The organism is Gammaproteobacteria bacterium (assembly GCA_034522055.1).
Classification (GTDB): domain Bacteria; phylum Pseudomonadota; class Gammaproteobacteria; order JAABTG01; family JAABTG01; genus JAABTG01.
The window spans coordinates 1,143,596-1,372,489 of record JAXHLS010000002.1 but is presented as its reverse complement, the minus strand read 5'-3'; the positions used below and the strand labels follow the sequence as shown (position 1 = coordinate 1,372,489).

General features: G+C 65.4%; 211 protein-coding genes, 5 tRNA genes, 3 rRNA genes and 3 pseudogenes (2 of these 222 only partly in view). 121 read left to right on the top strand and 101 right to left on the bottom strand.

Annotation, left to right across the window (positions count from 1 at the left end):
* Window positions 1-1,104 carry the 5' portion of a glutamyl-tRNA reductase gene (gene hemA, locus U5S82_06655; GenBank protein ID MDZ7751334.1) on the bottom strand. It extends 171 nt beyond the left edge of the window, so only the first 1,104 of its 1,275 coding nucleotides appear in the window; the start codon lies at window positions 1,102-1,104; its stop codon lies off the left edge, out of view.
* A gap of 173 nt (window positions 1,105-1,277) precedes the next feature.
* Between hemA and U5S82_06650 the strand changes: the two genes are divergently transcribed.
* From U5S82_06650 to U5S82_06585, 14 genes are all read left to right on the top strand, one after another.
* Window positions 1,278-3,014, top strand: coding sequence for a tetratricopeptide repeat protein (locus U5S82_06650; protein MDZ7751333.1), 1,737 nt, complete (start codon window positions 1,278-1,280; stop codon window positions 3,012-3,014).
* A complete protein-coding gene (lolB, locus tag U5S82_06645; GenBank protein ID MDZ7751332.1) occupies window positions 3,011-3,595 on the top strand; it encodes a lipoprotein insertase outer membrane protein LolB in 585 nt (194 codons plus the stop codon). Before U5S82_06650 ends, lolB begins: the two co-directional genes overlap by 4 nt.
* On the top strand, window positions 3,592-4,455 hold the full coding sequence (ispE, locus tag U5S82_06640) for a 4-(cytidine 5'-diphospho)-2-C-methyl-D-erythritol kinase (GenBank protein ID MDZ7751331.1): 864 nt from the start codon (window positions 3,592-3,594) through the stop codon (window positions 4,453-4,455). Before lolB ends, ispE begins: the two co-directional genes overlap by 4 nt.
* A gap of 13 nt (window positions 4,456-4,468) precedes the next feature.
* Window positions 4,469-4,545: transfer RNA gene (locus tag U5S82_06635), tRNA-Gln, on the top strand.
* Window positions 4,546-4,916: 371 nt separating this feature from the next.
* Window positions 4,917-5,858 carry a ribose-phosphate diphosphokinase gene (locus U5S82_06630; protein MDZ7751330.1) on the top strand — a complete coding sequence of 314 codons (942 nt, stop codon included), beginning with the start codon at window positions 4,917-4,919 and terminating at the stop codon, window positions 5,856-5,858.
* A gap of 110 nt (window positions 5,859-5,968) precedes the next feature.
* Complete coding sequence (locus U5S82_06625) at window positions 5,969-6,622, top strand: 50S ribosomal protein L25/general stress protein Ctc (GenBank protein ID MDZ7751329.1); 654 nt, start codon at window positions 5,969-5,971, stop codon at window positions 6,620-6,622.
* A gap of 15 nt (window positions 6,623-6,637) precedes the next feature.
* Entirely contained in the window at window positions 6,638-7,210 is a 573-nt protein-coding gene (gene pth, locus U5S82_06620; GenBank protein MDZ7751328.1) for an aminoacyl-tRNA hydrolase, read from the top strand.
* A 30-nt stretch (window positions 7,211-7,240) separates the two neighbouring features.
* Window positions 7,241-8,332, top strand: coding sequence for a redox-regulated ATPase YchF (gene ychF / locus U5S82_06615; GenBank protein MDZ7751327.1), 1,092 nt, complete (start codon window positions 7,241-7,243; stop codon window positions 8,330-8,332).
* Window positions 8,333-8,784: 452 nt separating this feature from the next.
* Window positions 8,785-9,198, top strand: coding sequence for a Tat pathway signal sequence domain protein (locus tag U5S82_06610; protein MDZ7751326.1), 414 nt, complete (start codon window positions 8,785-8,787; stop codon window positions 9,196-9,198).
* 710 nt (window positions 9,199-9,908) lie between these two features.
* On the top strand, window positions 9,909-10,178 hold the full coding sequence (locus U5S82_06605; GenBank protein MDZ7751325.1) for a type II toxin-antitoxin system Phd/YefM family antitoxin: 270 nt from the start codon (window positions 9,909-9,911) through the stop codon (window positions 10,176-10,178).
* Window positions 10,178-10,585, top strand: coding sequence for a type II toxin-antitoxin system VapC family toxin (locus U5S82_06600; GenBank protein MDZ7751324.1), 408 nt, complete (start codon window positions 10,178-10,180; stop codon window positions 10,583-10,585). The genes U5S82_06605 and U5S82_06600 overlap by 1 nt, the downstream gene beginning before the upstream one ends.
* A 320-nt stretch (window positions 10,586-10,905) precedes the next feature.
* Entirely contained in the window at window positions 10,906-11,436 is a 531-nt protein-coding gene (locus tag U5S82_06595; protein MDZ7751323.1) for a sigma-70 family RNA polymerase sigma factor, read from the top strand.
* Entirely contained in the window at window positions 11,436-12,380 is a 945-nt protein-coding gene (locus U5S82_06590; protein ID MDZ7751322.1) for a FecR domain-containing protein, read from the top strand. Before U5S82_06595 ends, U5S82_06590 begins: the two co-directional genes overlap by 1 nt.
* Window positions 12,381-12,468: 88 nt before the next feature.
* Entirely contained in the window at window positions 12,469-14,874 is a 2,406-nt protein-coding gene (locus U5S82_06585) for a TonB-dependent receptor (GenBank protein ID MDZ7751321.1), read from the top strand.
* A 224-nt stretch (window positions 14,875-15,098) separates the two neighbouring features.
* On the opposite strand, the gene U5S82_06580 is transcribed toward U5S82_06585, so the two are convergent.
* The 3 genes from U5S82_06580 to istA are packed head-to-tail and all read right to left on the bottom strand — an operon-like array spanning window position 15,099 to window position 17,556.
* Window positions 15,099-15,275, bottom strand: a complete 177-nt coding sequence (locus U5S82_06580) for a hypothetical protein (GenBank protein MDZ7751320.1) — start codon at window positions 15,273-15,275, stop codon at window positions 15,099-15,101.
* 2 nt (window positions 15,276-15,277) lie between these two features.
* The gene (gene istB, locus U5S82_06575; protein MDZ7751319.1) at window positions 15,278-16,045 is read right to left on the bottom strand and encodes an IS21-like element helper ATPase IstB; all 768 of its coding nucleotides are present in this window, start codon (window positions 16,043-16,045) and stop codon (window positions 15,278-15,280) included.
* Entirely contained in the window at window positions 16,042-17,556 is a 1,515-nt protein-coding gene (gene istA / locus U5S82_06570; GenBank protein MDZ7751318.1) for an IS21 family transposase, read from the bottom strand. Before istA ends, istB begins: the two co-directional genes overlap by 4 nt.
* 740 nt (window positions 17,557-18,296) lie before the next feature.
* Between istA and U5S82_06565 the strand changes: the two genes are divergently transcribed.
* Both U5S82_06565 and U5S82_06560 read left to right on the top strand, forming a co-directional pair.
* Window positions 18,297-19,655: a PepSY-associated TM helix domain-containing protein gene (locus tag U5S82_06565; GenBank protein ID MDZ7751317.1), complete on the top strand. Its 1,359-nt coding sequence runs from the start codon at window positions 18,297-18,299 to the stop codon at window positions 19,653-19,655.
* 148 nt (window positions 19,656-19,803) lie between these two features.
* Window positions 19,804-19,880, top strand: a tRNA-Met gene (locus tag U5S82_06560).
* An 890-nt stretch (window positions 19,881-20,770) separates the two neighbouring features.
* Here the strand turns inward: U5S82_06560 and U5S82_06555 are convergent.
* Genes U5S82_06555 through U5S82_06515 form a run of 9 tightly spaced genes read right to left on the bottom strand, consistent with a single transcriptional unit; the run spans window position 20,771 to window position 29,333 of the window.
* On the bottom strand, window positions 20,771-21,400 hold the full coding sequence (locus U5S82_06555) for a V-type ATP synthase subunit D (protein MDZ7751316.1): 630 nt from the start codon (window positions 21,398-21,400) through the stop codon (window positions 20,771-20,773).
* A 2-nt stretch (window positions 21,401-21,402) separates the two neighbouring features.
* The gene (locus U5S82_06550; protein ID MDZ7751315.1) at window positions 21,403-22,845 is read right to left on the bottom strand and encodes a V-type ATP synthase subunit B; all 1,443 of its coding nucleotides are present in this window, start codon (window positions 22,843-22,845) and stop codon (window positions 21,403-21,405) included.
* Entirely contained in the window at window positions 22,842-24,623 is a 1,782-nt protein-coding gene (locus tag U5S82_06545) for a V-type ATP synthase subunit A (GenBank protein MDZ7751314.1), read from the bottom strand. Before U5S82_06545 ends, U5S82_06550 begins: the two co-directional genes overlap by 4 nt.
* On the bottom strand, window positions 24,616-25,266 hold the full coding sequence (locus U5S82_06540; GenBank protein MDZ7751313.1) for a V-type ATP synthase subunit E family protein: 651 nt from the start codon (window positions 25,264-25,266) through the stop codon (window positions 24,616-24,618). The genes U5S82_06545 and U5S82_06540 overlap by 8 nt, the downstream gene beginning before the upstream one ends.
* Window positions 25,263-25,589: a V-type ATP synthase subunit F gene (locus U5S82_06535; GenBank protein ID MDZ7751312.1), complete on the bottom strand. Its 327-nt coding sequence runs from the start codon at window positions 25,587-25,589 to the stop codon at window positions 25,263-25,265. The genes U5S82_06540 and U5S82_06535 overlap by 4 nt, the downstream gene beginning before the upstream one ends.
* A complete protein-coding gene (locus tag U5S82_06530; protein ID MDZ7751311.1) occupies window positions 25,586-26,038 on the bottom strand; it encodes an ATP synthase subunit C in 453 nt (150 codons plus the stop codon). The genes U5S82_06535 and U5S82_06530 overlap by 4 nt, the downstream gene beginning before the upstream one ends.
* Window positions 26,039-26,091: 53 nt before the next feature.
* Window positions 26,092-27,978 (bottom strand): V-type ATPase 116kDa subunit family protein, encoded by a 1,887-nt coding sequence (locus tag U5S82_06525; protein MDZ7751310.1) that lies wholly within the window; start codon window positions 27,976-27,978, stop codon window positions 26,092-26,094.
* 3 nt (window positions 27,979-27,981) lie between these two features.
* On the bottom strand, window positions 27,982-29,004 hold the full coding sequence (locus U5S82_06520) for a V-type ATPase subunit (GenBank protein ID MDZ7751309.1): 1,023 nt from the start codon (window positions 29,002-29,004) through the stop codon (window positions 27,982-27,984).
* An 8-nt stretch (window positions 29,005-29,012) separates the two neighbouring features.
* Window positions 29,013-29,333 carry an ATPase gene (locus tag U5S82_06515; GenBank protein ID MDZ7751308.1) on the bottom strand — a complete coding sequence of 107 codons (321 nt, stop codon included), beginning with the start codon at window positions 29,331-29,333 and terminating at the stop codon, window positions 29,013-29,015.
* A 1,275-nt stretch (window positions 29,334-30,608) separates the two neighbouring features.
* On the opposite strand from U5S82_06515, the gene U5S82_06510 reads away from it, so the two are divergent.
* Window positions 30,609-31,616, top strand: a complete 1,008-nt coding sequence (locus tag U5S82_06510) for an alpha/beta hydrolase (protein MDZ7751307.1) — start codon at window positions 30,609-30,611, stop codon at window positions 31,614-31,616.
* On the opposite strand, the gene U5S82_06505 is transcribed toward U5S82_06510, so the two are convergent.
* The gene (locus U5S82_06505) at window positions 31,583-32,914 is read right to left on the bottom strand and encodes an autotransporter outer membrane beta-barrel domain-containing protein (protein ID MDZ7751306.1); all 1,332 of its coding nucleotides are present in this window, start codon (window positions 32,912-32,914) and stop codon (window positions 31,583-31,585) included. The genes U5S82_06510 and U5S82_06505 overlap by 34 nt on opposite strands.
* A gap of 254 nt (window positions 32,915-33,168) precedes the next feature.
* On the opposite strand from U5S82_06505, the gene U5S82_06500 reads away from it, so the two are divergent.
* From U5S82_06500 to U5S82_06485, 4 genes are all read left to right on the top strand, one after another.
* Window positions 33,169-33,834 carry a FecR domain-containing protein gene (locus U5S82_06500; protein MDZ7751305.1) on the top strand — a complete coding sequence of 222 codons (666 nt, stop codon included), beginning with the start codon at window positions 33,169-33,171 and terminating at the stop codon, window positions 33,832-33,834.
* A gap of 197 nt (window positions 33,835-34,031) precedes the next feature.
* The gene (locus U5S82_06495; protein ID MDZ7751304.1) at window positions 34,032-35,873 is read left to right on the top strand and encodes a diguanylate cyclase; all 1,842 of its coding nucleotides are present in this window, start codon (window positions 34,032-34,034) and stop codon (window positions 35,871-35,873) included.
* Window positions 35,870-38,203, top strand: coding sequence for an ATP-binding protein (locus tag U5S82_06490; GenBank protein MDZ7751303.1), 2,334 nt, complete (start codon window positions 35,870-35,872; stop codon window positions 38,201-38,203). Before U5S82_06495 ends, U5S82_06490 begins: the two co-directional genes overlap by 4 nt.
* 189 nt (window positions 38,204-38,392) lie before the next feature.
* Window positions 38,393-39,328: a PDC sensor domain-containing protein gene (locus tag U5S82_06485; GenBank protein MDZ7751302.1), complete on the top strand. Its 936-nt coding sequence runs from the start codon at window positions 38,393-38,395 to the stop codon at window positions 39,326-39,328.
* A gap of 3 nt (window positions 39,329-39,331) precedes the next feature.
* On the opposite strand, the gene U5S82_06480 is transcribed toward U5S82_06485, so the two are convergent.
* Window positions 39,332-39,631 carry a TusE/DsrC/DsvC family sulfur relay protein gene (locus tag U5S82_06480; protein MDZ7751301.1) on the bottom strand — a complete coding sequence of 100 codons (300 nt, stop codon included), beginning with the start codon at window positions 39,629-39,631 and terminating at the stop codon, window positions 39,332-39,334.
* Between the two features lie 275 nt (window positions 39,632-39,906).
* On the opposite strand from U5S82_06480, the gene U5S82_06475 reads away from it, so the two are divergent.
* The 5 genes from U5S82_06475 (at window position 39,907) to U5S82_06455 (ending at window position 44,272) form a co-directional block, all read left to right on the top strand.
* Window positions 39,907-40,749 (top strand): adenylyl-sulfate reductase, encoded by an 843-nt coding sequence (locus tag U5S82_06475; protein ID MDZ7751300.1) that lies wholly within the window; start codon window positions 39,907-39,909, stop codon window positions 40,747-40,749.
* Between the two features lie 30 nt (window positions 40,750-40,779).
* A complete protein-coding gene (gene aprB, locus U5S82_06470) occupies window positions 40,780-41,262 on the top strand; it encodes an adenylyl-sulfate reductase subunit beta (GenBank protein MDZ7751299.1) in 483 nt (160 codons plus the stop codon).
* Entirely contained in the window at window positions 41,262-43,151 is a 1,890-nt protein-coding gene (gene aprA / locus U5S82_06465) for an adenylyl-sulfate reductase subunit alpha (protein MDZ7751298.1), read from the top strand. Before aprB ends, aprA begins: the two co-directional genes overlap by 1 nt.
* 144 nt (window positions 43,152-43,295) lie before the next feature.
* The gene (locus tag U5S82_06460) at window positions 43,296-43,691 is read left to right on the top strand and encodes a hypothetical protein (GenBank protein ID MDZ7751297.1); all 396 of its coding nucleotides are present in this window, start codon (window positions 43,296-43,298) and stop codon (window positions 43,689-43,691) included.
* Between the two features lie 71 nt (window positions 43,692-43,762).
* Complete coding sequence (locus U5S82_06455) at window positions 43,763-44,272, top strand: peptidylprolyl isomerase (protein ID MDZ7751296.1); 510 nt, start codon at window positions 43,763-43,765, stop codon at window positions 44,270-44,272.
* 238 nt (window positions 44,273-44,510) lie between these two features.
* Here U5S82_06455 and U5S82_06450 read toward each other — a convergent pair whose 3' ends face one another.
* Window positions 44,511-44,672 carry a hypothetical protein gene (locus U5S82_06450; protein MDZ7751295.1) on the bottom strand — a complete coding sequence of 54 codons (162 nt, stop codon included), beginning with the start codon at window positions 44,670-44,672 and terminating at the stop codon, window positions 44,511-44,513.
* Window positions 44,673-45,277: 605 nt separating this feature from the next.
* Window positions 45,278-45,351 (bottom strand) — tRNA-Gly (locus U5S82_06445).
* Between the two features lie 97 nt (window positions 45,352-45,448).
* On the opposite strand from U5S82_06445, the gene thiS reads away from it, so the two are divergent.
* Together thiS and U5S82_06435 are read left to right on the top strand one after the other, a co-directional pair.
* Complete coding sequence (gene thiS, locus U5S82_06440; protein ID MDZ7751294.1) at window positions 45,449-45,649, top strand: sulfur carrier protein ThiS; 201 nt, start codon at window positions 45,449-45,451, stop codon at window positions 45,647-45,649.
* A gap of 70 nt (window positions 45,650-45,719) precedes the next feature.
* Entirely contained in the window at window positions 45,720-46,520 is an 801-nt protein-coding gene (locus U5S82_06435) for a thiazole synthase (GenBank protein ID MDZ7751293.1), read from the top strand.
* Window positions 46,521-46,814: 294 nt separating this feature from the next.
* On the opposite strand, the gene U5S82_06430 is transcribed toward U5S82_06435, so the two are convergent.
* Both U5S82_06430 and U5S82_06425 read right to left on the bottom strand, forming a co-directional pair.
* The gene (locus U5S82_06430) at window positions 46,815-47,738 is read right to left on the bottom strand and encodes an MBL fold metallo-hydrolase (protein ID MDZ7751292.1); all 924 of its coding nucleotides are present in this window, start codon (window positions 47,736-47,738) and stop codon (window positions 46,815-46,817) included.
* Between the two features lie 143 nt (window positions 47,739-47,881).
* Complete coding sequence (locus tag U5S82_06425; protein MDZ7751291.1) at window positions 47,882-48,286, bottom strand: response regulator; 405 nt, start codon at window positions 48,284-48,286, stop codon at window positions 47,882-47,884.
* Window positions 48,287-48,436: 150 nt separating this feature from the next.
* Between U5S82_06425 and trmB the strand changes: the two genes are divergently transcribed.
* Both trmB and U5S82_06415 read left to right on the top strand, forming a co-directional pair.
* On the top strand, window positions 48,437-49,177 hold the full coding sequence (trmB, locus tag U5S82_06420) for a tRNA (guanosine(46)-N7)-methyltransferase TrmB (protein ID MDZ7751290.1): 741 nt from the start codon (window positions 48,437-48,439) through the stop codon (window positions 49,175-49,177).
* Entirely contained in the window at window positions 49,174-49,575 is a 402-nt protein-coding gene (locus tag U5S82_06415; GenBank protein MDZ7751289.1) for a YkgJ family cysteine cluster protein, read from the top strand. Before trmB ends, U5S82_06415 begins: the two co-directional genes overlap by 4 nt.
* Here the strand turns inward: U5S82_06415 and yrfG are convergent.
* Complete coding sequence (yrfG, locus tag U5S82_06410) at window positions 49,556-50,233, bottom strand: GMP/IMP nucleotidase (GenBank protein MDZ7751288.1); 678 nt, start codon at window positions 50,231-50,233, stop codon at window positions 49,556-49,558. The genes U5S82_06415 and yrfG overlap by 20 nt on opposite strands.
* Before the next feature lie 26 nt (window positions 50,234-50,259).
* Between yrfG and U5S82_06405 the strand changes: the two genes are divergently transcribed.
* Window positions 50,260-50,952, top strand: coding sequence for a hypothetical protein (locus U5S82_06405; protein MDZ7751287.1), 693 nt, complete (start codon window positions 50,260-50,262; stop codon window positions 50,950-50,952).
* Between the two features lie 31 nt (window positions 50,953-50,983).
* Here the strand turns inward: U5S82_06405 and U5S82_06400 are convergent, their stop codons facing one another.
* Window positions 50,984-51,343, bottom strand: a complete 360-nt coding sequence (locus U5S82_06400) for a hypothetical protein (protein MDZ7751286.1) — start codon at window positions 51,341-51,343, stop codon at window positions 50,984-50,986.
* Window positions 51,344-51,907: 564 nt separating this feature from the next.
* Between U5S82_06400 and U5S82_06395 the strand changes: the two genes are divergently transcribed.
* The 5 genes from U5S82_06395 to U5S82_06375 all read left to right on the top strand — a co-directional run bounded on the left by U5S82_06395 (window position 51,908) and on the right by U5S82_06375 (window position 57,232).
* Window positions 51,908-53,320 carry an ATP-binding protein gene (locus U5S82_06395; GenBank protein MDZ7751285.1) on the top strand — a complete coding sequence of 471 codons (1,413 nt, stop codon included), beginning with the start codon at window positions 51,908-51,910 and terminating at the stop codon, window positions 53,318-53,320.
* A gap of 40 nt (window positions 53,321-53,360) precedes the next feature.
* On the top strand, window positions 53,361-55,463 hold the full coding sequence (locus tag U5S82_06390; GenBank protein ID MDZ7751284.1) for an EAL domain-containing protein: 2,103 nt from the start codon (window positions 53,361-53,363) through the stop codon (window positions 55,461-55,463).
* A 64-nt stretch (window positions 55,464-55,527) separates the two neighbouring features.
* On the top strand, window positions 55,528-55,995 hold the full coding sequence (locus U5S82_06385; GenBank protein MDZ7751283.1) for a thermonuclease family protein: 468 nt from the start codon (window positions 55,528-55,530) through the stop codon (window positions 55,993-55,995).
* Window positions 55,995-56,870: an alpha/beta fold hydrolase gene (locus U5S82_06380; GenBank protein MDZ7751282.1), complete on the top strand. Its 876-nt coding sequence runs from the start codon at window positions 55,995-55,997 to the stop codon at window positions 56,868-56,870. Before U5S82_06385 ends, U5S82_06380 begins: the two co-directional genes overlap by 1 nt.
* Before the next feature lie 137 nt (window positions 56,871-57,007).
* Complete coding sequence (locus tag U5S82_06375; protein ID MDZ7751281.1) at window positions 57,008-57,232, top strand: hypothetical protein; 225 nt, start codon at window positions 57,008-57,010, stop codon at window positions 57,230-57,232.
* A 234-nt stretch (window positions 57,233-57,466) separates the two neighbouring features.
* Here U5S82_06375 and U5S82_06370 read toward each other — a convergent pair whose 3' ends face one another.
* The 7 genes from U5S82_06370 to U5S82_06340 all read right to left on the bottom strand — a co-directional run bounded on the left by U5S82_06370 (window position 57,467) and on the right by U5S82_06340 (window position 63,784).
* Window positions 57,467-59,092 (bottom strand): FMN-binding glutamate synthase family protein, encoded by a 1,626-nt coding sequence (locus U5S82_06370; GenBank protein ID MDZ7751280.1) that lies wholly within the window; start codon window positions 59,090-59,092, stop codon window positions 57,467-57,469.
* Window positions 59,093-59,179: 87 nt separating this feature from the next.
* Entirely contained in the window at window positions 59,180-59,860 is a 681-nt protein-coding gene (locus tag U5S82_06365; protein ID MDZ7751279.1) for a DUF4396 domain-containing protein, read from the bottom strand.
* Window positions 59,861-60,041: 181 nt separating this feature from the next.
* A complete protein-coding gene (locus tag U5S82_06360; GenBank protein ID MDZ7751278.1) occupies window positions 60,042-61,082 on the bottom strand; it encodes an aldo/keto reductase in 1,041 nt (346 codons plus the stop codon).
* A gap of 85 nt (window positions 61,083-61,167) precedes the next feature.
* Complete coding sequence (lptB, locus tag U5S82_06355; GenBank protein MDZ7751277.1) at window positions 61,168-61,938, bottom strand: LPS export ABC transporter ATP-binding protein; 771 nt, start codon at window positions 61,936-61,938, stop codon at window positions 61,168-61,170.
* Complete coding sequence (locus U5S82_06350) at window positions 61,935-62,738, bottom strand: DUF3108 domain-containing protein (protein MDZ7751276.1); 804 nt, start codon at window positions 62,736-62,738, stop codon at window positions 61,935-61,937. The genes lptB and U5S82_06350 overlap by 4 nt, the downstream gene beginning before the upstream one ends.
* 1 nt (window position 62,739) lies before the next feature.
* A complete protein-coding gene (locus U5S82_06345; protein MDZ7751275.1) occupies window positions 62,740-63,672 on the bottom strand; it encodes a lysophospholipid acyltransferase family protein in 933 nt (310 codons plus the stop codon).
* On the bottom strand, window positions 63,662-63,784 hold the full coding sequence (locus U5S82_06340) for a hypothetical protein (GenBank protein ID MDZ7751274.1): 123 nt from the start codon (window positions 63,782-63,784) through the stop codon (window positions 63,662-63,664). Before U5S82_06340 ends, U5S82_06345 begins: the two co-directional genes overlap by 11 nt.
* Before the next feature lie 268 nt (window positions 63,785-64,052).
* Here U5S82_06340 and U5S82_06335 point away from each other — a divergent pair, with 268 nt between their 5' ends.
* The 4 genes from U5S82_06335 (at window position 64,053) to U5S82_06320 (ending at window position 67,545) form a co-directional block, all read left to right on the top strand.
* Window positions 64,053-65,123: an LptF/LptG family permease gene (locus tag U5S82_06335; GenBank protein MDZ7751273.1), complete on the top strand. Its 1,071-nt coding sequence runs from the start codon at window positions 64,053-64,055 to the stop codon at window positions 65,121-65,123.
* The gene (locus U5S82_06330; GenBank protein MDZ7751272.1) at window positions 65,120-66,184 is read left to right on the top strand and encodes an LptF/LptG family permease; all 1,065 of its coding nucleotides are present in this window, start codon (window positions 65,120-65,122) and stop codon (window positions 66,182-66,184) included. Before U5S82_06335 ends, U5S82_06330 begins: the two co-directional genes overlap by 4 nt.
* 307 nt (window positions 66,185-66,491) lie before the next feature.
* Window positions 66,492-66,863, top strand: a complete 372-nt coding sequence (locus tag U5S82_06325) for an antitoxin Xre-like helix-turn-helix domain-containing protein (protein ID MDZ7751271.1) — start codon at window positions 66,492-66,494, stop codon at window positions 66,861-66,863.
* Window positions 66,835-67,545, top strand: a complete 711-nt coding sequence (locus U5S82_06320) for an RES family NAD+ phosphorylase (GenBank protein MDZ7751270.1) — start codon at window positions 66,835-66,837, stop codon at window positions 67,543-67,545. The genes U5S82_06325 and U5S82_06320 overlap by 29 nt, the downstream gene beginning before the upstream one ends.
* 501 nt (window positions 67,546-68,046) lie before the next feature.
* Here the strand turns inward: U5S82_06320 and trpC are convergent.
* The 4 genes from trpC to U5S82_06300 all read right to left on the bottom strand — a co-directional run bounded on the left by trpC (window position 68,047) and on the right by U5S82_06300 (window position 72,662).
* Window positions 68,047-68,850 (bottom strand): indole-3-glycerol phosphate synthase TrpC, encoded by an 804-nt coding sequence (trpC, locus tag U5S82_06315; protein MDZ7751269.1) that lies wholly within the window; start codon window positions 68,848-68,850, stop codon window positions 68,047-68,049.
* 191 nt (window positions 68,851-69,041) lie between these two features.
* A complete protein-coding gene (locus U5S82_06310) occupies window positions 69,042-71,009 on the bottom strand; it encodes a hypothetical protein (protein MDZ7751268.1) in 1,968 nt (655 codons plus the stop codon).
* A 22-nt stretch (window positions 71,010-71,031) separates the two neighbouring features.
* On the bottom strand, window positions 71,032-72,057 hold the full coding sequence (trpD, locus tag U5S82_06305) for an anthranilate phosphoribosyltransferase (protein ID MDZ7751267.1): 1,026 nt from the start codon (window positions 72,055-72,057) through the stop codon (window positions 71,032-71,034).
* A gap of 17 nt (window positions 72,058-72,074) precedes the next feature.
* Window positions 72,075-72,662: an aminodeoxychorismate/anthranilate synthase component II gene (locus tag U5S82_06300; protein ID MDZ7751266.1), complete on the bottom strand. Its 588-nt coding sequence runs from the start codon at window positions 72,660-72,662 to the stop codon at window positions 72,075-72,077.
* 257 nt (window positions 72,663-72,919) lie between these two features.
* On the opposite strand from U5S82_06300, the gene U5S82_06295 reads away from it, so the two are divergent.
* Window positions 72,920-75,328, top strand: coding sequence for a mechanosensitive ion channel (locus tag U5S82_06295; protein ID MDZ7751265.1), 2,409 nt, complete (start codon window positions 72,920-72,922; stop codon window positions 75,326-75,328).
* A gap of 406 nt (window positions 75,329-75,734) precedes the next feature.
* Here the strand turns inward: U5S82_06295 and U5S82_06290 are convergent, their stop codons facing one another.
* Window positions 75,735-76,706: a zinc transporter ZntB gene (locus tag U5S82_06290; GenBank protein ID MDZ7751264.1), complete on the bottom strand. Its 972-nt coding sequence runs from the start codon at window positions 76,704-76,706 to the stop codon at window positions 75,735-75,737.
* A gap of 1,185 nt (window positions 76,707-77,891) precedes the next feature.
* On the opposite strand from U5S82_06290, the gene U5S82_06285 reads away from it, so the two are divergent.
* A complete protein-coding gene (locus tag U5S82_06285; GenBank protein ID MDZ7751263.1) occupies window positions 77,892-78,665 on the top strand; it encodes a peptidase in 774 nt (257 codons plus the stop codon).
* Here U5S82_06285 and U5S82_06280 read toward each other — a convergent pair.
* The 10 genes from U5S82_06280 to rpe all read right to left on the bottom strand — a co-directional run bounded on the left by U5S82_06280 (window position 78,607) and on the right by rpe (window position 88,538).
* Window positions 78,607-79,638 carry a putative zinc-binding metallopeptidase gene (locus U5S82_06280; protein ID MDZ7751262.1) on the bottom strand — a complete coding sequence of 344 codons (1,032 nt, stop codon included), beginning with the start codon at window positions 79,636-79,638 and terminating at the stop codon, window positions 78,607-78,609. The genes U5S82_06285 and U5S82_06280 overlap by 59 nt on opposite strands.
* Complete coding sequence (locus U5S82_06275) at window positions 79,614-80,558, bottom strand: alpha-E domain-containing protein (protein ID MDZ7751261.1); 945 nt, start codon at window positions 80,556-80,558, stop codon at window positions 79,614-79,616. The genes U5S82_06280 and U5S82_06275 overlap by 25 nt, the downstream gene beginning before the upstream one ends.
* Before the next feature lie 5 nt (window positions 80,559-80,563).
* A complete protein-coding gene (locus tag U5S82_06270; GenBank protein MDZ7751260.1) occupies window positions 80,564-82,027 on the bottom strand; it encodes a circularly permuted type 2 ATP-grasp protein in 1,464 nt (487 codons plus the stop codon).
* A gap of 10 nt (window positions 82,028-82,037) precedes the next feature.
* On the bottom strand, window positions 82,038-83,078 hold the full coding sequence (locus U5S82_06265; protein ID MDZ7751259.1) for a succinylglutamate desuccinylase/aspartoacylase family protein: 1,041 nt from the start codon (window positions 83,076-83,078) through the stop codon (window positions 82,038-82,040).
* A complete protein-coding gene (gene rimK / locus U5S82_06260) occupies window positions 83,075-83,980 on the bottom strand; it encodes a 30S ribosomal protein S6--L-glutamate ligase (GenBank protein MDZ7751258.1) in 906 nt (301 codons plus the stop codon). The genes U5S82_06265 and rimK overlap by 4 nt, the downstream gene beginning before the upstream one ends.
* Window positions 83,977-84,489, bottom strand: coding sequence for a RimK/LysX family protein (locus U5S82_06255; GenBank protein ID MDZ7751257.1), 513 nt, complete (start codon window positions 84,487-84,489; stop codon window positions 83,977-83,979). Before U5S82_06255 ends, rimK begins: the two co-directional genes overlap by 4 nt.
* A 78-nt stretch (window positions 84,490-84,567) precedes the next feature.
* Entirely contained in the window at window positions 84,568-85,614 is a 1,047-nt protein-coding gene (locus U5S82_06250; GenBank protein ID MDZ7751256.1) for a lipid A deacylase LpxR family protein, read from the bottom strand.
* A gap of 16 nt (window positions 85,615-85,630) precedes the next feature.
* Window positions 85,631-87,136, bottom strand: a complete 1,506-nt coding sequence (gene trpE, locus U5S82_06245; protein ID MDZ7751255.1) for an anthranilate synthase component I — start codon at window positions 87,134-87,136, stop codon at window positions 85,631-85,633.
* Window positions 87,137-87,146: 10 nt separating this feature from the next.
* On the bottom strand, window positions 87,147-87,818 hold the full coding sequence (locus U5S82_06240; protein MDZ7751254.1) for a phosphoglycolate phosphatase: 672 nt from the start codon (window positions 87,816-87,818) through the stop codon (window positions 87,147-87,149).
* Window positions 87,819-87,851: 33 nt separating this feature from the next.
* Window positions 87,852-88,538, bottom strand: a complete 687-nt coding sequence (rpe, locus tag U5S82_06235) for a ribulose-phosphate 3-epimerase (protein MDZ7751253.1) — start codon at window positions 88,536-88,538, stop codon at window positions 87,852-87,854.
* Window positions 88,539-88,638: 100 nt separating this feature from the next.
* On the opposite strand from rpe, the gene U5S82_06230 reads away from it, so the two are divergent.
* Window positions 88,639-89,376, top strand: a complete 738-nt coding sequence (locus U5S82_06230; protein ID MDZ7751252.1) for a DUF3530 family protein — start codon at window positions 88,639-88,641, stop codon at window positions 89,374-89,376.
* A 263-nt stretch (window positions 89,377-89,639) separates the two neighbouring features.
* A complete protein-coding gene (locus U5S82_06225) occupies window positions 89,640-90,104 on the top strand; it encodes a CopD family protein (protein ID MDZ7751251.1) in 465 nt (154 codons plus the stop codon).
* 423 nt (window positions 90,105-90,527) lie between these two features.
* Here the strand turns inward: U5S82_06225 and U5S82_06220 are convergent, their stop codons facing one another.
* Complete coding sequence (locus tag U5S82_06220; GenBank protein ID MDZ7751250.1) at window positions 90,528-91,076, bottom strand: acyloxyacyl hydrolase; 549 nt, start codon at window positions 91,074-91,076, stop codon at window positions 90,528-90,530.
* Window positions 91,077-91,235: 159 nt separating this feature from the next.
* On the opposite strand from U5S82_06220, the gene U5S82_06215 reads away from it, so the two are divergent.
* Entirely contained in the window at window positions 91,236-91,610 is a 375-nt protein-coding gene (locus tag U5S82_06215) for an STAS domain-containing protein (GenBank protein MDZ7751249.1), read from the top strand.
* 64 nt (window positions 91,611-91,674) lie between these two features.
* Window positions 91,675-92,571 (top strand): MBL fold metallo-hydrolase, encoded by an 897-nt coding sequence (locus U5S82_06210; protein MDZ7751248.1) that lies wholly within the window; start codon window positions 91,675-91,677, stop codon window positions 92,569-92,571.
* A 25-nt stretch (window positions 92,572-92,596) separates the two neighbouring features.
* On the opposite strand, the gene ispG is transcribed toward U5S82_06210, so the two are convergent.
* Window positions 92,597-93,823, bottom strand: coding sequence for a flavodoxin-dependent (E)-4-hydroxy-3-methylbut-2-enyl-diphosphate synthase (ispG, locus tag U5S82_06205; GenBank protein MDZ7751247.1), 1,227 nt, complete (start codon window positions 93,821-93,823; stop codon window positions 92,597-92,599).
* Window positions 93,824-93,933: 110 nt separating this feature from the next.
* Between ispG and U5S82_06200 the strand changes: the two genes are divergently transcribed.
* Window positions 93,934-94,362, top strand: coding sequence for an NUDIX hydrolase (locus tag U5S82_06200; protein ID MDZ7751246.1), 429 nt, complete (start codon window positions 93,934-93,936; stop codon window positions 94,360-94,362).
* Window positions 94,363-94,399: 37 nt separating this feature from the next.
* On the opposite strand, the gene U5S82_06195 is transcribed toward U5S82_06200, so the two are convergent.
* Window positions 94,400-94,672, bottom strand: coding sequence for a DUF2970 domain-containing protein (locus U5S82_06195; protein ID MDZ7751245.1), 273 nt, complete (start codon window positions 94,670-94,672; stop codon window positions 94,400-94,402).
* A 163-nt stretch (window positions 94,673-94,835) separates the two neighbouring features.
* Between U5S82_06195 and cysE the strand changes: the two genes are divergently transcribed.
* The 11 genes from cysE to der all read left to right on the top strand — a co-directional run bounded on the left by cysE (window position 94,836) and on the right by der (window position 105,135).
* Complete coding sequence (gene cysE, locus U5S82_06190; protein ID MDZ7751244.1) at window positions 94,836-95,630, top strand: serine O-acetyltransferase; 795 nt, start codon at window positions 94,836-94,838, stop codon at window positions 95,628-95,630.
* A gap of 57 nt (window positions 95,631-95,687) precedes the next feature.
* The gene (iscR, locus tag U5S82_06185; protein ID MDZ7751243.1) at window positions 95,688-96,179 is read left to right on the top strand and encodes a Fe-S cluster assembly transcriptional regulator IscR; all 492 of its coding nucleotides are present in this window, start codon (window positions 95,688-95,690) and stop codon (window positions 96,177-96,179) included.
* A gap of 49 nt (window positions 96,180-96,228) precedes the next feature.
* Window positions 96,229-96,555, top strand: a complete 327-nt coding sequence (locus U5S82_06180; protein MDZ7751242.1) for an iron-sulfur cluster assembly accessory protein — start codon at window positions 96,229-96,231, stop codon at window positions 96,553-96,555.
* Between the two features lie 233 nt (window positions 96,556-96,788).
* The gene (locus U5S82_06175; GenBank protein MDZ7751241.1) at window positions 96,789-97,274 is read left to right on the top strand and encodes a cyclic nucleotide-binding domain-containing protein; all 486 of its coding nucleotides are present in this window, start codon (window positions 96,789-96,791) and stop codon (window positions 97,272-97,274) included.
* Between the two features lie 179 nt (window positions 97,275-97,453).
* Window positions 97,454-98,578 carry a 23S rRNA (adenine(2503)-C(2))-methyltransferase RlmN gene (gene rlmN, locus U5S82_06170; protein ID MDZ7751240.1) on the top strand — a complete coding sequence of 375 codons (1,125 nt, stop codon included), beginning with the start codon at window positions 97,454-97,456 and terminating at the stop codon, window positions 98,576-98,578.
* A gap of 61 nt (window positions 98,579-98,639) precedes the next feature.
* Window positions 98,640-99,398, top strand: a complete 759-nt coding sequence (gene pilW / locus U5S82_06165) for a type IV pilus biogenesis/stability protein PilW (GenBank protein ID MDZ7751239.1) — start codon at window positions 98,640-98,642, stop codon at window positions 99,396-99,398.
* Window positions 99,395-100,396 (top strand): DUF4115 domain-containing protein, encoded by a 1,002-nt coding sequence (locus tag U5S82_06160; GenBank protein ID MDZ7751238.1) that lies wholly within the window; start codon window positions 99,395-99,397, stop codon window positions 100,394-100,396. The genes pilW and U5S82_06160 overlap by 4 nt, the downstream gene beginning before the upstream one ends.
* 51 nt (window positions 100,397-100,447) lie before the next feature.
* Window positions 100,448-101,755, top strand: a complete 1,308-nt coding sequence (gene hisS, locus U5S82_06155; protein ID MDZ7751237.1) for a histidine--tRNA ligase — start codon at window positions 100,448-100,450, stop codon at window positions 101,753-101,755.
* Window positions 101,756-101,819: 64 nt separating this feature from the next.
* Window positions 101,820-102,473, top strand: coding sequence for a tetratricopeptide repeat protein (locus tag U5S82_06150; GenBank protein MDZ7751236.1), 654 nt, complete (start codon window positions 101,820-101,822; stop codon window positions 102,471-102,473).
* The gene (bamB, locus tag U5S82_06145; GenBank protein MDZ7751235.1) at window positions 102,470-103,633 is read left to right on the top strand and encodes an outer membrane protein assembly factor BamB; all 1,164 of its coding nucleotides are present in this window, start codon (window positions 102,470-102,472) and stop codon (window positions 103,631-103,633) included. The genes U5S82_06150 and bamB overlap by 4 nt, the downstream gene beginning before the upstream one ends.
* Before the next feature lie 98 nt (window positions 103,634-103,731).
* The gene (der, locus tag U5S82_06140; GenBank protein MDZ7751234.1) at window positions 103,732-105,135 is read left to right on the top strand and encodes a ribosome biogenesis GTPase Der; all 1,404 of its coding nucleotides are present in this window, start codon (window positions 103,732-103,734) and stop codon (window positions 105,133-105,135) included.
* Window positions 105,136-105,282: 147 nt separating this feature from the next.
* On the opposite strand, the gene purC is transcribed toward der, so the two are convergent.
* The 3 genes from purC to dapA are packed head-to-tail and all read right to left on the bottom strand — an operon-like array spanning window position 105,283 to window position 108,037.
* Complete coding sequence (gene purC, locus U5S82_06135; GenBank protein ID MDZ7751233.1) at window positions 105,283-105,996, bottom strand: phosphoribosylaminoimidazolesuccinocarboxamide synthase; 714 nt, start codon at window positions 105,994-105,996, stop codon at window positions 105,283-105,285.
* Between the two features lie 20 nt (window positions 105,997-106,016).
* Window positions 106,017-107,144, bottom strand: a complete 1,128-nt coding sequence (gene bamC / locus U5S82_06130; GenBank protein ID MDZ7751232.1) for an outer membrane protein assembly factor BamC — start codon at window positions 107,142-107,144, stop codon at window positions 106,017-106,019.
* A 14-nt stretch (window positions 107,145-107,158) separates the two neighbouring features.
* A complete protein-coding gene (gene dapA / locus U5S82_06125) occupies window positions 107,159-108,037 on the bottom strand; it encodes a 4-hydroxy-tetrahydrodipicolinate synthase (GenBank protein ID MDZ7751231.1) in 879 nt (292 codons plus the stop codon).
* Between the two features lie 234 nt (window positions 108,038-108,271).
* Between dapA and U5S82_06120 the strand changes: the two genes are divergently transcribed.
* Together U5S82_06120 and U5S82_06115 are read left to right on the top strand one after the other, a co-directional pair.
* Window positions 108,272-108,820, top strand: coding sequence for a glycine cleavage system protein R (locus tag U5S82_06120; GenBank protein ID MDZ7751230.1), 549 nt, complete (start codon window positions 108,272-108,274; stop codon window positions 108,818-108,820).
* A gap of 247 nt (window positions 108,821-109,067) precedes the next feature.
* Entirely contained in the window at window positions 109,068-110,483 is a 1,416-nt protein-coding gene (locus tag U5S82_06115) for a PhoH family protein (GenBank protein MDZ7751229.1), read from the top strand.
* 140 nt (window positions 110,484-110,623) lie between these two features.
* On the opposite strand, the gene U5S82_06110 is transcribed toward U5S82_06115, so the two are convergent.
* From U5S82_06110 to U5S82_06090, 5 genes are all read right to left on the bottom strand, one after another.
* Complete coding sequence (locus tag U5S82_06110; protein MDZ7751228.1) at window positions 110,624-111,706, bottom strand: AI-2E family transporter; 1,083 nt, start codon at window positions 111,704-111,706, stop codon at window positions 110,624-110,626.
* Complete coding sequence (locus U5S82_06105) at window positions 111,703-112,083, bottom strand: Crp/Fnr family transcriptional regulator (protein MDZ7751227.1); 381 nt, start codon at window positions 112,081-112,083, stop codon at window positions 111,703-111,705. Before U5S82_06105 ends, U5S82_06110 begins: the two co-directional genes overlap by 4 nt.
* 66 nt (window positions 112,084-112,149) lie before the next feature.
* Window positions 112,150-113,061 carry a LysR family transcriptional regulator gene (locus U5S82_06100; protein MDZ7751226.1) on the bottom strand — a complete coding sequence of 304 codons (912 nt, stop codon included), beginning with the start codon at window positions 113,059-113,061 and terminating at the stop codon, window positions 112,150-112,152.
* Window positions 113,062-113,454: 393 nt separating this feature from the next.
* Window positions 113,455-116,685, bottom strand: a complete 3,231-nt coding sequence (locus tag U5S82_06095; protein MDZ7751225.1) for an efflux RND transporter permease subunit — start codon at window positions 116,683-116,685, stop codon at window positions 113,455-113,457.
* A 2-nt stretch (window positions 116,686-116,687) separates the two neighbouring features.
* On the bottom strand, window positions 116,688-117,761 hold the full coding sequence (locus U5S82_06090; protein MDZ7751224.1) for an efflux RND transporter periplasmic adaptor subunit: 1,074 nt from the start codon (window positions 117,759-117,761) through the stop codon (window positions 116,688-116,690).
* A 338-nt stretch (window positions 117,762-118,099) separates the two neighbouring features.
* Between U5S82_06090 and U5S82_06085 the strand changes: the two genes are divergently transcribed.
* Both U5S82_06085 and djlA read left to right on the top strand, forming a co-directional pair.
* Window positions 118,100-118,750, top strand: coding sequence for an energy-coupling factor ABC transporter permease (locus U5S82_06085; protein ID MDZ7751223.1), 651 nt, complete (start codon window positions 118,100-118,102; stop codon window positions 118,748-118,750).
* Between the two features lie 152 nt (window positions 118,751-118,902).
* A complete protein-coding gene (gene djlA, locus U5S82_06080; GenBank protein ID MDZ7751222.1) occupies window positions 118,903-119,700 on the top strand; it encodes a co-chaperone DjlA in 798 nt (265 codons plus the stop codon).
* Here djlA and U5S82_06075 read toward each other — a convergent pair whose 3' ends face one another.
* Window positions 119,701-120,954, bottom strand: a complete 1,254-nt coding sequence (locus U5S82_06075; protein ID MDZ7751221.1) for a nitronate monooxygenase — start codon at window positions 120,952-120,954, stop codon at window positions 119,701-119,703.
* 267 nt (window positions 120,955-121,221) lie between these two features.
* Between U5S82_06075 and U5S82_06070 the strand changes: the two genes are divergently transcribed.
* Genes U5S82_06070 through U5S82_06055 form a run of 4 tightly spaced genes read left to right on the top strand, consistent with a single transcriptional unit; the run spans window position 121,222 to window position 123,848 of the window.
* The gene (locus U5S82_06070; protein ID MDZ7751220.1) at window positions 121,222-121,494 is read left to right on the top strand and encodes a DUF493 domain-containing protein; all 273 of its coding nucleotides are present in this window, start codon (window positions 121,222-121,224) and stop codon (window positions 121,492-121,494) included.
* Window positions 121,475-122,125 carry a lipoyl(octanoyl) transferase LipB gene (lipB, locus tag U5S82_06065; GenBank protein MDZ7751219.1) on the top strand — a complete coding sequence of 217 codons (651 nt, stop codon included), beginning with the start codon at window positions 121,475-121,477 and terminating at the stop codon, window positions 122,123-122,125. Before U5S82_06070 ends, lipB begins: the two co-directional genes overlap by 20 nt.
* Window positions 122,122-123,048, top strand: coding sequence for a nickel ABC transporter permease (gene nikB, locus U5S82_06060; GenBank protein MDZ7751218.1), 927 nt, complete (start codon window positions 122,122-122,124; stop codon window positions 123,046-123,048). Before lipB ends, nikB begins: the two co-directional genes overlap by 4 nt.
* The gene (locus U5S82_06055; GenBank protein MDZ7751217.1) at window positions 123,048-123,848 is read left to right on the top strand and encodes an ABC transporter permease; all 801 of its coding nucleotides are present in this window, start codon (window positions 123,048-123,050) and stop codon (window positions 123,846-123,848) included. Before nikB ends, U5S82_06055 begins: the two co-directional genes overlap by 1 nt.
* A 22-nt stretch (window positions 123,849-123,870) precedes the next feature.
* On the opposite strand, the gene U5S82_06050 is transcribed toward U5S82_06055, so the two are convergent.
* A complete protein-coding gene (locus tag U5S82_06050; protein MDZ7751216.1) occupies window positions 123,871-124,284 on the bottom strand; it encodes a flagellar basal body-associated FliL family protein in 414 nt (137 codons plus the stop codon).
* A 100-nt stretch (window positions 124,285-124,384) separates the two neighbouring features.
* On the opposite strand from U5S82_06050, the gene nagZ reads away from it, so the two are divergent.
* From nagZ to glnK, 3 genes are all read left to right on the top strand, one after another.
* Window positions 124,385-125,443 (top strand): beta-N-acetylhexosaminidase, encoded by a 1,059-nt coding sequence (gene nagZ, locus U5S82_06045; protein MDZ7751215.1) that lies wholly within the window; start codon window positions 124,385-124,387, stop codon window positions 125,441-125,443.
* A 31-nt stretch (window positions 125,444-125,474) separates the two neighbouring features.
* Window positions 125,475-126,368: a fructosamine kinase family protein gene (locus tag U5S82_06040; GenBank protein ID MDZ7751214.1), complete on the top strand. Its 894-nt coding sequence runs from the start codon at window positions 125,475-125,477 to the stop codon at window positions 126,366-126,368.
* Between the two features lie 224 nt (window positions 126,369-126,592).
* Window positions 126,593-126,931, top strand: a complete 339-nt coding sequence (gene glnK / locus U5S82_06035) for a P-II family nitrogen regulator (GenBank protein MDZ7751213.1) — start codon at window positions 126,593-126,595, stop codon at window positions 126,929-126,931.
* A 376-nt stretch (window positions 126,932-127,307) separates the two neighbouring features.
* Here glnK and trxA read toward each other — a convergent pair whose 3' ends face one another.
* The 12 genes from trxA to rluD form a co-directional block, all read right to left on the bottom strand.
* The gene (gene trxA / locus U5S82_06030) at window positions 127,308-128,171 is read right to left on the bottom strand and encodes a thioredoxin (protein MDZ7751212.1); all 864 of its coding nucleotides are present in this window, start codon (window positions 128,169-128,171) and stop codon (window positions 127,308-127,310) included.
* A gap of 106 nt (window positions 128,172-128,277) precedes the next feature.
* The gene (locus U5S82_06025) at window positions 128,278-128,781 is read right to left on the bottom strand and encodes a hypothetical protein (GenBank protein ID MDZ7751211.1); all 504 of its coding nucleotides are present in this window, start codon (window positions 128,779-128,781) and stop codon (window positions 128,278-128,280) included.
* A 6-nt stretch (window positions 128,782-128,787) separates the two neighbouring features.
* Complete coding sequence (gene yacG, locus U5S82_06020; GenBank protein ID MDZ7751210.1) at window positions 128,788-128,967, bottom strand: DNA gyrase inhibitor YacG; 180 nt, start codon at window positions 128,965-128,967, stop codon at window positions 128,788-128,790.
* Window positions 128,964-129,725 (bottom strand): cell division protein ZapD, encoded by a 762-nt coding sequence (gene zapD, locus U5S82_06015; protein ID MDZ7751209.1) that lies wholly within the window; start codon window positions 129,723-129,725, stop codon window positions 128,964-128,966. Before zapD ends, yacG begins: the two co-directional genes overlap by 4 nt.
* A gap of 194 nt (window positions 129,726-129,919) precedes the next feature.
* Entirely contained in the window at window positions 129,920-130,546 is a 627-nt protein-coding gene (coaE, locus tag U5S82_06010) for a dephospho-CoA kinase (protein ID MDZ7751208.1), read from the bottom strand.
* 18 nt (window positions 130,547-130,564) lie between these two features.
* Window positions 130,565-131,446 carry an A24 family peptidase gene (locus U5S82_06005; GenBank protein MDZ7751207.1) on the bottom strand — a complete coding sequence of 294 codons (882 nt, stop codon included), beginning with the start codon at window positions 131,444-131,446 and terminating at the stop codon, window positions 130,565-130,567.
* Between the two features lie 78 nt (window positions 131,447-131,524).
* The gene (locus tag U5S82_06000; protein ID MDZ7751206.1) at window positions 131,525-132,748 is read right to left on the bottom strand and encodes a type II secretion system F family protein; all 1,224 of its coding nucleotides are present in this window, start codon (window positions 132,746-132,748) and stop codon (window positions 131,525-131,527) included.
* A gap of 99 nt (window positions 132,749-132,847) precedes the next feature.
* On the bottom strand, window positions 132,848-134,563 hold the full coding sequence (gene pilB, locus U5S82_05995; protein ID MDZ7751205.1) for a type IV-A pilus assembly ATPase PilB: 1,716 nt from the start codon (window positions 134,561-134,563) through the stop codon (window positions 132,848-132,850).
* Window positions 134,564-134,771: 208 nt separating this feature from the next.
* Window positions 134,772-137,357, bottom strand: a complete 2,586-nt coding sequence (gene clpB, locus U5S82_05990) for an ATP-dependent chaperone ClpB (protein ID MDZ7751204.1) — start codon at window positions 137,355-137,357, stop codon at window positions 134,772-134,774.
* A gap of 91 nt (window positions 137,358-137,448) precedes the next feature.
* A complete protein-coding gene (locus U5S82_05985; protein MDZ7751203.1) occupies window positions 137,449-138,879 on the bottom strand; it encodes a Glu/Leu/Phe/Val dehydrogenase in 1,431 nt (476 codons plus the stop codon).
* Window positions 138,880-138,951: 72 nt separating this feature from the next.
* A complete protein-coding gene (gene pgeF / locus U5S82_05980) occupies window positions 138,952-139,692 on the bottom strand; it encodes a peptidoglycan editing factor PgeF (GenBank protein MDZ7751202.1) in 741 nt (246 codons plus the stop codon).
* On the bottom strand, window positions 139,689-140,645 hold the full coding sequence (gene rluD / locus U5S82_05975) for a 23S rRNA pseudouridine(1911/1915/1917) synthase RluD (protein MDZ7751201.1): 957 nt from the start codon (window positions 140,643-140,645) through the stop codon (window positions 139,689-139,691). Before rluD ends, pgeF begins: the two co-directional genes overlap by 4 nt.
* Before the next feature lie 189 nt (window positions 140,646-140,834).
* Here rluD and U5S82_05970 point away from each other — a divergent pair, with 189 nt between their 5' ends.
* Window positions 140,835-141,623, top strand: coding sequence for an outer membrane protein assembly factor BamD (locus tag U5S82_05970; GenBank protein ID MDZ7751200.1), 789 nt, complete (start codon window positions 140,835-140,837; stop codon window positions 141,621-141,623).
* A 424-nt stretch (window positions 141,624-142,047) separates the two neighbouring features.
* Here U5S82_05970 and U5S82_05965 read toward each other — a convergent pair whose 3' ends face one another.
* The 3 genes from U5S82_05965 to sucC are packed head-to-tail and all read right to left on the bottom strand — an operon-like array spanning window position 142,048 to window position 145,762.
* Window positions 142,048-143,670, bottom strand: a complete 1,623-nt coding sequence (locus U5S82_05965; GenBank protein ID MDZ7751199.1) for an NAD+ synthase — start codon at window positions 143,668-143,670, stop codon at window positions 142,048-142,050.
* 38 nt (window positions 143,671-143,708) lie between these two features.
* On the bottom strand, window positions 143,709-144,593 hold the full coding sequence (gene sucD / locus U5S82_05960) for a succinate--CoA ligase subunit alpha (GenBank protein MDZ7751198.1): 885 nt from the start codon (window positions 144,591-144,593) through the stop codon (window positions 143,709-143,711).
* Between the two features lie 5 nt (window positions 144,594-144,598).
* Complete coding sequence (gene sucC, locus U5S82_05955; GenBank protein ID MDZ7751197.1) at window positions 144,599-145,762, bottom strand: ADP-forming succinate--CoA ligase subunit beta; 1,164 nt, start codon at window positions 145,760-145,762, stop codon at window positions 144,599-144,601.
* 362 nt (window positions 145,763-146,124) lie between these two features.
* Here sucC and U5S82_05950 point away from each other — a divergent pair, with 362 nt between their 5' ends.
* From U5S82_05950 to U5S82_05910, 9 genes are all read left to right on the top strand, one after another.
* On the top strand, window positions 146,125-147,786 hold the full coding sequence (locus U5S82_05950) for a HAMP domain-containing sensor histidine kinase (protein ID MDZ7751196.1): 1,662 nt from the start codon (window positions 146,125-146,127) through the stop codon (window positions 147,784-147,786).
* A complete protein-coding gene (locus U5S82_05945) occupies window positions 147,783-149,117 on the top strand; it encodes a sigma-54 dependent transcriptional regulator (GenBank protein ID MDZ7751195.1) in 1,335 nt (444 codons plus the stop codon). The genes U5S82_05950 and U5S82_05945 overlap by 4 nt, the downstream gene beginning before the upstream one ends.
* Window positions 149,118-149,330: 213 nt before the next feature.
* Window positions 149,331-149,750 carry a pilin gene (locus U5S82_05940; GenBank protein ID MDZ7751194.1) on the top strand — a complete coding sequence of 140 codons (420 nt, stop codon included), beginning with the start codon at window positions 149,331-149,333 and terminating at the stop codon, window positions 149,748-149,750.
* Between the two features lie 106 nt (window positions 149,751-149,856).
* Complete coding sequence (locus tag U5S82_05935; GenBank protein ID MDZ7751193.1) at window positions 149,857-151,779, top strand: hypothetical protein; 1,923 nt, start codon at window positions 149,857-149,859, stop codon at window positions 151,777-151,779.
* Entirely contained in the window at window positions 151,776-152,642 is an 867-nt protein-coding gene (locus U5S82_05930; GenBank protein MDZ7751192.1) for a glycosyltransferase family 2 protein, read from the top strand. The genes U5S82_05935 and U5S82_05930 overlap by 4 nt, the downstream gene beginning before the upstream one ends.
* A 2-nt stretch (window positions 152,643-152,644) precedes the next feature.
* A complete protein-coding gene (locus tag U5S82_05925) occupies window positions 152,645-153,577 on the top strand; it encodes a glycosyltransferase family 2 protein (GenBank protein MDZ7751191.1) in 933 nt (310 codons plus the stop codon).
* Window positions 153,562-154,536, top strand: a complete 975-nt coding sequence (locus tag U5S82_05920; protein ID MDZ7751190.1) for a hypothetical protein — start codon at window positions 153,562-153,564, stop codon at window positions 154,534-154,536. The genes U5S82_05925 and U5S82_05920 overlap by 16 nt, the downstream gene beginning before the upstream one ends.
* A 143-nt stretch (window positions 154,537-154,679) precedes the next feature.
* Window positions 154,680-155,513: an NAD(P)-dependent oxidoreductase gene (locus U5S82_05915; GenBank protein ID MDZ7751189.1), complete on the top strand. Its 834-nt coding sequence runs from the start codon at window positions 154,680-154,682 to the stop codon at window positions 155,511-155,513.
* A gap of 165 nt (window positions 155,514-155,678) precedes the next feature.
* A complete protein-coding gene (locus U5S82_05910; protein ID MDZ7751188.1) occupies window positions 155,679-156,335 on the top strand; it encodes a cephalosporin hydroxylase family protein in 657 nt (218 codons plus the stop codon).
* Window positions 156,336-156,399: 64 nt separating this feature from the next.
* Here the strand turns inward: U5S82_05910 and rfbC are convergent, their stop codons facing one another.
* From rfbC to U5S82_05875, 7 genes are all read right to left on the bottom strand, one after another.
* Entirely contained in the window at window positions 156,400-156,924 is a 525-nt protein-coding gene (gene rfbC / locus U5S82_05905; protein MDZ7751187.1) for a dTDP-4-dehydrorhamnose 3,5-epimerase, read from the bottom strand.
* Window positions 156,921-158,159, bottom strand: a complete 1,239-nt coding sequence (locus U5S82_05900; protein MDZ7751186.1) for a class I SAM-dependent methyltransferase — start codon at window positions 158,157-158,159, stop codon at window positions 156,921-156,923. Before U5S82_05900 ends, rfbC begins: the two co-directional genes overlap by 4 nt.
* Window positions 158,156-159,235: a CDP-glucose 4,6-dehydratase gene (gene rfbG, locus U5S82_05895; GenBank protein ID MDZ7751185.1), complete on the bottom strand. Its 1,080-nt coding sequence runs from the start codon at window positions 159,233-159,235 to the stop codon at window positions 158,156-158,158. Before rfbG ends, U5S82_05900 begins: the two co-directional genes overlap by 4 nt.
* Window positions 159,235-159,999 (bottom strand): glucose-1-phosphate cytidylyltransferase, encoded by a 765-nt coding sequence (rfbF, locus tag U5S82_05890; GenBank protein ID MDZ7751184.1) that lies wholly within the window; start codon window positions 159,997-159,999, stop codon window positions 159,235-159,237. The genes rfbG and rfbF overlap by 1 nt, the downstream gene beginning before the upstream one ends.
* A gap of 222 nt (window positions 160,000-160,221) precedes the next feature.
* Window positions 160,222-160,404 (bottom strand): hypothetical protein, encoded by a 183-nt coding sequence (locus tag U5S82_05885; GenBank protein MDZ7751183.1) that lies wholly within the window; start codon window positions 160,402-160,404, stop codon window positions 160,222-160,224.
* On the bottom strand, window positions 160,388-160,942 hold the full coding sequence (locus tag U5S82_05880; protein ID MDZ7751182.1) for a Uma2 family endonuclease: 555 nt from the start codon (window positions 160,940-160,942) through the stop codon (window positions 160,388-160,390). The genes U5S82_05885 and U5S82_05880 overlap by 17 nt, the downstream gene beginning before the upstream one ends.
* A gap of 83 nt (window positions 160,943-161,025) precedes the next feature.
* Entirely contained in the window at window positions 161,026-161,817 is a 792-nt protein-coding gene (locus U5S82_05875) for an inositol monophosphatase family protein (GenBank protein MDZ7751181.1), read from the bottom strand.
* Between the two features lie 915 nt (window positions 161,818-162,732).
* Between U5S82_05875 and U5S82_05870 the strand changes: the two genes are divergently transcribed.
* Window positions 162,733-163,500, top strand: a complete 768-nt coding sequence (locus U5S82_05870) for an RNA methyltransferase (GenBank protein ID MDZ7751180.1) — start codon at window positions 162,733-162,735, stop codon at window positions 163,498-163,500.
* Window positions 163,501-163,504: 4 nt separating this feature from the next.
* Here the strand turns inward: U5S82_05870 and purN are convergent, their stop codons facing one another.
* Complete coding sequence (gene purN, locus U5S82_05865) at window positions 163,505-164,137, bottom strand: phosphoribosylglycinamide formyltransferase (GenBank protein MDZ7751179.1); 633 nt, start codon at window positions 164,135-164,137, stop codon at window positions 163,505-163,507.
* 81 nt (window positions 164,138-164,218) lie between these two features.
* Window positions 164,219-165,265, bottom strand: a complete 1,047-nt coding sequence (purM, locus tag U5S82_05860) for a phosphoribosylformylglycinamidine cyclo-ligase (protein MDZ7751178.1) — start codon at window positions 165,263-165,265, stop codon at window positions 164,219-164,221.
* A 115-nt stretch (window positions 165,266-165,380) separates the two neighbouring features.
* Between purM and U5S82_05855 the strand changes: the two genes are divergently transcribed.
* The 8 genes from U5S82_05855 (at window position 165,381) to rrf (ending at window position 173,154) form a co-directional block, all read left to right on the top strand.
* Entirely contained in the window at window positions 165,381-166,451 is a 1,071-nt protein-coding gene (locus U5S82_05855) for a DUF2066 domain-containing protein (protein ID MDZ7751177.1), read from the top strand.
* Window positions 166,430-167,002 (top strand): CDP-alcohol phosphatidyltransferase family protein, encoded by a 573-nt coding sequence (locus U5S82_05850; GenBank protein MDZ7751176.1) that lies wholly within the window; start codon window positions 166,430-166,432, stop codon window positions 167,000-167,002. Before U5S82_05855 ends, U5S82_05850 begins: the two co-directional genes overlap by 22 nt.
* A 4-nt stretch (window positions 167,003-167,006) precedes the next feature.
* A complete protein-coding gene (gene hda / locus U5S82_05845; protein ID MDZ7751175.1) occupies window positions 167,007-167,702 on the top strand; it encodes a DnaA regulatory inactivator Hda in 696 nt (231 codons plus the stop codon).
* A gap of 320 nt (window positions 167,703-168,022) precedes the next feature.
* Window positions 168,023-169,521 (top strand): 16S ribosomal RNA (locus U5S82_05840).
* A 68-nt stretch (window positions 169,522-169,589) separates the two neighbouring features.
* Window positions 169,590-169,666, top strand: a tRNA-Ile gene (locus U5S82_05835).
* Window positions 169,667-169,680: 14 nt separating this feature from the next.
* A tRNA-Ala gene (locus U5S82_05830) sits at window positions 169,681-169,756 on the top strand.
* Between the two features lie 190 nt (window positions 169,757-169,946).
* A 23S ribosomal RNA gene (locus U5S82_05825) occupies window positions 169,947-172,928 on the top strand.
* Between the two features lie 110 nt (window positions 172,929-173,038).
* Window positions 173,039-173,154: ribosomal RNA gene (rrf, locus tag U5S82_05820) — 5S ribosomal RNA — on the top strand.
* Together the 16S, 23S and 5S rRNA genes with 2 tRNA genes alongside form the textbook arrangement of a ribosomal RNA operon.
* Before the next feature lie 616 nt (window positions 173,155-173,770).
* On the opposite strand, the gene U5S82_05815 is transcribed toward rrf, so the two are convergent.
* The 3 genes from U5S82_05815 to U5S82_05805 form a co-directional block, all read right to left on the bottom strand.
* Complete coding sequence (locus tag U5S82_05815; protein MDZ7751174.1) at window positions 173,771-174,409, bottom strand: 2OG-Fe(II) oxygenase; 639 nt, start codon at window positions 174,407-174,409, stop codon at window positions 173,771-173,773.
* A gap of 67 nt (window positions 174,410-174,476) precedes the next feature.
* Window positions 174,477-174,962 (bottom strand): hypothetical protein, encoded by a 486-nt coding sequence (locus U5S82_05810; protein ID MDZ7751173.1) that lies wholly within the window; start codon window positions 174,960-174,962, stop codon window positions 174,477-174,479.
* A 50-nt stretch (window positions 174,963-175,012) separates the two neighbouring features.
* Window positions 175,013-175,786: a hypothetical protein gene (locus tag U5S82_05805; GenBank protein MDZ7751172.1), complete on the bottom strand. Its 774-nt coding sequence runs from the start codon at window positions 175,784-175,786 to the stop codon at window positions 175,013-175,015.
* A gap of 290 nt (window positions 175,787-176,076) precedes the next feature.
* Here U5S82_05805 and U5S82_05800 point away from each other — a divergent pair, with 290 nt between their 5' ends.
* Window positions 176,077-176,850: a DUF4384 domain-containing protein gene (locus U5S82_05800; GenBank protein MDZ7751171.1), complete on the top strand. Its 774-nt coding sequence runs from the start codon at window positions 176,077-176,079 to the stop codon at window positions 176,848-176,850.
* Between the two features lie 149 nt (window positions 176,851-176,999).
* Here the strand turns inward: U5S82_05800 and acs are convergent, their stop codons facing one another.
* On the bottom strand, window positions 177,000-178,937 hold the full coding sequence (gene acs, locus U5S82_05795) for an acetate--CoA ligase (protein ID MDZ7751170.1): 1,938 nt from the start codon (window positions 178,935-178,937) through the stop codon (window positions 177,000-177,002).
* A gap of 157 nt (window positions 178,938-179,094) precedes the next feature.
* Window positions 179,095-179,559 (bottom strand): universal stress protein, encoded by a 465-nt coding sequence (locus U5S82_05790; protein MDZ7751169.1) that lies wholly within the window; start codon window positions 179,557-179,559, stop codon window positions 179,095-179,097.
* A 197-nt stretch (window positions 179,560-179,756) separates the two neighbouring features.
* Here U5S82_05790 and U5S82_05785 point away from each other — a divergent pair, with 197 nt between their 5' ends.
* Window positions 179,757-180,155: a DUF302 domain-containing protein gene (locus tag U5S82_05785; GenBank protein MDZ7751168.1), complete on the top strand. Its 399-nt coding sequence runs from the start codon at window positions 179,757-179,759 to the stop codon at window positions 180,153-180,155.
* A 75-nt stretch (window positions 180,156-180,230) separates the two neighbouring features.
* Here U5S82_05785 and U5S82_05780 read toward each other — a convergent pair whose 3' ends face one another.
* The 3 genes from U5S82_05780 to U5S82_05770 all read right to left on the bottom strand — a co-directional run bounded on the left by U5S82_05780 (window position 180,231) and on the right by U5S82_05770 (window position 183,279).
* The gene (locus U5S82_05780; protein ID MDZ7751167.1) at window positions 180,231-181,745 is read right to left on the bottom strand and encodes an FHA domain-containing protein; all 1,515 of its coding nucleotides are present in this window, start codon (window positions 181,743-181,745) and stop codon (window positions 180,231-180,233) included.
* 134 nt (window positions 181,746-181,879) lie between these two features.
* Window positions 181,880-182,680, bottom strand: coding sequence for an iron export ABC transporter permease subunit FetB (gene fetB / locus U5S82_05775; GenBank protein ID MDZ7751166.1), 801 nt, complete (start codon window positions 182,678-182,680; stop codon window positions 181,880-181,882).
* Window positions 182,680-183,279: an ABC transporter ATP-binding protein gene (locus U5S82_05770; protein MDZ7751165.1), complete on the bottom strand. Its 600-nt coding sequence runs from the start codon at window positions 183,277-183,279 to the stop codon at window positions 182,680-182,682. Before U5S82_05770 ends, fetB begins: the two co-directional genes overlap by 1 nt.
* Window positions 183,280-183,410: 131 nt before the next feature.
* Here U5S82_05770 and U5S82_05765 point away from each other — a divergent pair, with 131 nt between their 5' ends.
* From U5S82_05765 to U5S82_05635, 27 genes and pseudogenes are all read left to right on the top strand, one after another.
* Window positions 183,411-183,851, top strand: a complete 441-nt coding sequence (locus U5S82_05765) for a host attachment protein (protein ID MDZ7751164.1) — start codon at window positions 183,411-183,413, stop codon at window positions 183,849-183,851.
* A 195-nt stretch (window positions 183,852-184,046) separates the two neighbouring features.
* Entirely contained in the window at window positions 184,047-184,523 is a 477-nt protein-coding gene (locus U5S82_05760; GenBank protein ID MDZ7751163.1) for an SUF system Fe-S cluster assembly regulator, read from the top strand.
* Window positions 184,524-184,602: 79 nt separating this feature from the next.
* Window positions 184,603-186,051, top strand: a complete 1,449-nt coding sequence (sufB, locus tag U5S82_05755; protein MDZ7751162.1) for a Fe-S cluster assembly protein SufB — start codon at window positions 184,603-184,605, stop codon at window positions 186,049-186,051.
* A gap of 56 nt (window positions 186,052-186,107) precedes the next feature.
* Window positions 186,108-186,863, top strand: a complete 756-nt coding sequence (sufC, locus tag U5S82_05750) for a Fe-S cluster assembly ATPase SufC (GenBank protein ID MDZ7751161.1) — start codon at window positions 186,108-186,110, stop codon at window positions 186,861-186,863.
* A complete protein-coding gene (sufD, locus tag U5S82_05745) occupies window positions 186,860-188,182 on the top strand; it encodes a Fe-S cluster assembly protein SufD (protein MDZ7751160.1) in 1,323 nt (440 codons plus the stop codon). Before sufC ends, sufD begins: the two co-directional genes overlap by 4 nt.
* A 5-nt stretch (window positions 188,183-188,187) precedes the next feature.
* Window positions 188,188-189,438, top strand: coding sequence for a cysteine desulfurase (locus tag U5S82_05740; protein MDZ7751159.1), 1,251 nt, complete (start codon window positions 188,188-188,190; stop codon window positions 189,436-189,438).
* A 318-nt stretch (window positions 189,439-189,756) separates the two neighbouring features.
* Window positions 189,757-190,068 carry an SUF system Fe-S cluster assembly protein gene (locus tag U5S82_05735; GenBank protein ID MDZ7751158.1) on the top strand — a complete coding sequence of 104 codons (312 nt, stop codon included), beginning with the start codon at window positions 189,757-189,759 and terminating at the stop codon, window positions 190,066-190,068.
* Between the two features lie 145 nt (window positions 190,069-190,213).
* Entirely contained in the window at window positions 190,214-190,534 is a 321-nt protein-coding gene (locus U5S82_05730; GenBank protein MDZ7751157.1) for a non-heme iron oxygenase ferredoxin subunit, read from the top strand.
* Between the two features lie 250 nt (window positions 190,535-190,784).
* Complete coding sequence (locus tag U5S82_05725; protein MDZ7751156.1) at window positions 190,785-191,597, top strand: HAD-IIB family hydrolase; 813 nt, start codon at window positions 190,785-190,787, stop codon at window positions 191,595-191,597.
* Between the two features lie 148 nt (window positions 191,598-191,745).
* A complete protein-coding gene (locus U5S82_05720) occupies window positions 191,746-192,993 on the top strand; it encodes a paraquat-inducible protein A (GenBank protein ID MDZ7751155.1) in 1,248 nt (415 codons plus the stop codon).
* Window positions 192,990-194,684 (top strand): MlaD family protein, encoded by a 1,695-nt coding sequence (locus U5S82_05715; protein ID MDZ7751154.1) that lies wholly within the window; start codon window positions 192,990-192,992, stop codon window positions 194,682-194,684. Before U5S82_05720 ends, U5S82_05715 begins: the two co-directional genes overlap by 4 nt.
* A 41-nt stretch (window positions 194,685-194,725) precedes the next feature.
* Complete coding sequence (locus U5S82_05710; protein MDZ7751153.1) at window positions 194,726-195,340, top strand: PqiC family protein; 615 nt, start codon at window positions 194,726-194,728, stop codon at window positions 195,338-195,340.
* A 5-nt stretch (window positions 195,341-195,345) separates the two neighbouring features.
* The gene (locus U5S82_05705; protein MDZ7751152.1) at window positions 195,346-196,200 is read left to right on the top strand and encodes an outer membrane lipoprotein-sorting protein; all 855 of its coding nucleotides are present in this window, start codon (window positions 195,346-195,348) and stop codon (window positions 196,198-196,200) included.
* On the top strand, window positions 196,197-198,959 hold the full coding sequence (locus tag U5S82_05700; protein MDZ7751151.1) for an efflux RND transporter permease subunit: 2,763 nt from the start codon (window positions 196,197-196,199) through the stop codon (window positions 198,957-198,959). The genes U5S82_05705 and U5S82_05700 overlap by 4 nt, the downstream gene beginning before the upstream one ends.
* Window positions 198,960-199,037: 78 nt before the next feature.
* Window positions 199,038-200,660 carry a response regulator gene (locus U5S82_05695; protein MDZ7751150.1) on the top strand — a complete coding sequence of 541 codons (1,623 nt, stop codon included), beginning with the start codon at window positions 199,038-199,040 and terminating at the stop codon, window positions 200,658-200,660.
* Window positions 200,661-200,674: 14 nt separating this feature from the next.
* Window positions 200,675-201,367, top strand: coding sequence for a HAMP domain-containing sensor histidine kinase (locus U5S82_05690; GenBank protein ID MDZ7751149.1), 693 nt, complete (start codon window positions 200,675-200,677; stop codon window positions 201,365-201,367).
* Window positions 201,368-201,526: 159 nt separating this feature from the next.
* Window positions 201,527-203,281: an ABC transporter ATP-binding protein gene (locus U5S82_05685; GenBank protein ID MDZ7751148.1), complete on the top strand. Its 1,755-nt coding sequence runs from the start codon at window positions 201,527-201,529 to the stop codon at window positions 203,279-203,281.
* A 325-nt stretch (window positions 203,282-203,606) separates the two neighbouring features.
* The gene (locus U5S82_05680; GenBank protein ID MDZ7751147.1) at window positions 203,607-205,595 is read left to right on the top strand and encodes a PhoX family phosphatase; all 1,989 of its coding nucleotides are present in this window, start codon (window positions 203,607-203,609) and stop codon (window positions 205,593-205,595) included.
* A gap of 277 nt (window positions 205,596-205,872) precedes the next feature.
* On the top strand, window positions 205,873-206,508 hold the full coding sequence (locus U5S82_05675; protein ID MDZ7751146.1) for a hypothetical protein: 636 nt from the start codon (window positions 205,873-205,875) through the stop codon (window positions 206,506-206,508).
* A gap of 151 nt (window positions 206,509-206,659) precedes the next feature.
* Window positions 206,660-207,148: a DUF4338 domain-containing protein gene (locus tag U5S82_05670; GenBank protein MDZ7751145.1), complete on the top strand. Its 489-nt coding sequence runs from the start codon at window positions 206,660-206,662 to the stop codon at window positions 207,146-207,148.
* 44 nt (window positions 207,149-207,192) lie between these two features.
* Window positions 207,193-207,672, top strand: a complete 480-nt coding sequence (locus U5S82_05665; GenBank protein ID MDZ7751144.1) for a transposase family protein — start codon at window positions 207,193-207,195, stop codon at window positions 207,670-207,672.
* A 38-nt stretch (window positions 207,673-207,710) separates the two neighbouring features.
* Window positions 207,711-208,388 carry an ISAs1 family transposase gene (locus U5S82_05660; protein ID MDZ7751143.1) on the top strand — a complete coding sequence of 226 codons (678 nt, stop codon included), beginning with the start codon at window positions 207,711-207,713 and terminating at the stop codon, window positions 208,386-208,388.
* 256 nt (window positions 208,389-208,644) lie between these two features.
* Window positions 208,645-209,083, top strand: a pseudogene (locus U5S82_05655) (universal stress protein).
* Between the two features lie 86 nt (window positions 209,084-209,169).
* The gene (locus U5S82_05650) at window positions 209,170-209,808 is read left to right on the top strand and encodes a BCCT family transporter (GenBank protein ID MDZ7751142.1); all 639 of its coding nucleotides are present in this window, start codon (window positions 209,170-209,172) and stop codon (window positions 209,806-209,808) included.
* Entirely contained in the window at window positions 209,751-210,395 is a 645-nt protein-coding gene (locus U5S82_05645; protein ID MDZ7751141.1) for a BCCT family transporter, read from the top strand. The genes U5S82_05650 and U5S82_05645 overlap by 58 nt, the downstream gene beginning before the upstream one ends.
* A 145-nt stretch (window positions 210,396-210,540) precedes the next feature.
* Entirely contained in the window at window positions 210,541-210,786 is a 246-nt protein-coding gene (locus U5S82_05640) for a hypothetical protein (GenBank protein ID MDZ7751140.1), read from the top strand.
* A gap of 538 nt (window positions 210,787-211,324) precedes the next feature.
* Window positions 211,325-212,541 (top strand): annotated as a pseudogene (locus U5S82_05635) (IS110 family transposase).
* Between the two features lie 201 nt (window positions 212,542-212,742).
* On the opposite strand, the gene U5S82_05630 reads toward U5S82_05635, so the two are convergent.
* Window positions 212,743-213,150 (bottom strand): type II toxin-antitoxin system VapC family toxin, encoded by a 408-nt coding sequence (locus U5S82_05630; protein ID MDZ7751139.1) that lies wholly within the window; start codon window positions 213,148-213,150, stop codon window positions 212,743-212,745.
* Window positions 213,147-213,383 (bottom strand): type II toxin-antitoxin system prevent-host-death family antitoxin, encoded by a 237-nt coding sequence (locus U5S82_05625; protein ID MDZ7751138.1) that lies wholly within the window; start codon window positions 213,381-213,383, stop codon window positions 213,147-213,149. The genes U5S82_05630 and U5S82_05625 overlap by 4 nt, the downstream gene beginning before the upstream one ends.
* A 2-nt stretch (window positions 213,384-213,385) precedes the next feature.
* Here U5S82_05625 and U5S82_05620 point away from each other — a divergent pair.
* A pseudogene (locus U5S82_05620) lies at window positions 213,386-213,934 on the top strand (hypothetical protein).
* Between the two features lie 114 nt (window positions 213,935-214,048).
* Here the strand turns inward: U5S82_05620 and U5S82_05615 are convergent.
* On the bottom strand, window positions 214,049-214,456 hold the full coding sequence (locus U5S82_05615) for a PIN domain-containing protein (protein MDZ7751137.1): 408 nt from the start codon (window positions 214,454-214,456) through the stop codon (window positions 214,049-214,051).
* Between the two features lie 388 nt (window positions 214,457-214,844).
* Window positions 214,845-215,048, bottom strand: a complete 204-nt coding sequence (locus U5S82_05610) for a hypothetical protein (GenBank protein MDZ7751136.1) — start codon at window positions 215,046-215,048, stop codon at window positions 214,845-214,847.
* 212 nt (window positions 215,049-215,260) lie between these two features.
* On the opposite strand from U5S82_05610, the gene U5S82_05605 reads away from it, so the two are divergent.
* Both U5S82_05605 and U5S82_05600 read left to right on the top strand, forming a co-directional pair.
* Window positions 215,261-215,509, top strand: a complete 249-nt coding sequence (locus U5S82_05605; GenBank protein ID MDZ7751135.1) for a DUF1778 domain-containing protein — start codon at window positions 215,261-215,263, stop codon at window positions 215,507-215,509.
* Window positions 215,510-215,548: 39 nt separating this feature from the next.
* Window positions 215,549-215,770 carry a hypothetical protein gene (locus tag U5S82_05600; GenBank protein MDZ7751134.1) on the top strand — a complete coding sequence of 74 codons (222 nt, stop codon included), beginning with the start codon at window positions 215,549-215,551 and terminating at the stop codon, window positions 215,768-215,770.
* On the opposite strand, the gene U5S82_05595 is transcribed toward U5S82_05600, so the two are convergent.
* From U5S82_05595 to U5S82_05555, 9 genes are all read right to left on the bottom strand, one after another.
* Window positions 215,765-216,289: a GNAT family N-acetyltransferase gene (locus U5S82_05595; GenBank protein ID MDZ7751133.1), complete on the bottom strand. Its 525-nt coding sequence runs from the start codon at window positions 216,287-216,289 to the stop codon at window positions 215,765-215,767. The two genes, U5S82_05600 and U5S82_05595, sit on opposite strands and share 6 nt — an antisense overlap.
* Entirely contained in the window at window positions 216,286-216,564 is a 279-nt protein-coding gene (locus U5S82_05590) for a DUF1778 domain-containing protein (GenBank protein MDZ7751132.1), read from the bottom strand. Before U5S82_05590 ends, U5S82_05595 begins: the two co-directional genes overlap by 4 nt.
* Window positions 216,565-216,749: 185 nt before the next feature.
* Window positions 216,750-217,472, bottom strand: a complete 723-nt coding sequence (locus U5S82_05585; protein ID MDZ7751131.1) for a 3'-5' exonuclease — start codon at window positions 217,470-217,472, stop codon at window positions 216,750-216,752.
* 4 nt (window positions 217,473-217,476) lie between these two features.
* Window positions 217,477-219,378 carry a DUF294 nucleotidyltransferase-like domain-containing protein gene (locus U5S82_05580; protein MDZ7751130.1) on the bottom strand — a complete coding sequence of 634 codons (1,902 nt, stop codon included), beginning with the start codon at window positions 219,376-219,378 and terminating at the stop codon, window positions 217,477-217,479.
* A 145-nt stretch (window positions 219,379-219,523) separates the two neighbouring features.
* Window positions 219,524-220,117: a YdbL family protein gene (locus tag U5S82_05575; GenBank protein ID MDZ7751129.1), complete on the bottom strand. Its 594-nt coding sequence runs from the start codon at window positions 220,115-220,117 to the stop codon at window positions 219,524-219,526.
* 40 nt (window positions 220,118-220,157) lie between these two features.
* Window positions 220,158-222,242, bottom strand: a complete 2,085-nt coding sequence (locus U5S82_05570) for a hypothetical protein (GenBank protein ID MDZ7751128.1) — start codon at window positions 222,240-222,242, stop codon at window positions 220,158-220,160.
* Between the two features lie 66 nt (window positions 222,243-222,308).
* Entirely contained in the window at window positions 222,309-223,352 is a 1,044-nt protein-coding gene (locus U5S82_05565) for an ABC transporter ATP-binding protein (protein MDZ7751127.1), read from the bottom strand.
* Window positions 223,353-223,519: 167 nt separating this feature from the next.
* Entirely contained in the window at window positions 223,520-225,208 is a 1,689-nt protein-coding gene (locus tag U5S82_05560) for an iron ABC transporter permease (protein MDZ7751126.1), read from the bottom strand.
* 15 nt (window positions 225,209-225,223) lie between these two features.
* Window positions 225,224-226,192: a Fe(3+) ABC transporter substrate-binding protein gene (locus tag U5S82_05555; protein MDZ7751125.1), complete on the bottom strand. Its 969-nt coding sequence runs from the start codon at window positions 226,190-226,192 to the stop codon at window positions 225,224-225,226.
* Window positions 226,193-227,092: 900 nt separating this feature from the next.
* Here U5S82_05555 and U5S82_05550 point away from each other — a divergent pair.
* Window positions 227,093-228,894, top strand: partial view of a TonB-dependent receptor gene (locus U5S82_05550; protein ID MDZ7751124.1) — the 5' portion only. It continues 685 nt past the right edge of the window; only the first 1,802 of its 2,487 coding nucleotides appear in the window; the start codon lies at window positions 227,093-227,095; the stop codon falls past the right edge of the window.

The following is a 228,894-nucleotide window of genomic DNA, read 5'->3' as shown; positions in this document are numbered from 1 at the left end:
CTTGGCGAGCATGCGCTCGGCCTTGGCGAGGACCTCGTCCCGGGCCGCTTCGGACTGCTGGCGGTAGGTGACGATGCTGTCCACCACATCCTGGGAGCGCAGCCAGCTCAGGAAGTGGGATACCTGGAGGTCGATGATCTCCTCGGCCTGGACGGCGGCCTCCTGGCGGGAGCGCAGGCCCTCGTCCACTATGTCGCGCAGGTCGTCCACCGTGTACAGGTAGATGTCCTCGAGTTCGCCCACCTCGGGCTCGATGTCGCGGGGCACGGCGATATCCACCATGAGGATGGGCTTGTGGCGCCGCCGGCGGATGGCCTGTTCGACGCTGCCCTTGCCGAGGATGGGCAGGGGACTCGCGGTGGAGCTGATGACGATGTCGGCCTCGGCCAGATGGGCCGGGATCTCGGGCAGGGCGATGGCGTAGCCGTCGAGTTCGTTGGCGAGTTCCCGGGCCCGCTCTACGGTACGGTTGGCCACCACCAGGCGCTTGATGCCGTTTTCCCGCAGGTGGCGGGCCGCCAGCTCGATGGTCTCGCCGGCACCGATGAGCAAAGCGGTCTGCTCCGCCAGGTTGTCGAAGATCTGGTGGGCCAGGCGTACTGCGGCAAAGGCCACGGAGACCGGGCTCGAACCGATGGCGGTATCCGTGCGTACCTGTTTGGCGACCGAGAAACTGTGCTGGAACAGCCTGCCCAGGCGTTTGCCCACGGTGCCGGTCTCGCAGGCCTTGTGGTAGGCGTCCTTGACCTGGCCGAGGATCTGGGGCTCCCCCAACACCATGGAGTCGAGGCCTGCGGCCACGCGTAGCACGTGCCGAACGGTGCCGCGGGTCTCGTGGGTGTAGACATAGGGTTGGACCTCATGGTCCGCCAGACGGTGGTAGTCTTTGAACCAATCGAGGGCGATGCGTGTCCCATTGGATCCGGTCAGGCCGCAGTAGAGTTCGGTGCGGTTGCAGGTCGAAAGTATGACCGCTTCCTGGACGCTGGTAAGGTCGGCGAGGTCGCGCAAAGCGATGCCCACGGCCTCCGGTCCGATATTGACGCGCTCCCGGATGGCCAGCGGCGCGGTCTTGTGATTGATACCGAATGCGAAGAGCGTCATCGAGGCATTGTCAACCCTGTTAGGGCAACCGGAGAGTTTGGGAGATGGCAAGGGTAAATACAAGAATACCAGTCTCGTCAGAAAAATTTGTGGGTAGTTGCCCGGAGCCATGGTGCGCGCCGCGTAGGGCCACGGTGGCGCCGCACCATGCTGATTAGGGATAATCCAGGCCTATGTTCCGATTGATTACCTCCAACCCGACCGCCGGCGCCCTTCGGGCGGGGTGGCTCTTGTCCATCGCCCTGGTCGTGTCCGGGTGTGCCGGTGTTTCCTCCGGGCGCGATGCCGGCCGGGTGGCCCTGCCCGAGCCCGTGACCACCCCCGTGAGTGAGCGCGCCGAGACCATCTACAAGCTGCTGGTGGCCGAAGTGGCGGGCCACCGCGGGGCCCTCGATGTGGCGGTGGCCAACTACTTGGAAGTAGCGCGGGCCACCGGCGACCCCGAGGTGAGCGAGAGGGCGTTGCGTATCGCCATTTTCTCCAAGGACGACGAGGGCGCCCGCGAGGCCGCCACCCTGTGGACGGAGCAGCAGCCGGACAACAGGGAGGCCCAGCGGGTGCTGTCGGCACTCTACGTGCGCAGTGGCGACGAGTCCGCGGCGGTGGCGGCCTTGAACCGGATGATGGACGGCTGGAAGGGCCCCGATGCCCATGGTTACCGGGTCGTCATGGAAACCCTGGCCCGGGAACGCGACAAGGAGGCGGCGAAAGCGGTGATGGCGCGCTTCATGGAGAGTCGTCGCGACGACCCGGAGGCTCTTCTCGCCTGGGCCACCTTCGCCGTGCGGGTGAAGGATAACGCCTTGGCGGAGGAGCTGCTGCAGGAGTTCCTGGCCACGGAGCCCGACCATCAGGCCGCCAACCTGCTCCTGGTGCAGGTACTCCAGGAGCAGGACAAGCTGCCCCGGGCCCTGGAGATCATGGAGCGCATGGTGGCATCCCGGCCGGACGACGCCAGTATTCGCCTGCCCTACGCGCGCCTGCTGGTGTCGGCGAAGCGCTATGATCAGGCCCTCGAACAGTTCTCGACCCTCGAGCGCAAGGCCCCGGCAAATGCCGACGTGATCTTCGCCCGTGCCCTGCTGTTGCTCCAGACCAACCGCGTGGATGAGGCGGCCGGAGCCTTCGAGCGCCTCCTGGAACTGGGGGAGAAGGAGCGCACGGCCCATTTCTATCTCGGCCAGATCGCGGTAGCGCGCAAGGACATGGACGTGGCCCTGGAACATTATGACGCAGTGGATCGGGGGCAGCACTACCTCGATGCCCAGCTCAGGACGGCCGCCCTGCTGGCGGACGAGAACGGGCTGGCGGCGGCCCTGGCCCATCTGCATGGCATCAATACCCGCAACGAGCAGCAGGCGGCGCGGGTGGCCATGGTGGAGGCCGAGCTGCAGGCCGACAAGGGCTCCCTCGAGGCGGCCATGGCAACCTATGACCGCGGCCTGGCGGAATACCCGGACAACGCCGACCTGCGCTATGCTCGCGCCATGCTGGCGGAGAAGATGGGGCGCATCGATCTTCTGGAACGCGACCTGCGCGCCATCCTCGACGCGGATCCCACCCATGTTCAGGCCCTCAACGCCCTGGGCTATACCCTGGCGGACCGTACGGACCGCTACGAGGAGGCCCATGATTACATCCAACGGGCCCTCAAGCAGCGCCCGGACGACTACTACATCCTCGACAGCATGGGTTGGGTGCTTTACCGGCTCGGGCGTCACGATGAGGCCCTGGAGTATCTCAGACGTGCGGCCAGCCTCTCCGATGACGTGGAAGTGGCGGCTCACCTGGGTGAGGTGCTGTGGGTGGCGGGCCGCAAGGAAGAGGCCCGCGCGGTGTGGGACAATGCCCTGGAGCACACCCCCGATGACCGGCGTCTGCTGGAGGTCATCAAGCGTTTCGTTCCGTGACCCGTCTCGCCGTCACCTGCCTGGCCCTGCTGTTGGGCGGCTGTACCGTGGTCCCGGACCGGGATGGCGAGGCGCCGGCATACCGGGGGGGCCTCGAACGGCTCACCACCTGGACGGCCACCGGGCGCATCCATATCCAGGCGGACGAAGAATCCTGGCAGGCCACCCTGGTCTGGCGCCAGCAGGGGGATGCCTATGGCATCCGTCTCATCGCCCCCCTGGGGCAGGGTACCCTGGGGTTGCGGGGCGATGCCGCAGGGGTGGTGCTGCGCACGGCGGATGGGAAGGAGTACGCCGCCGCCGAGCCGGAGGCCCTGATGCTGGATATCCTGGGCTGGCGGGTGCCCGTGGACGGCATGCGCCACTGGATGGTGGGGCGACCCGACCCCCGATGGGAAATCAGGGCACGCGTGGAGGATGAGGCGGGCCGTCTGGTGGAGTTGCGCCAGGCGGGGTGGCACATCCGTTACCTGGACTACGGTAAGGACACCGGCATCGCCCTGCCGCGCAGGATACGGTTGGAGACGGAACGCTTTTCCCTCCACATCGTGATCTCCCGCTGGGAGCCCGGCCGGGCATGAAGCCCCTGTTCTGGAGTGCCCCCGCCAAGCTGAATCTGTTCCTGCACATCACCGGGCGGCGGGACGATGGCTACCATGAGTTACAGACCGTCTTTCAACTCATCGAGGCCGCCGACGAGGTGCGGTTGTCGGTGCGTGAGGATGGCGAGATACGTCGTCTCAGCGGGCTGCCGGGGGTGGCGCCGGAGGCGGACCTCGGGGTGCGTGCGGCGCGATTGCTCAAGGAGGCCTCCGGTACGCCCCTGGGGGTCGACATCGCCGTCACCAAGCGGCTGCCCATGGGGGGCGGTCTGGGCGGCGGCAGTTCGGATGCCGCGACCGTGCTGGTGGCCACCAATGCCTTATGGGGCCTCGGCTGGAGCCGCGCCGACCTCGCCCGACTGGGCACGGCGCTGGGGGCGGACGTGCCGGTGTTCGTGGCCGGCCGTACGGCCTGGGGAGAGGGCATAGGCGAGCGCCTGGCGCCGGTGGCCCTGGCGTCTTGCTGGTTCCTGGTGGTGACACCGGATTGCCACGTCTCCACCGCGGAGGTCTTCCAGGACCCGGAATTGACACGGGACGCCGAACCCCTGAAAATGCTGCGCTTTTTTCCGGATGGTGCGACCATGGCCGTCGCGGACCTGATGGCAGCGACGCGCAACGACTGCGAGCCGCTGGTGAGGCGGCGGTATCCCGAGGTGGCCGAGGCCCTGCGGCGCCTCGGGGAGTTTGGCCCGGCCCGCCTCACGGGCACCGGTGCCTCGGTATTCCTGGCGGCGGAATCCGAGCACCACGCGCGTGCTGTCGCGCGCCGCCTGCCGTCGCGCTGGCGTATCATGGTGACAAGAAGCCTGGCACATTCACCGCTGGGTGATGGTTGAGAGCGTCGTCTTTTGGGGTGTAGCCAAGAGGTCTAAGGCACCGGGTTTTGATCCCGGCATTCCCAGGTTCGAATCCTGGCACCCCAGCCAAATCGCAACGGCCGCAGGCCGTTGCACCGCCAGGGCAGGGTGCCAGGATGAGAACCTGGAAGGTTCGACCGATTTGCCGGGACAATTCCGTCGGGAACGGAATTGGTCGCCCGCAGGGCGCCCGAAGGGCGAGCCGCATGGACGCGGCGAGACAACAAATCGGAACGCCGCGCAGCGGCGGCCCGCAGGGCGGAGTACAGGGATGCACGCAGTAATCCTGGCACCCCAGCCAAATCGCAACGGCCGCAGGCCGTTGCACCGCCGGGGCAGGGTGCCGGGATGAGAACCTGAGAAGCCCCGACGGGGCATTGATTGATTTTTGAGTACATTGTTTTTGAGTATGGGGAGTCGTGTTGTCCAGGAACGCCGGAATGATGGTCTTCAGCGGGAACTCCAACCCGAAATTGGCGTCCGCTATCGCCCGTCATCTGGGCGTGGGCCTTGGCAAGGCCGTCGTCAGCAGCTTCAGCGATGGCGAGGTGATGGTGGAGATCATGGAGCATGTGCGCGGGCGCGACATCTTCGTGGTCCAGTCCACCTGTGCCCCCACCAACGACAACCTGATGGAGTTGCTGGTGATGGTGGATGCCCTGAAACGGGCCTCCGCAGGGCGCATCACCGCGGTGCTGCCATACTTCGGCTATGCGCGCCAGGACCGCCGCCCGCGCTCGGCGCGGGTGGCCATTACCGCCAAGGTGGTGGCCGATATGATCGCGACCGTCGGGACGGATCGGGCCCTGACGGTGGATCTCCATGCCGATCAGATCCAGGGCTTTTTCAACATCCCCGTGGACAACGTCTACGGCTCGCCCATCCTGCTCGGCGACGTGTGGCGCAAGTACAAGGGCGACGATCTCATCGTGGTGTCGCCCGATGTCGGGGGTGTGGTGCGGGCGCGGGCCCTGGCTAAGCGTCTCGACGATGCGGACCTGGCCATCATCGACAAGCGCCGGCCGCGGGCCAACGAGGCCCAGATCATGAACATCATCGGCGACGTGAAAGGGCGTAATTGCGTCATCATCGACGACCTGGTGGACACGGCGGGCACCCTGGCCCAGGCGGCGGGGGCCCTCAAGGAACATGGGGCGGCCAAGGTGGCGGCCTATTGCACACACCCGGTGTTGTCGGGGCCGGCGGTCGCCAACGTGGCCGGCTCGGCCCTGGACGAGCTGGTGGTAACGGATACCATCCCGCTGAGTGCCGAGGCGGAGGCCTGCACCAAGATTCGCCAGCTGAGCCTGGCGGAACTGCTGGCGGAGAGTCTCCGCCGCATCAACAACGACGAGTCCCTGAGTTCCCTGTTCATGGACTGACACACATTATTTGTCGCCGGCGCCCGCGGGCCCGGCTTATGGTGCCCGGGTATGCCTGGTCGCGGGACCCCGGGTGCGAGCGCCATAGGGCGTAAAAACTGGAGAAACTGATGGAAAACTTTGAACTCAACGCCGAAGCGCGCGACGACATGGGGAAGGGTGCGAGCCGCCGCCTGCGTCGGGCCGGCAAATTCCCGGCCATCGTGTATGGTTCGAGCAAGGCGCCACGGACCGTGGCGGTGAACCACAACGAGATGCTGCTGCACCTGCAGAACGAGGCCTTTTACTCCCACGTCCTTACCCTCAACGTGGCCGGCGCCCGGGAACAGGTGGTGCTGAAGGACATGCAACGCCATCCCTCCCATCCCACCATTCTCCACGCCGATTTCCTGCGGGTGGACGCCACCCATAAGCTGACCATGCAGGTGCCGATCCACTTCACCAACGAGGACAAGTGCCCCGGCAGGAAGCTGAGCAATGGTCTCATCCAGCACCACATCACGGATTTGGAGATCAGCTGCCTGGCCAAGGACCTGCCTGAGTTCATCGAAGTGGACCTGGGGACCACCGAGGTCGGTGACATCATCCAGGTGGGTGACGTCCAACTGCCCGAGGGCGTGGAACTCACCCCCAACACCGTCCTCGAGCAGCCGGTGGTGTCGGTGACCCAGGCCATGGCGGAGGAAGTGGACGAGGAAGAGGGCGAGGAAGGGGGCGAGGCCGGGGGCGAAGCCGAGGGCGAGTCCGAGCCGGACAACGAGTAGCGCCCGGCGGGCCAGGTGTCATCGCCCATCGCAGTGGTGGCGGGCCTCGGAAACCCGGGGTCCGCCTATGCGGACACCCGCCACAACGCGGGTTTCTGGTTCGTGGACCGTCTCGCCGCCGGCGGGGCCGTGTTTCGCAGCGTGGGACGGTTTCACGGCGAGGTGGCGGAACTGGGACAACCTCCCTGCCGGCTCCTCAAACCCGCCACCTTCATGAACCGCAGCGGCCAATCGGTGGCGGCCCTCATGAACTACTATCGCCTGCCGGCGGATGAACTGCTGGTGGTCCACGATGATCTGGACCTGCCGGCCGGTACCGTACGCCTCAAGCACGGCGGCGGCCATGGCGGCCATAACGGGTTGCGGGACATCATGGCGGCCCTGGGCCAGCGGGATTTTCGCCGCCTGCGCGTCGGCGTCGGCCATCCGGGGGATCGGGAACGGGTGGTGGGCCATGTGCTCGAGCGCCCGACCCGGGAGGAGGCCCGGCTCATGGAGGATGCCATCGACCGTGCCATCAAGGTATTCCCCATGGTGCAGGAGGGGGCCTGGGAGAAGGCCATGCACGCCCTCCACAGCGCCCCCTAGTCAGCCACAGTACCAGCCGGAAGACCATTCATGGGTTTCAAATGCGGAATCGTCGGCCTGCCCAATGTGGGCAAGTCGACCCTGTTCAATGCCCTCACCGCCAACGGTATCGCGGCGGAGAATTACCCCTTCTGTACCATCGATCCCAACGTCGGTGTGGTGCCGATCCCCGATCCGCGCCTCGACGCCATCGCGGCCATCGTCAAGCCGCGGCAGGTCATCACCAGCACCATGGAGTTCGTTGACATCGCGGGCCTCGTCAAGGGCGCGGCCCAGGGGGAGGGGCTCGGCAACAAGTTCCTGGCCACCATCCGCGAGACCCAGGCCGTGTGTCATGTGGTGCGCTGCTTCGAGGATTCCGATGTCATCCACGTGGAGGGGCGGGTGGATCCGGCGGCGGATATCGAGGTGATCAACACCGAACTGGCCCTGGCGGATCTGGAAACGGTGCAGAAGGCCCGCCAGCGGGTGGAAAAGGTGGCCAAGAGCGGCGACAAGGTGGCGCGCGCCCAATTCGGCCTGTTGGAACGGGTGGAAGCGGAGATGGATACCGGCAGGCCGGCCCGCGCCATCGACCTGACGGAGGAGGAGCGTGCCGCCCTGCGCCCCCTGTTCCTGCTGACTCTGAAGCCCACGCTTTACATTGCCAACGTGGCCGAGGACGGCTTCACGGACAACCCTTACCTGGATACCGTGCGGGCCATCGCTGCGGCCGAAGGGGCGGAGGTGGTGCCCATCAGCGCCGCGGTGGAGGCCGAGCTGGCCACCCTGGAGGCCGGGGAGCGCGCCGAGTTTCTGGCGGAGATGGGACTGGACGAGCCCGGCCTCCATCGCCTGATCCGCGCCGGTCACCGCCTGCTGGGGCTGCAGACCTATTTCACCGCCGGTGAGAAGGAGGCCCGGGCCTGGACCGTCCGGGTGGGGGCCACCGCCCCCCAGGCCGCCGCCGTCATCCACACGGATTTCGAGCGCGGCTTCATTCGCGCCGAGGTGGTGGGCTACGAGGATTTCGTCGCCTGCAAAGGCGAACAGGGTGCCAAGGAGGCCGGTAAATGGCGCCTCGAAGGCAAGGACTACGTGGTCCGGGACGGCGACATCATCCACTTCCGTTTCAACGTCTGAGGGGCAGGGCGAAGGGTCTGCACACGGGCTGGTGGAAGAGGCGTAGGTCGGCTGCTTCCGGCAACCGGCGGCCCGTTGCCAGTCCGGATTCGACAACGCAGCACGTTCATTCCCAAATACTTAATAAGTCCTGTTATCATTCGCAGTGAGAGGAATCGGGGAACCCCGGATGAACTCTTATGGCGCTACGCGCCGCCCAAGATGATGAAAGAGGAGCGCGTATCGCCATGTTCGTTCCCTCACCCCATCCCTCTCCCAGAGGGAGAGGGGGAGTTCGTGCTTCGCGACTTTCACGTTAACGACACCGCCAACACTTGGCCCGTGCCCCGGCGCGGCCTGGACGCAGTGTTTTGTTGTCTATCGATCGTCCATGGCGAGGAATTTACCGCCGTCGTTCCCTCTTGAGCGAAACTTCAGCGGATGCCACGCCCTACCAAAGGAGGCATAGAGGAATGAGGTCGTTTTTTCCGGCCCTGGCCATGCTGTCTTTCTGCGTCTCTTCCGCCATGGCGGGGACGGAGCAGATCCACGTCGAGCTCAACAAACTGGAGCCGGAGGGCGACGCCTGCCGTGCCTACCTGGTGCTGGAGAACGGGACCGCGAGCGCTTTCGAGAGCCTCAAGCTCGATCTCGTCATGTTCGACGGTGAGGGCGTGGTCGCGAAGCGTCTCGCCGTCGAGACGGCGCCGCTGCCCCCGGGCAAGACGCGTCTCAAGGTGTTCGACATGGAGGGTCTCGCCTGCGAACGGGTGGGTCGCGTGTTGCTCAACGCCATCCTGGCCTGCGCCGATGCCACGGGCCCGCGGGAGGATTGCCTCGGCCTCGTCGCGGTGAGCGCCCGCGGAACACGGGAGTTCATCAAATGACACCGCGGCGCCGGAGTCAGCCCACCGAGACCAAGTGAAAGTGAACGGGGTCAGGTCTCACATTGCAGCATCGCTGGCACCAGGATCATCTATTTCACTTGGCTGGGGAGGGAGCGAAACGCAATCTCGGCACGGCCCGCGTCAGGCACTGAGTACCCGGCCTCCCAGGCTCCGACCCCTGACCGCCATTTGCCGGCAGCCGCTGAAGCGGCAAAGTTCAAAGGTCAATGTCAGGAGGTAGGTGTAACGTCCCGAATGGACAGATTCAGTTTCGGGGCTCGTCAGCAGAATTCGTGGGTGTAGATGACGAGAATTTCCTCTCGCCAAGTCGCCAAGAGCGCCAAGTCAGGATCATCCTTGGTACCCCTCGGTCACGATAGATGGCGCTCGCATTGCCCCCGGGGCCACGGGATATTGCACAGGGTGCGAATCACCGAAAAACATAAGCTGAAGCTTTCTTGGCGTTCTTCGCGTTCTTGGCGAGAGCCTGTTGTTCGTTGGGCCAAAGCGGTGACAGTTTACTCAATGTAGTTGAGTAAACTGTCACCGTATTACGTGTCACCGTATTACGCCGTATTACCGTGCTTGAGGACCAAATAACCACACGAAATGTAGCACGATCTTGCCCTGGGGTTCGTCCTGTGAAGTTTGGATTCAGGTGCTAAAACAGGTACTATAGGCCCATTTTTAGTACGTAATGGAGTCCGGCTATGGATAATATCCTGCCTGCCGCCGAGATCAAGCGTCGCGGCATGGCCGCCATTGAGGAAAGCCTGCGGCGTGGCCCGGTACATATTCTCAAGCGCAACAAGGCCACTGCGGTGGTGCTGTCGGAGGAGGATTACCAGCGCCTTGTCGGAAACCAGCCGCCGGACCAACCCGGAATGACGGCCGTGCAGTGGCTGCTGGCGCAGCCCGCCACCGGCACCCGCGACAAGGCGGACATTGACGCCGCCCTGGCCGAAGAACGCGCCTGGTGATGGCCTTTTTCGACGCCAGCGCATTGATCTACCTGTTGGAAGGCAAGGCGCCTTTCGTTGAGCGTGTGCGTGCCGCACTGGCGGCGCTGATTGATGAATACCCCGACATGAACTCGGTGCTGAGTCGCCTGTCCTGGTTGGAGTGCCGCGCCGGCCCGATGAAGACCGGCGATGCCGCCACATTGGCGTTATACGATGCGTTCTTCGCCCGGCCGGATCTGGTGTGGGTGGAACTGTCACGGGATGTGGTGGAACTGGCGACTCTGCTCCGCGTGCGGCACGGCCTGCGCACCCCGGACGCCTTGCAGGGGGCATGCTGCCTGCAACTGGGGCCAGACCATGTGCTGCTGACGGGGGATCCTGCGTTCCAGCGCGTCCAGGGCCTGAATGTCAGAGTGCTGAGCTGAAGCAGGCGCCATCGAGCACCTCAAGGTATCGCTGTTCGGCGAGCCGGCGGGGTCTAGAGCGGGGTCTGGTCTCCCACTGCAGCATCCCTGGCACCTGGATCATCGATTTCCCTTGGCTGCGCAGGAGCGAAACGCAATCCCGGCACGGCCCACGTCAGGCGGCGGATCCGTGCCATGCCGGGTTCCGCCTCGCTCAACTCAGCCTGCAGGCGGGGAAAGCCCCACGGGTGCCAGAAGGCACGGGGCAGGGACTTGCACTCGGGAAGCGGGATTCTCATAATGATAACGATTATCACTAATATTCGGTGCCTGCTCCCGCCATGTCCCAGGATGCCGGTTGTCCATACGAGCGCCTCTATCTCGACCACCACGGCTGGCTGCTGGGCTGGCTGGGGCGCAAGCTCGGCTGTCCTCATGATGCCGCGGACCTGAGCCACGATACCTTCCTGCGCCTGCTGCGCGGCCGGGATCTGCCCGGCCTGCGCGAGCCGCGGGCCTACCTGCTGGTCATCGCCAACCGGCTGCTGATCAACCGTCACCGGCGCCGCAAGGTGGAGGAGGAAGCGCTGCGCCAGGTGGCCGTGCTGCTGGAGCGCGAGGAGCGGCGCGGCCCGGCCGAGACGGTGGTGGCGCAGGACCTGCTGGCCCAGGTGTTGCTCCTGCTCACCGAGGAGCTGCCGGAGAAGCCGCGCCGGGCCTTCCTCATGGCGCGCGTGGACGGCAAGAGCTACCGCGAGATTGCTGCCCGTCTGGATGTCTCCGAGAGCAGCGTCAAACAGTATCTGGCCAAAGTCCTGGCCCATTGCCATGCGCGCCTTTATGACAGCTCGTCCGGGGAGGGCGGGCCCTGATGGTGTGGCAGGCAGCCAACGAGACGGGCAGTCACGAGGATCACGCCACGCTCCGCGAGCAAGCCGCTGACTGGGTGTTGCGCCTGGAGGAGGCCGGGCCGGAGACGCGCGAGCGCCTTGTGGCCGAGTGTGAGGCCTGGCAGGCGACCGATCCCCTACGGCGGCAGGTGCTAGAGCAGATGCAGCGGATGTGGTCGGCGGTGACGCCGGCACCCGCCCGCCGCCGCCGCCGTGCGGCCGGCCTGGGGTTGCTCATGCTGCTGGCAGGGGTGACGGGGACACAGCTGCCCTGGAATCTGTGGACCGCCGATTACCGCACGGCGGCGGGCGAGATCCGCGATATCACCCTGCCGGACGGCAGCACGCTGGTGCTGAACAGCGACAGCGCCATCGATATCGACTACGGCGACGACCGCCGCCGCATTCGCCTGGAGCGCGGCGAGCTGTTGGTGAGGGTGGATGAGGACCCCGCCCGCCGGGCGTTCGAAGTGACCACGGCGCACGGGGCCGCCGTTGCCCTGGGTACCCGCTACGGTGTGCGCCTGGATCAGGCCTATACTGACATCACGGTCCACGAATCCCGCGTGCGCCTGCTCCCGCGCGACGCCGCCGCGCCCGGCGAGATCCTTGCCGGCGGTCAGCGCGCCCGGCTGACACCCGGGGCCGTGATCCGGGTGGTCTCCGCCCGGCTTCAGCCGCCGGACTGGGCGGACCGGCGCCTGGTGTTCAACGACGCCCCGTTGGCCGAGGTGGTCGAGCGCCTGGGGCAGTATCGCCAGGGCTGGCTGCTGCTGGACGCGGATTTGACCCATCGCCATCTGCGCTTCACCGGCGTGGTGCCGGCCGAGGACAGCGATGCCGCCCTGAGCGTGCTCGCCGACGCCTTGTCACTGGAACTCCGCTCGGTCACCCCCTACCTGGTCTGGCTGCACCCTTCAGAATAAAAAATATCCCGGCCGGACTGCCCGATTGTCCTCCTGCTTTGTCATCAGGGGTAGGAAACCCCAAATCGACTCAAGCAGGAGATACCCAATGCGAACTCTGTCCCTCCGTGCCGGGGCCCTGTGCCTCGCGCTGCTGCCGGGCGTTACGCCGTTGCTGGTGACGCCGGCCGCCGCCCAGAGCGCCACCGCCGAGCCCATGACCTTCAACCTCCGCGCCCAGCCGCTGGACCAAGCCGTCACCGAGCTGGCCCGCCAGGCCGGGCTGACGATCGGCGGCGACGCCGCCCTGCTGCGCAGCCGCCAGGCCCCGGCCCTGCAGGGCCGATACACCCCGCACGAGGCATTGCGCATCCTGCTTACGGGCTCCGGCGTGGCCGCGCGCTTTGCCGGTGACAGCACTGTCACGCTGATGCAGGCGTCGGCACAGGGCGGAGACGGACCGGTGCAGCTCGCGCCGATCCAGGTCACGGGAACGGGCGGCTCGGCATTTGCGCCTGTGGAAGGTTATCAGGCCACTCATTCGTATACCGCCACCCGGACCGACACGCCCATCATCGATACGCCGGCTTCCGTCCAGGTCGTTCCGAATGACGTGCTGGAAGACCAGCAGGTGCTGCGGCTCAAGGATGCCATCAAGAACGTCAGCGGCGTGCAGCCGCGCGGTGCGTCCGGTGTCAGCAGTGAGCAACTGACTATCCGTGGGTTCGATCAGGGCGGGTTCATCTTCAGGGACGGATTTCGCACGCCCAATACGTTCGGTGCCCGCTTCTTCGAGCTGAGCAATGTTGACCGGGTCGAGGTGCTCAAAGGGCCGGCGAGCGTCCTGTTCGGGCGTATCGAGCCCGGCGGTGTGGTCAACCTCGTCACCAAAAAGCCGCTCCGCGAGTATCAACATAGCATCGAGCAGCAGGTCGGGTCCTACGACTTCTATCGCACGACGGTGGATACGACCGGCCCGATTCCCGGTCTGGAATCGGTCCAGTATCGGCTCATCGCCTCGTATGTGGACGCCGATTCGTTCCGGGATGTCGTCGAGAATGAAACCGTCTTCATCAATCCCCAGCTCGCCTGGGACATCACCGATCGGACCCGGGTTAATTTCTCCTTCGAATACCGGGACGATGACCGCACCAACGATTCCGGCCTGCCCGCCCTCGGCGATGAAGTGGCCGATGTCCCGGAGGATACGTTCCTCGGCAGTCGAGATGACTTTTTAAAGACGGAAATGTTGCGGGTCGCCCTGGACGGATCGCACGCATTCAACGACAGCTGGCTGTTCCGTACCAAGTTCGTATACGAGGATTTCGAGCGCCGCGATGCGCGACTCGACGGGGCTTTCGGGAGTTCAATCGATCCAACGACGGGTGACTTCGATCGAAGGTTTTCCGCCAACAACGCCTTCCCGGAGACCTGGTTCACCACTAATTCACTCGAGGGCCATTTCGACACGGGGGCCTTGAGGCACACGCTGCTGCTGGGTGTCGATTTCACCCGCTCGGACCTGCCCTGGACCTTCCCCGACAATGCGTTCAGCCCCGGTCCCGGCAACAATCTGTTCAACCCGAATCCCAATCCGACGGTCACGCCATCAAATACGACGGTGGATTTCGGTTCCTCGGACGATTTCGACAAGCGTCTGGGGGTTTTCTGGCAGGATCAGATCTCGTTTTTCGACGACCGGCTGCACCTTCTGGTGGGAGGCCGCTACGACGACACCGAGGCCCGGTCGTTCGGCACGAAAAACGAGAATGAGGAATACAGCCAGCGGTATGGAGTCCTGTTCAAACCGAAACGGTGGCTGAGCCTGTACGGCAGCTATGCCCAATCGCTGTCCGGCAATGTCATCTTTGCCCGCACCCGCTCGGGTGAACCCCTCGACCCCGAGGAAGGCGAGCAATGGGAGGTGGGCGCGAAAGCCCTGTTCTTCGACGAGCGCCTGTCGGCGACGCTGACCTGGTTCGATCTGACCAAGGAAAACATCGCGGCGCCGGATCCGGATGGTGGAGATTTCTCGGTGGCGATCGGCGAGGCCGAGAGCCGCGGTCTGGAGCTGGACGTTGCCGGCGAGATCGCGCCCGGCTGGAAGCTCATCGCCTCCTACGGCTGGCTGCCGACGGTGGAGATCACCGAAGACAGCAATCTGGGTCAGGAAGGCAACCGCCTGTTCAACGCGCCACGGCACGCGGGCAGTCTCTGGAGCACCTATACGCTGCAGGGCGGTGAACTCAGGGGGCTTACCTTGGGTGCCGGTATCTTCGGTGTCAGCGAGCGCGAGGGCGACAACGCCAACAGCTTCGAGGCCGACGGTTACGCCCGTGTCGATGCCATGGCGCGCTATCCGTTCATACTCGGCAGCACCCGCGTCACGGCACAGCTCAACATCGAAAACCTCTTCGACATCGACTACATCGAGAGCACCGGCAACAGCCGGATCGCCGGCAATCACCCGGGGGCGCCTTTGAGTGCGCTGTTCTCGCTGAAGGCGGAGTTCTGATCGGCCCGGCCCATGCCGAGATCGCGCACCTGGTTCCGCATCCATAGCTTCACCGGTGTGATCACGGGCCTGATGCTGTTCGTGATTGTTAGCGGCTGAGTAAATCCGCGCATAAATGGCGAAGGTCGCAGTCGCAGGTTCAGGCGGCGTGACTCGGCCTCAGCGCGGATAGGTCGCCTCGACTCAAGCCAGGTCACGCCGCCGATTTGGGTTTAAGGGTCGGCTCAGAAGATCAAGTCATCGTCGTCGACTTCAAAGGTCGTTATGCGGTCTTGTTGCATGAGTTCGACCAGCTGCCGATCGTATCGGCTCCAGATGGCATCGCGAAGTTCGTCGATAAAGTCATAGACTGCCAATGCCTGCTCTGGTGTCCAGTCGTCCGGTATCGGGGGATGGGTCATGGTTAGGCTCCTTTGTTGGATTTGGCGGCGGCTCGGCGCCGCTGTGCCTGTTGCTGCTGTCGCTCCTTGGCCTCCTTGAGCCGGTAGGATTCGCCTTCGATGGTGAGGATCTCTGAGCGGTGTACCAGCCGGTCCACGAGGGAGACCACGCAGGAGGCGTTGGGAAAGACTTCACCCCATTCGGCGAAGGGCCGATTGGTGGTGACCAGGGTGGATTTCTCCTCGTAGCGGCGGGAGACGATCTCGAACAGCAGATCGGCATGGCGATTGGAGTAGGCGAGATACCCCACCTCGTCGACCGCTAGCAGTTGAGGGCGGGCGTAGCGGGCGAGGCGCCGCTTGAGGGCGCTGTCGCCATCCTGGGCGGCCAAGTCATTGAGCATCTGGCCGGCGCTGGTAAAGAGGACGCTGTGGCCGGCCAGCACCGCTTGATGGGCGATGTTGCGGGCCAGGGTGGATTTGCCGACCCCGTTGGGTCCCACCAGGATGATATTGACCGCCTCGGTGAGGAAGTCGAGGCGCATCAGCTCACTGACCAGTTCCCGGTCGCAGCGGCTGGGCCAGCCCCAGTCGAAGTCGGCCAGGGGTTTGAAGCGGCCCAGCCGCGCCCCTTTCATGCGCCGCTCGAGGCTGCGGTGGGCGCGTTCCTCCTCTTCCCACTGGATCAGGGACTCGACCCAGCCAGCGTCGGCGCTCTCCTCCCAATGGCTCAGCAGGCCATGGAGCTTGAGGGCCGTGGCCCGTTCTTTCAGGGATGCGTTAGGGATCATTGGGGCTCCTCCTGGGCGTCGTCTTCGGTTTCGGGCGGGGTGGACTGCAAGGCGTCGTAGCCGCCCAGATCATGGGTGCGTACCACCAGCCCCCTGGCGCGCGCGTGGTCGATGCGCACCCCCACCCGGGGCGGCTGGTTTCTCGCCTCGCGCCTACGCTGCAGGGCGATGCGCACGCCATTGGGGTGAGCCACCCCGTGGGCCAGGCTCTCCTGGATGGCCGCCTCCAGCTCGGGGGCGCCGTAGGCATCGAGGAGGCGCAGCAGGGCTGCGGTGATGGCGCCGAGGTTGTCGCCGCGCTCGGCGGCCTGGACAGCCAATTGCCGGCTGGCCGGTGCGGCCTGGGCCAGGTGGTCCTGGCCGCGATGATGCCGGGCCTGGCGTTTGATCTGGACCAGTGCCTCGATGTGTTCCGGCTGTTCGATCTGCCGGCCCTTGTCGTAGCTGCGCGGGTGGCGGGCGATGACGTCTCCGCCGTCGAGGATCCGCACCTCGGTGGGTGAGGCCGAGACGGTGAGGGTGCGGCGCACATGGGTGTGGGGCACGCTGTAGTCGTTGCCCTCGAAGCGCGCGTAAGGGGTCTTGCCGATGTGGACCTCGACCCGCTCGTCGGTGGGATAGGGGTTATCGGGCAGCGCCAGCAGGGGCTCCTGCTCGAAGGCCTGGCGCACCGAGAGGGCACGGTCCTCCGGGCAGGGCCGGTCCATGGCCCAGCCGTTGCACCAGGCCTCGGCCTGGGCGTTGAGATCATCGATGTCGGTCCATTGGCGGGCCGGCCAGAAATTATCGCGTATCGTGCGGATGGCGCGCTCCACCCGCCCCTTCTCGTTGCCCCGGGCCACCGCCACCGGACGGGGCTCAAAGCGGTAGTGGGCGGCGAACTCGAGCAAGGTGGGATGGAAGCGGATGGCCTCACCCTGGCGCTCCAGCACGGCGCTTTTCAGGTTGTCGTAGAGCAGGACCTTGGGCAGGCCGTTCGAGGCAGTGAAGGCCGCCTCGTGGCCCCGCAGGAAGTTGGCCATCTTGGCATCGAGGAAGAAGCGCAAAAAAATGCGCCGGGAGTAGCTGAGCACCATGACAAAGGCCATCAGGGCATGGGTTGCGCGGCCGATGGTGAGCTTGCCGAAATGGCCCCAGTCGATCTGTCCCTGGTCGCCGGGCAGGGTCTTCAGGCGCAGAAAGGCCTCGGGCCGGGGGCGTGGCCGGTAACAGGCGAGCTGATGGCGGAAGTGGTCGGGGCCGCCGGGGTAGCCCCGTTCACGCACCATGCCGTAGAGGCGGCTGGCGGTGAGCGTGGGGAACTGGGCCAGGGTGTCGGTGATGAACGGCAGATAAGGATCGATCATCGACGGCTGCGCAGCCCGCTCGACCTTCGGCATGCCGGCCTGGGAGAGCACCCGATTGACGACGTTGTGGTGTACGCCCAACTGGCTGGCAATGGTGCCCACCCGCCACTTCTCGACGTAGTGATAGCGCAGGATCTGCGCCTCTTGTTCTTTGCTGATGGCCAATGCGTTTCTCCTCATCTCGTGGCCGGCCGGCTCAAGGGGGCTGAGCCCGGGCGCCTGGTGGCCCCTGTCGGGTGACTGTTCCAAGCGCCGCGGCGGCGGTGGCGCGATGAAGCGGGCCGGTACGCAGGAAAGGTCCGCACTCACGGCCGCAGAAGTGGCAGCGAATGGGCGCCCTCATCGGCGCGCCATCCGCACCGCGGCGGCCAGCCGGCCTCGCCGGAACGGGGGATAGTGGATCATGAGGGGACGGGGCCGGGGAACCCTGATGCGTCACTTTCTGCCTTCTCGCCCGGTAGCGGCGTTGCCGCTCGGCATGCTTGTGCCGGCCATTGCGGCTCTGCTGGTAGCGCCAGCCGGCAGCCCGCAGAGACGCGCTTCGTGCCACCTGCGCACACCCTTCAGGGCAATAGATGTTGCCGCGGTCACAGCCGCTGCAGATCATCACTTGACGGTGACAACGGGCGCAGTTGTACAGGCGTGCAGAGTTCTCCATCGGCGATCCAGGCCGATGAGGACTTGATTGTCAGGGGAAAACGAGAAATAGTGTGCGGGCTCGTGCTCTGCACGGCCCGGGGTGCGATACCGGGATCGACGGCCAAGTCAATTAGACCCGGTATCGCACCTGTCTCAACGGCCCCTCTTCATCTACCCGATTCCGGCACTCTTGTCACCGGTTGCTCGCGGCCGCCCGCCTGCCGGCTCAGCGACTGATTGGCCTACCAATCAATCCTTCGCCAGATATGCGCGGGTTTTTACAGCCAGCTACATTCGTGATCTGCTGGAGCGGGACCTTCGCGGTGATTTCCCACGACCTCGACTGGCTGGTCACGCCGGAGCGACGGGTCCAGGCGCAGGCCGAACAGGTAAGCTGGGGAAACATCGAGCAGGCCGCCCGGCGGGCGGTTCCGGGGTCGGATATCGACTATATGTCCGCGCCCCTGAACCGGCATGCCGTGGCAGAGGTCTGGCTTTCCCACCCCGACGGCGTCCTGGCGGTTGTCTGGGTCGATCCCTACACGGCCGAGGTCACCGGATCCTCGCACGGCTTCGGCTTGGCAGAGTTTTTTCGCGGCTTTCACTATCGCCTGTTCCTGCCGAATCTCGCCGGCATCCCCGTCGGTCTGTATCTGGTGTCGGTATTTGCCCTCACCATGCTGGCCTCGATGGTCGCTGCGCTGGTGTTTTACAAGCGCTGGTGGCGGCGTTTCCTCAAGGGGCCGCGCGGCCGCGGGCGGGCGTTCTGGAGCGAGTTGCACAAGGCTGTCGGGCTGTGGTCGATCTGGTTCCTGCTCGTCATCGGGCTGACGGGCGGGTGGTATCTCTACGAAGGGGCCCAGCATGATCTCTTCGAAGGTCCATTGAACTATGTGGACAATGCGCCCATCGGCGTGGTTTCGGTGCCGGCGCCGGCCACCGCTCCGGCGCTGCCGGCGCTGCCCCTGGACGAGGTGATCGCCAGGGCAGAGCGCGCCTGGCCGGAGTTCGAGATCACGACCGCGGCCTACGGCTGGTACTCTGGCGGCGAGGACGCGGTTTACCTGCAAGGCCACACCGGTGGTTTCTCGCTCCTGCGTGGTCGCGCCAACCAGATGCACCTGGACCCACGCAGCGGCGAGGTGCTGTGGCAGAACGGCAGCGGTGACCTGTCGCCCTACTGGGTCTGGTCGAACATGGCCGACCCCTTGCACTTCGGCAACTTCGCGGGGCTCTGGAGCAAGGCTATCTGGTTCGTCTTCGGTCTGTTGCTCTCGGGGCTCATCCTCACCGGCACCTGGTTGCACGCCCAACGCCTGGCCCGCGAGGCCGGTGGCCGCGCCCGCCACCGCTGGCCGGGTACCGGTGCGGCGATTGCCGTGTCGCTGCTGGTGTTGGCCGCCTCGGTGCCCTTCGGCTTCCAGGAAGCGCGGGAGTACTACGGGCCCACGGTCAATGGCGTCAAGCAGCTGCCGACCCTGGCGCCGGGCGTGAAAGCCGTCATCATCGGCTGGATTGCCCTGACCCTCGTGATCATCGCCAGCTGGATACTGGTGCTATGGCGGCCGGGCTTGCTCATGAGGACGATGCGGCGCAACGAAAACTGGCTATGGAGGTTATCATGAAGATATCGGGCCTGGCCTCGGGATGTCGGTTGCCGGGAGCAACCGACCTACGGCCAAGGTGGGTAAACTGACCGCCGCCTGCGCCCCGGCAATGGCGATCGTCGGTTGCCAGGGACCGGCGGTTTCGCTATATTTCGTCCCCTTTTTCGGCGATGTAGCTCAGCTGGTTAGAGCGCGGGACTCATAATCTCGAGGTCGAGAGTTCAAGTCTCTCCATCGCCACCATTCCCTGAACAAGCCAAGGGCGCCCGCGAGGCGCCCTTGGCGTTTGTGGGCCTCGATAAGGACCTCGTTTTCAACCAGATTGTAGGTCGGCTACTCCTGGCGCAGCCGACGGGATCCCGGCGGGTGGCGGGCGGGATGTCGGTTGCCAGGAGCAACCGACCTACGTCCGTGCCCAAGGAATGGGCGGTGGGCGCATCTACGGGCCGGGATGTCGGGATGAATCCCGACCTACATGCGTGCCGAAGGAACAGGCGGTGGGCGCATCTACGGGCCGGGATGTCGGGATGAATCCCGACCTACATGCGTACCGAAGGAACAGGCGGTGGGCGCATCTACGGGCCGGATGTCGGGATGAATCCCGACCTACATGCGTGCCGAAGGAACAGGCGGTGGGCGTATCTACGGGCCGGATGTCGGGATGAATCCCGACCTACATCCGTGCCAGAGGAATGGGCGGGGGGTGCTGTGTAGGTCGGGCTTCAGCCCGACAGCGCGCTCACTGCGAGCGAAATATTCACCCACAGATTCTGCGGAGGCGCCAACAGTCTTTTGTTGTCCGGTGCTCCGGACGATCACGTGGAAACAAGTCGCGAGACGTCATTCTCCCTGAATCCTTTCGCGCCTTTCGCGCCTTTCGCGTATTTCGTAGTTGAAGAGTTTTTTGTTGTCCGGTGCCCCGGACGATCACGTGGCATCAACTCGTGGGACCTCATTCTCTCTGAATCCTTTCGCGCCTTTCGCGTATTTCGTAGTTGAACAGTTTTTTGTTGTCTTGTGCTCCGGACGATCACGTGGCATCAACTCCCAGGATCTCATTCTCCCTGAATCTTTTCGCGTTTTTTCGTGTATTTCGTGGTTAATCTTTGCTTTTGTCGCCCGGATGTCGGCCGTCAGAAGGACTGGTCGCCGCTCTGCTCGCGTAGGATCTTGATCTGGAACAGGGTGTTGCGCTCCTCTTCTTCCAGGGCGCCCTGGATATAACGGATGGTGTTGCGGTAGCGGGGGATGACGTTGTACTTGAGGGCGTTCACCCGTTTCTGGGTCTTGCGCTGTTCCTCCAGGAGCCGCCACAGGGCCATCTCCGATTCCCCCAGGCGGGCCAGCAGGGTGGCCATGTGGGCGAGGCGCTCCCGGGTCTCGTCGAGGCTGGCGTCGGTGCCGATGAGGCCCACGGGCTGGAGGGGCAGGGGCTTGGCCGTCACCGACGGGTACTCCACGCCGAGATGGGAGCGCGGCAGGATGTTCACTTCGAGACCCAGGGGAATGGCCAGGGCCGCCAGCCGCAGCTTGTGGCTGCCCATGCGCATGTGGGTGATGCTGAGCCAGTGGTAGGCCTGTTTCACCGCCTCGGTAGTCTCCCCCCGCAGTTCCCGGTACTGGGCCAGGCGCTCGTAGACCAGACGGGTGAGCAGCTCCTTCTTGCGCTCCAGCAGGGCGTGGCCCTCCTCCAGGAAATCCACCTGGCGCTTGAGGCCCAGCAGGGCACTCTTGGTGGGCGGTATCTTCAGGCGGTCCGCCATGCTCAGTCCCCGTCCGTGGTGGCCTCGTCGGCCTCCGGGACTTCCGCGACCTTGGCGGGGTCGCGGGCGCGGCCCCAATGGTGGTACTTCTGCAGGTCCTCCTCGGAGACGCGGTTCAGGGCCTCCGGGGGCAGACCGGACAGCAGGCTCCAGGCGATCTCCAGGGTCTCGATGATGCTGCGGTCCTCGTCCTCGCCCTGGCCGACGAACCGCTCCTCGAAGCCCTTGGCGAATTCCAGGTAGCGGCGGTCGCGTTCGGAAAGTTCCTCGGCGCCGATGATGGAGGCCAGGTTGCGGGCCTCCAGGGAGCGGGCATAGGCGGCGTAGAGCTGGGCCGCCACCCGCGGGTGGTCCTCGCGGGTGAAGTCGGCCCCGATGCCGTCCTTCATGAGCCGGGACAGGGACGGGGGCACGTTCACCGGCGGATAGATCCCCTGGCTCTGGAGTTCCCGGGACAGCACGATCTGGCCCTCGGTGATATAGCCCGTGAGGTCGGGAATGGGATGGGTGATGTCGTCCGACGGCATGGATAGCACGGGCATCATGGTGATGGAGCCGTGGCGTTCGTGGATGCGCCCCGCACGCTCGTAGAGTTCCGCCAGGTCGGAGTAGAGATAGCCCGGATAGCCCTTGCGGGCCGGTACGTCGCCCTTGGCGGTGGCCACTTCCCGCAGGGCCTCGGCGTAGTTGGTCATGTCCGTGAGTACCACCAGCACGTGCTGGTCGAGTTCGTAGGCGAGGTACTCGGCGGCAGTCAGGGCCGCTCGCGGCAGCAGCAGGCGCTCCATGGGCGGGTCGTCCGCCAGGTTGATGAACATCACGACGTTGCGCAGCACGCCGCTGGACTCGAACTCTTCCTCGAAGAAGCGGGCGTCGCTGTAGGAGACCCCCATGGCTGCGAACACCACGGAGAAGTCCGCCTCCTGGGACAGCAGCTTGGCCTGGCGCACGATCTGGGCGGCCAGCCGGTTGTGGGGCAGGCCCGAGCCCGAGAAGATGGGCAGCTTCTGGCCGCGCACCAGGGAGTTCAGGCCGTCGATGGTGGATATGCCGGTCTGAATGAATTCCTTGGGATAGGTGCGGGCCGCCGGATTGACGGGGGCGCCGTTGACGTTGCGCTTGAGGGTGGAGATGATGGGGGGCCGGTCGTCCCGGGGGGCCCCGATGCCGCTGAACACGCGACCCAGGATCTCGGGGGACAGGGACAGCTCGAAGGGCTTCTCCAGGAAACGGGCCCAGGTCTGGTCGAGGTCGAGCCCCTCGGTACCTTCGAACACCTGGATCAGCACCACTTCGTCGGAGGTGCGGATCACCTGGCCGCTGCGACGCCGGCCGGCCTGGTCGCGCACCACCACCCGGTCTCCCAGGGCCACCCCGCGCACACCCTTCATGTAGAGCAGGGCACCCCGCGCGGCGGATGCCATGCGGAATTCTTTCTCCCTCATGCCTCGGCCTCCCGCGGCGCGCCGTATTCGACGCGCAATTCGTCGATATCCTGTTTCACGTGTTTGTTAAAGGCCTCGATGTCATCGGTCTGCTCGCTGGTGTACATGGACTTGAGGCGGCGGAAGCGGGCCATGCTGGGCAAGCGCGAGATCTGCTCCACGGGTACCCCAAGCTCGATGAGCTTGTGTCCTTCGTCATAGATGCACAGGGCGATGTCCAGAAGCTGGAACTGTTTGCGCGGACTGGCATAGCTGTCCACCTCGTCGATGGCGCTCTGCTGGAGCACGCCCTCCTTGATGAGGGCGGCCCCCTCCAGCACCCAGCGCTGGGTGGGGGAGAGGGCCTCGGGGCCCACCAGGTTGACGATGCGGGACAGATCGTCGGCCTGGCTGAGCACCGCCAGGGCCTGGCCCCGCCGGGCGGCCCAGCCGGGGTCCACTTCGCGGGCCCACCACTGGGCGGCGGTGTCCACATAGCCGGAGAAGGAGTCCAGCCAGTCCACTGCCGGGTAGTGGCGGGCGTCGGCCAGCTCCTTGGACAGGGCCCAGAAGGTGGGGACGATCTCCTTGGTGTGGCTGGTGACCGGCTCGGAGAAATCGCCCCCCGGGGGCGACACCGCGCCGATGAGGGTGACGGAGCCGAGGCCCCCCGTGAGGGTCTCTACGCGGCCGGCGCGCTCGTAGAAGGCCGACAGACGCGACGCCAGATAGGCGGGGTAGCCCTCCTCCACGGGCATCTGGCCGAGGCGGCCGCTCACTTCCCGCAGGGCCTCGGCCCAGCGGGAGGTGGAATCGGCCACCATCACCACATCGTAGCCCTGGTCGCGGTAGTATTCGGCGATGGTCACGCCGACGTAGATGCTGGCCTCGCGGGCCACCACCGGCATGTTGGAGGTATTGGCCACCAGCAGGGTGCGCTCCATGAGAGAGCGCCCGGTGTGGGGATCCGTGAGTTCCGGGAAGGTCTCCAGGATGTCCACCAGCTCGTTGCCCCGCTCCCCGCAGCCCACGTAGATGACGATGTCGGCGTTGGCCCAGCGGGCGATCTGCTGCTGCACCATGGTCTTGCCGGCACCGAAGGGGCCGGGCACCGCGCCCTTGCCGCCCTTGACGATGGGAAAGAAGGTATCCAGCACCCGCTGGCCGGTGATCAGGGGCACGGCGGCGTGGTTGCGCGCGCCGTAGGGGCGGGGTGTGCGCACCGGCCAACGGTGGAAGAGCCGGAGGTCGTGGACGCGGCCGTCGTCGCTCTTGAGTCGGGCGATGACGGCATCGACGGTGTAGTCGCCCGAGGCCCCGTGCTCCACGATCTCGCCGCTTATATCGGGCGGCACGAGAATATGGTGCTTGATGGTCTCGGTCTCCTGCACCGTGCCGATGACGGCGCCGCCTTCGAGGCGGTCGCCCATGGACAGGGAGCCGTCGGCCTCGAAGCGCCAGGAGGTCTCGCGGTTCAGGGAGGGCACATGAATGCCCCGGCCGATGTGGTCGCCGCTGATCTTGAGGATCTCCGGCAGGGGCCGTTGAACGCCGTCGAAGATGTTACCCATGAGGCCGGGACCCAGCTCCACCGACAGGGGGTGACCCAGGCTTTCGGCGTCTTCGCCGGGACGCGCTCCTTCAGTGGACTCGTAGACCTGTACCACGGCGCGGTCGCCGTCGAGCCCGATCACCTCGCCCACCAGGCCCATGCGGCCGATCTTCACCTGGTCGCCGTTGCGCACTCGGTCCAGCCTCACCGTGACGATGGGGCCGTTGACGTCGATGATCTCACCCATTGAGCAAGGCTCCGGAGTTGGTGGCGTGGGAGAACAGCCGCTCCAACGCCAGGCGCTGGAGGTCCTCTTTCATGCGTTCCATGCGGCCTTCGAAGGTGTTGTTGACGCCGATGCGGCCATCCACCGTGCGCACCAGCACGCCGCCGTTGCAGGGGCAGTGTTCGTTGGCGAGATGGATTTCCTTGTCCGTCACACAGTCCGCCACCAGGGCCTCCCACTCGCCGGCGAAGCGCCGGTGGTCGGTCTCCGACACCAGGGCCTCGAGCTGGTTTTGCTCGAAGCAGGCCGCCGCCTGGGCCAGCAGCTGCTTGAACAGGGCCGTATACTTCTCTTCGTCGTCGCGCAGTTCATGGAGACGCTCGGTGACCCGGAACAGGACATGTTCCACCAGCCCCCAGCGCAGGCGGTCCAGTTCCGCCTGCAGGCGGAGTTCGCTGGCCTGGACGCGGCGCCGGTATTCCCGCTCCCCTTGGGCCTGGGCCGACAGGTTTTCCTTCTCCTCCAGCAGCTGAATACGGTTGCTGGTCTCCTTGCGGATACGCTCCCTGGCACGCTCGGCCTGTTCGAGGTGTTCCGCGGCCAGGGCCTCGGCGCGTTCCCGGATGGCCTGCTCCAGCGCGGCAACCTGGTCTTCGGCCTTCATGGGCGTTTCTCCAGGGCTGAGGCACCCAGCACCCGTATCACCAGATCCTCCACGGGCGGCCGGTAATCGGCGGGCGCCTCGAGGGGTGGGATCTCACTGATCACGATACGTCCTCCTTCCCTCCTGATGTCTTCCAGGGCCTGGCCGGCCTCGCGTGCCACCTGGTGTTCGAGGAACACCAGGGCCCTGGCGTCCGAGGCCGCGAGGCCGCGCAGTAGTTCCTCCACCTCGTGGGGCGAGGGATCGGCCACGGTCTCCACCCCCAGCAGGGCGAAGCCCTCGAGCAGGGCCTCGGAGCCCATGGCGATGATGCGTGTGCTCATATGCGCCCGAGGAGCAGGATGGTCACCACCAGGCCGTAGATGGCGATGCCTTCCGCCAGCCCCAGGTAGATGAGGGTGCGGCCGAACAGCTCGGGTTTCTCGGTGATGACGGCGAGGGAGGCCGCACCCACCGGCCCCACCGCGATACCGGCCGCGATGGTGGCCACGGCGGTGGGGATACCGACGCCGATGATGGCCAACCCCATGCCAACGGTGATCTCAGCGGCGGCCGCGCCCTCGGCCACGGGCGCCTGGGCCATGACGTCCTGCACGCCGAGCAACAGCAGTCCGGCCTGGGCGGCCACGAAGACCACGAGCTGGGTGCCCAGGGTGCCCTTCAACCAGCGCGGGCTCGCCCGCTCCGAACCGAGGGGATACAACTCGAAGTAAACACCGAGGGCGATGATGCCCACGGTGGTCAACGTCATCAGTGCCACTAGCCAGTACATGGTCTACTCCTTAACGTAAAAGTCGCGAAGCACGATAACTCGCGATTCAGGCCCTAGGCCCGGGTATGGAAACTCAGGGGGCGAAACTCCCGGCCATCGCCCCGGAAAAAGCGCGAAAAACCCTCGTAGTACTCCAGACGCAGGGTCTGGATGGTGACGATGGCCCCCTCCAATACGATGATGAAGATATTGCCGAGGACCACGGTTATCCAGTGGCCCGTGGTATCCATCATGGCGGCCAGGGTGAACACCGCCACCGCCAGGGCCACGTGGTTGAGGCTGAAGGCGGCGACGCGCAGGAACGACAGGGTGTTGGCCAGGTAATTCATCACCGCCTCGAAGCCGTCGATGGCGACGATGAGCATGCGTTCTCCCACGGGGGCGCTGTTGCGGCTCCACTTGAAACCCATGATTGTGGCGAGTGGTACGATCACGTAGGCCATCTCCAGCCACCCCAGGTGTCCGCCGCCCAACCACTGGCGCGCGCCGTGGATCCCCCCCACATAGAGCGCGATGCCGGCCACGCCCTTGGTGTCGAGCAACGCCGCGGGCACATCGCCGAACAGCAGATTATTGATGATGGTCAGGACGTTGGCCACCAGGATGAAGCCGATTCCCCAGTAGAGGGCTATCTCCAGCATCAGCAAGGGGTCGGACAGGGGTGATATCCACAGGGGATGGATCACGTGCTCGTAGCCGAAGATGCTGCCATAGACGAAACCGAAACCCACGGAACACAGCCCCGTGGCCAACATGAAGGGCGTGACCAGCGGGAAGCGGCGGCGCATTGCGATGCCGGCCAGGGCGATGACGGCACCGTGGCCGATGTCACCGAACATCATGCCGAACATGGCGATGAAGCTGGCCGTGAACAGCAGGGTGGGATCGAGTTCGCCGTAGCGGGGAATACCGTAGTTGTTCACCAGGGCGCCAAAAGGCCGGGTGAGCCAGGAGTAACTGACCAGGGTGGGCACCCTGGAAAGCTCGTCGGGCCGCGGATCGCGGACGTCGAAAACGAAGGGCCGATCCAGCAGGGTGTGGAAGGTGTGCTGCAGCTCCGCCAACCGTTCCCTGGGGATCCAGCCCTCCACCACCGCCAGGGCCCCCGTGCCCCGCAGCTTCTGGGCGAGATCGGCGAAGGGCCGGGCCATGTGCAGGGTGCGGCAGGCGGCCATCACTTCGTCCTTGTGTTGCGCAGCGAGCCCGTCCCGTTCCCTCTCGTATTCCCCTTCGCGCCAGTCGATCTCGTCGCGGCGGCGGTCCAGCTCCTGGCGGATATTCTCGGGGAAGTCCCTGAACTCCGCGGGAATGGCTACCGGGCGGAAGGATGCCGTATGGAGCAGGGTATCCATCTCGTGGGCCTCTTGGGCCGGTCCGGCCACCACCACGTAGTGCAGGTGGTTGTCCTCGTGGAAGGGGGTCACCAGGTGCCCGGCCAGGGTCGCGGCATCCTGCAGGCGGTCGAGGTTGATGGTGGGCACGGTACCCACCCGCAGGGTGAGAAAGCCGCCGCTGGTCTGGAACATGCCGAGGTCAACACTCAATCCGGAAAAGATCTGGAGGCCCTGTTCGAGCTGCTTCAGGGTGGTGCGTTCCTCGTCCAGCTGGTGGCGCCGCTCATCGAGGCCCGAGAAGGTCTGCCAGAGGGCGCGCAGGCGGGCGTCCAGGGCCTTCAGCTCCTCCAGGGACACCACCCGCAATTCGTCATCGCCAGGCTCGTCGCTGCAACCGAGGGCGCCCTCCAGTTTGGTCATGCGGGCCCGGGCCGACTGATACACGGCGCGGTAGCGTTCGGCGGGTTGTTCCGGCAGCATGCCCTCGGGATCATCCACGGGTTCCGGATCGAAGACCCCGGCCCGGGCCAGCAGCAGGGTGACCTTGGGGGCGTCCTCGTTGAGCACCTGGAGGCTGATGCGGGACATGGTCTTGGGCCTGAACATGGCCTAGTGCAGTCCCGTACTCACCGCCAGCTCCATGAGTTCGGGGTCGAAGCCCAGACGCCGGCCCTTGATGACCGCCAGCAACTGGCGCAGTTCCATGTCCCGAAGAAACACATAGGCGAAGACCCGGGCCGTGATGAAACGATGGCGTTCGAAAGCGCGCTTCATGGTGTCGCGGGTGCGCTGCTCCATGCGGTTCTCCACCTCGGTGAGGGTGTCGGCGCCGGCGAACATGGGCTTCAGGTCGGGCGGCAGGGCCTCCAACACCTCGGCCATGGAGCCCAGCCGCGCCAGTTCCGCGAGGGTGGCGGAGTTGAGTAAATGCCCCAGGGGAATGAGCAGATAGAAGGTCTCCGCCGCCGAGATCCCGTAGCCGAAGCGGTAACGCAACAGCCACAGCAGATTGAAGCGATCGATGAGGCAACTCACGAGTTGCAGCAGGGCGTTCCGCTCCCCCCGCTCCACTTCGTCGGCGCGGTGATGCAGCCCCACGAAGTAACGCCGATCCATGGTGGCCTCGAGGGAGAAGGGATCGCGCTTCTCTTCGTAGATGCGCCGGGCCTGAATGGCGATGTCGCCGTAGGGGCCGCCCTCCAACAGGCGCAGCATCTCCGCCGGGTCGTCGGCGCGTAACAACTCGTCGATGGGCAGGGTATTGAAGGGAGACGTGTCCACGAGGTGCTCGCGGATGGCGGCATCGGACATGCCGGACAGCTTGCCGCGGATGAGGGCCTTGAGGTTGGCCAGCTCGAACCAGTGCATGACGGAGCGCATGAAGCGACGCCTGGGTCCGGTCATGGGGCGCATGAGGATCTGCGCCTCCCCCATGAGCTGGGAGGTGAAGGCTTGTTCCAATGCGGCGGTACTCGCCGCCGCACTGGCCATGAACTCGTCGATGCCCTCGATTTGGGTGATGAGGTCGTACTCGGGCTGGGGTTCGGAGATCAGCCGCTCTATGGTCTCCGGGCCCATCATCCGCGATCTGAACAGGGTGATACGGGCGTTGAGATAGTCCGGGTTGGACACGTTCAGGTTCAGACCTTGTCGGGATCCGTCAGGGCCTCGAACAGGGCCTCTACGGCGTTCTCTTCGCGGGCGGAGGCCGCCTTGCGGAGCTCGTTGGTGCGTTCGTCGTAGCGGCGCTGCAGCTCGGCGATGCTCTGTTCGGCGCGTTCCCGTGCCTTGCCGAGGAAGGAGTCGTCGATCTCGGCGGCGCGATCGGTGAAGCGGCGCTCGGCACGCCGGGATTCCTCAACCGCCTGGCGGGTGATGGCGGCGCGCCTGGTCCTGGCGTCCTCCACCAGTTTTTCTGCCGCAGACTCTGCGTCGAGCAGCCGCTGCAGGGTGTTGTCCATCTCGATTGATGCCCCTTGGAACTCAACCCCTGCAAGTCTGGCGCCACGGCGCACGCGGCACAAGCCCCGAGGTGCCCATGCCGCCGCAAACCGTCGACTCTATTGATCTGCCTCATCCGGGGAACTCCCCGGGGTGAGCGTTCCGCGAGGGAGACGGGGCGATTGATCTGGCGACCCGGGGCACCTAGGCTTTGATTTCATGGTGAACGGTGGTGCGTTTCCCGCGGCGCCCGAAGCCGCCGCTCCATGGGGCCTCCGGGTCGGGCGACCGAGGAGGTGTATTCCACGCCAGAGGAGTATGTCATTGAATTTCAGAAATCTGCTGAGGTTGGCGATGGTGGTGGTCACTGCTTCATGGGTAATGCCGGCAGCGGTCGTGGCCCAGGGCTTTAATCCCATGAGTTGGATGAACCCGACGCGCTGGATGGATCGTCGTGGATATGATGAAGGCTATGGTTATGGTGCCCCCGGTCTTCATTCCGGAGTGCCGGGTCACGGCCAGGCCTATGTACCCGGTTATGGCACCGGTACTGGCTATGGCCCCGGTTATGGCGCCGGTTATGGCCCGGGTTATGGCCCAGGTTATGGCACCGGGTATGGTTATGGGCAGGGTCACGCCCCGGCGGGCTACGGTCACGGGGCCCCCTACGGCGGTGGTTCTTCATCGGCCTATCCCCCGGGCTACGCACCGGCCTCCGGCCTGCCGTCCCACGGGCAGGGCGCCCCGGGTTACGGTTGGGAACCGACCCCACGGCCCGGGGACGTCAATCGTAAACGCCGGGCCGATGATGCTGGCCGTTCCCGCCGCTCACCCGTCGAACCCGTCCCGGGTACGGGGGTGAGGGACCCATGGTTGGACCCGGCGCCCCGTGATGATGGCGTCACCGGGTCATCCCGCTCCGTCCCCTGGGATGGTGACGAGGGTTCGGCGTGGCCCCCGGCGGAGCCGGCGGCGCCGTCTCCCGAATCAGGCTGGGGGGAGGGGGGCCGTGGCGACGGCACCTGGCAGGGAACCCGTTCCGGCAACGTCTCGGGATGGGGGGCGCCCACGGGGTATGACCGCCCGCTGCGCCGGGAAGGTTTCACGGAGTCGGCACCGGGGGCGGACCTGCCGCCGGCGGCCATCGACTGGCCCGACCGCTCCCGGCGAACGGACCAGGGCGGGCGTGGTGGACCGCCCCGCGGGATCGAGGGACGGCCCCGACGCCGCGCGACCTGCCCCATGGCGGGCGCTGGCCGTCCGGGGGCGATGCGCCGCGTTAGGGACGCCGGTCTGTGGTCCCGTCCCCGTGGTCGCGGAGGCCGGCTATCATCCTGGTCATCCTCGGGGCCCTCGTAGTAGGCGGGGGGTGCGCGGCACCCTCTGGCGCCATCCAGGAGCAGGCCCGGGATGCGGGCTTCGAGGCCGCGGTACGTCAGGGGACGGGGTTTCGTCACGTGGTGTTCCGCGGGCGGCCCCTGGCGGCGGATGGGATACTGCATGTCTATCTTGGGGGGGATGGCCGGGCGTGGGTGAATCCACGCCGTATCGCCCTGGATCCCACGCCGGACGAGTCCCTGGTGCTGAAACTGATGGCCAGGGATCCGGGGGCCGCGGTGATGGTGGGGCGGCCGTGCTACCACGGCCTGGCCCGCGATGAAGGCTGTGCGCCCGCCTACTGGACGGGGCGACGCTATAGCCCGGAGGTGGTGGCCAGCCTGGCCGCCGTGATCGAAGACGAACGCCGGGAGCCGGAGGGCGTGCCGGCCCGGGTGATCCTGGTGGGGCACAGCGGCGGCGGCACCCTGGCGGTCCTGGTGGCGGAAGTGCTGGACGGCGTGGCGGGGGTGATCACCCTGGCCGGCAACCTGGACCTGGGGGCGTGGACCCGACACCACGGCTACAGCGCCCTGGAGGGTTCACTAGACCCTGCCCGCCGCCCGCCGCTACCGCCGGGGATGCCGAGGCTGCACCTGGTGGGAGAGAAAGATGAAAACGTGCTGGCGGAATGGACCAGGCGTTTCGTTGCGGCACGATCCGGCGCCCGCATGTGCATGCTGTCTCGAACCGATCACCGGTGCTGCTGGGTGGATGTCTGGCCCCTGCCTGTCTGCTGGCTGGGCGACGACGCCGCTTGCGAAGGCGCTGCCAGGCTTCTCATCGACCATTTGCGGGAGCCGGTTCTCCCGCGGGAACTCTGCATTACGGATAGCCCGGAAGGGGAGCCGGAGGTGAGTTCACCTAGCCGTGGTCAGGGCATCCGCGGCTATCAGAAATCGACCCTGAGCCCCAGTTTATATTGATTCAGATCCTGGTCTCGGTAACCCAGCTGGGAGGAATACTGAACATAGACGCTGGTGGCGTCTCCGACGAAGCCGGTAAACCCGACACCGACATTGAAGTAGTTTCTGTCGGGCTCTTCCGTCGGGATGGTAAACTTGGTGCCTGTTACTTCGCTGGCGAAGGAACCCGTGATGTCCTCGTTATCGTTGTCGAACTCATGGACATATTCCGCGGTCAGCTGGGGGACCCAGAGGATGCCGTTTCCCTGCCATTCCGTATAGGCGCTCAGGCCCAAGGCCAGGGTAAGGGATTGATAATCCTGGTCGTCAATCTGGACGGCCAGGCCATTGCCGGGCGCGCCCGGGTTGGACATGCGCTCCCGGTAGCCGTCGATGTCCACGTCGGCGTAGTCGATGCGGCCATAGGGACTCAGGTTCCAGGCACCGCCGGACAGGTTGTAGCCGGCCGTGAGGCCGACACTGAGTTCGTCACTGTCGTTGCTGGAAGAGGCCACCTGGTCGACGGGGGTGGCGCCGATGGTGTAGTCGAGGCGCCGTTCCTGGTCATGATCGTTTCTGGTGTAGCCGAGGACACCATCCAGGTACCAGTTCCCTGAGCCAAAGTAGGTGCCATACAGGAAGACGCCCACGGAATCGGTGTCGAGTTCACCGGCGTTGTTGCTGAGATCCGCTTCCAGATCCGTATAGCCCACCGCGATGCCGATCACGGTCCTGGCGTCCGATTGGTAGTCCAGGCCGACCGTGACGCCGCGGCTGTCCAGGTCGAAGCCCGTCTCGAGGCTCGTGCCGTCCTTGTCGCCGTCGCCGTAGGTCCCATCCACGAAGGCGCTCCAGCGGCCCATGCCGGCGCCCGCGTTGCCGCCCGCGAGGGGGATGCCCACCAGGGCCACGGTGTTGGATGGCATGCCGGCTCTCAGGTTTGCCATGCGCTTGCCGATGCGGCCCTGATGCTCGCCGGAGAAGTCCACCTCGGTGCTGGCCACCGCGGAGTTCTCCTCGGAAGCCATGCTCTGCAGGCCTTCCCGGGCCGCGGCGGGGTCCGTGCCGGCCACCGCCGGCACGCCGGCGACGACGATATCCGTGCAACGGTCCTGGAAGTCGGGATCCTGCACGCCGATGAGGTCACCACCCAGTCCCGGCACTCCCCGCGGACACACACTCCCGACCAGGAATCCGATGGCATCCTGCACGCCGTTCGCACCTACCGCCTGCAGATCGGAAGAAAAATTCGGCGGCGTCGCCGTCGCGCCGACGCTGACCATGGACAGTGCCGTGAATATGGTGAAAGGAGTCCGCATGTTGTGTTCCTTTGAGTGATTTCGGTTGAGCGCGAACGGCCGGGATTTTATCGCCTTAATCAGGAGCTTATCGCCATGAGGTTAGCCTATCAGCGTGCTCTGGTATAGTCTCGTTTCCCTTTGCTTCGCCATTGATGTGCGGGGGCGGCGGCGCGGTAAGACCGGGGCGTTAATGCCGTGGCCATACGTGATGTACTACGCTCTTGAATAGGGCCCTGCTCTTGGGAATGCGCATGTTCCGGTTGTTTCATTTATTGATCCTCGGGATCGCTGCATTCCTGCTGTCGTCAACGGCGTTGGCTGGCAACCAGGCCGTGGTCCAGGAACTGGTGGGCGAGGTTTGGGCCGTTGACGCAGAAGGCGTGCGACGCCAGCTCGTTTTGGGAACTGAGGTGGCCACCAGTGAGACCTTACATACCGGCACGGGATCCCGCGTCGTCCTCGCCTTCGATGACGACAGCCGCTTCGAACTCGGGGCCGATGCGGCGATGCTGGTCAGGCACTATGTATTCAAACCCCGCGACCCCGAGAGCCGGCTGGTGACGCGCATCTTCCGGGGGGCTTTTCGTTTCGTCTCCGGCGCCATCGCGCGCTTGCGGGGGGAAGGCATGCGGGTGGAACTCTCGGTGGCCACCATCGGTATCCGCGGGACCCGCGTCGCCGGGGAGGCCGATGCCACCTCGGCCAGGGTGATGCTGCTGGAACCGGAGGACGACCCCGCCCGCTACACCGCCATCGAGGTATCCAACAGCTTCGGCAGTGTGGTGGTGGACAAGCCGGGTTGGGGCACCGAGGTGCCGGACGAGTACAGTCCCCCGACGCCACCGCGACGCATGCAACTCGATTCCATCAATCGTCTGAACCGTTCGATGCAGACCATCCGGCGGGTCATCACGCCGCGCATGCGGCCGGGGATGTAGCATTGATAATTGGGGGGTGAACACAGCCATCGGAGGACCCTCGGGCCCCTGGATCCGGCGGCAGAGTCGGCGCGCCGGTCGGGTACCGCGACGGCCTGAGTCCGGGTCGCCCTGGTTTGCCGCCCCCGACCTGTGTCGAGTCCGGCCGTCTCGCCGGGATGCTATAACCATAGCTGAGGCCATAAGATAAAAGCGGTATGGGCGACAATACGCTGGCGACAGGCAACGGGGAAGGCGGGGCGTTGCCGGATACCGGGACCATCCTCATCATCGATGACAATCCCGGCAATCTGCGCGTGCTCGGCGCCATCATCGAGCAGGCGGGTTATGGCACCCGGGCCACCCTGAGCGGCGAGACGGCCCTGCGCTGGCTGGCGGACCACACCCCCGATCTCATCCTTCTCGACGTCCGCATGCCCGACATGGACGGCTACGAGACCTGCCGGCGCATCAAGTCCCGGCCCTCTGCCCGCCATATCCCCGTCATTTTTATCAGCGCCCTCCACGACGCCGAGGACAAGCTCCGGGCCTTCGACGAGGGCGGGGTGGATTACATCACCAAACCCTTCAACGCGGGAGAGGTCATCGCCCGGGTCAAGGCCCATGTGGAGTTGGCCGGGGCACGGCGCGCCTTGGAGGAGGCCAACCGGGCCCTGGAAGAGCGGGTGGCCGAGCGCCCCCGGGAACTGGAAACGGCCAAGGCCCGGGCCGAGCACCTCGCCTATCACGATGCCCTCACGGGGCTGGCCAACCGCCGGCTGTTCGAGGACCGCCTGTCCCGCGAGCTGCGGCGGGTATCCCGCCACGGCGGCGGCGGCGGCGTGCTGTTCATCGACCTCGATCACTTCAAAGCCATCAACGATGCCCTCGGGCATGCCGTGGGTGACGCCTACCTCAAGGCACTGGCCGATGTCATGAAGGACATCCTGCGGGACGAGGACACCCTGTCGCGTTGGGGCGGGGACGAGTTCGTGGTGCTGTTGCCCGCGCTGGGTGGAGACGCGGGCGAGGCGGCGGCGAGCGCGGGCCTGGTGGCGAACAAGCTGGCCAATGTCATCGCCACGCCGGTGTCGGTGGAGGGCAACGAGGTGCAGGCGGGGGCGAGCATCGGCGTGGTGCTGTACCCGGGGGATGGCCAGACCGTGGATGACATCATCGGCCGTGCCGACACCGCCATGTACGCGGCCAAGCAGGCGGGGCGCGGCACCGTGCAGTTTTTCGAGCCCCGCATTCAGGCCATCGCCGAGGCGCGCTACGACCTGGAGCACGATCTGTGCCGGGCCCTGGAGCGCGATGAGTTGTTCCTGGTGTACGAGCCCCGCGTGGATATCCGCGGGCGTGTGGTGGGAATGGAGGCCGTGGCGCAATGGCGACATCCGCGGCGGGGGGTGCTCGGGCCCGGGGAGTTCATGCCTGTGGCGGAGGATTCCGGGATCGTGCATTCCCTGATGGAGTGGTGGTTACAGGCGGCCTTGGCTCAGCCGGTGCGCTGGCAGGCCTTTAAGATCCCCGGCGGGGTGGTGCCGCGCCTGGCCGTCACCATACCGCCGGGCCCCGTAGACAAGGGCGACTTCGTGGAGCGCTTGGCCGGCCTCATGAAGGATGCGCAGGCGGCACCGGAGGCGGTGGAGATCCAGGTCACCCAGGACGTGCTGGCATTGGATGAGGTTCTGGTCGGCGCGGTCATGGGGCGGCTGTACGAGGCCGGAGTGAGCCTGACGGTGGCCGGCTTCGGCAGTGGCTGCTCGTCCCTGGAACTCCTCGGCCGTTTGCCCATCCAGGGCCTGTCCATGAGCGCCGGGGTAGTGCGGGGCATAGCGGATGACGCGGCCCATGGGTCTCTGGCGCGGGCGATCATCGCCATGGCCCGTACCCTGGGGCTGGGGGTGCTGGCGACAGCGGTGGAGACGGAGGCCGAACGGGCCTTCCTCGTGGCGCAAGGGTGCGAGTATTTCCAGGGGACTCTGGTGGGACCGCCCCTGGCGGCCGACGAGTTGAGCGCGTATCTGGAAGGGGCTGGGGAGGGGCGTCGGGTATGAGTCCTGCCGTGGAGGACGTCACCGACCGCAAACGTATCGAGGAAGAGCTGAGCCGCTATCGTGAGGGCCTCGAGGAGATGGTGGCGGAACGCACCCGGGCCCTGGAACAGGCAAACGAGCGCCTGCGGCGCGAGGTCGAGGAACGCCGGCAGATGGAGGTGCGGCTGCGCCAGACCCAGTATGCGGTGGACCATGCGGCGACGGCCATATTCTGGTTGAACATCCGGACGGCGCGGGTGATCTACGCCAACCGCCAGGCCCTGGACGACCTCCGCTGCGGGCGGGAGGAGATCCTGGGGCGCCGGGTCTGGGACCTGGGGCCCGACTTCTCCGAGCGGCGCTGGCCGGCATTTCGGCGCATCATGCGGCGGCGCGGCGTGATGCGGTTCGAGGCCCGGCTCAGCCACCAGGAGGGCCACTTGCTGCCGGTGGACATTACGGTGTGCCGCACCGAGTTCGAGGGCGAGGAACGCCTGGTGGCCTTCGTCAACGATATCACCCGCCAGCGCGCGGTCCTGGAGGCCCTGCGGGAGAGCGAGGCGCGCTTTCGCCAGATCGCCGAGACCATCGACGAGGTGTTCTGGCTGGTGGACTGGCGGCGGGATCGCGGTATCTACATCAGTCCTGCCTTCGAGACCCTGTGGCAGCAGGACCCGGCCCTCTTCTACGAGGATTGGCACGTGGGTGCTCGAAGCATCCATCCGCAGGATGCCCCCAAGGCGGCGCAGGCCTTCCAGCAGGCCATCGCAACCCACAGTGGCTACGAGGCGGAATACCGTATCGTCCGGCCCGACGGTTCCATCCGCTGGATCCATGATCGGGGCTTTCTGATCCTCGACGAGGCCCGCGAGGTGTCCCGCATCGCCGGTCTGTCGGAGAACATCACGGAGCGCAAGACCTTTGAACTCGCCCTGGAGCAGGCGCGTGACGAGGCCGAGGCGGCGAACCGCGCCAAGAATGCCTTCCTGTCCACCATGAGCCATGAATTGCGTACGCCCCTCAACGCCATCATCGGCTTCGCCCGTCTGCTGGCGGGCGAGGAAGGCCTGAGCCGTGAGCACCGGCAGAACCTCGTCACCATCGACCGCAGTGGCCACCATCTCCTGGCGCTCATCAACGAGGTGCTGGAGATATCGCGTATCGAGGCCGGTCGGGTGTTTCTGGAGGAAGATCCCTTCGACCTGGCGGACACCCTGCGCACCATGGAGGAGATGATGCGTGAGCGTGCGCGCCACAAGGGTCTCCAATTGCGCGTGGCGCGCGAGGGGCCCCTGCCGCGTTATGTCAGGGGCGACGGCAGCCGCCTGCGTCAGGTGTTGGTGAACCTCCTCGGCAACGCCGTCAAGTTCACGGAACGGGGCAGCGTGGAACTGCGGGTGGAGGCGGTGGAACGGGGCATTCACTTTGCCGTCAGCGATACCGGGCCCGGCCTGGGGGCCGAGGATCGGGATCACATTTTCGAGGCCTTCTACCAGTCGCCGGCATCCGCCGCCATGGGCGAGGGTACGGGGCTCGGCCTCGCCATCAGCCGGGAGTTCGTGAGATTGATGGGGGGTGACATCACGGTGCACAGCGAGCCCGGCATCGGCACCACCTTCGAGTTCACCATCCAGCTGCCCGATGCCCCGGAGGTCTCGGTACCGGGGCACTCCCGCGGGCGGGTCGTCGCTCTCGCGCCGGGGCAGGGCGTCCCCCGGGTGCTGGTGGTGGAGGATGAACCCGAGAACCGCCGTATGCTCGTGGCCCTGCTGGAGAGGGGCGGTTTCGAGGTGTCGAGCGCCGGGGATGGGACGGCGGCGGTGCGGGCCTTCCAGCGCATCCGCCCCCATTTCATCTGGATGGACATGGGGCTGCCGGATGTGGACGGTTACGAGGCCACCCGCCGCATCCGGGTCCTGCCGGGGGGCATGGATGTGGTCATCGCGGCCCAGACCGCCGCCGCCTTCTCGGAAGACCGCCGCAAGATCCTGCGGGCGGGCTGCCAGGAGGTGCTGGTGAAGCCCCTGGATGCGGATGAGGTCTTCGAGGTCATGGGACGGTACCTCGGCATCGAGTACGATTACGGGCCGGAGCCGGTCGCCGCGGATGGCCCGGCGGCACCCCCGTTGCCGGAACTGAGGGGATGGGATGCCGGGAGGGTGGACGCCCTGCGCCGGGCGGCTCTCGCCCTCGATGCCCGTGCCGTCCGCGATCTCTTGGCGGAAGTGGAGGACTCCCCGGTGGCGGAGGGGCTGCGCGTTCTCGTGGACGACTTCCGCTTCGAGGAGATCATCCGTCTGTGCGAGGAACACCGGGAGGCCCGGGGCGTGGCCCCGGCAAACCAGGACTGATGGGGGCGCTCCGAGCCGCGGCGATGGGGCCCGGTGGACTGGAGAGGTGCCGTTGGCCTCAGCCCATATTGTCAGGGCTCGAACGCGGAACGAAGCCGTGCTCGTGCGATAGCCTGCGTATTCTCCACCGGTTTTCGGGGCATCTGTCCCTTATAATAGTGGATCGAATTTTCCCCAAGGGTTGTCAGCATGAGTGCAACATGGCAAGAGACCATCTATCTGCAGCGGGAGGAACTCGCCAGGACCCTGCACCGGCCCCTGGCCGACCTGGCCCATCGTTGCGCGGAGGTCATGGAAGACCGCGAGGGCCTCAACCGCGTGCTGCGCGAGTGCTTCTCCGCGGTCCCCCACTGCACCAACCTGTATGTGGTGAACGCGCAGTGCATGCAGGTGAGCGATACGGTGGGTAAGGCGGGGCTGACGGATCACTACGGGCGTGATCGCTCTGGGCGTCCCTACATGACGGAGCCGGTGCCGGAGTGGGGGTTCCTGCTTTCGGATGCCTATATCAGCGAGTACGCCCATCGCCCGTCCATCACGGCGTTGCATCGGATCAGCGGCGCCGATCGCATCCTCGGCTATGTAGGGGCCGATTTCGACCTCCGGGATCTACCCGTGACCCAGAAACTCTACGAGGAGACCGGCGAGTGGCGCCAGATCAAGGGTGACCCCTCCATCCGCAGCGTGGTGTTTCAGCAATGCCGGGTGGAGAGCCCCATGGACAGGGCCATGGAGCAGGCCCTGTCCATCCTCGAGGAACTCTTCAGTGACCGCGGGGTGTTCCAGGCGGTGATCCACTTTTCCAGCTCTCGGGCCACCGTGTGGGTGGTGGACGACCCTTACCGTTACCGCCTGCTGGACAAGGACGCGCTGGCCGATCCGGATATCTGCCTCGCCTACCCCCACCGCAACTACCCCGCCACCGCCGTCATGCCCCAGTCCGCCGTGCGGCCGGTACTCGATGCCATGAAAGGATTGCGCCTGGCGGACGAGATGATGTACCTGCGCTCGGCCTCCATCAACATCTTCAACGGCATGGTGAGCCTCACCTTCTCCTGCGACGGTTCCCACTACATGCGCTACGACGAGTTCCTGGAAAAGGACGTTTCCTTCTGGACGGGGTGAGCCTCAGACACAGCCCGTCGGCTTCGGCAGGCCGCCATACTTGGTGATGGGCTTCATGGGGCCGGTGTTCCAGAGCTTAAAGATCTCCTTCTGGTCCTCGCCCACATACTTGGCGAACTTGCGGATGGGCGGCACCACCGCCTCGTCGTCGTAGTACTCCCGCGCCTTGACGATATGGTTCCATTTGACGTCGTCCAGCTCGACGCCGTCCGCCTCGGCCATGGCCCGGCCGATGTCCGGTGTCCAGGCGTTCATGTCCACCAGATAGCCGTCGCCGTCACGTTCAGGGATTTCAGGGCTCATTGTCACGCTCCTATACTTTAGTAAAGTTATCAAGAATAAGTGTAATTGTGAGGGTTTCGCCGGGGGATTGGCAACCCGTGTCGGCTGGGGTTTCGAGCCTCCACCCCCGGATGCCGCACATCGGCCCCGGGACGCCGGGCCTCAACCAGGGCCGCGTGAGAGGCTTACGATTAATTTCGCTTATATCAGGCATATTAATATGTAATTGCATGCTAAGGCTCACTTGCCCTAAGTTACTCCACCGTTGCGACTTGCCACTCCAAGGAGAGCCCCAGATGCTCACAACCAATCCCTTCGCCGAATTAGCGGCGTTTATTTCCCCTGAGGTCATGCAGGGTTATATCGTATTGATGGTACTGCTGGTCATCGGTGGAACCATCCTGGACATGCTGCACAAGCGCAGTGCAGAGTACTTCTTCGAGAACGCCAAGAAGGCACAGAAGAACGCCAAAAGCACCCTGAGCGGTGGCGACAAGGTGTCTCTCGCGGTGCAGACCCTCGCCAGCGAGGTGCTCACCTCCTCGGAGTTCAAAAGCACCCGCCGCCGCATCTCCCACCTGATGACGATGTACGGCTTCGTGGTGTTCGTGGTCAGCACCGCGGTCCTGATCTTCGGCTATGCGACCGCGGCCGCCGCCGGCATCTGGCCTGCCCTGTGGCATCTCGGCGCCCTCGCGCTGGCCGTCGGCGGCTACTGGTTCTGGTTCGACATTCGCGTCGACGTCGCCTCCGAAGGGGTAAAGTGGTACCAACTCAACGGGCGCGGCGACATCTTCATCCTCGGCCTGCTCGCGACCGCGACATTCGCCCTGCTGTGGTCTTTCACCCTGGGGGCTGGCTGGGTAAACATGCTGTTCTTAGTCCTGTTCATCGCCTCCGCCACCGTCCTCTTCGGCACCGTCTACTGGTCCAAGTTTGCGCACATGTTCTTCAAGCCCGCTGCGGCTTTCCAGAAGAAGACCATCATGGCTGATGGCTCGATGGAGAACCTGCCGGGTGACTACGATCTGACGGACCCGGCCGTACAGTCGAAGTTTCCGGACATCCCTGAGTATATGGGCGCCACCCCCCCCAATATGGGGCTCGGCATCAACCGCGAGCTACCCCGTCACTACTGATTAACGTCTCAAAAGTAAGGAGTATTCGAGATGCCAACTTTTGTATACATGACACGATGTGACGGCTGCGGTCATTGCGTCGATATCTGCCCGTCCGACATCATGCATATCGACAAGGTCACCCGCCGGGCCTACAACATCGAACCCAACATGTGCTGGGAGTGTTACTCCTGTGTCAAGGCCTGTCCGCATCAGGCCATCGACGTCCGCGGCTACGCAGACTTCGCGCCCCTGGGGCACTCGGTTCGGGTCCGCCGTGACGAGGAAAAAGGCGTCATTGCCTGGCGTATCAAGTTCCGCAACGGCAAGACGGACATGGACCTGCTGGCGCCCATCACGACCAAGCCCTGGGGGAAGCACATCCCGCAGCTCAAAGACGTCAGTGGGCCCACCCAGGAGATGCGTGACAGCCAGCTGCTCTTCAACGAGCCCAAATATATTCGTCTGGACGATGGTGGCATACACACCCTCGAATCCAACGGTCTGAAGATGAAGGAAGGGGTGTATTACTGATGGCTTACAAGACAGTCGTAGAAGACGATATCGATATCCTGGTCTGTGGTGCCGGCCTCGGTGGCACCGGAGCCGCCTGGGAGGCCCGGTACTGGGGGCAGGATAAGAAGATCGTCATCGCCGAGAAGGCAAACATCGATCGCTCCGGCGCCGTCGCCCAGGGCCTGTACGCGATCAATTGCTACATGGGCACCCGCTTCGGTGAGAACAACCCGGAAGACCACGTCCGTTACGCGCGTATCGACCTCATGGGCATGGTACGTGAGGACCTGCTGTTCGACATGGCGCGCCACGTGGATTCGGCCGTGCACCAGTTCGAGGAGTGGGGCCTGCCGTTGATGCGCAACCCCAAGACCGGCGCCTACCAGCGTGAAGGCCGCTGGCAGATCATGATCCACGGCGAGTCCTACAAGCCCATCGTCGCCGAGGCCGCAAAGAAGTCGGCCGACAAGGTCTTCAACCGGGTCTGTGTCACCCATCTGCTGATGGACGAGGCCAAGCCGAATCGTGTCGCCGGCGCCGTGGGCTTCAACGTGCGTACCGGCGACTACCATGTCTTCAAGTCCAAGTCCGTGGTCGTCGCCGCCGGTGGCGCCTCCAACATCTACAAGCCGCGTTCCGTCGGTGAGGGTGCGGGTCGTGTGTGGTATGCGCCGTGGTCATCGGGCTCGGCCTATGGCCTGTTGATCGGCGCCGGCGCCAAGATGACGCAGATGGAAAACCGCATCGTGCTGGCCCGCTTCAAGGACGGCTACGGTCCGGTGGGTGCCTACTTCCTGCACCTCAAGACCTACACCCAGAATTGCCTGGGCGAAGAGTACGAGTCCAAGTGGTGGCCGGGACTGCAGGAAATCGTGGGCAAGGAATACCTGGATCCGGAGGTTTCCCACGCCACCCATCGGCCCATTCCCACCTGCCTGCGCAACCATGCGCTCATGTCCGAGGTCAACGCCGGCCGTGGCCCGATTCACATGGTGACCATGGAGGCCTTCCAGGACCCTCATCTCGAGGAGATCGGCTGGCACAACTTCCTGGGCATGACCGTTGGTCAGGCCGTACTGTGGGCGGCGACCGACGTCGACCCGAAAAATGAGAACCCGGAACTCACGACCTCCGAGCCTTACGTCATGGGCTCTCATGCCACGGGTTGCGGTGCCTGGTGTTCGGGGCCCGAGGACATCTCTCCGCCGGAGTACTTCTGGGGCTACAACCGTATGACCACGGTCGAAGGCCTGTTCGGCGCCGGCGATGCCGTCGGCGGCACCCCCCACGCCTTCTCCTCGGGCTCCTTCACCGAGGGCCGTCTGGCCGCCAAGGCCGCATGCCAGTACATCGATGACGGCAAGGCCGAGGGTATCCGCGTCTCCCAGCAGCAGCTCGACGATCGCAAGAAGGAGATCTACAAGCCTCTGGACCACTACAAGGTCTATCGCAACGAGATCACCGCCGGCTCGGTCAATCCCAACTACATCAACCCGCGCCAGGGGCTGGATCGTCTGCAGAAGCTCATGGATGAGTATGCCGGGGGTGCCGGGGTCAGCTACATGACCAACGACAAGCTGCTCCACATCGGGCTCAAGAAGCTGAAGCTCCTCGAAGAAGACCTGGAGAAGCTCGGTGCCGAGGACATCCACGAGCTGATGCGCGCATGGGAGCTGAAGCATCGCCACCTCACCTCCGAGGCCGTCGTGCAACACACCTTGTTCCGTAAGGAAACCCGGTGGCCCGGCTATTATTATCGTGGTGATGCCCTCAAGCTGGATGACGAGAACTGGCATGTCCTGACCGTATCCCGCCGTGATCCGAAGACCGGCGAGTACACCATGGAAAAGGCGCCGTGCTACCACATCGTGGAGGAAAACGAACAGGCCGAAGCCGCCGAAGCTTAAGTGGGCGGTACAACGGAGAGGCCGCCCCCGGCGGCGGCCTTTCCGGCCCGTTTCGGAGTGGGACGATAAAGATCAACGCTCGTTGGTCTTTTTTCGTTTCTAAATCGACTACATTATGGATGTGGTAAAGATATGAATGAGATCATGAATTCAACCCAAGCCCCGGAAGCGAAGCCTGCCGAATCGTTCAAGAACATAATCGATCACACCGATGAGGAGATATTGGAGGTGGCCCACCCCATGTGGGACGACCTGATCAAGTACTCCAACAAGGGGCAGTACGGCAAGTTCATCCGCAAGTTCTCCTATGGGCTGCTGTTCGGGCTCAACGAGGTGGAGCTGGGCAAGCAGTTCGTAAAGAGCGAACTTACCCGCAACCTCTCCTCGGACTATGACTATCTGGGCCTGATCCGCCGCGGTCAGCATGTGACCGTCCTTTACCGGGTGCGGAGCACCAAGAAGGAGGGCGAATGGCTGGGCCGCCTGGTGCTGGGTTACGAGAAGGGTGAGGTCCGGATATTTGCCGCCTCGATTTTTTGATCGACGCGGCGGTGATCAAAGCTGCCATCCGTACCCGATCCGCATCAAGTTGAGATATCATGAGTGAAATCATCAAAGACATCGTAACCGACGGTAAGTACGTCGAACTGAAGTACCAGGTCATCGACGTGAAGACCGACAGCGTCTTGACCGAGGTCGAATATCCCCTCGGCTATGTGCATGGCGTCAACGAGGTGCTGGCGCCAATGGTCACCCGGGAACTGGAAGGCAAGGCCGCGGGTGACACCCTCGAAGTGCCCATCGACTGTAACCAGCTTTACGGTCCACGGGACGAATCCCTCGTCATCACGGAACGTCTGGAAGACGTGCCCGAGGAATACCAGGAGGTCGGGACCGCGATTCTGATGGAGAACGACAAGGGCCAGACCAAGAGCTTCCTGGTCACCCGCATGGATGATAAGACCATCACCATCGATGGCAACAATCCGCTGTGTGGTCGCGAGGTCGTGTTCAAGCTGCAGATACTGATGGTGCGCGATGCCACCGAGGAAGAGATGGAGCATGGCGGCAAGGTGGAAAAAGGCCCGGACATCGACACCGGCAACGCGGTGCCGATCTGACCGCTGCCAACCACTGCACAGTCGCGCAAGGGATTGCACGACGTGGGATCGAGACGAATATATACCGGCCTGGGCGTTCCTGATTTAATCCAGGATGGATTGAATCAGTACTTCCTGATTGCCCATCCTTATTGCTCAGGGGTATTTACTTCGGGAAACGTTGGGTAATTCCGCGCTGATTTTGGCCATCCCTGGCCAATAACTATGGCCCATAATTAGCCCAATAGTCAGCGTTTACTCAGGGCCGTTTCGGCGTCTCATACTTCACTTCTTTCTGAAATGACTCCCAGATGGTGTCATAGCCAACGAAACCCTTTTCGTTTGGCTCCATCTGGCGGGTCTTCAAATATCGGGTCTGGCCTTCCGGAACTTTCGGCCGGGTCTTGGCTTGCTCACTCATAAGTCACCTATGGTCAGGTTGTTACTTGAGATGTACAGACCTCAGCGGGCTCAATGGATTAACCGGCTGAGCTTTGCGGTTCAGGTGGGAATTGTATGGCATAACGCGCTGTATGGCATATAGATTTCACGATACTTGGAATCAGTAACGTGAATGACCCCCGCGCGACATCTTTGGCATCGGTTGCCTGGCCGCTACAGGCCGGGGCGGCACCCCCGCCGTTGGGTGTCGGGCTGAAACCCGACCTACAAGGATCAGCCACCGCCTGTTCCTGTGGCACGGCTGTAGGTCGGGATTCATCCCGACATTAAACCCCACCGCGCCTACCACAGGCCGGGCCGGCACCACCCGCCAGCGTTGGGTGTCGGGCTGAAGCCCGACCTACAGGCCGACCTGCAAATGTCGTTCACCACCCGTTCCTCCGGCACGAAGGTCGGTCCCTCCCGGCAACCGACATCGCCGTCGATGGAACCATCCGAAACAGATTTGGTCGCACGGAGTGCGCCCGCAGGGCCCGGACCATGGACGGTCCGGGACAACCCTCGTCGTATAGGGCGCGCAGCGCCCTTGGTCGGGGCTGGGGGCGGTGTGGGAAGTCAGGGAGTTGGAGCGGGTGAAGGGAATCGAACCCTCGTCGTAAGCTTGGGAAGCTTCTGCTCTGCCATTGAGCTACACCCGCGAAACCCCAATTCTATCCCTTTGGCGGAGGAGGGCAAGAGCGGCACACTCATTCGGTAGCCCTTGCGGAGAAAGGCGGCTGGCCATAGCCTAGGCGTATGAACATCAGCATCAATGGAGAGCAGCGGCCCTTCGAGGGCATTACCACTCTGGCCGATTTGGTGGAGGCCCTGGAACTGGCCGACCGGCGCATCGCCGTGGAGGTGAACGAGGCCCTGGTGCCGCGCGCCGAGCATGGGCTCTACACCCTCGAGGACGGTGACCGGGTGGAGATCGTCCACGCCATCGGTGGCGGCTGATCCACCGGCCCTCCGCGGGCGGTGAAGCCCGCCCATCCCCTCTTTACCGAACCATCTGGACGTTTCCGCCATGACAACCAATCCCCCAGCCATCAAGGACCCCCTCATCATCGACGGCGTGTCCTACGGTTCCCGCCTCCTCGTGGGCACCGGCAAATACAAGGACCTCGACGAGACCCGGCGTGCCGTGGAGGCGTCCGGCGCCGAGATCGTCACCGTGGCCATCCGCCGCACCAACATCGGCCAGAATCCCGACGAGCCCAATCTGCTGGATGCCCTGCCGCTCCATCGCTATACCCTGTTGCCCAATACCGCGGGGTGTTACGACGCCGTCACCGCCGTGCGCACCTGCCGCCTGGCCCGCGAGTTGCTGGACGGTCACGACTTGGTGAAACTTGAGGTGCTGGGGGACGAGAAGACCCTGTTCCCGGACATCGTCGCTACCCTGGAGGCGGCCGAGACCCTGGTGGCGGACGGCTTCAAGGTCATGGTCTATACCAACGACGACCCCATCATCGCCAAGCGTTTCGAGGAGCTGGGCTGTGTGGCGGTGATGCCCCTGGCGGCGCCCATCGGCTCGGGGCTGGGCGTGCGCAATCCCTACAACATCCTGGAAATCGTGGAGAATGCCACAGTGCCCATCCTCGTGGATGCCGGCGTGGGCACGGCATCGGACGCGGCGGTGGCCATGGAGCTGGGCTGCGACGGCGTGTTGATGAATACGGCCATCGCGGCGGCGCGTGACCCGGTGCTCATGGCCTCGGCCATGGCCAAGGCCATCGAGGCGGGCCGCGAGGCCTTCCGGGCCGGGCGCATGCCGCGCAAGCGCTATGCCAGCGCCTCGTCCCCGGTGGACGGGACGTTCTTCTGAGGGCAGCCCGGCCTGGCCTGGTCAGTAGAGCAGAAAAACTACGAAAGGCGCGAAAGACGCGAAAACAGCGGAAAGATTGATTCTGGGGCCACGCGTTCCGCGCCTTTCATGATGGCTCGTCCTCAGTGAGCGTCAAGTAATCGACACATGGCGGCGGCGTGGCGCAGTTCAGGCCTGGCCAGCTGTCTTCCTTTCTCCGTGCCTCTGTGCCTTTGTGAGAGGAATATTTGTTCTTCTTGGCGCTCTTGGCGAGAAGAAATGCTTCTCTCTACGCTAGCGATTTCCAAGGGTTACTCAGAGGGCGTCGAAATCGATGATCAGACCCTCCTGGGCCAGATGACAGGCCACGTCGGCGCCCCGGTCGCGGATGAGTTCCCGGGCGTGGTGGTGCAGGGTATCCAGCTTGTGGTCGGGGTAACCCGGGTCATGGTGGAACAGGTAGAGGGAGCGGGCACCGGCGTCGATGGCGCAGTTCACCGTGTCCACGTAGCAGGAATGGCCCCAGCCGCGCTTGCTGGCGTAGTCCTCGGGCGTGTACTGGGCATCGTGGATCAAGGCGTGGGCATTCATCATGGGCTTGAGCAGGCTCCATTTTTCCTCTTCCTTCATCTGCTCCAGCAGGCGCTTCTCGTCCGCGCCGAGTTCGGCGTCCACCAGTCGCAGGTTGATGGGCTGGTCGATGAACAGCAGTTCCTGGTCCGGCACGAACACCACATGCCGGTCGTTGACCGTGATGCGGTAACCGTAGGTGGTGCCCGGATGATGGACGACGAAGCGTTGCAGCTTGATAGGACCGTGCTCCAGGTGGTCGATGCGCGTGTCCAGGTACTGCACGTCCGCCAGCCAGGTCTCGGTCTCCACCGGAAAATAGGGGGCCTTCATCTGCTGCCCGAGGATATGTTTCACCTCTTCGGGGCTGTTGCCGGGCCCGGTGATGCGGATCGAGAATCTGGGTACGAAGGCGGGCACGAAAAACGGCATGCCTGAGATGTGGTCCCAATGGTAGTGGGTGAACAGCAGCAGAAACTCGGTGATATCCTGCTGGCGCATCAGCAGATCCCCGAGAGGGATGATGCCGCTGCCGCCGTCGATGATGGCCAGGTGGTTGCCCGCCCGGATCTCCAGGCAGGTGGTGTTGCCGCCGTATTGCAGGTGGCTGGGGAAGGGGGTGGGATAGGACCCCCGCACGCCCCAGAAACGGACATAGTTTTCTGCCATCTAGGAAGGTGTCCCGTGGCAATGGTCGAAGTTCTGCACCGGACATCTGTCCGCCAATGCGAGAATGGGCGTCGCCGCAGCACCTGGGCGACGACGCGCCCCGGCAACGGGTAGCAGGCGGTGGATGATGGCGGGGCAGGACACTAGACGACGTTGGAGTCGGATCGTTCTTCGGCCCCGGTGTATTTCTGGATCAGGTCGCGGATCTCGCGGGGTCGCAGGGGCTTGAGCAGAAACTCCAGTACGCCGAGTTCTCGGGCCACGGCCCGATCCTGGTCGTAGTCCTTGGAAGTCACCATGATGACGGGTGTGTCACTATGAATGGGCAGCGCACGTAGCTCCTTGAGCAGGGTCATGCCATCCTTGTCGGGCATGACGATATCCAGGAACAACAGATCGGGCTGGTTGTTTTCCAAGTGGGCGGTGGCCTCAGCGGCGCCATGGAAGGCGCGCAGCTCCACCGCGAGATCGGCGGCGCTGATCTGATAGAACGAGGCGGCGGTGGGACTGTCATCCACAACGACCACGGTTGGAATCACTTTCGACATTTGTTGAAGTATAACGTCGGGTAGTCCGCCAAGATTGCCATTAGTTAAGCTATTCCGCATGTAAAGTAAAGCTTTGTCAGTATATTCAGTGGCTTTCAGTTATTATCTTAGATGCTTTATAGCTGATTAGACCCGGGTTTCCCAGCCGATATGCCAAATTCCATTTCCTCGATGGCCACCGATGTGCCACGTTCCGTCAGGAGCTTCGTGGTCCGCGGGGGACGCACCACCCGCGCCCAGCGCCGGGCCATCGACGTCCTGTGGGCCCGCTTCGGCCTCGAGCCGGACGAAGTGATTGATCCCCACCGTCACTTCGGGCGCCCGGGGCCTCTGTATCTTGAGATAGGTTTCGGCAACGGCGAGGCCTTGCTTGAGCTGGCGGCGGCCCATCCCAGCCGCAACTATGTGGGGGTGGAGGTGCATCCGCCGGGCATAGGGCGGCTGTTGGCCGGTGTGGCGGCGGCGGGCATCGACAACATAAGGGTGATCCGGGGCGACGCCCTCGAGGTGCTCGAACAGGCGGTGGCGGATGGCTCCCTGGCCGGCATCAATGTCTGGTTTCCGGATCCCTGGCCCAAGAAGCGCCACCACAAGCGGCGTCTCGTGCAACCCGCGACGATGGCCCTCATGGCCCGTAGACTGGCGCCCGGGGGTATCCTCCACCTCGCCACCGACTGGCAGGAGTACGCCGAGCACATGTTGCGGGTGGTTTCGGCCGTGCCGGGCCTCGCGAACCTCGATGAGAAAGGGGCCTTCTACCACCGGCCCACGGAGCGTCCCGTGACCCGCTTCCAGCGTCGCGGGGAGGCCCTGGGCCATGGTGTCTGGGACCTGTTGCTGGAACGCCGGCTGCCAGAGGCGGGGGACGGCGAACCGGGAGAAACGCCATGACCTTCGAGGGCATCAGGGTTGAGCCGGGCGAGGACTACACCGGTTCCAAGTGCCAGCGTTGCACCAATTCCAAGTGCTGTACTTACATCACCCAGGCCATCGACACGCCGCGCGCCAAGTCGGATTTCGACCACCTGTTGTGGCAGGTATCTCACTCCGGGGTGCAGGTCTACAAGGAAAAGGCCGGGTGGTACCTGCTCGTGGAGACCCGCTGTACCCATCTCCAGCCGGACGGCGGCTGCGGCATCTACGACCAGCGGCCCCAGGTATGCCGCGAGTACAGCAACGACTTCTGCGAGTTCGACGCGCCCGCCGAGGACGGCTTCGAACTCTACTTCAACGACCATGCCACCCTGCTGGCCTATTGCAGGAAGCGCTTCAAGCGCTGGGGGGCATGATCTCGCGGAAGGTGTGGATGGCGGGAAATTCCTCGATCTCGCGCGCCGGGGCCTGGCTGTCGGGGCGGTAGACGGCCAGGAGCTGATGGATGCCGTAGGCGGCGGCGGAGCGCAACACGGTCAGGCTGTCGTCCACCAGCAGGCTGGTGTCCGGCGCGAAGGGTTCCAGCTCCGCGAGGCGGCCCCAGAAGCCCCGGTCCTCCTTGGGCAAGCCCAGATCGTGGGAGCAGATGACGCGGTCCAGCCGTCCCTCGAGACGGGTCTTGTCCATCTTGAGGCGCAGGCTCTTGCCGTGGGCGTTGGTCACCAGCACGGTCCGCCGGCCCGAGGCCCGCAGGGCGTCGAGAAATTCCACCACGTGGGGGTGCACCGCGATGAGATGTTCCACCTCTTCCTTGAGCAGCGCCACGTCCATGTAGAGTTCACGGGTCCAGTAATCCAGGCAGTACCAGTCGATGGTGCCCTCCACGGCCTTGTAGCGCCGGTACAGGTATGCCTTGGCCTCGTCGAAGGGAATGCCCTTGATCTCGGCATAGCGCCTGGGCATATGGTGGAGCCAGAACTGGTTGTCGAAATGCAGGTCCAAAAGGGTTCCGTCCATATCCAGCAGGACGGTCTCCACATCCTGCCAGCGGACTTTTTCGGGGGCATCATTCATGGCTTTCGGCAGACGTAGGGTTTTCCATGGTTGACAGGTCTGGAAGCTTGCGCGTAGCGGCGGTGCTAGTGGCCCTGGCGCCGGCAGTTTACATCGGCGCCTCCGGGGCGTCGGAGGATGACTGGTTCTTCGATGACTTCGAGGCGCGCATCGAGGAGGTCAACGAGGGCGAACTGCATTTCCTCGGGGCGCCGCCCGCGAAGAAGGTACACCATCACGAAAACCATGTGGCCATCGACGCCTCGAGCCTCGAGCACGGCTGGGTGGACCTCCATCAATGCCACGCCAACCTGGATGCGGTCCCGCGACTGCAAGTGATGTTTCGGGCTGGCGGCACCGAGGACCTGAAAATAGTGAGCACTCACAACGTGGGCAGTGCCTATATCGATGGCCCCAGTATCCAGCTCACCGATGTGGGCCGCCACGCGCGGCTGTGCCTGTCGGCCAGGAGCCAGGCCCTGCACGGCAACGGTGATGGGGTCTACGTATTGCGCAACGGGCCCTACATGCGGCGTTTTCTCGACGGCTATTACCCCATGCGGGTGGAGATGAAGGTGACCTACCCCTGCGGAATGCTGGAACTCGTGGCGTCGTCGCCCGAGGGCCAGCCCGGTTTCAGGCTGGAGATGCAGGAATGCGGCGTGGCCTATGACACCTGGTTCGAAGGCCGCCTGCGCACGGAACTGGTATTCAGGCGGCCGGCCGCGCCGTCCTCTTGAGGGAGCGGGACAGCGCGGACCTTGAGGCGGCTCAGTCCAGTACCTCCATGCGTTCCATGTCGGCCAGTCTCACCAGGGTGCCGTCGGCGGTGCGGAAGGAACGTTCCTCCACTTCATGGGCGTAGGCGGTGTAGACCGTCGTCTGCCCCGTATTGGCGTTCACCACTCGCACCGCCACCATGTCCTCGTTGGACAGCCACTGGTGGGCCGTGATCCCCACCGAGGTGATGACGATAACCGCGGTGATACCGTAGGCGACCCAGCGGGGATTGACCCCCCGGGGCGCCTCATCCCGGGACTGCCGCGGGGCGCCGCGCAGCGCCATGCGGCTGCGCACCACCAGCAGGATGCCGCCGATGATGAGGACGGTATAGAACAGTTTCAGTAGCATGGGCGTGATGGGTTCATGAAAGGGATGGGCCTGATGGATGGTGCGTGCCGCCGCTGCCCAAAGCCAGAGATGGTATCCAATGTGGGTGCGGTTCCGCCATGGGCGATCCGAAGGCGCCGAAAATGTCGGAATACTTTACACTTTGAACCTGTCGCGGCCACCTTCTGAGGGAAACCGCTTCCTGCGGGTGGCCGTGGAGGCGATAACTGTGATCCATGACGCGGCATTGGGGGGGGGCATCGCGCCGGCCGCGGGTTGGAACCGGGCCCCTCGTCGGTTCAGTTTACATGGGCGGCGATTCATTCGAGGCAAGCGAATATAACTGATTGTCATAAAAGGACAAAGCGCCCGAGTCAGGAATGGCTTGAACATTGCATGTTTATAGATCCTGCGGGCCTTCCGGGGTAACCAAGGACACTCGTAACTTAGGCGGACGTCCGGCTTCCAGGGCCCGGCGGTAAGCCGGAGCGACGATGCCGCCCTCTTCAGCGAGTGCGACGGCGGCGCACCCGCGACAGTGAACGAAACCAGGACCAAGCCATTGCGAGCGGTTCCCGACAATCCATGACCACCGCCTCCCGAGTACTCCTCATCGACAGCTGCGAGGCCGACGGCGTCATCGCCGCTCTGGCCCTGCGGGATCGCTGCGCGCGGCTCGAGGTGGTGCATGTGTCGGGTGCCCTGGAGTACGCGGAGCATCTGGCGGCGGCCGACTTCGAGGCGGTGGTGTGCGAGCACCAGCTCGACTGGGGCGAGGGTATGGCGGTGCTGCGCCAATTGCGACGGCGTTTCCCCGACCTGCCCCTGTTCCTGCTGGCCGCCGGGTTGCCGCCGGGGGTGGCCGACAGCGCGGTGGAATTGCGGCTGTCCGCGTGCGTTAGCAAGACCAGTGGGGGCATTCTGGACATGGCCCATGCCGTCTGCCGCAGCCTGGGGCAGGGGCCGCTCGAAGAGCAGCCGTCCCGCGCCTGGACGAACCTGGACGATCTGCCGGTGGGGCTGTTCGAGCTATCGGCGCAAGGCGTCATCGAGGGGCTGAACGCGCGGGCGCGGGAAGTGCTCGGCCGTCTGGGCGATGCCCGGCCGGGCGTGCCCCTGACTGCCTTGTTCCATGACCTCGCCGGGGACGACGAATGGCGGCGGCTGCGAGGGGGCGAACTCGTCCGTTTCGAGGGTGCCATGACACCGTCGGGTGATCATGAACAACCGTACCTGCTACGCCTGAGTCGTCGGTCCGGTGGTGGATACGATGGCATGGTGGAGCCCCTTTCGGCGGCTGGCGCGGCGACGGACAGCAACCTCGCGGAGGCGAACGCCGAGCTGGAACAGCTCGCCTACGCGGTATCCCATGACCTCCAGGAGCCCCTGCAGCTCATCCTGCGCAACGCGCGCCTGCTGTCCGATCGCTATCATGAACAATTGCGGGACGGCGGCGACAAGTTCCTCGGCCACGTGGTGGAGAGCACGGAACGCATGCAGTCCATGATCGACGGGGTCCTCGCCTACTCGCGCCTGCGCACCGGCCAGCGCAACCTCCAGCCCATCTCGGTGGACGATATCCTGGATCAGGTGCTGGAGAACCTGAAGCCCCAGGTGGCCGCCAGCGGTGCGACCCTGGATCGCCACCCTCTGCCGGTGGTGCGGGTGGATCGCTTCCAGATCCAGCAACTCCTTACAAATGTCATTGGAAACGCGTTAAAGTTCAGGGGCGAAGCGCCTCTCACCATCACCGTGCGCGCCGAGGACAAGGGTGACGAATGGGAGTTCATGGTGAGGGACAACGGTATCGGCTTCGACGGACGATTCCAGGAACGCATCTTCAGGATGTTCCAGCGGCTGCATACCAGCGAGGAGTATCCCGGTACGGGTATCGGCCTCGCGGTGAGCAGGAAGATCATCGAGCAGTATGGTGGGCGCATGTGGGCGGAGGCCCGCGAGGGTGAGGGGGCCGCATTCTTTTTCACCCTGCCGAAATAGCATAACGAATCGTCGGCCGGCGACGACGGGGGCGGTTACTTTGACCGATAGCTCCATCAGAGTATTGCTCATCGAGGACAGCCAAGCCGAGGCGGATCTGGTGGCGGCGCTGTTGTCGGAGTCACCGGCAGATGTCTTGTTCGACATCCATCATGTACAGCGGCTCACCGCGGGACTGGGCCGCTTGGCGGAGGCGGCCTTTGACGTGGTGTTGCTGGACCTCAACCTGCCCGATAGCTCCGGGCTTGCGGGCTACGCCGAGGTCAGCGAGGCCGCTCCCCAGGTGCCTGTAATCATCTTCTCCAATGTGGCCGACCAGGAGCTGGCCCGACGGGCGGTGCGAAAAGGCGCCCAGGACTACCTCATGAAGCGCGAGGTGGATGCCAAGCTGTTGCGCCATGCCATCCGTTACAGCATCGAGCGCAAGCGTACGGAAGATGCCCTGCGGGAGAGCGAGGAGCGCTACGCCCTGGCGGTGGAGGGGGCCAACGACGCCATCTGGGACTGGAACCTCAAGGCCCGGAGCGCCTACTTTTCCCCCCGCTGGCGGGCCATGTTGGAGCTGGGCGACGGCCCGGTGGGGGACACCATCGACGAATGGTTCGGGCGCGTCCATCGGGACGACCTGGACGGCCTGCGGGAGGCCCTGGCGCAGCACATCCGCGGCGACAGCGACCACTTCCAGTACGAGCACCGGCTGTACACGGCGCGGGGCGATTTCCTGTGGGTGCTGACCCGCGGCCTGGTGGTGCGGGGCAGCGATGGTGCCGCCTGCCGCTTCGCCGGTTCCATGACGGATATCACCCAGCGCAAGCAGGCAGAATCCCAGTTGCTCCATGACGCCATGCACGACGCCCTCACCGGCCTGCCCAACCGCGGCCTGTGTCTGGACCGGCTCGACATCGCGCTGCGCCAGTACCGGCGCGACGAGGAGCACCGGTTCGCGGTGCTGTATTTCGACCTCAACCGCTTCAAGTACATCAACGACAGCCTCGGCCATTCGGTGGGTGATGCCCTCCTGGTGGCGGTGGCGCGGCGGTTGGAGAAGTTCCTGCGGCCGGGGGATACCCTGGGGCGCCTGGGGGGCGACGAGTTCGCCATCCTGCTGAACGATGTGGAGGGCCTCGGCAGCGTCACTCATATCTCGGAGCGGGTCCACGAACTGCTGGCGCGGGAGTTTCACATCGACGGCCACGAAGTCTTCACGTCCGCCAGCATCGGCGTGGCCATGGCCTCCCCCAAGTACCAGCAAGCCGAGGAGGTGCTGAGGGACGCGGATCTGGCCATGTACAAGGCCAAGCACGAGGGCAAGGGCGGCTTCGAGGTGTTCGACAGCGACATGCACGAGAGCGCCCTGGCCCAGCTCAAGCTGGAGACCGACCTGCGCCGGGCCTGTGACCGTGACGAATTCGTGCTCCATTACCAGCCCATCGTCTCGGTCACCGACGGTCGCATCCTCTCCTTCGAGGCCCTGCTGCGCTGGCAGCATCCCGATCTCGGCCTCATCTACCCCGAGCACTTCATCAGTGCCGCGGAGGAGATGGGGCTTATCGTGCCCATCGGCTGGTGGGTGCTGGAAGAGGCCTGCCGGCAGGCGGCGGACTGGCAGCGCATGTTCCCCGTCGACCCACCGCTGGGGATCAGCGTCAACCTCTCCGGCAAGGTGTTCCTCAAGCCCAACATGGCCAGACAGCTGTTCGTGCTCCTGGAGCGTTGCCAACTGGACCCGTCCACCCTGCGCCTGGAGATCACCGAGACCGCGATCTTCGAGCACCTCGACGCCGCCGTGGACGAGCTCGCCAGGCTGCGGGATGCCGGCGTGGAGCTGCACATCGACGATTTCGGCACCGGCTATTCCTCCCTGTCCTACCTGCAGCGTTTCTCTTACGACACCCTCAAGATCGACCGTTCCTTCGTCCAGGGCATGCACTTGCCCGGTGAGGCTGCGGCCATCGTCAAGACCCTCATCGCCCTGGGGCGCATGCTCAACATGAATGTCATCGCCGAAGGCGTGGAGACCTCGGAGCAACTGCGCCAACTCCGGGACCTCCAATGCCCGGAGGCCCAGGGGTACTGGTTCTCCAAGCCCATCTCCCACCCCGACGTCCACCTGCTGCTGGGCAACGGCGGTCTCAAGGCCTGATGACCGGCATGCAGTCCGTCCCCGCCGTCGGGTCCCATTAGTGGTCCGCGTCTGCCGTGAGGGAATGATGAGAGCCTTCTGCGGCGCCGGCCGCCTGCTGGTGGTATCCCTCATCCTGGCGCTGCTCATCTGCGCCGACGTCTGCGCCGGCGGCTGGAGCGGGCGGGTGGTGCACGTGGCTGCCGGTGATCGCCTGAGCGTGGATAGCGGCGCCGGAACCGTGGTGGTGGGGCTCGCTCACGTGCGGGCGCCGGCCCGTGAGCACTTCTTCTGGGCGCGCGCGCGCCGCGCCCTCGGAGAGTTGGTGTTCGACCGCCGGGTGGTGGTGAACCCCCTGGGGGCGGACGCCGGGGTCCTGCGGGCCCGGGTGATGGTGGACGGCGTGGACGTGGCGGCGCTGATGGTGGAACGGGGATTGCTGCTGGCCGACGCCGCGGCGCCAAACGCCTTTCTGGTCATCGAGAACGCGGCGCGACGCCAGGGGCGGGGGATCTGGGGCAGCGGCCTGTCGCCCCGCGCCGGGGCACGCTGATGCCCGACATGGCGCTGCCCGATGGCCGCCGGCTGGCCTTCGAGAGCTACGGCGATGCGGCCGGCCGTCACGCCCTCTACTGCCACGGTTTTCCTACCAGCCACCACGAGGCCCGCCTGATCGACGGGGCGGCCCGCCGCCACGGTTTTCGGGTGGCCGCTCCCGATCGGCCGGGCTACGGCGGTTCCAGCCCCCGGACCATGGAGGGCGTGGCCGACTGGGTGGACGACGCGGGGGCCCTGCTGGATGAGCTGAACTGGCCCCGGGTGGTGGTCATCGGCGTATCGGGGGGTGGGCCCTATGCCCTTGCCTGCGCCGCCCGGCTGCCGGAACGCGTGGCCGCGGTGGTGTTGGTGGGAGCACTCGGCCCGGTGGGCGAGGTGCCCCTGCGCCGCGCCATGACGCCCCTGGCCCGTCTCGGCTTCTGGCTGGCGGCGGCGGCACCCGCGCTGCTGGGCGGCATATTCACCGTGGCCGGCCGCCTGTTGGCACGCTGGCCGGGGCTGTTGCGGCTGGGGCTGGGCGCCTGGGGCCCGGCGGCGGACCGCCGGGTCCTGGCCCGCGACGACGTCCAGCGGGCATTGCTGGCCGGGGTGGCGGATGCGCTCGGGAGTGGCGGCGGTGCGGCCGCCGCGGAACTGGCCCGCTATGCCCGCCCCTGGGGTTTTGACCTGGCCGCCGTGGGCCAACCGGTGCTGCTGTGGCACGGCACCGCCGATCACGTGGTACCCGTGCAGCATGCCCGCCGCCTGGCGGCGGATCTGCCCGACGTCAGCACCCACCTGCTGGTGGATGAAGGCCATTTTTCCGTACCGGTGGCCTACACCGACGACATCATGGCAGCCCTGGACGCCGCCCTGGACGCGAGCCCCTGAAGGCATCAGGATTCCGTGATGGCTATCCCGTACATCGCTGTCAATGGCTTATCTTCGAAGGTGCCGGTACCAGCCCTCCCGGTATGGCGCCGGGTTTCCCGCCTGGCGGCGTGGTATTGATGCGCGGCGGTGTCCCCATGGATCCCGAGAGCGACGTAGTGGTCGAGGCCTGGGCCGTCATCATGACCCCGCGGCGCAATCGCAAACGCTTCCCCGAGAACTGCGTGGAGATCCACGATTCGGCACAGGCCGCCCTGGCCGCGGCCGACGCCGCCCGCAACCGCCATCCCGCCCGCGTCTACGGCCCCTCCCGTTCCTCCGAGGGCCTGAAGGTCTATTATCTGATCCAGTGGCTGGATTAGCGGCAACGGTAGCGGCAGGGGGTCATCGAGGTGGCTCGCCATGGGGGCGGGCGGGCACTGCTTCGAGAAGACCGGAACCAGGAAATACACGAAAAGAGCGAAAGGAGAGCGGAGGCACCTTTGTCTCTCCTGCCGAGGTCGCTAGCCCTGCCTCCTCACCCTTCCGCCTTTTCGCGTGTTTCACGTCTGTCGTAGTTTAAAATGCTTTCCCGCGCCTGGAACACTGGGGCCGCTTCAGCGCAGGGACTCGCCGCCGTACTGGCCCACCTCGGGCGCCACGGTCCATCGATCCGGCCGGCTCATGGCCCATTCCCGGCGCATGCCCTCGGGTACGTCATGGCCGTCCAGCAGTTGGCCGGGCTCCAGGAAGTCGTAGATCTCGCCGAAATTCCTGATGCGCAGATCATCGATGCGCCGGAAGATGTGTTCGGGCCGGAGGTCATCCAGCCGTTCAAGGCCCATGGCGCCGAGAAGTTCCAGGGCGCCCCGCACGGTCTCGCGCTGGAAGCGATAGACCCGCTCTGTCTTGTCCCTCACATCGAGGCCGTAGACCAGGGATGGCTTTTGGGTGGTGACGCCGGTGGGACAGTGGTTGGTGTTGCAGCGCAGGGATTGGATACAACCCAGCGCCAGCATCATGCCCCGGGCCGAGGCGCACAGGTCGGCCCCCACCGCGAGGGCGCGAATGATATGAAAGCCGGTGAGGATCTTGCCGCTGGCGATGAGGCGCACGCGATCCCGCAGGCCCACCCCACGCAGGGCGCCGTGGACGAATATCCACGCGTCCCGGGCCGGCATGCCGAGGGAATTGGAGAACTCCAGAGGCGCCGCCCCCGTCCCGCCCTCGCCGCCGTCCACGGTGATGAAGTCGGGGGTGATGCCGGTCTCCAGCATGGCCTTGCACAGGGCGAAGACATCGCTGCGGTGCCCCACGCACAGCTTGAAGCCCACCGGCTTGCCTGCGCTCAAGGCCCGCAGACGGGCCAGGAACTGCAGCAGCTCGATGGGATTGGAAAAGGCGGTATGGCCAGGGGGAGACACCACCGTCTCGCCCACCGGAACGCCCCGGATGCGCGCGATCTCGGCATCCACCTTGATGCCTGGCAGGACGCCGCCGTGGCCGGGCTTGGCGCCCTGGGAGAGTTTCACTTCGATCATGCGCACCGTATCGCCGGTGGCCTGTTCCGCGAAGCGGTCCTCGTCGAAGCGCCCGTCGAGGGTGCGGCAGCCGAAATAGCCGGTGCCGATCTGCCAGATGAGGTCGCCGCCACCCTCGAGGTGATAGGGCGAGATCCCACCCTCTCCCGTGTTGTGGGCGAAGTTGCCTTTCCCCGCTCCCCGGTTGAGGGCCAGCACCGCGTTTTTGGACAACGCGCCGTAGCTCATGGCGGATATGTTGAGCACGGCGGCCTCGTAGGGTCGCCGGCAGTCGGGCCCGCCGATGGTCACCCGCGGCTCATCCGGCGGCGGTCCGTGGGCGGCCATGGAATGGGCAGCCCATTCATAGCCCACCCGATAGACGTCGCGCTGGGTGCCGAAGGGCCTGGTCTCCAATTCCCCTTTGGCACGCTGATAGACGATGCTGCGGAACTCACGCTCGATGGGATAGGCGTCGATGTTGTTCTCAATGAAGTACTGCTGGATCTCCGGGCGCACCATTTCCATGAAATAGCGGCCATGGCCGATAACTGGGAAGTTGCGCAGTACGGTATGGCTGCGCTGGAAGGAATCCCGCAGGCCGAGCAGGAACAGGGGCAGCAGCACCACCAGGGACCAGGCGATGGCGGGCCAGAGTAGACTCGTCATAGCCACCAGGGAAAGGATGATGACGGAAATGGCGAAAAACCAGTAACGGACCATTGAAGCTTCCTGTCGTTGCGCTCGGGTATCTTCCGCGTCTCCCTCCGCCGAGGGCGGGACCCGGCATGGCCATGGCGAGGCCGGATTTCAGTCGGCGTGGGCGTGCCCGCCTTCGGTATCCCGGGGGTCCCCCATGCCGCCCTTCACGCCGAGGGCGATGAGCAGGAGGTTGACGGGATAGGCCGCCACCAGCCCGATGGTCAGGGATACGATGAGGGAGGTCCAGAACAGGATGTCGCCCATGGTGGCCGCGGCCGCGAGCCACAGATCCACGCCGATGGCCGTTACCTCCATGACGGCGATGGTGGCGGTGTCGGCGTAGAAGGTGTCGATGAGGGCCCGCCTCACCGGCGTGCCCGCCTGGACCAGGGGCCCGAAGGTCATGGCATAGCCGAAGACGTAGGCGAAGCCCAGGGTGGTGAGGGCCGCGCCCCAGCTGCCGAGGGCTAGCAGGCCCACGGCGACCATCATCCCCGTCACCTCGCCGGCACCGCAGCCCGAGTAGCAATGGGCCACCGAGCGGAAGCCCTTGCGCCAGATGGAGTCGTTGGGGATCTCCTTGCGCCCCGAGTAGCGGTAGATGAGCAGGCCGAGGGGCCCGGAGTAGAGCACCGTCAGGAACCACACCACCTTCATGAGGGGCGCGATATGGGCGTTGTTGCGCCGCAGGTCGGCCACCAGCACGGCGCAGGAGATGGCGGCCAGCACCAGCCAGGCCGCCAGCAGATCGCCCCGGGACAGGAAGCCCCGCAAAGCCTCTTCGGACATCTACACCTCCGCTTGATATCGGCGCACGGCGGAAAGCGCCAATGATCCGGCGCGTTCCTTAACATGAAAGTCGCGAAGCCCGAACTCCCCCTCTCCCTCTGGGAGAGGGATTGTTGCGGCGGGGGGCGAGGGCCGCATTAACATTTGACCCTGCGTAGCTGCCGCGGGCCGGGCGGCACCATCAGCCCAGGTCCACCGGGAAGGGGTTGCGCTCGGCGAAGCCGCGCTGGTGCCAGTAGGGGTAGGGCGCGGGGACGGCGCTGGCGGCGTCGAGGCGGGCCACCTGATCGGGCGTCAGGTTCCAGCCCACGGCGCCGAGGTTCTGGCGCAGCTGCTCCTCGTTGCGGGCGCCGATGATGACGTTGGCCACGGAGGGTCGCTGGAGCAGCCAGTTGAGGGCGACCTGGGGCACCGATTTGCCGGTCTCCCCGGCCACCGCGTCGAGGGCGTCCACCACGGTGTAGAGGTACTCCTCGGGGACCTGGGGGCCCACGTCCACCACCAGCTTGTTGTGCAGACGCGAGCCCTCGGGCAGGGGCTGGCCGCGGCGGATTTTGCCCGTGAGGCGGCCCCAGCCCAGGGGGCTCCACACGATGGCGCTCACCCCCTGGTCCAGGGCCAGGGGCATCAACTCCCACTCGTAGTCCCGCCCCACCAGGGAATAATAGGCCTGGTGGCAGACGTAGCGGGGCAGGTTGTAGCGCTCGGCTAGCCCTAAGGATTTCATCAGGTGCCAGCCCGAGAAGTTGGAGACCCCCACGTAGCGAATCTTGCCCGCCCGCACCAGGTCGTCCAGGGTATTCAGTACCTCTTCCACCGGGGTGACGGCGTCGAAGCCGTGGAGCTGGTAGATGTCGATGACGTCCGTGCCCAGGCGCCGCAGGCTGCCCTCCACGGCCCGCGTCAGGTGATGGCGGGAGGAGCCCATGTCGTTGGGCCCGTCCCCCATGGGAAAGGTGCCCTTGGTGGAGATGAGCACCCGGTCGCGCCGGCCCTTGATGGCCTGGCCCAGGATCTCCTCGGCGGCGCCGTCGGAGTAGATGTCGGCGCTGTCGAACAGGGTGAGCCCCGCCTCCAGGCAGATATCCACCAGCCGGGTGGCCGCCGCCACGTCGGTGTCGCCCCACGCCTTGAAGAGTTCGCCCTTGCCGCCGAAGGTGCCCGTGCCCAGGCTCAACACGGGTACCTTGAGGCCCGATCGGCCGAGTTGTCGATGTTCCACGTCGCGCTCCTATGGTGACAAAGGCCGAGCGTGACCCATGGCAAAAGTTCGGTCAAGCGGGGGGGGCCGGGGCCCGGCGCGGGCCTCAATCGAGGCGGAAATCCCGCCCCAGGTAGGCATCCCTCACGCGGGGATCCGCCTGCACCTCGTCCGGGGTGCCCGCGCACAGTACGCGGCCGTCGCCGATGATGTAGGCGCGATGGCAGATCCCCAGGGTTTCGCGCACGTTGTGGTCGGTGATGAGCACGCCGATGCGGTGTGCGCTCAAGCGCCGCACCATGGCCTGGAGCTCGCTGATGGAGACGGGATCGATGCCGGCGAAGGGCTCGTCCAGCAGCATGAAGCGGGGTACGGTGGCCCGGGCCCGGGCGATCTCCACCCGCCGCCGCTCGCCTCCCGACAGGGACAGGCCGTAGCGATCGGCCAGGTGTCCGAGGCGGAACTCCGCCAGCAGTTCCTCCAGCAGGGTGCGGCGGGCCTCGTCATCCAGCTCGCGCCGCAGCTCCAGCACGCACAGCAGGTTGTCGCGCACGGTCATGCGGCGGAATACCGACGTCTCCTGGGGCAGGTAGCCGAGGCCGAGCCGCGCGCGCCGGTGCATGTCGGCGCCGGTGATGTCGTCATCGCCCAGGGTGATGCCCCCGCCGTCGGCGGGGACGAGACCCGCCAGCATGTGGAAACAGGTGCTCTTGCCCGCGCCGTTGGGCCCGAGCAGGCCCACCACCTCGCCCTGGCGCACATCCAGGCTCACGTCCGTCACCACGGTACGCCCGTGATAGGCCTTGCGCAGGCTGTGGGCCGTGAGGGTGACGGGAGTCGTTGTCCCCGCGGGTGCGGCGCTGCTCTGCCGGGTCAAGGCGGGCAGGGGGCGGGATGAACGGGCAACGAGGTGCGGCGCAGCCGCAGGTCCATTTTTTCCTCGCCATCGCGCACCTGAAGGATACGCACGGGCATCCAGTGAAAGGCCTCGGCGTGCCAGGAGAAGTCGCCGCGAGCTTCGCCGTTCCGCAAGCGCTCCAGCCTTGCCGCGGGCAGGCAGCCGTCGCCGTAGGGTACGGCATCGCGACCACTCAGCACGAAGGCCTGGGTCTCCACCGCGTCGCGCTCGAACACATGGAAACGGTACTCCGGTGCCGGGTCGCCATCCGCCGCCAGGCGTACCGCCAGTTGCAGCCGCACCGTCAGGGGGTCGAGCGCGCCGGCGGGCAGTGCCACGTCGATGGGGCCGCGGTGGCTGTCGCCGCGGGCGCGCAGGGCCTCCCAGTCGAAGCGGGCCTCCCAGTGCTTGTTGCGGCCGGGGCGCCGCACCACCTGCTCGTAACTGCCGGGCCGGATCATGCCCGCCGCCCAGCGGAATCGGCCCTGCTCCCCGAGGGCCAGCCCCAGGACGCGCAACAGCAGGGCGGTGGCGGTGGTGTCCGCGGCGTAGTGGTAACTGCCGCCTTCGTGGCGGGCGAGTTCGATATCCAGGTGGCCCACCTCCGAGCCCTTCCTGAACACCGCGTAGCGAGCCGTGTGCTCGGGCAGTGGCAGCGCCGTGGCGGCCTGTGGCGTGTCTGCGGTGGCCGCCGGCCCGCTCAGCCCCAGGGCGAGCAGCGCGGCGGCGAGCCGGCTGCGGGGCCGGTGCATGGTGGATTGGCGATGTTTCCCGGGCATATCAGTCTGCTGCTAGGGCACTCACGAAGGGGTATTTGCGCCAGCGTCGATGGTGCCATGTCCACAGTTGCGGGTAGGCCAGGATATGGGACTCCATGGCGCGGGCCATGACCGCCGCCGCCTCCTCGACGTCGCCGGGCCCCATATCCAAGGGCCCGTCGATGGTGAAACGCCATACCGGCTCCGCAGCCAGGGGCAGGGCCAGCAGCACCGGCGCCTGGCTGCCGAGGGCCAGCCGCGGCGGGCCGGCGGGCAGCTCGATGCGTTTGCCCAGGAACTCCACGGGGATGCCGCCATGTTTGGTGGCCTGGTCCATGAGCACGTAGAGCACCCGGCCGGCGCGCAGGGCCCGCCGCATGTCCTTGTAGGCCCGGATGCGCGATTCACCTGTGATGACCTCCATGCCGTGGCCGGCCAGGCAGTCGTAGAGGAAGCCCCTGGCGGTCTTGCGCGATTCCCGGGCCACCACGCTGACCGGCAGGCCATCCACCGCCAGCCGGGTGGCCATCAGGATCCCGTTGCCCATGTGCATGCCCAGCAGGATCACGCCGCGGCCCGCCGACAGGGCATCGCGCAGCCGGGCCATGCCGCTGATCTCGCAGTGGGTGCGGATCACGTCATCGGGCAGGCGGTTGCAACCCATGCCGATGATCTCGAGGATGGCGCGGTCGTTGTTCCGGTAGGCTTGGCGCAGGGTTGGTTCCGCCTTCGCCTTCGCCGGGGACGGGGCCGGCGTCCGCGGTAGCAGCCTGTCGAGCTGGCGCTGCAGGTCGGGACGCTGAAGCCAGGACAGCCGGTAGTGCAAGTTGCCCAGGTGTTCGCCGCTGCGCCGTACCAGCGCCATGCCGCCCAGCCGCTGGCTCAATCTGGCGACCACGCGCAGCAGTTCGAAAGCGAGGCGCCGCCGGCCCCGCCGCAGCCACCTAGGCGCCATGGGATGCGGCCTCCCGGGGGCTGAAATCACGCACCAGGCACCACGCCCGGTCCGTGGTCTCTCTGAGGCCCCATTGCGCCAGATTCGGCTTTTTATGTATCCAGTCGTTCACCAGCAATGGCTCCTGCGGTACGTGACCGATCCGTCGGTGCCAGGCATCGCGGTTCCGATCCTGTGGGGGTCCTTGCAGGGTGTGGGCGCGCGCTCCACGGGCGGTGGTGGTCGTCCCCGCCAAGACAAAAATCTTATACTAACCCACTCCGCCACCGGCCGATGTCTCCCCATGACCCATTCACAGCCCATCCCGCGGGCCGGCTTCCGGCCGGTGACGGCGGTCCCGGCAATGGCGGGGCGGCTGGTGGTTGCCGCCCGGCGCCTCCATGCGCCGGATTGAGCGCTACCTGGCGGCGGAGGTCATGCGGCCGGCCGGCGGGACGCTGATCGGGCTGGTGGTGGTCGTGCTGGTGTTCTATGCCAGCCGCATACTGGCCCAGGCGGTCGCCGAGGGCTTCTCCATCGTCGCGGTCACCCAACTGGCATTGCTCAGGCTCGGCATATTCATGGACGTGCTGGTGCCGGCCGCGCTGGTCCTGGGGGTGGTGATCGGCCTCGGGCGTCTGCAGACCGGCCATGAACTCACCGCCCTGGCGGCCCTGGGGGCCGGACGGTATCGCATCCTGTCGGCCCTGGCCTTGCCGGTGCTCGGCCTCGCGTTGCTGGTGGCTGGGGTGTCGCTGCTGTACCGGCCATGGGCCTTCGCCACCCTCTATGGCATCGAGGCGGAAGTCGCCGCACGTCTGGACCTGTCCCAGGTGGAGCCGGGACGCTTCACGCCCCTGGGCCGCGCCTGGCTGCTGTTCGCCGAAGGACGGGACGGCGACAACCTCGAACGGGTATTGGTGCACCGGCGGGGGGACGATGGCGGTGGCGGCGTATTGCGGGCCGGCCGGGTCCATCAGGAGGGCGTCCGGGCGGGCCGGCAACGCCTGGTATTCACGGGGGGGGTGGAGATGTTTCAGCCCGGCACCGGCGGCAGCCCCGATGTGGTGGGTCGGTTCCAACGGCTGGAAGTGGTGTTCACGCCACCGCCGCCGCCGGTGCGGGAACGGCTGCGCCGCGCCTTGCCCTTCGGCGAACTCCGGCAGGGGGGCGACCCCGTCTACCTCGCGGAACTGCAGAGGCGCTTGCTTGGTCCCCTGAGTGTGCCGCTGCTGGCGCTGGCGGGATTGGCATTGGGCCGCATCGATACGCGGCGCGGGCAGTCCACCCGGGTGCTCGGCGCCACCCTGGTGGTGGTGCTGTATTTCAGCGTGCTCGGGGTGTTGATGGAGGGACTGGAAAGGGGCCAGTTGGCCCCGTGGCCGGGGCTGTTCTGGCTGCCCCTGGCGGCCATTGGCCTGCTGCTGTCGCGCTACTGGGTCGCTCATCGTGGCCCGGGGGTACCCTTGTGAGGCTGATCCGTGCCTACCTGATGGCGAGGTTGATGCACGGTTATGCCATGGTGGGCCTGTCGCTGGCCGCGCTGTTGTGGCTGCTGGAGTTGCTGCAGCAAATGGAGGATGCCGGCACCGGCATGGTGCTCCCATTGGCCTGGCAGGCTGCACGGGTGTTGCCGGAGGCCCTGATGGACCTGCTGCCGGTGGTGGTGGTGCTGGCGACGGCCGCGGTGATGGGCGGTCTCAACCGTGACCAGGAGATCACCGCCATGCGGGCAGCCGGCATATCCCTGGGGCGTATCACCGCAATGGTGCTCATGCCGGCGGTGGCCGTGGCGCTGCTGGCCCTGGCGCTGCTGCAGTGGGGTACCCCCCTCTTCTACCAGGGCCCGACGACGATCACCGGACCCGACCTCGGGCAGGAGGGGTTGTGGCATCCCTCCCATGGCATCTGGCTGCGCCAGGACCAGACTTTCTTGAATGTCTCCAGCCTGGAACTCGGCCGTATCCCCACGAACGTCAGCGTCTACGAGTACGATGACACGGGACACCTGCAACGACACATCAGCGCCGCTCGGGCGCGGCCCGACGCCCCGGGAGGCTGGCGCCTCGAAGAGGCGGTGGTACGCGAGTTCGGCATGGCGAACGGGCCCCGCGTGCTCACCTATCCGACGTACACCTGGGCGTCCTTCCTGTCGGCGACGGAACTCGAATTGCTGCTGCACCCGCCCGGCAGTCTGCCCCTGACGGACCTGTGGAAATACGTGGGGACGCTGCGTGCCCGCCGCCAGGATACGGACGAGTTCGTGCTGGTGCTGGCCCAGCGCCTGGTGCTGCCCCTGGCGTGTGCCGGCATGGCCCTGGTGGCGATGGTCGCCGCGGTGGTTTCGTTGCGTAACCGCGCCGCCAGCCTGCGGGTGGCCGCCGCCATGGCCCTGGGCCTCGGTTACCAACTCCTCACCGGCATGTTGGCCCAGGCCAGCCTCGTGCTGGCCTGGCCGCCGCTGTCCGTGGCCGTGCTGCCACCCCTGCTGCTCTTGCTGCTGGGCCTGGGGCTGCTGCGCCGTGTGCGTTGATGAAACGTCCGGCAGGGGTGCCCGCATGAATGGAGTGGAAGGCATCTTCCCGAACAGACTATGGAGAGTCCTTTCCAATCCAGATATGAGTCTGAACGGGGACGGTCAGTGAGCCGGTGAAGTGTCTCGCCTTCAATCCCGGGACCGCCGCAGTGGTACGAGCCATGACGGAGGCGAGTCCTGCGCCCGAGGTCCCTGAGACATCCGTGGATCCCGCGACAGGTGGAATCGCCGGATCTTGCTTTAGAAAAATATTGGAGCTATCGTTTCTATAGAAACTATCCCCATAGGTTCAGGAGGAGATCCCATGGAAGTCACTGGAAAAGCCACCGAGCGCGCTGCAGTGCTGACCAAGGCCGTCATCGGAGCATCCGAATTTCTGGGCCTGAAACGGCCGGAACTGGCGAGGGCCATTGGTCTGAGCCCGGCTACCCTCAGCCGGATGTATGCCGGCCGGTACGTCCTGGACGAAAAGAGCAAAAACTGGGAGTTGGCAGCGCTGCTGGTGCGGCTCTACCGTGGTCTCGATGCCATCATGGCAGGCGACGAGCGGTCTCTGCAGGCCTGGATGCACAACGCCAATACAGAACTGCACGATGTCCCGGTAAGACTCATCGGCAACGTGGCGGGCTTGGTCAACGTGGTCTCCTATGTGGACGCACACCGCGCTCGCATCTGAGGCCGGGCCTGCGGCCGCTGAGGCGTGGCGGGTGGTGGAACACCAGTACACGGTGTCCACCCGAAAGGTGGTGGACACTCTGGATGAGCAGTCCCTGCTGGAAGATATCCTGGAGGAGACAAAACCCGCGTATCCGCCCGAGGCGGCGGACCTCCACTACCTTCTCAAGACCCCATTCCGTTATCCCCCCTCTCCCTTCGGATCACGGTTCCGGCGGCCGCATGACGGCCATGGCGTGTTCTATTGCTCCGAGGAGATCCGTTCGGGCCTGGCCGAGTTCAGCCACTGGCGCCGGCATTTCATCGAGGCCTCGCCTGGAACTCCCCTCCCCGGGACCCACGAGGCCCTGACGGTCTTCGCCGTGGACTACCAGGCGCAGTTGCGGCTCGATTTGACCCGGCCCCCTCTCGATGCCGACCGCACCCTATGGGTCCACCCCGACGATTACAGCGCGACCCAGGCCCTCGCCGAGGAAGCCAGACGGGGTGGTGTTGATGTCATTCGCTACGAGTCGGTGCGTGATCCGGAGCAAGGCGCCAACCTGGCGCTACTCGGGCCCGGGGCGTTCAATGTCAGAACGCCGATGGCACAACAGACGTGGTATCTCTACCTCGGCGCGACCGAGAGCAACTGCGTCCGTGCCGGACGCCACGAATCGTTCACATTCCCTGCACTACGCTAATAGCATGCCCGCGTTTCGTGTCTCTTGTCGTTTGTAAAGAAAAGGAAAATTGCAACCACGAAAGACGCGAAAGACCCGAAATAAAATCACTGGGGGGCTGGAGATTGCCTGGTTAAAGCTTTCGCGCCTTTCGTAGTTTAAAGAAAAAAGAAAATGCAACCGCGAAAGACGCGAAAGGCGCGAAACGGGAGCGGGCGGAGGGTTCTTCCGGCGTATCTTTAAATCCTTCGCGCATTTCGCGTTTTTCGTAGTTCAAAAAAAAGAAATGCAACCGCGAAAGACGCGAAAGGCGCGAAAAGGGAGCGGGCTGAGGGTTCTTCCGGCGTATCTTTAAATCCTTCGCGCATTTCGCGCCTTTCGTAGTTCAAAAAGCTTTTCTTACCTATCCGAGCGGCTCTGCCAAGCCTGTGGATTGGGGTTCACGAGTTCACCTCAACCTTGTGTGTTCTTTACCAAAATTTCGTGTTATTTCGAGTCTTTCGTGGTTCCAAATGTCTTTTCTCACCCCTGGCTGAACAACTCCGCCAGCCTGGTGCCGGGGTCGTCGGCGCGCATGAAGGCCTCTCCTACGAGAAAGGTGTGTACGCCGGCGGCCCGCATGCGCGCGACGTCTGTCGCTTCGTGAATACCGCTCTCGGTCACCACTACGCGGTCGGCGGGGATCTGTTCCAGCAGGTCGAGGGTGGTCTCCAGGCGGGTATCGAAAGTGCGCAGGTCGCGGTTGTTGATGCCCACCAGGGGAATATCCAGGGCCAGGGCGCGGTCCAGCTCCCCGGCGTCATGGATCTCCACCAGGACATCCATGCCGAGTTCGGTGGCCAGGGTCGCCAGTTCCGCCAGGCGGGCGTCGTCCAGGGCGGCGATGATGAGCAGGATGCAGTCGGCGCCCATGGCCCGTGCCTCGTAGACCTGGTAGGGGACGATCATGAAATCCTTGCGTAGTACCGGCAGGGTGCAGGCCTCCCGGGCCTCCCGCAGGTACTCCTCGCCGCCCTGGAAGAATTCGCGGTCCGTGAGTACCGACAGGCAGGTGGCGCCACCGCGCTCGTAGCTGGCGGCGATGGCCGCCGGGTCGAAGTCGGCCCGCAGCAGACCCCGGGACGGGGAGGCCTTTTTCACCTCGGCGATGACGGCTGCCTGGTCCTTCGCCAGGCACCCGCGTATGGCACCCTCGAAGGGCCGCACCGGCGGGGCGAAGGTCAGCCTGTGTTTGAGTTCTGACAGGGGCAGGCGTTCTGCCTGCTCCATGACCTCGATGGCCTTGTGGTCGAGGATCCTCTGCAGGATATCCGGTGTATCGGTCATGTCGGCGTTCCCTGGTAATGGCCGGTCGATGCGGTCCATTCTAACCCGAGCCGGACCCTTACGGTCCCTTCAGCCGTCGGCCAGGGCCCTCAAGCCATTGCAATTCGCGCGCATCGCCGGGGCCCCGGGAGGGCGCTGCGCAGAAGAGTCCCTGCAGGATGGTGCCGGCCCGTCGACCATGAGGCATTTTACTAATCAAAATATACGCGGCTATGGCTGTTCGCGGGATACGCGTGTGGTTCAAGACCCGAGGCCCGACTGCCCGCATTTGTCGCCGGCAGACCCTCGACTCGTTCCCGCAGGCGGCGGTACTCACGCCGCAATGCAGAGGGCCAGGACTCCACCGTGGGTGCGATGTCGTCCAGTACCGACCGCGCCGGGCTTGATTTCCCCGCCTCCAGCCATAGCCGGGCCGCGCGCAATGCCGGCTCCGGCTGGCGGGGGCGCAGGGTGTAGGCCGTCAGGAACCGCTGCGCTGCGGCGTCGGGAAGCCCGGCCCGGGCCGCCAGCCGGGCCTCGAGCAGGGCCAGGTTCCAGCGGTGGCGGGGGCGCTGGAAATAGGCGTTATGCCCCAGATAATCCAGCATTGCGGCGGCTGGAAAACCGGGGCACTCGCCCTGTTCCACGGCCGTCACCAGCATGTTGACGGTGTTGATGGCGTAGGGCGTGTCCTTCAACGGCCCTTGCGGCCATTGGGCGGGAGGGATCACACGCCCGCCATGGCATGCCACGGCGAGGCGCTGAATGCCCACTGCCGCGGCGTGGTGGCGGCCGGCGATGGTGTCCGCGGCCTCGTCCATATGGACGAGGGCCTGCTCGTGGCGGCCAGCGGCCAGGTACAGGTTGGCGGTGGAGGAATGGACCCGCAGGGACCCGGGATGGGCCTCCAGATGATAATCCAGCAGGGCCTCTTTGCTGGACCATATGTCTGCCCGCGCCGCGGTGAGCACAAGATTGAACGCCAACATGAGTACCAGCATCACGGGAAGGACCGGCCGTAGCCGGTGCAGCCGTGCGAGCAGCATGGGTACCGTGGCGGCAATACCGATGAGCAGGCCCGTGGCCGGCAGGTAATTGCGGTGCTCGAAATAGAGTTCCAGGGGCAGCACCGTGGATTCCAACAGATGGGCCGTCATGAAGAACACCACGCCACCCAGCAAAGGCCCGACGGCTCGCCGGCGCAGCCACCAGGCCAGGGGTGGTATGGCGAGCCAGCCCAGCAGCAGCAGCCCCGGAAAGGGGGGCGCGAAGGCCCGGGCCAACACCGGTTGGTCGTCGTGGTAGATGCCGAGGGCCGAGCCGCCGGGCAGGGAAAACAGGTTGAGCAGGTAGTCTACGAGAATCCAGGCCTGGCTCAGCAGCCGATCCCAGGGGCCGAAGGGACGGTGGGAATACACCTGTTCCAGCCAGCCCGGGTGGGTGGCGAGGTATCCGAGGGCGAGCACCGCAGGCGCCACGGCGGCGAGGCCGAGAAGCAGGAGCAGGGGCCTGCGGGCCTTTCCGGTACCCGCGAAGCGCAGGAAGAACACCTCCAGCACCAATACCAGGGCCGGCATCAGCACGCCGTTTTCCTTGCTGAGGGCGGCCAGGGGCCAGCAAATCAGAAAGGCGAGGGCGATGAGGCCCCAGCCGCGGCGCCGTTCCATGGCGAGGTGGTCGCGGCCCAGCACGAAGAGGAGCAGGCCGGCCAGGGTGAACAGAGTGGCGAGCTGGGCCATGCGCTGCACGGCGTAGAGTACGGTGCTGACCATCAGGGGCGCGCTGAGCCAGAAGGCGGCCGCCCACAGGGCGAGCCACCATGCCCGGGGCCCGGGCGCCAGGCCCGGCCGGTCCAGCAGCCTGCCCGCCAGCCAGAACAGCAGGGCGCCGCACAGCAGGTGGATCATCAGGTTGTTGTACTTGAGGGTCCGTACACGGCCACCGTGGAGTTCCTGGTCGGCGAGGAAGCTGGCCATGGCCACGGGGCGGTGGAAGACGCGTTCACCGTAACCGGTGACCACGTCCAGGGCACTGGCGCGCCCGGACTCGTAGGCACTCAGGGCCTCGAGGTTGGCGAGGTCGTCCAGCACCAGGGGGCCTCCGAGGCCCGGCCAGTAGACCAGGACCGTCAGGAGTAGCAGCGGTGCCAGCAGGACGCAGGCGGGGAGGGTTCTGCTCACTCCGGCGCCCTGCCCGCGACACTCACGCCGTCTTGAAGGAGCAGGTCAGGTCCACCAGGGCATCGAGGCGCCCCCGGGCGGCGCCGCTGTCCAGCACCTCAACGGCGCGCTCGACGCCGGCCTCCAGGGTGGGGCTGAGGCCGGCCACGTAGATGGCGGCGCCGGCGTTCAGGGCGGTGATGTCCCGCGCCGGGCCGCGGCGGCCGTCCAGTACCTCTTTCATCAGAGCCAGGCTCTCGGTGGCCGAGGCCACGCATATGGCGGAGAGGTCCCCGCGGGCCACCCCCAGGGCCTCGGGTTCGACGGTGTAGGTGCGCACCCGCCCTTCCTTGAGTTCCGCCACCCGGGTCGCGGCGCCGATGCTGATCTCGTCCAGGCCGTCCTCGGAATGCACCACCATGGCGTGGTGGGCGCCCAGGGTGTGGAGTACCTCGGCGATGGGTTCCACCCAATGGTCGTCGTAGACCCCCAGCAGCAGGTTGGGGGCGCCGGCGGGGTTGGTGAGGGGCCCGAGGAGATTGAACAGGGTACGCACCCCCATCTCGCGGCGCGGCCCGATGGCATGCCGCATGGCGCTGTGGTGCAACGGCGCGAACATGAACCCCACGCCCACTTCGTCCACGCAGCGCGCCACCTGTTCCGGGTTGAGTTCGAGGTTGACACCGGCCTGCTCCAGGACGTCGGCGCTGCCGGAACTGCTGGAGACGGAGCGGTTGCCGTGCTTGGCCACCTGGCCACCGGCGGCGGCCACCACGAAGGTACTGGTGGTGGAGATGTTGAAGGTTCCGGCACCATCGCCGCCGGTGCCCACGATGTCCACCAGGTTGGGGTGGTCCACCGTCACACCCGTGACCAACTCGCGCATGACGCCGGCGGCGGCGGCGATCTCGGCCACCGTCTCGCCCTTCATGCGCAGCCCCACCAGGAAACCGCCGATCTGGGCGGGGGTGGCCTCGCCGGTCATGATGGCGCGCATCACGTCGGTCATTTCCGTGGCCTGGAGGTCGATGCGGCGGGTGACGTGATCGATGGCTTGCTTGATATCCATGGGGTTTCCCTAGGCGGTCAGTGGGGTGGGTTGGTGAGGAAATTCCGCAGCAGGTCGTGGCCGTGGGCGGTGAGGATGGACTCGGGGTGGAACTGCACCCCCTCCACCGCCAGCTCGCGGTGGCGAAAGCCCATGATCTCCTCGCGCCGGCCCGTCTCGTCCTCGGTCCACGCCGTGACCTCCAGACATGCCGGCAGGTTGGCCTCGTCCACCACCAGGGAGTGATAGCGTGTGGCCTCGAAGGGGTTCTCGAGCCCGGCAAATACGCCCTGGCCGGTATGGTGAATCATGGAAGTCTTGCCATGCATGATATGTTTCGCGTGGATCACGTTGCCGCCATACACCTGGCCGATGGACTGGTGACCCAGGCACACCCCCAGAATGGGCACGCGGCCGGCGAAGTGGCGGATCACCGCCATGGAGACCCCCGCCTCGTTGGGGGTGCAGGGGCCGGGGGAGATGACGATGCGCTCGGGCCCGAGGTCTGCGATGTCCGCCACCGATACCTTGTCGTTGCGGCGCACCTCGACTTCGGCGCCCAATTCGCCGAAGTACTGCACCAGGTTGTAGGTGAAGGAGTCGTAGTTGTCGATCATCAGCAGCATGGGGCACGACCTTGGGTGTCGATGGCGAATTCTCTTGGGGGTCTACCCCCTCCGTGGGTTAACCTTCTACGCGGATGCCGGGGCTCCGCGAAGCGGGAAGATTAGCAGAATTGGCTGCCCCATTGAGCATGTGGACGCCCATCCCGGTCGGCGGTGCCGACTCGCAGAAGGGCGCCGCAGACAGGGTTCCACGGTAGCAGCGCCGGGGGCGCAGGTGTGAACAAGTCGAGGTCGAGGATGCGTAAGCCTGGTGTGACATGGGCCTCGTGAAGGCCTGCCTGTCCTGGCGCTACCTGCTGGGGGGCTCGCTCATGGGTGCCGTGGTCCTCGTGGCCCTTGCCCAGGCGACCAACGAAGAAGTGCTCAGGGCCGAGGAACGGCTCAAAGAGCTGGCCAGTGCCGCCCAGACCATCACCGTGGCCACCAGCATCGAGGTATTCGATGAACTGCGGGGCGATATCGACAAGCAACGGACCCGGGCTCTGAAGTGTGTCGCGGATACGGAACTGGCCATCGCGCGATTGCAGAAGGAGCAGGAGATCCTCCAACCGGCCGCCCCGGCGGCGCCGGCACCCGCGGCCGATGGCGCCGCCGACGCTGCGGCGACCGTTCCTCCCCCGCCTCCCGAGACCGAGTCGGAGGCCCTGGGACAGCGTCGCCAGGCCCTCAAGGCGGAGCTGGCGGGCTTAGAGGAACGGTTGGCCCTCTGCCGTCTGCTCACCCTGCGTGCGGAGGAGCTGCTGCAGACCGTCAACGCCGTCCAGCAGCGCAAGCTGGCCCAGCGCCTGCTGGCCCGCGGTCCCCACGTCCTGGAGGTGGTCTCCGCCAATATCTACCACCCGGACCGCTGGGGGAGTTCCATCGCCGAATTGACGCGGCGCGCCAGCGCTTTGAATGGCCTCGAGACCGCCGAACTGTCGGGTGTGGTGGCCGTAGGACTGCTGGGCTTCGCGGCCGGGGTCGTCATCCGCCGCCGCTTGGTGCTCGGCGACCCCGGTACTGCCGCGCCTGTCACGGCCCTCGGGCGCCTGATGTTGTCCCTGAAGGCCTGCGGGGCCCGCCAGGCGCCGGAATTCCTGGCCCTGGCCCCGGTGAGCGTCGCCCTGTGGCTGGCCACCCGTGGCGCCATCGATCCTCCTTTCATCACCTATCTGGCCTACGGCCTACTCGCCCTGGCGGTGGCCGTGCTGCTGACCCGGACGCTATTGAAGCCCTGCCTGCCGGCGGGGCCGGTGTTCGGCCTTGCAGAGGATGTTGCGTTCCCGTTGAGCCAGCGCCTCCAGGTGCTGTGGCTGGTGATGCTGGTGGGAAGTCTGCTGTTTTACACGCCGCTGGTGGAGGCCCTTCACGAGGATGTCTACCTGCTGGCCCGCGATATCTATATCGCCTTCCTGGTGGCCAATATCGTATGGCTCATCTGGCTCGCCGGATATCTCGAGTATTTCCGTACCCACTGGCTGCTGCGGGGGGTGCTGGTGCTGAGCTTCGTCGCCATCCTCGGGGCCGAACTCCTCGGTTACCGCAATCTGGCCGGTGGCGTGGTAAGGAGCGCGCTGCAGACCCTGTTCGCCATGGGTGGCCTGGCGGTACTGCTGCAGCTGGTGGAGGAGGCCTTCGATAGCCTCGACGAGGGTCAGGGCCGGGTGGCGGCCGGCATCCGCCGTACTCTCGGGATCGGTCCCGGGGACTACGTGCCCGGCATCGGCTGGCTGCGGCTGCTGATCATCCTCATGCTGTGGGTGGGCCTGCTGGCCGTGTTGTTGAACATCTGGGGCCTGTCCGACGACGGCTTCAGGGTCATCTACCGCTATATCTCCGAAGGCTTCGATATCGGCAACTTCCGGCTGGTACCGGGCGAATTGCTGGGGGCGGTGCTGGTGTTCGCCCTCATGCTGACCCTCATCGGCTGGTTCAAGAACCAGATGGAACAGCGCTGGCTGGCAAAGGTGCGCATGGATCGCGGGGCCAAGGAGGCTCTGGTGACCACCAGTGGATATGTGGGCATCGCCATCGCGGTGCTGGTGGCCCTTTCCATGGCGGGCCTGCAACTCACCAATCTGGCCCTCATCGCCGGTGCCCTGTCGGTGGGTATCGGCTTCGGCCTGCAGAATGTGGTGAACAACTTCGTCTCAGGCCTCATCCTGCTCATGGAGCGCCCCATCCGCACCGGCGACTGGATCGTGGTAGGGGCCACCCAGGGCTACGTCAAGCGCATCAGCATCCGTTCCACACAGATCCAGACCTTCGACCGCGCCGACGTCATCGTGCCCAATTCCGAACTCATCTCCAACCAGGTGACCAACTGGATGCTCTCCGACCCTTACGGCCGACTGAAGTTGCCAGTGGGGGTGGCCTACGGATCCGACGTGGACAAGGTGCAGGAGATCATGCAGAAGGCCGCCTACGACCATCCCCTGGTGGTCCACGGCGTCATCGGCCTCATGGAGCCCAAGGTGATGTTCATCGGCTTCGGTGACAATTCCCTGAACTTCGAACTGTGGTGCATGCTGAGGGAGGTGGACATGCTGATGTCGACCAAGAGTGACCTCTATTTCACCGTCGAGAAGGCATTCCGCGAGCACGGCATCGAGATCCCGTTCCCCCAGCGCGATCTCCACGTCCGCACCTGGTCGCCGCCACCGGAGGGGGCGGCGCCCGATTCCTGAAGCGTGAAAAGCGGTTTAACCACGAAAGACTCGAAATAACACGAAAGATTGAAGAGGGATGTGTGTTGGGGTGGGCTTGGGAACGCCGATAGGTATGTTCAACGGGCTGGAAACGGCGAAAAGCGGTTTAACTACGAAAGGCGCGAAAGACGCGAAAAAAAACTGAGCGTCCCGACGTGTGCTGCCGCGCCCATCTTGTCATGCCGGGCTTGCCCCGGTATCCAGGGTTACCTCTGTTTTAAAAATTTTCGCGTTATTTCGGGTCTTTCGTGGTTCCCTGCTTTTGCCGCCGTTGCCGAACGCCTCGGCCCCGGCAGGTTGGCTCGGCCCGTACCTGCCTGAGGCGCCCCTGCCCTTAAAATTTTCGGATTTTTCGTGTCTTTCGTGGTTAATCGCCGTTGTCCCTTTAGAACCACCGCCGGTGGCGGAGGTAGAGGAACTGGCCTGCGCCGATGGCGGCGATGGCGATCACCACTGCCAGGAAGGCCCACGGGTTCTCGGTGCCGGGGATTCCGCCCACGTTGATGCCCAGCAGGCCGGTGATGAAACTCAGAGGCAGGAAGATGGCGGCGGCCAGGGACAGTACGTACATGCGGTTGTTCATCTGCTCGGCCAGGCTGTTGGCGAGGTATTCCTGGGCCAGCAGCGCCCGTTCCCGGTCCATGTCCAGCTCTTCCACGTAACGCGTCATGCGGTCGGCGATCTCCCGCAGGTGCAGCCGGTTGCTGTCGTTCAGCCATCCGGCCTTTTCTGCCCACAACCGGGCCAGGGCCTCCCGCTGGGGGGCCAGGTAGCGGCGCAGTTCGATGATCTGGCGGCGCAGGCCGGCGATGGTGGGACGCAGTTGCCGGTGGTCGGCGGCATCGAGGTCGTTCTCCAGTTCGGACACGCGGTCGTCGATATCGGAGATGACCTCGGCCATGCGTCCCACCAGCCCCTCGGCCAGTTGCACCAGCAGGTCGGCAGAGGAAGTGGGGCCCATGCCCCGGGCCATGGCCCCGCGCATGTCCTCCACCGACAGCAGGCGGCGCTTGCGGGTGCTGATGACGCGGTGCTCGTCCACGTACAGGCGGATGGAGACCATGTCCTCGGGGTCTGCTCCGGGGTTCAGGTTGACGCCCCGCAGAGTCACCAGCAGGCCGGCACCATGGTTCACCGCTCGCGGGCGGGTCTCTTCCGCCAGCAGGGCCTCCACCGCCACCTCGTCGAGGCCGCTGTCCTCCCACAGCCAGCGCGCGGCAGCCGGGTCGGTATAGTCCAGATGGACCCACAATGGGCCTTCGTCCGGTGACCACGTGGCGATCCGGGACCAGGCGATCTCGCGGCTGCCGCCGTGGCCATCGAGGATATGGGCCGTCACCAGGCCGTCGTCAGTCATGGGGCATTCTCCCTATCGCTGGCATGGGACGAGTGTAAACCACCACCATGGGACCGTCCCTGAACTACGAAAGACTCGAAAAGTGGAGCGGGAACCACGAAAGACACGAAATAACACGAAAGATTGGAGAGGGATGTGTGTGTTGGGGTGAGCTTGGGAAGCCCGACTGGTATGTTCAACGGACTGGAAACGGCAAAAAGCGGTTTAACTACGAAAGGCGCGAAAGACGCGAAAAAGGCTCGTCCGCAGAATCCGTGGGTGAATGTTTCGCTCGCGGTGAGTTGGGTGTCGGGCTGAAGCCCGACCTACAGCCCGACCTGTAGATACACCACCACCGCCTGCTCCATTGGCACGGATATAGGTCGGGATTCATCCCGACATTCGAGCCTGCCGCGCATACCTCGCGCCGGGTGGGTACCATCCGCCAGCGTTTGGTGTCGGGCTGAAGCCCGACCTACAGCCCGACCTGTAGATACACCACCACCGCCTGCTCCATTGGCACGGATATAGGTCGGGATTTATCCCGACATTCAAGCCCGCCGCGCATACCTCGCGCCGGGTGGGTACCATCCGCCAGCGTTTGGTGTCGGGCTGAAGCCCGACCTACAGCCCGACCTGTAGATACACCACCACCGCCTGCTCCATTGGCACGGATGTAGGTCGGGATTCATCCCGACATTCGAGCCTGCCGCGCATACCTCGCGCCGGGTGGGTACCATCCGCCAGCGTTTGGTGTCGGGCTGAAGCCCGACCTTGTCCGACCTACTTGTCTTGGCGAGAGAATACTTGTCTTGGCGAGAGAAAATTCTTCTTCATATACCCACGAATTCTGCTGACGAGCCGCGAAAAAACCGAGCGTCCCGGCGTGTGCCGCCGCGCCCATCTTGTCGTGCCGGGCTTGACCCGGCATCCAGGGGCGCCCCTGCCCGACAGATTTTCGTGTTATTTCGGGTATTTCGCGGTTCCCCGCCGTACCTTTCGCGCCTTTCGCGTATTTCGTAGTTAACTCGCTTTTGCCCCCGTTGCCGAATGTCTCGGCCCCGGCGGGTTACCGCGGCCTGGTCCTGCCTGAGGCGCCCCTGCCCCCCAAATTTTCGTGTTATTTCGAGTATTTCGTGGTCACCCTTTTTGACGCCACCCCGGCCCTGGACTAACCTTGCCGCTCCGAAGTGTCGAGCCTGTGCCGTGACTTATTGCCTTGCAGTTAATGTACATGACGGACTGGTCTTCTGCTCCGACTCCCGCACCAACGCCGGCGTGGACATGGCCGCCACCTACAGCAAGATGTTCTGCTTCGGCAAGGAGGGCGAGCGCCAGGTGGTCATCCTGTCCGCGGGTAACCTCGCCACCACCCAGGGGGTCATCCAGCGCATCAAGCGGGACATCAAGCAGCGGGCCGATGTCACCCTCATGAACGTGTCCCACATGGAGGACGTGGCGGACTATATCGGGTCCTTGAGCGTGGCGGTGCAGGGCAAGTATGCATCCCCGGAGCGGACCTTCGAGGCCAGCTTCATCGTCGGCGGTCAGATCGGCGGCGAGGAGCCGCGCCTGTTCATGGTGTACCCCCAGGGCAACCACATCACCACCAGCAGCGACACTCCCTACCTGCAGATCGGCGAGACCAAGTACGGCAAGCCCATTCTGGACCGCATCATCACCAACGCCACGCCCCTGGACAAGGTGGCCCTGGCGGCCCTGGTGTCCATGGATTCCACCATGCGCAGTAATCTCACGGTGGGGCCGCCCTTCGAGATCCAGATCTACGAGCGCGATCGGCTGGGGCTGCGGCGCTACCACCGTTTCGATGCGGACAGCGAGTATCTCAGGGAGATCAAGCGGGTATGGGATGAGAGCCTGAACGCCGCCTTCAATCGCCTGCCCCCCATCGCCTGGGCCTTCAGCTGGGATGAACGAGCTGATGGAGAAAACGCAGCTTCTCCACCACAGGCCGGGTGAGTACGAAGGGATAGGGGTCCAGCATCCCCAGGCTGCGGTTCAGGGCGTTGAGGGCGATGCCGAAGTCCAGCCACTGGGTGACGGCATGGTCGAAGTCCCACAGGCTCGGGGCGCCGTCCAGCAGCTTGAAGGCCGCCGCCGTCTCCAGGGTATCCATCATGTGCAGGTAATGGGCCCAGCACTCGGCCCAGTCCTCCAGGGGGTGGGACATGGCATAGGCGCTGATGTAGGCATAGCCCGGTGGCCCCGGAGGCTCGGCGTAGTGGCGCGCCAGGGCCGCCGCGTAGTCGGCCTGCTCGTTGCCGAACAGGGCCCGGAATTCCGCCAGCCGGCTGGTGCCGTAGATCATGCGCTCGAAGTAGTAGTGGCCGCTCTCGTGGCGCAGGTGGCCGAGGGGGGTGCGGTAGGTCTCCCCCAGGCGGTGGCGCTCCGTCTCCCGGGCCAGGTGGTCGGCCTCCCTCACGTTGAGGGTGATGACGCCGTGAGCGTGGCCGGTGAGCACGTGTTCCTCCAGCACCGCCGGGTTGCGGCCCCGGTCCTCCAGGAAGTCGAAGGCGAGGCCGGCGGTGGGGTCGACGCTGCGGCTCACCACCGGGAGATCCAGCACCAGCAGGGTGTAGACCAGGCGGCGCTTGGCCTCCTCCAGCAGGCTCCACAGAGCCAGGTTGTTGTCGTAGTCGAGGGCGGGGATGGTGCGGGTGAGGTCGCAGGAGTCGCAATAGGGCCGGTCGCTGCCGGCATCCACCAGCCAGTTGCAGATCCGATACTCGCTGCTGTTGCGGCACGGCCGGTAGAGATGACCGTCCGGGGCCTCCAGCAGCCCCCCGGAGAGCCGCCTCAGGGGGACCAGGTCGAGGCGGGCGGGGTCGAAGCCGAGGGGCGCCCCGCAGCTCACACAATGGGTGTTCTCGAAGAAGATACGGTTGCCGCAGCTGCAGCGGAAGGTCTTCACGGTGGGCTGGGCCGGGGCCACCAGGTATCGGCGATGCCCTCGTGGACGGCGGCGATGGTGGTCTGGACTTCGTCGATGAAGGCGTGCAGGTCGTGGCCCAGCAGACCCTGGATGTCCGCCGCCCGGACCTGACGCAGGGCGTGGCCGGTGGTGCGCCGGGCGTCGTCGGCCCGCGGCAGTCGCTCGAGGTGCTGGTTGAGACGGTTGAGGCAGAAAGTCACGGAGCGCGGGAAGTCCTCGTCCAGCAGCAGGAAGGCCACCACATCCTCGGCGTTGACCCGGTCGTGGACGTTCTGGCGGTACATCTGGTAGGCGGACAGGGAGCGCAGCACGTTCAGCCATAGGGCGTTCTCGATGGGATCATCCGTCGCCGCCTCGCTGCGGATGGCCAGCAGCGGCGCCGAGCCCACGTCGAGGATGCGGGAGGTCATGTCGGCCCGTTCCACGTGACGCCCGAGCTGGGTGAACCAGTAGGCCGGCCCGCGGGAGAGCACGCCATCGTAGAGGCCCGCCAGTTCCTGGCAGGCGGCGATGACCTGATTGAGGAAGGCGTGACGGTTCTTGCGGGCCACCCCGGTGGACCCGGAGTCCCGCACATGGTGATAGGTGGCGTTGAGGATCTCCCAGGCTTCGGTGGGCAGGATCTCACGGGTGGTGCGGGCATTCTCCCGCGCCATGCGCAGGCAGGTGAGAATGGACCCGGGGTTGCGGGCGTCGGCGAGCATGTGGCGGATGACGTTGCGCTCGTCCAGCTTCTGGTAGTGGCTGGCGAAGGCCTTTTCGCTGTCGGAGATGTCGATGAGGTTGTGCCAGCTCACGTCCACGGCGCCGGGAAGGTCGAGCATGAGCAGGGCGTTGACGTTTACCAGGCGCGCGGTGTTCTCCGCCCGCTCCATGTAGCGGCCGTGCCAGTACAGTCGTTCTGCGACCCGGGATAGCATGATGGTCAGTCTCTCGTCACGATCCAGGTGTCCTTGCTGCCGCCGCCCTGGGATGAATTCACCATGTAGGAGCCCTTCACCAGGGCCACCCGGGTGAGGCCGCCGGCGGTCACGTACTGCTTCTGGCCGTGCAGGATGAAGGGCCTGAGGTCCATGTGGCGCGGCTCGATGCCGTCCGCGGTGAGGGTGGGGGCGGTGGACAGCTCCAGCAGCGGTTGGGCGATGTAGTTGCGGGGGTTCTTCTTCAGCAGGGCCGCGAACTCCTTGCGCTGGCGTGCGCTGGAGGCCGGTCCCATGAGAATGCCGTAGCCGCCGGACTCGTTGGCCGGTTTCACCACCAGCTTGTCCAGATTGGCGAGCACGTGCTCCAGGGTCTGGTCCTCGTTGCAGCGGAAGCTGGGCACATTGGGCAGGATGGGGTCCTCGTCCAGGTAGAAGCGGATCATGTCGGGCACATAGGTATAGACCAGCTTGTCGTCCGCCACGCCGGCCCCCGGGGCGTTGGCCAGGGCCACGTTGCCCGCCTGCCAGGCCCGCATGAGTCCCGGTACGCCCAGCATCGAGTCGGCCTTGAAGGCCTCGGGGTCGAGGAACAAGTCGTCGATGCGGCGATAGATGACATCCACCCGGGACAGCCCGTCGATGGTCTTCATGTAGACGCAGTCGTCCTCGGCCACCACCAGGTCCGGGCCTTCCACCAGCTCCGCGCCCATCTGCTGTGCCAGGTAGGAGTGCTCGAAGTAGGCGGAGTTGTAGATCCCCGGGGTCAGCACCACCACCTCGGGGTAGTCGGCGGGTCGTGGCGACAGGGAGGCCAGGGTGTCGAACAACTGGGTGGTGTAGGCGGTCATGGGCAGGATGCGCTGGGTCTCGAACAGCTCCGGCAGCACCCGCTTGGTGACCTTGCGGTTCTCCAGCATGTAGGACACCCCCGAGGGCACCCGCAGGTTGTCCTCCAGCACGTAGACGGTGCCGTCGCCGTCCCGCACCAGGTCCGAGCCGCAGATGTGGGCCCACGCCCCGTATAGCGGCTTCATGCCCTCGCATTCCTTGCGGTAGTTGCCCGAACTGGCGATGAGGGCCCGCGGCACCACCTTCTCCTTGATGATGCGCTGGTCGTTGTAGACATCGTCGATGAAATGGTTGAGGGCCGTGAGGCGCTGCTTGAGGCCCTCCTCGATGGTGCGCCACTCCTTCTCGGGGATGACCCGTGGGATGATGTCGTAGGGCCACTGGCGATCGATGTTGTCGCCTTCGCTGTACACCGTGAAGCTGATACCCATGCTGCGGATGGCCAGTTCCGCCGAGTGGCGGCGCAGTTCCAACTCCTCGGCGCCGAGGCGGCGCAGGAAGCTCACCAGGGCGCGGGTGCATTGGCGGGGGGCCCCTTTGGAGCTGAACAGCTCGTCGTAGTGGGGGCCGGGGTCGTAGGTCTTCCAGGGATCCGGCCTGGCATCTGGCGTCGGCATGGCTGTCACCTTAGACGATGGGTGGCTCGTCCACCAGACCCGGTGGCGGTTCGTCGACGATGCCCTGGGTGGCCTCGAAGCGTTCCTCCACGTCACCCGCCTGGCGGGTGCGGGCGAGGTGGAACAGGGCCTCGCCCTCGAATACCAGGGGCAGGTTGCTGCGGCCGATGATCACGGCGGCGGCCGGCGCCACCACCTGGGTCTCGCCCTCGCCGAAGGGATCGCTGATGACTCCCATCACGGTGCCGCGTTCCACGGCCGCGCCGAGGCGCACCAAGATCCGCAGGATGCCGCTTTTCTCCGCCCGCACCCAGGAGCTGGTGCGCAATATCACGGTGTGGCGGGGTGAACGTTTGGGTTTGGGCAGCATGTCCAGGGCGCGCAGCACATGGAATATCCCCCGCACCCCGACGCGGATGGCCACCTCGTCGAAATACAGGGCCTCGCTGGCCTCGTACACCATCACCGGGATCCCCTCCTGCGCGGCGGCGCGGCGCAGGGAGCCCTCGGGGGCAGCGGAATGGAGTAGCACCGGGGCGCCGAAGGTGCGTGCCAGGGGTGCCAGGATGGGGTCCGTGAGGTCGGCGCGGATCTGGGGCAGGTTCTCGCGGTAGATGGCCGCGGTGTGGAGGTCTATGCCGATGTCGGCGGCCCGCACCACGTTGCTGAGGAAGGTGTCGGCGAGGCGGGCGGCCAGGGAGCCGCTGCCGGAGCCCGGGAAGGAGCGGTTGAGGTCGCGGCGGTCCGGCAGGTAGCGGGAGCGGCTGTGGAAGCCGTAGATGTTGACGATGGGCACGGCGATGAGGGTGCCGTTCATGCGTCTCAACAGCGGCGAGCGCAGCAGACGGCGTATGATCTCCACGCCGTTGATCTCGTCGCCGTGGATGGCGCCGCTGACGAACACCACCGGCCCCTCCTGGCGCCCATGGACTACCTGCACCGGCATGTAGATAGGGGTGTGGGTGTAGAGTCCCGCCAGGGGGATCTCGAGGGTGGCGCGATGGCCGGCGGCCACGGCGGTGCCGGCCAGCACGAAGGGCTGTCGCTTCATCCCGTGCCGCGGGTGCGGGTCTTCCCCATCTTGCCGTTGCTCTCGATGAAGGCGATGATCTGGCTGGCCACGTCCTTGCCCGAGGCCCGCTCGATGCCCTCGAGGCCGGGGGAGGAGTTCACCTCCATCACCACCGGCCCGTGGTTGGAACGCAGGATGTCCACGCCCGCCACGTTGAGCCCCATGGTGCGGGCCGCCCGCACGGCGGTGGAGCGCTCCTCGGGGGTGATGCGCACCAGGCTGGCGGTGCCGCCACGGTGCAGGTTGGAGCGGAACTCGCCCTCCTTGCCCTGGCGCTTCATGGAGGCCACCACCTTCTCGCCGATGACGAAGCAGCGCAGATCGGCACCCCCTGCCTCGGCGATGAATTCCTGCACCAGGATGTTGGCCTTGAGGCCCATGAAGGCCTCGATGACGCTCTCCGCCGCCTGCTTGGTCTCCGCCAGTACCACGCCGATCCCCTGGGTACCCTCCAGGAGCTTTATCACCACGGGCGTGCCGCCCACCATGGAGATGAGATCCTCGATGTCGTCGGGCTTGTGGGCGAAGCCCGTCACCGGCAGGCCGATGCCCTTGCGGGCCAGCAACTGCAATGCGCGCAGCTTGTCCCGGGCGCGGGTGATGGCCACCGACTCGTTGAGGGGATACACCCCCATCATCTCGAACTGGCGCAACACCGCGGTGCCGTAGAAGGTGACCGAGGCCCCGATGCGGGGGATCACCGCATCGTAATCCTGCAGCTGCTCTCCCTTGTAGTGGATGCTGGGCCGATGGGAGGTGATGTTCATATAGCAGCGCAGGGCGTCGAGCACATGGGGCTCATGGCCCCGGGCCTTGCAGGCCTCCACCAGGCGACGGGTGGAGTACAGGCTGCTGTTCCTGGACAGTATGGCGATTTTCAAGAGGCCTCCTCGGTCTTGAGATGTTCGGTCAGGGTCTTTCCGGCGGCATAGGATGCCGCGGAATCCACCAGGTAGTCACCCGCCAGGGCGGAGCGCCCCAGCAGCATGCGAAAGCGCATGGTATCGCGGTCCGTCAGGGTGATCTCGATGCGCTTGGATTGCCTGCCGATGCGTACCAGGGAGGCGATGACGAAGCGCTGCTCGCGATGGCCGCCCGAATCCGACACCAGGCGCCGGTCCAGCAGCCGACTCTCGCATTGCACCACCGGCTCGGTCCTGCCCTGCAGGGGATGTACCCCGAAGCGCACCCAATCCGCGCCGTCGCGCCGAAAGGGCTCCACGAAGTAGGCATGGAGACAGGAGGTGCGGGCCCCCGTGTCCACCTTGGCCTTGATGCGCGGGATCCCCAACTCCGGCAGACCCACCCACTCGCGCCAGCCCACTATGCTGCGGCCCGAGCCGCTCGCCCGGGATGGCTCCGTCTGCGTTGAAGTGGATCGTGATGGCATGGCCGAAGCCTGGTATGAGTAGCGCGAGCATAACCGCCCGGCAAGCCGTGTCAACTGCGCCCGTTGGGACGGGTTCGCTTACCGGCTCCAGGACAGGCTGATGGCGCCGAACTGGCTGTCACCCTGCTGGCCGTCGAACTCGTCGCTGCGGAACACGTTGGTGAAGGACAGGCGCAGGGACTCCCAGGTCACCACCAGGCCGAACTGGAGATCCGCCACCAGGGGCTTGCGGTCGACGCTGTGGCTGTCCCGGAAGGTGTTGCCATCGAGGAAGATGTTGCGGGCCACCACCCGGCCCTCCACGCCGCCGAACAGATACCATTCCACGCCGTCCCGGGCGAGTGTGAAAAACCCCCCGCCCGGCAGGCTGGGACGGATGCGCGGCGGGCCGAAGTCCCCGCGCAGGCTGTTGCCGAGACGCAGGGTCAGTCCGGCCCCGCCCATGATATGCACGTTGCCCAGGGCATAGCCCAGGTGGGGCATGACATCGGCCTGGAGTCCGATGGTCTTCCAGGCGGTGTGGCGCCACTGGCGGCTGTGGTAGGCGTTGACGGTGAGCTCGTCCCGGAGTTGGTTGTCCCAACCGCGGGGCTGGCGGGTGTCGATGAGTTCGTGCCATTCCTTCTGGAGGGTGTCGCCCTGCGCCGAGGGCCCCACCACGCCGAGGTTGAGCACGTAGGTGTCGAGGCGCTCCCAGCTCAGCCCGGCGGCGGCCGGGCCACCGTGACGGGACATGAGTGCGATGCTGCCGTAGAGCCAGCCGGCGTAGGGACGGTCGTCCTCGATGAGGGTGGGGGTGGTGATGTCCTCCGGGGTGTAAATATTGTGACCGAGGGACAGGCTGGTGCGCTGGCCGCAGTCGGTACAGCGTGCATCCACCCCCGGCAGATAGTCCCCGAGGAACCGCATCCAGCCGGGGGCCTGGTACTCCCGGGTGAGGTAGTTGAGGCGGAATCCATTGGTGTAGTGACGGTCGAGGCCGTTGCCGAAGAGGTCGTTCTCCACCTGCAGGTTGACCACGGCGCCCGCCGCCATGAGATGCCCCCATGGTAGGGCCAGCAGCAGGGCCAGTAGGGCGAGGACAGCGAGGGATCGCTTTGAGGCGGCGCTGGGCGGGGCGGGCATGGGCGGTGCGCGGGACTCAGGCCCTTTCGTCGCGGGACAGGGGGCGCAGCCCCTGGTGGGCCATGGCGACGGCGCGGAATATGGCGCGGCCCTTGTTCATGGTCTCCTCCCACTCGGTGGCGGGCACGGAGTCGGCGACGATGCCGGCCCCTGCCTGGATGTGCAGCTCGCCGTCCTTGATGACGGCGGTGCGGATGGCGATGGCGGTATCCATGTCCCCCTGCCAGCTCAGGTAACCCACGGCGCCGCCGTAGACCCCGCGCTTGACGGGTTCGAGTTCGTCGATGATCTCCATGGCCCGCACCTTGGCGGCGCCGCTCAGGGTGCCGGCCGGGAAGGTGGCGCGCAGGGCGTCCACCGGCCCCAGGCCCGGTTTGAGGCGCCCCGTGACGTTGGACACGATATGCATGACGTGGGAATAGCGCTCCACCACCATGCGTTCCGTGAGTTCCACCGTGCCCGTCTCGGCCACCCGGCCCACGTCGTTGCGCCCGAGGTCGATGAGCATGAGATGTTCTGCCAGTTCCTTGGGATCCGCCAGCAGCTCGGCCTCCAGGGCCCGATCGGCGTCCTCGTCGCCCCCCCGCGGCCGGGTGCCGGCGATGGGGCGCACGGTGATCCGGCCCTCCTCCACCCGTACCAGGATCTCCGGCGATGAGCCGGCGATATGGAAGCCCCCGAGATCGAGGAAGAACAGATACGGGGAGGGGTTGAGGCAGCGCAGGGCGCGGTAGAGGTCCAGGGGCGGCGGCGCGAAGGGGGTGGTGAGACGCTGGGACAGCACCACCTGCATGATGTCTCCGTCGACGATGTATTCCTTGGCCCGTTCCACCGCCGCTTCGAAGCCGGCGCGGGTGAAGCCCGACACGAAGTCCGTCTCCGCCACCCCGGGGCCGCCGGCGGGGGCGGGCTCGCGGGCCGGCAGGGGGGCGCTGCGCAGCCGCTCTTCCAGGGCGTCCAGCCTGGCCTCGGCCCGCTGGAGGGCTTCAGGGGTGGCGGGGTCCACATGCACCAGCAGGTACAGGGTGCCCTTGAGGTTGTCGAATACCACCACCTCATCGGAGAGGGTGAGCAGGATGTCCGGCACCCCCAGGGGATCGGGGGCCTGGCAGGGGCCGAGCCGGGGCTCGATGTAACGCACCGTATCGTAACTGAAATAGCCTACCAGGCCACCGGTGAAGCGGGGCAGTTCGGGGATGCGGGGCACCTTGAAGCGCGCCTCGAAGGCCGCGATCCACGCCAGCGGGTCATCGGCATCGGCCTGCTCGACCACGGTATCGCCGTCGTACACCTCGATGTGCCGGCCCCGCACCTCGAGGCGGCCCGTGGCGGGCAGGCCGATGATGGAGTAACGCCCCCACTTCTCGCCGCCGTGGACCGACTCGAAGAGATAGGAGTAGGGCCCCTCCGCCAGCTTCAGATAGGTGGACAGGGGGGTGTCCAGGTCCGCCAGCACCTCCCGGTAGACCGGCACCCGGTTGTAGCCCCGGGCGGCGAACTCCTGCAGGCGCTGGGGATCCACGGACGTGGCCTCAGGTCTCGAGAATGTCGCGCAGCTCCGCCAGGCTGTCGATCACCGCATCGGGTGCGGCCTCGCGGATGTCCACGCCATGGTTGTAGCCATAGCTCATGCACACGATGCCGAAGCCCGCGGCCCGCGCCGCGGTGACATCGCTGACGGAATCTCCCACCATCAGTGACTCCTCCGGTGGCACGCCGAAGTGGGCGGCGGCATGGAGCAGGGGCAGGGGGTCGGGCTTCTTGCGCTCCAGGGTGTCGCCGGCGACGATGATGCCGAAGTCGTCGTGGAGCCCGAGGGAGCGCAACAGGGGCAGGGTGAACCGTTCCGCCTTGTTGGTGACGCAGCCGAGGGGATATCCCGCCGCCTTGAGGTAATCGACGCCCTCCTTCACCCCGGGATACAGCAGGGAGCGTGTAGATGTGTTTTGGGCGTAGAGATCGAGGAAGATGGGATAGGCGCGCTCAAAGTCGGCGGCCGGTGGCTCGGCGTCCAGGTCGTCCGCCAGGGCGCGCTTCACCAGCTTCTCCACCCCGTTGCCCACCCAGTTCCTGACCTTGGCCTCGCCGTGAGGCGTCCGTCCCAGGGCGCGCATCATCTCGTCCACGCAATAGGCCAGGTCCGGCACGCTGTCGACCAGCGTGCCGTCCACATCGATGAGGATCATGCGGGGGTGGGTATTCATGGTCGCGGTGCCGCGGTCTGTCGCCTGGCGGCGTCAGACGGAGGCCATCTCCTCGCGCATCTTGCGGATAATGGAATCGTAGCGGTGGGGATCACTGTCGTTGCCCTTGCCGAAGATGCCGGAGCCGGAGACGAAGGTGTCGGCCCCGGCGGCCTTGATCTCCCCGATGTTGTCCGCCTTCACGCCGCCGTCGACCTCGAGACGGATGTCCCGTCCGGAACGCTCGATCATGGCCCGCGCCTGGCGCAGCTTGTCCAGGGTCGAGGGTATGAAGCTCTGGCCGCCGAAGCCCGGGTTCACCGACATCAGCAGGATCATGTCGATCTTGTCTATGACGTACTCGAGGTAGCTCAAGGGCGTGGCCGGGTTGAACACCAGACCGGGCTTGCAGCCCTCGCCGCGGATCAGTTGGATGGTGCGGTCGATGTGGTCCGAGGCCTCGGGATGGAAGGTGATGTAGGTGGCGCCGGCGGCCGCGAAATCCGGCACGATGCGGTCCACCGGCTTTACCATCAGATGCACGTCGATGGGCGCGGTGACACCATGCTGGCGCAGGGCCTCGCACACCAGGGGGCCGATGGTGAGATTGGGCACGTAATGGTTGTCCATGACATCGAAATGGACGATGTCGGCGCCTGCCTTCAGGACGTTGTCCACCTCTTCCCCGAGGCGGGCGAAGTCGGCGGACAGGATGGACGGCGCGATGAGTTCAGCAGCCATGGTATTTGCACTCCCGTCAAAAAAAGACGCAAGATACCCGATCCCCCAGTCTTTTTCAGTAGCCCGTGTTTAATTGTCATGAAATCCAAGGCTCGTCGCCGTGCCACGCCGTCGTTGGTTGAGGTGGCTGTCGGCGGTATTCACCCTCGGCCTGGTGACCGGAACGGGGCAGGCCACGGAGGAAATCGAGTTGCCGGTGGGCGATGCCGTGCTGGCGGCGCGGCTCACGGCCAGCGTTTCTGAGGAACGCGCCGGGGTGGTGATGCTGCTGCCCGACGGCCTCGACCCGCGGGCCACGGCCCTGGCCGATGCCATCGCCGCGGGCCTTGCCCGTCACGGCTGGGAGGTGGTGGACATCAGGGCGCGGATCCTGGACCACGCGGCGGCGTTCAACGCGCCGGGTACCCTGGCCACCGAGACGGGTAACCTGGTGGAGGCGGTGCGGGCCCGCACCCGCGACCGGCGCCGGCCCTCGGATATCTACATGGTGGGCCACGGCTGGGGGGCCATCCTCGCCGGCCTTTACCTCGACGGGCGGGCGGAGCCCCCGGTGGCGGGGCTGGCGGTCCTCAACGCCGCGCCGCCGCCGGGCCTGCCGCATCTCGCCTTCAACCGCCTGTTACCGGGGATTGCGGTGCCGGTTTTCGACATCTGGAGCGGGCGCAGCCATGGACGCGTGACCGCCAATGCCTCGGCACGGCGGACCGCCGCCGGTTCCGGGCGGGGGGATGGATTCCGCCAGTTGGAGGTGGCCGGCGCGAACCACTTTTTCACGGATCGCGTGGATGGCGTGGTGAAGCGCCTGCGGGGCTGGTTGAAGCAGCAGAGCGAGGATTGAGGAATGCAGGAGTCCCAGGGGCAGGCGTTCCAGGGGAGGGGGATGGAGCGGTCTCCGGACCATCGGCGCGCGGCAGCCGGGGGATGTCGGGATAAGGCTTTCCCCTGTAATGGCATGTCTTAACCGCCCGCCCATGCTTTACCATGGCGGCCGGCATCCGCAATGACCGGGGGCGGTCCGCGCCCCGGTTCCATATCCATCACGAGGCGCGGCGTGACGGCGCCGTGGACTCGGTAATAGTCATATTAATCAAGGGGAAACAGATGCTTATAGCCATTGCCATTACCCTGCACCTGCTGGCGGCCCTGGTCTGGGTCGGTGGCATGTTCTTCGCCTACATGGCCTTGCGTCCGGCCGCCGCCAGCGTGCTGGAGCCGCCCCTGCGCCTGCCTTTGTGGGAGGCCACATTCCAGCGCTTCTTCTTCTGGGTGTGGATCGCCATCGCATTGCTGCTGGTGACGGGCTACTGGTTGGTGCTCGGCCCCTACGGTGGTTTCGCCGAGGCACGCCCCTTCATCCATACCATGAACGCCATAGGCCTGCTGATGATGGCCATCTACGGGCATCTTTACTTCGTGCCCTTCAAGCGGATGCGCCGCGCCATAGCCGTTCAGGACTGGCCGGAAGCCGGCAGGAACCTGAACCAGATACGCATCATCGTGGCCGTCAATCTGGTCCTCGGTCTCATCACCGTGGTGGTGGCCGTGGCGGGACGCTATGTGGGCTGAGTTGGATGTCGGGATGTCGGGATGAATCCCGACCTACATTCGTGCCGCAGGAACGGGCGGTGGTGGTGTCTCTGTCGGGCTTCAGCCCGACACCCAACGCTGGCGGATGGTTCCGGCCCGGCCCGTGGTATGCGCGGCGGGCGTTAATGTCGGGATGGATCCCGACCTACATCCGTGCCGCAGGAACGGGCGGTGGGGGTATTTGCAGGTCGGGCTGTAGGTCGGGCTTCAGCCCGACACCCATTAAAAAGCGTGACCGCGAAAGACGCGAGTGACGCGGAAAAGGGAGAAGGTCAGGGAGGAGTGGCGGTTTGAAAAGGCGCAGCAGCCCCACCGTTCCGGCGCCAGCAGACCCGGCACACCGATGTTAATCTTTTCACTATTCCCTTTCCCATTTCCCTATCCCCCTATCGGGCGCGCCCCCTAACACCAATATTTGAGTTGGACGATATGGAAGTTGATGCCCCGGTTCGGGTCCTTGATGCTGGCGTTGGAGAGGTGCTGGAAGCGGTAGGTCAGTTCGTACTGATGGCGGGGGCCGAAGCGCGTGCCGGCGCCCAGGTGGCTGCCGAAGTTGAGCGATGTACCGAAGCGCTTGTCGTCGATGCTGAGATCGGACAGCAGGTGGGCACCGATACCGAATTCGAGAAACGGTAGCAGGCCGCCCGCCGGGGGGTGGTGGGGCTGGAGGCGAAACACGGGGGTGATACCGACCTCCGTGAGGTTATCGTTGCCGGTGCGGCCCCGGTCGCCGTCCCAATGGCTGAGGCCGAACTCCCAGAACCCGCCCAGGTACCAGTTCCCGGCGGCGAACCATTGGCGCTCCCACTCCCATTGGATGGCGAGGCCGTAGCGGTCGATATCTTCGTCGTCGTCTTGCCCCAACGCCAGGGTGAATCCGTCTACGGCATGGGCCGCCCGCCAGGTGGCCAGCATGGTCACCAGGATGCTTATGGCTATTGTTCTCGACACGAGGTATTCCCCTCCGAATTCCGTATCCTGAACCACTGTGCGGGCAAAAGTTACCGGATCCGGCAGCGGGCCACAATCTGTCGGCGTGACAGTTTCCCCGGCCGGGGCCTTGGTTTACTCTTTGGCCTCGGCATTTCATTCCCAATCCAGGGCCCGGGTATGGACATAGAATCCCAGCGCTTCGCGGACACCGTGGTCCTCTCAGCCCGTGGTCGCGTGGACCATGAGACATCGGAGCAGCTTAAGAACGCCCTGCTGATCCAGGTGGACTCCTGCGAGGCGGATGGTGAGCGCCTGGTCATCGACCTCAGCGAGGTGGAATACATCAGCAGCGTGGGGCTGCGGGCGCTGATGATGGCGGCCAAGCGGGTCCAGGCTCAGGATGCCGTGATGGTGGTGGCCAAGCCCACCTCGGTGGTGAGGGAGATCCTGGAGATCAGTCGTTTCCACCTCATGATTCGCATGTTCGACGACGTCCCCGCGGCCCTCGCCGCCCTCTCGCCCCAGGCGGCCGAGGCCTACGGTGCCCGCTGACGCCGGCCTTGTCATTCGCTTTTGGGGCACCCGCGGTTCTCTGCCGAAGGCGGCCGACAGTGCCATGATCCAGGATAAGCTGAAGGCGGCGTTGCGCCAGGCGGCGGGCCGGCGCTTCGACGACGATGATGCCCTCGAGCGCTTCATTCGAGAGGAACTCCCCTTCTCCGTGTCCCATACCTTCGGTGGCAATTCGCCCTGCGTGCAGATCGCGGCGGGGGAGGACGAGGAGCTCATCTGCGACCTGGGCTCGGGGGCCCGGGAGCTGGGCAACCATATCCTCGCGGAACGGGGCAGCCCCCGCACCTACCACGTGCTCATGTCCCACATGCACTGGGACCACATCATGGGCTTCCCTTTCTTCGTGCCGGCCTTCATTCCCGGCAACACCATTCATATCCATGGTTGCCACGCGGGCCTCGAAGAGGCCTTTCGGCGTCAGCACGGGCCGCCCAGCTTTCCCGTCCCCTTCGATGCCCTGGGGGCCGATATCCACTTCCATGTCATGCCGGCGGGTCAGCCGCTGGACATCGCCGGTTTCCGGGTGACCGGCCACCTCCAACTCCACGGCGGGGATTCCTACGGTTACCGCATCGAGCGGGGCGGCAAATCGGTGGTCTATTCCACGGACAGCGAGCACAAGCACGGGGACGAGGCGGCGCTGGCCGAGGTGGCGGCCTTCTTCAAGGACGCCGATCTGGTGATATTCGATGCCATGTATTCCCTCGCCGACACCGTCTCGGTGAAGGAGGACTGGGGCCATTCCAGCAACATCATGGGGGTGGAGCTGTGCCACCGTGCCCACGCCAGGCACCTGTGCATGTTCCACCACGAGCCGGTCAACGACGACGCCACCCTCTATCGGCTGCTGCAGGAGACCCGCCGTTACGAGGAGATTTCCAGGCGCAAGCATCCCCTCCACGTATCCTCCGCCTATGATGGCCTGGAGATCCGGTTGTAGACGGGCACCCCCCGGACCGGGCCCTTCAGTCTGCGGCGCCGGGCCCGTAACGCTCGAGCACGTAGCGCTCCACCATGGCTTGGAACTCCTCCGCGATATGGTCCCCCTTGAGGGTCACGCTCTTCTCGCCATCGACGTAGACCGGTGCCACGGGGCGCTCGTTGTTGCCGGGCAGGCTGATGCCGATGTTGGCGTGCTTGCTCTCGCCGGGTCCGTTCACCACGCAGCCCATCACCGCCACGCTCATCTCCTCCACGCCCGGGTAGGCGTCCCGCCACACCGGCATGCTGGCGCGGATATGGCCCTGAATCTGCTGGGCGAGCTCCTGGAAGTAGGTACTGGTGGTGCGGCCGCACCCGGGGCAGGCCACCACCGCGGGGGCGAAGGAGCGCAGCCCCATGCTCTGGAGTATCTCCTGGGCCACATGGACCTCCCGGGTTCGGGAGGCGCCGGGATCGGGGGTCAGGGAGACGCGGATGGTGTCGCCGATCCCCTGCTGCAACAGCACCGCGAGGGCCGCGGTGGAGGACACCACCCCCTTGTCCCCCATGCCCGCCTCCGTGAGCCCGAGGTGCAGGGCGTGTGAGGTGCGGGCGGCGAGGGCGGTGTAGACGGCGATGAGGTCCTGCACCCCGCTCACCTTGCAGGAGATGATGATACGGTCGGCCGGCAGGCCGAACTCCACGGCCCGCCGGGCGCTGTCCACCGCCGAGGTCACCAGGGCCTCGCGGGTCACCTCCGCGGCCTCCAGGGGCTGCGGCCGCCGTGCGTTGTCGTCCATCAGGCGCGCCACCAGGTCCTGGTCCAGGCTGCCCCAATTGACGCCGATTCGCACCGGTCTGTCGTAACGGCAGGCCAGCTCGATGAGGGTGGCGAACTGGCTGTCCCGCTTGCTGCCTCGCCCCACGTTGCCGGGGTTGATACGGTACTTGGCCAGGGCCTCGGCACAGGCCGGATGGGCGGTGAGCAGCTTGTGGCCGTTGAAGTGGAAGTCCCCCACCAGGGGCACCACTACGCCGCGGGCCGCCAGGGCGTCGCAGATGTGGGGCACGGCGGCGGCGGCCTCCATGGTGTTCACCGTCACCCGTACCAGTTCGGAGCCCGCCGCCGCCAGATCCGCCACCTGGTCCACGGTGGAGGCGATATCCGCGGTGTCGGTGTTGGTCATGGATTGCACCACCACCGGTGCGCCGCCGCCGACGATGACCTGACCGACCCGCACGGCCAGGGTGTGCTTGCGCTGTGGGGACATGGCCCGTTCCTGTGATCTGGGATGTCACAGGATTCTAAACCACTGCCCACCGGCGGTCCCAGCATGGGAAACTACGGTCTTTCGACCAGGGCGAGGGGATCGAGCAGGACATGGGCAAGGAATATCCGGGGGCCCCCCTGGCGGCGGTGGGGGCGGTGGTGATCCATGGCGGTCGGGTGCTGCTGGTGCGCCGTCGGGACGAGCCTAATGCGGGTCAGTGGGCGATTCCCGGCGGCAGCGTGCACCTGGGTGAGACCCTGGCCGCGGCGGCCGAACGGGAGGTGTTGGAGGAGAGCGGGATCAGGGTGCGGGCCGGGCGCCCCATCTATGCCTTCGACCGGGTGGAGCGGGACGAGGCCGGTCGGGTGCGCCACCACTACGTCGTGGTGGATGTGCTGGCCGAGTACCTGGCGGGGGACCCCAGCCCCGGAGATGATGCCCTGGAGGCCCGCTGGCTCGCGCCCCATGAGCTGGCGGGGTTGCCCGTCAATGCCACCACCCTGGATCTGCTGCGCACGGCCGTGGATTTCCTCGAATGAGCCGCGGGGCCGCATAATGCAACCCTGACCCCTGGGTTCAGGGTTGGGCGAGGCTCATGACCAGCGACACCACGCCCACCACGACGGCGATGAACAGGATGGTCGCCGTGAGGCCGATGATGATGAAATGGATGGGCTTGCCGCGGCTGAGGTCCCGCTCGCGGGTGGCGTCCTTCTGGATCCCGAGAAAGGCCCACATCACGCTCTTGGTGACCTGCCACAGGCTGAGGGGGGACTGATCCTGTTCTGTCGTGTCGCCGGTCTTTCCGGACATGGTGCTTGGCTCCCGCTTGACGTTGTGGCGGCGCATGATACGGGATCCTCGGCCCGTGACCATCCCGCGGGCGGGATGGGGCACGGGCGTCAGGGCCTTTGGGGCGGGGACGGCCTGCTATAGTGGGGTCTTGGCGCGGACGGCCTCGTGAAACGCCCCGTCCGTGTGGCATTCCATGCAGGCCGGCAGGTGTAATCAGATGTTCGAGAGCATAAAGGAAGACATCCGCAGCGTATTCAGCCGCGATCCGGCGGCCCGCAACGCCTTCGAGGTGCTCACCACCTACCCCGGACTCCACGCGGTGATGATGCATCGCCTGAACCACTGGCTGTGGAACCAGGGCCTGCGCTGGCTGGCACGCCTGTCGTCCACCCTGACGCGCTGGCTCACCGGCATCGAGATCCATCCGGCGGCCCGCATCGGGCGGCGCTTCTTCATCGACCACGGCATGGGAGTGGTGGTGGGCGAAACGGCGGAGATCGGCGACGACTGCACCATCTATCACGGGGTGACCCTGGGCGGCACCACGTGGCGCAAGGGCAAGCGCCATCCCACCCTGGCATCGAATGTGGTGGTGGGGGCAGGGGCCAAGGTGCTGGGGCCCATCACCATCGGGGAGGGGGCCCGCATTGGTTCCAATGCGGTGGTGGTCAAGGATGTACCCGACGGCGCCACGGTGGTGGGGATCCCGGGCCATATCGTGCAACGGGCCGAGGGTGGGGGGCCGGTGGAGCACCGCCAGGCCATCTCGCGCAAGATCGGCTTCGACGCCTACGGCGTGACCAAAGACATGGAGGATCCGGTGGCCCACGCCATCAACCTCATGCTGGACCACATCCATGCCATGGACGGCCGCATGGAGGACATGTGCCGCATTCTCAAGGAGGTGGGTGGCGAGGAGGCGGCCCGGCTGGGGGACTGCCAACTGGAGCCCAGCGGCAAGGAAGCGGAGCAGGCCGGCCACGAGGGCCTGCCGTCCAAAATAGTTGACTGAATTGCTGGGATATGCAAGGCTCAGGTTTTCCGGGCTACCAACGCAGCGAGTTGACCTATGAGGCTAACCACCAAAGGGCGATATGCCGTAACGGCCATGCTGGACCTGGCGTTGCATTCCGATACCGCCCCCATCACTTTGTCTGACATCTCCCAGCGCCAGGGGATCTCCCTGTCCTATCTGGAACAGCTCTTTTCGCGCCTGCGCAAGCAGGGGCTCGTGAACAGTACCCGTGGTCCCGGCGGCGGTTACCGGCTGGGCCGCGACGCCGTGGATATCAATGTCGCGGACGTCATCACCGCCGTTGACGAGTCCGTGGATGCCACCCGCTGTGGCGGCATGCAGAACTGCCAGGGCGATCAGCGCTGCCTGACCCACGAGTTGTGGTGCGAACTGAGCGACCAGATCTATCATTTTCTCCAGGGGATCTCCCTGGACGATCTGGTTCAGCGCGGTGGCATTCAGGAAGTGGCGGCTATCCAGGACCAGCGCCTGGGTGTGACGAGCGGCAGGCGGGATAGCAACCGCGTCGAAGTGGACCTCGGCTGAGGGCCCGGGCGGCACGCCTGACGTGCCCTCTATTACGGAGTCGAACGATATGAGCATTTCAATCACCGAGAGTGCGGCCGCCCACGTGAAGAACATGCTGAAGGCGGAACAGGACGCGCGTGGCCTGCGCCTCGGCATAACCAAGAGCGGCTGTTCCGGTTATCAGTACGTCATGGACTTCGCGCGCGAGATCGGCGACAAAGACAGGGTATTCGAGAGCCATGGTGTCAAGCTCATCGTCGATGCCGACAGCCTGTCGGCCCTCGAGGGGGTGGAATTGGATTTCGTCCGCGAGGGCTTGAACTCCATGTTCAAGTTCAATAACCCCAATGCCGTGAACGAGTGCGGTTGCGGGGAGAGCTTCGCCATTCAGTAGGGACGCCGCGGCACGGATCGGAATCCGGGCGCTCCGCCCGGCCCGACCGGGGGGCGGCTTGCTCCACCCGCCGGGTCGTCTCCCCGGCGCACCCATGACGCGCGACCACAGGCCGCGCCGGGCACGCTGCCTCCGGTAACCCTCCCCACTTTCCGGCACAAGCGGGGCACTGGTTCTGGGCTCGTCGTTTAAGTATCCTTCCCCCTTTGCGTATTTCCCCTAAAGGAGAGGAAATGAGCACCGATGACGAATTCGCGGCCCTGCGGGCATCACCTTTCACCTCCGATATGGACGACGACGAAGTGCAGGTGCTGGCATCCATCAGTAACTGCCGGGTGCTGGAAGACGAGGAGGTCTTGTTCGAGGAGGGGGAGACGGGCCAGAGCCTGCATATGATCGTAGAGGGGCGCCTGGCCGTTACCCGGGACACCGGCGGTGGCGAGTGGACGGTGCTACACATCCTCGGACGGGGCGACCTTACCGGCGAGATGAGTTTCATCGACGGCCGGCCTCACAGCGCCACCCTGCGCGCCCTCGGGCCCACCAGGATCTGTTCCTTTGATCGTGAGCGCTTCGAGGAACTGGTGGCGGGGAATCCCTGGGTGGTCTACAAGGCCATGCGGGGCATCGTGTCGGTGGTACACGACATCCTGCGCCGCATGAATTCGCAGTATGTGGAGATGAGCAACTATATCTCCAAGCAGCACGGCCGCTACTGATGATCCATCCGTCTCTCCATGGTTCCATCGCTAACCCATGGCCCACGGTCGGCGGAGGCCGTTCATGGCGGTAGCACGCACCCTTCCCATCAGCAAGCCGCATGCCGTGGCCAGGAACCTCACCGGTGCCCTCTACAGCCGTTTCGAGCCCGCCGATATCTGTGGGTGCAGCCGCTGACATGACGGGGGTCCGCGCCAACCTGTTCGACATGAACCGTGCCGACATGGCGGCGTTTTTCGTCGGTCTGGGCGAGAAGCCCTATCGGGCGGAGCAGATCCTCAAGTGGTTGTACCATCACGGCTGCACGGACCTCGACGCCATGACCAACCTGTCCATGGCGCTGCGCCAGCGGTTGTCCGGGCTGGCCGGGATGGAACTGCCCGAGGTGGCGCTTCACGAATCATCCCGGGACGGCACCCACAAGTGGGTGCTGCGGCTCGCGGGCGGGGATTGCATCGAGATGGTATTCATCCCGGAACCGGACCGCGGCACCCTGTGCGTCTCCTCCCAGGTGGGATGTGCCCTCGATTGCAGCTTCTGTTCCACGGCGCGCCAGGGTTTCAACCGCAACCTCACGGTGTCGGAGATCATCGGCCAGGTGTGGCTGGCCCATGCGGCCCTGGATGGCTGGGACCGCGATAACCGGGTCATCACCAATGTGGTGATGATGGGCATGGGCGAGCCCCTCACCAACTTCGACGCCGTGACGCGGGCCATGGATCTGATGCTGGACGATCTCGCCTTCGGCCTGTCGCGCAAGCGTGTCACCCTGTCCACGGCGGGCGTGGTGCCGGCTCTCGACAGGCTGGCGGTGCGCAGTCCGGTGAGCCTCGCGGTATCCCTCCACGCCGCCAACGACGTTTTGCGGGACGAGCTCGTGCCGCTGAACCGCAAGTACCCCATCGCCGAACTCATGGCCGCGTGCAAACGCTATTCGGAGCATGGGCCGAAGACCCACGTGACCTTCGAGTACGTGATGATCGACGGCGTCAACGATAAGCCGGAGCATGCCCGGCAGTTGGTGCGCCTGCTCCAGGGCATGCCCTGCAAGGTCAATCTCATCCCCTTCAACCCCTTTCCCGGCACCGCTTACCGCCGCTCACCCCCCCATGTCATCGATGCCTTCCGGGATCGCCTCATGAAAGCGGGTATCATCACCATCACCCGGCGCACCCGCGGCGACGATATCGATGCGGCGTGCGGCCAGCTGGTGGGCAAGGTGTCGGATCGCTCGCGCCGCCACCTGCGCTGGCCAGCGCTCGCGACCCCGGCCAAGGAGGGCCTGCGGGTCTCCATTACTTGACAACGTCCCGGCCTCCCGCATCATGCCGGGTCATTCAATGATTAAGGGCCCCTCGTTCCCCATGAAGCCGCTATCGTCCCTCTGTCTGCTGCTCGCGGTCCTGCTGGCCGCGGGATGCAACACCACGCCCGTGCGGGAGTCCGATCGGGCCACGGCGAACGTCGTCGGAAACTATGTGGAACTGGGTATCGCGTACATGAAACAGGGGCAATACGATGTGGCCCTGAATCGCCTCCAGCGGGCCCTGGATATCGACGGCAGCTCCCCCGATGCCCATAACGCCATGGCCCTGCTGAGACAACAGCTCGAGCAGCCGGCGCTGGCCGAGGAGCACTTCCAGAAGGCCATCGGCTACGATGCGGACTTCGCCGCCGCCCACAACAACTATGGCCAGTTCCTGTGCCGGCGCGGCCGCTTCGAGGAGGGTGAAAGGGAGTTCATCCTGGCGGCTGAGAACCCCCTCAACAAGAACCGGGACACCGCTTACACCAATGCCGGCCTGTGCATGCGCCTGCAGCAGGACCTCGACAAGACGGAGCGTTACTTCCGCGAGGCATTGAGGCTGAACCCGAAGCAGCCCGTGGCGTTGCTCGCCATGGCGCACCTGAGCTTCGATGAAGGTCGTTACCTGCCCGCCCGCGCCTACCTCCAGCGTTACGCCGAGGTGGGGTCGCCCACACCGGAGAGCCTGTGGCTCGGTTATCGGGTGGAGACCGAGCTCGGCGCCCAGGACGCCGCATCGAGCTATGCCCTGGCGCTGCGCGGGCGCTTCCCGGATGCCGAGGAGACGCGTCTGCTCGATGAGGTTCAGTCGCGATGACGGCAAGCCAGCAGGAGCACCAGGACGAACTCCACACCGCCCCGGCCGGTGGCCCGGGCGCCCGCCTGCGGGAACTCCGCATCTCCCGCAAGCTGTCCCTGGAAGACGTGGCCGCCCAGTTGAGGCTGGACCCGCCCCGCCTCGAGGCGCTGGAGAACGACGCCTACGACCAGCTGCCCGGCCCCACCTTCGTGCGCGGCTACCTGCGGGGCTATGCCCGCACCGTGGGGGTGCCGGCGGGGCCCCTGCTGGAGGCCTATGATCGCTTCGGTTACGACGCCCCGGCCCTCATCCCCGACATCACCTCGCGGCCCCAGATCCGTAGCAGCGACGTGCCGGTCAAGCTGGTGACTTACGTCCTGGCGGTGTTGCTGGCGGTGCTGGTGGGGGTGTGGTGGTTCTCCCACCGCGAGCAGGCGCTGGAGCCGCGCCTGGAGCCGGAGCCCGTGGAAGAGGCGGGGCGGGCCCTGCCCGAGGCGGTGGAGCGGGCCGACCGGCCGGTGGTGTTGCCGCCCCCGCCCGCGCCCTTCGTGGATGCCCCCATGGAGTCCGAGGTGCTGCCCGATGCGCCTGAACCCACATCCCCGCCCGAGGAGGCACAGGCCCCGCGCGAGGAGGGTGTGGAAGCCCGGTCAGAGGCGCCGGAGTCCGCCGAAGTGGTAGAGACCGAACCCGCCGCCGAGGGTGAGACGGGCGGGGATGCGCAGGCGCCGCCGGACGAGCCCGCGACGGCCGTGGCAGAGCCTGCCGTCCCCGCCGGCCGGTTGGAGATGAGCTTCGTGCACGACTCCTGGGTGGAGGTCAGGGATGCCACCGGCGAGTCCTTGTTCTTCGGCACCGCCAAGGGCGGGGATACCGTGGACGTGACCGGGGAGCCGCCCCTGGGGGTCGTCCTCGGATATGCCCACGAGGTGGAGGTCGAGTACAATGACCGGTCTTTCGATCATCGTCCCTTCATAGACAGAGGGCTGGCACGCTTCACCCTGGGCGGCGAGTGACGTCCCCGGACGGCAGCGCGGCGCCCACCCTGGAACCGACCCGATAATCCCGTGAGCGACGCCATCAAGGCCATACGGGGGATGAACGACATCCTCCCCGCCGACACCCCCTTCTGGCAGCACCTCGAAGGGGTGGTGACGGGTACCCTGGGCGCCTACGGCTACGACGAGGTACGGCTGCCCCTGCTGGAGCGTACCGAGCTGTTCAGCCGTTCCATCGGCGAGGTGACGGACATCGTCGAGAAGGAGATGTATACCTTCTCCGACCGTAGCGGCGACAGCCTGACCCTGCGCCCCGAGGGTACCGCGGGTTGTGTGCGGGCGGCCATTCAGAACGCCCTGGTGCGGGGCCAGCAACGGCTGTGGTACCAGGGCCCCATGTTCCGCTACGAGCGGCCGCAGAAGGGACGCTATCGCCAGTTCCACCAGATCGGGGCGGAGGTCTTCGGCCTGGCGGGACCGGACGTGGACGCCGAACTCATCCTCATGACCGCCCGCATGTGGCGCGAACTCGGGCTCGGCGGCCTCACCCTGGAGCTCAACTCTTTGGGGTCGCCCGAGTCCCGCCGCGCCTACCGGGAAGAGCTGGTGGCCTACATGGGGGCCCATGAGGACCGCCTGGACGACGACAGCCGGCGGCGCCTTGCCACCAACCCCCTGCGCATCCTCGACAGCAAGAACCCGGATATGGCGGGACTCATCGCCGCCGCCCCGCGGCTGCTGGATCACCTGGATGGCGAGTCCCGGGAACACTTCGACGCCCTGTGTGCGCGCCTGGAGGCGGCGGGCGTGGCCTACCGTCTCAACCCCTTGCTGGTGCGGGGTCTGGACTACTATTCCCGCACCGTGTTCGAGTGGACCACCACGGAGCTCGGGGCCCAGGGCACCGTGTGTGCGGGTGGTCGCTACGACGGCCTGGTGGAGCAACTGGGCGGACGCCCGGTGCCGGCGGTGGGTTTCGCCATGGGGTTGGAGCGGCTGGTGGCCCTCATCCGCCAGGCCGGCGTGGAGCCCATACACCACATCCCCCACGCCTATCTGGTGATGGTGGGAGAGGGCGTGGGGGAGCAAGGCGTCGCCCTCGCGGAACAGTGGCGTGACGCCGTGCCCGGCCTGCGCCTCACGGTGCACTGCGGCGGCGGCAGCTTCAAGAGTCAGATGAAAAAGGCCGACGCCAGCGGCGCCCGCGTGGCCCTGGTGATGGGCGAGGACGAGCTCGCCCGGGGCGAGGTGGCGTTCAAGGATCTGCGCGGCGGTGCCCCCCAGCAAGACGTGGCCTTCGCGGCGGTGGCGCAGCGCCTGGGGCGCCTGGTGGCCGCCGAAGTGCCCGGCAGTCGGGCGACGGGGCTGCCCGCATGAAGGCCGTCAATCCATATTCGAATCGGCAGTCCGCCCCTGGGGCCGGCCGCCACTGGAGGTTTAGGTGAGTTCCCTCGACAGCGAAGAACAACAGGTCGAAGCCATCAAGAAGTGGTGGAAGGAAAACGGCGTGGCCGTGGTGATCGGCATCGTCCTGGGGGTAGGCGGCCTGGTGGGTTGGCGCAGTTGGACCACCTACCAGGACAATCAGGGGGCTGCCGCCTCGATCCTCTATGAGCAGATGAGCGGGCGGGCGGCCGTGGGCGACCGCGGCGGCGCCGTGGACGTGGCCGAGCACCTGGCTGCGGAGTATGGCGGCATCGGCTACGCCGACCTGGCGCGTCTCAGCCTGGCCCGCATGTACTACCAGGGCGGTGAAGTCGATCAGGCCGTGGCGCAGCTCGAGGCCGTGCGGGAGAAGGCCGAGGTCGAGGAACTCAAACACGTGGCCGCCCTGCGGCTCGCTCGGATGCATCTGGATCGGGGTGATCTGGATAGTGCGCAGGCGGCCCTCGCAGGGGTGGCGGTGGGGGCCTTCGACGGCATCGCGGATGAGATCCGCGGCGATATCCTGGCCGCCCGGGGTGACCGCGCGGGCGCCCGGAGCGCCTACCAACGCGCCCTCGAGCTGACGACCAACAGCAGCGGCCGGGTGCTGCTGCAGATGAAGCTGGACGATCTCGCGGGCGACGCGATCCCCGGGGACGGGGCGTCATGAACCGTTTTCTGCGTGGTTGCCTGGTGTCTCTGCTGGCCGCTCTCCTGGGCGGTTGCAGCACGGTGAGCGGCTGGATGGACCGGGGTGGCGGGCGCGACCTGCCCGAACTGGCCTCTGTCGAGAACGCCATCCCCCTGCAGGTCCGCTGGTCCCGGGACGTGGGGGACGGGGTGGGCGAGCTGCATTCCGGGCTGCAGGCGGCGGTGGCCGGGGATCGGGTCTACGGCGCGGGCGCGGATGGCCGGGTCGGCGCCTACGACGCCGCCACGGGCGAATCCGTCTGGCGGGTCGAGCTGGAGCGTCCCGTCAGCGGCGGTCCCGCCGTGGGGGACGGGCTGGTGGTGGTGGGGACCAACAAGGGTGAGGTGTTTGCCCTCGATGTCGCCACCGGCGAGCAGCGCTGGCAGGCGGGCGTCTCCAGCGAGGTTCTCGCTCCCCCCGCGATCGGTGCCGGTGTGGTGGCGGTGCGCACCCTGGACGGCCGGTTGTTCGGCCTCGATGGCCGCACCGGCAAACGCCGCTGGATCTATGACAGCCCGGTGCCGGTGCTCAGCCTGCGGGGCACCGGCGAGCCGGTGATCGCCGGCGAACTGGTCCTCAACGGCTTCGACGGCGGGCGCCTGGTGGCGCTGCTGGCCGGGGACGGCCGCGTCGAATGGGAGCAGCAGGTGGCCATTCCCCGCGGCCGTTCGGAGCTGGAGCGCATGGTGGACATGGACAGCCGTCCGGTGGTGGTGGATGACGCGGTCTATGTGACGGCCTTTCAGGGTCGGGTGGCCGCCCTGGACCTGTTGTCGGGCAGTGTGCTGTGGGACCGCGACCTGTCGTCCCACGCCGGAGTGGCGGTGGATGCCGCCGCGGTCTACGTGAGCGATGCGGATGGCTTCGTGTGGGCGCTCGATCGCTTCTCGGGCAATTCCCTGTGGCGCCAGACCGATCTCGAGAAGCGGCGTATCACGGCGCCGGTACGGGTGGGCGACTACGTGGTGGTGGGGGATGAAGAGGGTTTGCTGCACTGGCTCTCGGTGGAGGATGGGGGCTTCGTGGCGCGTACCCGGGTGGACGACGATGGCATCGCCTCGGCCCCGGCGACGGGCCGGGATGGCCGTCTGTACGTTTATGGCAACAGCGGCAGGATCACCGCCTTCGAGGCACCGTAGACCCGTGACCGGCCGCTGCGCGCCCTTGTCTCTCCCGAGTCCCACGCCGGCCACGGCCCCATGCGGCCCGGGCCGCGCGCCCGCGCGTTAATGCCCCCATGGCCACAGCCACCATCCCCGTCCTGGCCATCGTCGGCCGGCCCAACGTAGGCAAGTCCACCCTTTTCAACCGGCTCACTGCGAGTCGCGATGCCCTGGTGGCCGACGAACCGGGGTTGACCCGTGACCGCCAGTACGGCCGTGCCCGCATCGAGGGCCGGCCCGTGGTGGTGGTGGACACCGGCGGCATGACCGATGAACGCCACGACATCGATACCAAGATCCTCCAGCAGGCGGAGCAGGCCCTGGACGAGGCCGACGTCGTCCTGTTCCTGGTGGACGGGCGCGCCGGCCCCAGTGCCGCCGATGACGCCATCGCCGCCCGCCTGCGGGCCCTGGGCAAGCCCCTGTTCCTGGTGGTGAACAAGACCGAGGGCCTGGATGCCGGTGTGGCGGCGGCCGAGTTCCACGCCCTGGGCCTGGGGCAGCCCCATACCATCTCCGCCGCCCACGGCAGCGGCGTGGGGCGCCTGATGGCCGGGGTGAATCATATCCTGCCGCCCGTCGTAGCGGAGCCGCCGGAGGAGCAGGCCGGGATCCGTATCGCCGTGGTGGGGCGCCCCAACGTCGGCAAGTCCACCCTGGTAAACCGTATCGTGGGTGAGGAGCGGGTGGTGGCCCACGACATGCCGGGCACCACGCGGGACAGCATCCGGGTGCCCTTCGAACGCCGGGGGCGTCATTACACCCTCATCGACACGGCCGGCGTGCGGCGTCGTTCCAGGGTCGGGGAGAGTATCGAGAAGTTCAGCATCATCAAGACCCTGCAGTCCATCGAGGTGGCCCATGTGGTGGTGATGCTGGTGGATGCCCGGGGCGGCGTCACCGAGCAGGATGCCCATATCCTGGGGCATGTGGTGGAGGCGGGGCGGGGCCTCATCATCGCCGTGAACAAGTGGGACGGACTGGAGCCCCATGAGCGCGAGCGGGTGCGGGAAGAACTCGACCGGCGTCTCGCCTTCATCGATTTCGCCGCCATTCATTTCATATCGGCGCTGCACGGTACCGGCGTAGGGGATCTCTTCGGGGCGGCCGAGACGGCCTGGGCATCCGCCACCCGCAAGCTGCCGACGCCCGTGCTGACCCGCCAGCTCCAGCTGGCGGTGGAGGCCCATCCGCCGCCCACGGTACGTGGCCGGCGCATCAAGTTGCGTTATGCCCACCAGGGCGGCACCAATCCGCCGGCCATCATCATCCATGGCACCCAGACCGAGTCCCTGCCGGGTGACTACAAGCGCTACCTGGAGCACTACTTCCGGCGCACCTTCAAGCTCGCCGGCACGCCCATACGCATCGAGTTCAAGACCGGGGCCAACCCCTACGAGGGCCGGCGCAACAAGCTGACACCGCGCCAGGAGCACAAACGCAAGCGCATGAAGAAATATCTCGCGAAGAAGCGTTGAAGAGCTCGTTCGCAGCATCCGCAGATGAATGTCTCGCCCGCGGCGTGCGCCAAGAAAGCTGTTTGATTGTCGGGATAAATCCCGACCTACATTCGTGCCAAAGGAATCGGCGTCGTGTTATGGCGCCCCGGGAACGGGGCGAGGGGATCAGGGCAGGGGCACGCCGAGGCGGCCGGCCACTTCCTCGTAGGCCTCCACCACGCCGCCGAGACCCTGGCGGAAGCGGTCCTTGTCCAGCTTCCGGCGGGTCTCGAGGTCCCACAGCCGGCAGCCGTCGGGGGTGAACTCGTCGCCCAGCAGCACCTCGCCGTCGAAGGCCCCGAACTCGAGCTTGTAGTCCACCAGCAGGAGTCCGGCGGAACGGAACAGTCTCTTGAGAATATCGTTGACCCGAAAGGTCTGCTCCTTCATGCGCTCCACCGCCGCGTCCGGCGCCCAGCCGAAGGCACGGATATGGTATTCGTTCACCATGGGATCATGGAGGGCGTCGTTCTTGAGGAAGAACTCGAAGGTGGGCGGGTCCAGGTCCCGGCCTTCCGGCACCCCGAGGCGGCGGCAGATACTGCCCGCGGTGACATTGCGTACCACACACTCGATGGGATACATGTCGAGGCGCTTGACCAGGGACTCGGTATTCGACAGGCGTGCCACGAAATGGGTGGCCACCCCCGCCGCCGCCAGGTGCTCCATGATGAAGGCGTTGAAGTGGTTGTTCACCAACCCCTTGCGTGCCAGTTCTTCCTTCTTCTCGCCGTCGAAGGCCGAGGTGTCGTCGCGAAACTCCAGCACTAAATGGTCCGGCCGATCGCACAGAAAGACCGACTTGGCCTTGCCCGCGTAGAGTTGCTCGCCTTTTTCCATGGTCGGGGTTTGCGGCGCCTTCAGCGCAGTTGCTCGTGGAGCAGGGAGAGGATGCGGTTGGCGGTCTCGCTGCGTTCCACCTGGCCTTCCTTGTCCAGGATGATGACGTCGGTGGTGGCCTCCTGTTCCTGCAGGCTGATGAGGTACTCCACCTTGCGGTCGTCTTCGTCGTCGGACCAGAAATTGAGCTTGGACAACAGGCTCACATCGTCGCTGCCGGTGGCCAGGGGGTCCACGTAACGCACGAAATAGAGGCCGCGGGAACGGTCGCGGTCCTGCACCGTGAAGCCCACCCGGTCGAGGGCCAGCCCGGTGCGCCGCCAGGCCCGGGAGAAGCGGTCCTTGACCACCAGGGCCACGTCACCGTCGCCGCGGCGTTCCAGGCTGGCCCGCGGCTCGCGCTCCCGGGTCTGGGCTATCATGCGGTCGGCGCGCTGCTCGTTGACGCCGAGGAACACTACGAGACGGTGCAGCATTTCCGCCTCGAGTTCCGGGTCCGAGGGCCGCGGCTGCCACAACGTGGAATCCCCCTGCACCTTCTCCTCGGCGCCACGGTGGGTGATGTAGACCTCGGTGGTGTTGGGCTCGGAGCCACGCTCGAAACGGGTGCGGAACTTGTCCCGGGTGGCCGCGGAGTAGAGGGAGTCGAAGACCTTGCCGATGGTGTTGCGGATGAAGTCGCTGGGGATGTCGGCCCGGTTCTCCGCCCAGTCGGTCTCCATGATGCCGATGGCGGGGTTGTCCATCTGGATCAGCAGGCCCTGCTCGAGCCAGAAGTCGCGCACCCGGTTCCAGTAATTGGCGGGGGGGCCTTCGAGCACCAGCCAGCGCTTGTCGCCGTCCCGCGCCACTTCCACGCCCTCGGGCACCACCAGCACCTCGTCGCCGGCCCCTGGTCGTCCCTGTTCATCCGAGAACTCGGAGAAGGTGGCGCCGGCATTGGGTACCACCATGGAGTCCCTGATGGTGGAGGAGCTGAGGTCCGGCGGCACCTCGAGCCGAGGCTCGCTGCGGCTGGACTTGTACTCTGCCGATTTGTCCTTCACCACCCCGCCCAGCTTGGGCACGGAGTCGCAGGCGGAAAGCAGGAGCAGGGCGACCACGGCCGAGGCGGTGGAGAGAATGCGAAAGGGTGTGGCTGGACTCATGGGGATTCTGGTACTCAGTCGATCATGCCGGCATGGCGCAGGGCGCCGCGCACGGAGTCATGGAATTGCTCGGACAGGGGGGTCAGGGGCAGCCGGATGCCGGCGGGCATGAGGCCCAGCTCGGCGACCGCCCACTTGACGGGAATGGGGTTGGACTCCAGGAACAGGGCGTCGTGGAGGGGCCGCAGGCGGGCGTCGATCTCCCGGGCGGCGGCCTCTTCACCGGCCAGGGCCAGGCGGCACATCTCGTGCATGGGCCCGGGCGCGGCGTTGGCGGTGACCGAGATGACCCCCTGGGCGCCCGCCACCATGGCGTCCAGGGCGTTGCCGTCCTCGCCACTGTAGATGGCGAAGTCGGGGCCGCAGAGCTCGCGGATGCGGGTCACCCGGCCGATGTCGCCGGTGGCCTCCTTGATGCCCATGATGTTGGCCACGGACGCGAGGCGGGCCACCGTCTCCGGCACCATGTCGCAGGCCGTCCGCCCCGGCACGTTGTAGAGGATCTGAGGCACGTCCACCGCCTCGGCCACCGCCGTGAAGTGGCGATAGAGGCCCTCCTGGGTCGGCTTGTTGTAGTAGGGCGTCACCAGCAGGCACGCATCCACGCCGGCGTCCCGGGCACAGCGGGTCAGGGCGATGGCCTCGCGGGTGGAGTTGGCCCCGGTGCCGGCGATCAGGGGCAGCCTGCCGGCGTTGATTTCCATGGCGAGACGCAACAGGTGGCAGTGTTCCTGTTCGTCGAGGGTGGCGGATTCACCGGTGGTGCCGGCGATCACCAGGCCGTCGGTGCCCTGCGCCACATGCCAGTCGATGAGGCGGGCGAGGGCATCCTCTGCCAGTTGCCCGTCCTCCTTCATGGGGGTCACCAGGGCGACGATACTGCCTTGAAACATGGAAGACACCGCGATTCCGAGAAAAGTCTGTCATCGTACTTGCCCCAGGTGTGCGCCGCAACAACGGGGCCCAAGCCGGACGGTGGCGTACCTTATGACGGACTGACCCTTGCGGTATACTTTCCGAGGCGGCTTCTCCGTTAAACTGCGGGGCGAGTCCCAATGTGACGGAATCCCGGGGCGCGTCCGGGGTCCTTCCGGTCAGGTAGCACAACGAGTTCAGGAGACAACCGATTGGCCGACACCTCCACCAGCAGCGAAAACCTCCTCGTCATCTCGGCCCTGGGCCGTGATCAGCCCGGCCTCGTCAACAGGATCTCGGAGGCGGTCCTGGACTGCGGCTGCAACGTCCTGGACAGCCGCATGACGGTGCTTGGCAGCGAATTTGCCGTGATCATGATGGTATCGGGCAACTGGAGCGCCGTGGCCAAGGCCGAGGACCACCTCATACGCCTGCAGGACAAGCTCGACCTGACGGTGATCACCCGGCGTACCGAGGAACGGGCCGATTCCACTTCTCTGATCCCCTATGCCGTGGAGGTGGTGGCCCTCGACCATCCCGGCATCGTCCACGACATCGCGGAATTCTTCTCCAGTCGCGATATCAACGTCGAGGACCTCTACACCGGGCGTTATGCGGCGCCCCACACGGGCACGCCCATGTTCTCCCTGCACATGACGGTAGGTGTGCCCGCCGACATGTCGGTGGCCGCCCTGCGTGGCGAGTTCATGGATTTCTGTGACGCCTTGAACCTGGATGCCATGCTGGCCCCCGTCAAGTAGGGTCCTTGCGGCCGGCGGGCCGGATGTTTCGGGTTGGTTTTTCCACAACGAACAATGGGTGGGCTCTCGCCAAGACGCCAGGATCGCCAAGGGGAGAGTTTCTGTCATTCCCCTAATGCCTTGGCCCAATCCCTTGGCGTTCCTGGCGATCTTGGCGAGAGGAACACTTCTTCTCTACACCCATGAAGTCTGCTGGCGAGGCAGATTATTCAGAGTTTTCCTGATTAGCGAGATGGAGCTGGCCGGTATGAGTGACGTGAGGGCGACGAGGAAGGTGTTCGTGCTGGATACCAACGTTCTCATGCATGATCCCGGTTCCCTCTTCCGTTTCCAGGAGCACGATGTGTTCCTGCCCATGGTGGTCCTGGAGGAACTGGATGCGGCCAAGAAGGGCGTATCGGAAGTGGCCCGCAACGTGCGGCAGGTGAGCCGCTTCCTGGACGAGATCATCGATGACGCCGATGTCACGGCGATCGAGGAGGGACTTCTTCTGCCCCATGTGGAGAATCCCGGCCGTGACGAGGGTGGGCCGACGGGCCGCCTGTTCTTCCAGACCCGCCCCCATACCATCCAGCTGCCGGATACCCTGCCCGGCAACCGTCCCGACAATTCCATCCTCGCCACCAGCATATGGCTGCAGGAGCTGCGCCGGGACCGCAGGATCGTCCTGGTGTCCAAGGACATCAACCTGCGCATCAAGGCCCATACCCTCGGCATCCCCGCGGAGGATTATTCCAATGACAAGGTGCTGGACGACGTCGACCTGCTCTACACCGGCGAGAGCCGGTTGCCGGAGGACTTCTGGACGCGCTATGGCGAGCATCTCGAGTCATGGCAGGAGGGGACCCGCACCTACTACCGGGTCTCTGGCGATATCACGGGCCAGTGGTATCCCAACCAATGCCTGTACCTGGAGGGGCAACGGCCCTTCGAGGTACTGGTGCGCGGCGTGGCGGACGACGCCAGTGCGGTGATTCAGCTGGCCGTGGATTACCAGCACGCCGGCAATGCCGTGTGGGGGATCTCGGCACGCAACCGAGAGCAGAACTTCGCCCTCAACCTGCTCATGGATCCGGACATCGACTTCGTGTCCCTGCTGGGCACGGCGGGCACCGGCAAGACCCTGCTGGCGCTGGCCGCCGGTCTCGTTCAGACCCTGGAGGACAAGCTCTACCGGGAGATCATCATGACCCGGGTCACCGTCCCCGTCGGGGAGGACATCGGCTTCCTGCCGGGCACCGAAGAGGAGAAGATGACGCCGTGGATGGGGGCCCTGATGGACAACCTGGAGGTGCTCACGGACTCCGAGGTGGGCGGCGAATGGGGCCGCCAGGCCACCAATGATCTGCTGACCAAGCGCATCAAGATCCGCTCCCTTAACTTCATGCGCGGCCGCACCTTCCTCAACCGCTACATCATCATCGACGAGGCTCAGAACCTCACGGCCAAGCAGATGAAGACCCTGGTGACCCGGGCGGGGCCGGGCACCAAGGTGGTCTGCATCGGCAACGTGGGGCAGATCGATACGCCCTATCTCACCGAGACCACCTCGGGCCTCACCAACGTGGTCGACCGTTTCAAGGACTGGGCCCACAGCGGCCATATCACCCTGCGCCGGGGCGAACGCTCCCGCCTCGCGGACTTCGCCGCTACGGAACTGTGATATTGATGGGCCTTAACGTGAAATCGCGAAGCACGAACTCCCCCTCTCCCTCTGGGAGAGGGATGGGGTGAGGGAACGAACATGGCGATACGCGCTCCTCTTTCATTATCTCGGGCGGCGCGTATCGCCATGAGAGTTAACTAGAGCGCCGGCAGTCGCTCCGCCGCCGGTGCCGATCGTGCCCGCGGCCAGGCGCTCAGGAGCACCTTCACGAGGGTGGCGAGGGGAATGGCGAAAAACACCCCCCACAGGCCCCACAGGCCACCGAATACCAGTACCGCCACGATGATGGCGATGGGGTGGAGGTTCACGGCCTCGGAAAACAGCAGCGGCACCAGCACGTTGCCGTCCACCGCCTGGATGATCAGGTAGGCCCCCACCAGCCACCCGAACTGCTCGCCCCAGCCCCACTGGAAGAAGGCCACCAGGGCGATGGGAAAGGTGACCACGGTGGCACCGATGTAGGGGATGATCACCGACAGGCCCACCACCACCGCGAGCAGGGGCGCATAGTTGAGGCCCATGAGCTGGAAGGTGACGTAGGTGGACGCACCGACGATGAGGATCTCCCAGAACTTACCCCTCACGTAGTTGCCGATTTGTTGGTCCATCTCCCGCCACACCCGGGTGGCGAGGCTGCGCTCCTTGGGCAGGAAGCTGGTGAACCAGTCGACGATGGACTGCTTGTCCTTGAGGAAGAAAAACACCAGCAGCGGTAGCAGGATGAGGTAGACGGTGAGGGTGATGAGGCCCGGAATGGAGGACAAAGAAAAGGACAGCACCTGTTGGCCGAGGCTCCCCAGTTCGGTCTTGAGGCGGCCCGTGATCTCGTACACCTGGTCCGTGGATATCAGGGCAGGGTAGCGCCCGGGCAATTCCAGCAACAGTTGGCGCCCCTGCACCACCATGTTGGGTAACTCCAGGACCAGCTGGGTCACCTGACGCGACAGCAGGGGAATGAGCCCGAAGATGATGAACAGCAACGTCGTCAGGAATATCAGATAGACGAAGGTCACCGCCACCAGGCGCGGTACGTGGCGCTTTTCCAACTGGTAGATGGGCCCTTCAAGCAGGTACGCGATGACCATACTGCCCAGCACGGGCGCGAGCATGGAGCCCAGGGTGAGCACGATGGTGAAACCACCCAGCAGCAGGACGGTCAGGACGATGGCCTGAGGGTCCGAGAAATAGCGGTGGAACCAGTCCTTGAGGACGCTGATCATCGATTGGCCCCGCGTTCCTCCACCAGCCGTTCGTAATGGCGGCGGAATATCTGCTCCAGATCATCGATGACCGCTGCCGCATCGCGGCCCTGGAGGACATGCTGACTCACCAGATCGGAGGTTTCCCCGAGAACCTTGGAACGCTCCACCATGGGGTAGGTATGAGTGAGCCTCTTGATGGCCTTGACCACCGATTCCTGGGCCGGGCGCGGGATGGACTCGGGAGGGGGCAGCGGTTGGTCCGCTGGTTCCTGGGTGTCTGCGCGCTCGGCGAGAAACGCCGCGAAGGCCACCAGGGTGTCCTGTTGCTCGGGCGACAGGCATCGGAACCGGTCCAGTAACTCCCGTTCCCGCGGATCGCTCGGTCTGTTCTTCACGAACATGGGTCGGGTGTTAGCTGGGGCTGCCCGGGGCGCGGGTATCGATGGTCGGCTCCCGGCACGTCAGAGATCGTCGGATTGATGGGTGCTGCAGTAGTGGCGGGCGAAGTTCAGCAATTCCTCCATCGCCCGTACCCGGAATTTCTGCTTCTGGTGCACGAAGGAGTATGGGCGCTCCAGGAGTGGCTCGAGGGGGATCGCCGTCAGGGTCCCCAACCGCAGCTCCTTGCTCAAGGTGGTGCGTGAGAGTACGGAAATGCCCATGTTGGCCTCCACGGCGCCTTTGATGGCCTCGGGACTGCCGAGTTCCATCACCGTGTTGAGCTCGCTGGTGGACAGGCCCGCCGAGCGCAGGTATTCATGGATCACCTCGCGGGTTCCGGACCCCTCCTCGCGACAGATGTACGGGTGGTTGAGCAGCTCCGATACTTCGACATGGTCGCGGGATGCCAATTCGTGCTCGGGAGATACCACCACCACAAGCTGATCGGCGCGGCACAATTCCACGGCCAGGTTCTTGTTGCTCACCGGTGCCTCCACTACCCCGAGATCGATCTCGTTGTCCTCCACCATGGAGACGATGCCTTCGGTGTTGGATACCTTGAGCCGGATATTCACCTCGGGATATTTTTTCTTGAAGTCGCCGAGGAGGGCCGGGAGCATGTACTCGGCCACTGTCATGCTGGCCCCGATCATCAGCACGCCGCTGATATCTCCCGTGAGTTCCCGTACCGAGCCTTCCATCTCGTCGTAGAGTCTGGAGATCTGGTCGGCGAAGCCGTAGACCCGCTGGCCCGCTTCGGTGAGGCTGATGCGGTTGTGGGTGCGGTCGAACAGGCGGGTGTTGAAATAGTCCTCGAGCTGGCGTACCTGGAAGGTCACCGCGGGCTGGGTCATGTGCAGCGCTTCCGCCGCCTTGGTGAAGCTCAGCAACCGGGCAACGGTATGAAACACCTGCAAGCGTCGGTCGGCCATAGTCGTTCACGTGGGTTGATATGCGGGTTTGACCGCGGACGGACCGGGCGCCCGGGAGACCGCGGGCCGTCCGTCTGTAACGTGGCCCCGTGGAAGGCGGAAAGCGCCTCATCCTGCGGAGCCGCACGGCCATCGCCCGTAGCTGCCTGGTCCAGGCGTTTCGGATCGGCCGGCGCCCCAATGGGGCACGGCGCCCTTCGCTTAACGGTATAGGATCTGCATTTCTTTGTAAATGTCTGATTCGACTCGGGACTCTGAAAGCGCCCGGGCCGTGGCGGCGGCGGCGGCGGCGGATATACGGCGGGTCCGGGCGGGCGCGCATCACGGGTGCCCGGCCACTGCCATGGCCGGGCCGGGTGGAACGCGTTTGGACCCCGGGGGGGCGTACCGGTTTCAGCTGCCCAGTTTGCGGTAGTTGAAGGCGTAGTACATCACGGGGATCACCACCAGGGTGAGGACGGTGGAGACCAGGATGCCGAAGATCAACGACACGGCCAGACCACTGAAGATGGGATCGTCGATGATGAAGAAGGCCCCGATCATGGCTGCCAGGCCCGTGAGGACGATGGGCTTGGCGCGTACGGCCCCGGCCTGGATCACGGCCTCCTGGAAAGAGCTGCCAGCCTCCACCGTCTGGTTGATGAAGTCCACCAGCAGGATGGAGTTGCGTACGATGATGCCCGCCAGGGCGATCATGCCGATCATGGAGGTGGCCGTGAACTGGAACCCCAGCAGGGCATGTCCCGGCATCACGCCGATGATGGTCAGGGGGATGGGGGCCATGATGATCAGCGGCGTCAGGTAGGAGCGGAACTGGGCCACCACCAGGAGGTAGATGAGGATCATGCCCACGCCGTAGGCGATCCCCATGTCGCGGAAGGTCTCGAAAGTGACCTGCCACTCGCCGTCCCATTTGATGCTGTAGGTGTAGGGGTTCTCCGGCTGGCTGAACAGAAACTGGTCCAGGGTGTAGTCGCCCTCCACGGTGATGTCGCCGAGGCTTGCGAAGATTTCGAACATTCCGTAGAGGGGACTATCCAGATCGCCCGCCATGTTGCCGGTGACGTAGGTCACGGGCAACAGATCCTTGTGGTGGATGGAGTTCTCCCGCCGGGTCTCCACCAGGGTCACGAACTCCGACAGGGGCACCAGGGTGCCGTCGTTGCTGCGCACCCTGAGCTTCAGCAGGCTCCTGGTATCGGCCTTGTCCGCCACCGAGAACTCCGCGCGCACGGGCACCGGGTATTTGACCTTGCCGCCATGGAGATAGCTCATGTCCTCGCCCGCCAGCACCGAGCGGATGGCGGATACGGCCACCTGCTGCGGCACCCCCAGCAGGGCGGCCTTGTGCTGGTCGATGCGGGCCACCAGCTTGGGCGCCGGCGCCACCACGCTGTCGTCCACGTCGACGATGTCGGGAGTGGCCTCGAAGACCTCGCGCACGGCCTTGGCCACCCGCGACTGGCCCTCATAGCTGAGGCCGTAGATCTCCGCTACCAGGGGGGCCTGAACGGGCGGTCCGGGGGGCACCTCCACCACCTTGACTACCGCGTCGAAGCCTTCGCCTATCTCCTGCAGCGGGCCGCGCACCGCCTGAGCGATGGCATGGCTCTCGCGATCGCGCAGACTCTTGTCCACCAGATTCACCTGGATGTCGCCGAGCTCGGCGCTTTCCCGCAGGTAGTACTGGCGTACCAGACCGTTGAAATTGATGGGGGCCGCGGTGCCCGCGTAGACCTGGAAGTCCGTGACCTCGGGTACCGTGGCGAGATAGGCCGTGAGTTCATCCAGGACGTGGGCGGTGCGCTCCACTGCCGTGCCTTCGGGCATGTCCACCACCACCTGGAACTCCGACTTGTTGTCGAAGGGCAACATCTTGAGGACCACCGACTGGAACACCGCCAGGCTCAGGGACAGGGCGATGAGGATGAGGATTCCCCCCAGCATCAGCCAGCGTTTGGCGGCGCCGCCACGTCCCTGGAGGAAGGGGGTCAGGGTGGTTCTGAACAGCCGGTCCAGGGCCCCCGGCGCCTTGTCTTCGTCATGGGCGCCCTGGCCGGCGTGGGCGGTGTCCAGGGGGCCGAGGATCTTGAGGGAGAGCCACGGTGTGACCACGAAGGCGATGATCAGGGACAACAGCATGCCGAAGCTGGCGTTGATGGGAATGGGGCTCATATAAGGGCCCATGAGGCCCGTGACGAAGGCCATGGGCAGCAGCGCGGCGATGACGGTGAAGGTGGCGAGGATGGTGGGGCCGCCCACCTCGTCCACCGCCAGGGGGATGGACTCCCGCAGGGTCCTGCCCCCCATGTGCATGTGACGGTGGATGTTTTCCACCACCACGATGGCGTCGTCCACCAGGATGCCGATGGAGAAGATGAGGGCGAACAGGGACACCCGGTTCAGGGTGAAGCCCCAGGCCCAGGAGGCGAACAGGGTGGCCATGAGGGTGATCACGACGGCGGTGCCGACGATGATGGCCTCGCGCCAGCCCAGGGCGATGAGCACCAGCAGCACCACGGAGGCGGTGGCGAAGGCCAGCTTGGTGATGAGCTTCTTGGCCTTCTGATCCGCCGTGAGGCCGTAGTTGCGGGTGATGGTGGCCTGCACGTCGTCGGGGACGAACACACCCTTCAATTGTTCGAAGCGCTCGATGACCTGGGCGGCCACCGCCACCGCATTGGTGCCGGGTTGCTTGCCCACCGCCACGGTCACGGCCGGGTACTTGCCGGAGAGCGCCATACCGTTGTCGGGGGCGGCCGGGCCCGCCCCCGTCCAGACGTAGCTCTCGGGCTGGTCGGCGCCCAGGCGGATGTCCGCCACGTCGCGCAGATGCACCGGCGCGCCCTCATGGACGCCCACGATGAGGGAGGCGATGCCGTCCACATCCACCAGGAACTCCCCCGCCTGCACGATGATCTCGAGATTGTCCCGGGTGACGGCGCCCGCCGCCAGGGTGGTGTTGGCGGCGGCAAGCGACTGCCGCAGGTCCGAGATGGCGATGCCGAAACCCGCCAGGCGCACCGGGTCCAGGGTGACGTGGACCACGTTGTCCGGCCCCCCCACGGTGTAGACCTCGCGGGTGCCGGCGACCCGCTTCAGTTCGGCCTCGATGGCGTGGGCCACCTTCTGGAGTTCGTGGGCGCCCTTATCTTCGCTCTCGGTCCACAGGGTGAGGGTGACGATGGGCACATCGTCGATGCCCTTGGCCTTGACGATGGGTTCGCCGACACCGAGGTTGTCCGGCAGCCAGTCCTGGTTGGAGAAGATCTTCTCGTAGAGCCTGACGATGGCGTCGGTGCGGTTCTCGCCCACCTCGTAGCGCACCGTCAGGACCGCCATGCCCGGCCGCGAGACGGAATAGACGTGCTTGACGCCCTCGATTTCGGAAAACACCTGCTCCGCCGGGGTACTGACGAGGCTTTCCACCTCTTCGCTGGAGGCCCCCGGAAAGGGCACGAAGACGTTGGCGAAGGTGACATTGATCTGGGGCTCTTCTTCGCGCGGTGTCACCATAATGGCGAACAGCCCCAGCAGCAGCCCCACCAGGGCCAGCAGGGGGGTGATCTCCGAGCGGTAGAAGCTGCGGGCGACGCGCCCCGAGAAGCCGAGTTCCTCAGCCATCGTCAGGACGCCTCCCCGTCGCCGCGGCGGCCCTGCTCTTTGCGGTAGGTGGCGGCACGTACCGGGTCGAGGGCCACCTTTTCACCGGCCTCGACACCCGCCAGCACCTCGATGTGGGGCCCCAGATTGCGCCCGAGACGCACCTGCCTGAAGCTGATGCGGCCGGCGTCGTCCACCACGTAGACGGCCCGCACCTCGCTGCGGAAGGCGACGGCGTCGGCGGGCACCAGGAGCGCCCGGTCGCGGCCGGTGATGAAGCCCACCTTGACGAAGGAGCCGGGATAGATGTCTTCCTCACCGGGCGGCAGATCGACGCGGATACGGAAGGTATGGGTGCTGGTGTCGGCGTAGGGGGCGAAGGTCAGCTTGACCGCCGGCAGTTCGCGACCCTGCGGTCCGGGGATCAGCACCCGGGCGCGGGATTCCTCCCGGATGTTGCCGATGAGGTTCTGGGGCACCTCGGTGACGGCCCGCAGTTGCTCCAGGGAAAAACCCGTCATCAGGGGCTGGCCCGGATTCACCGTTTCTCCCTGCTCCACGTGGCGGGACACCACGATACCGCCGAAGGGCGCCCTCACCACCGTGTAGTCGAGCTGCTCTCTGGCGCGGGCGAGACCGGCCTCGGCGGCATCACGGCGCGCCCGGGCGGCGTCGAGTTCGGCCCGCACCCGGTCCATCTCGGAACGGGAGACGTTGTTGTCCTCGAACAGTTTTTCCATGCGCTGGAATTGATCACGGGCCTCGGCGTAGCGGGCGCGGGCCTCCTGGAGGCTGGCCTCGGCCTGATTGAGCTGAGCCTGCTGCTCCGTGTCCCTGAGCCGCAACAGTACCTCGCCCTTGGGGACATAATCGTCAACGTCGAAATTGACCTGGTTGACCTGGCCGGAGGTCTGGGCGGATACGGTGGAACGGTTGACCGCCTCGATGGTGGCATTGAAGCTATCGATGCGCACCACCTCCTGATAATCCACCGCCACCGTCGCGAAAGGCAGCGGGGCGGGCTCGGCGGCGGTTGCCGGGGCCGGGCCGGCGGTCATGAACAGCAGGGTGCACGCGACCGCGAGTCTTCGAGTCATCACAGGAATACTCCGAGGATAAATATTAGAAGATAATAATATACTTTACTGCGATTGGGAAACGAGGTAAAAACGAGCGGCCGGTATCCATACATGGACGGTGAATTCCCTTATGATGGTTGCCAAGCTCCGCTCATGCGGACAGTTTAGCGTGAAAGTCGCGAAGCGCGATCTCCCCCTCTGCCCCTCTCCCTCTGGAGAGGGGTTGAGTGAGCGAACGTATATGGCGATAGGCGCTCCTCTTTCATCATCTCGGGCGGCGCGTATCGCCATGAGAGTTAGCAACCGATAGACCTCGATTATGGTACAACGTCCCCATGCTCATCGCAGCTGACCAATTGAACGGATGGCTGTCGGCCCTGGCCTGGGTCGTCCTGGCCCTGGTCCTGCGCCAAGCCCTGATGGGTGCGAGGTGGCGCAGGCTGGCCGACGATGGCCTGATGCATCCCTATTTCGCCAGCACCGTGATCCTCATGGTGATGTGGACCCTGAAGGCCAGCGTGGATGCCGGGCTGGGTTTCCATTTCGTCGGCGCCACCCTCCTCACCCTGATGTTCGGATGGCGGCTGGCCCTGCTGGCAGCCTTCGTGGCGCTGCTGGGCAGCTATATCACCCTGGGCGGGGATCCGCAGGTCTTCGCCGTCAACCTGCTGTTGAAGAGCGGGTTCCCCATCCTGGTGAGTCATGGGCTTTTGCGTCTGGTACAGCGTCGCCTGCCCCATCATGTCTTCGTGTATATCTTCGTCAACGGGTTCTTCGGCGCCGCCCTGGCGGTGTTGGCCCAGGTGACGGGGATCGCCTTGGTGCTGGCCATGACGGGCGCCTATGCCGCGGGCTACCTGGTGTCGGATTACCTCGCCTTCGCGCCCCTGATGATGTTCGGGGAGGCCTGGATAACGGGCATGCTGGTGGCCATCTTCGTGAGCTACTGGCCCGCCTTGCTGTCCACCTTCGACGACCGCAGCTACCTCACCGACAAGACGCCCTGATGCAGGGCAGGGGCCTTTAACGTGAAAGATGTGCCGCAGGCACGCTACCTCCCCCTCTCCCTCTGGGAGAGGGATGGGGTGAGGGAACGTTCCGGGGCGAGCGGGCCTTTCATCCTTTTGGCATGGGGCGCCTCGCCCCATGAACGTTAGAGATGGCTTGGTGGGGCAAGGTCTTCGGCGGGGCCTTCGGTTTCATGCTGGGCGGTCCCCTGGGCGCCCTCATCGGCGCCGCCCTGGGCCATAACTTCGACGCCGGCTTGGACAAGACCGAACGCCTGGATTACGACGGCGGCCTCAACGAGCGTGAGCGCGTCCAGACCGCCTTCTTCACCGCCACCTTCAGCGTCATGGGGCGGCTCGCCAAGGCGGACGGGCGGGTCAGCGAGGACGAGATCGAAGTCGCCCGGGCGATCATGAACCAGATGGGCCTGGGGGCCGAGCAACGGCGCCTGGCCCAACGGTTGTTCAACCAGGGCAAGGGCGCCGATTTCGACCTCGATGCGGTGCTCCACCAGCTGCGTCGCGAGTGCCGGCGCCGTCACAGCCTGCTGCGCCTGTTCCTGGAGATCCAGTTCCAGGCCGCCTATGCGGACGGGGCGGTGCACCCCGAAGAGCGCCAGCTGCTCCACCACATCGGCATGACCCTGGGTTTCGACCAGCGGGAATTCGATGTGGTGGAGGGCCGGGTCAAGGCCGAGCGCCATTTCCGCCACGGCCCGGACCGCAACATCCGCGGCCTCAGCCTGCAGGACGCCTACGCGGTGCTGGGCGTCAAGCCCGATGCCGATGCCGACACCGTGAAGAAGGCCTACCGCCGCCTCATGAGCCAGAACCATCCGGACAAGCTGGTCTCCAAGGGGCTGCCGGAGGAGATGATCAAGGTGGCCACGGAGAAGACCCAGGAGATCAAGGCCGCCTACGAGGCCATCCGCGAGGCCAAGGGTTACTGATCAGCTCGATGCCGCCAGGGGCAGCACCGCGGGCTCGATGTTGTAGCGATAGTCGTTGAATACCTCCTCGGCGCTCAGCACCGCATAGCTGCCGTCGGGCTGGCGGTGGCTGGTCTCCTTGAGCCGGTAGGCGTAGTGACCGCAGGTCCAGCAGTCGAAGTTGCGCATGTGGGTGCACAGGCAGGTCTTGTCGGGGACGCTGATGGACTTGGAATCGGGGTGGCGCTCCACCTCGCGGTTGTAGGCCTCGATATAGGCGCAGTTGCCGGTGCGGTCCAGCAGGTAGCCGAAGGCCTCGCAGTTAGGGCGGGTGCCGGCGCCGATGGCGGGCGACGAGCTGATCATGCGCATCGGGTAGCCCGTGGGGGACAGCAGGTTGACCTCGATCTCGTCCTCGTTCACCTTGAAGTATTCCTGCTTGACCTTATCGGGCAGACCGCACTCGCGGGTCACGGTGAAACGGGTGGCCACCTGGACCGCGGCGGCGCCGGCGGCCATGTAGCGTGCCGCGTCGGCGCCCGTGAAGATGCCGCCCGCGGGGATCAGGGGGATATCGAGCCCCTGGGCCTGCAGATAGTGCTTGACCTCGAGGAAGATGTCCCACAGGTCGTATTCCCGCCAGTCCTCGCCGAAGCCGAGGTGGCCACCCGCCAGGGGGCCCTCCACCACGATGAAGTCGGGCAGGCGGTCGAGGCGCGCGGCGCGCTTGAGAAACAACACCAGGGCGCGCACCGACGACACGATGATGCCGAGCTTGGCATCGCGGAAGCGCGGGTGGTCGGAGATGAGCTCGAAGGAGCCGAGATGCAGCCCCGCACTCAGGGTGATGCCGTCGATGCCGGCGTCGAGGGCCGCCGTGAGGCGCACCCGCAGGGTGGCCTTCGGGTCGTTCATCCCCAGCTTTTCCATGCAGTTGATGAACACCATGCCCGCGCCCGTCTTGGCCTCCATGGTGCGGCCCACGTGCATGCGCGTGGCATCGGCCAGCTGGCCGAGGTCGAATTTCACCCCGGACTTGTCCGAGCTGGCGACGTTGAGCTTGTACTTCTTGAGCTTGTCCTTGACGTAGCGGGTGCGGAAGCGGCGGTCGGTGACCGTCGGTACCATGGCATCGGAGATGTGACCGACGCCGCCGAGGCGGGCCGCCTCGAGGGCCAGTTCGGCGGCGGAGATGTCCACCCCCATGCCCCCGATCATCAGGGGTACCAGTTCCTGCTGGTCCCAGGTCAGGCGATAATCATCCAGTCTCTTCATTAATCAAGAATTTCCACGGCGCGGAGCGGCCCCGGCAGGTTATCAGGCATCCGCAGGCAAAGTCACTATCCCGTCGGATCATGGCGGTGCGGCCACCCTCGGGCAGCGCCATCATCCTTACCACACAAGGCCCCCTCATTTCAGGGCGTGATGGTGGCGGTTTCCCTGCGCTCGGGCCGCCGCCGGCGGGCGTGGGCCCCGGGGCTTCTGGTGGGCGCCGGCCGAAGCCGCTAACATCGCGCCATCTTCTGCAAATGCACATCCGTAATGTCCGCAACCGACGACGACAGCCTGCTGAGTTTCCCCTGTTCCTTTCCCATCAAGGCCATGGGGCGCATGGATGACGACCTGGAGGCCCTGGTGGTGGAACTCATCGGCCGCCACGTGCCGGCCCATCACATCGACGAAGTGACCACCCGAGCCAGCGGCCAGCAGCGCTACCTGGCGGTGACCGTCACCATCCAGGCCACCAGTCGCGCCCAATTGGACGCCATCTACATGGATCTCACCGCCGACAGTCGTGTGCGCTTCGCCCTCTGAGGCCCTCGCGGTCTCCCGGCCGCCGGTGGTCCGGGAACTGGGGCGGGTGGATTACCTCGACGTGCTCGCGCGGATGAAGGCGTTCACCGATGAGCGGGATGCCGCGACGCTCGACGAGATGTGGCTGGTGGAGCACCCGCCCGTGTTCACCCTCGGCCAGGCGGGCCGGCCGGAGCATGTGCTGGCCCCGGGGAATATCCCCCTGGTGCAGAGTGACCGCGGCGGGCAGGTGACCTATCACGGCCCCGGGCAGGCCGTCATGTATACCCTCCTGGACCTCGGCCGCCGCGGCCTCGGGGTCAAGGCCCTGGTGGGCCTGCTGGAAGAGGCCGTGATCCGGCTGCTCGCCACCGCGGGCGTAGTGGCGGCGCGGCGGGAGGGTGCCCCGGGAGTCTACGTGGCGGGTGCCAAGGTGGCTGCCCTCGGGCTGCGGGTGCGGCGCCGCTGCAGCTACCATGGGGTGGCCCTCAACGTCGATATGGACCTCGCCCCCTACACCCGCATCAATCCCTGCGGCTACCCCGGTCAGCCGGTCACCTCCCTGCGGGCCCTGGGGATCCCCTGGGACCAGGCCGAGGCCGGCCGGCGGCTGGCGCGGTCGTTCCTGGAACTCCTGGAAGGTCCGCGGTGATCCACGGGCTGCTGTCGCGACTGCTGTCGGCCCTGGTGGTGGTGGCGGGCGTCTCGGTGCTGGTGTTCCTGCTCATCCACCTGGTGCCGGGGGATCCGGTGGAGGTGATGCTGGGGGAGGGTGCCCGGCCCGCGGATCGGGTGGAACTCGAACGGGCCCTGGGTCTCCACCAGCCCCTGCCCGTGCAGTTGGCGGATTATTTCTCGGGGCTGGTGAGGGGTGACCTGGGCGATTCCCTCCATTCCCGGCAGCCGGTGATGGAGGTCATCGCCGGGCGCCTCCCCGCCACCGTGGTGCTGGCCGTCGCCGCCCTGGTGGTGGCCCTGGTTTTGGCCGTGCCCCTGGGGCTGGTGGCGGCGGTACGCCCCGACAGCGCCTGGGACAGCGGCGCCATGACCTTCTCCATGGTGGGGGTGTCCATTCCGAACTTCGTCCTCGGGCCCCTGCTCATCCTGCTGTTCTCGGTCCACCTGGGGTGGCTGCCGGTGAGTGGCTGGGAGGGGCCGGCGTCCCTGGTGCTGCCCGCCGTCACCCTGGGCACGGCCATGGCCGCCATCCTCTCGCGCATGGTGCGCTCGGCGCTGCTGGACGTGCTGGGGGAGGACTACATCCGTACCGCCCGGGCCAAGGGTCTCGACGAGTTGACCATCGTGGTGCGCCACGGCCTGCGCAATGCCGCGCTGCCGGTGATCACCGTGGTGGGTCTGCAACTGGGTACGCTCCTGGGAGGGGCGGTGATCACCGAGACGGTGTTCGCATGGCCCGGCATCGGGCAGTTGACGGTGGAGGCCATCCAGCGCCGGGATTACCCGGTGCTGCAGGGCTGCATCCTGGTTATCAGCCTGGCCTATGTGGTCATCAATACTCTCACGGACCTGGCCTACGGGGTGCTGGACCCGCGGGTGAGGATAGGCACCCCTTGATCCTGCGGCTGTGGCTTCCGGCGGCGGTGGTGATGGCCTGGGTGGCCGTGGCCCTGGTGGCCCCGCTGTTGCCCCTGGATGGCGATGCCATTCGGCTCCCGCTGATCCTGGAAGGGCCCGGTGGGTTGGGCCTCCTCGGTTTCGACGACCTGGGGCGCCCCCTCGCCGATCGGCTGCTGCTGGGAGCCCGCACGTCGTTGATGGTGGCGGCCTCGGTGGTGGTCATCTCCATCGTCGTGGGCACCGCCTTCGGCGTGTCCGCGGCCTGGGTGGGCGGGATCTGGGACCACGTGATGGTGCGCATCATCGACATCTTCCTGGCCTTCCCGGGGATCCTGCTGGCCATCGCCCTGGCGGGGATCCTCGGCCCCGGCATCGACAACGTGGTGGTGGCCCTGGCGGCCGTGGGGTGGGTGGGCTTCGCGCGGCTGGCCCGCGCCCAGGCCCTGTCCATCAAGCACCGCGAGCACGTGCAGGCGGCCGTCGCCCTGGGTACCCGGCCACCCGTCATCATCCTGCGGCATCTGTTGCCGCTGCTGGCGGCGCCCTTGATCGTGGAGGCCACCTTCGCCATGGCGGGCATCGTCATCGCCGAGGCCGGCCTGTCTTTCCTCGGCCTCGGGGTGCAGCCGCCCGCGCCCTCCTGGGGCAGCATGATCCGGGACGGCACCCGCTACGTGCTGGTGGCCCCCCACCTGGTGCTGGTGCCGGGCATCGCCCTCATGCTGGTGGTGTTCGCCGTCAACCTGTTGGGGGACCGGCTGCGGGATCGCCTCGATGTACGTTATCGTCCCGCCTGACCCGCGGGGAGCGTCCCCGGGGCTACTGGATCACGAGGCTGGTGAAATAGACCGCCTCCACCGGAGTCCGGCCGAGTTCCTGCTCCAGGACAGCGTTGATGGATCGCAGGGCCTCGTCCCGCAGGCGTTCCTTGCCCGTGACGGACTTGACCGCTTTCGGCGTCTGGTCCGAAAAGAGCAGGATGAGTTCGTGGCGCAGGGCAGGCATATGATCCTTAGCGGCGTCGAGCTGGCCCTGGTCACGGCTCATGATCTGGGCTTCCACCCGCATGTAGCGCTGGCGCTCGGTGGTGGCGAGGTTGACCGTGAACGAGGGGCTCAACTTGAGGTACTTGGGCGCCGCTCCGGGGGCCTCGCCATCCGCGGCCGGGACGCCGGCTATCGGGACGAGGGCGAAAACCAAAGGCAGTACGGTTATCTTGAAAAATTTGTTCATGGTTCCCGAGGAGGTCGTGTCGACGTTTATGGCCCACTTGTTTAGCGGTTACTTGCCCGCGTTCTTTGAGGCCCGCCGGGCCGTGGCGGGGGTGGCCTGAGTGTCCCTCGGGTCCGTCATGGTGGACCTCCAGGGCACCGTCCTGGGGTCCGGAGAGCGGCGGATGTTACAGCATCCCCAGGTGGGAGGGGTGATCCTGTTCAGCCGCAACTACGCCTCCAGGGAGCAACTCGCGGCCCTGGTGGCCGAGATCCACGACTTGCGCCGGCCGCCGCTGCTGGTGGCGGTGGACCACGAGGGCGGCCGGGTACAGCGCTTTCGCGAGGGCTTCACCCGGCTGCCGGCGGCGCGGCGCTTCGGCGAGCGCTTTGACGAGCGGCCCCGCCAGGCCCTCGCCCTGGCCGAGGAGGCAGGCTGGGTGATGGCCGCGGAGCTGCGGGCGGTGGGGGTGGACTTCAGCTTCGCCCCGGTACTGGACCTCTACCGTGGCGTGAGTCCCGTAATCGATGACCGCGCCTTTCACCAGGACCCCGAGGTGGTGGCGGAGCTGGCCCGGGCGGTGATGCGGGGCATGCACGAGGCGGGCATGGCGGCGGTGGGCAAGCATTTCCCCGGCCACGGCACCGTGGCGGGGGATTCCCACGACATGCTGCCGGTAGACGGACGGCCTTTCGAGGATATCCGCACCGAGGACCTGTTGGCCTTCGAGCGGCTCATCCACTACGGGCTGCCGGCCGTGATGCCGGCCCACGTGGTCTATTCCCGGGTCGACCCGCGGCCGGCGGGCTTCTCCCGGCTGTGGCTGCGGGAGGTGCTGCGGGAGCGCCTCGGTTTCACGGGCGCCGTGTTCAGCGACGACCTCAGCATGGCGGGCGCGGCGGTGGCCGGTGACTATCCCCGGCGGGCCTTGGCCGCCCTCGAGGCGGGTTGCGACATGCTGGTGGTGTGCAACGACGCCGCGGGCGCCCGGCAGGTGCTGGAGGCCCTGCCGGCGGCCGCGGATCCCGTGGCCCAGGCGCGCCTGGTGCGCATGCACGGCCGGGCCGCGGTGGACCTCGGGGAGGCATCCCAGCGACGCCGCTGGACGGCGGCGGTGGCGGCGCTGCAGGAGCTGGAGCGGGCCCCCGAACTGGATCTGGGGGACGATGGTCTGTTATGACGGGTCCGAGTCCAGCATATAGGCGGATACCATGACCACGGCCCTCTGGCAGGCCATCGAGGCGGACGTGGCGGCCCACAGCGCCCGTCCCTTCACCATCACCGAGCGCCGCCAGGTGGGCGGCGGCTGTATCAACACGGCCTTTCGCATCGGCGGCGGGGCCGGGGACCTTTTCGTCAAGCTCAACGATGCCGGAGGCCTCGACATGTTCGAGGCCGAGGCCGCGGGGCTGGCGGAGATGGCGGCGGCGGACGCAGTGCGGGTGCCGCGGCCGGTATGCACCGGCAGCGCCGCCGGCCAGGCCTACCTGGTGATGGAGTATCTGCCCCTGGGCGGAGCGGCTTCCGCTGCGGCCATGGCGGCCCTGGGGGAGGGACTCGCGGGGCTGCACCGGCGCACCGCCGGCCAGTTTGGCTGGTCCCGCGACAACACCATCGGCTCCACCCCCCAGATCAATGCCTGGTGCGACGAGTGGGTGGCGTTCTGGCGCCGCCAGCGGCTCGGTTACCAGCTGCGGCTGGCGGCGGACAGGGGCCATGGTGGCGGCTTGCAGCGGGTGGGAGAGCGGCTCATGGCGCGCCTGGACGCCCTGTTTGCCGACTACCGGCCGCTGCCGTCTCTGCTCCACGGCGATCTGTGGTCCGGCAACTTCGGTGTGACGGACGGGGGCGAGCCCGTCATCTTCGATCCGGCGGTCTACTACGGCGACCGCGAGGCGGATGTGGCCATGACCGAACTCTTCGGGCGTTTCCCGCAGTCCTTCTACCGTGCCTACGACGAGGCCTGGCCCCTGGATCCGGGCTACCCCCTGCGGCGCGACCTCTACAACGCCTATCATATGCTCAATCACCTGAACCTCTTCGGCGGCGGCTACGGGCGCCAGGCGGAACAGATGATGGCCGGGGTGGTGGCGCAGTTGGGGTGACCCGATGCGCCGGGCACCCGGGGTGGAGTAGGATAAACGCATCATACCCGTGGTGCCCGCCGCGGGGACTTTAACGTGAAAGTCGCGAAGCACGAACTCCCCCTCTCCCTCTGGGAGAAGGATGGGGTGAGGGAACGAACATGGCGATACGCGCTCCGCTTTCATCATTTCGGGTGGCGCGTCTCGCCATGAGAGTTAATAAGAAATCTATCGAGAGGTCACGCATGAAACTGGTAACTGCGATCGTCAAGCCCTTCAAACTGGACGACGTCCGGGAGGCCCTTTCCGATGTGGGGATCACCGGCCTGACGGTGACGGAGGTGAAGGGTTTCGGGCGCCAGAAGGGCCACACGGAACTCTACCGGGGGGCGGAGTACGTGGTGGACTTCCTGCCCAAGGTGAAGCTCGAGGTGGCGGTGGCCGACGACCAGCTGGAACGGGTCATCGAGGCCATCACCGAGCGCGCCCGCACCGGCAAGATCGGCGACGGCAAGATCTTCGTCGCCCCCCTGGAGCAGGTGGTCCGTATCCGCACCGGCGAGACCGGCGACGAGGCGTTGTAGCGGGGATGGCAGGGATTGATCTCGCCAAGGCGGGTGGATACCACCCGCCAGGGTTGGGTGTCGGGCTGAAGCCCGACCTACAGCCCGACCTACAGATACACCCGCACCGCCCATTCCTGTGGCACGGATGTAGGTCGGGATTCATTCCGACATTAAACCTCGCCGCGCATACCCGGCGCCGGGTGGGTACCACCCGCCAGGGTTTGGTGTCGGGCTGAAGCCCGACCTACAGCCCGACCTACAGCCCGATCGACACAACACCCCGCACCGCCCGTTCCTGCGGCACGGATGTAGGTCGGGATTCATCCCGACAATCAAACAGGTTCCTTGGCGGCCTTGGCGAGAGCGATCTTCCGGCCGCCGGGCCGCTAAGCGGTCAGTAAAGGACGGCGGACATGAGGCTGCGGTAGCGGGAGACCAGGGGGCCGCCGTTGTCGAGCAGCTGGAACACCGACAGCATGCCCTTGCGTCCGGCGTCGTCGCGGAAGCCGCGGTCGCGGCGCATGATCTCCAGGAACTGCTCCAGGGCCTCCTCGTATTGGGACGCCGATACGTACTGCACCGCCAGTTGGTAGCGGCTGTCCAGATCCGCCGGATCGGCCTCCACACGGGCCTCGAGAGTCTCGGCATCCACCCCCTGTTCGGTGTCGCGGGCGAACTCGATGCGGGCCGCCAGGGCCTTGAACTCGGGCTCCACACCCTTGTCCACCGGCACCTTCTTCATGACCTCCTCGGCCTCGTCCAGCGCCCCCGCTTCCAGCAGCAGGGGCACCAGGTCGGCATGGATGCGGGTGTTGTCGGGGTCTTCCTGCAGGGCGCCACGCAGGGTGGCGAGGGCCGCCTCCAGTTCGCCCGCCTGATGCAGGGCGGCGGCTTCGGCACGGAGCTTGTCGGAGTGGCGCTCCACGTGGCGGTCCAGTATCTCCCGCACCACGGCCTCGGGCTGGGCGCCCATGAACTCCTCCACCACCTCGCCGTTCCTGAACACCTTGACGGTGGGGAGACTGCGCACGGAATAGTGTTGCGCCAGGGCCTGCTGTTCGTCGGTGTTGACCTTGACCAGCAGAAAGGCGCCCTGGTAGGCCTCCGCCAGTGCGGTGAGCACGGGTGCCAGGGCGCGACACGGTGCGCACCAGTCGGCCCAGAAGTCCACCAGGACCGGTACCTCGAAGGAGGGTCGCAGGACCCGTGCTTCGAAGTCCCGTTCGGTGGCCTCGGCGATGAACGAAGAATCACTCATGGGTTGTTACCTGTGATGGGAGAATGATGGCTCTGGCGCCCGGCAACGGGCCGGAACGGCCAAGGAAGTGTGGAATATTGCGTCTCCCCGGGCCTGCTTCAAGGGGTCAACGGACCTCCACCACCACATCGGTGCCGAGCAGATTCGTGAGGGCGTTCTTGGAGCCGCGCAGGGGGAAGCGGGTCTCGCGGTAGCCTCGGCCGTCCACATGGAAGCGAAACATCACCTGCTGGCCATCCATCAGCCGCACCAGATGGGTGGAGCCGATGCGGCCGTCTTCAATGGTTCCGAACACGAAACCGGCCCGGTGGCCGTCGATGCGACAGGGCCCGTTGCGTGCCGCGAGGCCGATGGGCGCACTCATGTCCACCACCAGGGTGGGGCAATGGTCCGGAGGAAAACTCTCGAACCCCTCTCGCAACACCAGCAGGCCCGTGACGGTGCCGTCGTCCTGCCGGCGGACCTCGAAGCGGTCGCCGGCGGGGTTGCCCACCACGGCGAAGAATGCGCTGGCCCGGCCGTCCCCCCCCACGCCCATCGACTGCCATTGCGCCTGCAGCACGGGCGCGCACAGGGCGAGGCCCGCCAGCAGCGGGATCAGACGACCCATGGCAGATCAGTGATCATGATCCGGCGGCTCCGGGGGCAGGGCCTCGCCGGGGATACGGTGCTGCTCGTCCACCCAGGCCCCGAGGTCGATGAGCTTGCAGCGTTCGCTGCAGAAGGGCCGGAAGGGAGAGCGTTCCGACCATTCCACGGACTTGCCACAGGTGGGACAAGCGACGCGGGTGGTCATATGACGCAGCACTGGAGTTCGAAGTCGATGTCGCGGCCGGCCTGGGTGGGTCGCCCGGCACTCTCCGGCAGTTCCATGAAACGCACCGTGAATCGATGGCGCCCGCCGCTGACCTCGGGAAAGCAGCGGGCCTCGCTGTCCACCAGCACCCGCACCATCTGGCAGGTCACGCCGGCATCGAGGCTTTGCTGGAAAAAACCGTTGACCGCCGTCTCGCGCCGGCCGTTGGAACTCTGGCGGATGAGGGTCAGGCACAGGTTCACGCCCCGCTTGACGGGCTCGAAGGGTTGGAACCAGCCTTCGAGGGCGGCCCGACGCTCGTCGGGTGTCCGTTCCAGCCAGTACTGGTACATGGGGATGTCGAAGCTCAAGGTCCCTGCGGGGATGCTGGCACGCTGCTTGACGGCGGCGATGAGTTCGTTGTTGCGGAACTCCTGGCCTGCGGCACCGTCGGGCGAGCGCAACTCCACCAGCAACTGGCGGATGGAGCCCATGATGTCGTCCAGCCGGTCGTTGTCGACGCCCTGCTTGTCGTAGAGGGGTTCCAGCAGGGCGCCCTGGCGTTCCAGTTCCTTGATGATCTCGGTCTTCAGATCCGCCCGACCCATCAGGGCCATCACCTCGATGAGGGTGTTCAGGGTCGCGCGGCTGTCCCAGGCGTTGTTCCCCGACATGAGGTATTCCGCCTGTTCGAACAGGAATTCGAGGCGTAACAACGCCCGAACGCGTTCATTCAGCGGTTGTTCGTAGATACTCAAGGCGTTTCCCAAGGGTTCGGGTCCGGTGTGTTCAGAAAAGCGCCGAATTCTTCAGCGTTTCCTCAGGTAAACGCTGATTCGGTCCGTCCTGGGTCGAATCAGCCCCGCCGGGCCGCGTATATGGTCCGGTGGGCGCCGGTATCAATCCATTGCGGGATTGCAGTGGCGAACCGCCGGCGTGCGCCGATTCTCGCCTACTCATGGCGGGCAGGCAAATGGCCCTCGGCCAGGCTCAGATATTGGCGGTGCAAGGCGTCCACGGCCTGCGCCAGTTTTGCCACTGTACCGCGGTTGTCAATGCAGTCGTGGGCGCGGGCGCGGCGCTCCCAGCGGTCCAGCTGGCGGGCCAGCGCCCCGCGGGCCGCCGCCTCGTCCCAGCCGTCGCGGGCCATGACGCGGCTGAGCTGGGTCTCCTCGGGCACGTCCACCACCAGCACCCGGTCCACCAGGGCGTCCATGCCGCTCTCGAACAGCAGCGGCACCGCCAGGACGCCGTAGGGCGCGTCGGTGGTCTCCATCCATGTCACCAGCACCGCCCTGACCCGGGGATGGATGATGTCTTCCACCGCCTGACGCAGCCGCTGGTCTGCGAATATGCGCTCCCGCAGCGCGCCGCGGTCGAGGGCCCCGCGGCCGTCCACGATGTCGGAGCCGATGTGCCGCACCAGGGCGGCGAGGCCGGCGGTGCCGGGTCGCACCACCTCCCGCGCCACGTCGTCGGCATCGATGACCGGCACCCCGAGGGCGGCGAAGCGGGCACCCACGGTGGACTTGCCGGCGGCGATGCCGCCCGTCAGACCGATGCGGAGACGCAGGGGCATGGGGTTGCGCGGGCGGGCTCAGAAGAGGGGCGGCGCGGCGCCGCCCAGGTAGGCATCCATGATGTCTTCGCCCCACATCAGGGCGATCCAGCCGGCGGCGGCGAGGAAGGGCCCGAAAGGCAGGGGCTGGCTGCGTTGTCGGCGGCGGGCCACGATGAGGGCGATGCCCGTCACGGCCCCCACCACCGAGGACAGCAGGATAACCAGCGGCAGCACCTGCCAGCCGAGCCAGGCGCCCAGCATGGCCAGGAGCTTGAAATCCCCGTAGCCCATGCCCTCCTTGCCGGTGATGAGGCGAAAGCCGTGGTAGACCAGCCATAGCAGGCCGTATCCCGCCACCGCCCCCACCACCGCATTCCCCAGGGCGGCGAAGGTGTCGTTTAGATTCACCAGCAGGCCGAGCCACAACAGGGGCAGGGTGATCTGGTCGGGCAGCAGCATGGTGTCCAGATCGATGAAAGTCAGGGCCAACAGCGACCAGCTGAGGACGATGGCGGCAGCTGCGGCCCAGGTGACCCCGAACTGCCACACCACCGCCACCGCCAGCACGCCCCCCAGCAGTTCCACCAGTGGGTAGCGCAGGGAGATGGGCGTGCCGCAGGCGCGGCAACGCCCCCGCAGCAGGAGATAGCTGAGCAGGGGGATGTTTTCCAGGGCCCCGATCGGATGGCCGCAGGCGGGGCAGCGCGAACGCGGCACCATCAGGTTGAAGGTGTCCTGCTCCTCGTGGGCAGTGCCGGCTTCCTCCTCCTCCAGATCACGGCACTGGCGTCGCCAGTCCCGCTCCATCATGACGGGCAGGCGGTGGATCACGACGTTGAGGAAGCTGCCGGCCACCAGCCCCAGCAGCATTACGAGGCCGTAGATTACGGCAGGGGAGAGGGATTGCAGGGGTTCCATGGACATGACAGGCGCGGCGCGCTGGGAGAGGCGGGCGAGGGCGGACGGGGCGGGTGCCGGCCGCCGCCCGGCGTCGTCCTACACCACGGAACCCATCTTGAATATGGGCAGGTACATGGCCACCACCATGCCGCCAATGAGCACGCCGAGAATGGACATCACCATGGGCTCCATGAGGGAACTCAGGTTGTCCACGGCGTTGTCCACCTCCTCCTCGAAGAAATCGGCGACCTTGGCCAGCATGGTGTCGAGGGCGCCGGATTCCTCACCGATGGCCACCATCTGCACCATCATGTTGGGAAACAGGTTGGTCTCGCGCATGGAGGTCTGGAGTTGAACACCCGTGGCGATGTCGTCACGCATCTTCATGGTGCCCTCGTAGTAGACGATGTTGCCGGAGGCCCCGGCCACGGAATCCATGGCCTCCACCAGGGGCACGCCGGCGGCGAACATGGTGGACAGGGTGCGGGCGAAACGGGCGATGGTGGCCTTGCGGATGATGTCGCCGAAGATGGGCATCTTGAGGGCCAGGCGCTGCAGGCCGTGATTGAAGGCCTTGGAACGCTTCTTGGCCTCCGTGAAGGCCCAGACGGCCGCACCGATGCCGCCGAATATGAGGTACCAGTAGGCCACGAAGGCGTCCGACAGATTCACCACGAACTGGGTCATGGCGGGCAGGTCTGCACCGAAGCCCTGGAACAGCGCGGAGAACTGAGGGATCACGAAGATCATCAGGATGGCGGTGACCACGAAGGCCACCACGATCACCGCCATGGGGTAGGTCAGGGCCTTCCTGATCTTGGCCTTGATGGCCTCGGTCTTTTCCTTGTAGGTGGCGATCTTGTGCAGCAGGGACTCGAGGATACCCGCCGCCTCGCCGGCCCGCACCAGACTCACGTAGAGGGCATCGAAGTACAGGGGGTGGCGGCCCAGGGCATCGGCCAGGTTGCTGCCGGCCTCCACATCCGCCTTGATGCTCAGTATCAGCTCCTGCATGGCGGGATTCTCGTGGCCGCGCCCGACGATCTCGAAGGACTGTACCAGGGGCACGCCGGAGGACATCATGGTGGCCAGCTGGCGGCTGAACACGGCGATGTCCTTGGGCGTGATCTTCTTCCGGCCGCCGCCGGAGAACAGGGACCTGGGCTTCTTCTTGACCTTCAGGGGGTTGATGCCCTGGCGGCGCAATTGGGCCTTGACCAGGGCGTCGCTGGTGCCCGACATCTCGCCCTTGACCCGCTTGCCCGATCGGTCCGTTCCCTCCCACTGGAACATGTTCTGTTTGAGCGTCGCCTCTGCCATTGGTGCCCCCGCTGAGGATGCCCCGAAAACGGTCGGGCCATCCGCTGATACATGGATGTGTCACAACTTCCCGGTGCGTCCACGGCACCGGCGGTCTCGCTAGTCCTGGGTGACGCGGTTCATCTCCTTGATGTCGATGACCCCGTCCCTGCACTTCTTGCGCGCCGACTGCCGGATGTCGGCGATGCCTTCCCGCCGTGCCTGATCCGCGATGTCCATGGAATTCTTGCCTTCCATCACCAGGCGCTTCATCTCCTCGGAGACGGGCATCACCTGGTAGATGCCTACCCGGCCCTTGTAGCCGCCGGTGCATTTGTCACAGCCCACGGCCTCGTAGGTGGTGATGCCCTCGTCCACCTCCTGTTCGGAGAAGCCCTCGGCGCGCAGGGCCTCCTTGGGGACGTTCAGGGGCCGCTTGCAGTTGGCACAGAGCTTGCGGGCTAGGCGCTGGGCCGTGATGATGTTGATGGCGGTGGCGATGGCGAAGGGCTTGACCCCCATATCCACCATGCGGGTGAGGGTCTGGGGGGCATCGTTGGTGTGCAGGGTGGACATCACCATGTGACCGGTCTGGGCCGCCTTGATGGCGATGTTGCCGGTGGTGATGTCGCGGATCTCACCCACCAGGATGATGTCCGGGTCCTGGCGCAGGAAGGCCTTCAGGGCCTTCTCGAAGGTCATGCCCGTCTTCTCGTCCACCTGGACCTGGTTGACGCCGGGGAGGTTGATCTCCACCGGGTCCTCGGCGGTGGAGATGTTGACGTCCGGCTTGTTGAGAAGATTGATGCCGCTGTACAGGGACACGGTCTTGCCGCTGCCGGTGGGGCCCGTGACCAGGAACATGCCGTAGGGCCTGTACAGGTTCTCCAGGAACAGTTCGAGCTGGAAGTCCTCGTAGCCCAGGGCCTCCAGGGGGATGCTCATGCTGGAGTCGAGGAGACGCATCACGGTCTTCTCGCCGTACAGGGTCGGGCAGGTGCTGACACGGAAGTCGATGGACTTCTTCTGGGACAGCCGCAACTTGATGCGGCCGTCCTGGGGCACCCGGCGCTCGGAGACGTCGAGGCGGGACATCACCTTGACGCGGGCCGTGATCTTCTGGGCCAGGGACAGGGGCGGCCTGGCCACCTCCTGGAGCACGCCGTCGATACGCAAGCGCACGCGGCAGAACTTCTCGTAGGGCTCGATATGGATATCCGAGGCCCCCTTTTTCATGCAGTCCAGCAGGATCTTGTTGACGAACTTGACGACCGGGGCATCGTCGATCTCGAGGTTGACATCGTCCTTCTTCTCTTCTTCCCCCACATCCAGACCTTCGAGATCCTCGAAGTCGTCGTCGCTGTCGAAGTCGTCCAGGCCCTCGTCCGCCGCCTCCAGGGCACGCTCGATGGCGTGACTGAGCTTGTCCTCCTCCACCAGGATCCCTTCGGTGGTCATGTTCACATGGAACTTGATCTCGTCGAGGGCCTGGACATTGGTGGGGTCGGAGATGGCCACGAACAGCCGGTTGCCGCGTTTGAATATGGGCAGGGAGTGGTGCTTGCGGATGATCTTCTCGTCCACCTGCTTCGCCACTTCCGGGTCGTAGTCGAGGGCATCGATATCCAGCAGGGGCACGCCGAACTCGTGGGCCGCGGCGTGGGCCACTTCCCGCGCGGACAGGATGTCTTTGGCCACCAGATGACTCACCAGGGTGGTCTTGGCCTGGGTGGCATCGGCCTGGGCCTTGTGGGCGTCCTGTTCACTCATCAGGCCTTCCAGCACCAGCTTTCGGGCCAGTCCGCTCAGATGCATGCTGGGGTTCGTTACGGCCATGGGTGACGCGACCTCGGTAAACGAGAGGAAATGATTGCAGTCCCGGCAATGTTAGATGATTAACGGAGTATAGCCAAACGAATCCGGCACTTGGGGCGCGACGTTGGAGAAAGGCTTCACATTGTCGCGCTGCCGGTACATAGAACGTGAAAAAGCCCCCGGGGATTGCCCCCGGGGGCCGCTTCCAGTCCTGCGTGGGGAAGGGGCGTCAGGCCGCGGCGGAATGCGCCCGGGCGAAGGAGGGGCCTTCCTCGCCCCACGATACCTGGATGGTGTCGCCGGCCTTGAATTCGCCCTTGAGCAGGGCCTGGGCCAGGGGGTTCTCCAGGCGCTGCTGAATGGCCCGTTTCAGGGGCCGGGCGCCGTAGACCGGATCGAAGCCCGCCTCGCCGAGGCGGTCCAGCACCCCATCGTCGAGGGCCAGCTCCATGTCCTGGCCCCGCAGACGCTCCCGCAGCCGTTCCACCTGAATGGCGGCGATGGCACGGATCTCCTCCCGCTCCAGGGGATGGAACACCACCACGTCGTCCACCCGGTTGATGAACTCGGGGCGGAAGTGGCGGCCGATGATCTCCATCAGCTCGGCCTTCATGCGGTCGTAGTTCTCGGCCCCCGCCAGCTCCTGGATGCGCTCGGAGCCGAGGTTGGAGGTCATGACGATGACCGTGTTGCGGAAGTCCACCGTGCGTCCCTGGCCGTCCGTGAGGCGGCCGTCGTCCAGCACCTGCAGCAGCACGTTGAAGACGTCCGGATGGGCCTTCTCCACCTCGTCCAGCAGGATCACGGCATAGGGCCGGCGCCGTACCACCTCGGTGAGGTGGCCGCCCTCCTCGTAGCCCACGTAGCCGGGAGGGGCGCCGATGAGCCGCGCCACCGAGTGCTTCTCCATGTACTCCGACATGTCGATGCGTACCATGGCGTCGTCGCTGTCGAACAGGAAGGCGGCGAGGGTCTTGGACAGCTCCGTTTTGCCCACGCCCGTGGGACCGAGGAACAGGAAGGAGCCGTTGGGCCGGTTGGGATCGGCGAGCCCGGCGCGGGAGCGGCGGATGGCGTCCGCCACCGCAGCCACCGCCTCGTCCTGGCCCACCACGCGCTCGTGCAGGGCGTTCTCCATGCGCAGCAGCTTGTCGCGCTCGCCTTCCAGCATCTTGGACACCGGGATCCCCGTCCACTTGGATACCACCTCGGCGATCTCCTCCTCGGTGACGGAATTGCGCAGCAACTCCATCTTCTGGGTCTCGGCCTGGCCGGCGCTCTCCAGCTGTCTCTCCAGTTCGGGGATGCGGCCGTAGGCCAACTCCGACATGCGCCCGAGGTCGCCGGCGCGGCGCGCCGTCTCCATCTCCTGGCGCGCCCGTTCCAGCTCCTCCTTGAGGTGGGCGGAGCCCTGGAGGGTGGCCTTCTCGGATTTCCACACCTCCTCGAGATCGGCGTATTCCCGCTCCACCTGGGCGATCTCCGCCTCCAGGGTGGAGAGGCGCTTGCGCGAGGCCTCGTCCTTTTCCTTGCTGAGGGCCTGCTGTTCCATCTTGAGCTGGATCAGTCGGCGCTCCAGGCGGTCCATCACCTCGGGCTTGGAGTCCATCTCCATGCGGATGCGGCTGGCCGCCTCATCCACCAGGTCGATGGCCTTGTCCGGCATCTGGCGGTCCGTGATGTAGCGATGGGAGAGGGCGGCGGCGGCCACCAGGGCGGGGTCCGTGATGTCCACCCCGTGGTGGACCTCGTAGCGCTCCTTGAGGCCGCGCAGGATGGCGATGGTGTCCTCCACGCCGGGCTCGTCCACCAGCACCTTCTGGAAGCGCCGCTCCAGGGCGGCATCCTTCTCCACGTGCTGGCGGTACTCGTTCAGGGTGGTCGCCCCCACGCAGTGCAGCTCGCCGCGGGCCAGGGCGGGCTTGAGCATGTTGCCGGCGTCCATGGAGCCCTCGGCCTTGCCCGCCCCCACCATGGTATGGAGTTCGTCGATGAACAGGATGATCTGGCCCTCCTGCTTGGCCAGGTCGTTGAGCACCGCCTTCAGGCGCTCCTCGAACTCGCCGCGGAACTTGGCGCCGGCGATGAGGGCGCCCATGTCCAGGGCCAGCACGCGCTTGTTCTTCAGGCCTTCCGGCACCTCGCCGTTGACGATACGCTGGGCCAGGCCCTCGACGATGGCGGTCTTGCCCACGCCGGGCTCGCCGATGAGCACCGGGTTGTTCTTGGTGCGGCGCTGCAGCACCTGGATGGTGCGCCGGATCTCGTCGTCGCGGCCGATCACCGGGTCCAGCTTGCCCTGTTCGGCGCGCTCCGTGAGGTCGATGGTGTATTTTTCCAGGGCCTGGCGCTGTTCTTCGGCATTGGGGTCGTCCATGGTCTGGCCGCCGCGGATGTTCTCCACCGCCTTCTCCACCGCCTCCCGGGTGGCGCCGTTGGCGCGGAGCAACTCACCGGCGGTGCCCTTGTCCTCCACCGCCGCCAGCACGAACAGCTCGCTGGAGATGTACTGGTCCTTGCGCTGCTGGGCCAGCTTGTCGGTGAGGTTGAGCAGCCGTGACAGTTCGTTCGAAACCTGCACATCGCCGCCGGCGCCCTCCACCCGGGGCATTCGATCGAGGGCCTCGCCGAGCTGGCTGCGCAGGGCGTTCACGTTGACGCCGGTCTGGGTGAGCAGGGGGCGCACGGAGCCGCCCTCCTGGCTCAACAGGGCCGTCAGCACGTGCACCGGCTCCATGTACTGGTGGTCGCGCCCCACCGCCAGGCTCTGGGCGTCCGCCAGGGCCATCTGGAATTTCGTCGTCAGTTTGTCCATCCGCATCGGGTCGTCTCCCGCATTTAAGCGTTCAAGGTTTCTCAATTACCTCAATAAATGGGGGGGCAGGCACGATATTCAAGCCGGCGCTTCAGAAGAGGCCCACCTCCATATAGCTGCGGGCGATCTTCTTGATGGCGATGACATAGGCCGCGGTGCGCAGGTCATGGATGTCGGGGTGGGTGGTGCGTAGCTCGCTGATCTGCTGGTAGGCCAGGCGCATGGTGTCGTCGAGGCCGGAGCGCACGAGGTCCAGCTCGTCGGCGCCGCGCACGATGCCGTCGTTCATCCAGTCCGGGATGGCGCGGCCGGTGAGGGCGGACATGGCCTGCAGCAGCTGGCGGCCACGGGTCTCGTCGTAGCGCCGTTCCATGCGCCCGAAGCGCATGTGGGAGAGGTTGCGCACCCATTCGAAGTAGGAGACCGTGACGCCGCCGGCGTTGAGATAGGCGTCCGGGATGATGGTGATGCCGCGCTGGCGCAGGATGTCATCGGCGCCGAAGGTCACCGGACCGTTGGCGGCCTCGGCGATCACCCGGGCCTGGATGTTGGCGGCGTTGTCAACGGTGATCTGGCCCTCCAGGGCGGCGGGGATGAGGATGTCGCAGGGGGCCTCCAGGATGGCGGCCCCATGGGTGTGAAAGGACGCCCCCGGGAAGCCCTTGACCCCCTTGTGCTCGTTCAGGTAGCGGTGCAGATCCTCGATGTTCAGGCCGTCCACGTTGGTGACGGCCCCGTCCCGCTCAATGACGCCCACGATCACCGCGCCATCCTCCTCGGACAGGAACCTGGCGGCATGGTAGCCCACGTTGCCGAGGCCCTGGACGATGATGCGCTTGCCGTCGAGACCGCCAGCCAGGCCCGCCGTCCTGACGTCCGCGGGATGGCGGAAGAACTCCTGAAGGGCGTACTGGACCCCGCGCCCGGTGGCCTCGATACGCCCCGTGATGCCCCCCATGTGCACCGGCTTGCCGGTGACGCAGGCCAGGTAGTTGATGTCCTCGGGCTCCAGGTGTTTGTAAGTGTCCGCGATCCACGCCATCTCACGCTGGCCGGTGCCCATGTCCGGGGCGGGCACGTTGGTGGCGGGACTGAGGAAGCCCTTGCGGATCAGTTCCCGGGCGAAGCGCCGGGTGATGCGCTCCAGATCCTCGCGGTCGTAGTTGAGGGGCTCGATGAGCAGGCCGCCCTTGGAGCCGCCGAAGGGCACGTCCACGATGGCGCATTTGTAGGTCATGAGGGCGGCCAGGGCCTCCACCTCCTCCTGATCTACGTTGCTGGCGTAACGGATCCCGCCCTTGGCCGGCAGGCGATGGGTGCTGTGCACCGCGCGCCAGCCCGTGAATACCTGCACCCGTTCCTTGATGCGCACCGGAAAGCGTACCTGAATGACGGAGGAACAGGTCTTGATGGCCTCCCGGGTGCCGGGGTCCAGCTCGTCGCCCATCAACTCGAGGGCGCGGTCCACCATGTGGTCCACACTGCGCCGGAAGGCGGCGCCTTGGGGCTCTTTGTCCGTCATGGGTCGTGCTCTCCGGTCGAGGGGGCATGGTCGATGCCCCGGGTTCTGGTCGCTAAGGACCGGCACACGACCTCAGTCGAGCCAGATCAGACTGGCCTGCCGGCCCGTGGTGCCGTCCCGGCGATAAGAAAAGAAATGCGCCTCTTCCCTGGCGGTACACCAGCCGCCGCCGCTGATGGAGTCCACGCCGGCGTGCGCGAGGCGCGCCCGGGCGAGCTGGGCCAGATCCGCGTGCCAGTGGCCGTCCCGGCCGGCGCTGAAGGCGGTGGCGGGGGCAGAGGGATGGTCCCCCAGGGCGTCACGCACATCACCGCCGATCTCGAAGGCCGCCGCGCCGATGGCGGGACCGATCCAGGCATGTACCTGCCGCGGCTCGGGGAAGGCGGCGAGGCCGGTCTCGATGACCCCGGCCGCCAGCCCCCGCCAGCCGGCATGGATGGCCGCCACCTGGGTGCCGGCGGCGTCACACATCAATATGGGCAGGCAGTCGGCGGTGAGCACGGCACATACCACGCCGCGACGGCGGGTGAGGCTGCCGTCCGCGATGGCGGGCGCCGCCGTCGTCTCGCCGGCCGTTATCACGCGGGTGCCATGGACCTGCTCCAGCCAGCAGGGCTCGGCGGGCAGGTGTCGCCGCAGCAGGCGCCGGTTGGCCGCCACGTCCGCGGGGCGGTCGCCCACGTGGCCGGCCAGGTTGAAGCCATGGAACGGGGGCGCGCTGTGGCCGCCCCGGCGTGTCGTGAAATGGGCCTTGACGTTGGCGGGGGCGGGCCACTGGCAGGGGTGCAGCTGCGGCAGGCCGGTGTTTGTCATGTCTTCGCCGCGGCGTCACGGGCCAGTTCGTCCAGCAGGTGACGAAAGTCCCCGGGAGGCGGGGCCTCCCAGGTCAGTTCCTCGCCGCTGTGCGGGTGGATGAGGGCCAGGCGCCGGGCGTGGAGGGCCTGGCGACCGAAGCCCCGCAGGGCCTGCTCCAGTTCCGCTGAGCAACCCCTGGGGATGTGCAGGCGTTTGCCGTACAGGGGGTCTCCCACCAGGGGATAGCCGATGTGGGCCATGTGCACACGGATCTGGTGGGTGCGACCCGTTTCCAGCCGCACCCGCACGTGGCTGTGGGCGCGAAAGCGCGCGAGTACACGATGATGGGTGACGGCGGGGCGGCCGCGGGCCACCACGGCCATGGCCACGCGGCGGCTGGGATGGCGCCCAATGGGGGCGTCCACCGTGCCCCCGGCGGTCATCACGCCCACGATGATGGCCTGGTATTCGCGCCCCACCGTGCGATCCTTCAACTGGTCCACCAGGGAGCGGTGGGCGGCGGGGCTGCGGGCCACCACCATGAGCCCCGAGGTGTCCTTGTCGAGGCGGTGGACCACACCCGCCCGCGGCATGGCTGCCAGCCCCTCGTCGTGGTGGATGAGGGCGTTCACCAGGGTGCGGTCGGGATTGCCCGGGCCCGGATGCACCACCAGCCCGGCGGGCTTGTTGATGACCAGGATATGGGCGTCGGCGAAGACGATGTCCAGAGGGATGTCCTGGCCCTGCCAGCGCTCGTCGCGGGGGAACTCCGGGCGTATGACCACATGCTCGCCGCCACTCACCCGATCCCGGGGCCTGCAGACGTGGCGGTCCAGGTGGATGCGGCCGGCCCTGATCCAGCCCTGGATGCGGGCCCGGGAGTAGTCCGGCAGCATCATCGCCAGGGCGTGGTCGAGGCGGGTGCCTCCCAGATCCGCCCGGATGGACAGCTCGATCTCGTCTTCTTTCATGTCCGCTACGGCTTCGCCTCCCATGGGCAACGTGGCATACTTTAACGCCTTGACAGTCCGGCGGGCGGCTTCCCCGCTCCATGCCCCCTATGCCATCACGGTGGGACACTACAGGAAAAACATGCTGAACAGACCCCGTTTCGCCCCTCACGACGCCATCGTCCGTTCTGCCCTCCAGGGGCCAAACCAGTGATCCATTCCGCCGTCATTTCAAAGACGCGCCTCGTCTGGTTGGCCGCCCTGGTTCTTATGCTGGCGGGCTGCGGCCTCCTGCCCGACCAGATCGACGTGACCCGGGACTGGTCCGCCCAGCGCCTCTATTCGGAGGCCAAGGCCAATCTGAACGAGGGCGATTATCAGACCGCCATCGATTATTACGAGAAGCTGGAATCCCGCTATCCCTTCGGCCCCCTGGCGCAGCAGGCGCAACTCGATATCGCCTACGCCTACTACAAGTTCGATGAGCCGGAGTCGGCCCTGGCCGCCATCGACCGTTTCTTCCGCCTCTATCCCCAGCACCCCAACGTGGATTACGCCTATTACCTGCGCGGGCTGGTGAACTTCAACCGCGGCAAGGGCCTCGTCGAGCGCTACCTGCCCACCGACGAATCCCAGCGCGACCCCGGCGCGGCGTTGCAGTCATTCAACGACTTCGCCGAACTCACCCGGCGCTTCCCCGACAGCAAATACGCCGGGGACGCCGCCAAGCGGATGCAGTTCCTGAAGAACAATCTCGCCCAATATGAACTCCATGTGGCCGATTACTACATGCGGCGTGGCGCCTACGTGGCCGCCGCCAACCGCGCCAAATATGTCATCGAGAACTATCCCAAGACCCCCGCCACCCCCGGGGCCCTCGTCGTGATGGTGAAGGCCTACCGCCAACTCGACCTCGACGGCCTGGCCGGCGACGCTCTGCGGGTGCTGGAACTCAACTACCCCGACCACCCCGAGCTGGCGGCCCTGGCCCCCGAGTAGCCCGGCGGCTTCTCTCGCCAAGGCGCCATTCAAGCCCACCCATCATGTCTTTCTGGCTCGTCCGCAAAATCTGTGGGTAAATATTTCGCTCGCGGTGAGCAGGCTGTCGGGCTGAAGCCCGACCTACAGCCCGACCTACCCCCCCCCACCGTCCATTCCTTTGGCACGAATGTAGGTCGGGATTCATCCCGACATTAAACCCCGCCGGGCACACCATGGGCCGGGCCGGAATCACCCGCGGGCTGTCGGGCTGAAGCCCGACCTACAGCCCGACCTACCCCCCCCCCCACCGCCCATTCCTTTGGCACGAATGTAGGTCGGGATTTATCCCGACAATCAAACAGGTTCCTTGGCGTTCTTGGCGCCTTGGCGAGAGCAATTCTGGAATTGGGCCCGACTCTCAGCCCGACTCTCAGCCCGACCCTCAGCGATAACCCGAGGTGATGGGGTAGCGGCGGTCGCGGCCGAAGGCGCGGGGGGTGATGCGGATCCCGGGGGCCGCCTGGCGGCGCTTGTATTCGTTGCCGATGATGAGGCCGATGACCCGGTCCACCATGGCCTCATCGTAGCCGCGGGCCACGATGTCCTCGCTGCACAAGTCCTGCTCCACGTAGAGTTCGACGATGACGTCCAGCACCGCATAGGGGGGCAGGCTGTCCTCGTCCTTCTGGTCGGGGGCGAGTTCGGCGGAGGGCGGCCGTTCGATGACCCGGCGGGGGATCACCTCGCCATTGCGATTACGCCACTCGGCGAGGCGATAGACCATCATCTTGGGAACGTCCTTCAAAGGCGCGAAGCCGCCGGCCATGTCGCCGTAAAGGGTGGCGTAGCCCACCGCCATCTCGCTCTTGTTGCCGGTGGACAGCACCATGCGCCGGAACTTGTTGGACAGCGCCATGAGCAGCACGCCGCGGCAGCGAGCCTGGATGTTCTCCTCCGTGGTGTCCGGCGCGGTGCCTGCCAGGCTCTGGGCCAGGGTGTCCAGAAAGCACTGAAAGGGCTTGTCGATGGGGATGATGCGGTGCTGCACCCCGAGATGCTCGGCCTCGGCCACGGCATCGGCGATGCTCATGTCGGCGGTGTAGCGGGAGGGCATGAGCACGGCGTCCACCTGGTCGGCGCCCAGGGCATCGGCGGCGATGGTCAGGGTGAGGGCGGAGTCGATGCCGCCCGACAATCCCACCACGGCGCCGTGGAAACCGTTCTTGGTGACATAGTCGCGTACCCCCAGCACCAGGGCATGGTAGAGGTCCTCCTCGGTGGAAGGTGGCGCAGGGAGGGCGGTGTCTGCCGGCGTCACGGGGGTGCCGTCGGGCGCTACCTCCACCACATGGATCCCGGTGTCCCAACCGGGGGCCTGGAACACCACCTCGCCATGGCGGTCGGTCACGAAGGAATAGCCGTCGAACACCAGTTCGTCCTGGCCGCCCACGAGATTGGTATAGACGATGGCCGTGTCGTTCTCGCGGGCCCGGGCGGCGACGATGGCGTGGCGTTCTTCGCGTTTGCCGGCGTGGAAGGGCGAGGCATTGAGGTTGATGATCAGGCGCGCGCCCGCCGCCGCCGTGTCCCGGCATGGTCCCTCCTGCCACACGTCCTCGCAGATGGTCAGGCCGCAGGGCATGCCGCCGATTTCCACCACGACGGGACCCGCCCCCGGCTGGAAATAGCGGGCCTCGTCGAACACCCCGTAGTTGGGCAGGATCCGCTTGCGGTAGACCGCCGTGATCTCGCCGTCCTGAAAACACATGCAGGCATTGAACAGCCGCCCGTCCTCGGCCAGGGGCAGGCCCACCACGGCGGTGATGCCCTGCAGCGACTGCCTGAGACGCTCCACCGCGCCGTTCACCCGGGCATGGAGCCCCGGTCGCAGCAGCAGATCCTCGGGGGGGTAGCCGGTGAGGGTGAGTTCGGGGAACACCACCACGCCGGCGCCGAACTCGTCCCGCGCCCGCCGGCAGCAGGCCAAGACCTGTTCGGTATTGCCCGGGATGTCGCCCACCAGCAGGTTGATCTGGGCCATGGCTATGCGAAGGGGAGTGGACACCGTGGCGTTTGCGGACGTGCTGGATTCTCTGGGCTGGGTCAGGCGCGGCGGCCGGCCAGGCAGGCCTGCATGCGCCGCCCCATGTCCGCCGGCGAACGCACGGTGCACACCCCGGCGTCGTCGAGGGCCGCGAACTTGGCCTCGGCGGTGCCGGCACCGCCCGCCACGATGGCCCCGGCATGGCCCATGCGGCGCCCCGGAGGCGCGGTGACCCCGGCGATGTAGGCAGTCACGGGCTTGCTGACATGGGCCTTCACGTAGGCCGCGGCAGCCTCCTCGGCGGCACCGCCGATCTCGCCTACCATGACGATGCCCTCGGTGCCGGGGTCGGCCTCGAACAGGCGCAGGCAGTCGATGAAGTCGAGGCCGTGGACGGGGTCGCCGCCGATGCCGATGCAGGTGCTCTGGCCGAGGCCGAGGAGGCTGGTCTGGTGCACCGCCTCGTAGGTGAGGGTACCGGAACGGGAGACGATGCCGATGACCCCCGGGCGGTGAATGGCCCCCGGCATGATGCCGATCTTGCACGCTCCGGGGGTGATGATGCCGGGGCAGTTGGGGCCGATGAGATGGGCGTCGGGGTAGCGGTCGAGGCCGCGCTTGACGCGCAGCATGTCCTGCACCGGGATCCCCTCGGTGATGCAGACGATGGTCCGGATGCCGGCATCCGCGGCCTCGAGGATGGCGTCGGCGGCGGCGAGGGCGGGTACGTAGATCATGGTGGCGGTGGCAGCGGTGGCCGCCACGGCGTCGTGCACCGTGTTGAACACCGGCAGGCCGAGGTGGATCTGGCCCCCCTTGCCCGGGGTCACGCCCCCCACCATACGGGTGCCGTAGGCGATGGCCTGCTCGGAATGGAAGGTACCCTGCCTGCCGGTGAAGCCCTGGCAGATGACCCGGGTGTCGCTGTCGACGAGGATGGCCATGGCCCTCAGACCTCCGCCGCCGCGACCACCCGGCGGGCCGCGTCCGCCAGGTCCTCGGCGCCTATGAGGTCGAGACCGCTGGTGGCGAGCATCGCGAGGCCCTGTTCCACGTTGGTGCCCTCGAGGCGCACTACCACCGGCAGGGTAATGCCCGTGTCCTGTACCGCCTCGATGATGCCCTCGGCGATGAGGTCGCAGCGCACGATGCCGCCGAAGATGTTCACCAGGATGGCCTTGGCCTTGTCGTCGGCGAGGATGATCTTGAAGGCCTCGGTCACCCGCTCCGCGGTGGTGCCGCCGCCCACGTCGAGGAAATTGGCCGGCTCTCCCCCCTCGAGCTTGATGAGGTCCATGGTGGCCATGGCCAGCCCGGCGCCGTTGACCATGCAGGCGATGTTGCCGTCCAGGGCGATGTAGTTGAGATCGAAGGCCTTGGCCCGGGTTTCCCTGGGGTCTTCCTGGGTGGTGTCGTACAGTCGCGCCAGGTCCGGGTGTCGCGCCAAGGCGTTGTCGTCCACGTTGATCTTGGCGTCCAGGGCCAGCAGCTCGCCATCGGCGGTCACCACCAGGGGGTTGATCTCCACCAGGCTGAGGTCTCGCTCTGTGAACAGGCGATACAGGCCGCCCAGCAGACCCAGGAAGGGCTTCACCTGCCCTGTCTCGAGTCCCAGGGCGAAGGCCACCCGGCGGCCCTGGTAGGGCTGCAGGCCCACTGCCGGGTCCACCAACACCTTGATGATGCGCTCGGGGGTGTCGGCGGCCACCGCCTCGATATCCATGCCCCCCGCGGCCGAGGCGATGATGGCGATGCGCTCCGCCTCCCGATCCACCAGCAGGCTCAGGTACAGTTCGCGGGCGATGGCGGTGACGGGTTCCAGCAGCACCTGGTTCACCGGGTGGCCGGCGCCGCCACCCTGGCCGGTGACCAGCCGCGAGCCCACCAGGCCGCTCACCGCCAGCTCCAGGCCCTCCCGATCATGCACCATCTGTACGCCGCCGGCCTTGCCCCGCCCACCGGCGTGGATCTGGGCCTTGACCACCCAGTCGAAGCTGTCGGCGGTCCGGGCGTGGGCGACGGCATCGGCGGCGGACGACACCACGCGGCCCTCGGGACAGGGTATGCCATACGCCTTGAACAGGTCCTTGGACTGGTATTCGTGCAGATTCATCCCGGCGGCCGATTGGTAATACAATTAACAATAAAGTCGTGAAGCACGATCCCCCCCTTTTATGGGAGAGGGCTGACAATCTTTCTCCCTCTCCCTCTGGGAGAGGGCTGGGGTGAGGGAACGAACGAAGCGACACGCGCGAGTCTTTGATATCCCGATACCTGCGCCTATCGCCATGAGACTTCAATACTCTGTGGATGTTATGGGGCTCTGATGGGACGCGTCAAACAGACTGCATCGGCGCGCCCGCCGGACTTAGGGCATTGCCGTGGCCTGCAGGGCAGCGAAGGCATGGATAAGGGCCTCAATGAGACTAGGCGCCGGTGCCGGGTCCGAATATCCCATGGCAAAGGTGGCCGGCGATGAGGCCGCCGGCCGGGCAGGCGGGTGACGCCGCCGCCTCGCGAGCGCGCCAGGCGGCGGATGCGGAGGCGGCGCAGCGGGCGCTGGCGCAGAACTGGCGGGCGCTGCGCTTCTTCTCCTTCTATCGCATCATCCTCGCGCTGCTGCTCGGCGGCCTGCTGTTCACCACCGATGTCTCCACCCTCATCGGTAGTAAGCTGCCGGTGCTGGCGGCGGCCACGGTGGCGGCGTACCTGGTGTTCGGGCTGGTGGCCGGCCTCGGCGTGCGGTGGCGCTGGCCGGGCTTCCATTTCCAGGTGCTGCTGCAGGTGACCGTGGACATCCTGTTGATCACCGTCCTGATGCTGGCCAGCGGCGGCGTGCGCAGCGGTCTCGGCCCCCTGCTGGTGGTGGCCATCGCCGGCGGCAGCATCCTCACGGTGGGCCGCACGGCCTTCCTGTTCGCCGCCTTCGCTACCCTGGCGGTGCTGGTGCAGGAGGTGCTCGCCTGGCTCTATTTTCTCAATACATCTTATACCCAGTCGGGCATGCTGGGGGCCACCTTCTTCGCCACCGCCTACCTGGCCTATTCCCTGGCGACGCGTATCCGCGAGAGCGAGCGCCTGGCCCGCCAGCGCGGCCTGGACCTGGCCAATCTGTCCCTGCTGAACGAGCACATCATCCGCCGCATGCAGAGTGGTATCGTCGCCGTGGACGCGGACAACCGGGTGCGGCTGCTCAACGAGTCGGCGCGCCGCTTGCTGGGGGTGGGCAAGGGCATGGTGGGGGGCACAGTATCCCAGCTGTCCCGGGAACTGGCGACCCGCCTCGCCCAGTGGCGCAACGACGAACTGCCCGGTTCCGCCATCGTGCGGCCGGAGCATGGGGAGGTGTCGGTCATCAGCTCCTTCGCCGCCCTGGACGATGCCACCTCGGGCAACCTGCTCATCTTCCTCGAGGACAGTTCCGCCGTGACCCAGCGGGCCCAGCAGCTGAAACTGGCCTCCCTGGGACGTCTCACCGCCAGCATCGCCCACGAGATCCGCAACCCCCTGGGGGCCATCAGCCATGCCGCGCAGTTGCTGAACGAATCCCCCGACCTCAGCCCCGGCGACCGGCGTCTGGGCGATATCATCCAGGACCACTGCACCCGCGTGAACGATATCATCGAGAACGTCACCCGGCTGAGCCGCCAGCATCCGTTGGAGCCCATGGAACTGGACCTCGGGGCCTGGTGCGAGGCCTATATCAAGGAGGCCATGCTGGATCCGCGGCTGCAGGCGGGTGACCTGGCCCTCCACGTCGAGGGTGGCCGGCGTATCATGGTGCGTATGGATGAATCCCAACTGCGACAGGTGGTGAACAACCTGTGCGAGAACGGCCTGCGCTATGGGCGGGAGGCGCCCAGGGTGCTGCTCGTCGTCGGCTTAAGCGCCGAATCGGAGCGGCCCTACCTGGAGGTGTACGACAGCGGCCCCGGCGTGGACGAGGAGACCGCCGGCCACCTGTTCGAGCCGTTCTTCACCACGGAGCGCAGCGGCACGGGGCTCGGGCTGTACATCGCCCGGGAACTGTGTGAACTCAACCAGGCCACCCTCGGCCACCTGGGTCGCACCCCCCGGGGCCACGGCTTCCGCATCAGTTTCTCCCACCCCCAGCGCCAGGGGCTGCCGGGACCATGAAGGGTTGTCGCGCCCTCATCGTCGACGACGAGCCGGATATCCTGGAGCTGCTCGCCATCACCCTGGGGCGCATGGACATCCATGCGGTGAGCGCGGACCGCGTGGAGACCGCCAAGGCGCGGCTCGCCACCGAGCCTTTCGATCTGTGCCTCACCGACATGCGCCTGCCCGACGGCGACGGCATCGAACTGGTGCGCCACATCCAACGTCGCCACCCCAATCTGCCGGTGGCCGTCATCACCGCCTACGGCAACATGGATTCGGCGGTGGCCGCCCTCAAGGCCGGCGCCTTCGATTTCGTCTCCAAGCCGGTGGACCTCAAGGTGCTGCGCAACATGGTCAACACCGCCCTGCGCCTGTCGGCGGAGCAACCCGCCCCGGAGCGCACCCTCATCGGCGACGCCCCGCCCATGCAGGTGTTGCGCAGGACCATCGACAAGCTGGCCCGCAGCCAGGCCCCCGTATATATCAGCGGCGAATCGGGGTCCGGCAAGGAACTGGTGGCCCGTCTCATCCACGAGCGCGGGCCGCGGGCGGAACATCCCTTCGTGGCGGTCAACTGTGGCGCCATCCCCGGGGAACTCATGGAAAGCGAACTCTTCGGCCATCGCAAGGGCAGCTTCACCGGCGCGGTGAGTGACCACCCGGGCCTGTTCCAGGCCGCCGACAAGGGCACCCTGTTCCTCGACGAGGTGGCGGACCTGCCCCAGAACATGCAGGTGAAGCTGCTGCGGGCCATCCAGGAGCGCTCCATCCGTCCGGTGGGCGCCGACCGGGAGCTGCCCGTCGACGTGCGCATCCTCAGCGCCACCCACAAGGACCTCGATGCCCTGGTGGCCAGCGGCCAGTTCCGCCAGGACATCTATTACCGCCTCAACGTCATCCAACTGGAGGTGCCGCCCCTGCGGGCGCGGGCGGCGGACATCCCGGAACTCGCCCGCCACGTGCTGCACAAGCTGGCAAAACGCGACGGCGTGGCGGCGTCGGAACTGAGCGAGGCCGCACTGGCGCGGCTCCGCCAATACCCGTTTCCGGGCAATGTCCGGGAGCTGGAGAACATCCTGGAGCGCGCAATGACCCTGTGCGACGACCTCATCGACGCGGAGGATCTGGGCCTGGGCGAGCCTCGAGAGCCCGCCGCCTTGGAAGAGGACGAGGGCAAGGGGTTGGAGAGCCTGCTGGACGAGGTGGAGCGCAACACCATCGTCTCCGCCCTGCGCCAGTGCAAGGGCAACAAGACGGCCGCCGCCAGGGCCTTAGGGATCAGTTTCGGAGCCCTGCGCTACCGGCTGCAGAAGCTGGGCCTGGAAAAACACGACGGCGATGAATGAGGCGAAGGTGCTGATTTTCAGCACCTGGTGCGCAACAGCAGCAGCCGAAAGCCCGGAGCGGGGCTGCGCCGGAGGTGGGCGCCTGTCTATAACCCCATGATAAATATGAAAAGTCTTTAAGGCTTAAAGGATGGCATGGTTGTTGCCGCTATTTACGTGCAAGGCGGACAGCGCCGGAGCGAATCGAAACCATCCTCCAAGGAGATAGCGAATATGAAAAACGTGCAACAGGGCTTCACTCTCATCGAACTCATGATCGTCGTGGCGATCATCGGCATCCTCGCCGCCGTGGCCATCCCGGCGTATCAGGACTACACCAAACGCGCTCACGTCACGGAGGGCCTTAACTTGGCCTCTAGCCCCAAGAACGCCGTGGCGGACTACTACCAGTCCATGGGCGGTTGGCCGGGCAGCAACACCATGGCCGGTGTCGCCCCCTCCACCCAGATTACCGGCAACGCCGTGCAGTCCGTGGCCGTCGGCGCAAACGGGGTGATCACCATCACCTACCGTACCCAGGTCGACGCTGGGTCCACGCTGGTCTTAACCCCCTCCGACCAGGGTGGCTCTATCACGTGGACCTGTGCGGGTGGCGATGTGCGCGATGCTTGGCGTCCGGCCAACTGCCGCTGATTCTCCTAGTCGGCCACAGTATCTGGAAAAAACCGGCGCATAGGCGATGCGCCGGTTTTTTTTGCCCGTCTCTCGACTTCTGTTCGCCACCCCTCTGACCTGAATTATGGTTTCCCTACGACCCACAATCGTTCTTTACCTGGGCCTGGCGCTGACCTGGCTGGTATACTCGCCGGGCTTGTCCGGGGCCTTCCTTTTCGATGATTATTCCAACCTGGACGCCCTGGGCGAAATCCGCACGGGTAGCGAGGGGGTACTCAGATACCTGACCGGCGTCACTCGCCCGGCGGCCTATCTCAGCTTTCTTATTGACGACAATGCGTGGCCATCTCAGCCGGAGCCTTTCCTCTACACCAACGTCCTGCTCCACCTGCTGACCGCCTTGGTCCTGGTGTGGCTGTTCCTGCGCGTGGGCCGCAGCCTCGAGCTGGACGACCGGGCGGCCACCTGGGTCGCCGTGGTGGCGGGCCTGGCCTGGGCCCTGCACCCGCTGTTCGTGTCCACGACCCTTTACGTGGTGCAGCGCATGACCATCCTGTCGGCGCTGTTCATCCTCCTCGGCCTCCTGGCCTACGTGGTGGGACGCGGTCACCTCCAGCGCCGCCAGGGTGTCCGCCGTGGCTGGTTGCTGCTGATACTGGCCCTGCCGGCCCTGTCCGTGGTGGCGTTCCTGTCCAAGCAGAACGCGGCCCTCGTACCCCTCTACCTGCTGCTGTTTGAGCACATTCTGTTCCGGCGGCAGGCCGTTCCCGGGCCCGCCTTCGCCTGGTGGCGGCGCCTCTATGTCTACCTGCCGGTGGTACTTCTGGCGGTGGCAGTGGCGGTTTTCTACCCCAAGTGGTCCGGGATTTACGACATCCGCCACTTCGCTCTGGGCGAGCGCCTGCTCACCGAGGCACGGGTGGTGGCGCAGTACCTCTACCTGCTGCTTGTGCCCCACACCTCCACTAATGGCCTCCACTACGAGAATTTCCAGGTCTCCACAAGTCTGCTCGAGCCGTGGACCACGGTCCCTGCGGTGGTCCTCGTCTTGGCGCTGGCGGCGGCCACGGTGCTGCTGCGCCGGCGCCTGCCTGTGCTCGCCCTGGCCATCGGCTTTTACCTCGCTGGTCATCTCATGGAGTCCACTTTCATTGCCCTCGAGCTGTACTTCGAGCACCGCAATTACCTGCCCTCGATATTCCTGTTCTTCGCCCTCGGCTACGGCCTGGTGGCCCTGGTGCGCCGCCACGGCCGGGTGGCGCTGGCGGCACCGCTGCTGGTGCTGGCAGTCTACAGCGGCGTCACCTGGGCGCGGGCCAGTTTGTGGGGCGACCCGCTGCTGCTGATGGCCGTGTGGACGGAGAATAACCCCACCTCGGGCCGCAACTACGGCGAGGGTGCGCTGCAGGCCAACAAGCTGGGCCGTCCCGACGTGGCCAAGGAGTTCATCATTCGGGGCACCGAAGCGCTGCCGGATGAGATCCACCTGCTCCTCGCACGTATTGGCTATGGTTGCCAGGATGGCGACCTGGAAGAAGCTCAGATCGAGCGCGCCATCGAGCTTTTGAGGATTACCGACCAAATCAAACGGATATACCTCTACCGCAATTTCAAACAAGTGGTGCGAGTGAACCGCGATTTCCAGTGCGAGCCCCTGACCTATGAACGCATGCAGGCGATGCTGCGGGCGGCGCTGAGCAACCCCAACATCGAGGGTTACAATATTCGCCAGCAGGAGATGCTCCACCTGTTCGCCCTGCTGGAACTCTACGCAGGCAACTACGCTCAGGCCCGAGACTATTTCGTAACCGCACTCGACCTTAACCCCCATCCCGACGTCGCGCTGACACAGATCGCCATCCTAGCCTCCGAGGGGCAGTACGAGCTCGCCATGACCCACCTCCGGGAGGCTAAAGGTGAGTTCTATGGCAGGCCCACGATGGGGGAGGGCCAGTCACCTTACGGTCTCGATCAATTCGAGGAGCTGGAGGGGCGCTTGCAACGTGCCCTGGGCCGTCAGGAGCGGCCAGCCGGGGAGGTGCAGTGAAGCTTTCCATCGTGCTTCCTGCCAAGAACGAGGAGACCGGACTGTCGGCGTTGCTGCTACGAGTGGTGGAGTTCTACCCCGACGCCGAGGTCATCGTAGTGGATGATGGCTCCAGCGACGCCACGGCGGCGGTGGCGGCGGGCCACGGCGCGCGGGTAGTGTCACACCCATACTCCATGGGTAACGGCGCCGCTATCAAGGCCGGGGCGCGAGCCGCCCGGGGCGAAGTTCTGGTGTTCATGGACGCTGATGGCCAGCACGATCCGGCGGACATTGCATGCCTGCTGGCCAAGCTGGACGAGGGCTTCGACATGGCGGTGGGGGCGCGTGCCGCCGGTACCCATGCTTCCACCGGGCGCCGAATGGCCAACTATTTTTACAACCGGGTCGCTACCTACATGACCGGTCACCCTATCAGCGACCTTACATCGGGCTTCCGGGCGGTCCGTGCACATCTGTTCAAACGCTTCCTCTATCTCCTGCCCAACGGATTCTCTTATCCGACCACGATCACCATGGCCTTCTTCCGAGCGGGCCACTCCGTCGGGTATGTGCCCATCAAGGCAGGGCGACGTGAGGGCAAGAGCAACATCAAGCTGCTTCACGACGGCGTCAAGTTCTTCGTAATCATCCTCAAGATCGGCTCGCTGTTCTCGCCCATGCGGCTGTTTCTACCCATCAGCTTCGTATTCTTCGGCCTGGGCCTGGTGTATTACGGCTATACCTTCTTCACCATGGGCCGCTTCACCAACATGGGAGCGCTGCTATTCATCTCCTCGCTGCTGATCTTCCTCATTGGCATCATCTCCGAGCAGATCTCCAGCCTGCACTATAAGAATGTAGAGCAGGATCGCGTAAAATAGCTATGGTCGAAATAGAAGGCGGCATTCAACCCGGTTCACCCGCGCGGACGCAGTTTCCTCGAAAGACCGAGAGCTCTTTCGCCGATTCGGCATCTATGGTTACCGTAGGGGTCCCGGTCTGCAACGAGGAACGTTTCCTCGAACAGACACTACGGTGCATCGTGGCGCAGGATTATCGCCCTCTGGAGGTCATAATAACGGACAACGCGTCCACCGATGGTACGCAAGAAATTGCGGAACGCTATGCGGCGCAGTATGACTTCGTTACCTATTATCGACACGAGCAGAATCGGGGGGCCGTTCTTAACTATCAGTTTGTTCTCGACCATGCCAAGGGCGATTATATTGCATGGCTTTCCGGTCACGATCTGTGGGCGGAGAACTATATCTCGGAGTGCATGCGGATTCTGAGGGATAAGGATGCCGTCATAGCATTCACTGATACGGAATGGATTGGCGACGGCGGCACGGCGCCCGGCTGCAAGTCGGGCTATTCTGACTCTCGGGACCTTGGGTCGGTGGAGCGGTTCTTCACGGTATTGTGGGGCAATATGCACCCGATATTCGGGTTGATCCGCCTCTCTGCCGTGCGTGAACTCGGCAAGCTTCCGGCATGTATCGGCTGGGATCTGGTGGTGCTGTGTGGATTGGCCCTCAAAGGTCCGTTCATTCATTCACCCCGGTCGCGGGTGTTTCGCCGAATTGTTAGGACTGCCGAGAGCCATGAGGCGAGAATGGCGCGTTACCGAAGTGCGGACTATGCGCTAGCCAGGTCGAGTATGGACCGTGTTCTTCCTCTGGCCAAGCTTCCGATACACCTCATTCGAGTACTTTTGAAATCGGATATCGGTATGCCCGTAAAGGTGGCGGCATTGGTCGCGCTCGGTGCTTCTTTCCCGGTCAGATACCTGGTGGGAAGATGGAAAGCCGATTGAAGGCCTGGCGCGCCAAAGACGGCCAGGCATCAACAGGCTGCGTGGGACTGCGCATCGATGGAGGGCCAGCTTTAAAGCGTGTGCTCTCCCATCTGAAGTTGGGCTTCCTGGTCGCGGCAGTTGGGTTCATTGCCTATGCCGCCAAGGGTGCTTCGGACGAGCTGGATACGTTGTTAGCCGGTGCGGCGGTATCCACCTTTTGCCTTGCTGTCCTCGCATGGTATTCCCTTCATTTCATCAGTCCCGTCTTCTCACTGTTGGCCTTGAGGGCCTGCGGCACCAGGGTTGGCTATCGGCTAGCCCTCATCAATCATGCCAGCCGTCTACCCGCCCGTTATCTGCCCGGGGGAATATGGCACCTGGTCGCAAAATCGCTGCATTTTCACGAGCAAGGCGTCAAGGTTCCGCATATAACGGTGCTGTTCCTCCTGGAGCAGGCGCTGGCCATTTCAGTAACCTTCCTGCTCGGTGGTGCTGCGCTATGGCTTGTCCGGGGTTGGGAGGGATGGGGCGCAGCGGGCTTTTTGGGGGCATCGGGTGCCACATTGCTGCTTCTGCTCATGCCTCTTGGGCTCAACCGACTGGTGCTGACGGATGGGACGGGTATTCGTCTGCTGCCTTACCTTAAGGTGGTGGCGACGGTGGTTCTGTTCTGGCTCGTGGCGACGATGGCCTTCTTACTGTATATGTCGGGCTTTCCTTCGCTGTCGATGGAGACCTCCGTGGCGGATCTTGGTGGAAGCTATTTGTTCTCGTGGGGGGTAGGATATCTCGCTTTTTTCGCGCCGCAGGGGGTGGGGGTATTCGAGGCAAGCCTGGCCGGTATGCTGGACAATGAAACTTCATTTCAGGGCTTATTGGTCGTCGTCGCGGGTTTCAGGCTGGTTGCCCTCGTCGCCGATATTGCGGCATGGCTTACTGCGATGGCGCTGCAGACGCAGGGCAGCAGAGCCTCCTGACGGTCGATATGCAAGAATCCGTTGGTGGAGGCGGGTCGATGGCGGGGGAAGTCGTTCAAGTCCTAGAAGGGTGCCCCCTATCACCGCTGGCGCGCTTCCCCGATGTCCGCAAACTGTAGGCGACGTTCGGAGAGGGCCTTGCGATGAAAGTTGTGGTAACGGGTGCGACGGGCTTTGTCGGCCGGTACGTGGTCACAGAGCTTGAGGCCAGAGGGGTCGAAAGCCTCGCTGTTTCCAGACAAGCGAGAAAGCTACCAGCAGGGCAGGGCTGCGGCGTAAGTCTGGATTTGCACGATGTGCCGGTGGGTGTATACGAGCTACTGGGGTGCCCAGATGTGCTTATTCATCTGGCGTGGTCCGGGCTACCAAACTATAAATCCCTTCATCACTTCGAAGTGGAACTACCGGCACACTATGCCTTTCTCAAGGCGCTCATTGATGGCGGTCTGAAACACTTGGTGGTTGCCGGCACCTGTCTCGAATATGGCATAAGGTCCGGGCCGCTGAGTGAGGTCGCCGCTTCGCATCCGACCACGGCCTACGGCTTCGCGAAAGACGCGCTCAGGCGCCAGCTGGAATTCCTTAGGGAGGCACGGTCCTTCCGTCTGGTTTGGGCTCGCCTGTTTTACCTGTACGGAGAAGGGCAGGCTGAGAGTTCACTCTATTCTCAGCTTCGCCGAGCGGCTGAAAAGGGTAATCGGGTATTCAACATGTCAGGTGGGGAACAGCTGCGTGATTTTCTTCCGGTCGGTAAGGCCGCGGCACACCTGGTTTCTCTTGCACTGACACCGGTGGATGCGGGTGTAGTGAACGTCTGCTCTGGAAAGCCTATCTCGATTCGTAAGCTGGTGGAAGGGTGGATCGATGAGCATCGTTGGGCTATAGCACCCAATCTTGGCTATTACCCGTATCCGGATTACGAGGCTATGGCGTTCTGGGGTGATCGCTCGAAGCTCGATCGGCTGCTTGCTCGCTGAGAAATTCCAGATGCAAGAGTCGTTCTGGGTCTGCACGAACCGCCCGGCGCGAGTTCGGCCAACAACATGTAACGGTGGACTATGAAGACCTTTGAAGCGGAAGTGAGTGGCCAGATTGCGGCGAACGGCAGGAACGCCGAACTTCGTGGGTGCGCCGATGAGTTTATGAAGGCCTCCCTCTTTGCGAAGTACTCCTATAATTTTTCCTGGCTTGGTCGCCCAGTTATTCAATATCCCCAGGACCTCATCGCGATGCAGCAGATAATATGGTCGGTACAGCCCGACGTGATCATAGAGTCAGGCATTGCGCATGGAGGCTCATTGGTCTTTTACGCGTCAATGTTGGCGCTAAATGCGACCTGTGGCGGATCCCAAGATGCCAGGGTAATAGGTGTCGATATAGATATAAGAGGTCACAACCGAGCGGCCATCGAGGCACATCCCATGTTTAACCGTATATCGATGATTGAGGGCTCCAGCGTCGATCCCGAGGTGATAGAGAAGGTCAGGGGCGAGGCGGAGGGAAAACAAACGGTCCTCGTATGTCTCGACAGCAACCACACCCACGAGCACGTGTTGGCTGAACTCAAGGCGTATGCACCGCTCACCTCGGTAGGTAGCTACTGCGTGGTGTTCGATACGATTGTGGAAGAGACGCCGGAGTGCTGTCCCGCGGACCGTCCATGGGGAAAGGGCAACAATCCCATGACTGCTGTCCATGAATATCTTGCGGCGCATCCCGAATTTGAAGTCGACCGAGATATGGATTACCGGCTTCTTATCAGTGCTGCACCCGAAGGATATCTCAAGAGGGTCCGATAGCTTGTTAGAAAACGCTGGATAGGCAGGGCGATCGAAGTTCGGAAAGGCGAGCGAGGACGAAGGGTCAGAGTTGGAGGAGCGCCCGGTCTTTTTCGGAAACCACCGTAGGGGTCATCGGCCAAGCAATCTTGAGCTTTCGGTCGTCATAGTGATGCCCTCGCTGGTGGTCCGGGGCATAGGACCTAGAAATGTGGTAGAGCACCTCGCTGTCGTCCTCCAGGGTTTGGAAGCCGTGAGAGCAGCCCGCCGGCACGTAGAGGGCGCTCCGGTTTTCCGCCGACAGCTCAAGCCCCAGCCACTGGCGGTGGGTTGGCGAATCGGGGCGCAGGTCGACGATGACGTCGAAGATGCGGCCGCGGATGCAGCGCACCAGCTTCACCTCCTCGTGGGGCGCGGCCTGGTAGTGCATGCCCCGCAGGGTGCCGCGCCGCCGGTTGGTGGAGATGCTGCACTGGGCCAGGGCGGCGTCGAGGCCGGTGGCGATGAGTTCGTCGTAGCACCAGATCCTGAAGAAGGCGCCGCGGTCATCGGCGGTGGCCTCGGCCTCCACCACGTAGGCCCCGGGGATGGCGGTCTCCACGAACCTCACGCCACCACCTCCGGAGTGGGAATGGGCACCACGAAGCGCCCGCCCCAGTCGCGGATGAAGCCCATCTGGTCGATGATCTCGTCCCTCAGGTTCCATGGCAGGATGAACAGGTCGTCTGGCCGCTCGCGGGCGATCACCTCCGGGGCGTGGACCGGGATGTGGGTGCCGGGCAGATAGCGGCCCTGCTTGTGGGGACTGCGGTCTACGGTGAAGTCTATGAAGTCGGTGCGGATGCCGCAGTAGTTGAGCAGGGTGTTGCCCTTCGCCGGGGCACCGTAGGCAGCGATGCGCCGGCCTTCGTTCCGGGCCTCGATGAGGAACGCGAGTATGTCGCGTTTGGTGCGCTTCACCCGCTCGGCGAAGGCGCGGTAGACGTCGAGCTGGTGGAGGCCGAAGACCCGCTCGGAGGCCATCACCCGCGCCACAGCCACTGACTCGGGGTGGCCCGCGTCGTCGCGGTGGCAGACGTAGAGCCTGAGTGAGCCGCCGTGGGTGGGGAGTTCCTCCACGTGGTAGACCTGCAGCCCGTGGTGCTCGAACACCGTGCGCACCGTGAGCAGCGAGAAATAGGAAAAGTGCTCATGGTAGATGGTGTCGAACTGGTTGCCCTCGATGAGCCGCAGCAGGTGGGGGAACTCGAGGGTGGCGGTGCCACCGGGTGCTAGCACGAGCCCGATGCCGGCCACAAAGTCATTGAGATCGGGGACGTGGGCCAGCACGTTGTTGGCGATGACCAGCCGTGCCCGGCCCCGCTCCGCGGCGAGGCGCCGGGCGAGGTCGGTGCCGAAGAACGCGCTCACAGTTTCGATGCCCCTTGCCCGCGCCACCGCCGCCACGTTGACGGCCGGCTCTACCCCGAGGCAGGGGATGCCGGCGGCTCGGAAGCTCTCCAGCAGGTAGCCGTCGTTGCTGGCCAGCTCGAGCACCAGGGAGCCGCCGTCGAGGCCGAGGCGTTCGATGACCGTGGCGGCGTAGTCTCGGCAGTGGGTGAGCCAGGATTCGGAGTAGGAAGAAAAGTAACTGTAATCGCCGAAGATGTCCGCCGGCGCCACCAGCTCCTCCACCTGCACCAGCAGGCAGTGGCTACACACCCGGGCGTGGAGGGGAAAGAAAGCCTCCATCCTGCCCAGGTCCTGCTCGCGGAGATAGGCGTTGGATAGTGGTGACATGCCGAGGTCGGCGAAGGACACTTCCAGGGGCTCGCCACAGGCGCGGCAGGTCAGGGGGCTGCTCATGGGGCTTCGCCGAGGGTGGCGTAGCGCTCGATCTGGGCCAGGGTGCGGGTGACCATGTCCTTGCCGGCGTAGAAGTCCCGGTACCACTCCACGGTCCAGCCGAGGGCGTCGGCCAGGGGCAGACGCGGGGCCCAGCCCAGCAGGGAGCGGGCCCGGCTGCAGTCCAGCTTGAGTACCCTGGCCTCGGGCGGGGCGTCGTCCTCGCGGGCATCCAGCCAGTGCGCGGCATCGCCCCAGGCATCGCAGAAGCCGTCGGCCAGCCAGCGCACGGGCCGGGCGTCGTCGACGGCGGGACCGAAGTTCCACGGGCCGGCGTAGTCCCGGCCCCCCGTCCACAGGGCCTCGGCGAGGGCAAGGTAGCCGGCCAGGGGGTCAAGCACGTGCTGCCATGGCCGGATGGAATCGGGGTTGCGGATGAGTGGGCGCCCACCCGCCGCCAGCACCCGGGCCAGGTCGGGCAGCAGCCGGTCCGCGCCCCAGTCGCCGCCACCGAGGACGTTGCCGGCGCGCACCGAGGCTAGCGTAACAGGGCCGGCCGTCCGGCCGCGATCAAAGAAGGAGTTGGCATACACACTGGCCACCATCTCGGCGCAGGCCTTGCTGCCGGAATAGGGGTCCTTGCCGCCCAGCCGGTCGCTCTCACGGTAGCCCCAGGGCCATTCCTGGTTCTCGTAGCACTTGTCGCTGGTGACGTTGATCACCACCCTGAGGTTGAGTGCATGGCGCGCGGCCTCGAGGACATGGACTGTGCCGAGCACGTTGGTCTCGAAGGTTTCCACGGGATCATCATAGGACGCCCTGACCAGGGGTTGCGCCGCTAGGTGGAACACCACCTCGGGGCGGGCCTCCGCGAAGCAGGCCGCCAGGGCACCGTAGTCACGGATATCTCCCTCCATGGAAACGATGCCCTCGGCTACCCCGGCGGCCACGAACAGCGAGGGCTCGGTGGGCGGGGCCAGGGCGTAACCCGTGACCCGCGCGCCCAGGCGCGATAGCCACAGCGACAGCCAGCCACCCTTGAAGCCGGTGTGACCGGTGACGAGCACCCGCTTGCCGTTCCAGAAGCCCGGTGTCACTACCACACCTTCCAGGGGGCACCGCCGCCGTCCCAGGTCTCGCGCAGCAGCCGCAGCTCGTGGAGGGTGTCCACGCACTGCCAATAACCGTCGTGGCGGTATGCCATCAACTGGCCCTCGCTGGCGAGGCGCTCGCAGGGGGCTCGTTCCCACACCGTCTGGTCACCCTCGATATAGTCGATGACCTCGGGCTCGAGCACGAAGTAGCCGCCGTTGATCAGGGTGCCAGGGTAGTCGGTCTTTTCGTTGAAGGTGGTGACCCGCTCGCCTTCGAGCCGCAGCACACCGAAGCGCGACGGTGGGCGCACGGCGGTGACGGTGGCCAGCCGGCCATGGCAGCGGTGGAATTCCACAAGGCGGTCGATGGGGATGTTTGACAGACCGTCGCCATAGGTGAGGATGAAGGTGTCGTTCAGCAGGTGGCGCAGGCGCTTGAGGCGCCCGCCGGTCATTGACGCCGTGCCAGTATCCACGAGGTCGACGGTCCAGTCCTCGTGGGACGTGCGGTCGGCGTTCACCGCACCGCTGGCGATGTCGATGTGGAGGTCGGATTGCAGCCGCGGGTACTCCAGGAAGTACTTTTTGATCACATGGCCCTTGTAGCCGAGGGCGACGATGAACTCGTTGAAACCCCGGGCCGAGACAAGCTTCATCAGGTGCCATAGCAGGGGGCGCCCGCCGATCTCGATCATCGGCTTGGGAATGGTGGCGGTCTCTTCAGACAACCGCGTTCCGTAGCCTCCCGCGAGGATGACGACTTTCATTTCCGAAAATAGACTCCGCGCGATGGCTCTCGGTCGATGGTCTTTGGTTTCTACAAGCCCCCTGCTCCCACCGGGACGCTGAGCACTACGTCGGGTCGATGGGGACACGGAGGCCGGCGGTGGGCACCGTGGCGGACATCGAACTTAGCGTCGCACCGGGCCGATGCTTGAATGACTCAGAGCCAGACAAGTCACAATTCTACGTCTGCTGGGAACGAAAAGTCAGCCGGCGGGCAGGGCGCCGATGACCCGCTTCATCTGCTCGAAGACCTTGGGCGAGCCAGTGATGCCGTCGCCGCTGGCGAGAAAGGCGTGGCCGGGGTACGCGCGGGGGGTACGCGCGGATGATGGTGACGCTGATCTGCGCCTCGGCTCGGCGACATCAGCGTCACAAAGCGTCCTCATAGACCTCGTCCATGGTGAGGGTGACATCGAGGCAGCGGAGTTCCACGGGGTCATTCTCTTCCAGCAGGATCAGGATCCAGTCGCCGGCCGGCTCGCGGCGGTGGATCTCGATGTGGCGTGCCTCCTGGGAGACCAGTACGTACTCCGTGAGCCGGGGGAGGGTGCGATAGGCGTGGAGTTTCTCCCGGCGGTCGATGGCCTCGGTGGCCGGTGACAGGACTTCCACGATGAGGCAGGGCGCTTCGAGGTAGAACTCCTGGGTGTCGGCGGGGTCGCAGGCGGCGGCGACATCCGGGTAGTAGAAGGCATCGCCGGCCGGCACCCGTACCTTCATGCCCGATATGAACACCCGGCAGGGGCCACCGCGCGCCGCCTGGCGTAGTCGTGAGGAGATGTTGCCGGCAATCAGATTGTGGCGCCGGCCGGCGCCGGCCATGGCATGGATGGTGCCGGCCACGTATTCGTGGCGCAGCGGGCTGGTGAGTTCCCGCGTCAGGTATTCCTCGGTGGAGATGTGGAGACTGGGGGCCTGCTTCATCGCGTCATCCCGGGTTTGGAGCCGTTACAAAGCTTACACCCAAAGGGCCGGGACGGCAGCGTCGCGGGCCGTCCAGGCGGAGGCTACGCGCCGGACCCCCAGTGGTCGGCGATGACGCCGCGCAGGGCGGTGTACACCCGCTCGCCGCCGGCCACGATGTCGCCGGTGTCGAGGGGATCGCCGCGGCCGTCCATGCTCCCCACGAAGCCGCCGGCCTCCTGGATCAGCAGGGCGCCGGCCGCCAGGTCCCAGGGCTTGAGGCCATACTCCCAGAAGCCGTCCAGGCGCCCGCAGGCCACACTGGCGAGGTCCAGGGCCGCGGAGCCGGGGCGCCGGATCCCCGCCGTCGTCTGCATGAGTTCCCGGAATATGGCCAGGTAACGGTCGAGATGCTCGAGGTCGCGGTAGGGGAAGCCGGTGCCCAGCAGGGCACCCTCCAGCTTGGTTTGCCGGCTGACGCGGATCTTGTGGTCGTTGAGGGTGGCGCCGGAGCCCCGCAGGCCCTTGAAGAGTTCCTGGCGCATGGGGTCGTATACCACCCCCACCTCCAGCCGGCCCTTCACCTGCAGCGCGATGGACACGGAGAACACCGGGAAGCCGTGGAGGAAATTGGTGGTGCCGTCCAGGGGGTCGATGATCCACACGAATTCGCTCTCGCCGGTCTCGCCGCTCTCCTCGGCGAGAAAGGCATGCCCGGGGTAGGCGCGGGCGATGACGTCGATGATGGCCGCCTCCGCCTGCCGGTCCACCTCCGAGACGAACTCGTTGTAACTCTTGGACTCGACCTTGAGGCTATCGACTCGGTCGTAGTGACGGACGATGATGTCGCCGGCCCGCCTGGCGGCCCGGACTGCGATGTTCAGCATTGCTTGCATGACTGGGGGAGGTTCGCGTTGGATTGAGGGGGTATTCTAGATGGGAGTCCATGCCGGGGTAAGACCCGTTCGATCATGACAGAACCGAATTTATCAGGCTTCCCGCGGGTCCGATCCGGATTTTGACGAAATTCGTGGGTGTAGAAGAGGAGAATTTCCTCTCGCCAAGAACGCCAAGAACGCCAAGGAACCTGTTTTATTGTCGGGATGAATCCCGACCTGCATTCGTGCCAAAGGAATGGGCGGTGGGGGGGCTGTGTAGGTCGGGCTGTAGGTCGGGCTTCAGCCCGACAGCCCGCGGGTGATTCCGGCCCGGCCTATGGTGTGCCCGGCGGGTTTTGAATGTCGGGATGAATCCCGACCTGCATTCGTGCCAAAGGAATGGGCGGTGGGGGGGCTGTGTAGATCGGGCTTCAGCTCGACAGCCTGCTCACCGCGAGCGAAATATTTACCCACAGATTCTGCGGACGAGCCAAAACGGCTCCTCCGCAAAATCTGTGGGTAAATGTTGCGCTCACGCCACCCGCCAGCGTTGGGTGTCGGGCTGAAGCCCGACCTACAGTCAGGCCGACCACCCGACCTACAGGCTGACCTACAGGGCACGAATGTAGGTCGGGATTCATCCCGACATCCCAGCCAGATACACCGCCACCGCCCGTTCCAGCGCCACGGATGTAGGTCGGGATTCATCCCGATATCCGCCCCGCCCCATGCACCCCGCGCCGGGTCGGAATCCCCACCGGCGGGCTGTCGGGCTGAAGCCCGACCTACAGCCCGACCTACTTGTCTTGGCGAGAGTTTATGGTTCGTTGCGGAAAAACCAACCCGAAGGTGCGCCACGCCGCTACCTTTTGTGCACGTGCATCATATACTTGCGTTCACGGCGAGCAAAACATTCACCCAGAGATTTTGCGCATGAGTTCAAATGAAGAACCCCGGGGGCTGGCGGGGGTACGGGTGGTGCTGGTGGAGCCCAGCCATCCCGGCAACGTGGGCGCGGTGGCCCGGGCCATGAAGACCATGGCCGTGAGGGATCTGGTGCTGATCAACCCTGCCCGCTACCCTTCCGCCGAGGCCACTGCCAGGGCCTCGGGGGCCGATGACATCCTCGCCGCCGCGCCTGTCGTCGAGACGTTGGACGAGGCCCTGGCGGGCTGTGTCTTCGTGGCCGGTACCACGGCGCGCCGGCGGCACCTGTCGTGGCCGCTGGCGGATGCCGCCGCGGGGGCGGGGCGCTTGCTGGAGGAGCGCAAGAGCGGGCCCGTGGCCCTGCTGTTCGGCCGCGAGCACTCCGGGCTCACCAACGAGGAGGTGGAGCGCTGCAACATGCTGGTGCGGATCCCGGCCAACCCGGAGTACAGCTCCCTCAACCTCGCCGCCGCGGCGCAGATCCTGTGCTACGAGCTGTTCCGGCAGTCCGCTGAGGGGCGGTTGTCGCCCGCTGCCGGGCAGGTTCCGCGCATCGAGGCCACGGTGGACGAGGTGAACGGCATGCTGGAGCACCTGAGGGGGGTGGCCACGGCGGTGGGGTTCCTGGACCCCGAATCCCCGCGCCTGCTCATGCGCCGGCTGAGCCGCTTGTTCAACAGGGCGCGCCTAGAGCGCACGGAGGTGCAGATCGTCAGGGGTCTGCTGGCCGCCGTGGAGCGCAAATTGCGCCAGGGGGCGAAGAGGGAAGGGTAGCCGTTCAGTCCGTCGTGCCCTGCAGGGGTTGCGCCAGGGGGCGGCCGTCCAGCAGGGGCAGGCCGTCGGCCAGACGCAGGCGGCCGCTGCAGAACCAGGCCACGGCGGCGGGGAAGATGCGGTGCTCCTGCTCCAGCACCCGCGCCGCCAGGGCCTCCGGGGTGTCGTCCGGTTCCACGGGCACCCGCGCCTGCACCACCGCCGGGCCGCCGTCCACCTCCTCGGTGACGAAGTGCACCGTGGCGCCGTGCTCCGCCACGCCGGCGGCGATGGCGCGCTCGTGGGTATGGAGGCCCGGGAATGCCGGCAGCAGGGACGGGTGGATGTTCAGCATGCGGCCGCGAAAATGGGCGATGAAAGCCGGCGTGAGGACGCGCATGAAGCCGGCCATGACCACCAGGTGGGGGCCGTATTCGTCCATCAGTGCCGCCAGGGCGCGGTCGAAGGCCTCGCGGGAGGGGAAGCCCCGGTGGTCCAGCAGGCGGCACGGGATGCCGGCCCGGCGGGCCCGCTCCAGGGCGTAAGCCCCGGGGCGGTTGCCGATGACGGCGGCGATACGGCCCGGGATGGTGCCGTCCTGGACGGCGTCCATGAGGGCCTGGAGATTGCTCCCCCTGCCGCTCACCAGCACCACCATGGCGCAGGACGGCGCTGTCACCCGCGGGCCGGCATGGCGCCCCGCCGGCCGTCGTCGGGCCGGGCCTTCCCCGCGGGGCGCTCAGACAAAGTTCACCCGCGGTGTGGTCTCCGGGGATGCGCTGATGGTGCCGGCCTGCCAGGCGGTCTCCCCGGCCCCGCGCAGACTCTCCAGGGCGTGCCCGACCTCGTTCTCCGCCACCATGATCACCATGCCGACGCCGCAGTTGAAGGTGCGCAGCATCTCCCCGGGCTCGATATTGCCCTGGTCCTGGAGCCAGCCGAAGATCTCCGGCCATTCCCAGGATTCGACGGCGAGGTCGGCGGCGGTGCCGGCGGGCAGCACCCGCGGGATGTTCTCCACCAGGCCGCCGCCGGTGATGTGGGCGATGCCGTGGACCGGGACCCGTGCGATGAGTTCCAGCAACGGGCGCACGTAGATGCGGGTCGGCGCCAGCAGGGCGTCGATGAGGGGGACACCGCCGATACGCCGGGCCAGGTCCACGTGGGCCTGCTCCAGCACCTTGCGGATCAGGGAGTAGCCGTTGGAATGGGGGCCGCTGGAGGCCAGGGCCAGGATGGCGTCCCCGGGTCGTACTCGGGAGCCGTCGATGATGCGGTCCTTTTCCACGATGCCGACGCAGAAACCGGCGAGGTCGTAGTCGGGGGGCGTATACATGCCCGGCATCTCGGCGGTCTCGCCCCCCACCAGGGCCATGCCGGCCTGGCGGCAGCCCTCGGCGATGCCCCGGACCACATCTACGCTGGTGTCCGGGTCGAGACGGCCGGTGGCGAAGTAGTCGAGGAAGAACAGGGGTTCCGCCCCCTGGACCACGAGGTCGTTGGCACACATGGCCACCAGGTCGATACCCACGGTGTCGTGGCGTCCGGCATCGATGGCGAGCCGCAGCTTGGTACCCACGCCATCGGTGCCGGAGACCAGCACGGGGTGCCGGTAGCGGTCCAGGGGCAATTCGAACAAGGCACCGAAGCCCCCCAGACCGCCGATGGCACCGGGCGTGCGGGTGGTCGCCGCCAGGGTCTTGACCTGCTCCACGAAACGGTTGCCGGCGTCGATGTCCACGCCCGCGTCTTTGTAGGATAGGGGTCGTTTGGGGTCTTCGTTCATGGCCGAAATGGTATGCCACCCGGGGGGCGGTGGGAACCTTGACTTGCCGGCGGTCTGCCCCTAGCTTGAGCGGCGTCCCGCCATACCCTACCGCCCACATCCCAGGTTGAGAGGCATGAAAAGAATCCTGTTGTCCGCACTGCTGGTCGCGTGGTTCAGCGCGGTGCCACAGATTGCCGTCGGTGCGGGGGTGGAGGTGGTCCATCTGTATCGCGCCGTCGCGCCCGTGGACAGCCAGGATGTGGCCGAGCGGCGCAGAGCGCTGAAGGATGCCCTGTTCATGGTGCTGGTGAAGGTATCGGGCCAGCCCGCGGAGACTCTGCGCGAGCGCCTGGATGGCGCCATCGACGATCCGGTGGGTTACGTTCAGCAGTATCGCTATGAGTCCCTGCCCCGGTCCGCGCCGACCTCGGGTAAGGCCCTCCGGACCCTCGGCCTCGACGTGGAGTTCGACAAGGACGCGGTGGACCGCCTGCTGCGGAATGCCGGCCTGCCCGTGTGGGGCAGGGTACGACCGGCAACCCTGGTGTGGCTCGCGATGGAAGCCGGGTCGTCGCGCCGGCTGGCCACGCCTTCCGATCGCCCCGGGCTGTGGCGGGCCCTGGAGGCGCGCGCCCGGGAGCGCGGACTGCCGCTGGTGATTCCCCTGTTCGACCTGGAGGATCAGGCGGGGTTGGACGCCGCCGACGTGTGGGGCGGTTTCTCCGAGGCCATTCTGGAGGCATCCCGGCGTTACGGCGCCGACGGCGTGCTCACGGGGCGCCTGTACCGGGACGCATCGGGGCTGGACGTCAGTGCATGGATCCTGCTCCGCGATGGGGCGGAACGCGCATGGCGGTTCCGCGACGGCGACCACAAGGCCCAGGCGGGGCGTGCCGTCGATCGCCTGGCCCAGTGGCTGGCACGGGATTTCGCCGTGCCCCGAAAGGCAGGCCCCAGGGGGCATATGGACATGCATGTGTCGGGATTGGAGACCGTGGATGATTACGGCCGCCTCATGGCCTATCTGGAGGGGCTGGATGCAGTGGAGAAGGCCTCTCCGCGGGTATTGGACGGTACCGACATGACGGTGCGTATCAACGCCACGGTGGCACGGGAGCAGCTGCTGCAGACCCTCGGCCTCGGCCAGGTGCTGCGCCCCCTGCCCGCCGGCGACGGGGACCTGTGGTTCGAGCTGGCGCGGTGAATCCGCGCCATATCCCTAATGCGCTGACCATCGCACGGATGCTGATGATACCGCCGGCGATGCTGGAACTGGTGCGGGGAAACCACCTGACGGCGATGGTCATCATGGCGGTGGCGGGTATCACCGACGGCCTGGATGGCTATCTGGCGCGGCGCTTCGACTGGCGCTCGAGGTTGGGCGCGATCCTCGACCCCCTGGCCGACAAACTCCTGATGATGGCCAGTTACATCACCCTGGGCTATCTCGGGCACATCCCCCTGTGGTTGACGCTGCTGGTGGTGGGACGGGACGTCGTCATCATGGCCGGCGCCACCGTCTACTATTACTTGTTCGATCAGATCGAGATGACGCCGACGCCCCTCAGCAAGGCCAACACGGCCCTGCAGGTCGCGTTGCTGGTCGTGGTGGTGGGCGCCCTCGCCGGACTGGCCGTGCCCCCCTGGGGATTGGCGGGGATGATCTGGTTGGTTGCCGCATCCACCCTGGTCAGTGGCCTGCATTACGTCTGGGTGTGGTCCGACGAGGCGCGGCAGGCCGCGGGCGGGGACTAGTCCGGTGGCCTGGCAACTCGCCCTCGGCCTCAAGACCGACGACTTTCCCACCTTCGAGGCCTTCGTGGCAGGCGGCAACCGTGAAGCCGTAACCATCCTCCACGACCTGGTCATCGCGGCGCGGCCCGGTGTCGCCTATATCTGGGGGCCGGCGGGTAGCGGCAAGACCCATCTGCTGCAGGCCGCCTGCGTCGGCGGGCCGGCGGCCGGCATATACTTGCCCCTCGCCGAACTCGCCCACCACGGGGTGGGCCTGTTGGACGGCCTCGAATCCCGGACGCCCCTGTGCCTGGACGATATCGGCACGGTGGCGGGCGACGGCGCCTGGGAAGAGGCCCTGTTTCATCTGTTCAACCGCGCCCAGTCCGCGGGGGCGCTGGTGGTGATGGCGGGTCGCTCACCGCCGCGCGGCCTGGGGATCCGCCTGCCCGATCTGCTGTCCCGGCTGGTGGGGGGGCTCGGGATCCCCCTGCGGGCGCCCACGGACGAGGAGTTGGTGGAAATCCTGCGGGCCATGACCGCGCGCCGGGGCATGCGCGTGGCCGACGATGTCCTCGGCTACCTGCTGAGCCGGGAGCGCCGGGAACTCGGGTATCTAGCGATGTTGGTGGAACGGCTGGACCGGTGTTCTCTGGCCTCTCAGCGGCGCGTAACCATACCGTTTATTAAGGAGGTCCTGGACGCGTCGGAGTCCTCTTGAAAATAGTTGTTGACGGGGCTTCCGGGGCACGTATAATGCGCCCCTCTTCGCAACCGGCAGCAGCAGTTCAGCAGCCATTGTGAAAGAAACAAGTTGACAAGCGGATGGCAGTTCGATGACAATTCCGCTTCTCAACCGGCGAGCAAGACCTCTCCGGCGATTCTTTAAAAATTCGGATTCAGACAATCTGTGTGGGCACTTGTGTCGGCGGTCGGTTTCACTGAAAGACCTATCGACATAACGTGCTTGAACACAAGCAGTAACACGTCAAGTACTTTAAGTCGAGCTACGAATAGACCGCTTCGGTGGTCAAGAAGCTTGAACTGAAGAGTTTGATCCTGGCTCAGATTGAACGCTGGCGGCATGCCTAACACATGCAAGTCGAACGCGAAAGTTCCTTCGGGAGCGAGTAGAGTGGCGGACGGGTGAGTAACGCGTGGGAATCTGCCCAGTAGTGGGGGACAACCCGAGGAAACTCGGGCTAATACCGCATACGCCCTACGGGGGAAAGACTTCGGTCACTATTGGATGAGCCCGCGTCCGATTAGCTTGTTGGTGGGGTAACGGCCCACCAAGGCCGCGATCGGTAACTGGTCTGAGAGGACGACCAGTCACACTGGGACTGAGACACGGCCCAGACTCCTACGGGAGGCAGCAGTGGGGAATCTTGGACAATGGGCGAAAGCCTGATCCAGCAATGCCGCGTGTGTGAAGAAGGCCTGCGGGTTGTAAAGCACTTTCAGTGGGGAAGATTATGACGGTACCCACAGAAGAAGCACCGGCTAACTCCGTGCCAGCAGCCGCGGTAATACGGAGGGTGCGAGCGTTAATCGGAATTACTGGGCGTAAAGGGCGCGTAGGTGGTCTGGTAAGTCGGATGTGAAAGCCCCGGGCTCAACCTGGGAATTGCATTCGATACTGCTGGGCTAGAGTATGGTAGAGGAGAGTGGAATTCCCGGTGTAGCGGTGAAATGCGTAGATATCGGGAGGAACACCAGTGGCGAAGGCGGCTCTCTGGACCAATACTGACACTGAGGCGCGAAAGCGTGGGGAGCAAACAGGATTAGATACCCTGGTAGTCCACGCCCTAAACGATGAGAACTAGACGTTGGGGGAATCTGTCCTCTAGTGTCGCAGCTAACGCGTTAAGTTCTCCGCCTGGGGAGTACGGCCGCAAGGTTAAAACTCAAAGGAATTGACGGGGGCCCGCACAAGCGGTGGAGCATGTGGTTTAATTCGATGCAACGCGAAGAACCTTACCAGCCCTTGACATCCTCGGAACTTGGCAGAGATGCCTTGGTGCCTTCGGGAACCGAGAGACAGGTGCTGCATGGCTGTCGTCAGCTCGTGTCGTGAGATGTTGGGTTAAGTCCCGTAACGAGCGCAACCCTTGTCCTTAGTTGCCAGCACATAATGGTGGGAACTCTAAGGAGACTGCCGGTGACAAACCGGAGGAAGGTGGGGATGACGTCAAGTCATCATGGCCCTTATGGGCTGGGCTACACACGTGCTACAATGGTCGGTACAGAGGGTCGCGAACCCGCGAGGGGAAGCTAATCCCAGAAAACCGGTCGTAGTCCGGATCGGAGTCTGCAACTCGACTCCGTGAAGTCGGAATCGCTAGTAATCGCGGATCAGAATGCCGCGGTGAATACGTTCCCGGGCCTTGTACACACCGCCCGTCACACCATGGGAGTGGGCTGCACCAGAAGTAGGTTGCCTAACCTTCGGGAGGGCGCTTACCACGGTGTGGTTCATGACTGGGGTGAAGTCGTAACAAGGTAGCCGTAGGGGAACCTGCGGCTGGATCACCTCCTTTCATTAAAGTGTGCCGATTCCGGCGCAAGTGTCCACACACATTGTCTGAATCCCAATACCGTTGAGCTCGGGTCTGTAGCTCAGTTGGTTAGAGCGCACCCCTGATAAGGGTGAGGTCGGTGGTTCAAATCCACCCAGACCCACCATTAAAGCAATGTCAGGGGCCATAGCTCAGCTGGGAGAGCATCTGCTTTGCAAGCAGAGGGTCGGCGGTTCGATCCCGCCTGGCTCCACCAGGCAGTTCTTTGCAGTTAATCAATTGCAGTCAGTTGATTAAGTGCTTGGTCCTGAAATCAAGCGGTTCTTTAACAATTCGGATGAAGTATGAATGGCGCCGATGGAATGCCGTATCGAGCATTCCATCAAAGGTGAAAGTCGTTATTCGTGGACCAGCAACATGTGACTTCAGATTGTTTGAGGTTATATGGTCAAGTTACAAAGCGCATACGGTGGATGCCTTGGCGACAGGAGGCGATGAAGGACGTGACAGCCTGCGATAAGCTTCGGGGAGTCGGCAAATAGGCTTTGATCCGGAGATTTCCGAATGGGGAAACCCACCCTTCGGGGTATCTGTACCTGAATACATAGGGTGCAGAGGCGAACCCGGGGAACTGAAACATCTAAGTACCCGGAGGAAAAGATATCAACAGATATTCCCTAAGTAGCGGCGAGCGAAAGGGGAACAGCCCTTAAGCCTTTGAGTTCTAGTGGAAGGTTCTGGAAAGGACCGCCATAGTGGGTGATAGCCCCGTACACGAAAGAGCGAAAAAGGTGAAATCGAGTAGGACGGGACACGTGTTATCCTGTCTGAACATGGGGGGACCATCCTCCAAGGCTAAATACTACCTGTCGACCGATAGTGAACCAGTACCGTGAGGGAAAGGCGAAAAGAACCCCGGTGAGGGGAGTGAAATAGAACCTGAAACCGTATGCGTACAAGCAGTGGGAGCCCCTTCGGGGGTGACTGCGTACCTTTTGTATAATGGGTCAGCGACTTACTTCTCAGTGGCAAGCTTAACCGTTTAGGGGAGGCGTAGGGAAACCGAGTCTGAATAGGGCGTTTAGTCGCTGGGAGTAGACCCGAAACCGGGCGATCTACCCATGGCCAGGGTGAAGGCGGGGTAATTCCCGCTGGAGGCCCGAACCCACTTATGTTGAAAAATGAGGGGATGAGCTGTGGGTCGGAGTGAAAGGCTAATCAAGCCCGGAGATAGCTGGTTCTCCCCGAAAGCTATTTAGGTAGCGCCTCGTGTCTCACCCTCGGGGGTAGAGCACTGTTTGGGCTAGGGGGCCATCCCGGCTTACCAAACCCATGCAAACTCCGAATACCGAGGAGTGCAATCACGGGAGACAGACGGCGGGTGCTAACGTCCGTCGTCAAGAGGGAAACAACCCAGACCGCCAGCTAAGGTCCCGAAATCATAGCTAAGTGGGAAACGATGTGGGAAGGCACAGACAGCCAGGAGGTTGGCTTAGAAGCAGCCATCCTTTAAAGAAAGCGTAATAGCTCACTGGTCGAGTCGGCCTGCGCGGAAGATGTAACGGGGCTAAGCTATGTACCGAAGCTGCGGATGCGTGCATTTCACTTAAATCCATTCGTTCTCGAAGAGCGCGTGAGCGGCGTAGCCGCGAACAAAGCGTTCATCAAAGTCGAGGCCGGTAGGGAGTGGATTTAAGGAAATGCACGCATGGTAGGGGAGCGTTCCGTAAGCCTGCGAAGGTGTGTCGAAAGGCATGCTGGAGGTATCGGAAGTGCGAATGCTGACATGAGTAACGATAATGGGGGTGAAAAACCCCCACGCCGAAAGCCCAAGGTTTCCTGCGCAACGCTAATCGGCGCAGGGTGAGTCGGCCCCTAAGGCGAGGCCGAAAGGCGTAGTCGATGGGAAACAGGTTAATATTCCTGTACTTAGTGCCACTGCGATGGGGGGACGAAGAAGGCTAGGTCATCCGGGCGTTGGTTGTCCCGGTTCAAGCTTGTAGGGAGTGTTCCTAGGTAAATCCGGGGACACAATCCCGAGAAGCGATGACGAGCCCCTATAGGGGGCGAAGTGATTGATGCCATGCTTCCAGGAAAAGCCTCTAAGCTTCAGGTGGCATTGAACCGTACCCCAAACCGACACAGGTGGGCAGGGTGAGAATCCCAAGGCGCTTGAGAGAACTCGGGTGAAGGAACTAGGCAAAATAGCACCGTAACTTCGGGAGAAGGTGTGCCCTTGCCGGTGAAGAGACTTGCTCTCGGAGCTGGTGGGGGTTGCAGTGACCAGGTGGCTGCGACTGTTTATTAAAAACACAGCACTCTGCAAACTCGTAAGAGGAAGTATAGGGTGTGACGCCTGCCCGGTGCCGGAAGGTTAATTGATGGGGTTAGCTTCGGCGAAGCTCTTGATCGAAGCCCCGGTAAACGGCGGCCGTAACTATAACGGTCCTAAGGTAGCGAAATTCCTTGTCGGGTAAGTTCCGACCTGCACGAATGGCGTAACGATGGCCACGCTGTCTCCACCCGAGACTCAGTGAAATTGAAATCGCTGTGAAGATGCAGTGTACCCGCGGCTAGACGGAAAGACCCCGTGAACCTTTACTACAGCTTTGCACTGGACTTTGAACATGTTTGTGTAGGATAGGTGGGAGGCTTTGAAACCGGGACGCCAGTTCCGGTGGAGCCAACCTTGAAATACCACCCTGGCATGTTTGAGGTTCTAACCCAGGCCCGTTATCCGGGTCGGGGACAGTGTATGGTGGGTAGTTTGACTGGGGCGGTCTCCTCCCAAAGAGTAACGGAGGAGCACGAAGGTACCCTCAGCGCGGTCGGAAATCGCGCATTGAGTGTAAAGGCAAAAGGGTGCTTGACTGCGAGACAGACACGTCGAGCAGGTGCGAAAGCAGGTCTTAGTGATCCGGTGGTTCTGTATGGAAGGGCCATCGCTCAACGGATAAAAGGTACTCCGGGGATAACAGGCTGATACCGCCCAAGAGTTCATATCGACGGCGGTGTTTGGCACCTCGATGTCGGCTCATCACATCCTGGGGCTGTAGTCGGTCCCAAGGGTATGGCTGTTCGCCATTTAAAGTGGTACGCGAGCTGGGTTTAGAACGTCGTGAGACAGTTCGGTCCCTATCTGCCGTGGGCGTTGGAGATTTGAGAGGAGCTGCTCCTAGTACGAGAGGACCGGAGTGGACGTACCTCTGGTGTTCCGGTTGTCACGCCAGTGGCACTGCCGGGTAGCTATGTACGGACAGGATAACCGCTGAAAGCATCTAAGCGGGAAGCCCCCCTCAAGATGAGATCTCCCTGGACCCTCGAGGTCCCTGAAGGGCCGTTGAAGACTACAACGTTGATAGGCCGGATGTGAACGCGCAGTAATGTGTGAAGCTAACCGGTACTAATTGCCCGTGAGGCTTGACCATATAACACTCAAACAATTTGAGTATCTACGAACGCGGCTTTTGCCGACGTCATTCATCACTTCAATCCGAATTTTCGACAACACCGAGAGGTGTTGACGGAGCAAAGTTTGCCTGGCGGCCATAGCGAGTGGGAACCACCCGACCCCATACCGAACTCGGAAGTGAAACTGCTCAGCGCCGATGATAGTGTGGGGTCTCCCCATGCGAAAGTAGGTCACTGCCAGGCTTTATACCCAAACCCCCGTGGTCGCATACGACCACGGGGGTTTTTCTTTGGGCATGGCGAGGCTCCTTTGTAGGTCGGGATTCATCCCGACATCCGGCCAGATACACCACCACCGGTTCCCGGGTCACGCATGTGGGTCGGGATTCATCCCGACATCCGGCCAGGCACACCACCACCGCACGTTCCTAGGGCACGGATGTAGGTCGGGATTCATCCCGACATCCGATCCCGCCGTATGCACCCCACGCCGGGTAGGGATCCCCACCGGCGGGCTGTCGGGCTGAAGCCCGACCTACAGCCCGACCTACAACCGACCCACAGGTACGCCACCACCGCCGGTTCCCGGGTCACGCATGTGGGTCGGGATTCATCCCGACATCCGGCCAGGCACACCACCACCGCACGTTCCTAGGGCACGGATGTAGGTCGGGATTCATCCCGACATCCGATCCCGCCGCATGCACCGCGCGCCGGGTAGAGATCCCCACCGGCGGGCTGTCGGGCTGAAGCCCGACCTACAGCCCGACCCACAGCCCGACCTACAGCCCGACGCACAACCGACACGCCGGGTCCATTGCGGTCCCGGGGCCTTCTTGGGGCGTGGGGAACTCTTGCATCAATCCATGGGGGTATTGACCCGGAACCAGCCCGTCACGCTGTAGCGGTGGCGGTTCGCGACGGCCACGGCGTGGGGGAAATCCGCGCTGAGGAATACCACCAGGGTGCCGAATACGGGCAGGATCCGAGGAGATATCTCGTCTCCGTTCAGGGTGTACAGGCGCAGTTCACCGCCGTCGGCCACGGTCCATCCGGGATTGAGATACAGGACCGTGGTCACTACGCGGTTGGTGTCGCCTTTGAATGCATCGAGATGGCGCTTGTAGAACGCGCCGGGGGGGTAATGGGCGAAATGGCATTCGTAGTCGAACAGCCCGAGGAAGAGCCGGCGGTTCAAACCCTGGCGCAGTGTCTCCATCCAAATCAAGTAAGCGCTGTCCGCCGGGTGCGTCGCGTCGAGCCACAGGATGTGATCCCGGCGCACAAAGGGATTCACAAGGAGGGCCCCTTGTCGCCCTATGCCCGCGGGCTTGAAGTCGCCGGGCTCGAGTTCGATGATGCGCTTGAGGAGATCTTCCGTAATGGGTGGTGGAAGCGCGTCGAGGATGATGGAATAACCCTTTTCGCGCAGCCCATTGGCGATGCGCTCGGTGACATCCCCGTCGCGAGGCCCGACGGGGGATGGCAGTTCGCTCACATACTTGATTCCGGCGGGATGACTGGTGGCAGGGGCGCCGCCCCGGCAATGTCGTGGCCGGCATGGCTCACCACGCGGTGGCCTCCTCGATGATGGCCTCGAAAAGGGCCCTGATCTCCCCTTCCAGTTCGGCATCCTCCGTCGCCAGAACCGGGTTGCGGTAGCTTAGCTGCACGGTGTCGGGGGCATCGGGAAGTACATAGGCGGCGATGGTCATAGGGCACGTTGCCACGTTGCGACGATCCGAATTGAACATCTTGTGAGCGAGGTCGGCGCTGCAGAATTCGTAGGAGATGGCGTCCAGGTAGATGCCCTTTTCATATCCAAGGTCCGTGGCCGTGCGCTCTAACATCTCCTGGAGATGGGATGTGCCGCTCAGGACCAAACCCTGGTTTTGAATCGCGAACTTGAGGCTGCCGGTGATGTTGTCGAATTCCCCCTGCACCGCATGACTCACTACCGGGGGATCGACATGGCGATCGGCCGTTGCCAAGGGTGAGACGCCGAGCTGGAAGATCAGGAGGGGAATGGCGAGATAGGGTGTCTTCGTCATCTGAGACTTCCGTGCGTTTATGTGGCCAGAGAGATTATTGCTGAACGCCTTCAGGGAGCGCCCAATGAAGTGGACAGCTGTCGCACTCTCGTGGTTCCCGGGGTGTCCCCATAGCCTGCCCCCACCAGATCAAGCCCGGGACCGGCCCCGAGCCGTTGGCGGTGAGCGAGGAGATCGATACCCGTCTCGGCCTCGAGGCGGGTGAGGAATGTTTCGAAGCCGTTGCTTCCGGCCGTGCCGCGCCCGGAGGGATTGGCGGACGATGCCCGATAGTACAGGGCGAAAGACTTTTCGGAATCGCCGATGAGCCAGGTGAAGCATGATTGCCTGAGCAGGCGTTGCGCAGGGCTCTCATGCTCTTCATAGGCATGGGCCAGCACTTCGTGGGCGGGGCCGCATAGTTTCAGCACGGCTTCTTCTTCGGCCTGGGAAAGGTACGATGCCGACGCGCTCTGCCCATTGGCCAGGTTGGCCAGGTAAGCGAGCACCGCGCTGTCCGTGGGGGTGTCACGATCCCCCCTGGCTATCAGTTGCTCCAGGCGATCGGCCTCCTGCTGGAAAGTGCGTCGATCCGATACCTGACCAGCGGGTAGGCGCGCGGTCTCCAGGGTGATGGCCGTCTGCACGTCTAGGGTGTCCCCGGGCGGTACGTTACGCAGCATGTCTTTGAGGGCTGCGATGGCCGTTTCGCCCCGGGTTAGGAATATCCGGGCCAAAGAGTCCGCGTCCCTGTTGGATTTGGTGTCCAGGTACGGGCTGTTACAACCGGTGACGGCGGCCGCCACGATGACCGTGGAGATGGCGAGTATAATTGCGCGACGCATTCGGTCGATCTGGCCTCGATGAAAGTCGTGGGACGGTGGAAGAGAATGGTTGTTGATGAGAACCGGCAACTCCTGTCAAGCTTAGATCCATCCGGTATTGTGATCAATTGCTTAAAGTATGGATACATCGCCCGCAGGGCCCGGGGTGGCTTCTGGAAAACGCTCCGGCAGCCCCATGAGGTGCGGGTGGGCCATCTGGTACCCTCCGCAGGCAGCCTGGCCGTTTTGATCCCCGGTCTTTCCCCGTTACGCCAGCCCTTTGGCGGTGGGCCCTGAGGAATTATTAACCTATGTGCCATTTACGAACCTACCTGCTCGCCGCTTGCCTGTCCTGTTCCGTCTTCGTCACGCCGGTGATGGCCACCGATATCGACTTGTCCGTGGAGGCACGGCATATCCGCGAAGACCGCAGCCAGGTGATCTTCCCCGTGACCGACGGGGCCGTTCTCAGGTCCGGCGACGGGCTCAGGGTACGGCTCGAGGTGCTGGAGCGGGCGCCGGTCTACCTGATGTTCGTCGGCAGCAGCGGGAATCCCTCCATGGTGCTGCCCGGGCGGCAGGAGGATATCGGCAAGCAGGTGCCGGCCGGGGCGGTGGTCGAGATCCCTCCGGAAGGGACCTTTTTCAATCTGGACGAGAACACCGGTGACGAGGCCATTTTCGCCTTCACCGGCGAGGCCACTCCGCGCCAGATTGGACGGCTCCTCGACGACATCCGGGCGGCGGCGGGAGACATTCCCCGGATCACGCGTCTCATCATGGATGATTTCGAGACCGTGGAGCGTGTGGCCTTCGAGCACATACCGGCGGGTCCCCTCGAGGGGATTGGCTTCACGGTGCCGGAAAAGCGGGGTACCGGCAGCGGGGAGGGGCATTCCGGCGCGGCCGAGACGCGGGATAGGGCCGGCGAACCGGCGACGGGCAGCAGGCCCCGCGGATTCCGTTTCGTCATTCCCCAGAATGTGGGGGATGAACTGGATGACGTGCTTTCCGAAGAGGGATCCCTCATCCCCGGGGATGTGCGTATCCCCGATGCCGCTGGCCCGGCCCCGGCGAGCCCTTAGGAGTCTGATCGAAATTAACTTGCCATCTTTCGATCTGGCGACTACTACGGATAAGCTCGATGCGGCTATCAGAGTGACAAGCTAATTCTCGTCAGTGGCCTTAGGGACCCTGAACCGCCGCCCCGGGGCGGCGGCCCGGCACGGCGCCATTATTTGGCGGCACGGTTCTCTATGAGATGGTCCACTACGCTCGGGTCGGCGAGGGTGCTGGTATCTCCCAGGTTGTCCACCTCGTTGGCGGCGATTTTGCGCAGGATGCGCCGCATGATCTTGCCGGAGCGGGTCTTCGGCAGACCGGGCGCCCACTGGATGACGTCCGGGCTGGCGATGGCGCCGATCTCCGCGCGTACCAGTTGCACCAGTTCCTTGCGCAGTGCATCCGTGGCTTCCACCCCCTGCATCAGGGTGACATAGGCGTAGATCCCCTGGCCCTTGACGTCGTGGGGATACCCCACCACCGCGGCCTCGGCCACCGCCTCGTGGAGCACCAGGGCGCTTTCCACCTCCGCCGTTCCCATGCGGTGTCCAGAGACGTTGATGACATCGTCGACCCGCCCAGTGATCCACCAGTAGCCGTCCGTGTCCCGCCGCGCACCGTCGCCGGTGAAATACATGCCCGGGTAGTTGGCGAAGTAGGTGTTCAGGAACCGCTCATGGTCGCCGTAGACGGTGCGCATCTGCCCGGGCCAGGGATGGGTGATGACGAGGTTGCCCGAGGCGGCGCCCTCGAGGATGTTGCCCTCGTTGTCCACCAGGGCGGGCTGGACGCCGAAGAACGGTTGGGTGGCGGAACCCGGTTTGAGGCGGGTGGCCCCGGGCAGGGGGGTTATCAGAATGCCCCCGGTCTCCGTCTGCCACCAGGTGTCCACGATGGGGCAGCGGTCGTCCCCGACCACCCGGTGGTACCATTCCCAGGCCTCCGGGTTGATGGGTTCGCCCACGGAGCCCAGCAGCTGCAGTGACTCCCTGGAGGTCTTCTTCACCAGGTCGTCGCCCAGCCCCATGAGGGCGCGAATGGCCGTCGGCGCGGTGTAGAAGATATTCACCTTGTGCTTGTCCACCACCTGCCAGCAGCGGCTGCCATCCGGATAGGTGGGTACGCCCTCGAACATCAGGGTCGTCGCCCCGTTGGCCAGCGGCCCGTAGACGATGTAGGTATGTCCGGTGACCCAGCCGACGTCGGCGGTGCACCAGTAGATGTCGCCGTCCTGGTAATCGAATACGTATTTGTGGGTGATGGCCGCGTACAGCAGGTAACCGCCCGTGGTATGCAGCACGCCCTTGGGCTTGCCGGTGGAACCCGAGGTATAGAGGATGAACAGCGGGTCTTCGGCATCCATCTCCTCCGCCGGGCACTCCTCGGAGGCCTCCGCCATCAGTTCGTGGTACCAGGCGTCCCGTCCAGGGTGCCAGGCCACGTCTCCCCCCGTGCGCTTCACCACCACTACGGTGTGTACCGAGGGACTGGCGTCCGCAGCCTTGTCGGCATTGGCCTTCAGGGGGACGTGCCGCCCCCCCCTCACGCCCTCGTCCGCGGTGATCACCACGCCGCACTCCGAATCCTGGATGCGGTCCTTTAGGGCCTCGGGGGAGAAGCCGCCGAAGACGATGGAATGAACGGCGCCGATACGGGTGCAGGCGAGCATCGCCACGGCGGCCTCGGGGATCATGGGCATGTAGATGCTGACGCGGTCGCCCTTCCCGACGCCTTTGGCCTTGAGACAGTTGGCGAACTTGCAGACCTCCCGGTGGAGTTCGCGATAGGTGATGTTGCGGTCTTCCTCCGGATCATCGCCTTCCCAGATGATGGCCACCTGGTCGCCGCGGGTGTCGAGATGCCGATCGAGGCAGTTATAGCTCACATTGAGTTTGCCACCCTCGAACCAGCGGATATGGGCTTTGTGATAGTCCCAGTCCAGTACTCGATCCCATGGTTTGAACCACGTCACGAACTCCTCGGCCTGCTCCGCCCAGAAGCCCTCGGGGTCTTCGATGGACTGGCGATACATGGCCTGATATCTGTCCTCATCGATGAGGGCGCGGGCGGCGGTGGCTGCGGGTATCTCGTAAATTTTCTCGTCCGTCATCGCGTGCGTTCTCCAGGAGCGGAAGGGTTCGAATGGTAGGGGCGCAGGGGGCCCCCGGGTACCCCCTTGGGATGTCGTCGTGGCGCGTATCGTTGCACCCTGCTTGCGGTCACGTACCGGCCGGGGGCCTGGCGCCCAAACCGCCGTGCCTCCAACGTCACCCGCCGACCTTGACGGCGAGTATGTCGCAGGGCGCGTGGTGCAATACACCGTTGGCCGTGGATCCGAGCAGCAGTTCGAGGCCATGAACCCCGTGATTCCCCATCACGATGAGGTCCGCCTCTTCGCGTTGGGCCACGTCCAGGATGCCGTGCTTGGGGGTGTTCACTTCCACGAGGTGGTGGATATGCTCATCACCCAGCCGGCGACACAGGTCCTCCAGGCTGCGATTCGCCTGGGCTACGACCTCCGACTGGATATCCACATCCATCGGCAGGGTGGTCATGAACTCGTAGGCCGGTTCTTCCATGAGATTGGCGGTCACATGGAGGATGGTCAGACGGGCGTCGAACTCGTGGGCCAGCGCGAGGGCGCGTCCGGCGACCGTGTCGGCGTCCGGTGACAGGTCCACGGCCGCGAGGATGTGGTGATAGCCGGGTTTGTCGGTGTCTTTTTCAGGCATGGGTGAATTATCGGGAAGTGGATTGACTGACAAGCATAGACCACAGTTCCCCCGGCTGGCACCATCGCCTGACGCCCGCCCCGAACGGCACGGGGTTTGGTGGCTTGGGGATGCGGCTTCATGTGTGGGAACATCCGCGACCTCCGACAATGCCTGATACTGTGGGCAATCCAAACGCGAATCCAAGGGGACGAATCATGTCGAATTACGGTTTTGATATACACGTGGATGGCGGTTTCGATGACGTCGTGGAGCGGGTCACCGAGGCCCTGAAGGCCGAGGGTTTCGGGGTCTTGAGCGATATCGATGTCAAGGCGACTCTCAAGAAGAGGCTCGATATCGACCGCCGGCCCTACCGCATCCTCGGTGCCTGCAACCCGCCCCTGGCCCACCAGGCCCTCGAGGCGGAGCCGGATATCGGCCTGCTGCTGCCATGCAACGTGGTGGTGCGGGAAGACGACGATGGGCGCGTCGTGGTGGCTTTCATGGATCCCCAGGCGGTGCTCGGTATCGTACAGCGTGAGGAACTCGCCCAACTGGGAGCGGAGGTCAAGACGAGGCTCCAGAAGGTGCGGGACGCCCTGCTTGAGGGCTGACGCCCCGTTACGCCGGGGCGGCTGCCGGGGCAGCCGCCGTCCGGACCGCTAGCCAATAGGCCGGCAAAAGCCATTTCATGGGTAGGGCGACCACCCTTTCTGGGTGGCGCTGAGGTCCTCGCCATCCGAGGCCTCACCGGCCCCCGGGGAATCGAGACGGAACATCAAGGCCACGTCGCCGATCTCGAGCTTGTCGCCCTCCTTGAGCTGACTGCTCTGTACCTGTCGCCCGTTGACGAATACCCCATTGAGGGAATTGAGGTCCGAGACCACGTAGGCGCCATCCGGACCGCGATGGATCTGGGCGTGGTGCCGGGATACGGAGTTGTCCTCGAGGCGAATATCGTTGTCGGCGTTGCGACCCAGGCGGAAGGTGACCCCCCACAGCGGGATGGGGGACCGGCCGGGCTCCAGTACATGCTCCAGCACGCCGTGGTGCGGGGTCTCCCCGGATTCGAAGGGGGGCGCCTTGGATTTCTTGGTCACCTCATTATCGGGCGCCGACCTGATCTTCCTGACCAGCACATAAGCGACGATGCCGAACAGCGCCAGGAAACCGCCGAGCAGAGCGAGGTCGAGCAGGGAGGCTCCCCCCTCGGGTTCCAAGCGCGGAGCGGCTGGTCGCTGAGGGGGGCTTTGCGGGGCCGACACGGGTGCCGGAGGGGTCCCGAGAGTGACCTGGGCGGAGTGGGCGTGAGTCCCCGCGGGCGTGTCGATTTGAATGTCCAGGGTGCCGGAGCGCCGTGTGCCGTCCGGGTTGCGGATATGGAAGGTGCCGCCATTGTCCACCGCGCGAAAGGGGGCCTCGAGGAATGAGGCCGGCAGGGCGCCCTCATCATCTGCGGCGACGAAGTCGCCCCCGGTCTCATCGCTCAGGCGCCGCAGGCTCTGCAGATGGGTCGACTCGTGGGGCGTGGCGGCGAAACCGATACTGTTGACGACGACATCGCCGGTGCGGGCGGCCTCGATCACATCCCGGGCGAAATATGCCGTGTCGTCCGCCTGGCCGTCGGACACGATGATCACGCCCTTGCGATCGGTCGGTTGTTTGGCCAGCAGCCTGACGGCGATGAGGGTGGTGCGGTAGAGCTCCGTCGGTTGGTCACTGGGTTCCAGCCGCGGCAGGGCGCCGATGATGTCTTCGGCATCATGGACCGGCAACTCCAGCAGGCGCAAATCGGTGTCTATGACGGCCAGGCCGAAACGCTGATGAGGCGCCGCCTTCTCCAGCATGGACTCGATCTGTCGTTTCTTGTCCGCGAATTGCGACCGCTGCTCGGTAGTGCCGGTATCTACCAGGATCAGGATGGTGGAGCGGGCGTCCTCGCCGGGATAGGGTGTGATGTCGTCCACCTCCAAGACCTCGTCGTCCAGGGTGGCACGGATAGTGGTGACGGACTGACCCGGCGGTGACAGGCGGTAGCGGCAGCGCAATCCGCCGTCTTCGGCGGCACAGGAGACCTCGGCTTCGCCGGGCAGGTCGAAGGCCGTGGGCTCCGCGACGACCGCCGCGCTGCCCATCAGCATGCCGGAGAGGGCGAAAAGCGCCGTCCGGTTGCGCGGTATAGCCCTTCGTGTTCGTTGCGTCATGACCGCTTTCACTGGTTCAGGTTTTTTCCATTCTAGCCCTCCTTGGCCACGATCGCGCCCTGCGCGTCTCGGGCCAAGGGATGTTTTTCATCCACGCCGCGGGCCGCGGGCCGCAAGGTGGCGTTGGTGGGTACTCATCTCCCACCACGCAGGCGCTCCAGGCGCAGGCGGTGGCGGTGGTCGAAGAGGCGCCGGCTGGCCAGCCAGATGGCGGCGAGGGTCCCCAGGCCGCTGCCGCCGGCGATGAGGAACATGATGAGCACCTGATATTTCACCGCCTCCACAGGGGGGGCACCGGCCATGATCTGCCCGGTCATCATGCCCGGCAGACTGACGACGCCGGCGGCGGCCATGGCGTTGATGATGGGGATGAGGCCGCTGCGCAGGGCCTGGCGCTGGTAGTGGGCGATAGCCACCTCCCAGGGCTCACCCAGCATCAGACGGGCCTCGATGGCGTTCCGATGCTCCCAGGCGGATTGAGTCAGGCGGTCGAGTCCCAGGGCCACGCCGTTCATGGTGTTGCCGAGCAGCATGCCGAGGAGCGGGATGGCGTACTGGGGGGTGTACCAGGGTTGGGCACCCACCAGCACCACGAGGGCGAACACGGTGACTGAGAACGAGGAGATGAACATGGCGATGGCGCCGCTGCCGTATCCCCACCAGCCGCGCAAGCCGCGTTGCTGGCGTGCCCGTACTTCGTAGCCGGAGACGCCCAGCATCACCGCCGCCAGCAACGCCACTAACAGCAGACTGACATTGCCGAACAGGGCCTTGAGGACGTAGCCGATGATGGTGAGCTGGACGGCGGTGCGCACGCCCGCTACCACCAACTGGCGGCTGAGGCCCGCCGCCCGCACTGGACCCAGGAGGGCCAGCAGGGCCACCAGGGCCGCCGCGATGGCGAGATCGGCGGTACTGAGATGGATGAACGACATCAACCGAGGGTACCGGCGTCGATGGTCAGGGTGCGTCGCCCGACGCGGGCGGCCTGGGCCGCGTCATGGGTGATCCACAGGACGCTGGCGTCCGTGGCCTCCGCGTGACGGCGCACCAGATCCTCGATGCGCCGTCCGTTCTCCGCATCGAGATTCGAGGTGGGCTCGTCCAGCAGCAGCACCCGCGGATCGAGGGCCAGCACCCGCAGCAGGGCGAGCCGTTGCCGTTCGCCGCTGGACAGCCTCGCCACCGGCTCGCCGAGGATCCCGGCCTCGAGACCGAGGTCTTCGGGTGGATAGGGCGGTGGGCGGGGAAAGTGGGCGCCGGCCGTCTCCTCCCACCAGCTGCTCTCGGCCGGCAGTAGGGCCGCCAGCCGGCGCCACTGAGGAGCCTCGATGGCCTCCCGCGGCGTGTCGTCCAGACGCACCTCGCCGCGGTTCTCGTCGAGGTCGCACAGGGCCCGCAACAGGCGGCTCTTGCCGGCCCCCGAGGGCCCCTGCAGGCACACGATCTCGCCGGCCGCGAGTTCGAAAGACACTTCGTGGAGCACGGCGCTGGAGAGCTTGCGAACCAGCAGGCGCGGGGGGCGATGGGACATGGAGTCGGGCCTGGGGAAAGGGTGCGGGGATCTTACGGGCTTCAAAGCCCCATGTGTTAGAGTTCAACCAAGCGCTTCCGCCGGCCCTGGCATGTCCGGGGCCTCCATTTCCAAGACACTGAGGAGCGAACATGGAAAAGACTTGGGTGCTGGTTGCCGACACCTCCCGGGCAAGAATCTTTCAAGCCGACAAACCCCGCGGCCCCCTGAGTGAAGTGGAAACCCTCGTTCACACGGAGAGCCGTCTCCACGAACAGGACCTCACCGCCGATCGGCGGCCGGGCCGCAACTCCGGCGGCAACGGCGGCAACGGCCATTCCATGGGACATGAGGAGGACCCCAAGCGCCAGGAGGGCATTCGCTTCGCCAAGCACGTTTCCCAGTATCTCGACAGCGCTCACAATGAACGGCGTTTCGAGCGTCTCTACGTGGTGGCGGCGCCCTCCTTTCTGGGCGACCTGCGCCACAATCTCGGCAAGCCGGTGAGCGGCGCCATCAACGCTGAGATCCCCAAGAACGTCACGCGCCTGAGTGCGGGGGATATCCGCCAGCACCTGCCGGAGCGGCTCTGACCGAGGACGGAGTGAACCGCGCCCCCTGATGCGGCCCCCGGGAAGGGGCATGGCATTGGGTGGTGCGGCTATTGGCCTCATTAGAATCCACTGCCTCGTTCGCAGGCGCAAAAACCCATATAGGACTAATGTTGTCCTCTATTCGAAAAGGGACTATATTCGTCCTCATTCGAATCGGAGCGCTATTCCAACTCCATGTTGCGGCTCAGTAAATTGACGGATTACGGCATCGTCGTGAGTGCCTGCCTGGCGCGCGCGGCCACGGATTTGCTGTCCGCCAGCGAGGTGGCGGCCCGCACCGGCATCGCCGCTCCCACGGTGAGCAAGCTGCTCAAGGGGCTCGGGCGGGCGGGCCTGGTGATTTCCGAGCGGGGCGCGAAGGGTGGTTACCGCTTGAGCCGTGCCGCCGGGGACATCAGCATCGCCGACGTGGTGGATGCCCTGGAGGGGCCGGTGGCCCTGACGGAGTGCATCAGCGCCGTGGGTCATTGCGAGCAGGAATCCCACTGTGACGCGCGGGCGAATTTCGAACTCATCAACGCCGCCATTCTCGATGCCCTGGAGCGGGTGAGCGTCGCGGAGATGGTCCACGGTCCGCAACACCAGTACGTGCACCTCGATGTCACGGGCATGGTAAGCCCGCGTGAAGACTCGATGAACGAGTCCGTTTGATCCGGGGTTGTTGACAGGGGATGATCAATCCTTAGTAAAATAGTCAACTATTAACAGCAGTCTTTGCAGGAGAAGGTGAATGGGTGCCACAAGCGAGCAAGTTGAAAACCTGGTTCGTCGCGAATACCAGCATGGCTTCGTGACCGACATCGAGAACGAGACGGTGCCGCCGGGGCTCAACGAGGATGTCATCCGGTTGATCTCCGCCAAGAAGAACGAGCCCGCGTGGATGCTCGACTGGCGTCTCGAGGCCTACCGTAACTGGCTCAAAATGACCCCGCCGAGCTGGGCCCATGTCAGGCACCCGCAAATCGACTTCCAGTCTATTTCCTACTATTCGGCACCGAAATCCAAGGACGACGGTCCCAAGAGCCTCGATGAGGTGGATCCGCGCCTGCTGGAGACCTACGAGAAGCTGGGGATCCCCCTGGAGGAACAGAAGATGCTGGCGGGCGTGGCGGTGGACGCGGTGTTCGACAGCGTCTCGGTCGCCACCACTTTCCGCAAGAAGCTCTCCGAGGTGGGGGTCATCTTCTGTTCCATCTCCGAGGCTCTCAAGGACTATCCGGAACTGGTGCGGGAATATCTGGGCGCGGTGGTGCCCCAGGGCGACAACTACTTCGCGGCCTTGAATTCCGCGGTGTTCAGCGACGGCTCCTTCGTTTACATCCCCAAGGGGGTGCGCTGTCCCATGGAACTCTCCACCTATTTCCGCATCAACGCCCAGAACACGGGCCAGTTCGAACGCACCCTCATCGTTGCGGAGGAGGGCAGCTACGTCAGCTACCTGGAGGGCTGCACGGCGCCTAAGCGCGACGAGAACCAGCTCCATGCCGCGGTGGTGGAGCTGGTGGCCATGGCGGATGCCGAGATCAAGTACTCCACGGTGCAGAACTGGTACCCCGGCGACGAGAACGGCCGCGGCGGCATCTACAATTTCGTCACCAAGCGCGGCGAGTGCCGCGGCGACCGCTCCAAGATCTCCTGGACCCAGGTGGAGACCGGCTCGGCCATCACCTGGAAGTACCCCAGCTGTGTGCTCAAGGGCGACCACTCCGTGGGCGAGTTCTATTCCGTGGCCCTCACCAGCAACCACCAGCAGGCGGATACCGGCACCAAGATGGTCCACATCGGCCGCAACACCACCAGCACCATCATCGCCAAGGGCATCTCGGCCATGCAGGGTGAGCAGGCCTATCGCGGCCTGGTGCGCTTCGGCAAGGGCGCGGACAACGCCCGCAACTACACCCAGTGCGACTCCCTGCTGGTGGGGAACCGCTGTGGCGCCCATACCTTCCCCTACATCGAGGCCATGAATCCCACGGCCAAGGTGGAGCACGAGGCCTCCACCTCCAAGATCGGCGAGGACCAGCTCTTCTACTGCAAGCAGCGGGGGATCTCCGAGGAGGACGCCGTCTCCATGATCGTCAACGGCTTCTGCAAGGAGGTGATGAAGGAGCTGCCCATGGAGTTCGCGGTAGAGGCCCAGAAGCTGCTGGGTATCAGCCTCGAAGGGGCCGTCGGCTGAGCCCGGGCCCGATGGCATTTACCCACGCAATTCACGAGAACCAAAGGCGACTAGCAATGCTTGAGATCAGAGACCTGCACGTCAGCGTAGAGGGTCAGCCCATCCTCAACGGCATCACCATGGATGTGAAAAAGGGCGAGGTGCACGCCATCATGGGCCCCAATGGCTCGGGCAAGAGCACCCTGGCCCACGTGCTGGCCGGCCGGGACGGCTACGAGGTCACCAGCGGCACCATCACCTACGAGGGCAGGAACCTGCTGGAGATGGAGGCCGAGGAGCGGGCCCGGGACGGTATCTTCCTGGCCTTTCAGTACCCGGTGGAGATCCCCGGCGTCAATAACAGCTACTTCCTCAAGGCGGCGGTGAATGCGGGCCGCAAGCATCGCGGCGAGGAGGAGCTGGACGCGGTGGCCTTCATGAAGCTGGTGCGCGAGAAGATGAAGCTGGTGCATCTTAAGGACGACCTCATGAAGCGTGCCGTGAACGAGGGCTTCTCCGGCGGCGAGAAGAAGCGTAACGAGATCTTCCAGATGGCCCTGCTGGAGCCCAAACTGGCGCTGCTGGACGAGACCGACTCGGGGCTCGACATCGATGCCCTGAAGATCGTCGCCGACGGCGTCAACGCCCTGCGCAGCGACGAGCGGGCCATCGTCATGGTGACCCATTACCAGCGCCTGCTGAACTACATCGTGCCCGATCACGTCCATGTGCTCGCCGAGGGCCGCATCATCAAGTCGGGTGACCGCAGCCTTGCCCTCGAACTCGAGGAACGGGGTTATGGCTGGGTGCTCGAAGAGGAGGTCGCGGCGTGAGTGCGGTGGACCACTATCTGAATGCCTTCGAAACTGAGGCGGCGGCCTTGCCGGGCCGCGGTCAGCCCTGGCTGGACGGTATCCGCGATGCGGGTATCGAGCGCTTCGCCGAGGTGGGCTTTCCCACCCCGCGCAACGAGCAGTGGAAATACACCCGCGTGGCCGCCATCGAGAAGCGCAGGTTCGGCATCCCGGCAGCGGGCGCGCCCGTCACCGCGGAGCAGCTCGAACCCTTTCTCTTCGAGGGTTTGGAGTGTGACCGCCTGGTTTTCGTCAACGGCCGCTACGCGGGCGCCCTGTCGTCCATTAACGAGTGTGGCGTGCGCATGGAGAGCCTGGCCGCCGTGCTGAAGAACGAGCCGGCCCTGGTGGAACGGCACCTGGCCCACTATGGCGACATGAAGCGCAACGCCTTCACCGCCTTGAACGCGGCCTTCATGCTGGATGGTGCCTATATCCACCTGCCGCGCGACGTGGAGGCCGGGCGGCCGGTGCATCTGCTGTTCGTGTCCACCGAGGACGGTGGGGAATTCGCGGCCCATACCCGCAATCTCATCGTCGCGGAGGAGGGCAGCTCCGGCAGGATCATCGAGAGCTACGTGGCCCTGGGCGATGGCGGTTATCTCACCAACAACGCCACCGAACTGGTGCTGGGGGCCAACAGCGAGCTTGAGCACTACAAGCTCCAGGAGGAGAGCCTGAAGGCCTTTCACGTCGCCGCTCTCGACGTGCATCAGGACAGGGACAGCCGCTTCACCTCCCACGCCGTGTCCTTCGGTGCCCTGCTGGGGCGTCAGGACATCAACGCCGTGCTGGATGCCGAGGGTGCGGTGTGCAACCTCTACGGCCTCTACGTGGCGGACGGCAAGCAACACGTGGATTTCCATACCACGGTGGAACACGCCAAGCCCCACGGCACCAGCCGAGAGTTCTATAAGGGCATCATCGGCGGCCGAGCCCGGGGTGTGTTCAACGGCCGGGTGCACGTCCACCAGGACGCCCAGAAGACGGATTCCCAGCAGTCCAACAAGAACCTGCTGCTGTCCCACAACGCCGAGGTGGATGCCAAGCCGGAGCTGGAGATCTACGCCGACGACGTCAAGTGCAGCCACGGCGCGACGGTGGGCCAACTGGACGACGACATGCTGTTCTATCTGCGCTCCCGGGGTATAGACAAGGAAGCCGCCCGGGGTCTGCTCACCTACGGCTTCGCCCAGGACATCATCGGCCACATGTCCCTGGCGCCGGTGCGTGACTACCTCGAAAGAGTGCTGGTGCGGCGCGTCCCGGCGGCCGAGTCCCTGGCCGAGATCCTCTGAGTCCCATGGGCGCCACTGCTGAACATATGAGCCATGGCGGCCTCGATGTGGCGCGTATCCGCGCGGATTTCCCGGCCCTTCATCAGGAGGTGAATGGCAGGCCTCTCGTGTATCTGGACAGCGGCGCCACGGCCCAGAAACCCGAGGCGGTGATCAGTGCCATCGCGGATTTCTATCGCCATGATTACGCCAACGTCCATCGGGCCATCCACACCCTGGCGGAGCGGGCCACCCGGGCCTTCGATGGCGCCCGTTCGCGGGTGGCGGAGTTCATGAACGCCGCCGATGCGCGGGAGGTAGTCTTCGTGCGCGGAGCCACCGAAGCCATCAATCTGGTGGCTACGGCTTTCGCCGTGCCGCGGCTTGGCCCCGGTGATGAGGTGCTGGTGACCGAACTGGAGCATCACGCCAACATCGTGCCCTGGCAGCTGGCCTGCGAACGCACGGGGGCCAGGCTCGTGGTGACCCCCATCGACGACGCGGGTGACGTCGATCTGGAGCGCTTCGAGGCACGTCTGGGACCGCGCACGCGCCTCGCGGCCATCGGTCACGTGTCGAACGCCATCGGCACCGTGAACCCGGTCAAGGCCATGTGCGGACTGGCCCGGGGCAAGGGCGTGCCGGTGCTGGTGGACGGCGCCCAGGCCATGCCCCACATGGCGGTGGACGTGCAGGATCTGGGCTGCGATTTCTATGCCTTTTCCGGCCACAAGCTCTACGGCCCCACGGGCATCGGGGCTCTGTGGGCGCGCGCGGAACACCTGGAGGCCATGCCGCCTTACCATGGCGGCGGCGACATGATCCGCCGTGTCACCTTCGAAGAGACTACCTACGCGGATATTCCCTACAAGTTCGAGGCCGGCACCCCCCATATCGCCGGCGCCGTCGGGTTGGCCGCGGCCATGGATTATCTGGATGCCATCGGCATGGACGCGGTGTGGCACCACGGCCTGTCGTTGCTGGAGTACGCGACGACGCGCCTCGAAGAGATACCCGGGCTCAGCATCCTGGGCGCGCCGGCCGAGCGGGCGGCCCTGGTGTCCTTCACCATGGATTGCGCCCACGCCTCGGACATCGGCAGCGTCCTGGATCAGAACGGCATCGCCATCCGCGCCGGCCACCATTGCGCCATGCCCCTGCTTGAACACTACGGCCTCGGCGCTACCGCCCGTGCGTCCTTCGGGGTCTACAACACGATGGAGGACGTGGATGCGTTGGTGGCCGGCCTGCACAAGGTGCGGGAGCTGCTTGGATGAAAAGCAGTGAATGGGAATGGGGATGGGAATAGTGAATAGTGAATAGTGAATAGTGAATAGTGAATAGTGAATAGTGAATAGTGAATGGTGAATGGTGAATGGTGAGTAGTGAATGGTGAGTAGTGAATGGTGAATAGTTAAGCTATGTTGGAGAATCTGAGACGCCGTGGTGCCCGGGGCTCTGACGTCCTGAAGCGCAGTGAACCAAACAGGAGGAAAGCGAGTGAGCAGTGAATCGTGAAGCTTGAATGACCATCAGTCGGCACGGCCCGGCCAGACCATTCACTATTCACCATTCACTATTCACTCAACACAACCATGTCCAACGAATCCTTGCAAACCGCCGTCATCGAGACCCTCAAGACCATCTATGACCCGGAGATCCCGGTGAACATCTACGACCTCGGACTCATCTACCGCTGCGAGGTGGATGACGAGGGCAAGGTGGAACTCGACATGACCCTGACCGCCCCCGGCTGCCCCGTGGCCCAGAGCTTTCCCGGCATCGTGGAAAACCGCGTCCGCGACGTGGAGGGCGTCACCGATGCCCACGTCGAACTGGTATGGGATCCTCCCTGGACCCGCGACCGCATGACCGAGGTGGCCCAGGTGGAGTTGGGGATGTTCTAGAAGCGAGGGAATAGGGAATCGTGAATAGGGAATAGCCAGGAAGCTGGCACGGGAGGTCGCTCGATTCTAAAGCTGATCACATTTACTATTCCCTATTCCCTATTCCCTATTCCCTATTCCCTATTCCCTATTCCCTGTATTCCCCATGACCGACTGGATCCAAGTAGCCCCCGTAGACGATTTCCCCCCCGGCAGCCGCCGTGCCCTGGACGTGGACGATGTGGAGGTGCTGGTATTCAATATCGGCGGCGAGTACCTCGCCATCGAGGACGTCTGTACCCATGACTACTCCTCTCTGGATGATGGCGAGCTGGACGGCGAGGAGATCGTCTGTCCGCGTCACGGCGCGCGGTTCAGCGTGCGCAGCGGCGAGGCGCTGTGCGCCCCTGCCTACGAGCCCGTGGCCACCTTTCCCACCATGGTGAAAGACGACATGGTGTGGGTAAGGGACGATCGCTGGGACTGAAACTGCCGCCAGAGTCCAGGGGCCGTGGGTCTCCCCCGGGAAACGCGTTTCCGCCCTTGCAATGCTTTGACAATGCCCTTGCCGGTATTTTTGATAATCGCGCTTGGCGTCATCCGATGGGACGCCCGGCGCCGGGCTGCCGAAACAAAAAGAGGCTTGTCATGAAGGATGATTCCGTCTCTGCGAGGCAGAAGCTGCTGTGGGGGGCCATGCCGACGCCCCGCCCATTCCTGTCCCGCGGAGCCATGCCATGACAATCCTCGCCACCGATCTGGACCGTACCCTGCTGCCCAACGGCCGCTGGCCCGCCGATGCCGGCGCCATCGATCTGTTCAACGATCTCACCCGCAGTCATGACGTGCGGGTGGTCTACGTCACGGGCCGCAACCTGGCCCTGGCCGAGGCGGCCATCGCCGAGTATGGCATCCGCCATCCCCATATCCTCATCGGCGACGTGGGCACCTCCATACGGCATTTCGATGGGGATGGCTGGCATCCCGATGCGGGCTGGGAGGACCACGTGCGGCGTACCAGCCCGGCGTGGGATGCCGGGCGGGTGCGCGAGGCCGCCGCCGCCATAGAGGGGCTGGTGGAGCAGGAGCGGGAGCATTGCGGGCCCTTCAAGCAGAGCTACTACGTCGACCATGAGCGCCGGGAGGAGGTGCTGGCGCGGGTGGACGCCGTCATCGAGGGCCGTTTCGACGAGGTGGTGATCTACAGCTTCGATTCCCAGAGCGGCAAAGGGCTGCTGGACTTCCTGCCCCGCAGTGCCACCAAGCAGACCGCCCTGGAATACGTGGCTCGCCAGCACGGCGAGGCCAAGGAGGACGTGGTGTTCTGCGGCGACAGCGGCAACGATGTATTCCCCCTCACCGCCGGTTTCGCCGGGGTGCTGGTGCGCAACGCCGACGAGCAGCTGGTGGCCGAGGTGCGCGCCGCCGCCGCCGCCAACCCCGACCTCAGGGTCTACTTCGCCAGGGGCGGCTTCAAGGGCCTCAGCGGCTACTACACCAGCGGCGTCATCGAGGGCGCGTATCATTATGGGGTGTTCGTGGACCCGTAGGTGGGGGAAGGATGGGGAATGGGGAATAGTAAAAAGTGAATAGTGAATGGTGAATGGGGAATGGTGAATAGTTGAAAACCCTACATCCGCCCGCCGCTGCCCCATCTGCTAACATCCCCGTTTCCAAGGGCCGCTAACGACGCATTCATTGTCCTCATCCACCACCAAGACCACCGAGGGGGTGATCGCCTGCCCGGAGTGCGATTACCTGCACCGGGTGGAGGAGTTGCCCGCCGGGGCGAAGGCCCTGTGCGTGCGCTGCGCGGCGGTGCTGTACCGCCATATCCCCCGCAGTCTGGAACGCGCGACTGCGTTGTACGCCGCGGCGCTGTTGCTGTTCCTGCTGGCCAATGCCTTTCCCATCATCGCCCTGGATGTGGGCGGCCGGGTGGAGCAGACCCACCTGATCTCGGCCGCCGGGGCCTTCTTGCGCCATGACATGGCCGAGTTGGGGGTGCTGGTCTTCCTTACCAGCGTCCTGTTTCCCCTCGTCACCATCGCCGGGACCCTCTATGTGCTACTGGCGGTGCAGGCCGGCTGGCGGGCGCCGGGGCGGGCCGTCGCCTACCGACTGGTGAGAGCCGTCGCCCCGTGGAGCCTGGTGGGGGTGTTCATGCTCGGGCTGCTGGTGGCGGTGGTGAAACTCCTGGATCTGGCCACGGTGGTCCCCGGGGTGTCCCTTTACGCCTATGCCGGCCTGCTGGTGGTGGTGGCGGCGGCGAGTGCCAATCTCGATGAGGGCGTGATCTGGCCGCGCCTGCATCACCCGGGTATTCCCTTGCCGTCCCTGGGGTCGGCGCGACAGCACGGTCTGGTGGGCTGCCATGTGTGCGCCCTGGTATCGCCGGCGGACGTGGGGGCGTCCTGTCCGCGCTGCGCCAGTCCGCTGCACGCTCGCAAGCACGACGCCATCGTTCGCACCTGGGCCCTGGTGGTGTCGGCGGCGTTGCTGTTCATCCCTGCCAACCTCTATCCCGTCATGACCGTGACCCGCCTGGGGCGCGGCGAGCCCAACACCATCCTGTCGGGGGTGGTGGAACTCATCGCCAACGGCATGTGGCCTCTGGCCCTACTGGTGTTCTTCGCCAGTATCGTGGTGCCGGTCGCCAAGCTCGGTGTGCTGTCCTTCCTGCTCGTGTCCGTGCAGCGGTCCTCGCCGTGGCGGCCCCGGGATCGTACCCTGCTGTTCCGGGTGACCGAGGTGGTGGGGGCGTGGTCCATGGTGGACGTGTTCCTGGTGGCCATCCTGGCGGCCCTGGTGCGTATGGATGCCCTGGCCCTGGTGGTGCCCGGTATCGGGGTCACCTTCTTCGCCGCCGTGGTAGTGCTCACCATGCTGGCGGCCCACAGCTTCGACCCGCGGCTCATCTGGGACCACGCGGAGCCCCGGCCATGAGCATGCCCGCCGGCACGGAGCAGCCCGGGGGGATGCCGCCGCCGCGGGTGAAGACGCGTTCCGGCCCGTCCCTGGTGTGGCTGATTCCCTTCATCACCGCCCTCATCGGCGGCTGGCTCATCGTCGATACCCTGTCGGAGAAGGGCCCCCGGATCACCATCGGCTTCAAGACCGCGGAAGGCATCGAGGCCGGCAAGACCCGCATCAAGTACAAGAACATCGAGATCGGCGTGGTGCAGTCCCTGCGTTTCACCGAGGACTTCAAGTCGGTGGTGGTGCACGCCGATATGGCGAAGGAGGCGGAGCCTTTCCTGCGCCGTGGCACCCGCTTCTGGGTGGTCAAGCCGCGGCTGGATATCCGTGGGGTCTCGGGACTCGGCACTCTCATTTCGGGGGCCTATATCGAGATCGAACCGGGCCGCGGTGCCTTTCAGACCCACTTCGATGGCCTCGAATCGCCCCCCGTGGTACGCGCCGAGGACGAGGGCAAGAGACTGGTGCTGATGGCCGAACGGCTGGGGTCCATCGATATCGGATCACCCCTCTATTACCAGGGGATCCTGGCCGGCGAGGTGTTGGGCTATGAACTCAGTTCCGATCAGAAGAACGTGTTTATCCACGCCTTCGTCAAGGCCCCCTATTCGGACATGGTGCGTGGCAACACCCGCTTCTGGAATATCAGCGGCCTGGATGTCACGGTGGATGCCCAGGGCCTGAGAGTGCGCACGGAATCGGTGCAGTCCCTGCTGTTCGGTGGCATCGCCTTCGCCACCCCCGACACCCTGGAGCCCGCCACGGAGGAAGTGGCCGGCCTGGTGTTTACTCTCCACGAGAGCCGCGCCCGCATCAAGGAGCAGACCTATACCAGGAAGGTGCGTTTCGTGCTGTTCTTCGAAGGCTCGGTGCGGGGGCTGGCCATCGACGCGCCCGTGGAATTCAAGGGCATCAAGGTGGGGCGAGTGGTGGACGTGCGCCTGGAGTACGACCAGCGGGATACCTCCTTCCGTATCCCCGTACTCATCGAGATCGAACCCGAGCGGGTCATCGCCCGCGGTGGTGGTGCAGACCAGAACCCCCAGCAGGTGCTGCAGACCCTGGTGGAGCAAGGGCTGAGGGCCCGCCTGCAGATGGGGAACCTGTTGACCGGGCAACTCTTCGTGGAGCTGGACATGCGGCCCGACCTGCCTCCGAGGCTGGTGAGCGATCGGGAGGATATCCCGGAACTGCCTACTATCCCGGGCCGCCTGGAGCAGCTCACGGGCTCCCTGCGCAGCGTGTTGGCCAAGCTGGAGGCGGTGGAACTGGACAAGATAGGTGCCGCCCTGCAAGGCGCCCTGGAAGGGGCCGACCAGCTGCTGAATTCCGCCGATGCCCGGCAGGCGGTGGGGGGGCTGAACGAAACCCTGGCGGTACTGCGCAGCACCCTCACCCAGCTGGACGCCCGGGCCGAGCCCATCGCCGCCAACATGGAGAAGGCCCTCGGTTCCGGCCACGAGGCCCTGGAGAGGATCGAAGTCACCATGAACCTGTTCAACGAGGTGCTGGCCCAGGACTCGCCCGCCCAGTACCGCTTCAACCAGATGACGGAAGAGCTGGCGGAGATGGCCCGTTCCATACGCCACCTGGTGGACCTGCTGGAGCGCAACCCCCAGTCCATCCTCTTCGGCAAGCAACCCCCCGGGGGGCAGTGATGACCCGCCATTCCACTCCGCCCGGGCCCTGGTGGGTCGTCATGGTTATGGTCCTGGCCTTGGCCCTGGTCCTCGGCGGCTGCATGGGCTCCCAGGCCCCGCCGGTGCGCTACTACGTGTTGGACGCGGTGGCCGCACCGGACGGCCCGGCGGCGCCGGCTTCGGAACTCACGGTGAAGCTGCTGGAGCTGCGGCTGCCCCAGTACCTGGAGCGTCCCCAGATCGTCACCCGCAGCGCGCCCCAGCGCCTCGAGTTGGCGGAGTATCACCAGTGGGGGGGCAATCTGCGCAAGAACCTGGTGAGCGTGATGGTGCAGAACCTGTCCCGCGAGCTGGGCACGAGCCGGGTATCGGGTCCTCCCCACCGGGCGGGCCTCGACGCCGATCTGCTGGTGGAACTGGAGATCACCCGTTTCGAGCGCGGTCCCGACCGGCGCGTGGCCCTGGCGGCCTGGTGGCGGGTGCTGGACGGGGCGGGCCGCACCACCCTGGAGACGCGGGTGAGCGAACTCGAGAGCGCACCCCTGGTCCCCGGCGCGGACTACAACACCACGGTGGCGGCCATGGCCGTGATGTTCGCCCGTCTCGGCCGTGACATGGCGGCGGCCATCCGCCGCCACGCCTCCCCCGCCGGCGGCCGGCCGGCGGGTGCCTGAACGGCATGGCCCGTCCCCTGAGCCTGGCCCCTTTTTGCGCCACGGTGTTGCTGCTGTCCACCGCCGCCGCTGTCGCCTCCCCGCAATGGTCGGGGGCGGATATCATGGCGGAGTCGGCCCGCCGCCATGAGCATTATCCCCACGTCTACGAGGAGCAGTCCCTGATTCTGGACGATGCCGCCGGCCACCGCGTCAGTTACCGGCTGCGGCGTTTCTCGCGCATCGAGGCGGACGGTACCCTGCGCCTGTTGCTGGTGTTCGACGACCCGCCGGAGGTGCGCGGCGTGGCCCTGCGCTCCATCCATGGGCCGGACGGAAGCCGGGACACCGGCCTCTATCTGCCGGCCTTCGGCCCGCGCCTCAAGGGGGGCGCGGTGGCGGCGCGCCAGAGCCGGCTGTTGGGTACGGATTTCACGGTGGGGGACCTGTTGCCCGAGGATGGTGATGCCTTCCGCTACCGCCGGCTCGAGGACCGGACTCTCGGCGAGGTGCCCCACTACGTGGTGGAGGCGGAGCTCCTCGAAGACTCGGCGGGAGTGTCGCGGCGCCGCCACTTTCTGCGCCAGGACAACCTGTTCATCGTGCGCACGGACTATTATGACCGCCGCGGCCGGGTGGAGAAGACGCGTACCCGTTTCGACCTCAAGGCGGTGGACGGTGACATGTGGCGGGCCGATATGGTGCTCATGGAGGACCACCGGCGGGACCATCGCAGCCTCATCAAGGTGCTGCGGCGGGTATTCTCCCGCGACTACGTGCCGGCGCGGCTGTTCGAGGCCGACTGGCTGCTCACCAATTCTCATATCGAAGACACCGCCGCCGTCCCGGCCGTGGCGCCCGCCGGGGATGGCGAGGGATGAATGCCCAGGGATTCCTCGGCAGGTCCATGATGGCGGGGGCCCGTCACCCCTTCCGGGCGTTGTTCTTCCTCGCCGCCGTCACGGCCGTCGCCGCTGCCGGCCTGCCCCGGCTCCAGGTGGATACCGGTTTCTCCAGCCTCATCGCCGACAGCGATCCCGATCGTCTCGCTTACCGGCGGGTGGCGGATGAGTTCGGATCGGACCAGCGCAGCGTGGTCTATGTGCGCGACCCGGCCCTGTGGACGCCGGCGAAACTGGCGGCCCTGGAGCGCCTGCATCACGCGCTGCTGGGGCTCGATTTCGTGGCCACGGTGGATGATCTGTTCACCCTCCGCGACATCCATGGGAGTGAAGACACACTCACCGTGCAGCCCCTTCTCGAAGAGGTGCCCCAGACCCAGGAGGTGGCGGATCGGGCTCGGGAGGTGGCGCTGGCCAACCCCCTGGCGGTGGGCCGGCTGCTGGCGCCCGACGGCCACGGCACGGCCCTCATGGTCGCCCTGCGGCGTGATGGTCCCGCCGCGGGGGGGGGGCAGCGGGTCCATGCCGCCCTGGAAGAGGTGGTGGACGCCGCCCGCCAAGACTTCTCTGAGGTGTTCCAGGTGGGCGGGGCTCGCATCACCGCCGAATTGCAGGACAGCCTGTTCACCGATCTGCGCCGCCTCGGCCTGCTGTCGGCGGGCCTGCTGGTGGCGACCATCCTGCTGTTCCTGCGCAGCGGCTTCGCAGCCTTCGTGCCCCTGCTCACCTCGGCCCTCGCCATTCTCTGGACCTTCGGCATGATGGGCTGGGCGGGGATCCCCCTCAACATCCTGAGTGCCATGCTGCCTTCCCTGGTCGTGGTCATCGGCTCTACCGAGGACACTCACATGGTGGCGGCCTATCTGCGCCGGCTGGGCCATGACGGCGAGGTGCCCCGGCGGGCGGCGGTGGGCTTCATGATGGGCCACATGGGGGCACCGCTGGTCCTCACCGTCGTCACCACGGCCCTGGGTTTCGCCAGCAACCTGTTCAGCGGCATCGGTCTGATTCGGGATTTCAGCATCGCGGCGTCCTTCGCCATCCTCGCCAACGGCCTCATCACGGTATTGCTGGTGCCCCTGCTGCTTCAGGCCCTGGGGCCCCGGCGCAGCCGGGTGTGGGGCGAGGGCGGCCGGCCCGGCGGGCTCACCGGGCTGGTGGTGCGGGTGTTCGGCTTCGGCCACCGCCACCTGCCCCGCACCCTGCTGGTATTCACGGCCGGGCTGTGCGCCTTCTTCCTCTACCAGGCCCAGGGTCTCCATGTCACCAACGACCCCATGACCTATTTCCGCGGCGACCGCGCCCTGGTGACGGACAGCCGCCGCCTGCAGCAGGACCTGGCGGGCACCCGGGTGTTCTACATCATGCTGGAATCCCGCCGCGACAAGGCCTTCCTGGAACCGGCCAATCTCGAACGGCTGGCGGAGATCCAAGCCTTCCTCGACAAGCAGGGGATCTTCGATCGCAGTACCTCGGTGGTGGACCTGTTGTCCCTGATCAACCGTGCCTACCACGGCGGCGACGAGGACTACGCCACCATCCCCGGCAGCCGCGAACTGGTGGCCCAGTACCTGCTGTTTTTCCATCGCCAGGAACTCGGCAGCTACCTGAGTCACGACTACCAGAGAGCCAACATCGTGGTGCGCCATCAGGTCAGCGACTCCAGCACCCTGAACCGCCATATCGGGGAACTCAAGGTGGTGGCCCGGGACATCGCGGGGCCCGGGGTGGAGGCCCATGTCGTGGGGGAGAACCTCATGGTCAATGCCGCCGCCGAGTCCCTCATGGTGGCCCAGGTGAAATCCCTGACGATGCTGCTGGGGGCCATCTTCGTGGTCATGGCGGTCATGTTCACCTCCGTCAAGGGGGGGCTCATCGCCCTGGTGCCGGCGGTGGTGCCCATCATCCTCATGTTCGGGGTCATGGGCCTGCTGGACATCTCCCTCAATCCCGGCACCGCCATGGTGGCCGTCATCGCCATCGGTATCGCCATCGACGGCACCATTCACCTGTTTTCGCGTTACAACGACTTGTGCCGCCGCACCGCGGATTACGACGAGGCGGTGGCCACCACGGTGCGGGAGGAGGCCACACCGGTGGTGGCCACCAGCATCGCCCTGGCCCTGGGCTTCGGGGTGTTGTTGTTCTCCGAGTTCACCGTGATCGCCCAGTTCGGTGCCCTGGCGGCCGCCACCATGCTGTTCGCGGTATTCGCCAATCTTCTCATCACCCCCATCATCATGGCCCGGGTACGCCTCGTGGGCCTGTATCAGATCCTGGGTTTCTCCATGCAGCGGGAGGTGCTGGAGCACAGTCCCCTGTTCCGGGGCATGAGCGGCTACCAGATGCGCAAGGCCATTCTCATCTCCGAACTCCACGAGTTCGAGGCCGGCGAGCTGCTGGTGCGCCAGGGCACGATGGGCCGCAGCATGTTTCTCCTCCTGTCCGGCGAGGTGGAGGTGATGCACCGGGGCAAGGATGCCCAGCGCCGGCTTACGGTGCTGCTGCCGGGGCAGGTGTTCGGTGAGATCGGTTTCGTGCAGGAGACGGAGCGCACCGCGGACGTCAGGGCCCTTACCCCGGTCAGCGTCCTGCGCTTCGATTTCGACAAGATCCGTAAGGATCTCAAGTTCTTTCCCAACGTCGTGGCGCGTCTCAACTTGAATATCAGCGCCATCCTCGGCGCGCGCCTCGCCGCCATGACCCGGCGCTATGCCGGGCGGGAGGAGGGGCCATGAACGCCCGTGTCGTGGGCCGGCTGCGTCACGGGCCCATCATGGGTATCCTATCCTTATAAGAGTTGCGACGGATCTGCCATGTCCGAAGACTATACGAAAAAGCGCTTTCTCGTGGTCGAGGACTTCGACGACATGCTGCGTGCCATCCGGCAGATGCTGGAGGCCATGGGCGCGAAGGAGGTCAGGTTGGCCGCCAATGGCGAGGACGCCATCAAGGAGATGGCCCGGTTCCCCATGGACGCCGTGTTGTGCGACTACAACCTCGGCGATTCCAAGGACGGCCAGCAGATCTTGGAGGAGGCGCGCGCGCGCCGGCTGCTCAAGCCCGCGGCGGTGTTCATCATGGTCACCGCCGAGACCAGCATCGACATGGTGCTGGGGGCGGTGGATCACAAGCCCGACGATTACATCATCAAGCCTTTCAACCGCAACGCGTTGAAACTGCGTCTCGACAGGGCCATGGCTCGCAAGGCCGAGTTCGCGCCCATCGAGGCGGCGGCGGCGGCCGGCGATGTGCGGGGCGCCATCGCCCGCTGCGACGAGGGGCTGGCCCACAAGGGTCGTTACGGCCTCGAGATCATGGAACGCAAGGGGGGACTGCTGCTGGAGGCGGGTGATCACGCCGGTGCGCTCGCCCTCTACGACGAGGTGCTGGCCCACCGCGAGCTGCACTGGGCGAAGCTGGGACGGGGGATCTGCCTGTTCCATATGGGCGATCTGGAACAGGCCCATGACATTTTCGCCGAACTCGTGTCATCGAATCGTCTCGCCATGGAGGCCTACGACTGGTTGGCCCGGGTGGAAAAGGCTCGCGGCAACACCCGCCAGGCGCAACAGGTGCTGGCCCAGGCTACCGCCCTGTCGCCCAAGTCGGTACATCGCCAGAAGGCGCTGGGAGAACTGGCCTACGGGAATGCCGATTACGAGCTGGCGGGCAAGGCCTTTCGCTCGGTGGTACGGCTCAACAGATACTCATCCTTTCGGTCGTTGTCGGATCACACGCGCCTCGCGGAGGCGCTCCACTCCGCCGGCGATGATAGCGGCGCCCTCAGCGCCCTGCGGGAAGGGCAGCGTATCCACCGGGTGGAAGCCAACGCCGAGGACGCCCGCCGGGCGGCACTCCTGGAGGGGGGCGTACTGAAGTCCATGGGGCGCGAGGATGAGGCGCGCGCCGTCCTGGCGGCGGTGGAACCGGCCGCCGGCGAGCCGGCGGATGCGCGCCATTCGTCCCTCGATGATGCCCGCCGCCTGTTCGAAGAAGGCAAGGCCGATGCCGCAGCCCATCTCCTCGAGGAGCTGGTACGCAACAATCACGAGGACGAGGCCCTGCTGGCGGAGGTCAAATCGGTGTTCGCCGAGGCCGGGCTGCGGGAGCGGGGCAGCGCCATGGTGGATGCCACCCAGGACCAGCTCATCCGCCTCAACAACGAGGGGGTGGACCTGGCCCGCGCCGGCAAGCTCGGTGAGGCCATCGCCCTGTTCCGGGACGCCGCCGAGGGCATGCCGGCCAATCGCGTGGTGAACCTCAACGCCGCCCAGGTGCTGGTGATCGAGATGCGGGACAAGGGCGTAGATCAGAAGCTCCTCGCGGAGGCTGAGCGCTACCTCGAACGGGTGGCGAAGGTGGACCCCGACAACGCCAAGTACCGTTCGGTCAGGGAGCGCCTGGAAAAGCTGGCCGCCGCCGCGGGCGGGTCTTGAGGAGGCGGTTTGCCATGACTGACCAGCCGCCCGGGCCCGACTTCGAGACCATCCTGGCCTCCACCATCCACGACATGAAGAACTCCCTGGGGACGCTCATCAACGCCATCGACGGCTTTAGCCAACGGGTGGAAACGACCATGCCGGCGATGCAGCAGGAGCTCCATCCGGTGCAGGCCGAGGCGCGCCGGCTGAACAATCACCTGGTTCAACTCCTGGCCCTCTACCGCATGGGGCGGGGCGAATTCGCCGTCAATCCGCGCCAGGTGGCGGTGGCGGACTTTCTCCACGAGGCCTTTTTCGAGTTCGAGTCCGTGTTTGTCACCGGCGGCCTCACCGTGGACATCGACTGTGACGACGATCTGGTGTGGGTGTTCGACGACAATCTGGTCATGGGCGTGGTGCGTAATGCCCTCAACAACCTCGTGCGCTATGCCCGGCGGCGGGTCCGGCTGTCCGCGAAGCTGGAGGGGGAGTGGTTGGCCATGCGGGTGGAGGACGATGGCGAGGGCTATCCCCAATCCATCATCGAGATGGTGGGACCCGAGGCCCATGCCATGAATTTCCGCAACTCCAGCACCGGTCTCGGTCTCTATTTCGCGTCCCGGGTGATGGCCGGTCATGAGCACCGGGGTTCCAGGGGTACCATGGAACTCGGCAATGGCGGGGGGCTTGGCGGGGGCGTGTTCACCCTCCATCTGCCGTGAGCGGCCCGGGGTCCAGCCTTGTCGTGCGCCGCTTGCCCGGCACACTTCCCACCATGGGCCGGGGCCCCCAGGTGCTGCCATGGCCCTGCGGTCGGTATCCCCATGGCTGACCACGATCCGGCTGCCTCCGGCGAGCGCCGTTACGACTGGCGCTACCTCATGGAGGGGATCCTGCGTCACCGGCGCGAGCTGGTGTTCGCCCACGTCATCGCCATCATCTCAGCGGCCCTGTCCATCCCCATGCCGCTGCTGATGCCCCTGATGGTGGACGAAGTGCTGCTGGACCAGCCGGGGGCCATCGTGGGGGCCATCCAGGCCGTTTTCCCGGCGGGACTCCACGGGCCGGTGCTCTATATCCTCACCATCATGGTGGTGACCATGGGCCTGCGCTTCGGCGCTACCATGCTGGCGGTATGGCAGACCCGCGAGTTCACCGTCATCGCCAAGGACGTGACCTACCGCCTGCGCCGGGAGTTGCTGCAGCGCATGGAGCGGGTGTCCCTAGCCTCCTACGAGACCATGGGCAGCGGCCGCGTCAGTTCCCACTTCGTCACCGATATCGAGTCGGTGGACGAGTTCCTGGGCACCTCCGTCGGCAAGGTGCTCATCGCCGTGCTTACCATCATCGGCACCGCCGTAGTGCTGCTGTGGATCCACTGGCCCCTGGCGCTGTTCATCCTCTTCATGAACCCGCTGGTGATCTATTTCACCGTGGTGCTGGGCGGGCGGGTCAAGGAACTGAAGAAGCGCGAGAACAAGGCCTTCGAGGTGTTCCAGGAGTCCCTCACGGAGGCCCTGGACGCCATTCAGCAGATCCGGGCCAGCAACCGCGAGCGCCATTATCTCGGGCGGGTGGTGGACATGGCCCGAGAGGTGAGGGACCACGGCATCACCTTCCATTGGCGCAGCGATGCCGCCAACCGCATGTCATTCCTGGTGTTCCTCTTGGGCTTCGAGGTATTTCGGGCCGTCAGCATGTTGATGGTGGTGTTCTCCGACCTGTCCGTGGGCCAGATGATGGCGGTGTTCGGCTACCTGTGGTTCATGATGTCCCCGGTGCAGGAACTGCTGAACATGCAGTATTCCTATTATGGGGCGAAGGCGGCCCTGGGGCGCATCAACGAACTGCTGACCCTGGAGCCGGAACCGGTGTACCCCAGCCACAGCGACCCCTTCGCCGGCCGGCGTACCGTGGGTATACGAGTGGCCGATGTGACCTTCGCCTACGGCGATGGTCCGCGCGTGCTGGATGGCGTATCCCTCAGCATCCAGCCGGGCGAGAAGGTGGCCCTGGTGGGGGCGAGCGGCGGCGGCAAGTCCACCCTGGTGCAGGTGCTGGTGGGACTCTACCCGTCCCGTTCGGGCACCGTGTACTACGGTGGCGTGCCGGTGGAGCAGGTGGGCTTCGACGTGGTGCGCGAGAACGTGGCCGTGGTGCTGCAGCATCCGGCGCTGTTCAACGACACCATCCGCGCCAACCTCACCCTGGGGCGGCAGGCTTCCGACCAGGAACTCCACCGCGCTCTGGGGATCGCCCAGCTGCGGGACTTCATGGCCGAGTTGCCCCGCGGCCTGGACACCGTGGTGGGGCGCCAGGGCGTGCGCCTCTCCGGCGGCCAGCGCCAGCGTCTCGCGGTGGCGCGCATGGTCTTGTCCGATCCGCGGGTGGTGATCCTCGACGAGGCCACCTCGGCCCTGGACACCGAGACCGAGGCCCGGCTCCACGACGCCCTTCACCGCTTCCTCGAGGGTCGCACCACCCTCATCGTGGCCCACCGCCTGTCGGCGGTGAAGCAGGCGGATCGGGTCTACGTCTTCGAGAGCGGCCGCATCATCGAACAGGGCGGCCATCGCGAACTCATGGAGAGCGGCGGCCTCTACGCCAAGCTCTACGGGGATTACCAGACCGCCTGAGGCGGCTCCCGGGACCATCACTTCCGAATCTCCTCCGGCGTCCTCCTCCTTTCGTCAAGCCGGCCTCGACATGGCGCCTTCCTGCCGTCATGCGGGGCTTGAGCCGGCATTCGCTGTTCGTACCGTCATGCCGGGCTTGCCCCGGTATCCAGGGGCCGGTGGCACCGTCGTCGGCGGCGCGCGCATCCGGCGCATGCACCACCCGCCTTGGATGGGCCTGCCGGGCGATTACCTTTCCCTCAACCATCATGGATCCTTCACGGACCTGTCATGGCATTCCGCTACCGTTGGCGCTCCCCAGAACACAGCCAATGGAGGCTACACGGTGAAAGATGACAACCCCATCAGCAACAATTCGGGCAACCGCCCCTTTGAAGACGTACTCAAGGTCAATCTGGCCCGCCGCAGGGTCCTGAAGGGCGGCGTCGCGGCGGCCACTACCCTCGCGGTCATCGGCCCCATGGGCATGGCCGAGGCCTTCGTGGGCCGCGGCCGGCGCGGCGGCGAACTCATGGGCTTCACCCCCGTGGCGGTGGCCGACGGCGGTGGCATCGACCCCAACATCTCCGTCGACTACGACTTCGACATCATCCTGCCCTGGGGTGACCCCATCGAGCCCGGTGGTCCCGGTTTCCAGATCCCCGTGGATCCCGAGGCTCAGACCCAGCAGATCGGCATCGGCCACGACGGCATGTGGTTCTTCCCCATCCGCAACCCCCGCCGCCCCCGCTTCGGCTGGGATGATGGTAACGACTTGAATCCGTGGGACGACCGCCGCCTCGGCATGGGCCCCGGTAACTTCCACGGCGTGCTGTGCCTCAACCACGAGTTCGGCACCAACAACCACGTGCTGCGCAAGCCCGTGCCCGACAACCTCGACGAGGTGCGGGCCTCTCAGCATGCCCACGGCGTGTCGGTCATCGAGATTAAGCGCTCCCCCGGCCGCTTCGGTCGCTGGCGCACGGTGAAAGGCGACCTGGGCCGGCGCATCCACGCCAACACCCCGGTGACCTTCAGCGGCCCCGCCGCCGGTCATTCCCTGCTCGCCACCGCCAACGGCAACGTGCCCCTGGGTACCCTGAACAACTGTGCCTATGGCGTCACCCCCTGGGGTACCTACCTCACCTGCGAGGAGAATTTCCACGGCTACTTCGGCACCGAAGATGCGGCCTGGACCCCCGATGAGACCGAGACCCGCTACGGCATGAGCAGTGGCGGCTTCGGCTACTTCTGGCACCTCTTCGACAAGCGCTTCGACCTGGCGGACCCGGGCTACAAGAACGAGGCCAACACCTACGGCTGGGTTGTTGAGATCGACCCCTTCGACCCCAACCAGACCCCGGTCAAGCGCACCGCCCTGGGGCGGCGCAAGACCGAGGGCGCCATCAACTTCGTGGCCCCCGACGGCCGGGTGGTGGTCTACATCGGCGACGACGAGCGCTGGGAGTACGTCTACAAGTTCGTCTCCGCCGAGGACTGGCGCACCATGCGCGCCAACGGCGAGAGCCCCCTGGACCGCGGCACCCTGTATGCGGCCCGCTTCGACGACGATGCCACCAGCGGCGGTACCAGCGGCGATAACCGTGGTGTCGGCGAGTGGCTGCCCCTCACCCTGGACGGCCCCATGAAGGACGGCGGTGTGCTCGGAGACGTGTTCGCCGACATGGGCGAACTGCTGGTGAACACCCGCAAGGCGGCGGACATGGCCGGCGCCACCCCCATGGACCGCCCCGAGTGGATCACGGTGGCCCCCGACGGCCAGGTCTACTGCTCCCTGACCAACAACCGCCAGCGCACTGGCGGCACGCGGACGGTCAACGGTCGGGAAGTGGACGCCGGCGCGGACGAGGCCAACCCCCTCACCCCCAACCCTGACGGCCACATCATCCGCTGGACGGAGACCGCGGGCCATACCGGCACCACCTTCGCGTGGGACATATTCGTGTTTTCCCAGGACACCCACGGTACCGAGGAGAGCTTCTCCGATCCCGACGGTATCTGGGCCGACCCCGACGGCCGCCTGTTCATCCAGACCGACGGTGGCCAGGCGGACGGCCTCAACAACCAGATGCTGGTGGCGAACCTCGATACAAAGGAGATCAAGCGCATCTTCACCGGCGTGCCGGGCTGCGAGATCACCGGTGTCGCCCCGACCCCGGACCGCCGCACCATGTTCATCAATGTGCAGCATCCGGGTGGCGGTGACGCATCGGAGAGCAACTTCCCCCAGCAGGGCGGCCCCGACGGAGTCACCGTGCCCCGGGACGCCACCATCGTCATCACCCGCAAGGATGGCGGCATCATCGGTTCCTGAGGAACTTGCGATGACGAGGCCATGAGCCATCACGGCCCCGGCAGCTGCCGGGGCCGTGCCAAGGAAGGTCCATGGTCAACGAACGGTAAATGGCCTGTAAGCCCCGTGTTACATGGCGGCCCTAGGCTCTGAGTACCGAGCCCTGAGTACCGACCCCTGAGTATCGACCCCTGAGTATCGACTCATGGACCGGCAACCAAACCCTTTCAGCCTTCACGACCGTCTAAGGGTGACCCACATCCCGGCGGACGTTGTAACCTCTTCAGGAGACACAGCAATGTTTAACCCACAGTTGACACAGTACTTCACCCGGACCGCCCTGGCCGGTGCCCTCCTGGCCACCGGCCTGGCGGCCGGCCAGGCTCACGCAACGGCTTCCTTCTTCAACTTCGCCGATGCCACGTTCACCCTCTTCGACGCCACCCCGGACGACGCGGGCGCGGCGGATTCCACAGATCTGACCCTGTTCTTCACTTCCGACAAGCTGGGTTCCGAGGCCACCACCGGCACCGCCGCTGCCTTCCACGATGCGGGTACGGCCACCAGAGTCACCAGCGTCCCGGGCCTCTTCTCCTCCTCGCCCGCGTTCGATTTCACCGTCAGCGCCTTCACCGAAGGCTCGGCCGAGGCCGACCCGGCTCCCTCGGATGCCGGTGCCGATGCCAGCGCCGGCTTCGAGATCGAGATCCTCAATGACAGCCTCTCCACCGGCTACACTTTCTCGGGGTCCTTGTTCTTCACCCTGGATGCCGAGGCCGTGGCCGATTTCCCGACGGTGGAGGAGTCCTTCTCCAGCGCTGGCATCGTGCTGGAAGGCCTGACCGCCGGCGACCTGCTGGCCGGGCTTCCCTCCCGGTCGTTCCAACAAGGCCCCGCCCCAGGGCGAATTTGTCCTCCCAAGTTTCTTGGGTGAAGCCAATAACTTAGCCTCTACCGCTGGACAAGACCGAAAAAGCCCGGTATAACGGGCGCATGAACTCATCAACAATTTCCAAGGCCAATGCCTGTCCGAACTGATCCTTCGCCCGGTCACGCGCAGCGAACAGGCGCGCTATCAAGCGCAGATGGCCCGGCACCGCTACCTGGGCGATCTGCCGAGAATCGGCGAGACGCTGTGGTACGTGGCAACCTGGCGCGAGCAATGGGTCGCGTTGCTCAGCATCTCGGCGGCGGCGCTCAAATGTGGCGTGCGGGATCGCTGGATCGGCTGGGACTTCCGGCTTCAGTACGACCGGCTCAAGCTGATCGCCAACAACAGCCGCTTTCTGATCCTGCCTGAAGGCCGCTGGCCGAACGTGGGCTCGAAGGTGCTGTCGCTGCTGGAGCGGCGCATCGGCGCCGATTGGCAGTGCCAGTTCGGGCATCCGCTGCTGTTGCTCGAAACATTTGTCGATCCGCGCCGCTTCCATGGCGGTGTCTACCGCGCCGCGAACTGGCTTGAACTCGGGCTGACGCGCGGCTACCGACGTACGCGCGAGGGCTACTCGACCGAGGCCTGTGCCCCAAACGGGTATTCGTGCGGCCGCTGTGCCGCAATGTCCCGGCTCGCCTGAACCATCCCGATCGTGCCCACCTGGGCCTTGCTGGAGTCCCCAAGATGCAACTCAATGCCGAACAAATGTACTCGCTGCCGCGCTGTTTTGCCTCGATCCCCGATCCACGCCGTGCCCACGGGCGCCGTCATCGCCTGCCGGTGGTGTTGGCGCTCGCGGCCGGCGCGAGCCTGTGTGGAATGCGCGGCTACAAGGCCATGGCCGATTGGGCCAGCGGGCTTGGACAGGCCGCGCGGGCCCGCTTCGGCTGCCGCCGCACCCGCGTCAACGGCAAGGTCCATTACGAGGTGCCCAGCGAATACGTGATCCGTGACTGTCTGGTGCGTATCGAACCGGGCGCTCTCGAATGTGCGCTCGATGCCTGGAACCAGGCATGGGCGGCCAAGGAGGAGGCGCTGGCTATCGATGGCAAGACGATGAAGAACGCCATCGATGAAGCCGGAGAACAAACGCATATCATGAGCGTCGTTGGCCATGAGTCCGGTCACTGCTACACCCAAAAAAAGTCGGCTCGCTGCCGGTAACGGGAAGCGACGCGCTTAAACGGACCAATGAAATCGGCATGGCGATCCCGCTGCTCGCGCAATGCGAGATTGCGGGCCGGGACATCACCGCCGATGCGCTCCTGACACAACGCGGACTCGCCGCGTACATCGTCGAGCGCCAGGCACACTACCACTTCACGGTCAAAGGCAATCAGCCCACCCTCGCAAACGACATTGCCCTGCACTTCGAGCGGCGCGGCGCACCAGACTTCGCCGAGCCACCCACCCTGGCGCATGGACGGATCGAGACGCGGCGCATCTGGGCGAGCACGGCACTGAACAGCTACCTCGATTTCCCGCACATCGGACAGGTCTTTCTGATCGAGCGCGAGGTGCTTATCAAGAAAACCGGAAAGCGAAGCTGCGAAATCGCCCTCGGCATCACCAGCCGTTCGCCACAGCAGGCATCGCCCGAGCGCCTGCTCGCGATCGATCGCGAACACTGGCGCATCGAGAGCACCCACTACATCATCGACTGGAATTACGACGAGGATCGCAGCCGCATACGCACCGGTTATGGCCCGGAGAACGTCACGCGCCTGCGCCGCTTCGCGGTGGGGATCTTGAAGTCGTTCCAGAAACCCCGCCAGTCGATCGCGCAAATGATGCGCCAACTTGCCTCCAGCTCTCGAAGGATCCTCGACTACCTGCGCCTGACCGACAACTCACTCGGTTCGGCTCGGGCGGCAGGGTGAGAACAAATTTGCCGTGGGCCCCGCCCCGCGGGGCCTTGTCATTTCCCCCCGTAAGAGCGCCCTTGGGCGCGAACCGCTCAGCAATCCAGACTCGCAGCGGATGAACGGCCGTTCTTCGCCTGGAGAAGCACCCGCCCCGTGCAATGGTTTTCGGAATCGCCCTCCTGCTCAGACTGTCGGCAGACTCATCAAATGAACCGGTTGTCGGGGGCAAGCCCCCAACGTGCCCGCACATCGTCCCAGGAGGCCCTCGTTCATGTTCAAAAAGATTATGGTGCCCGTGGACCTGGCGCACCTGGGTGCGCTGGAGAAGGCCCTGACGGTCGCCGCCGATCTGTCCCGCCACTACGGGGCGGCCCTGTGCTACGTCGGTGTGACCACCTCCAGCCCAGCGCCGTGGCCCGCACGCCGGAGGAATACGAGCAGAAGCTCAGGGCATTCGCCCACGAGCATGCCCCCGACAGCGGCCACGATCCGACGGCCCGCGTTTATAACAGCCACGACCCGGTGACCGATCTGGACGACATCCTGGCCCAGGCCATCGACGATGCGGGTGCGGATCTGGTGGTCATGGCGACCCACCTGCCCACACCATCTCGACGCCATCATGCCCCCAACGGCGCCAAATCGCCAAGCACACCGAGGTGTCCGTATTCCTCGTGCGCCCGGATGCCGCCAATAAGAACACCGCATAAAGAACAAAAACTTTAAAGAGTAGGGGGGAATATCGTGGAAAAAAAACCCGCAACAGTCCTGGAGATCACCGCCGGAGTCGGTCGGCGTGCCGGCCCCGGAAGGTGCGGCCAATCTGATCGATACCGATTACCAGGTCGGTCAGGACAACTACCAGGCCAGGCCCCTCGGGGTGAACATCGACATTCACGGTGCGGTGTTCGCGGTGTCGTCGCTGGTCATTCTCGCCTTCGTGGTCCTCACCCTGGCCCTGCCCGAGCAGGCCACCGCCACGCTTCGACGGGCGAAGAACTGGATCAACTACCCACGCCACCTGGTTCTACCTGCTGTCGGCCAACGTCTTCGTGGTGCTGTGCCTCGGCCTGATCGTTCTCGCCCCTGGGGCGAGATCCGCATAGGCGGCGCCAACGCGACGCCGGACTTCTCCAGGATCTCCTGGTTTTCGATGCTGTTCGCAGCCGGTATGGGCGTCGGCCTGATGTTCTACGGTGTGTCCGAGCCCCTGAGCCACTACGGCACGTCTCTGGGTGGCACAACCGTGGGCGAGCAGGGAATGCGTACCGACTGGGCCCCCCTCGGAGGCGCCGCCGGCGACCCGCAGGCCGCAACGCCAGCCTGGGCATGGCCGCGACTCATCCTCCACTGGAGCCTGCACCCCTGGGCCATCGTATGCCATCGTGGCGCTGGCCCTGTGCCATCTTCTCCTACAACAAGGGCCTGCCCATGACGGTACGGTCCATCTTCTACCCCATCCTGGGTGAGCGCATCTGGGGCTGGCCGGGTCATATCATCGACATCATGGCGGTGTTCGCCACCCTGTTCGGGCTGGCCACCTCCCTTGGCTACGGCGCCCAGCAGGCGACCTCCGGGCTGAACCATCTGTTCGGCATCGGCGGTGGTGACACCACCCTGGTGCTGCTCATCACGGGCATCACCGCGGTGGCCATCGTGTCCATCGTGGCCGGCGTCGACAAGGGCGTGAAGCGTCTGTCCGAACTCAACATGGTCCTGGCCTTCCTGCTGCTGATGTTCGTCGGTATTCGTGGGGCCGACGCTCCTCATCGTCACCGGCTTCTTCGAAGTAATCATCGCCAGCTACCTGGCGTGAGCTGCCCTTCCTGTCCAACCCCTTCGGGCGGGAGGACGCCAACTTCAGCCAGGGCTGGACCACCTTCGTACTGGGGCTGGTGGATCAGCTGGTCACCCTTCGTCGGGCATGTTCATCGCCCGGGTCAGCCGCGGCCGGTCGGTGCGGGAGTTCCTCGGTCTGCCGGTCGCTGCTCGTCCCCACCACCGTGTCCATCTTCTGGATGACCGGCCTTCGGCACCACCGCCATCGACCAGGTGCAGGAGGGCTTCGAAGGGCGCCAGACGGCCGAGCTGCCGTTGCAGCTCTTCGTGATGCTGGGGCGACTGCCCTGACGGACATCAGCCCTCGTTCATCGGCATCGTGCTGGTGATGGTGTTCTTCATCACCTCCTCGGACTCCGGCTCCCTGGTCATCGACACCATCACCGGCTGGCGGCAAGATCGACGCCCCCAAGCCCCAGCGCGTGTTCTGGGGCATCATCGAAGCGCCGTCGCCATCGCCTCTGCTGGGCGGCGGCCTGGGCGCACCTGCAGGCCGATGGCCGTATCCACGGCCGGCCTGCCCTTCACCCTGCTGCTTCTGGCCGGCTGCTACGCCATCGTCATAGGGACCTGATGAGCGAGCCCCGCCCCGGCAGGCCGTAAGGCCTGCCGAGAGCGGCTGAAGAGGGCGGCTGCGGCCGCCCTCTTCTGTGGTTCGTAGGGTCCGGGCGGTCGGTTATAACAGCATGTCGATGTCCCCGCGATGCCGGTCCAGGGCGCGCACCGGCTCGATGCCATCAGGGACGTCAGTCGGTGGTCAAAGGGTGAACTAACGCTCGAACGGGCAAACCACGGAACAAACCACGGGTCGGACCAACGCAACTATCTTGCGTTAAGCTCTCATGCATCTGTGAGGCACCCCCGATAATGAAAGATAATAGGGGTGCCGTCGCCGTGGGCAGAGGTCGCGATACTTTTTGATGGCGCTAGACCGCGCAAGTTAACTCGACCCGCCACCATTCACTCGTACCCCAGATTGCTTGGCATGGCCTGAACCGGTCATGGACAGCGCACGTTAAAAAGAGCCGTCGGTTTCCGACAGGCCGTTGAATGGCGGCGCCCTCGGCGACAGCACATCATCAATGATAGTGCGTCAGCCTCAGGAGGTCAGCATGGACATCACCCCGCATTCACCAGCGGGTCATCGGTCTGGATGTGCACCAGAACAAGATCACGGCCTGCGCGCCTGCACCGAGCAAGCCGATGGCAGTGTGGCAGTGGAACAACGCGAGTTTGGTGGCTTCAAGCGGGAGCGTCGGGCACTGGCAGAGTGGGCACACGGGTTCGCCCCGGACATCGTTGTCATGGAAAGCACGGGGATTTACTGGAAGAGCCCCTATGCGGCATTGGAGCGAGTAGGCATCGCGGCCTGGGTGGTCAATGCCCGTCATGTCAAGAACGTGCCCGGCCGCAAGACGGACATCTCCGATGCCCAGTGGCTGGCTACGCTGGCGCGGGCGGGCCTGGTGCGGGCCTCGTTCATTCCTCCGGCCGACATCCGTCACCTGCGCCTGATCTCCCGGCAGCACCAGAAGTTGGGTGGAATGCTGGCCGCGGAGAAGAACCGGCTACACAAGGTGCTGGCCGATGCCGGGATCCGCCTGAATGTGCTGGTCTCCGATCTGCATGGGCAGGCTGCACGGGCCATGGTCAAGGCCCTGCTGGCCGATGCGCCCATCGATGCCATCCTCGATCGCGCCGGACGCCTGCGGGCCAGCCGTGAGGATCTGTTCGAAGCCCTGCAACCGGAAGAACTCAGCGCAAAGCACCGCTTCGTGCTCAACGAGATCATGGCGCATATCGAGTACCTGGAAGCCACGATGGCCCGCTCGCACAGGAACTGCTCGATGGCCTTGCCCCCTGGGAGGCGCAGATGAGCCTGCTGGAAACCGTTCCCGGCATCGACCGCATGGGCGCCGCCATGCTGCTGGTGGAAATCGGCACCGACATGGACAGCTTCGGCAGCGCCGAACGCCTGGCTTCCTGGGTCGGGATCTGTCCCGGCAATAACGAGAGTGCCGGCAAACGCAAGCGCGGACGCACGCGCAAGGGCAATGCTTGGGTGCGACGCCTGTTGTGCGAGTTCGCCCAGGCCGCCTCACGAACCCGCTGCGCCCTCAAGGACAAGTTCTCCGCCCTGTCCATACGTAAGGGACACAAGCGCTCCATCATCGCCCTGGCCCACAAGATGCTGCGTATCGTCTATGCCATGCTCACCAACATGACACCCTATCAGGATCGCACCGTCGATTACGAAGCACTGATGGTCGGCCGCAACGCGCCTCGCTGGCTGAAGATGCTGGCCAAACACGGCTACATCGCTGCCTGAGTCGTTCTGTAGACTGACAACCCGCCAACGTTCCTTGCGCCCGGCATGCGTCACGCCAGAATCGCGCTCGACCCAAAAGGCCGGGTTCTTTCACGTTAAAGGGCTCAGTGCCCCGGCCGGCCTTGCGGGGATTCACGTCTCGGTGGCCGCCACTCAATCTTCCAACGGCAGGCCGGGTTGAAGCCAAAGCCCGAACCCAAGCTAGGCTTTGCCCTGCGTTCCACCAGACCGAGATGGGTTGATCACCGTGGCGCCGAAATCCGCCAGTGTCCGGTCAATGCTAAGCAGCCGGTAGCCGCCGTGCAGCGCCTGGGCATAGAGCAGCCGGTCAAACGGATCACCGTGGGTCTGGCGCAATTCGCTGGACTTGAGCAACGCTTCCAGATAAATCGCCAGCGGTCGCAGGCCGTTGGCAAGGGCTTGGTCGGCGAGCTTGCGGGGGGCGAGGGCGATCTTGCCCTTGCGCCATTTCAGACCCAGCTCCCAGATGGAGGCTTCCGAGAACCACACGCCGTCGGCATCGGCGATGAGCCTGCGGGCACGGGCGTCCAATGCCGGCGCGTCGGTGAGCACCCAGATCAGGCAGTGCGTGTCCAGCAGCAGCTTCAAGAAGCCAGCAGGTCGTCGTCGGTCAGCGGGGCGTGGAAGTCGTCGGCCAGCTTCAGTTGCGCCGGCCGGATGCCGCCGAAGCGCACGCCGCTGCGGGACGCGTTGGCCCCTGCGATGGGGGTCAACCGGGCAATGGGTTTGCCGGCGCGGGCGATGACGATGTCTTCTCCGGCCTGCGCACGCTCCAGCAGCGCGGAGAGCTGGGTCTTGGCTTCATAGATATTCACGAGCATGGATGACAATACCTCGATGGGATATTGACCAAATGGTATCTGAGTTGACCAACTACGGCAACGGCGTCATGGCCGTGCAAGCGCCGCGACCGGCGATCATCATCTTGCGCACACACGACGCCAGCCGCATCGGCCTCGTGCTGGCCACCGGGGGCGCGCTCACCGCCGGCAAGGAGAGCCCCGGGCTCACGGGCGAGTACACGGTCGAGGAGGGCCTGCGGCGCATCCTCGCCGGTACCGGGCCGGCCTATCGCTTCTCCGACACCGATACGGTGACGCTGGCTGGGGCGAGGGCGCAGGAGGACGACGGGCCGCTGCGGATGGGGCCGGTCCAAGTGACGGCGAGCCGGGTCGAGCGCTCGGTCTCCACCATTCCCGGCTCAGTCACCGTTATCGACAGTGAATCACTCGACCAGCAGCGCCAGGTTACCCGCGATATTCAGCGTATGCTGCAGCAGGCTATGCCGGGTTTTCGGGGCGCGACGGGGACCAGGCAGGAAGGCTTTAATGCGCTACGCGGCCGCACCGCGCTGATCCTGCAAAACGGGGTGCCGCAAAGCGTGCAGATTCTAATGTTAACGGCAGGATCTGGATGCTGTGGAAAGTCCCGGCCGGGCGTCCAGCGAGGACACCGAAACTTGCGCCGCGCTCCAATGGCCGCAGACTCAATCCGGATGCATCGGATATACCGTCAGTCCAGGCACGCGCCGGAAGTCATCGACATCACAGGTCATGACGGCAAAGCCGTGGGCGAGCGCGGTGGCCGCAATCAGCAGATCGTGTGCGCCGCTGCGCAGCCCCGCGTCCAGTTGCGCCGCCTGCAATTGGGCATGAATGCGTGCGGCTTCGCCATCCAGTGGCAATATAGGGAAGTCAGCCAGAATTGCCTCTACGTAAGCCAGTCGTCGGTTGCGACGAGCAGGCGAGTCCGCCCGGTGTACGCCGACCAGCAGTTCCGAGGCGGTAATGGCGCTGATGAACAGGTCTTCGTCCGTCGGCAACCCGCCCAAGTCGACTGCCTGGGCATTGCGTTCGAATGCAATGAATACGCTGGTATCGACTACGATTCCCACGCATCGTCCTCGGGCTCCGGTTCAGCGGTTTTGACATCTGCGGCGAATGCCGCCGCATCGTCGGCCAGCCCGGGTAACTGCGCCAACAGCTTGTTCAAGTCCTTGAGTTTGATTCCGGCTTTGGGTTCGGCCGGAACAAGCCTGGCCACCGCGCGACCGCCGCGTCTGATCTCCAACGATTCGTGGCGGTATGCAACACGGTTGAGCAGGTCAGAGAAATGACGCGCTGCTTTGGTCGCGGTAATCGACTCCATGCGCTGCTCTCCACGTTGTGTCGTATCTGATTATCATATTATCAGAATGCTGGAGCATCAAGCCCGCGCGGTTTGCCGGCCGCCTTCCTGACGCGCTCGGAAACGGGGTTCGCAGCCCCGATCCGAGCTCGGGGCTATACATCCTCGGCGTCCTGATCGCCGAACATGAAGCTCGGCGAGTTGTACCATCGAAACGAAGCCAGGCCGTAGTAGCGATCACCGGGATCGCCGTTGGCGACTCGAACGATATGCCTGAGCCTGCCGGCGATGAACTGCGCACGGTATTCGCGCCGCTGCCCATCGCCCGACGTTGTATCGTCCAGTATGTAGAACATCACGTAGCCTTCGGGTTCGAGATCGTTGCCGCGTGAATCAATCAGCCGCTGTTGATACCCCGTTAATCTCCTGGGTCAAGCTCGTCCCGTCCAGCTGAAATAGCTTATGAGCCAACACAGACTTGGGGAGAAATCACAACATTTGTGCACTATTGAACATTTGTTGTTGTAAGCCTATCATTGAGGAAAACCTCCGAGATACCGAGGAACTCCCCATGCGTCTCTCCATAGAAGTTACCCCGGAACAACATCAGCGCCTGAAGGCCGCTGCAGCCTTGCAAGGCCAGTCCATCAAGGACTATGTGCTTGAGCGCTCTCTGCCGAATCATGAAGAGCAAAAAGCCCTGCAAGAGCTGGAAACGTTTCTGGAGCCCCGCATCGCAGCCGCGAAGAAGCGCGAGCTTTCCACCAGAACCATTGACAGCATTTTTGATGAGGTCGAAAAGGACGAGAGCGGGCAATAATAGTGCGGCCTTCCTGGGTGTCTCATAGGTTTCGATGGCGTGGCCGAGCAAGTCGATGACGGCATTGATCGGGTTATCGGCGGAGTCTTCCGCTTCCTCCAGCAGGCTTTCGATCAGCTCCAGCGCCTCTTCGTAGTGTGCGTCGTCCCGGATCGGAAGGTAGGGCGCCGCAGCTTGGGCGAAGCTGTGGCAGGCTTCTTTGAACGCTACAGCGGTCATGACAATTCTCTTTTCGCGTATCGTTTACAAATTTATTTATAGTTTTCCCGCAGTTGTCAACGCTGCATGAATGGTTTTGAATGGTAACAGCAGAGACAAATGCGCATCCAATAGCGGAATGGCACCATAACCGGCATACCACTGGGCGGCACGCTCGTTTTTGGCGTCAATCAGCAAGGCTACGCCGCCTGCCTGAGCGGCCACCAACAAACAGCGTCGTCCAGCGGCAAGCAATAACTGGCCACCCAGTCCCTGGTTCTGGACGGAAGAATCTACAGCCAGACGGCCAAGCCGAAATACCGGCACCTCATGTCGAGCCAGGCCGCGTTTAATCACCTCCGGTGCACGTTCATAAGCAATGGCGGCGGGACTCAGACTGTAGTAACCCAATATTTTTTCATTGCTCTCGCTAACAGCCAGATAGGTTTTTGCCCCACCTTTCTCATGGCTCTGCCTTGCATGGCGATGTAAAAACTGATTCAACGTCTCATCACCACAATCAAAGGCGGCGCGATCATGATGTTTGCCAATGGGTTCTTCGCGCCAGTTCGGAAGCATTATGGTTGTTTCGGCAAGGCGAATGCAGCGGCCATCAATTTATCATTGGGTGCCGGCGGGTTATCCAAAAGATCCAGAACCTGCAAACTATCTTTTTCGGTCAGTTCCAGCCGTTCGTTTTCTTCGATAACCTTCCGTGCTGCCAACATTACGTTGCGGATCACAAACTCAGTCAGGTTGGTATGCTGTAAAGCGGCTGCACGCATCAACAGCGACTTTTCTTCTGAGGCAATACGTAGCGACATACGGTCATTAGTTTCTACGGGGATCTGAGGCATGGTTGAGTCCTCCTAGTTGTACGCATTGAAATTGTACGCCAAGACGGGGCGGTCAGCAATATGTACGCAATAAAAGCGTACATGAATCATGTCGCAAAGATGACACGTCGGACCAACGCAACTATCTGCGCCGATGACGGGTCGACCTGCGCGACGACGGCCTCGGCGGACCGAGGGCTTCTCGTCTAGATCCAGAGTTCGGACACCGGCGTGTCCGGCGAGAAGTGCCGGGCCACCTGGGCCTGGAACAGCTCCGCCGTGGCCATGGCATCTACCTTGGCGTGATGGGAGGAATAGTGGGGCAGGCCGTAGCGGCCGCGGCTGTCGGCCAGGCGGATGGAGGAGGGCTCGATGCCGAAGAGGCGCTTGAAGCCCTGCAGGCGGCCCTGGCGTTCCCAGCGTGCCTCCAGGGCCATGGTGTCGATGAGGGGAAACAGGCAGGGTTCACCGCGGGTGGCCAGGACGGCGGCATCGAGGAACGGCCGTTCGATGTTGCGGTAGTGGACCACCGCCAGGCGCCCGGCGAGTTCGGCCAGCACTTCGTCCAGTATCGCGGCGATGGGTGGTGCGTGTTCCACCTCCGAATGGGTGATGCGATGGAAGGCGATGGACTCCTCCCGCAGGGGGCGGGGGGGCTTGACGACCCAGTAACGGCCCGCCGACGGGCGGATGACGCGCAGGTCGAAGGGCACCATGCCGATGCTGACGATGGCATGCTCCCGGGGGTCCAGGCCCGTGGTCTCGAAATCCAGGGCCATCAACGGGATGTCCTCGATGGGCCGCTGCTCCCCGGGCAACCCCGTCTCGTAGAAGTGCTTCAGGGCCGGGGTCCTGCAGGCCTCGGCCTGCCTGGCGAAATACTCGGGCCAGCCAGGTGCCTCGGCCTGCTCCTGTTTGCCCGGGGCCACCGCGTCAGCGGCCCGGGCTGGGGTAGCGGAAGCGCAGAAACTTCTGGGCGTTGCTCAGGATCTGGAAGGCCTCCTTGAGATTGTGGCGGTCGGTATCCGAGACGAGTTCGGGTTCGATGGCGTTGTCGGGTTCCTGGTCCTTCTTGATATCCTCCGCCTGGTGGCGCATGCGCACCATGGACAGGAACTCCAGGGCGTAGCTCAGCTTGTCGGTCTGCCCGGCGGGCAGGGCCCCGGCCCCGCTGATGTCCTCCAGCCGCTCGAAGCCGTTCTGGGCCCGGGAGCCCACCCCCAGGGCATGGACCCGGATGACGTCGTTCATGGGGGCGATGCCGCGGCGTTTGATATTGATGGTGTTGTTGTGTCGCCCGTCCTGCTCCAGCACGAAGGTGCGGAACAGGCCCAGCGGCGGCGTGCGGCCGAGGGCGTTGCGCGCCAGGGCCGCGAGGAACAGGGGGCTGTTCTGGGCCCGGGCGGCGATGAGGTCCTGCAGCTCCTCCACGAAGCGCTCCTCGCCGTGGACGGCGTCCAGGTCGAAGAAGATGGAGCTGTGCAGCAGCCGTTGGGGGTCCGGCCTGGCGATCCAGTCACTGAAGTAGCGCTTCCATTGGGCGAGGGGCTGGCGCCACGGCTCGTTGGTGGCCATGACGCCGCCCTTGCAATAGGGGTAGCCGCAGGCGTCCAGCCCGTCGCTTACCTGCCGGGCCAGCTCCCTGAAGTAGTCATCGTGGCGCTTCGGATCGAAGGAGTCATGGAGCACCATGGCATTGTCCTGATCCGTGGTGATGGACTGGTCGTTACGGGCGAGGGAGCCGTGCACCATGATGCAGTAGGGGATGGGGGGCGGACCCAGTTCGGCCTCGGCGAACTCCACGAGGCGGCGCATCAGGCTGCGGCCCACGCTCGACATGGCGCCGCCGATCATCTGCGAGGAGGCACCCTCGTCCACCAGGCGCACGAAGGAGGCCCGCACCTCCGGTGTGAGGCGCGCCAGGGCCTTGACGGAGGTGCGGTTGAAGATGTTGTTGACCAGATAGACGCTGTTGTTGGTCTCGTAGCGTACGATGTCCGACAGGTGCACCACCCCCACGGGACGGCGGCGATGGAGCACGGGGAGGCGCTGGATGTTGTTGCGCAGCATGGTCAACATGGCCTCGTTGACCGACTCGTCGGACTGGATGGTGATGAGCTTGCCGTGGCTGATGGTGGCCAGGGGGGTCTGGGCCGAGGCCCCCTCGGCGATGATGCGCTGGCGCAGGTCCTTGTCTGTGATCATGCCCGTGAGCAGCCATTGCCGCCCTTCGCCGTCGGTGAACACGCGGTCCGAGTCCTCGTCGTTGCCGGGTTTGAGCAACAGCACCGAGGAGACGTCGTTCTCCGTCATCAGGCGGGCTGCCTCCTGCACGGTAGCGGATTCCTCGATCATCACGGGCAGGCGGGAGATGAGCCGGCGCACCCGGGTGGCGATCATGTCGTTGTCGCGCAGGCTCTGCTCCACCGTGCTCTTGAGCCGCGACCCGGACAGCTCCACGAAATCGGCGAAGTTGCCGTCTGCGGCGCACAGGCGGTCGAATACGGGCTTCGGGATCAGATAGAGCAGGGTGTCTTCGATGGCCTGGACCGGAAAGCGCACCTGGCGGTCACGCAGCAGGTCGAACTGGCCGAAGATATCGCCCTCGCCGAGGCGGTTGTAGAGCTGTCCGTTGTGGAGGTACACCTCCACCGCACCGCTGCGGATATAGGACAGGGCCTCGACCGGCTGGTCCCGTTCGGAGATGGCGGTGCCGGCCTTGAAATAGGCGATCTCCACCGCGCCGGCCGCCTCGTCGAGGAGTTCGTCCTTCAGACCGTCGAAGGGCGGATACTGGCCCATATGATCGCGAATCTCGCGGATTTCCGCTTCCATGGTTCTCCCGTGTCGTCGGTCCTCAGGTTACCGGAGCGCCCTCGGGCGCGAACGGGACCCCGGCGGTCTGTTGGGAGCGCCGGGGTTCGCTCGCAAGCGGGCCCCTACAGGCCCCAGGGAATACCCTCCTGGCCACGACGCCCGCCTATTTCTGCTTCCAGCCGCCGCCGGCCTGGTACCACCAGCCTTTCCTGGCCTTGGCTATCCAGCGGGAGGCGAAGGTGTTCTGGATCTGGCTCTCCCATTCGGGATGGCCGTTGGCCTCGGCGATGGCCCGATACAGGGCCTTGCGGTCACGGTTCTCTTCGGCCACCAGCTGGTTCACGGTGCGGCGCTCCGCCAGGGGCACCTGCTTGGGGTCCCGGACCGCCACCATGCCGTCGTTGGTGAGTCCCACCGCGCCGCTGGCATAGAACTGCTCCAGTTGGTTGTGGCGGGCCTTCATGGTGGCCTCGATCTTCTTGATGGCGGGGGAGGAGATGTCGATGTCCGCCTGCTGGGCCTGGGCCGCGGGCACCAGGAGATCCAGCACGGCTACCAGAGTGCCCTGGGGCCGGATCATGGCCTGGGGTTCTTCCGCGGCCGGTGTGCCTGCGGGGGGCTGTTGACCCCATACATCCTCGATGATGCGGTCGGCCGCCTTCTCGGCGGCGGAGGCGGGGAAGTAGACGTTGACGGTGACGCAGGCCGACAGCAGCAGGGTGAGGGCGACACCGGAGAGACTGAGGAAGGGACGCATGGGGATCTCCATTCTGTGATTGTCTTGATAAAAAACCATTCTACTCCACTCGGGCCGGGCCTGATGTGGTCACCCGCCGCAAACGGGTCAGCAGGGTGTCCCAGTCCACCAGCCGGTTATAGCCGATGATGTCGATGCGCGGCAGTCCGGAACCGCGAACCAGGTAGTAGCCCTGGTCTGCCGGCGCCACCCCGCTCATGACACACACCCCGTCCGCCAGTTCGCAGCCGAGTCCGATGGCATCGTAGCGGAATTCCTTGAACAGACCCATGAACAGGGCCCCGCCGATGCCGGCGCCGCCGCCCACCTGAGTAAGGTCGTTCACCGCCTCCTGGCTGATGCGTTTCCTGAAATCGCCGTCGTCCGGGGTGTCGAAGCGGGCGTCGAAGGCCACCGGCTGCCAGTCCTGGAGTATCAGATTATGGATGCTGCCATCGAGGCGGCCCTGGATGCGCCCGAAGGAGAGGGCGCTGGTGAGCAGGTCCAGGTCCAGCCGGTTGATATCGAGGTTGGCGCGCAGCTCGGGCACGGGGCCCAGGGGACGCTCCAGGAGCAGGTTCCTCAATACCACCCGGCCGTCGAAGATGTTCATGAGCAGGGCGCCGTCGATGGTGACCCGCTGGTGGCTGAAGGCGACACGGGGCAGTACCCCCGACAGTCGCCCCCGGAAGGGGGGCCAGCCGAAGGCGGCGGAGAGCCGTTCCATGGAGATGGGTGTGAGGTAACCCTCCAGGACCCCCTCCACGCCGTCTCCGGCGGAATCCACCGCGAAGGACTCCATGACCAGGGCGCCGTCCAGCAGGGGCAAGGAGAGGGCTTCTTCAAGCTCCAGCCCGCGGGCGGCGGCGCGCAGGGCCAGGCGCGACGCCCCGAAATCAAGGCGCCACAGATAACCCCCTTGCCACAGCAGCTCGGAGAGGGAGACCTTTCCCTCCCGCCGCCAGTGGAGGTCACCGCCGAGGCCGTGGATGCCGAAACGCCCGGCCTCGTCCTCCAGGGCGATGTCGCCGAGGTGAAGTTCCGCCGCCGCCGCTATACCGGCCTCCAGGGTCACGCGTCCGTCGGCCGTGCCCGAGATGGCCAGGCGGTCCCCCGGGGTGCCGGCCAACAGGGGCTGGAGATAGACCTTGTAGGCCTCGCCGAGGGCCGGGGTCGAGAACGTGAGCCGGCCATCAGCGGGCAGGCCGCCCGCCTGCGGCGTGCCGTGGAGGTCGGTGGCGGCCTCCAGTACCCCGGGATGGTGGAAGCGGCAGCGGGCGTGGTGGATGCCGCCGCCGTCCCCGATGCCGGCGGCGCAGTGGGCGGACAGGGGCTCCCCCGCCACGGCCACGTACCAGGGGTCCACGTAGAAGGCGCCGCCGGTGAGCCGCATCCCGGCATCCACTTTCCAGCCTCCACCGTCGTGGCTGCCGGTGGCCTCGAGGGTGGCCGCCATCCCTTCCCCGGCCCGCAGGCCGCTGGCGTCGGAGAAGGCCAGCGCCTCCAGCGCGGCATCGATGGTGAAATGCCGCAGGGTTTCGCCTCCCTCCAGGATGCCGTGAATACGGCCGTCGCCGCTGTACTCGAAGCCCTCGGGCAGGGGGGGCAGCCAGGGTGCCAGGGTCGTGCCGAGGGCGGACAGCCCGAGGCCCGCGGCCTCCAATTCCAGCCGCCATTTCCGGGGGGTGCCGCTGGCCGTGGCCGCCAGCCGGCCGCCGGCGGCCCGCAGGCCGCTGAGGGTGGCCTCGAAGTGCCCCTCCCCGGGGACATGGCGGATACTGAAATCGAAGGCGGGATCATCCAGTTGCGGCAGTCCCAGGCGGGCGCTGCCGCCATCGCAGGCGATGGCATCGCCGGTGATGGCGAGAGCCGGACAGTCCACGGCGATGCGCGACAGTCCGGGCACGGCGGCCAGGCGCAGTTCTTCGATCTCTGCTGTTAATGCCAGGCCGGCGTCGGACTCTCCCAGATCCAGGGTGATGGCGGCCGCGCCGCCGGACCCGTCCGCGCCCTCCACGGCCCCCACGGTGATGGTCAGGCGTTCCACGGCCGGTGCCGGAGCGGCGAGGACCAGCAGCGCGGCCGCCGGCCACCACCGGGCCGCACCCGGGCGTGACGAGGCGGGGAAGTGCTCAGGGGCGTTCAAGTGGCGGATGCATGGGGCCCATATCGCCATAGTATGAACCAGCCGCAGCCGGAAGGCGGGAGTGGTCTATTTCTGGAACAGGATGAGGTGGTCGGCCTCCACGTTGATCCCCACCTCCTGGCCCACCTCGTAGTCCTGATGGCTGGGCATCAGGGACAGCACCTCGGTGGCGTCGGCCAGGCGCAGGGTGTAGAGGGTCTCCGCGCCCTTGAAGGCGCGGTCCACTACCCGGCAGCGCAGGGTCGCATCGCCGTCGATGCATACGTCGTCGGGGCGCAGCAGCACCTCCACGGCGCTGCCCTTGGGCAGGGTATAGGCACGGTTGCCCGACAGCCGTCCCAGGGGGGTGTCCACCATGGTGGGGTTCACCAGGGTGCCGTCGACGAGGCGCCCCTGGCCCACGAAGTCGGCCACGAAGCGGTCGGCCGGCTCGTGATAGAGGTTGAAGGGGGTGTCCCACTGCAGCAGCCGGCCCTCGTGCATCACCCCTACCCGCTCGCCCATGACGAAGGCCTCGTGCTGGTCGTGGGTGACGAACACGGCGGCGGTACCCTGCTGGCGCAGGATGTCCCGCACCTCGCCGGCGAGACGTTCCCGCAGTTCCACGTCGAGGTTGGAGAAGGGCTCGTCCAACAGCAGCAGGGGCGGCTCGGGGGCCAGGGCGCGGGCCACGGCCACCCGCTGCTGCTGGCCACCCGACAGCTCGTGGGGATAGCGGGCGCCGTGGCCTGCCAGGCCCACCAGCTCCAGCAGCCGCTCCGCTGTGGCGCGGGCGGCGGACCGCGACTGGCGGCGCAACCCGAAGGCCACGTTGTCCGCCACCGATAGGTGGGGAAACAGGGCGTAGTCCTGGAATACCATCCCCAGCCGGCGGCGCTCCGGGGCGAGGGTGAGACCGGGCCGGGAGACTGGGGTGCCGTCGAGGGTGATCTGACCCCGGGTAACCGGCTCGAAGCCGGCGATGGCCCGGAGCGCCGTGGTCTTGCCACAGCCGCTGGGGCCCAGCAGGCAGGTCAGTTCGCCGGCACGGATGTGCAGGGTCAGGCCATCCACCACGGGCTCGCCGCCGTAGCCGCAGCGGATGTCCTCGATGCCGAGCAGATAGTTCATCTCCTGCTCTTTTATCAGGTTCTCCTCCGCCTGACCAATGGCGGCCCCTGGCGGGGTATCCCGCGGTGACACCCGGGCGGGTGCCGGCGCCGTGGCGGGATGGCGGGCGGCGGGCCGCGCCGGCCCCGGGGTGCGGCGTTCCATACAGCGCCGGTGGGCGTGGCGGCTCACGAGGGCCGGCGGGCCGAGCGCCACACCAGGACCATCACCGGCAGCAGGCCCGCCGCCACCAGGGTGATGGCGGGCAGGGCGGCGCGCTCCCACTCGCCCTCGGAGGTCATCTCGTAGATGCGCACCGCCAGGGTGTCCCAGCCGAAGGGGCGCAGCAGCAGGGTGGCCGGCATCTCCTTCATCACGTCCACCATCACCAGCAGCATGGCGGTGAGGATGCCGGGCCGCAGCAGCGGCAGGTAGACCTCCCGGAAGATCTGCGCCGGCCGTGCCCCCAGGCTGCGGGCGGCCTCGGGGAGGCTGGGGCGGATCTGCTCCATGGCGCTGTCCGTGGGCCCGAAGGCCACCGCCAGGAAGCGCACCAGGTAGGCCAAAAGCAGGGCGGCGATGGTCCCCGTGAGCACCGGCGCGCCGCCGTCGGGGCCGAAGATGCGCCCCACCGAGGCCAGGAAGTTGTCCATGCCGGTGAACACCAGCATGATCCCCACCGCCAGCACCGAGCCCGGCAGGGCGTAGCCCAGGGTGGCGACGGTGACGGCGCCGGCGTTCACCGGGCCCTTGCCGAAGCGCTTGGCGAATACCAGGAGCAGAGCCCCGCACACGGTGACCACGGCGGCGCTGGCCCCCAGGGACAGGGTGTTCCACAGCAGCTGCCAGTAGCGCGGGTCGAGATCGTCCCTGACGATGTCCCAGGCCCACAGCAGCAGCTGGCTCACGGGGGCCACGAAGGCCACCGTGAACACCAGGCCGGCGGCCGCGCTGGCCAGCCAGGCCCGCCCGCCCTTCAGGCGGAAACGCACCGGCCGGCCGGCGCCCGAGAGTTCGTGGAAACGGGCGCGCCCGCGCATCAGGCGCTCGCCGGTCAGGGCCAGGGCCACCACCAGCAGCAGCAGTGAGGCCAGTTGGGAGGCCGCCTGGAGGTTGAACAACCCGAACCAGGCCTTGTAGATGGCGGTGGTGAAGGTGTCGTAGTTGAATACCGCCACCGTGCCGAAATCCGCCAGGGTCTCCATGAGGGCCAGGGACAACCCGGCGATGATGGCGGGACGGGCCATGGGCAGGGCCACCCGGAAGAAGGCCCGCCAGGGCCCCAGGCCCAGGCTGCGGGCAGCGTCCAGGGGGCTGCGGCCCTGGGCCAGGAAGGCGCTGCGGGAGAGCATGTAGACGTAGGGGTAGAGCACTAGGGCCATGACGGTGATGACCCCGCCGGTGGAACGGATGTCCGGGAACCAGAAGCCGCCGGCACCGAACGCCTCTCGCAGGGCGGTCTGGACCGGGCCGGTGAAGTCCAGCAGGGCGATGGCCACGAAGGCCAGCACATAGGCGGGGATGGCCAGGGGCAGCATGAGGGCCCAGTCGAAGAAGCGCCGGCCCGGGAATTCGCACAGGCTGGTGAGCCAGGCCAGACCCACCCCCAGCACCAGCACGCCGGCGGCCACCCCGGCCATCAGCACCAGGGTGTTCACCACCAGGTCCCGCAGCACCGTGCTGGCCAGGTGCTGCCACACCTCGTTCTGAGCGTGCAGCCAGCCCGAGAAGATCACCAGCAGGGGGAGGGCCACCACGAAGGCGAGGGCGAGGCTCGTCAGGGCCCAGACGTTGCGGCGCAGGAAGCGCCGCAACGAGCCGTGGTGGTCCCCCGCCGGTAAGACCGCGCCCGGCGGTCCGGCGGGGATGGGTTCCATGGAGCGGAGACGCGTTTAGCGGTAGCCGGCCCGATCCATGAGCATCACCGCCTCGGCCTGGAGTTCACCGGCCTTGGAGACGTTGATGTTGTCGGCCTTGAAGTCGCCCCAGGCGGCCACCAGGGGGTCCGGTTCCACTGCGGGGTTCACCGGATACTCCATGTTGAGCCCGGCGAACCTGTCCTGGGCCGCCGGCGTGGACAGCCACTCCAGCAGCCTGAGGGCCGCCTCGGGGTGGGGGGCATGGCGGGTGATGCCGGCCCCCGAGACGTTCACGTGCACGCCGCTGTCATCCTGGTTGGGCCAGAACAAGGCCAGCTCGATGTCCGGATCCTTCTTCTGCAGGCGCCCGAAATAATAGGTGTTGACGATGGCCACGTCACACTGGCCGGCGGCGACGGCTTCCATGGTCTTGGTGTCGTTGGAGAAGGGTTGGGTGGCGAGGTTGGCCACCCAGCCTTCCACCACCTCCTGGGTGCGTTCGGCCCCCAGCCGCTCCATCATCATGGCCACCAGGGACTGGTTGTACACCTTCTTGGAGGTGCGCAGGCACAGCCGCCCCTGCCACTTGGGGTCCGCCAGGCCCTCGTAGGTGGACAGCTCCTCGGTGTCCACCCGCTCGGTGCTGTAGACGATGGTGCGGGCGCGCACCGACAGGCCGAACCACCGACCCTCGGGGTCCCGCAGGTGGGCGGGCACGTTGGCCTTCAAAGTCTCCGATTCCACGGCGGCCAGCACCCCCTGCTCGGCGGCCTGCCACAGGTTGCCGGCGTCCACCGTCATCAGCATGTCCGCCGGAGTGTTGGCGCCCTCGGCCTGGAGACGGGCCAGCAGGGGGCCGGCCTTGTCGGTGACGTAACGGACATTGATGCCGGTCTCGGCAGTGAAGGCATCGAACAGGGGCTTGATGAGGTGTTCCTTGCGGGCGGAGTAGACCACCACCTCCTCGGCGGCCGCCGCCATGGCGCCACCGGACGGGGCCATGGCCAGGGGGATGGCCAGAAAAACGGCCAGGAAAACGGCCAGGGAAATGGCCGGGGAAATGGACAATGCCGGAATCAAGCCGAACCTCGCTTTGGTGAACATCGCTTGCAACCTCGCTCGATTGAATAAATGGGGAAGTAATACTAATGATTCTCATTATTTGTGTCTACAGGGTGCCGGTGAGGGATCATCACCGGCGGGTCAGGGCTCTATATAGATACATGACCACCGCCTGCTCCTTCGGCACGGATGTAGGTCGGGATTCATCCCGACATTCCGGCCAGACACACCGCCACCGCCGGTTCCTTCGGCATGAATGTAGGTCGGGATTCATCCCGACATTCAAACCCGCCGGGCATACCGCGCGCCGGGCTGGTACCACCGGCAGGCTGTCGGGCTGAAGCCCGACCTACAGCCGAACCTACGCAACACCCCACCGCCCATTCCTTTGGCACGGATGTAGGTCGGGATTCATCCCGACATTCAACCCGCCGCGCATACCGTGCGCCGGGTCGGTACCACCCTGAGGCTGTCGGGCTGAAGCCCGACCTACAAACACCCCCCACCGCTCGTTCCCGGGTCACGGATGTAGGTCGGGATTCATCCCGACATTCAAACCCGCCGCACATACCTCGCGCCGGGTCGGTACCACCCGCAAGCCGTCACGTTAATAAACGTAGTTGCGAGTCATTCGTATTGCGGTTATAGTCCTGCCCCACGTTAAGTTTCCTCATGTTCGAGTCCCGTTCCCGCCTCCGGTATGGGGGCACGCTCCAAGGGGCAACCGAGGTGGTCCTCGGTACACGGGAAAGGCTTGGCAGGGCCGGTACCGCACCGCACGCAGCCGTGAGCAACGGCGTGGCAGTTTACAGACATCCAACAAGCAGGAGATCCAACAGCATGTTTTTCTTCAGACAGTGCAGCGATAGCGGCCTGGAGCAGGCCGGTCCAGATGGAGCGCAGCCCGGTCGCCAGACGACTCAAGGGAGCGAAGCCGCCACCGGCAGGGATGGTCATGGCGCGGAATCCGTTGGGATGGTCCGGCCCGTTGCGACACCGCCGCCATGCCGCCGCGGGGCTGTCGGGCTCGCCGTCTCGGGCCTGCTGGGCGCCGGTCTCGCCCACAGCGGGATGGCCCTGGCCCAAGGTGCGGGCAGCGGTGCCGAGGGGACGCCGATGGTGTTGGATACCATCGATGTCATCGAGTTTCGCGGCGAGCGCATGAACAGTCCGCGTTATACCCGTGATCTCCTCGATACACCGCGCATCATCACGGTGCTGCCGAAGGACCTGCTGGAGGAACAGAACGTGACCTCCCTGCGCGATGCCATGCGCAATATTCCGGGCATCAGCCTGCAGGCGGGTGAGGGCAACCCGCCGGGGGGCGATCAGTTGAAGATCCGTGGCTTCAACGCCCGTGATGACATCAACGTCAACGGCATCCGCGACCTGGGCAACTATTTCCGCGACCCCTTCTACGTCGAGCAACTGGAAGTGGTCAAAGGCCCCAACTCCGCCTTCAATGGTCGTGGTTCCGCCGGTGGTACCATTAACTTCGTCACCAAGAAGCCGAGCTTGCAGCCCTTCAACCGTGTCGAGGCCAGCGTCGGTACGGACGAATACGTGCGCGCCACCGTGGATGTGAACCAGCCCATCGACGACAACAGCGCCTTCCGTCTCAACTTCATGGGCCATTCGGCCGATGTTCCCGGACGGGACGTGGTCAACGACGAACGCTGGGGCCTGTTCGGCGCCTACACCTGGGGCTTCCGGGGCGACACCCTGGTGACCGCAGACTGGCTGCATACCAGCCAGGACAACCTCGAGGACAAGGGCCTGCCCTTAGACCGCGAGGGTTTCACCGGCTCGAAGGCCGAATGCGATGATCCGACCAACGACCGGGTAGGCAGGGTCGGCAACCAGCGTTGCGGGGACGGCTTCGCCACCGGCAAGCTGCCCGATGCCGTCGATTTCGATGACTTCTTCGGTCACGTGGACGACTTCCAGGACATCGACGTGGATATCGTCAATCTCGGTCTCGAGCACGCCTTCAGCGACAACGTGCTGTTCCGCACCAACTTCCGCTATTCTCTGGTGGAGAACGACTCCATTACATCGTCGCCGCGCATCAAGGTGAACCCCGCCGACTTCGGTTCCGGGGACTTCTCCAAGGCGCTGGTCCAGGGCGATCTGAAGCCCCGGGACCAGGAGGACGAGGGCTATTTCAACCAGACCGACCTGGTGTTCAACTTCGACACCGGGGGCATCAGCCATGACCTGGTCACCGGCTTCGAAGCGGGACGCTTTACTTACGAGAACCGCCGCCGCCCCGACGTTAAGGGTCCCCGTACCAGTCTTTTAAATCCCGAGAGGCGTACGCGGCCCGCCGCCCCCTTCGCTTCGGAATTTGATCCCGGGGACCCCGGCGAAAGCACGGTCCATGAATTCGAGACCGAGGAGTTTGCGGTCTTCGTCCTCGATACGCTCCAGTTCTCACCCCAGTGGGAACTCAACGCCGGCGTGCGCTGGGACCGGGTGGAGGCCGAGGTCAGTGAGGAGGGGCGTCCCGACGCCATTTCGTTGAGTCGCACCGACAAGGAATGGAGCTACAGCCTCGGCCTGGTCTACAAGCCGGTGCCCAACGCCTCCCTCTACGCGTCCTACGGCACGGCCTTCGAGATCTCCGGCAATTTCGATCGCGG

What these genes read in the sequence shown, in the direction of transcription:
- U5S82_06650 (MDZ7751333.1), top strand. Translation starts at nt 1,278, where the DNA reads ATGTTCCGATTGATTACCTCCAACCCGACCGCCGGCGCCCTTCGGGCG.
- ispE (MDZ7751331.1), top strand. Translation starts at nt 3,592, where the DNA reads ATGAAGCCCCTGTTCTGGAGTGCCCCCGCCAAGCTGAATCTGTTCCTG.
- U5S82_06630 (MDZ7751330.1), top strand. Translation starts at nt 4,917, where the DNA reads ATGATGGTCTTCAGCGGGAACTCCAACCCGAAATTGGCGTCCGCTATC.
- U5S82_06625 (MDZ7751329.1), top strand. Translation starts at nt 5,969, where the DNA reads ATGGAAAACTTTGAACTCAACGCCGAAGCGCGCGACGACATGGGGAAG.
- ychF (MDZ7751327.1), top strand. Translation starts at nt 7,241, where the DNA reads ATGGGTTTCAAATGCGGAATCGTCGGCCTGCCCAATGTGGGCAAGTCG.
- U5S82_06610 (MDZ7751326.1), top strand. Translation starts at nt 8,785, where the DNA reads ATGAGGTCGTTTTTTCCGGCCCTGGCCATGCTGTCTTTCTGCGTCTCT.
- U5S82_06605 (MDZ7751325.1), top strand. Translation starts at nt 9,909, where the DNA reads ATGGATAATATCCTGCCTGCCGCCGAGATCAAGCGTCGCGGCATGGCC.
- U5S82_06600 (MDZ7751324.1), top strand. Translation starts at nt 10,178, where the DNA reads ATGGCCTTTTTCGACGCCAGCGCATTGATCTACCTGTTGGAAGGCAAG.
- U5S82_06595 (MDZ7751323.1), top strand. Translation starts at nt 10,906, where the DNA reads ATGTCCCAGGATGCCGGTTGTCCATACGAGCGCCTCTATCTCGACCAC.
- U5S82_06590 (MDZ7751322.1), top strand. Translation starts at nt 11,436, where the DNA reads ATGGTGTGGCAGGCAGCCAACGAGACGGGCAGTCACGAGGATCACGCC.
- U5S82_06585 (MDZ7751321.1), top strand. Translation starts at nt 12,469, where the DNA reads ATGCGAACTCTGTCCCTCCGTGCCGGGGCCCTGTGCCTCGCGCTGCTG.
- U5S82_06580 (MDZ7751320.1), bottom strand. Translation starts at nt 15,275, where the DNA reads ATGACCCATCCCCCGATACCGGACGACTGGACACCAGAGCAGGCATTG.
- istB (MDZ7751319.1), bottom strand. Translation starts at nt 16,045, where the DNA reads ATGATCCCTAACGCATCCCTGAAAGAACGGGCCACGGCCCTCAAGCTC.
- U5S82_06565 (MDZ7751317.1), top strand. Translation starts at nt 18,297, where the DNA reads ATGCGCGGGTTTTTACAGCCAGCTACATTCGTGATCTGCTGGAGCGGG.
- U5S82_06555 (MDZ7751316.1), bottom strand. Translation starts at nt 21,400, where the DNA reads ATGGCGGACCGCCTGAAGATACCGCCCACCAAGAGTGCCCTGCTGGGC.
- U5S82_06550 (MDZ7751315.1), bottom strand. Translation starts at nt 22,845, where the DNA reads ATGAGGGAGAAAGAATTCCGCATGGCATCCGCCGCGCGGGGTGCCCTG.
- U5S82_06545 (MDZ7751314.1), bottom strand. Translation starts at nt 24,623, where the DNA reads ATGGGTGAGATCATCGACGTCAACGGCCCCATCGTCACGGTGAGGCTG.
- U5S82_06540 (MDZ7751313.1), bottom strand. Translation starts at nt 25,266, where the DNA reads ATGAAGGCCGAAGACCAGGTTGCCGCGCTGGAGCAGGCCATCCGGGAA.
- U5S82_06535 (MDZ7751312.1), bottom strand. Translation starts at nt 25,589, where the DNA reads ATGAGCACACGCATCATCGCCATGGGCTCCGAGGCCCTGCTCGAGGGC.
- U5S82_06530 (MDZ7751311.1), bottom strand. Translation starts at nt 26,038, where the DNA reads ATGTACTGGCTAGTGGCACTGATGACGTTGACCACCGTGGGCATCATC.
- U5S82_06525 (MDZ7751310.1), bottom strand. Translation starts at nt 27,978, where the DNA reads ATGTTCAGGCCCAAGACCATGTCCCGCATCAGCCTCCAGGTGCTCAAC.
- U5S82_06515 (MDZ7751308.1), bottom strand. Translation starts at nt 29,333, where the DNA reads ATGGACAACACCCTGCAGCGGCTGCTCGACGCAGAGTCTGCGGCAGAA.
- U5S82_06505 (MDZ7751306.1), bottom strand. Translation starts at nt 32,914, where the DNA reads ATGCGGACTCCTTTCACCATATTCACGGCACTGTCCATGGTCAGCGTC.
- U5S82_06495 (MDZ7751304.1), top strand. Translation starts at nt 34,032, where the DNA reads ATGGGCGACAATACGCTGGCGACAGGCAACGGGGAAGGCGGGGCGTTG.
- U5S82_06490 (MDZ7751303.1), top strand. Translation starts at nt 35,870, where the DNA reads ATGAGTCCTGCCGTGGAGGACGTCACCGACCGCAAACGTATCGAGGAA.
- U5S82_06485 (MDZ7751302.1), top strand. Translation starts at nt 38,393, where the DNA reads ATGAGTGCAACATGGCAAGAGACCATCTATCTGCAGCGGGAGGAACTC.
- U5S82_06480 (MDZ7751301.1), bottom strand. Translation starts at nt 39,631, where the DNA reads ATGAGCCCTGAAATCCCTGAACGTGACGGCGACGGCTATCTGGTGGAC.
- U5S82_06475 (MDZ7751300.1), top strand. Translation starts at nt 39,907, where the DNA reads ATGCTCACAACCAATCCCTTCGCCGAATTAGCGGCGTTTATTTCCCCT.
- aprB (MDZ7751299.1), top strand. Translation starts at nt 40,780, where the DNA reads ATGCCAACTTTTGTATACATGACACGATGTGACGGCTGCGGTCATTGC.
- aprA (MDZ7751298.1), top strand. Translation starts at nt 41,262, where the DNA reads ATGGCTTACAAGACAGTCGTAGAAGACGATATCGATATCCTGGTCTGT.
- U5S82_06460 (MDZ7751297.1), top strand. Translation starts at nt 43,296, where the DNA reads ATGAATTCAACCCAAGCCCCGGAAGCGAAGCCTGCCGAATCGTTCAAG.
- U5S82_06450 (MDZ7751295.1), bottom strand. Translation starts at nt 44,672, where the DNA reads ATGAGTGAGCAAGCCAAGACCCGGCCGAAAGTTCCGGAAGGCCAGACC.
- thiS (MDZ7751294.1), top strand. Translation starts at nt 45,449, where the DNA reads ATGAACATCAGCATCAATGGAGAGCAGCGGCCCTTCGAGGGCATTACC.
- U5S82_06435 (MDZ7751293.1), top strand. Translation starts at nt 45,720, where the DNA reads ATGACAACCAATCCCCCAGCCATCAAGGACCCCCTCATCATCGACGGC.
- U5S82_06430 (MDZ7751292.1), bottom strand. Translation starts at nt 47,738, where the DNA reads ATGGCAGAAAACTATGTCCGTTTCTGGGGCGTGCGGGGGTCCTATCCC.
- U5S82_06425 (MDZ7751291.1), bottom strand. Translation starts at nt 48,286, where the DNA reads ATGTCGAAAGTGATTCCAACCGTGGTCGTTGTGGATGACAGTCCCACC.
- trmB (MDZ7751290.1), top strand. Translation starts at nt 48,437, where the DNA reads ATGCCAAATTCCATTTCCTCGATGGCCACCGATGTGCCACGTTCCGTC.
- U5S82_06415 (MDZ7751289.1), top strand. Translation starts at nt 49,174, where the DNA reads ATGACCTTCGAGGGCATCAGGGTTGAGCCGGGCGAGGACTACACCGGT.
- yrfG (MDZ7751288.1), bottom strand. Translation starts at nt 50,233, where the DNA reads ATGAATGATGCCCCCGAAAAAGTCCGCTGGCAGGATGTGGAGACCGTC.
- U5S82_06405 (MDZ7751287.1), top strand. Translation starts at nt 50,260, where the DNA reads ATGGTTGACAGGTCTGGAAGCTTGCGCGTAGCGGCGGTGCTAGTGGCC.
- U5S82_06400 (MDZ7751286.1), bottom strand. Translation starts at nt 51,343, where the DNA reads ATGCTACTGAAACTGTTCTATACCGTCCTCATCATCGGCGGCATCCTG.
- U5S82_06395 (MDZ7751285.1), top strand. Translation starts at nt 51,908, where the DNA reads ATGACCACCGCCTCCCGAGTACTCCTCATCGACAGCTGCGAGGCCGAC.
- U5S82_06385 (MDZ7751283.1), top strand. Translation starts at nt 55,528, where the DNA reads ATGATGAGAGCCTTCTGCGGCGCCGGCCGCCTGCTGGTGGTATCCCTC.
- U5S82_06380 (MDZ7751282.1), top strand. Translation starts at nt 55,995, where the DNA reads ATGCCCGACATGGCGCTGCCCGATGGCCGCCGGCTGGCCTTCGAGAGC.
- U5S82_06375 (MDZ7751281.1), top strand. Translation starts at nt 57,008, where the DNA reads ATGGATCCCGAGAGCGACGTAGTGGTCGAGGCCTGGGCCGTCATCATG.
- U5S82_06370 (MDZ7751280.1), bottom strand. Translation starts at nt 59,092, where the DNA reads ATGGTCCGTTACTGGTTTTTCGCCATTTCCGTCATCATCCTTTCCCTG.
- U5S82_06365 (MDZ7751279.1), bottom strand. Translation starts at nt 59,860, where the DNA reads ATGTCCGAAGAGGCTTTGCGGGGCTTCCTGTCCCGGGGCGATCTGCTG.
- U5S82_06350 (MDZ7751276.1), bottom strand. Translation starts at nt 62,738, where the DNA reads ATGCCCGGGAAACATCGCCAATCCACCATGCACCGGCCCCGCAGCCGG.
- U5S82_06345 (MDZ7751275.1), bottom strand. Translation starts at nt 63,672, where the DNA reads ATGGCGCCTAGGTGGCTGCGGCGGGGCCGGCGGCGCCTCGCTTTCGAA.
- U5S82_06335 (MDZ7751273.1), top strand. Translation starts at nt 64,053, where the DNA reads ATGCGCCGGATTGAGCGCTACCTGGCGGCGGAGGTCATGCGGCCGGCC.
- U5S82_06325 (MDZ7751271.1), top strand. Translation starts at nt 66,492, where the DNA reads ATGGAAGTCACTGGAAAAGCCACCGAGCGCGCTGCAGTGCTGACCAAG.
- U5S82_06320 (MDZ7751270.1), top strand. Translation starts at nt 66,835, where the DNA reads ATGTGGACGCACACCGCGCTCGCATCTGAGGCCGGGCCTGCGGCCGCT.
- trpC (MDZ7751269.1), bottom strand. Translation starts at nt 68,850, where the DNA reads ATGACCGATACACCGGATATCCTGCAGAGGATCCTCGACCACAAGGCC.
- trpD (MDZ7751267.1), bottom strand. Translation starts at nt 72,057, where the DNA reads ATGGATATCAAGCAAGCCATCGATCACGTCACCCGCCGCATCGACCTC.
- U5S82_06300 (MDZ7751266.1), bottom strand. Translation starts at nt 72,662, where the DNA reads ATGCTGCTGATGATCGACAACTACGACTCCTTCACCTACAACCTGGTG.
- U5S82_06295 (MDZ7751265.1), top strand. Translation starts at nt 72,920, where the DNA reads ATGGGCCTCGTGAAGGCCTGCCTGTCCTGGCGCTACCTGCTGGGGGGC.
- U5S82_06290 (MDZ7751264.1), bottom strand. Translation starts at nt 76,706, where the DNA reads ATGACTGACGACGGCCTGGTGACGGCCCATATCCTCGATGGCCACGGC.
- U5S82_06275 (MDZ7751261.1), bottom strand. Translation starts at nt 80,558, where the DNA reads ATGCTATCCCGGGTCGCAGAACGACTGTACTGGCACGGCCGCTACATG.
- U5S82_06270 (MDZ7751260.1), bottom strand. Translation starts at nt 82,027, where the DNA reads ATGCCGACGCCAGATGCCAGGCCGGATCCCTGGAAGACCTACGACCCC.
- U5S82_06265 (MDZ7751259.1), bottom strand. Translation starts at nt 83,078, where the DNA reads ATGAAGCGACAGCCCTTCGTGCTGGCCGGCACCGCCGTGGCCGCCGGC.
- U5S82_06255 (MDZ7751257.1), bottom strand. Translation starts at nt 84,489, where the DNA reads ATGCCATCACGATCCACTTCAACGCAGACGGAGCCATCCCGGGCGAGC.
- U5S82_06250 (MDZ7751256.1), bottom strand. Translation starts at nt 85,614, where the DNA reads ATGCCCGCCCCGCCCAGCGCCGCCTCAAAGCGATCCCTCGCTGTCCTC.
- U5S82_06240 (MDZ7751254.1), bottom strand. Translation starts at nt 87,818, where the DNA reads ATGAATACCCACCCCCGCATGATCCTCATCGATGTGGACGGCACGCTG.
- rpe (MDZ7751253.1), bottom strand. Translation starts at nt 88,538, where the DNA reads ATGGCTGCTGAACTCATCGCGCCGTCCATCCTGTCCGCCGACTTCGCC.
- U5S82_06225 (MDZ7751251.1), top strand. Translation starts at nt 89,640, where the DNA reads ATGCTTATAGCCATTGCCATTACCCTGCACCTGCTGGCGGCCCTGGTC.
- U5S82_06215 (MDZ7751249.1), top strand. Translation starts at nt 91,236, where the DNA reads ATGGACATAGAATCCCAGCGCTTCGCGGACACCGTGGTCCTCTCAGCC.
- U5S82_06210 (MDZ7751248.1), top strand. Translation starts at nt 91,675, where the DNA reads ATGATCCAGGATAAGCTGAAGGCGGCGTTGCGCCAGGCGGCGGGCCGG.
- ispG (MDZ7751247.1), bottom strand. Translation starts at nt 93,823, where the DNA reads ATGTCCCCACAGCGCAAGCACACCCTGGCCGTGCGGGTCGGTCAGGTC.
- U5S82_06200 (MDZ7751246.1), top strand. Translation starts at nt 93,934, where the DNA reads ATGGGCAAGGAATATCCGGGGGCCCCCCTGGCGGCGGTGGGGGCGGTG.
- U5S82_06195 (MDZ7751245.1), bottom strand. Translation starts at nt 94,672, where the DNA reads ATGCGCCGCCACAACGTCAAGCGGGAGCCAAGCACCATGTCCGGAAAG.
- cysE (MDZ7751244.1), top strand. Translation starts at nt 94,836, where the DNA reads ATGTTCGAGAGCATAAAGGAAGACATCCGCAGCGTATTCAGCCGCGAT.
- iscR (MDZ7751243.1), top strand. Translation starts at nt 95,688, where the DNA reads ATGAGGCTAACCACCAAAGGGCGATATGCCGTAACGGCCATGCTGGAC.
- U5S82_06180 (MDZ7751242.1), top strand. Translation starts at nt 96,229, where the DNA reads ATGAGCATTTCAATCACCGAGAGTGCGGCCGCCCACGTGAAGAACATG.
- U5S82_06175 (MDZ7751241.1), top strand. Translation starts at nt 96,789, where the DNA reads ATGAGCACCGATGACGAATTCGCGGCCCTGCGGGCATCACCTTTCACC.
- rlmN (MDZ7751240.1), top strand. Translation starts at nt 97,454, where the DNA reads ATGACGGGGGTCCGCGCCAACCTGTTCGACATGAACCGTGCCGACATG.
- pilW (MDZ7751239.1), top strand. Translation starts at nt 98,640, where the DNA reads ATGAAGCCGCTATCGTCCCTCTGTCTGCTGCTCGCGGTCCTGCTGGCC.
- U5S82_06160 (MDZ7751238.1), top strand. Translation starts at nt 99,395, where the DNA reads ATGACGGCAAGCCAGCAGGAGCACCAGGACGAACTCCACACCGCCCCG.
- bamB (MDZ7751235.1), top strand. Translation starts at nt 102,470, where the DNA reads ATGAACCGTTTTCTGCGTGGTTGCCTGGTGTCTCTGCTGGCCGCTCTC.
- der (MDZ7751234.1), top strand. Translation starts at nt 103,732, where the DNA reads ATGGCCACAGCCACCATCCCCGTCCTGGCCATCGTCGGCCGGCCCAAC.
- purC (MDZ7751233.1), bottom strand. Translation starts at nt 105,996, where the DNA reads ATGGAAAAAGGCGAGCAACTCTACGCGGGCAAGGCCAAGTCGGTCTTT.
- bamC (MDZ7751232.1), bottom strand. Translation starts at nt 107,144, where the DNA reads ATGAGTCCAGCCACACCCTTTCGCATTCTCTCCACCGCCTCGGCCGTG.
- dapA (MDZ7751231.1), bottom strand. Translation starts at nt 108,037, where the DNA reads ATGTTTCAAGGCAGTATCGTCGCCCTGGTGACCCCCATGAAGGAGGAC.
- U5S82_06115 (MDZ7751229.1), top strand. Translation starts at nt 109,068, where the DNA reads ATGAGTGACGTGAGGGCGACGAGGAAGGTGTTCGTGCTGGATACCAAC.
- U5S82_06110 (MDZ7751228.1), bottom strand. Translation starts at nt 111,706, where the DNA reads ATGATCAGCGTCCTCAAGGACTGGTTCCACCGCTATTTCTCGGACCCT.
- U5S82_06100 (MDZ7751226.1), bottom strand. Translation starts at nt 113,061, where the DNA reads ATGGCCGACCGACGCTTGCAGGTGTTTCATACCGTTGCCCGGTTGCTG.
- U5S82_06095 (MDZ7751225.1), bottom strand. Translation starts at nt 116,685, where the DNA reads ATGGCTGAGGAACTCGGCTTCTCGGGGCGCGTCGCCCGCAGCTTCTAC.
- U5S82_06090 (MDZ7751224.1), bottom strand. Translation starts at nt 117,761, where the DNA reads ATGACTCGAAGACTCGCGGTCGCGTGCACCCTGCTGTTCATGACCGCC.
- djlA (MDZ7751222.1), top strand. Translation starts at nt 118,903, where the DNA reads ATGGCTTGGTGGGGCAAGGTCTTCGGCGGGGCCTTCGGTTTCATGCTG.
- U5S82_06075 (MDZ7751221.1), bottom strand. Translation starts at nt 120,954, where the DNA reads ATGAAGAGACTGGATGATTATCGCCTGACCTGGGACCAGCAGGAACTG.
- U5S82_06070 (MDZ7751220.1), top strand. Translation starts at nt 121,222, where the DNA reads ATGTCCGCAACCGACGACGACAGCCTGCTGAGTTTCCCCTGTTCCTTT.
- U5S82_06050 (MDZ7751216.1), bottom strand. Translation starts at nt 124,284, where the DNA reads ATGAACAAATTTTTCAAGATAACCGTACTGCCTTTGGTTTTCGCCCTC.
- U5S82_06040 (MDZ7751214.1), top strand. Translation starts at nt 125,475, where the DNA reads ATGACCACGGCCCTCTGGCAGGCCATCGAGGCGGACGTGGCGGCCCAC.
- glnK (MDZ7751213.1), top strand. Translation starts at nt 126,593, where the DNA reads ATGAAACTGGTAACTGCGATCGTCAAGCCCTTCAAACTGGACGACGTC.
- trxA (MDZ7751212.1), bottom strand. Translation starts at nt 128,171, where the DNA reads ATGAGTGATTCTTCGTTCATCGCCGAGGCCACCGAACGGGACTTCGAA.
- U5S82_06025 (MDZ7751211.1), bottom strand. Translation starts at nt 128,781, where the DNA reads ATGGGTCGTCTGATCCCGCTGCTGGCGGGCCTCGCCCTGTGCGCGCCC.
- yacG (MDZ7751210.1), bottom strand. Translation starts at nt 128,967, where the DNA reads ATGACCACCCGCGTCGCTTGTCCCACCTGTGGCAAGTCCGTGGAATGG.
- coaE (MDZ7751208.1), bottom strand. Translation starts at nt 130,546, where the DNA reads ATGCCCCTGCGTCTCCGCATCGGTCTGACGGGCGGCATCGCCGCCGGC.
- U5S82_06005 (MDZ7751207.1), bottom strand. Translation starts at nt 131,446, where the DNA reads ATGGAACCCCTGCAATCCCTCTCCCCTGCCGTAATCTACGGCCTCGTA.
- U5S82_06000 (MDZ7751206.1), bottom strand. Translation starts at nt 132,748, where the DNA reads ATGGCAGAGGCGACGCTCAAACAGAACATGTTCCAGTGGGAGGGAACG.
- pilB (MDZ7751205.1), bottom strand. Translation starts at nt 134,563, where the DNA reads ATGGCCGTAACGAACCCCAGCATGCATCTGAGCGGACTGGCCCGAAAG.
- clpB (MDZ7751204.1), bottom strand. Translation starts at nt 137,357, where the DNA reads ATGGACAAACTGACGACGAAATTCCAGATGGCCCTGGCGGACGCCCAG.
- U5S82_05985 (MDZ7751203.1), bottom strand. Translation starts at nt 138,879, where the DNA reads ATGACGGACAAAGAGCCCCAAGGCGCCGCCTTCCGGCGCAGTGTGGAC.
- pgeF (MDZ7751202.1), bottom strand. Translation starts at nt 139,692, where the DNA reads ATGACAAACACCGGCCTGCCGCAGCTGCACCCCTGCCAGTGGCCCGCC.
- rluD (MDZ7751201.1), bottom strand. Translation starts at nt 140,645, where the DNA reads ATGAAAGAAGACGAGATCGAGCTGTCCATCCGGGCGGATCTGGGAGGC.
- sucD (MDZ7751198.1), bottom strand. Translation starts at nt 144,593, where the DNA reads ATGGCCATCCTCGTCGACAGCGACACCCGGGTCATCTGCCAGGGCTTC.
- sucC (MDZ7751197.1), bottom strand. Translation starts at nt 145,762, where the DNA reads ATGAATCTGCACGAATACCAGTCCAAGGACCTGTTCAAGGCGTATGGC.
- U5S82_05950 (MDZ7751196.1), top strand. Translation starts at nt 146,125, where the DNA reads ATGAGGCCGCCGGCCGGGCAGGCGGGTGACGCCGCCGCCTCGCGAGCG.
- U5S82_05945 (MDZ7751195.1), top strand. Translation starts at nt 147,783, where the DNA reads ATGAAGGGTTGTCGCGCCCTCATCGTCGACGACGAGCCGGATATCCTG.
- U5S82_05940 (MDZ7751194.1), top strand. Translation starts at nt 149,331, where the DNA reads ATGAAAAACGTGCAACAGGGCTTCACTCTCATCGAACTCATGATCGTC.
- U5S82_05935 (MDZ7751193.1), top strand. Translation starts at nt 149,857, where the DNA reads ATGGTTTCCCTACGACCCACAATCGTTCTTTACCTGGGCCTGGCGCTG.
- U5S82_05925 (MDZ7751191.1), top strand. Translation starts at nt 152,645, where the DNA reads ATGGTCGAAATAGAAGGCGGCATTCAACCCGGTTCACCCGCGCGGACG.
- U5S82_05920 (MDZ7751190.1), top strand. Translation starts at nt 153,562, where the DNA reads ATGGAAAGCCGATTGAAGGCCTGGCGCGCCAAAGACGGCCAGGCATCA.
- U5S82_05915 (MDZ7751189.1), top strand. Translation starts at nt 154,680, where the DNA reads ATGAAAGTTGTGGTAACGGGTGCGACGGGCTTTGTCGGCCGGTACGTG.
- U5S82_05910 (MDZ7751188.1), top strand. Translation starts at nt 155,679, where the DNA reads ATGAAGGCCTCCCTCTTTGCGAAGTACTCCTATAATTTTTCCTGGCTT.
- U5S82_05900 (MDZ7751186.1), bottom strand. Translation starts at nt 158,159, where the DNA reads ATGAGCAGCCCCCTGACCTGCCGCGCCTGTGGCGAGCCCCTGGAAGTG.
- rfbF (MDZ7751184.1), bottom strand. Translation starts at nt 159,999, where the DNA reads ATGAAAGTCGTCATCCTCGCGGGAGGCTACGGAACGCGGTTGTCTGAA.
- U5S82_05885 (MDZ7751183.1), bottom strand. Translation starts at nt 160,404, where the DNA reads ATGAGGACGCTTTGTGACGCTGATGTCGCCGAGCCGAGGCGCAGATCA.
- U5S82_05880 (MDZ7751182.1), bottom strand. Translation starts at nt 160,942, where the DNA reads ATGAAGCAGGCCCCCAGTCTCCACATCTCCACCGAGGAATACCTGACG.
- U5S82_05875 (MDZ7751181.1), bottom strand. Translation starts at nt 161,817, where the DNA reads ATGCAAGCAATGCTGAACATCGCAGTCCGGGCCGCCAGGCGGGCCGGC.
- U5S82_05870 (MDZ7751180.1), top strand. Translation starts at nt 162,733, where the DNA reads ATGAGTTCAAATGAAGAACCCCGGGGGCTGGCGGGGGTACGGGTGGTG.
- purN (MDZ7751179.1), bottom strand. Translation starts at nt 164,137, where the DNA reads ATGGTGGTGCTGGTGAGCGGCAGGGGGAGCAATCTCCAGGCCCTCATG.
- purM (MDZ7751178.1), bottom strand. Translation starts at nt 165,265, where the DNA reads ATGAACGAAGACCCCAAACGACCCCTATCCTACAAAGACGCGGGCGTG.
- U5S82_05855 (MDZ7751177.1), top strand. Translation starts at nt 165,381, where the DNA reads ATGAAAAGAATCCTGTTGTCCGCACTGCTGGTCGCGTGGTTCAGCGCG.
- U5S82_05810 (MDZ7751173.1), bottom strand. Translation starts at nt 174,962, where the DNA reads ATGACGAAGACACCCTATCTCGCCATTCCCCTCCTGATCTTCCAGCTC.
- U5S82_05805 (MDZ7751172.1), bottom strand. Translation starts at nt 175,786, where the DNA reads ATGCGTCGCGCAATTATACTCGCCATCTCCACGGTCATCGTGGCGGCC.
- U5S82_05800 (MDZ7751171.1), top strand. Translation starts at nt 176,077, where the DNA reads ATGTGCCATTTACGAACCTACCTGCTCGCCGCTTGCCTGTCCTGTTCC.
- acs (MDZ7751170.1), bottom strand. Translation starts at nt 178,937, where the DNA reads ATGACGGACGAGAAAATTTACGAGATACCCGCAGCCACCGCCGCCCGC.
- U5S82_05790 (MDZ7751169.1), bottom strand. Translation starts at nt 179,559, where the DNA reads ATGCCTGAAAAAGACACCGACAAACCCGGCTATCACCACATCCTCGCG.
- U5S82_05785 (MDZ7751168.1), top strand. Translation starts at nt 179,757, where the DNA reads ATGTCGAATTACGGTTTTGATATACACGTGGATGGCGGTTTCGATGAC.
- U5S82_05780 (MDZ7751167.1), bottom strand. Translation starts at nt 181,745, where the DNA reads ATGACGCAACGAACACGAAGGGCTATACCGCGCAACCGGACGGCGCTT.
- fetB (MDZ7751166.1), bottom strand. Translation starts at nt 182,680, where the DNA reads ATGTCGTTCATCCATCTCAGTACCGCCGATCTCGCCATCGCGGCGGCC.
- U5S82_05770 (MDZ7751165.1), bottom strand. Translation starts at nt 183,279, where the DNA reads ATGTCCCATCGCCCCCCGCGCCTGCTGGTTCGCAAGCTCTCCAGCGCC.
- U5S82_05765 (MDZ7751164.1), top strand. Translation starts at nt 183,411, where the DNA reads ATGGAAAAGACTTGGGTGCTGGTTGCCGACACCTCCCGGGCAAGAATC.
- U5S82_05760 (MDZ7751163.1), top strand. Translation starts at nt 184,047, where the DNA reads ATGTTGCGGCTCAGTAAATTGACGGATTACGGCATCGTCGTGAGTGCC.
- sufB (MDZ7751162.1), top strand. Translation starts at nt 184,603, where the DNA reads ATGGGTGCCACAAGCGAGCAAGTTGAAAACCTGGTTCGTCGCGAATAC.
- sufC (MDZ7751161.1), top strand. Translation starts at nt 186,108, where the DNA reads ATGCTTGAGATCAGAGACCTGCACGTCAGCGTAGAGGGTCAGCCCATC.
- U5S82_05740 (MDZ7751159.1), top strand. Translation starts at nt 188,188, where the DNA reads ATGGGCGCCACTGCTGAACATATGAGCCATGGCGGCCTCGATGTGGCG.
- U5S82_05735 (MDZ7751158.1), top strand. Translation starts at nt 189,757, where the DNA reads ATGTCCAACGAATCCTTGCAAACCGCCGTCATCGAGACCCTCAAGACC.
- U5S82_05730 (MDZ7751157.1), top strand. Translation starts at nt 190,214, where the DNA reads ATGACCGACTGGATCCAAGTAGCCCCCGTAGACGATTTCCCCCCCGGC.
- U5S82_05725 (MDZ7751156.1), top strand. Translation starts at nt 190,785, where the DNA reads ATGACAATCCTCGCCACCGATCTGGACCGTACCCTGCTGCCCAACGGC.
- U5S82_05715 (MDZ7751154.1), top strand. Translation starts at nt 192,990, where the DNA reads ATGAGCATGCCCGCCGGCACGGAGCAGCCCGGGGGGATGCCGCCGCCG.
- U5S82_05710 (MDZ7751153.1), top strand. Translation starts at nt 194,726, where the DNA reads ATGGTTATGGTCCTGGCCTTGGCCCTGGTCCTCGGCGGCTGCATGGGC.
- U5S82_05705 (MDZ7751152.1), top strand. Translation starts at nt 195,346, where the DNA reads ATGGCCCGTCCCCTGAGCCTGGCCCCTTTTTGCGCCACGGTGTTGCTG.
- U5S82_05700 (MDZ7751151.1), top strand. Translation starts at nt 196,197, where the DNA reads ATGAATGCCCAGGGATTCCTCGGCAGGTCCATGATGGCGGGGGCCCGT.
- U5S82_05695 (MDZ7751150.1), top strand. Translation starts at nt 199,038, where the DNA reads ATGTCCGAAGACTATACGAAAAAGCGCTTTCTCGTGGTCGAGGACTTC.
- U5S82_05690 (MDZ7751149.1), top strand. Translation starts at nt 200,675, where the DNA reads ATGACTGACCAGCCGCCCGGGCCCGACTTCGAGACCATCCTGGCCTCC.
- U5S82_05685 (MDZ7751148.1), top strand. Translation starts at nt 201,527, where the DNA reads ATGGAGGGGATCCTGCGTCACCGGCGCGAGCTGGTGTTCGCCCACGTC.
- U5S82_05675 (MDZ7751146.1), top strand. Translation starts at nt 205,873, where the DNA reads ATGTTTAACCCACAGTTGACACAGTACTTCACCCGGACCGCCCTGGCC.
- U5S82_05670 (MDZ7751145.1), top strand. Translation starts at nt 206,660, where the DNA reads ATGGCCCGGCACCGCTACCTGGGCGATCTGCCGAGAATCGGCGAGACG.
- U5S82_05665 (MDZ7751144.1), top strand. Translation starts at nt 207,193, where the DNA reads ATGCAACTCAATGCCGAACAAATGTACTCGCTGCCGCGCTGTTTTGCC.
- U5S82_05660 (MDZ7751143.1), top strand. Translation starts at nt 207,711, where the DNA reads ATGGCGATCCCGCTGCTCGCGCAATGCGAGATTGCGGGCCGGGACATC.
- U5S82_05645 (MDZ7751141.1), top strand. Translation starts at nt 209,751, where the DNA reads ATGCCATCGTGGCGCTGGCCCTGTGCCATCTTCTCCTACAACAAGGGC.
- U5S82_05640 (MDZ7751140.1), top strand. Translation starts at nt 210,541, where the DNA reads ATGGTGTTCTTCATCACCTCCTCGGACTCCGGCTCCCTGGTCATCGAC.
- U5S82_05625 (MDZ7751138.1), bottom strand. Translation starts at nt 213,383, where the DNA reads ATGCTCGTGAATATCTATGAAGCCAAGACCCAGCTCTCCGCGCTGCTG.
- U5S82_05605 (MDZ7751135.1), top strand. Translation starts at nt 215,261, where the DNA reads ATGCGTCTCTCCATAGAAGTTACCCCGGAACAACATCAGCGCCTGAAG.
- U5S82_05590 (MDZ7751132.1), bottom strand. Translation starts at nt 216,564, where the DNA reads ATGCCTCAGATCCCCGTAGAAACTAATGACCGTATGTCGCTACGTATT.
- U5S82_05580 (MDZ7751130.1), bottom strand. Translation starts at nt 219,378, where the DNA reads ATGGAAGCGGAAATCCGCGAGATTCGCGATCATATGGGCCAGTATCCG.
- U5S82_05575 (MDZ7751129.1), bottom strand. Translation starts at nt 220,117, where the DNA reads ATGCGTCCCTTCCTCAGTCTCTCCGGTGTCGCCCTCACCCTGCTGCTG.
- U5S82_05565 (MDZ7751127.1), bottom strand. Translation starts at nt 223,352, where the DNA reads ATGAACTATCTGCTCGGCATCGAGGACATCCGCTGCGGCTACGGCGGC.
- U5S82_05560 (MDZ7751126.1), bottom strand. Translation starts at nt 225,208, where the DNA reads ATGGAACCCATCCCCGCCGGACCGCCGGGCGCGGTCTTACCGGCGGGG.
- U5S82_05555 (MDZ7751125.1), bottom strand. Translation starts at nt 226,192, where the DNA reads ATGGCCCCGTCCGGTGGCGCCATGGCGGCGGCCGCCGAGGAGGTGGTG.